At 56.4% G+C, this 230,686-nt stretch carries 197 protein-coding genes, 4 tRNA genes and 4 pseudogenes (2 of these 205 only partly in view); 111 read left to right on the top strand and 94 right to left on the bottom strand.

Annotated elements, in window-relative coordinates:
* Window positions 1-1,128 carry the 5' portion of a phosphoethanolamine transferase gene (locus C8D90_RS04550; protein WP_115457182.1) on the bottom strand. Its footprint begins 489 nt before the window's first position, so only the first 1,128 of its 1,617 coding nucleotides appear in the window; its start codon is at window positions 1,126-1,128; its stop codon lies beyond the left edge, outside the window.
* 253 nt (window positions 1,129-1,381) lie between these two features.
* Between C8D90_RS04550 and C8D90_RS22375 the strand changes: the two genes are divergently transcribed.
* The 5 genes from C8D90_RS22375 to C8D90_RS04530 all read left to right on the top strand — a co-directional run bounded on the left by C8D90_RS22375 (window position 1,382) and on the right by C8D90_RS04530 (window position 21,083).
* Entirely contained in the window at window positions 1,382-1,513 is a 132-nt protein-coding gene (locus C8D90_RS22375) for a hypothetical protein (protein ID WP_260503123.1), read from the top strand.
* A 367-nt stretch (window positions 1,514-1,880) separates the two neighbouring features.
* Window positions 1,881-16,217 (top strand): Ig-like domain-containing protein, encoded by a 14,337-nt coding sequence (locus C8D90_RS04545; protein ID WP_115457181.1) that lies wholly within the window; start codon window positions 1,881-1,883, stop codon window positions 16,215-16,217.
* A 225-nt stretch (window positions 16,218-16,442) separates the two neighbouring features.
* Window positions 16,443-17,747, top strand: coding sequence for a TolC family outer membrane protein (locus C8D90_RS04540; RefSeq protein ID WP_115457180.1), 1,305 nt, complete (start codon window positions 16,443-16,445; stop codon window positions 17,745-17,747).
* A gap of 18 nt (window positions 17,748-17,765) precedes the next feature.
* Window positions 17,766-19,904 carry a type I secretion system permease/ATPase gene (locus C8D90_RS04535; protein WP_115457179.1) on the top strand — a complete coding sequence of 713 codons (2,139 nt, stop codon included), beginning with the start codon at window positions 17,766-17,768 and terminating at the stop codon, window positions 19,902-19,904.
* A gap of 9 nt (window positions 19,905-19,913) precedes the next feature.
* Window positions 19,914-21,083 carry an HlyD family type I secretion periplasmic adaptor subunit gene (locus tag C8D90_RS04530; RefSeq protein ID WP_115457178.1) on the top strand — a complete coding sequence of 390 codons (1,170 nt, stop codon included), beginning with the start codon at window positions 19,914-19,916 and terminating at the stop codon, window positions 21,081-21,083.
* Here the strand turns inward: C8D90_RS04530 and C8D90_RS04525 are convergent.
* A complete protein-coding gene (locus C8D90_RS04525) occupies window positions 21,049-22,827 on the bottom strand; it encodes a penicillin-binding transpeptidase domain-containing protein (RefSeq protein WP_115457177.1) in 1,779 nt (592 codons plus the stop codon). The genes C8D90_RS04530 and C8D90_RS04525 overlap by 35 nt on opposite strands.
* Before the next feature lie 272 nt (window positions 22,828-23,099).
* Here C8D90_RS04525 and C8D90_RS04515 point away from each other — a divergent pair, with 272 nt between their 5' ends.
* Window positions 23,100-23,582, top strand: coding sequence for a DUF2501 domain-containing protein (locus C8D90_RS04515; RefSeq protein WP_115457175.1), 483 nt, complete (start codon window positions 23,100-23,102; stop codon window positions 23,580-23,582).
* Window positions 23,583-23,618: 36 nt separating this feature from the next.
* Here the strand turns inward: C8D90_RS04515 and C8D90_RS04510 are convergent, their stop codons facing one another.
* Both C8D90_RS04510 and C8D90_RS04505 read right to left on the bottom strand, forming a co-directional pair.
* Entirely contained in the window at window positions 23,619-24,533 is a 915-nt protein-coding gene (locus C8D90_RS04510; protein ID WP_115457174.1) for an alpha/beta hydrolase, read from the bottom strand.
* Window positions 24,534-24,737: 204 nt separating this feature from the next.
* The gene (locus C8D90_RS04505) at window positions 24,738-25,598 is read right to left on the bottom strand and encodes a pirin family protein (protein ID WP_115457173.1); all 861 of its coding nucleotides are present in this window, start codon (window positions 25,596-25,598) and stop codon (window positions 24,738-24,740) included.
* 478 nt (window positions 25,599-26,076) lie between these two features.
* On the opposite strand from C8D90_RS04505, the gene C8D90_RS04500 reads away from it, so the two are divergent.
* Window positions 26,077-27,168: a Wzz/FepE/Etk N-terminal domain-containing protein gene (locus tag C8D90_RS04500; protein ID WP_162844355.1), complete on the top strand. Its 1,092-nt coding sequence runs from the start codon at window positions 26,077-26,079 to the stop codon at window positions 27,166-27,168.
* 157 nt (window positions 27,169-27,325) lie between these two features.
* Here C8D90_RS04500 and uspC read toward each other — a convergent pair whose 3' ends face one another.
* The 3 genes from uspC to C8D90_RS04485 form a co-directional block, all read right to left on the bottom strand.
* Window positions 27,326-27,745 (bottom strand): universal stress protein UspC, encoded by a 420-nt coding sequence (uspC, locus tag C8D90_RS04495; RefSeq protein WP_115457171.1) that lies wholly within the window; start codon window positions 27,743-27,745, stop codon window positions 27,326-27,328.
* Window positions 27,746-28,041: 296 nt separating this feature from the next.
* Complete coding sequence (gene ydgT, locus C8D90_RS04490; RefSeq protein WP_115457170.1) at window positions 28,042-28,254, bottom strand: transcription modulator YdgT; 213 nt, start codon at window positions 28,252-28,254, stop codon at window positions 28,042-28,044.
* 333 nt (window positions 28,255-28,587) lie between these two features.
* Window positions 28,588-29,742 (bottom strand): iron-containing alcohol dehydrogenase, encoded by a 1,155-nt coding sequence (locus tag C8D90_RS04485; RefSeq protein WP_115457169.1) that lies wholly within the window; start codon window positions 29,740-29,742, stop codon window positions 28,588-28,590.
* Between the two features lie 869 nt (window positions 29,743-30,611).
* Between C8D90_RS04485 and flhD the strand changes: the two genes are divergently transcribed.
* From flhD to cheZ, 12 genes and pseudogenes are all read left to right on the top strand, one after another.
* Window positions 30,612-30,962 (top strand): flagellar transcriptional regulator FlhD, encoded by a 351-nt coding sequence (flhD, locus tag C8D90_RS04480; protein ID WP_115457168.1) that lies wholly within the window; start codon window positions 30,612-30,614, stop codon window positions 30,960-30,962.
* A complete protein-coding gene (gene flhC / locus C8D90_RS04475; RefSeq protein WP_376744981.1) occupies window positions 30,962-31,558 on the top strand; it encodes a flagellar transcriptional regulator FlhC in 597 nt (198 codons plus the stop codon). Before flhD ends, flhC begins: the two co-directional genes overlap by 1 nt.
* 106 nt (window positions 31,559-31,664) lie before the next feature.
* Window positions 31,665-32,564: a flagellar motor stator protein MotA gene (gene motA, locus C8D90_RS04470; RefSeq protein ID WP_115457167.1), complete on the top strand. Its 900-nt coding sequence runs from the start codon at window positions 31,665-31,667 to the stop codon at window positions 32,562-32,564.
* Window positions 32,561-33,475: pseudogene (gene motB / locus C8D90_RS04465) on the top strand (flagellar motor protein MotB); the annotation flags it as partial. The gene motA and the pseudogene motB, both read left to right, overlap by 4 nt.
* Window positions 33,476-33,506: 31 nt before the next feature.
* A complete protein-coding gene (cheA, locus tag C8D90_RS04460; RefSeq protein ID WP_115457165.1) occupies window positions 33,507-35,489 on the top strand; it encodes a chemotaxis protein CheA in 1,983 nt (660 codons plus the stop codon).
* A gap of 32 nt (window positions 35,490-35,521) precedes the next feature.
* On the top strand, window positions 35,522-36,016 hold the full coding sequence (cheW, locus tag C8D90_RS04455) for a chemotaxis protein CheW (protein ID WP_115457164.1): 495 nt from the start codon (window positions 35,522-35,524) through the stop codon (window positions 36,014-36,016).
* A gap of 209 nt (window positions 36,017-36,225) precedes the next feature.
* On the top strand, window positions 36,226-37,914 hold the full coding sequence (locus C8D90_RS04450; RefSeq protein ID WP_115457163.1) for a methyl-accepting chemotaxis protein: 1,689 nt from the start codon (window positions 36,226-36,228) through the stop codon (window positions 37,912-37,914).
* Between the two features lie 123 nt (window positions 37,915-38,037).
* Window positions 38,038-39,633 (top strand): methyl-accepting chemotaxis protein, encoded by a 1,596-nt coding sequence (locus C8D90_RS22370; RefSeq protein ID WP_115457282.1) that lies wholly within the window; start codon window positions 38,038-38,040, stop codon window positions 39,631-39,633.
* 41 nt (window positions 39,634-39,674) lie between these two features.
* Complete coding sequence (gene cheR, locus C8D90_RS04440; protein WP_115457281.1) at window positions 39,675-40,562, top strand: protein-glutamate O-methyltransferase CheR; 888 nt, start codon at window positions 39,675-39,677, stop codon at window positions 40,560-40,562.
* Window positions 40,559-41,614, top strand: coding sequence for a protein-glutamate methylesterase/protein-glutamine glutaminase (locus C8D90_RS04435; RefSeq protein ID WP_115457162.1), 1,056 nt, complete (start codon window positions 40,559-40,561; stop codon window positions 41,612-41,614). The genes cheR and C8D90_RS04435 overlap by 4 nt, the downstream gene beginning before the upstream one ends.
* Before the next feature lie 51 nt (window positions 41,615-41,665).
* Window positions 41,666-42,055, top strand: coding sequence for a chemotaxis response regulator CheY (gene cheY / locus C8D90_RS04430; protein ID WP_115457161.1), 390 nt, complete (start codon window positions 41,666-41,668; stop codon window positions 42,053-42,055).
* 9 nt (window positions 42,056-42,064) lie between these two features.
* Entirely contained in the window at window positions 42,065-42,709 is a 645-nt protein-coding gene (gene cheZ / locus C8D90_RS04425) for a protein phosphatase CheZ (protein WP_115457160.1), read from the top strand.
* Window positions 42,710-42,766: 57 nt separating this feature from the next.
* Here cheZ and C8D90_RS04420 read toward each other — a convergent pair whose 3' ends face one another.
* The 5 genes from C8D90_RS04420 to C8D90_RS04400 all read right to left on the bottom strand — a co-directional run bounded on the left by C8D90_RS04420 (window position 42,767) and on the right by C8D90_RS04400 (window position 48,625).
* Window positions 42,767-43,951 carry a M20 metallopeptidase family protein gene (locus C8D90_RS04420; protein WP_162844354.1) on the bottom strand — a complete coding sequence of 395 codons (1,185 nt, stop codon included), beginning with the start codon at window positions 43,949-43,951 and terminating at the stop codon, window positions 42,767-42,769.
* Window positions 43,952-44,123: 172 nt separating this feature from the next.
* Window positions 44,124-44,468, bottom strand: a complete 345-nt coding sequence (locus C8D90_RS04415; RefSeq protein ID WP_115457158.1) for a nitrous oxide-stimulated promoter family protein — start codon at window positions 44,466-44,468, stop codon at window positions 44,124-44,126.
* Window positions 44,469-44,607: 139 nt separating this feature from the next.
* A complete protein-coding gene (locus C8D90_RS04410) occupies window positions 44,608-46,002 on the bottom strand; it encodes a DUF6384 family protein (protein ID WP_115457157.1) in 1,395 nt (464 codons plus the stop codon).
* 39 nt (window positions 46,003-46,041) lie between these two features.
* Complete coding sequence (locus tag C8D90_RS04405) at window positions 46,042-47,415, bottom strand: coiled-coil domain-containing protein (RefSeq protein WP_115457156.1); 1,374 nt, start codon at window positions 47,413-47,415, stop codon at window positions 46,042-46,044.
* A gap of 52 nt (window positions 47,416-47,467) precedes the next feature.
* Window positions 47,468-48,625, bottom strand: coding sequence for a merozoite surface protein 3b (locus C8D90_RS04400; RefSeq protein ID WP_115457155.1), 1,158 nt, complete (start codon window positions 48,623-48,625; stop codon window positions 47,468-47,470).
* Window positions 48,626-48,870: 245 nt separating this feature from the next.
* On the opposite strand from C8D90_RS04400, the gene yedE reads away from it, so the two are divergent.
* Entirely contained in the window at window positions 48,871-49,953 is a 1,083-nt protein-coding gene (yedE, locus tag C8D90_RS04395) for a YedE family putative selenium transporter (protein ID WP_115457154.1), read from the top strand.
* Entirely contained in the window at window positions 49,950-50,201 is a 252-nt protein-coding gene (locus C8D90_RS04390) for a DUF3343 domain-containing protein (RefSeq protein ID WP_115457153.1), read from the top strand. Before yedE ends, C8D90_RS04390 begins: the two co-directional genes overlap by 4 nt.
* Window positions 50,202-50,296: 95 nt before the next feature.
* Here C8D90_RS04390 and C8D90_RS04385 read toward each other — a convergent pair whose 3' ends face one another.
* On the bottom strand, window positions 50,297-50,743 hold the full coding sequence (locus tag C8D90_RS04385; RefSeq protein ID WP_115457152.1) for a VOC family protein: 447 nt from the start codon (window positions 50,741-50,743) through the stop codon (window positions 50,297-50,299).
* 352 nt (window positions 50,744-51,095) lie between these two features.
* On the opposite strand from C8D90_RS04385, the gene C8D90_RS04380 reads away from it, so the two are divergent.
* Complete coding sequence (locus tag C8D90_RS04380) at window positions 51,096-52,139, top strand: GTP pyrophosphokinase (RefSeq protein ID WP_162844353.1); 1,044 nt, start codon at window positions 51,096-51,098, stop codon at window positions 52,137-52,139.
* Between the two features lie 141 nt (window positions 52,140-52,280).
* Here C8D90_RS04380 and C8D90_RS04375 read toward each other — a convergent pair whose 3' ends face one another.
* Window positions 52,281-53,312: a GlxA family transcriptional regulator gene (locus C8D90_RS04375; RefSeq protein ID WP_230472943.1), complete on the bottom strand. Its 1,032-nt coding sequence runs from the start codon at window positions 53,310-53,312 to the stop codon at window positions 52,281-52,283.
* Between the two features lie 479 nt (window positions 53,313-53,791).
* Here C8D90_RS04375 and C8D90_RS04370 point away from each other — a divergent pair, with 479 nt between their 5' ends.
* The 4 genes from C8D90_RS04370 to C8D90_RS04355 are packed head-to-tail and all read left to right on the top strand — an operon-like array spanning window position 53,792 to window position 63,916.
* Window positions 53,792-54,202, top strand: coding sequence for a hypothetical protein (locus C8D90_RS04370; RefSeq protein ID WP_115457149.1), 411 nt, complete (start codon window positions 53,792-53,794; stop codon window positions 54,200-54,202).
* A 48-nt stretch (window positions 54,203-54,250) separates the two neighbouring features.
* Window positions 54,251-55,078 (top strand): hypothetical protein, encoded by an 828-nt coding sequence (locus C8D90_RS04365; RefSeq protein WP_115457280.1) that lies wholly within the window; start codon window positions 54,251-54,253, stop codon window positions 55,076-55,078.
* A 52-nt stretch (window positions 55,079-55,130) separates the two neighbouring features.
* A complete protein-coding gene (locus C8D90_RS04360) occupies window positions 55,131-62,900 on the top strand; it encodes a type I polyketide synthase (RefSeq protein ID WP_115457279.1) in 7,770 nt (2,589 codons plus the stop codon).
* Window positions 62,897-63,916, top strand: coding sequence for an arylesterase (locus C8D90_RS04355; protein ID WP_230472942.1), 1,020 nt, complete (start codon window positions 62,897-62,899; stop codon window positions 63,914-63,916). Before C8D90_RS04360 ends, C8D90_RS04355 begins: the two co-directional genes overlap by 4 nt.
* Before the next feature lie 68 nt (window positions 63,917-63,984).
* Here the strand turns inward: C8D90_RS04355 and C8D90_RS04350 are convergent, their stop codons facing one another.
* The 4 genes from C8D90_RS04350 to C8D90_RS04335 form a co-directional block, all read right to left on the bottom strand.
* Entirely contained in the window at window positions 63,985-64,698 is a 714-nt protein-coding gene (locus C8D90_RS04350; protein WP_115457147.1) for a 4'-phosphopantetheinyl transferase family protein, read from the bottom strand.
* Window positions 64,699-64,838: 140 nt separating this feature from the next.
* Entirely contained in the window at window positions 64,839-65,816 is a 978-nt protein-coding gene (locus C8D90_RS04345) for an AraC family transcriptional regulator (RefSeq protein WP_115457146.1), read from the bottom strand.
* A 53-nt stretch (window positions 65,817-65,869) separates the two neighbouring features.
* Window positions 65,870-68,218 carry a beta-glucosidase family protein gene (locus C8D90_RS04340; protein ID WP_115457145.1) on the bottom strand — a complete coding sequence of 783 codons (2,349 nt, stop codon included), beginning with the start codon at window positions 68,216-68,218 and terminating at the stop codon, window positions 65,870-65,872.
* A gap of 1 nt (window position 68,219) precedes the next feature.
* A complete protein-coding gene (locus C8D90_RS04335; protein ID WP_115457144.1) occupies window positions 68,220-69,596 on the bottom strand; it encodes an MFS transporter in 1,377 nt (458 codons plus the stop codon).
* A 433-nt stretch (window positions 69,597-70,029) separates the two neighbouring features.
* Between C8D90_RS04335 and C8D90_RS04330 the strand changes: the two genes are divergently transcribed.
* Window positions 70,030-71,157, top strand: coding sequence for a tyrosine-protein phosphatase (locus tag C8D90_RS04330; RefSeq protein ID WP_115457143.1), 1,128 nt, complete (start codon window positions 70,030-70,032; stop codon window positions 71,155-71,157).
* A 412-nt stretch (window positions 71,158-71,569) separates the two neighbouring features.
* Here the strand turns inward: C8D90_RS04330 and C8D90_RS04325 are convergent, their stop codons facing one another.
* The gene (locus tag C8D90_RS04325) at window positions 71,570-72,109 is read right to left on the bottom strand and encodes a DUF2058 domain-containing protein (RefSeq protein WP_115457142.1); all 540 of its coding nucleotides are present in this window, start codon (window positions 72,107-72,109) and stop codon (window positions 71,570-71,572) included.
* A gap of 268 nt (window positions 72,110-72,377) precedes the next feature.
* On the opposite strand from C8D90_RS04325, the gene arsR reads away from it, so the two are divergent.
* The 6 genes and pseudogenes from arsR (at window position 72,378) to arsC (ending at window position 75,266) form a co-directional block, all read left to right on the top strand.
* Entirely contained in the window at window positions 72,378-72,728 is a 351-nt protein-coding gene (gene arsR / locus C8D90_RS04320) for an As(III)-sensing metalloregulatory transcriptional repressor ArsR (RefSeq protein ID WP_115457141.1), read from the top strand.
* A gap of 47 nt (window positions 72,729-72,775) precedes the next feature.
* Window positions 72,776-73,119, top strand: a pseudogene (gene arsD, locus C8D90_RS04315) (arsenite efflux transporter metallochaperone ArsD).
* Window positions 73,120-73,121: 2 nt separating this feature from the next.
* Window positions 73,122-73,337: an ArsA-related P-loop ATPase gene (locus tag C8D90_RS04310; protein WP_312026893.1), complete on the top strand. Its 216-nt coding sequence runs from the start codon at window positions 73,122-73,124 to the stop codon at window positions 73,335-73,337.
* Window positions 73,280-73,492: pseudogene (locus C8D90_RS04305) on the top strand (arsenical pump-driving ATPase); the annotation flags it as partial. The gene C8D90_RS04310 and the pseudogene C8D90_RS04305, both read left to right, overlap by 58 nt.
* Before the next feature lie 46 nt (window positions 73,493-73,538).
* A complete protein-coding gene (locus C8D90_RS04300; protein WP_115457140.1) occupies window positions 73,539-74,828 on the top strand; it encodes an arsenic transporter in 1,290 nt (429 codons plus the stop codon).
* 12 nt (window positions 74,829-74,840) lie between these two features.
* Complete coding sequence (gene arsC, locus C8D90_RS04295) at window positions 74,841-75,266, top strand: glutaredoxin-dependent arsenate reductase (protein ID WP_115457139.1); 426 nt, start codon at window positions 74,841-74,843, stop codon at window positions 75,264-75,266.
* A 399-nt stretch (window positions 75,267-75,665) separates the two neighbouring features.
* Here arsC and ychF read toward each other — a convergent pair whose 3' ends face one another.
* Window positions 75,666-76,757 carry a redox-regulated ATPase YchF gene (gene ychF / locus C8D90_RS04290; RefSeq protein ID WP_115457138.1) on the bottom strand — a complete coding sequence of 364 codons (1,092 nt, stop codon included), beginning with the start codon at window positions 76,755-76,757 and terminating at the stop codon, window positions 75,666-75,668.
* Between the two features lie 120 nt (window positions 76,758-76,877).
* The gene (gene pth / locus C8D90_RS04285; RefSeq protein WP_230472941.1) at window positions 76,878-77,465 is read right to left on the bottom strand and encodes an aminoacyl-tRNA hydrolase; all 588 of its coding nucleotides are present in this window, start codon (window positions 77,463-77,465) and stop codon (window positions 76,878-76,880) included.
* Between the two features lie 311 nt (window positions 77,466-77,776).
* On the opposite strand from pth, the gene ychH reads away from it, so the two are divergent.
* The gene (gene ychH / locus C8D90_RS04280) at window positions 77,777-78,055 is read left to right on the top strand and encodes a stress-induced protein YchH (RefSeq protein ID WP_115457136.1); all 279 of its coding nucleotides are present in this window, start codon (window positions 77,777-77,779) and stop codon (window positions 78,053-78,055) included.
* A 189-nt stretch (window positions 78,056-78,244) separates the two neighbouring features.
* On the opposite strand, the gene prs is transcribed toward ychH, so the two are convergent.
* The 3 genes from prs to lolB all read right to left on the bottom strand — a co-directional run bounded on the left by prs (window position 78,245) and on the right by lolB (window position 80,854).
* Entirely contained in the window at window positions 78,245-79,192 is a 948-nt protein-coding gene (gene prs / locus C8D90_RS04275; protein WP_115457135.1) for a ribose-phosphate diphosphokinase, read from the bottom strand.
* 160 nt (window positions 79,193-79,352) lie between these two features.
* The gene (gene ispE, locus C8D90_RS04270) at window positions 79,353-80,234 is read right to left on the bottom strand and encodes a 4-(cytidine 5'-diphospho)-2-C-methyl-D-erythritol kinase (protein WP_115457278.1); all 882 of its coding nucleotides are present in this window, start codon (window positions 80,232-80,234) and stop codon (window positions 79,353-79,355) included.
* Window positions 80,234-80,854 carry a lipoprotein insertase outer membrane protein LolB gene (gene lolB / locus C8D90_RS04265; protein WP_115457134.1) on the bottom strand — a complete coding sequence of 207 codons (621 nt, stop codon included), beginning with the start codon at window positions 80,852-80,854 and terminating at the stop codon, window positions 80,234-80,236. Before lolB ends, ispE begins: the two co-directional genes overlap by 1 nt.
* A 224-nt stretch (window positions 80,855-81,078) precedes the next feature.
* Between lolB and hemA the strand changes: the two genes are divergently transcribed.
* The 6 genes from hemA to kdsA are packed head-to-tail and all read left to right on the top strand — an operon-like array spanning window position 81,079 to window position 86,458.
* Window positions 81,079-82,341: a glutamyl-tRNA reductase gene (gene hemA, locus C8D90_RS04260; RefSeq protein WP_115457133.1), complete on the top strand. Its 1,263-nt coding sequence runs from the start codon at window positions 81,079-81,081 to the stop codon at window positions 82,339-82,341.
* A 40-nt stretch (window positions 82,342-82,381) separates the two neighbouring features.
* Window positions 82,382-83,464, top strand: a complete 1,083-nt coding sequence (prfA, locus tag C8D90_RS04255) for a peptide chain release factor 1 (RefSeq protein WP_115457132.1) — start codon at window positions 82,382-82,384, stop codon at window positions 83,462-83,464.
* Window positions 83,464-84,318 (top strand): peptide chain release factor N(5)-glutamine methyltransferase, encoded by an 855-nt coding sequence (gene prmC / locus C8D90_RS04250; protein ID WP_115457131.1) that lies wholly within the window; start codon window positions 83,464-83,466, stop codon window positions 84,316-84,318. The genes prfA and prmC overlap by 1 nt, the downstream gene beginning before the upstream one ends.
* 28 nt (window positions 84,319-84,346) lie before the next feature.
* Entirely contained in the window at window positions 84,347-84,745 is a 399-nt protein-coding gene (locus tag C8D90_RS04245; RefSeq protein ID WP_115457130.1) for a SirB2 family protein, read from the top strand.
* Window positions 84,742-85,551 (top strand): invasion regulator SirB1, encoded by an 810-nt coding sequence (gene sirB1 / locus C8D90_RS04240; protein WP_115457129.1) that lies wholly within the window; start codon window positions 84,742-84,744, stop codon window positions 85,549-85,551. Before C8D90_RS04245 ends, sirB1 begins: the two co-directional genes overlap by 4 nt.
* A 52-nt stretch (window positions 85,552-85,603) precedes the next feature.
* Window positions 85,604-86,458, top strand: a complete 855-nt coding sequence (gene kdsA / locus C8D90_RS04235; RefSeq protein ID WP_115457128.1) for a 3-deoxy-8-phosphooctulonate synthase — start codon at window positions 85,604-85,606, stop codon at window positions 86,456-86,458.
* A 52-nt stretch (window positions 86,459-86,510) separates the two neighbouring features.
* Here the strand turns inward: kdsA and dauA are convergent, their stop codons facing one another.
* The 6 genes from dauA to C8D90_RS04205 all read right to left on the bottom strand — a co-directional run bounded on the left by dauA (window position 86,511) and on the right by C8D90_RS04205 (window position 91,521).
* Entirely contained in the window at window positions 86,511-88,205 is a 1,695-nt protein-coding gene (gene dauA, locus C8D90_RS04230; RefSeq protein WP_115457127.1) for a C4-dicarboxylic acid transporter DauA, read from the bottom strand.
* 229 nt (window positions 88,206-88,434) lie between these two features.
* Window positions 88,435-88,920: a heme-degrading domain-containing protein gene (locus C8D90_RS04225; RefSeq protein ID WP_115457126.1), complete on the bottom strand. Its 486-nt coding sequence runs from the start codon at window positions 88,918-88,920 to the stop codon at window positions 88,435-88,437.
* A 155-nt stretch (window positions 88,921-89,075) separates the two neighbouring features.
* Window positions 89,076-89,165 (bottom strand) — tRNA-Ser (locus tag C8D90_RS04220).
* A gap of 168 nt (window positions 89,166-89,333) precedes the next feature.
* Window positions 89,334-89,723, bottom strand: a complete 390-nt coding sequence (locus C8D90_RS04215; RefSeq protein WP_115457125.1) for a YbhQ family protein — start codon at window positions 89,721-89,723, stop codon at window positions 89,334-89,336.
* Between the two features lie 381 nt (window positions 89,724-90,104).
* Window positions 90,105-90,194: transfer RNA gene (locus C8D90_RS04210), tRNA-Ser, on the bottom strand.
* Between the two features lie 136 nt (window positions 90,195-90,330).
* A complete protein-coding gene (locus C8D90_RS04205) occupies window positions 90,331-91,521 on the bottom strand; it encodes an ABC transporter substrate-binding protein (protein ID WP_115457124.1) in 1,191 nt (396 codons plus the stop codon).
* A gap of 155 nt (window positions 91,522-91,676) precedes the next feature.
* On the opposite strand from C8D90_RS04205, the gene C8D90_RS04200 reads away from it, so the two are divergent.
* Both C8D90_RS04200 and ghrA read left to right on the top strand, forming a co-directional pair.
* Window positions 91,677-92,471 (top strand): N-acetylmuramoyl-L-alanine amidase-like domain-containing protein, encoded by a 795-nt coding sequence (locus C8D90_RS04200; RefSeq protein WP_196238487.1) that lies wholly within the window; start codon window positions 91,677-91,679, stop codon window positions 92,469-92,471.
* 78 nt (window positions 92,472-92,549) lie between these two features.
* Window positions 92,550-93,491 (top strand): glyoxylate/hydroxypyruvate reductase GhrA, encoded by a 942-nt coding sequence (ghrA, locus tag C8D90_RS04195; RefSeq protein WP_115457123.1) that lies wholly within the window; start codon window positions 92,550-92,552, stop codon window positions 93,489-93,491.
* Between the two features lie 31 nt (window positions 93,492-93,522).
* Here the strand turns inward: ghrA and C8D90_RS04190 are convergent, their stop codons facing one another.
* Entirely contained in the window at window positions 93,523-94,323 is an 801-nt protein-coding gene (locus tag C8D90_RS04190) for an aminoglycoside adenylyltransferase family protein (RefSeq protein WP_115457276.1), read from the bottom strand.
* Window positions 94,324-94,613: 290 nt separating this feature from the next.
* On the opposite strand from C8D90_RS04190, the gene C8D90_RS04185 reads away from it, so the two are divergent.
* Window positions 94,614-95,351 carry a phosphatase gene (locus C8D90_RS04185; protein WP_115457122.1) on the top strand — a complete coding sequence of 246 codons (738 nt, stop codon included), beginning with the start codon at window positions 94,614-94,616 and terminating at the stop codon, window positions 95,349-95,351.
* A gap of 39 nt (window positions 95,352-95,390) precedes the next feature.
* The gene (locus C8D90_RS04180) at window positions 95,391-95,951 is read left to right on the top strand and encodes a TorD/DmsD family molecular chaperone (RefSeq protein WP_115457121.1); all 561 of its coding nucleotides are present in this window, start codon (window positions 95,391-95,393) and stop codon (window positions 95,949-95,951) included.
* A gap of 66 nt (window positions 95,952-96,017) precedes the next feature.
* On the opposite strand, the gene C8D90_RS04175 is transcribed toward C8D90_RS04180, so the two are convergent.
* Window positions 96,018-96,581, bottom strand: a complete 564-nt coding sequence (locus C8D90_RS04175; protein WP_115457120.1) for a lipoprotein — start codon at window positions 96,579-96,581, stop codon at window positions 96,018-96,020.
* A gap of 166 nt (window positions 96,582-96,747) precedes the next feature.
* On the bottom strand, window positions 96,748-97,953 hold the full coding sequence (mdtH, locus tag C8D90_RS04170; RefSeq protein ID WP_115457119.1) for a multidrug efflux MFS transporter MdtH: 1,206 nt from the start codon (window positions 97,951-97,953) through the stop codon (window positions 96,748-96,750).
* A 309-nt stretch (window positions 97,954-98,262) separates the two neighbouring features.
* Between mdtH and rimJ the strand changes: the two genes are divergently transcribed.
* From rimJ to murJ, 4 genes are all read left to right on the top strand, one after another.
* A complete protein-coding gene (gene rimJ, locus C8D90_RS04165) occupies window positions 98,263-98,847 on the top strand; it encodes a ribosomal protein S5-alanine N-acetyltransferase (protein ID WP_115457118.1) in 585 nt (194 codons plus the stop codon).
* A 23-nt stretch (window positions 98,848-98,870) separates the two neighbouring features.
* The gene (locus tag C8D90_RS04160; RefSeq protein WP_115457117.1) at window positions 98,871-99,521 is read left to right on the top strand and encodes a YceH family protein; all 651 of its coding nucleotides are present in this window, start codon (window positions 98,871-98,873) and stop codon (window positions 99,519-99,521) included.
* Between the two features lie 10 nt (window positions 99,522-99,531).
* Window positions 99,532-100,440: a Gfo/Idh/MocA family protein gene (locus C8D90_RS04155; protein WP_115457116.1), complete on the top strand. Its 909-nt coding sequence runs from the start codon at window positions 99,532-99,534 to the stop codon at window positions 100,438-100,440.
* Window positions 100,441-100,542: 102 nt separating this feature from the next.
* On the top strand, window positions 100,543-102,081 hold the full coding sequence (gene murJ / locus C8D90_RS04150; RefSeq protein WP_115457115.1) for a murein biosynthesis integral membrane protein MurJ: 1,539 nt from the start codon (window positions 100,543-100,545) through the stop codon (window positions 102,079-102,081).
* 42 nt (window positions 102,082-102,123) lie between these two features.
* Here murJ and C8D90_RS04145 read toward each other — a convergent pair whose 3' ends face one another.
* The 3 genes and pseudogenes from C8D90_RS04145 to argS all read right to left on the bottom strand — a co-directional run bounded on the left by C8D90_RS04145 (window position 102,124) and on the right by argS (window position 104,732).
* Window positions 102,124-102,498 carry a helix-turn-helix domain-containing protein gene (locus tag C8D90_RS04145; RefSeq protein ID WP_115457275.1) on the bottom strand — a complete coding sequence of 125 codons (375 nt, stop codon included), beginning with the start codon at window positions 102,496-102,498 and terminating at the stop codon, window positions 102,124-102,126.
* Between the two features lie 75 nt (window positions 102,499-102,573).
* Window positions 102,574-102,819, bottom strand: a pseudogene (locus tag C8D90_RS04140) (type II toxin-antitoxin system RelE family toxin); the annotation flags it as partial.
* A 182-nt stretch (window positions 102,820-103,001) separates the two neighbouring features.
* On the bottom strand, window positions 103,002-104,732 hold the full coding sequence (argS, locus tag C8D90_RS04135) for an arginine--tRNA ligase (RefSeq protein WP_115457114.1): 1,731 nt from the start codon (window positions 104,730-104,732) through the stop codon (window positions 103,002-103,004).
* Window positions 104,733-104,934: 202 nt separating this feature from the next.
* Here argS and C8D90_RS04130 point away from each other — a divergent pair, with 202 nt between their 5' ends.
* The gene (locus C8D90_RS04130) at window positions 104,935-105,498 is read left to right on the top strand and encodes a VOC family protein (protein ID WP_115457113.1); all 564 of its coding nucleotides are present in this window, start codon (window positions 104,935-104,937) and stop codon (window positions 105,496-105,498) included.
* Here the strand turns inward: C8D90_RS04130 and C8D90_RS04125 are convergent.
* From C8D90_RS04125 to C8D90_RS04115, 3 genes are all read right to left on the bottom strand, one after another.
* Window positions 105,495-105,920, bottom strand: a complete 426-nt coding sequence (locus tag C8D90_RS04125) for a hypothetical protein (protein ID WP_115457112.1) — start codon at window positions 105,918-105,920, stop codon at window positions 105,495-105,497. The genes C8D90_RS04130 and C8D90_RS04125 overlap by 4 nt on opposite strands.
* A gap of 24 nt (window positions 105,921-105,944) precedes the next feature.
* Entirely contained in the window at window positions 105,945-106,346 is a 402-nt protein-coding gene (locus C8D90_RS04120; protein WP_115457111.1) for a hypothetical protein, read from the bottom strand.
* Between the two features lie 124 nt (window positions 106,347-106,470).
* Window positions 106,471-107,613 (bottom strand): MalY/PatB family protein, encoded by a 1,143-nt coding sequence (locus C8D90_RS04115; RefSeq protein ID WP_115457110.1) that lies wholly within the window; start codon window positions 107,611-107,613, stop codon window positions 106,471-106,473.
* Between the two features lie 188 nt (window positions 107,614-107,801).
* Here C8D90_RS04115 and cutC point away from each other — a divergent pair, with 188 nt between their 5' ends.
* From cutC to C8D90_RS04090, 5 genes are all read left to right on the top strand, one after another.
* Entirely contained in the window at window positions 107,802-108,560 is a 759-nt protein-coding gene (cutC, locus tag C8D90_RS04110; protein ID WP_115457109.1) for a copper homeostasis protein CutC, read from the top strand.
* Window positions 108,561-108,666: 106 nt separating this feature from the next.
* On the top strand, window positions 108,667-110,574 hold the full coding sequence (locus tag C8D90_RS04105; protein ID WP_230472940.1) for an AAA family ATPase: 1,908 nt from the start codon (window positions 108,667-108,669) through the stop codon (window positions 110,572-110,574).
* Window positions 110,571-111,230, top strand: coding sequence for a 4Fe-4S single cluster domain-containing protein (locus C8D90_RS04100; protein ID WP_115457108.1), 660 nt, complete (start codon window positions 110,571-110,573; stop codon window positions 111,228-111,230). Before C8D90_RS04105 ends, C8D90_RS04100 begins: the two co-directional genes overlap by 4 nt.
* Window positions 111,227-117,490 (top strand): AAA domain-containing protein, encoded by a 6,264-nt coding sequence (locus C8D90_RS04095; RefSeq protein WP_115457107.1) that lies wholly within the window; start codon window positions 111,227-111,229, stop codon window positions 117,488-117,490. The genes C8D90_RS04100 and C8D90_RS04095 overlap by 4 nt, the downstream gene beginning before the upstream one ends.
* Window positions 117,487-118,839: a coiled-coil domain-containing protein gene (locus C8D90_RS04090; RefSeq protein ID WP_115457106.1), complete on the top strand. Its 1,353-nt coding sequence runs from the start codon at window positions 117,487-117,489 to the stop codon at window positions 118,837-118,839. The genes C8D90_RS04095 and C8D90_RS04090 overlap by 4 nt, the downstream gene beginning before the upstream one ends.
* Before the next feature lie 67 nt (window positions 118,840-118,906).
* Here C8D90_RS04090 and cmoB read toward each other — a convergent pair whose 3' ends face one another.
* From cmoB to C8D90_RS04070, 4 genes are all read right to left on the bottom strand, one after another.
* Entirely contained in the window at window positions 118,907-119,878 is a 972-nt protein-coding gene (gene cmoB, locus C8D90_RS04085; protein WP_115457105.1) for a tRNA 5-methoxyuridine(34)/uridine 5-oxyacetic acid(34) synthase CmoB, read from the bottom strand.
* Window positions 119,875-120,636: a carboxy-S-adenosyl-L-methionine synthase CmoA gene (cmoA, locus tag C8D90_RS04080; RefSeq protein ID WP_115457104.1), complete on the bottom strand. Its 762-nt coding sequence runs from the start codon at window positions 120,634-120,636 to the stop codon at window positions 119,875-119,877. Before cmoA ends, cmoB begins: the two co-directional genes overlap by 4 nt.
* Window positions 120,637-120,719: 83 nt before the next feature.
* Window positions 120,720-121,115: an MAPEG family protein gene (locus C8D90_RS04075; protein WP_115457103.1), complete on the bottom strand. Its 396-nt coding sequence runs from the start codon at window positions 121,113-121,115 to the stop codon at window positions 120,720-120,722.
* Between the two features lie 161 nt (window positions 121,116-121,276).
* Window positions 121,277-122,095, bottom strand: coding sequence for a DUF72 domain-containing protein (locus C8D90_RS04070; RefSeq protein ID WP_115457102.1), 819 nt, complete (start codon window positions 122,093-122,095; stop codon window positions 121,277-121,279).
* Between the two features lie 163 nt (window positions 122,096-122,258).
* On the opposite strand from C8D90_RS04070, the gene C8D90_RS04065 reads away from it, so the two are divergent.
* The 7 genes from C8D90_RS04065 (at window position 122,259) to ruvB (ending at window position 127,830) form a co-directional block, all read left to right on the top strand.
* Entirely contained in the window at window positions 122,259-122,537 is a 279-nt protein-coding gene (locus tag C8D90_RS04065; protein WP_115457101.1) for an FmdB family zinc ribbon protein, read from the top strand.
* Between the two features lie 12 nt (window positions 122,538-122,549).
* Window positions 122,550-124,325, top strand: coding sequence for an aspartate--tRNA ligase (gene aspS / locus C8D90_RS04060; protein WP_115457100.1), 1,776 nt, complete (start codon window positions 122,550-122,552; stop codon window positions 124,323-124,325).
* The gene (nudB, locus tag C8D90_RS04055; RefSeq protein ID WP_115457099.1) at window positions 124,325-124,759 is read left to right on the top strand and encodes a dihydroneopterin triphosphate diphosphatase; all 435 of its coding nucleotides are present in this window, start codon (window positions 124,325-124,327) and stop codon (window positions 124,757-124,759) included. The genes aspS and nudB overlap by 1 nt, the downstream gene beginning before the upstream one ends.
* 73 nt (window positions 124,760-124,832) lie before the next feature.
* Window positions 124,833-125,579 (top strand): YebC/PmpR family DNA-binding transcriptional regulator, encoded by a 747-nt coding sequence (locus C8D90_RS04050; protein WP_115457098.1) that lies wholly within the window; start codon window positions 124,833-124,835, stop codon window positions 125,577-125,579.
* A complete protein-coding gene (gene ruvC / locus C8D90_RS04045; protein ID WP_115457097.1) occupies window positions 125,576-126,097 on the top strand; it encodes a crossover junction endodeoxyribonuclease RuvC in 522 nt (173 codons plus the stop codon). Before C8D90_RS04050 ends, ruvC begins: the two co-directional genes overlap by 4 nt.
* A gap of 91 nt (window positions 126,098-126,188) precedes the next feature.
* Window positions 126,189-126,797 (top strand): Holliday junction branch migration protein RuvA, encoded by a 609-nt coding sequence (gene ruvA / locus C8D90_RS04040; protein WP_115457096.1) that lies wholly within the window; start codon window positions 126,189-126,191, stop codon window positions 126,795-126,797.
* A 22-nt stretch (window positions 126,798-126,819) separates the two neighbouring features.
* A complete protein-coding gene (gene ruvB, locus C8D90_RS04035) occupies window positions 126,820-127,830 on the top strand; it encodes a Holliday junction branch migration DNA helicase RuvB (protein WP_115457095.1) in 1,011 nt (336 codons plus the stop codon).
* Between the two features lie 33 nt (window positions 127,831-127,863).
* On the opposite strand, the gene C8D90_RS04030 is transcribed toward ruvB, so the two are convergent.
* Complete coding sequence (locus C8D90_RS04030) at window positions 127,864-128,796, bottom strand: LysR family transcriptional regulator (RefSeq protein WP_115457094.1); 933 nt, start codon at window positions 128,794-128,796, stop codon at window positions 127,864-127,866.
* Between the two features lie 229 nt (window positions 128,797-129,025).
* On the opposite strand from C8D90_RS04030, the gene C8D90_RS04025 reads away from it, so the two are divergent.
* Window positions 129,026-130,180: an L-talarate/galactarate dehydratase gene (locus C8D90_RS04025; RefSeq protein WP_115457093.1), complete on the top strand. Its 1,155-nt coding sequence runs from the start codon at window positions 129,026-129,028 to the stop codon at window positions 130,178-130,180.
* A 185-nt stretch (window positions 130,181-130,365) separates the two neighbouring features.
* Window positions 130,366-131,703: an MFS transporter gene (locus C8D90_RS04020; protein WP_115457092.1), complete on the top strand. Its 1,338-nt coding sequence runs from the start codon at window positions 130,366-130,368 to the stop codon at window positions 131,701-131,703.
* Between the two features lie 44 nt (window positions 131,704-131,747).
* Here C8D90_RS04020 and znuB read toward each other — a convergent pair whose 3' ends face one another.
* Window positions 131,748-132,533 (bottom strand): zinc ABC transporter permease subunit ZnuB, encoded by a 786-nt coding sequence (znuB, locus tag C8D90_RS04015; protein WP_115457091.1) that lies wholly within the window; start codon window positions 132,531-132,533, stop codon window positions 131,748-131,750.
* Window positions 132,526-133,287, bottom strand: coding sequence for a zinc ABC transporter ATP-binding protein ZnuC (gene znuC / locus C8D90_RS04010; protein WP_115457273.1), 762 nt, complete (start codon window positions 133,285-133,287; stop codon window positions 132,526-132,528). Before znuC ends, znuB begins: the two co-directional genes overlap by 8 nt.
* Window positions 133,288-133,366: 79 nt before the next feature.
* Between znuC and znuA the strand changes: the two genes are divergently transcribed.
* From znuA to lpxM, 3 genes are all read left to right on the top strand, one after another.
* Window positions 133,367-134,389 (top strand): zinc ABC transporter substrate-binding protein ZnuA, encoded by a 1,023-nt coding sequence (gene znuA, locus C8D90_RS04005; RefSeq protein ID WP_115457090.1) that lies wholly within the window; start codon window positions 133,367-133,369, stop codon window positions 134,387-134,389.
* 13 nt (window positions 134,390-134,402) lie between these two features.
* Complete coding sequence (mepM, locus tag C8D90_RS04000) at window positions 134,403-135,758, top strand: murein DD-endopeptidase MepM (RefSeq protein ID WP_115457089.1); 1,356 nt, start codon at window positions 134,403-134,405, stop codon at window positions 135,756-135,758.
* Window positions 135,759-135,889: 131 nt separating this feature from the next.
* Window positions 135,890-136,870 (top strand): lauroyl-Kdo(2)-lipid IV(A) myristoyltransferase, encoded by a 981-nt coding sequence (gene lpxM, locus C8D90_RS03995; protein ID WP_115457088.1) that lies wholly within the window; start codon window positions 135,890-135,892, stop codon window positions 136,868-136,870.
* A gap of 86 nt (window positions 136,871-136,956) precedes the next feature.
* Here the strand turns inward: lpxM and pyk are convergent, their stop codons facing one another.
* Window positions 136,957-138,399, bottom strand: a complete 1,443-nt coding sequence (pyk, locus tag C8D90_RS03990; RefSeq protein ID WP_115457087.1) for a pyruvate kinase — start codon at window positions 138,397-138,399, stop codon at window positions 136,957-136,959.
* A gap of 293 nt (window positions 138,400-138,692) precedes the next feature.
* Complete coding sequence (locus tag C8D90_RS03985; RefSeq protein ID WP_115457086.1) at window positions 138,693-139,562, bottom strand: MurR/RpiR family transcriptional regulator; 870 nt, start codon at window positions 139,560-139,562, stop codon at window positions 138,693-138,695.
* Window positions 139,563-139,963: 401 nt separating this feature from the next.
* On the opposite strand from C8D90_RS03985, the gene zwf reads away from it, so the two are divergent.
* From zwf to mdtI, 6 genes are all read left to right on the top strand, one after another.
* Window positions 139,964-141,439, top strand: coding sequence for a glucose-6-phosphate dehydrogenase (gene zwf, locus C8D90_RS03980; RefSeq protein ID WP_115457085.1), 1,476 nt, complete (start codon window positions 139,964-139,966; stop codon window positions 141,437-141,439).
* Window positions 141,440-141,494: 55 nt separating this feature from the next.
* Window positions 141,495-142,190 carry a 6-phosphogluconolactonase gene (gene pgl / locus C8D90_RS03975; RefSeq protein WP_115457084.1) on the top strand — a complete coding sequence of 232 codons (696 nt, stop codon included), beginning with the start codon at window positions 141,495-141,497 and terminating at the stop codon, window positions 142,188-142,190.
* A 9-nt stretch (window positions 142,191-142,199) separates the two neighbouring features.
* Window positions 142,200-144,017, top strand: a complete 1,818-nt coding sequence (edd, locus tag C8D90_RS03970; RefSeq protein WP_115457083.1) for a phosphogluconate dehydratase — start codon at window positions 142,200-142,202, stop codon at window positions 144,015-144,017.
* An 88-nt stretch (window positions 144,018-144,105) separates the two neighbouring features.
* Complete coding sequence (locus tag C8D90_RS03965) at window positions 144,106-144,747, top strand: bifunctional 4-hydroxy-2-oxoglutarate aldolase/2-dehydro-3-deoxy-phosphogluconate aldolase (protein WP_115457082.1); 642 nt, start codon at window positions 144,106-144,108, stop codon at window positions 144,745-144,747.
* 609 nt (window positions 144,748-145,356) lie between these two features.
* Window positions 145,357-145,716, top strand: a complete 360-nt coding sequence (mdtJ, locus tag C8D90_RS03960) for a multidrug/spermidine efflux SMR transporter subunit MdtJ (RefSeq protein WP_115457081.1) — start codon at window positions 145,357-145,359, stop codon at window positions 145,714-145,716.
* Between the two features lie 11 nt (window positions 145,717-145,727).
* Entirely contained in the window at window positions 145,728-146,057 is a 330-nt protein-coding gene (gene mdtI, locus C8D90_RS03955) for a multidrug/spermidine efflux SMR transporter subunit MdtI (RefSeq protein ID WP_115457080.1), read from the top strand.
* 48 nt (window positions 146,058-146,105) lie between these two features.
* Here the strand turns inward: mdtI and C8D90_RS03950 are convergent, their stop codons facing one another.
* The gene (locus C8D90_RS03950; RefSeq protein WP_115457079.1) at window positions 146,106-146,450 is read right to left on the bottom strand and encodes a RidA family protein; all 345 of its coding nucleotides are present in this window, start codon (window positions 146,448-146,450) and stop codon (window positions 146,106-146,108) included.
* Window positions 146,451-146,636: 186 nt separating this feature from the next.
* On the opposite strand from C8D90_RS03950, the gene C8D90_RS03945 reads away from it, so the two are divergent.
* From C8D90_RS03945 to rnd, 6 genes are all read left to right on the top strand, one after another.
* Window positions 146,637-146,954, top strand: a complete 318-nt coding sequence (locus tag C8D90_RS03945; RefSeq protein WP_115457078.1) for a monooxygenase — start codon at window positions 146,637-146,639, stop codon at window positions 146,952-146,954.
* 77 nt (window positions 146,955-147,031) lie between these two features.
* Window positions 147,032-148,936 (top strand): ATP-dependent DNA helicase, encoded by a 1,905-nt coding sequence (locus tag C8D90_RS03940; RefSeq protein WP_115457077.1) that lies wholly within the window; start codon window positions 147,032-147,034, stop codon window positions 148,934-148,936.
* A 60-nt stretch (window positions 148,937-148,996) separates the two neighbouring features.
* Window positions 148,997-149,698: a tRNA (adenosine(37)-N6)-threonylcarbamoyltransferase complex dimerization subunit type 1 TsaB gene (tsaB, locus tag C8D90_RS03935; protein WP_115457272.1), complete on the top strand. Its 702-nt coding sequence runs from the start codon at window positions 148,997-148,999 to the stop codon at window positions 149,696-149,698.
* A 57-nt stretch (window positions 149,699-149,755) separates the two neighbouring features.
* Window positions 149,756-150,361 (top strand): Slp family lipoprotein, encoded by a 606-nt coding sequence (locus tag C8D90_RS03930; protein WP_115457076.1) that lies wholly within the window; start codon window positions 149,756-149,758, stop codon window positions 150,359-150,361.
* A gap of 221 nt (window positions 150,362-150,582) precedes the next feature.
* Entirely contained in the window at window positions 150,583-152,268 is a 1,686-nt protein-coding gene (gene fadD / locus C8D90_RS03925) for a long-chain-fatty-acid--CoA ligase FadD (protein WP_115457075.1), read from the top strand.
* 133 nt (window positions 152,269-152,401) lie between these two features.
* The gene (gene rnd / locus C8D90_RS03920) at window positions 152,402-153,517 is read left to right on the top strand and encodes a ribonuclease D (protein WP_147291316.1); all 1,116 of its coding nucleotides are present in this window, start codon (window positions 152,402-152,404) and stop codon (window positions 153,515-153,517) included.
* 249 nt (window positions 153,518-153,766) lie between these two features.
* Here rnd and minE read toward each other — a convergent pair whose 3' ends face one another.
* Genes minE through minC form a run of 3 tightly spaced genes read right to left on the bottom strand, consistent with a single transcriptional unit; the run spans window position 153,767 to window position 155,553 of the window.
* Window positions 153,767-154,036: a cell division topological specificity factor MinE gene (gene minE, locus C8D90_RS03915; RefSeq protein WP_115457073.1), complete on the bottom strand. Its 270-nt coding sequence runs from the start codon at window positions 154,034-154,036 to the stop codon at window positions 153,767-153,769.
* Window positions 154,037-154,038: 2 nt separating this feature from the next.
* A complete protein-coding gene (gene minD, locus C8D90_RS03910; RefSeq protein ID WP_115457072.1) occupies window positions 154,039-154,851 on the bottom strand; it encodes a septum site-determining protein MinD in 813 nt (270 codons plus the stop codon).
* Window positions 154,852-154,875: 24 nt separating this feature from the next.
* A complete protein-coding gene (gene minC / locus C8D90_RS03905; RefSeq protein ID WP_115457271.1) occupies window positions 154,876-155,553 on the bottom strand; it encodes a septum site-determining protein MinC in 678 nt (225 codons plus the stop codon).
* A gap of 137 nt (window positions 155,554-155,690) precedes the next feature.
* Here minC and C8D90_RS03900 point away from each other — a divergent pair, with 137 nt between their 5' ends.
* The 4 genes from C8D90_RS03900 to C8D90_RS03885 all read left to right on the top strand — a co-directional run bounded on the left by C8D90_RS03900 (window position 155,691) and on the right by C8D90_RS03885 (window position 158,381).
* Window positions 155,691-155,969: a YcgL domain-containing protein gene (locus C8D90_RS03900; protein WP_115457270.1), complete on the top strand. Its 279-nt coding sequence runs from the start codon at window positions 155,691-155,693 to the stop codon at window positions 155,967-155,969.
* A 131-nt stretch (window positions 155,970-156,100) separates the two neighbouring features.
* Window positions 156,101-157,117: a lytic murein transglycosylase gene (locus C8D90_RS03895; RefSeq protein ID WP_115457071.1), complete on the top strand. Its 1,017-nt coding sequence runs from the start codon at window positions 156,101-156,103 to the stop codon at window positions 157,115-157,117.
* Window positions 157,118-157,167: 50 nt separating this feature from the next.
* Window positions 157,168-157,824, top strand: coding sequence for a fumarylacetoacetate hydrolase family protein (locus tag C8D90_RS03890; protein WP_115457070.1), 657 nt, complete (start codon window positions 157,168-157,170; stop codon window positions 157,822-157,824).
* Between the two features lie 116 nt (window positions 157,825-157,940).
* On the top strand, window positions 157,941-158,381 hold the full coding sequence (locus tag C8D90_RS03885; RefSeq protein WP_115457069.1) for a YcgN family cysteine cluster protein: 441 nt from the start codon (window positions 157,941-157,943) through the stop codon (window positions 158,379-158,381).
* Window positions 158,382-158,473: 92 nt separating this feature from the next.
* Here C8D90_RS03885 and C8D90_RS03880 read toward each other — a convergent pair whose 3' ends face one another.
* Window positions 158,474-159,559 carry a glycosyltransferase family 9 protein gene (locus tag C8D90_RS03880; protein ID WP_162844352.1) on the bottom strand — a complete coding sequence of 362 codons (1,086 nt, stop codon included), beginning with the start codon at window positions 159,557-159,559 and terminating at the stop codon, window positions 158,474-158,476.
* A gap of 621 nt (window positions 159,560-160,180) precedes the next feature.
* On the opposite strand from C8D90_RS03880, the gene C8D90_RS03875 reads away from it, so the two are divergent.
* Entirely contained in the window at window positions 160,181-160,402 is a 222-nt protein-coding gene (locus tag C8D90_RS03875) for a DNA polymerase III subunit theta (RefSeq protein WP_115457067.1), read from the top strand.
* A gap of 48 nt (window positions 160,403-160,450) precedes the next feature.
* Here C8D90_RS03875 and C8D90_RS03870 read toward each other — a convergent pair whose 3' ends face one another.
* The 12 genes from C8D90_RS03870 to nhaB form a co-directional block, all read right to left on the bottom strand.
* Window positions 160,451-161,170, bottom strand: a complete 720-nt coding sequence (locus C8D90_RS03870; protein WP_115457066.1) for an SDR family oxidoreductase — start codon at window positions 161,168-161,170, stop codon at window positions 160,451-160,453.
* Complete coding sequence (locus C8D90_RS03865) at window positions 161,167-161,421, bottom strand: phosphopantetheine-binding protein (RefSeq protein ID WP_115457065.1); 255 nt, start codon at window positions 161,419-161,421, stop codon at window positions 161,167-161,169. The genes C8D90_RS03870 and C8D90_RS03865 overlap by 4 nt, the downstream gene beginning before the upstream one ends.
* Window positions 161,422-161,440: 19 nt before the next feature.
* Window positions 161,441-162,238, bottom strand: a complete 798-nt coding sequence (locus C8D90_RS03860; RefSeq protein ID WP_115457064.1) for a MaoC/PaaZ C-terminal domain-containing protein — start codon at window positions 162,236-162,238, stop codon at window positions 161,441-161,443.
* Window positions 162,235-163,488: a beta-ketoacyl-[acyl-carrier-protein] synthase family protein gene (locus C8D90_RS03855; protein ID WP_115457063.1), complete on the bottom strand. Its 1,254-nt coding sequence runs from the start codon at window positions 163,486-163,488 to the stop codon at window positions 162,235-162,237. Before C8D90_RS03855 ends, C8D90_RS03860 begins: the two co-directional genes overlap by 4 nt.
* A 34-nt stretch (window positions 163,489-163,522) precedes the next feature.
* Complete coding sequence (locus C8D90_RS03850; protein WP_115457062.1) at window positions 163,523-164,887, bottom strand: efflux transporter outer membrane subunit; 1,365 nt, start codon at window positions 164,885-164,887, stop codon at window positions 163,523-163,525.
* Window positions 164,884-166,833, bottom strand: coding sequence for an ABC transporter permease (locus tag C8D90_RS03845; protein WP_115457061.1), 1,950 nt, complete (start codon window positions 166,831-166,833; stop codon window positions 164,884-164,886). Before C8D90_RS03845 ends, C8D90_RS03850 begins: the two co-directional genes overlap by 4 nt.
* Window positions 166,830-167,951: an efflux RND transporter periplasmic adaptor subunit gene (locus tag C8D90_RS03840; RefSeq protein WP_115457060.1), complete on the bottom strand. Its 1,122-nt coding sequence runs from the start codon at window positions 167,949-167,951 to the stop codon at window positions 166,830-166,832. The genes C8D90_RS03845 and C8D90_RS03840 overlap by 4 nt, the downstream gene beginning before the upstream one ends.
* Complete coding sequence (locus tag C8D90_RS03835; protein WP_115457059.1) at window positions 167,942-170,077, bottom strand: peptidase domain-containing ABC transporter; 2,136 nt, start codon at window positions 170,075-170,077, stop codon at window positions 167,942-167,944. The genes C8D90_RS03840 and C8D90_RS03835 overlap by 10 nt, the downstream gene beginning before the upstream one ends.
* A gap of 2 nt (window positions 170,078-170,079) precedes the next feature.
* A complete protein-coding gene (locus C8D90_RS03830) occupies window positions 170,080-171,018 on the bottom strand; it encodes a lysophospholipid acyltransferase family protein (protein ID WP_147291315.1) in 939 nt (312 codons plus the stop codon).
* Between the two features lie 11 nt (window positions 171,019-171,029).
* Complete coding sequence (locus C8D90_RS03825; protein ID WP_115457057.1) at window positions 171,030-171,695, bottom strand: DsbA family protein; 666 nt, start codon at window positions 171,693-171,695, stop codon at window positions 171,030-171,032.
* 653 nt (window positions 171,696-172,348) lie between these two features.
* Window positions 172,349-172,879 carry a disulfide bond formation protein DsbB gene (dsbB, locus tag C8D90_RS03820; protein ID WP_115457056.1) on the bottom strand — a complete coding sequence of 177 codons (531 nt, stop codon included), beginning with the start codon at window positions 172,877-172,879 and terminating at the stop codon, window positions 172,349-172,351.
* A 156-nt stretch (window positions 172,880-173,035) separates the two neighbouring features.
* Window positions 173,036-174,592 (bottom strand): sodium/proton antiporter NhaB, encoded by a 1,557-nt coding sequence (gene nhaB / locus C8D90_RS03815; RefSeq protein WP_115457055.1) that lies wholly within the window; start codon window positions 174,590-174,592, stop codon window positions 173,036-173,038.
* A 239-nt stretch (window positions 174,593-174,831) separates the two neighbouring features.
* Between nhaB and C8D90_RS22365 the strand changes: the two genes are divergently transcribed.
* The gene (locus tag C8D90_RS22365) at window positions 174,832-174,963 is read left to right on the top strand and encodes a hypothetical protein (protein ID WP_260503120.1); all 132 of its coding nucleotides are present in this window, start codon (window positions 174,832-174,834) and stop codon (window positions 174,961-174,963) included.
* Window positions 174,964-175,021: 58 nt separating this feature from the next.
* Here the strand turns inward: C8D90_RS22365 and C8D90_RS03810 are convergent, their stop codons facing one another.
* The gene (locus tag C8D90_RS03810) at window positions 175,022-175,306 is read right to left on the bottom strand and encodes an alpha trans-inducing factor protein (protein WP_115457054.1); all 285 of its coding nucleotides are present in this window, start codon (window positions 175,304-175,306) and stop codon (window positions 175,022-175,024) included.
* Between the two features lie 290 nt (window positions 175,307-175,596).
* Here C8D90_RS03810 and fadR point away from each other — a divergent pair, with 290 nt between their 5' ends.
* Complete coding sequence (fadR, locus tag C8D90_RS03805; protein WP_115457053.1) at window positions 175,597-176,316, top strand: fatty acid metabolism transcriptional regulator FadR; 720 nt, start codon at window positions 175,597-175,599, stop codon at window positions 176,314-176,316.
* Between the two features lie 49 nt (window positions 176,317-176,365).
* On the opposite strand, the gene C8D90_RS03800 is transcribed toward fadR, so the two are convergent.
* A complete protein-coding gene (locus tag C8D90_RS03800) occupies window positions 176,366-177,910 on the bottom strand; it encodes a SpoVR family protein (protein ID WP_115457052.1) in 1,545 nt (514 codons plus the stop codon).
* A 488-nt stretch (window positions 177,911-178,398) separates the two neighbouring features.
* Here C8D90_RS03800 and C8D90_RS03795 point away from each other — a divergent pair, with 488 nt between their 5' ends.
* Window positions 178,399-179,703 carry a D-amino acid dehydrogenase gene (locus C8D90_RS03795; RefSeq protein ID WP_115457051.1) on the top strand — a complete coding sequence of 435 codons (1,305 nt, stop codon included), beginning with the start codon at window positions 178,399-178,401 and terminating at the stop codon, window positions 179,701-179,703.
* 60 nt (window positions 179,704-179,763) lie between these two features.
* Window positions 179,764-180,834: an alanine racemase gene (alr, locus tag C8D90_RS03790; RefSeq protein ID WP_115457269.1), complete on the top strand. Its 1,071-nt coding sequence runs from the start codon at window positions 179,764-179,766 to the stop codon at window positions 180,832-180,834.
* Window positions 180,835-180,923: 89 nt separating this feature from the next.
* Here alr and C8D90_RS03785 read toward each other — a convergent pair whose 3' ends face one another.
* On the bottom strand, window positions 180,924-181,139 hold the full coding sequence (locus tag C8D90_RS03785) for a YccJ family protein (RefSeq protein WP_115457050.1): 216 nt from the start codon (window positions 181,137-181,139) through the stop codon (window positions 180,924-180,926).
* A gap of 157 nt (window positions 181,140-181,296) precedes the next feature.
* The gene (locus C8D90_RS03780; protein ID WP_115457049.1) at window positions 181,297-181,560 is read right to left on the bottom strand and encodes a hypothetical protein; all 264 of its coding nucleotides are present in this window, start codon (window positions 181,558-181,560) and stop codon (window positions 181,297-181,299) included.
* A gap of 423 nt (window positions 181,561-181,983) precedes the next feature.
* Between C8D90_RS03780 and C8D90_RS03775 the strand changes: the two genes are divergently transcribed.
* Complete coding sequence (locus C8D90_RS03775; RefSeq protein ID WP_230472953.1) at window positions 181,984-183,057, top strand: porin; 1,074 nt, start codon at window positions 181,984-181,986, stop codon at window positions 183,055-183,057.
* Window positions 183,058-183,124: 67 nt separating this feature from the next.
* On the opposite strand, the gene C8D90_RS03770 is transcribed toward C8D90_RS03775, so the two are convergent.
* The 3 genes from C8D90_RS03770 to yeaG all read right to left on the bottom strand — a co-directional run bounded on the left by C8D90_RS03770 (window position 183,125) and on the right by yeaG (window position 188,382).
* Window positions 183,125-184,897, bottom strand: a complete 1,773-nt coding sequence (locus tag C8D90_RS03770; RefSeq protein WP_115457048.1) for an ABC transporter ATP-binding protein/permease — start codon at window positions 184,895-184,897, stop codon at window positions 183,125-183,127.
* A gap of 182 nt (window positions 184,898-185,079) precedes the next feature.
* A complete protein-coding gene (locus C8D90_RS03765; protein ID WP_115457047.1) occupies window positions 185,080-186,357 on the bottom strand; it encodes a YeaH/YhbH family protein in 1,278 nt (425 codons plus the stop codon).
* 90 nt (window positions 186,358-186,447) lie between these two features.
* On the bottom strand, window positions 186,448-188,382 hold the full coding sequence (gene yeaG, locus C8D90_RS03760; protein WP_115457046.1) for a protein kinase YeaG: 1,935 nt from the start codon (window positions 188,380-188,382) through the stop codon (window positions 186,448-186,450).
* Window positions 188,383-188,872: 490 nt separating this feature from the next.
* On the opposite strand from yeaG, the gene C8D90_RS03755 reads away from it, so the two are divergent.
* The gene (locus C8D90_RS03755) at window positions 188,873-189,613 is read left to right on the top strand and encodes a MipA/OmpV family protein (RefSeq protein ID WP_115457267.1); all 741 of its coding nucleotides are present in this window, start codon (window positions 188,873-188,875) and stop codon (window positions 189,611-189,613) included.
* Between the two features lie 58 nt (window positions 189,614-189,671).
* Here C8D90_RS03755 and C8D90_RS03750 read toward each other — a convergent pair whose 3' ends face one another.
* Window positions 189,672-190,574, bottom strand: a complete 903-nt coding sequence (locus C8D90_RS03750; protein ID WP_115457266.1) for a D-hexose-6-phosphate mutarotase — start codon at window positions 190,572-190,574, stop codon at window positions 189,672-189,674.
* Window positions 190,575-190,658: 84 nt separating this feature from the next.
* Window positions 190,659-191,657, bottom strand: a complete 999-nt coding sequence (gapA, locus tag C8D90_RS03745) for a glyceraldehyde-3-phosphate dehydrogenase (RefSeq protein WP_115457045.1) — start codon at window positions 191,655-191,657, stop codon at window positions 190,659-190,661.
* Between the two features lie 345 nt (window positions 191,658-192,002).
* Between gapA and msrB the strand changes: the two genes are divergently transcribed.
* Window positions 192,003-192,416: a peptide-methionine (R)-S-oxide reductase MsrB gene (msrB, locus tag C8D90_RS03735; protein WP_115457043.1), complete on the top strand. Its 414-nt coding sequence runs from the start codon at window positions 192,003-192,005 to the stop codon at window positions 192,414-192,416.
* 109 nt (window positions 192,417-192,525) lie between these two features.
* Window positions 192,526-192,804, top strand: a complete 279-nt coding sequence (locus tag C8D90_RS03730; RefSeq protein ID WP_115457042.1) for a YeaC family protein — start codon at window positions 192,526-192,528, stop codon at window positions 192,802-192,804.
* Window positions 192,805-192,863: 59 nt separating this feature from the next.
* Here C8D90_RS03730 and pncA read toward each other — a convergent pair whose 3' ends face one another.
* From pncA to sppA, 3 genes are all read right to left on the bottom strand, one after another.
* On the bottom strand, window positions 192,864-193,505 hold the full coding sequence (gene pncA, locus C8D90_RS03725) for a bifunctional nicotinamidase/pyrazinamidase (RefSeq protein WP_115457041.1): 642 nt from the start codon (window positions 193,503-193,505) through the stop codon (window positions 192,864-192,866).
* Between the two features lie 27 nt (window positions 193,506-193,532).
* On the bottom strand, window positions 193,533-194,549 hold the full coding sequence (gene ansA, locus C8D90_RS03720; protein WP_115457040.1) for an asparaginase: 1,017 nt from the start codon (window positions 194,547-194,549) through the stop codon (window positions 193,533-193,535).
* Between the two features lie 139 nt (window positions 194,550-194,688).
* Window positions 194,689-196,539, bottom strand: a complete 1,851-nt coding sequence (sppA, locus tag C8D90_RS03715; protein WP_115457039.1) for a signal peptide peptidase SppA — start codon at window positions 196,537-196,539, stop codon at window positions 194,689-194,691.
* A 203-nt stretch (window positions 196,540-196,742) separates the two neighbouring features.
* Here sppA and C8D90_RS03710 point away from each other — a divergent pair, with 203 nt between their 5' ends.
* From C8D90_RS03710 to C8D90_RS03690, 5 genes are all read left to right on the top strand, one after another.
* A complete protein-coding gene (locus C8D90_RS03710) occupies window positions 196,743-197,291 on the top strand; it encodes an NAD(P)H nitroreductase (RefSeq protein WP_115457038.1) in 549 nt (182 codons plus the stop codon).
* Window positions 197,292-197,452: 161 nt separating this feature from the next.
* Window positions 197,453-198,496 (top strand): selenide, water dikinase SelD, encoded by a 1,044-nt coding sequence (gene selD / locus C8D90_RS03705; RefSeq protein WP_115457037.1) that lies wholly within the window; start codon window positions 197,453-197,455, stop codon window positions 198,494-198,496.
* A complete protein-coding gene (gene mnmH, locus C8D90_RS03700; RefSeq protein ID WP_115457036.1) occupies window positions 198,496-199,614 on the top strand; it encodes a tRNA 2-selenouridine(34) synthase MnmH in 1,119 nt (372 codons plus the stop codon). Before selD ends, mnmH begins: the two co-directional genes overlap by 1 nt.
* Complete coding sequence (locus C8D90_RS03695; RefSeq protein WP_115457035.1) at window positions 199,614-201,542, top strand: DNA topoisomerase III; 1,929 nt, start codon at window positions 199,614-199,616, stop codon at window positions 201,540-201,542. Before mnmH ends, C8D90_RS03695 begins: the two co-directional genes overlap by 1 nt.
* Window positions 201,539-201,832 (top strand): DUF1496 domain-containing protein, encoded by a 294-nt coding sequence (locus C8D90_RS03690; protein ID WP_115457034.1) that lies wholly within the window; start codon window positions 201,539-201,541, stop codon window positions 201,830-201,832. The genes C8D90_RS03695 and C8D90_RS03690 overlap by 4 nt, the downstream gene beginning before the upstream one ends.
* Before the next feature lie 2 nt (window positions 201,833-201,834).
* Here C8D90_RS03690 and C8D90_RS03685 read toward each other — a convergent pair whose 3' ends face one another.
* The 7 genes from C8D90_RS03685 to C8D90_RS03655 all read right to left on the bottom strand — a co-directional run bounded on the left by C8D90_RS03685 (window position 201,835) and on the right by C8D90_RS03655 (window position 205,587).
* Entirely contained in the window at window positions 201,835-202,251 is a 417-nt protein-coding gene (locus C8D90_RS03685) for a pyrimidine (deoxy)nucleoside triphosphate diphosphatase (RefSeq protein ID WP_115457033.1), read from the bottom strand.
* Window positions 202,248-203,057 carry an exodeoxyribonuclease III gene (gene xthA, locus C8D90_RS03680; RefSeq protein ID WP_115457032.1) on the bottom strand — a complete coding sequence of 270 codons (810 nt, stop codon included), beginning with the start codon at window positions 203,055-203,057 and terminating at the stop codon, window positions 202,248-202,250. Before xthA ends, C8D90_RS03685 begins: the two co-directional genes overlap by 4 nt.
* Before the next feature lie 99 nt (window positions 203,058-203,156).
* Window positions 203,157-203,732, bottom strand: a complete 576-nt coding sequence (locus C8D90_RS03675) for an LOG family protein (RefSeq protein WP_115457031.1) — start codon at window positions 203,730-203,732, stop codon at window positions 203,157-203,159.
* Window positions 203,733-203,839: 107 nt separating this feature from the next.
* Window positions 203,840-203,924 (bottom strand) — tRNA-Tyr (locus C8D90_RS03670).
* Window positions 203,925-203,970: 46 nt separating this feature from the next.
* A tRNA-Tyr gene (locus tag C8D90_RS03665) sits at window positions 203,971-204,055 on the bottom strand.
* Between the two features lie 176 nt (window positions 204,056-204,231).
* Entirely contained in the window at window positions 204,232-205,068 is an 837-nt protein-coding gene (purU, locus tag C8D90_RS03660) for a formyltetrahydrofolate deformylase (RefSeq protein WP_376744982.1), read from the bottom strand.
* A 42-nt stretch (window positions 205,069-205,110) separates the two neighbouring features.
* Window positions 205,111-205,587: a YchJ family protein gene (locus C8D90_RS03655; RefSeq protein WP_376744980.1), complete on the bottom strand. Its 477-nt coding sequence runs from the start codon at window positions 205,585-205,587 to the stop codon at window positions 205,111-205,113.
* A gap of 192 nt (window positions 205,588-205,779) precedes the next feature.
* On the opposite strand from C8D90_RS03655, the gene rssB reads away from it, so the two are divergent.
* The 3 genes from rssB (at window position 205,780) to C8D90_RS03640 (ending at window position 208,939) form a co-directional block, all read left to right on the top strand.
* Window positions 205,780-206,811 carry a two-component system response regulator RssB gene (gene rssB / locus C8D90_RS03650; protein WP_115457029.1) on the top strand — a complete coding sequence of 344 codons (1,032 nt, stop codon included), beginning with the start codon at window positions 205,780-205,782 and terminating at the stop codon, window positions 206,809-206,811.
* A 184-nt stretch (window positions 206,812-206,995) separates the two neighbouring features.
* On the top strand, window positions 206,996-207,904 hold the full coding sequence (galU, locus tag C8D90_RS03645; RefSeq protein ID WP_115457028.1) for a UTP--glucose-1-phosphate uridylyltransferase GalU: 909 nt from the start codon (window positions 206,996-206,998) through the stop codon (window positions 207,902-207,904).
* Window positions 207,905-207,934: 30 nt separating this feature from the next.
* The gene (locus C8D90_RS03640; protein WP_115457027.1) at window positions 207,935-208,939 is read left to right on the top strand and encodes an NAD-dependent epimerase; all 1,005 of its coding nucleotides are present in this window, start codon (window positions 207,935-207,937) and stop codon (window positions 208,937-208,939) included.
* 325 nt (window positions 208,940-209,264) lie between these two features.
* On the opposite strand, the gene hns is transcribed toward C8D90_RS03640, so the two are convergent.
* Window positions 209,265-209,672, bottom strand: coding sequence for a histone-like nucleoid-structuring protein H-NS (gene hns, locus C8D90_RS03635; protein WP_115457026.1), 408 nt, complete (start codon window positions 209,670-209,672; stop codon window positions 209,265-209,267).
* 654 nt (window positions 209,673-210,326) lie between these two features.
* Here hns and C8D90_RS03630 point away from each other — a divergent pair.
* The gene (locus tag C8D90_RS03630; protein WP_115457025.1) at window positions 210,327-210,902 is read left to right on the top strand and encodes a thymidine kinase; all 576 of its coding nucleotides are present in this window, start codon (window positions 210,327-210,329) and stop codon (window positions 210,900-210,902) included.
* A gap of 215 nt (window positions 210,903-211,117) precedes the next feature.
* Here C8D90_RS03630 and adhE read toward each other — a convergent pair whose 3' ends face one another.
* On the bottom strand, window positions 211,118-213,793 hold the full coding sequence (adhE, locus tag C8D90_RS03625; RefSeq protein ID WP_115457024.1) for a bifunctional acetaldehyde-CoA/alcohol dehydrogenase: 2,676 nt from the start codon (window positions 213,791-213,793) through the stop codon (window positions 211,118-211,120).
* 512 nt (window positions 213,794-214,305) lie between these two features.
* On the opposite strand from adhE, the gene C8D90_RS03620 reads away from it, so the two are divergent.
* From C8D90_RS03620 to oppF, 7 genes are all read left to right on the top strand, one after another.
* Window positions 214,306-214,950 carry a YchE family NAAT transporter gene (locus tag C8D90_RS03620; protein ID WP_115457023.1) on the top strand — a complete coding sequence of 215 codons (645 nt, stop codon included), beginning with the start codon at window positions 214,306-214,308 and terminating at the stop codon, window positions 214,948-214,950.
* A 489-nt stretch (window positions 214,951-215,439) separates the two neighbouring features.
* Window positions 215,440-217,074: an ABC transporter substrate-binding protein gene (locus C8D90_RS03615; RefSeq protein WP_115457022.1), complete on the top strand. Its 1,635-nt coding sequence runs from the start codon at window positions 215,440-215,442 to the stop codon at window positions 217,072-217,074.
* A gap of 106 nt (window positions 217,075-217,180) precedes the next feature.
* Window positions 217,181-218,803 carry an oligopeptide ABC transporter substrate-binding protein OppA gene (gene oppA, locus C8D90_RS03610; protein ID WP_115457264.1) on the top strand — a complete coding sequence of 541 codons (1,623 nt, stop codon included), beginning with the start codon at window positions 217,181-217,183 and terminating at the stop codon, window positions 218,801-218,803.
* A 77-nt stretch (window positions 218,804-218,880) separates the two neighbouring features.
* Window positions 218,881-219,801: an oligopeptide ABC transporter permease OppB gene (gene oppB / locus C8D90_RS03605; protein WP_115457021.1), complete on the top strand. Its 921-nt coding sequence runs from the start codon at window positions 218,881-218,883 to the stop codon at window positions 219,799-219,801.
* A 10-nt stretch (window positions 219,802-219,811) separates the two neighbouring features.
* Entirely contained in the window at window positions 219,812-220,720 is a 909-nt protein-coding gene (oppC, locus tag C8D90_RS03600) for an oligopeptide ABC transporter permease OppC (RefSeq protein WP_115457020.1), read from the top strand.
* 13 nt (window positions 220,721-220,733) lie between these two features.
* Window positions 220,734-221,726: an ABC transporter ATP-binding protein gene (gene oppD, locus C8D90_RS03595; protein WP_115457019.1), complete on the top strand. Its 993-nt coding sequence runs from the start codon at window positions 220,734-220,736 to the stop codon at window positions 221,724-221,726.
* Complete coding sequence (gene oppF, locus C8D90_RS03590; RefSeq protein ID WP_115457018.1) at window positions 221,723-222,727, top strand: murein tripeptide/oligopeptide ABC transporter ATP binding protein OppF; 1,005 nt, start codon at window positions 221,723-221,725, stop codon at window positions 222,725-222,727. The genes oppD and oppF overlap by 4 nt, the downstream gene beginning before the upstream one ends.
* 103 nt (window positions 222,728-222,830) lie before the next feature.
* Here the strand turns inward: oppF and C8D90_RS03585 are convergent, their stop codons facing one another.
* Entirely contained in the window at window positions 222,831-223,154 is a 324-nt protein-coding gene (locus tag C8D90_RS03585; RefSeq protein WP_115457017.1) for an HI1450 family dsDNA-mimic protein, read from the bottom strand.
* Between the two features lie 43 nt (window positions 223,155-223,197).
* Window positions 223,198-224,658, bottom strand: coding sequence for a cardiolipin synthase (gene cls / locus C8D90_RS03580; RefSeq protein ID WP_115457016.1), 1,461 nt, complete (start codon window positions 224,656-224,658; stop codon window positions 223,198-223,200).
* A gap of 200 nt (window positions 224,659-224,858) precedes the next feature.
* Here cls and C8D90_RS03575 point away from each other — a divergent pair, with 200 nt between their 5' ends.
* Complete coding sequence (locus C8D90_RS03575; protein ID WP_147291314.1) at window positions 224,859-225,035, top strand: YciY family protein; 177 nt, start codon at window positions 224,859-224,861, stop codon at window positions 225,033-225,035.
* Between the two features lie 43 nt (window positions 225,036-225,078).
* Here C8D90_RS03575 and C8D90_RS03570 read toward each other — a convergent pair whose 3' ends face one another.
* Complete coding sequence (locus tag C8D90_RS03570; RefSeq protein WP_115457014.1) at window positions 225,079-225,570, bottom strand: Dps family protein; 492 nt, start codon at window positions 225,568-225,570, stop codon at window positions 225,079-225,081.
* A gap of 187 nt (window positions 225,571-225,757) precedes the next feature.
* On the opposite strand from C8D90_RS03570, the gene C8D90_RS03565 reads away from it, so the two are divergent.
* Both C8D90_RS03565 and C8D90_RS03560 read left to right on the top strand, forming a co-directional pair.
* Window positions 225,758-226,060, top strand: a complete 303-nt coding sequence (locus C8D90_RS03565; protein ID WP_115457013.1) for a hypothetical protein — start codon at window positions 225,758-225,760, stop codon at window positions 226,058-226,060.
* 358 nt (window positions 226,061-226,418) lie between these two features.
* Window positions 226,419-226,631 (top strand): hypothetical protein, encoded by a 213-nt coding sequence (locus C8D90_RS03560; RefSeq protein ID WP_115457012.1) that lies wholly within the window; start codon window positions 226,419-226,421, stop codon window positions 226,629-226,631.
* 41 nt (window positions 226,632-226,672) lie between these two features.
* Here the strand turns inward: C8D90_RS03560 and C8D90_RS03555 are convergent, their stop codons facing one another.
* Window positions 226,673-226,969, bottom strand: a complete 297-nt coding sequence (locus C8D90_RS03555; protein ID WP_115457011.1) for a YciI family protein — start codon at window positions 226,967-226,969, stop codon at window positions 226,673-226,675.
* Between the two features lie 318 nt (window positions 226,970-227,287).
* On the opposite strand from C8D90_RS03555, the gene C8D90_RS03550 reads away from it, so the two are divergent.
* Window positions 227,288-228,043 (top strand): TonB family protein, encoded by a 756-nt coding sequence (locus tag C8D90_RS03550; protein WP_196238480.1) that lies wholly within the window; start codon window positions 227,288-227,290, stop codon window positions 228,041-228,043.
* 70 nt (window positions 228,044-228,113) lie between these two features.
* On the opposite strand, the gene C8D90_RS03545 is transcribed toward C8D90_RS03550, so the two are convergent.
* The 4 genes from C8D90_RS03545 to trpCF all read right to left on the bottom strand — a co-directional run.
* Window positions 228,114-228,428, bottom strand: a complete 315-nt coding sequence (locus C8D90_RS03545) for a BON domain-containing protein (RefSeq protein WP_115457009.1) — start codon at window positions 228,426-228,428, stop codon at window positions 228,114-228,116.
* A gap of 214 nt (window positions 228,429-228,642) precedes the next feature.
* Window positions 228,643-229,446 (bottom strand): tryptophan synthase subunit alpha, encoded by an 804-nt coding sequence (trpA, locus tag C8D90_RS03540; protein WP_115457008.1) that lies wholly within the window; start codon window positions 229,444-229,446, stop codon window positions 228,643-228,645.
* A complete protein-coding gene (gene trpB, locus C8D90_RS03535; protein WP_115457007.1) occupies window positions 229,446-230,636 on the bottom strand; it encodes a tryptophan synthase subunit beta in 1,191 nt (396 codons plus the stop codon). Before trpB ends, trpA begins: the two co-directional genes overlap by 1 nt.
* Window positions 230,637-230,663: 27 nt before the next feature.
* Window positions 230,664-230,686, bottom strand: the final stretch of a protein-coding gene (trpCF, locus tag C8D90_RS03530; RefSeq protein ID WP_115457006.1) for a bifunctional indole-3-glycerol-phosphate synthase TrpC/phosphoribosylanthranilate isomerase TrpF. 1,339 nt of this gene lie beyond the right edge of the window; 23 of the gene's 1,362 nt are visible here — the last part of the coding sequence; its start codon lies beyond the right edge, outside the window; the stop codon is at window positions 230,664-230,666.

The following is a 230,686-nucleotide window of genomic DNA, read 5'->3' as shown; positions in this document are numbered from 1 at the left end:
CGTACGGGCGCAGGCCTTGGGGTGCGAACCCATCAGGTGATAAACAATAAGCTTGGGCGCATGGGTTTCTTCATTGAGCGCATCGGGCGTGAACTTCAGTAAATCGCCATCTTGCGTGGCCTCATCGGCTTCAAAATCCCCGTTTTTCAGGAAGCGCACGTCATCGGCCCGCCGGGCGATGCTGGCGATGGCGGTGTCATAGCGGCCGAGCTGCCCCTGATTGGAAAACCAGTAAGTGCGGAAACCGGCCCGCTTCGCCAGGGTAATAATATTATTCTGGTATTGCGGCTGGGCGTCGTTGCCGACCAGGGTAAGCGTCAGCCCCAGGGATTTCTGCGTGGATGAGGCGGCGGACAGGTAATTCCGGAACAGGACGCCGTTAACGTGGCTGATGAACGGCGTGTTGTCCCACTGGCCGCCGAAAGCGCCCAGCGCATCGCGGCGCGCGCTTTCCCCGATAACCAGTACGTAGACCTGATGCTGCGGTTTTACCGCCGACACATGCCAGCTGTCCTGAAGATTCGCCAGCGCCTGCATACGCCTGAGCTCGGCATCCACATCGCTTTTGCCGTTGACGACATCCTTCACGAAACGCACCACCGGGTAATGGGTATCCAGCAGGCTGAAGTGACCGCCGGCGCGCAGGTTCTCCAGCGGCGCCAGCAAAAACAGGGCCGCCGCGACGAGCAATAATGCGGTGTGGCGGAAAGACCAGCGGGGAAAACGGCGTACCGGGCGGCGCAGGGCCAGCCAGCCGAGCGCCAGAATGCCCAGCGAAACCAGATAGTGCCAGAACGGAAATACCCGCAATATTTCTCCCGCCTCTTCCGGATTGGTGGAGTAAAGCGAAAGAATGGTATTGAAGTTTGGCGGCCCGTAAGCGCGCCCGAAAGGAAAATAGAACGCCGCCGTCAGGGTGCAGGCGATCAGAACGGCGGTCATTGCCCGGCGCGAGACGCCTTCCAGCAAGCATAAAAAGCAAAAGAAACCGATGGCATCCCATGGGCTGAAGTCGTAGCCGAGCGAAAAGTTAATCAATACAGAAAGCAGGAACAGTATTGCGCAATTCCGGCTCAGCAAATCCTGCGCATGAGAATATGAAACAGTCTGGCGTAACGTTAGGTTCATTTATTGTCGGGACGCAGTGTGGTTATTACCCGTGGCGGCATTGCAGGCCACGACCTTGCCGGAGGAACGGCAAATGCTTCGTTTTGAAAGCTTCGTTCTGAAGGTGTCGCGTTGGCTCCCGTCATACGAACCGCGCAAAGATATTCTCAGCTTACGCCGATAGCAATGGGATGACGGACCTATTTCTGTGATGTGCGGAACAAATTGAAAAATTTATGACGGAAAAATGACAGCGGAATACGGATGGCAATTCATGAATGATATTAAGGATATTCCTGACCCCGGTTACCTTGTTGAATCACCTTATCATTTCCCCGGAAATACCCTTGATGTGCGCGTTGTCCTGAAGGTTTTAACACTACAGCAGGCTGGGAAAGGGCGGTGATAACCACCACCGAAAACAGAATAGTATTATTAAGGTTATATATTTGATGTATTTAAAAAACACAATTTAATTACCATGCAATGAGAATGGTTATTTAATTATTTGTTTATATTGATAAAAAATATCCCCCGCAAAGATTTCTTATAACGTGTGATTGACCTGGTAAATTTTAATTTAAGAATTTTGATTAAATGTAAAAGGTTGTTTATACGTTTATACAGACAGGACAGAAGATTCCTCTTTTTCCTTCTTTTTTATTGTGGTTATTACGGAAATTAGACAGGCGGACCCGCTTTTATTTTTTAAAAGCGGCGCCTGGCGCAGCTTTTGTGCGCCTATTGATGATGACACAGCAAAGGGGTTAGCAATGGTACAGGAAAACAACGCTTCCGCAGCAGTGCGTATTGTCGCCCGGGACGGCGGTAAACAATTAGCAACTTACGGAGCAGGAAATAAAACGATTCTCCTGACGCAGCCCAGCGTGATCCATATTCAGGGCAGGCCGGATGCTGTCGCCAGCTATGAGCGCCAGGGTAACGATCTGATCGTCCATATGAAAGACGGCTCTACGGTTCGCTATGTGCACTTTTTCTCTCTGGCAGGATACAGCGAATCCAGCGAACTGGTGTTTGATGACGGGGCGACGCATCAGCATGCGGTTTTCCCGGCGGCGGTCGTGGCAACGTCAGGCGGGGCGGAGACGATTGTGCCCAGCTATGTGGCGGTGGCGGATGACGCTTTCGTCAGTAACGGCCTCTCCGGCGCAGCCATCGCCGGTATCGTCGGCGGCCTTCTGGTGGCGGGCGGCATTGCCATTGCGGCCGGAAGTTCGGGCGGCGGCGGACACGGCGGTGACGATAATAACGGTAATAACGGTAATAACAGCGGCGGTGGTAACAACGGAGGTAACAACAACGGCGGCAATAACGGCGGCAACAACGGCGGGGGTAATAACAACGGCAATAACGGTGGCGGCAATAACAATGGCGGCGGTAACGGTGAGGGCAATGTCAGGTCGATATCGATCGCGATAACGCCGTTGACGGGTGATAACAAGCTCAACGCGACGGAAGTCAGCCACAATCAAATCCTGAGCGGCGCAACGGTTGAGATCGCGGCCGGCAGCACGGTTACGGTTACGCTGAACGGTAAAACGTACGTCACGACAACCCAGGCGGACGGCACCTGGAGCATAACGCTGCCGGCGGCCGATTTGCAGCAGCTGGCTCAGGGCGACAACACCATTCACGCTTCGGTCAGCGCCGGCAACCAGACCGCGCAAAGGGACGTTACGGTAACGGTAAACACCGCGCTGGGTGAACTGAGCGTTGCGACGATCGGCGGCGACGGCATTCTGAACGCCGCAGAAGCGGTGGCGGGGACAGTTATCAGCGGGACGTCGCATCTGGTTACGTCCGGCAGCGTTATTACCGTCACCCTGAACGGCGTCAGCTACAACGGCGCGGTGGGGGCCGACGGCAGCTGGCAGGTGAATATCCCTGCCGCAGACCTGGCGGCGCTTCCGGCCGACGGGGCGTACACCGTTTCCGTCAGCGCGGTGGACAGCAACGGCAACGCGATCGCCGCGACCGGCGACGTGCAGCTCGCGACGCATCACCTGCCGCAGCCGACGCTGGATACGCCGTTCGGCGACGGTTATCTCAATCAGGCGGAAGCCGGGGTGGATCAGACGCTGAGCGGCAGCACCGGCATCAGCGGCGCCGGTCAGACCGTGGTGGTCAGCCTTGGCGGCGTAAATTACACCGGCACGGCAGACGCTTCGGGCCACTGGAGCGTAACGTTGCCGGCGGCGGCGCTGCAGGCGTTACCACAGGGGGCGCAGAACGTGGCTGTGACGGTGACCGACTTTGCCGGGAATACGTCAGTCATTACCGCCAGCGTTGACGTCGACACCCAGTCGCCGACGCTGAGCGTCAATCCGGTCGCGGACGACGGCGTGATCAACCTGGCGGAGGCGCTGGCCGCCATCGTCATCAGCGGCAGCGCATCGCCTTCAGAAGCCGGGCAAAGCGTGCAGATCACGCTGGGCGGGCAAAATTACAGCGGGCAGGTGCAGGCCGACGGCAGTTGGTCGGTCACGCTGCCTGCCGGCGCGTTGAACGGGCAGCCGGACGGCCTGCTGACGCTGACGGCGTCGCTGAGCGATACGGCCGGCAACGTGACCAGCGTCAGTCAGAGCATCACGCTGGCCGCGTCGCCGGCCAGTTTGCCGACGGTGCACATCACCGCGGTGGGCAACGACGACTACCTCAATGCGGCAGAAACACAGGAACCGCTGTCGGTCAGCGGCACTGCCGCCGGTATTACCGCCGGATTGACGGTCCACCTGACGCTCAACGGCAAAGGCTACGACGCCACGGTGAAACCGGACGGCACCTGGAGCCTCAGTATACCGGCGGCAGACCTGGTGTTGCTGGCGGACGGTGTGCAGACGCTGACCGCTGTGGTGACGGACGCCAACGGTAATGTCGGGCAGGACAGCCACGACATCACGGTGATCGCCTCCGCAGGCAATCTGCCGCAGATTACCGTCAGCACGGTCGCTGGCGACGATGTGATCAACGCACAGGAGGCCCAAAGCCCGGTCATTATCAGCGGCACCACCCAGCATGTGACGGCAGGGCAGACGATCACCGTCACCCTGGGCGGAGTCAGCTATCAGGCGCAGACCGACGCGGCTGGCAACTGGTCTGTGAGCGTACCGTCCTCCGCGCTGCAACAACTGCCGCAGGGGGCGCAGCAAATTACGGCGACGGTGACCGATGTGGCGGGCAATGCAGCCGAAACGACGCATCAGGTTTCAGTCGCGACCCAGCCGACGGCGACGATCATCATCGACCTGCCGGGCGGCGATGGTAACCTGAACCTTGGCGAGTCGCTGCTGGGGATAAGCCTGAGCGGCAGCACGACGAATGTCGTCGCAGGAAGCCTCGTGATGCTGACGTTAAACGGCCACAGCTATGTCAGCCTCGTCGATAACACCGGTCACTGGCGTGTACCCATTTCGCCGGCAGAATTAGCGATACTTGCTGATGGTGGTTATACGATCACCGCCAGCACGCTGGACAATTACGGCAATCAGTTAAACGCAACGGCGAATCTGCAGGTGGCAATTCACACCTTGCCGCAACCCACACTGAATATCCCTTTTGGCGACGGACTCCTGAACAACGCAGAAGCGGCGGTGGAGCAAACCCTGAGTGGCAATACCGGCATCATCAGCGGCGGCCAAAACGTACAGGTTAGCCTGAACGGCGTGATCTATACCGCGTCGGTAGATGCATCGGGGAACTGGAGCGTGACGCTGCCCGCTGCGGACTTGCAGTTACTGCCTCAGGGGCCGGTGTTCCTTGCGGTAACGGTGACCGATTTTGCCGGCAATCAGGCGCAATTGAACGCCAGCGTTGGCGTGGATACCGTCGCGCCGACGCTGGTTGTGAACCCGGTGGCGGGCGACAACGTAATCAATGTAGCGGAAAGTCTGGCCCCCATCGTGATCAGCGGCAGTGCGTCACCGTCGGATGCCGGCCAAACCGTCCAACTGACGCTGGGCGGGCTGAATTACAGTGCGCAGGTGCAGGCGGACGGCAGTTGGTCAGTCACGCTGCCCGCCGGTGTATTGAGCGGACAACCGGATGGCCCGCTCGTTCTGAGCGCATCGCTGAGTGACGCTGCCGGTAATACGAGCGGGCTGAACTTACCGCTGACGCTGGCGGCTTCACCGGCCAACCAACCGCAGATTGCCATTAGCGTGATAGCCGGCGACGATGTCATCAACTTCCAGGAAGCGCAGGCCACCATCGCCATCAGCGGAACCACCCAACACGTCGCGGTGGGCACTCTGGTGGTGTTAATGCTCAATGGGGTGGGCTATCAGGCGCAGACGGACGCAGCCGGTAACTGGTCGGTTGATGTCCCGTCATCCGTGCTGCAGGCGCTGTCACAGGGCAATTACAGCGTGACCGCAACGGTCAGCGATACGGCAGGCAACGTGGCCAGTGCTGCGCGCGACGTGCTGGTGGCCGCGCAACCTTCCACCATTACGCTGAATCCGCTGACCGGCGACAACCTGCTGGACAGCGCGGAAACGCAGGTAACGCAAATCCTGAGCGGAAGTACGGGCAACGTTGCCGCCGGCAGCCTGGTTACTGTGGCACTGAACGGTAAAAGCTATACCGGCATCGTTCTGGCTGACGGAAGTTGGAGCGTGCTCCTGCCGTCGGTTGATCTGCAACTGCTGCCGCAAGGCGTTAACAGCATCCAGGCTTCAGTCATCGTGAACGGCGCGACGGTGCAAAACAGTGAAAACCTGACGGTGAACACTCTGCAGGGCGCGCTGACGGTCGATCCGATTGCCGGTGACGGAATCCTGAACGCCGCAGAGGCGGCGGCGGGTATCTTTATCACGGGCCATGCGACTAATGCGGCTAATCATGGGATAGTGCTGACGCTCGATGGCCGAACTTATATCACCGGTATTAACAGCGACGGAAGCTGGATGATTATTATCCCGTCGTCCTTTTTGTACCAAATCCCTTCTGACGGCAGCTATCCCGTTACCGTTACCGCCGTAGATAATTTTGGCGTAACCCAGAGTGTTAACCTCAACCTTCAGGTTGCGTTCCATAACCTGCCGCAACCCACGCTGGACGTACCGTTCGGCGACGGTTATCTCAACATGGCAGAGGCGGGATTGCCTCAGACGCTGAGCGGCAGTACCGGCCTGAGCGGCGCCGGGCAGAGCGTGGTCGTGGTCCTGAACGGCGTGAGCTATACCGGCACGGTGGATGCATCGGGGCACTGGAGCGTAACGATTCCGCCGGCAGACCTGCAGCTTTTGCCTCAGGGCGGGGTATCCATTGCGGTGACGGCGACCGATTTTGCCGGCAACCAGGGGCAACTCGGGGTGACCGCCAATGTGGATACCATTGCACCAACGCTGACCATGAATCCGGTGGCGGGCGACGGGATTATCGATGCGGCGGAGAGCCAGGCGACCATTACCCTCAGCGGCACCGCCTCGCTGTCGGACGTTGGCCGGAGCGTGCAGATTACGCTGGGCGGGCTGAGTTATAACGCGTTAGTGCAGTCAGACGGCAGTTGGTCGGTTACGCTGCCTGCCGGTGCGCTGAACGGTCAGCCGGATGGCCTGCTGGCGCTGACGGCGTCGCTGAGCGATGCTTCCGGTAACTCGACATCGCTGAGTACGAGCGTCATTCTGGCCGCCTCGCCGGCCAGCCTGCCGACGGTGCATATCACCATGGTGGGTAATGACGACTACCTCAACGCGGCGGAAACACAGCTTCCGCTGCTGGTCAGCGGCACGGCCACCGGTATTACTGCCGGGCTGACGGTGCATCTGACGCTTAACGGTAAAGGCTACGATGCCACGGTTCAGCCGGGCGGCACCTGGAGCCTCAGCATACCCGCGGCGGATCTGGCGCTGCTGGCGGACGGCGTGCAGACACTGACCGCCGTGGTGACGGATGCCAACGGCAACCACGGTCAGGACAGCCACGACATCACGGTGATCGCCTCCGCGGGCAATCTGCCGCTCATTACCATCGGCACGGTAGCGGGCGACGACGTGATCAACGCGCAGGAAGCCCAGAACCCGGTGACCATCAGCGGCACCGCGCAGCATGTAACGGCAGGGCAGACGGTCACCGTCACCGTAGGCGGAACAAACTATCTGGCGCAGACGGATGCGGCCGGCAACTGGTCGGTGAGCGTACCGTCTTCCGCGCTGCAACAACTGCCGCAGGGGGCGCAGCAAATCACGGCGATGGTGACGGATGTGGCGGGCAACGCAGCGAATGCGTCACACACCGTACAGGTAGATACCCTTGCATCGCTGACGATTGTGCTGAATCCGCTGACTGGCGATAACCTGCTGACCGGCGCTGAAACTTTGCTCACGCAAACGCTCAGCGGAACGGTAGCCAATGCCGCGACCGGCAGCACGGTGACGGTGGAGCTGAATGGGAAAACCTACACCGCGCTCACCCGTTCGGACGGGAGCTGGGATGTCTCCCTGCCTGCTGCAGACCTGCAACTGCTGGCGCAGGGAAATTACGTAATTCAGGCCACGGTCAGTGCCGGCGGTCAAACGGCGCAGGCCAGTGAAACGGTCAACGTTGATTTGACCGTCGGGGGAATCTCTATCGCGGCAATCGCCGGCGATAATATTCTGAACGCAGCGGAACTGATCGCCGGCGTTAGCATCAGTGGCGTGACGACTAACGTTCTGGCAGGCCAGCCGGTGATTGTGACGTTAAACGGCAAATCCTATGTCACAGTCGTGAACGCAGATGGCAGTTGGAGCACTCCGGTTCCCGGTATCGACCTGGCGGCCATCGGGGCCGACGGCAACTACACGGTCCGGGCTACTACCGTGGACGCCGGTGGTAATGCGCTCACCGCCGACAGTCCGTTGCTGGTGATGGTCTATTCTATCCCGCAGCCGACGCTGAACACGCCGTTTGGCGATGGTTATCTCAACGTGGCGGAGGTCGCGGCAGGTCAGACATTAACCGGAACCACCGGTGTGACCGGCGGCGGTCAGAGCGTGGTGATCAGCATTGCCGGCATGAGCTACACCGGCGTGGTGGACGCCGCGGGTAACTGGAGCGTGACGTTGTCGCCTTCGGACCTGGCGTCATTGCCGCAGGGGCTGCAAAACATCAGCGTCACGGCGACGGACATCGCCGGCAACAGCGGCAGCGTAAACGTTAACACCGTCATTGATACATTCCCGCCAACGTTAACCGTAAATACGGTGGCTGGCGACGGCGTCATCAATGCGGCGGAGAGCCAGGCCGCCATCGTCATCAGCGGCAGCGCCTCCACGGCGGATGTCGGTCAAAACGTTCAGGTGACGCTGGGCGGACAAAACTACAGCGCACAGGTACAGGCGGACGGCAGTTGGTCGGTTACGCTTCCCGCAGGGGCTTTGAACGGTCAGCCGGACGGCCCGCTGGCGCTGACGGTCGCACTGACGGATATCGCCGGAAACACGACCTCGTTAAGTCCGACCGTAACCCTGTCCGCGTCGCAAGCCAGCCTGCCGACGGTGCATATCACCACGGTGGGTAATGACGACTACCTCAGCGCGGCGGAAACACAGCTTCCGCTGCTGGTCAGCGGCACGGCCACCGGCATTACTGCCGGGCTGACGGTGCATCTGACGCTTAACGGTAAAGGCTACGATGCCACGGTCCAGCCGGGCGGCACCTGGAGCCTCAGCATACCCGCGGCAGATCTGGCGCTGCTGGCGGACGGCGTGCAGACGCTGACCGCCGTGGTGACGGATGCCAACGGCAACCACGGTCAGGACAGCCACGACATCACGGTGATCGCCTCCGCAGGCAATCTGCCGCTCATTACCATCGGCACGGTAGCGGGCGACGACGTGATTAACGCGCAGGAAGCCCAGAACCCGCTGACCATCAGCGGCACCGCGCAGCATGTAACGGCAGGGCAGACGGTCACCGTCACCGTGGGCGGAACAAACTATCTGGCACAGACGGATGCGGCTGGCAACTGGTCGGTGAGCGTGTCGTCTTCCGCGCTGCAACAACTGCCGCAGGGGGCGCAGCAAATCACGGCGACGGTGACGGATGTGGCGGGTAACCAGGCCAATGCGACACATACTGTGCAGGTAGACACGCAGGCACCGTTGCTGAGTATCGATATCTTCCTGTCGGACGGCATACTGAACCATGCGGAAGCGCTGCTGGGGCAACTGCTCAGCGGCACCAGCGATCCGAACGCCAGCGTATCCGTTACGCTGAACGGCAAAACCACGGTCGTCAGCGCCGATGTGCTGGGACACTGGGAGCTGAACATCAGTGCGCCGGACCTGCTGGCACTGGCGGATGGCAACGCTACGCTGACGGCGTCGGTGAGTGATGCGGCTGGCAACACCACCACCGTTCCCCTGACCTTTACGGTGGCGACACATCTCCTGCCGCTGCTGACGATCGATGCGGTGAACGGGAGCGGCCTGGTCAACGCACTGCAGGCCGCTGCCGGGCTGACCCTGACCGGCAGCGCCGATAACCTGAGCGTCGGCACCACGGTCGTCGCTACGATAGAAGGTGTGCAATATCTCGGTACCGTGAACGCGCCGGGGCAGTGGAGCATTACCCTCGCGCCCGGCGTGCTCAACGTGCTGAACGATGGCCTGCACACTATCAGCGTCACGGCGCAGGACGCCTTCGGTAACGAGGGTACGGCGGTCGGATCGCTCACCGCCTACCTGCATAATCTGCCTTTGGCCCAACTGTTGCCGCCGTTATTTGGCGACAACCTGCTGAACCTGGTGGAAGCCACGGCGGGGCAGGTACTGACGGGCAACACCGGCGTTACCGGAGGCGGGCAAACGGTGTACCTGACGCTGGACGGCAGGCAGCAGATCGCCGGCGCGGTGGACGCCAACGGCAACTGGACGGTGCAGCTGACGCCCGGCCTGTTGCTGGCGCTGGCAGATCAGTCGCATACCCTGAGCCTGACCGTGGCGGATGCGGGCGGTAACGTCAGCACCAGCGCAGGACTGAACTTCGGCGCACTGACGCATGCCATTCCCGCCCCGACGCTGGACACGGCGTTCGGCGACAATATCCTCAATGCGGCGGAAGCGGCGCTGGGCGGCGTACTGAGCGGGTCAACCCACGTCAGCGGTGCCGGTCAGCATGTTCAGGTTTCGCTCAACGGCGTGCCTTATGACGCAATCGTCGATGCGGCGGGTAACTGGACTCTGGCGCTGTCGCCTCAGCAATTGCAGGGACTGCCCGACGGTACCTGGCCACTGACCGTCACGGCCAGCGACAGCGCGGGCAATAGCGGAAGCATCAGCACCAGCCTGACGGTACTGGTTCATAACCTGCCTCAGCCCACCATCAATCTGCCGTTCGGCGACGGTGTGCTGAACATTGCTGAAGCGACGAATATCGCCGGGCAAACCATCAGTGGCACGATCGGCCTGAACGGTCCGGCACAAAGCGTGACGATCAGCCTGGACGGCAACGATATCGGTATTCTGCCGGTGGTGTTGCCAACGGGCGAGTGGAGCGTGACGCTGCCCAACGCGCTGCTGGCGGCGCTGGCATCGGGTGAAAGCCACAGCATCACCGTGACCGTAACCGACAGCGCAGGCAACGTGGCCCAGCAACATCTGGACTTCGACGCCTACCTGACAGCGCCGCAACCGACCGTCATCAACCCGTTTGCCGATGGCTATCTCAGCCTGAGCGATGCGGGGCAGCCGATCGTCATCAGCGGCAATACCGGCGGCGCACAGTCGGTGACGCTGAACATCGGCGGTATCGCCTATCCGGTTACGGTGAACGGCGACGGCACCTGGAGCGCGACGCTGGGCGCCAATGCACTGCTGGTGCTGAGCGACGGCCCGAACGCGCTGGAGGTGACCGCCACGGACGCCGGCGGAAACAGCACGTCGCTCAGCGTTCCCTTCACCGCGATCCTGTCCGAGCCGCAGCCGACGCTGAATACGCCGTTTGGCGATGGCTATCTGAATGCCAGCGAAGCACTGGGTGCGCTGACGCTGAGTGGTAACGTGGGCGTGGGCGTAGATTCAGCGGCGGCAACGGTGGCCGTGACCATCGGCGGCGTGAGCTACGGCGCGGCCGTCAACCATGGCGACGGTACCTGGTCGCTGACGCTGCCGGCGGGGGTACTGCTGGGCGTAAACAGCGGGCAATACCCCATTGACGTCAGCGTAACGGACGCCGCGGGCAACAGCCACGATGTTTCCGGGACGGCGGTCTTCGCGCTGACGGCGCCGGATATCAGCGTGAATACGTTTGCCGGCGACAATACCCTTAACTATGCGGAAAGTCAGGTCGCGCAGGTTCTGAGCGGAACCACCAGCGCTGAAGCGGGGCAAACGGTCTCTATTCTGATCGGTTCCCAGTCGTTCAGCGCGCAGGTACAGGCCAACGGAAGCTGGAGTCTGACGCTGCAACCCGCGCAACTGGCGCTGTTGGGCAGCGGGACTATCGTGGCGACAGTGGACGATAAGGCCGGCAACACGGGCAGTTCGCTGCCGTTACCGCTGATTGTGGATCTGACGCCGCCGGTGCAATCGCTGACCATCGATCCCATCGGCGGCGACAATGCGCTTAACTTCGCCGAACTGAACGGCGTATCGCAGATCATAATCAGCGGGAAAACCATCGGCGTACCGGCAGGAATGCTGCTGTCCCTGACGATAGACGGCGTTTCGCTGGGTATTGCCAACGTAGACGCCAACGGAAACTGGAGTTCGGTCGTTTCCACCGCGCAGTTCGTGAACGGCGTTCATCAGATCACCGCCACAACGCTGGCGCCGGTCATCATAACCAGCGTATCCGTGGTGGTGAATACCCAGGCGCCGGCGCTGACGGTGGCGACGTTTGCCGGTGATGACATTCTGGGCATCAGTGAAGCGCAGGATGGCGAAGTGATTCGGGGAACGGCTTCGACGACGGTAGGTTCATTGGTCGGGCGCGATGTCACCATCGTGCTGAACAATAAAACCTATCTCGCCGAAATTCAGGCGGACGGCAGCTGGAGCGTGAACGTCTCCGCCGGCGATCTGCGTGCTTTGCCCGATGGCCAGCAGAATATCAGGGTCAGCGTGACGGACACGGTGGGCAACCAAACGCAGCTCGATCATTCGATCAGCGTTTACAACCAGGCGCCGTTGCTCAGTGTGGACGTGTTGGGCATCGGCAACGTACTGAACCTGGCGGAGTCGCTGCTCGGCTTTACGCTGACCGGCAAGGGCGATCCGGGCGATAACATCACCGTGAAACTGCTCGGTATTACACTGAATGCGGTGGTTGATCCGTCCGGCAACTGGCAGGCGGAGTTTACGCCGGGGCTGTTGCAGTCGCTGCCGGACGGCCCGCAGGTGATCAGCGTGGTTGCCGGCGATGCGGCGGGCAACACCACGGAGGTCAGCGTTGGCCTGAACGTGGCGCTGAACAACCTGCTGGGCGTGGGCGCTGGTCCGATCTTCGGCGATGGCATCCTCAACCTGGCGGAATCGCTGGTGACACAGGTACTGTCCGGCACCGCCACCGGGGAGTATGCCGGGGCGACGGTGTCGCTGACCATCGCCGGCCAGACCCTGACCGCGCCGGTGGGGGCCAACGGGCAGTGGAGCCTGGACCTGACGCCGGACCTGTGGTCCGGCCTGGTCGGCAATACGCTGGCGCTGGACCTGAGCATTACCGACGCCAACGGCAACGTCGCCCATCAGCTGGTTAACGCACAGCTGGCGCTGACCAACCTGCCGGTTATCAACTCGGTGGTGGTGTTCGGCGATAACTTCCTCAACCAACTGGAATCGACCGCCCAGCAGGTCATCAGCGGCGTTATCGGCAACGTGACGCCCGGCCTGCAGGTAACGGTCACGCTGGGTGGTCAGGACTATACCGTCGGCGTGCGACCGGACGGCAGTTGGGGGCTTCCCGTCCCTTCCGCCATTCTGGCCGGGCTGCAGGACGGCATCAGCCAGGTGCTGGTGAAGGTGGTGGACTTCGCGGGTAACGAAGTACAGCAGACGATCGATCTGGATGTCATCACCCATAACCTGCCCGCCATCAACCTGAACCCGTTGTTCGGCGACGGCGTGCTGAACCTGAGCGATCTGCTGGGTACCTTGTCCATCGGCGGCACCGCCACCGGGCTGGACGGTCGCACCCTGACGATCGACATCGCCGGAGCGCCGACCTTGACGGCGCAGGTAGCGGACGGCGGTGCCTGGAGCGTGGCGTTGACGCCGGATGTGATCCGCATTTTGCAGGGTATCGGCAGCGGCGACCTGACGGTGTCGGTTACTGCGACGGACGTGGCGGGCAACCCGGCCAGCGCCAGCACGGGGGTCACGCTGGATCTGGTCGCTCCGGTGCTGAGCGTGGACCCGCTGGGCATCGGCAACGTACTGAACCTGGCGGAGTCACTGCTCGGCTTTACCCTGACCGGTAAGGGCGACCCCGGCGATAACATCAGCGTGAAGCTGCTCGGCATTACGCTGAATGCGGTGGTTGACCCGTCCGGCAACTGGCAGACCGAGTTTACGCCGGGGCTGTTGCAGTCGCTGCCGGACGGCCCGCAGGTGATCAGCGTGGTTGCCGGCGATGCGGCGGGCAATACCACGGAAGTCAGCGTTGGCCTGAATGTGGCGCTGAACAACCTGCTGGGTGTAGGCGCAGGCCCGATCTTCGGCGATGGCATCCTGAACCTGGCGGAATCGCTGGTGACACAGGTGCTGTCCGGCACCGCCACCGGGGAATACGCCGGCGCCACGGTGTCGCTGACCATCGCCGGTCAGACTCTGACCGCGCCGGTGGGCGCCAACGGGCAGTGGAGCCTGAACCTGACGCCGGATCTGTGGTCCGGTCTGGTCGGTAATACGCTGGGGCTGGACCTGAGCATTACCGACGCCAACGGCAACGTCGCTCATCAGCTGGTTAACGCGCAGCTGGCGCTGACCAATCTGCCGGTTATCAACTCGGTGGTGGCGTTCGGCGACAACTTCCTCAACCAGGCGGAGTCGACCGCCCAGCAGGTCATCAGCGGCGTCGTCGGCAACGTGACCCCTGGCCTGCAGGTCACGGTAACGCTGGGCGGCACGGATTACACCGTCGGCGTGCAGCTGGACGGCAACTGGTCGCTTCCCGTGCCTTCCGCGGTTCTGCAAGGCTTGCAGGACGGCGTCAGCCAGGTGCTGGTGAAGGTGACGGATTTTGCCGGCAACACAGCACAGCAGTTGCTCAATCTGGACGTGATCACCCATAACCTGCCGGCCATTACGCTGAGCCCGCTGTTCGGCGACGGCGTACTGAACCTGAACGACCTGCTGGGCACGCTTTCCATCGGCGGCACCGCCACCGGGCTGGATGGGCGCACCCTGACGATCAGCATTGCCGGGGCGCCGACCTTAACGGCGCAGGTGGCAGACGGCGGCGCCTGGAGCGTGGCGCTGACACCGGCGGTTATCAGCGCTTTGCAGGGTATCGGCAGCGGCGACCTGACGGTCTCGGTCAACGCGACGGACGTGGCGGGCAACCCGGCCAGCGCCAGCGCGGGGGTCACGCTGGATCTGCTGTCACCGGTGTTGGGCGGCATCACCATTTTCAACAATGGGCTGCTGAACGCCGCTCAGGCGGACACCACCCAGCTCATCAGCGGAACGGTCAATAACGCGCCGGAAGGCACACAGGTTTCCGTCAAGCTGGGAAACAGCACCTTCGCCGGCGTGACGCTGGCGGACGGCAGCTTCAGTATCAGCGTTGATCCTCTTGCGCTGGCGCAACTGCCGGACGGCAATTTGACCGCGGCCATTACCCTGACGACGCCGGGTGGCAACGTCACCAGCGCGACCGCCGGCGTGACGGTAGGGCTGGAACTGCCGACGATCTCGCTGGCGCCGATCTTCGGCGGCGACGGGTATCTCAATATTGCCGAGGCGCTGGCCGGGCAGACGCTCAGCGGTACGTTGACCAGCGCCGTTGGTGCGACGGTTACCGTGACGCTGGGCGGCGCCAGCTATAACGCCACGGTAGGCAGCAACGGTACCTGGTCGCTGAAACTCGATGCCAGCGTGCTGAATGCGTTGCCGAGCAGCGGGTTGCAGGTTGGTGTGTCGATACGTGACGCGGTGGGCAACACCGCCGCTATCGGCACCAACGTTAACGTCAAACTGACCGCGCCGCTGCTGTCGCTGAACCCGCTGTCACTGGGGTTGGGCGATATTGCTGGCCTGGTGACGAACGGCCTGAAACTCAGCGGCAGTTCCCGCAACCTGGAACCCGGCGCAGTAGTGATGCTTTCCCTGTTAAACGGCGTGGCCGGCGCTCAGGCGGCGGTACAAAGCGACGGCAGCTGGAGTGCGTTGGTGTTCCTGAGCGCCAGCCAGTTGACGACGCTAATCACTTCGCCGCTGACGACGAAGCTGATTGAGCTGACGACGCACGATGCGGCGCAGAACGGCTTTGACGCCACCGTCGGTCTGGGCGGGCTGGCGCTGCCCAGCCTGGCTCAGGCGTCGCTGTTGTCACTGGAAATGCCAGCGGTGCATGACCCGGCAGACGCGGCGACAAGCGCGCAAAGCAGCCACGCTGCGCCTGTCGTAACGCAAAGCACGGCCGAAGAAACCACGACTGCGGCCAGCGCCGACACGACGCACGATGCCGTGCCTGCCGTGGCGGCCACGCTGGCCGATGGCACGGAAGTCCGGGGTGAAGCGGTCACGGGCGGCAGCGGCAACGATGTGATTCATCTCGAAACGCTGGGATTCACGCACATCGACGGCGGCAGCGGCATCGATACCCTGATCTTCGGCGGTAACGGGCTGCATCTGGATCTGACGGCGCTGAACGGTGCGGTAGAGCACATCAGCATCGTCGATCTCGGGTTGGGCGGCAGCAACAGCATCACGCTGGATCTCGGTAACGTGCTGGAGCTGGATGAGCAGCAGAATACGCCGCTGGTTATCCGGGGCGAAGGGCACGATGAGGTCAATCTGGCGCACGATCAGGGCGATGTCTGGGGCGTCAGCGGCCAGCGGGAAGTGAACGGCGTGGACTATGACGTCTACCACAACTCAGCGCAGGGCAACAGCACGCTGGGCGATATCCTGATTCAGCACGGTTTGCAGGTCAATCTGGTGTAGCGGCGGTAGTCCGGTGCGGCCTTTTAGCCGCACCGGTACACGGGCGGGAGTGCCCTTTTACATACGGCAGCGGGAAACGCGGTGGCGCGTTTCCCGTTAATACAACAGCCATCATCATACGTAAGGTGGGGCACATAAATGAAGCGCATGACGTCTCTATCCGGCACTGGCGGGGATAGCGTACGCGGCGCAGGGAGGCGGCCGCATTGGGGAGTTTGGGTTGGGATGGCATTACTGGCGGCGACGTCAGTGCCGGCGGCGGAAACGTCTCCGTGGCAGCAGGCGCCGGCCGAACAGGTCACGCAATCATTAAGTATTAAAGAGGCGATATTGCGCGCCTTCGGCCGCAATCCGCAAATTGCCCAGGCCGCGGCGCAGATTCGGGTCGGCGAAGCGAACCTGAAAGTGGCGCGCAGCGCCTGGTTTCCGCAGGTTTCCCTGAACGGCGGCGTAGGGCGCAATCACCGGACGGACTCCTCCGGTTCACTGAACAGCAACGGTTCCGCCGGGATGACGTTACAACAGCTCATTTATGACTTCGGCAAAACCCGCGGCAGCATTGATGAACAACACGATCTGTCGGCGGCTTACGCCTACCAGCTTTACAGCACGCTTAACACCGTGGCGCAGCAGACGCTGCAGGCTTATCTGCAGGTTAAACGCTATCAGACGCTGGAAGCGGCCGCGCAGAACAACCTGCAATCCCTGCAGCGGGTGCGCGACATGGCCCGGTTGCGCGCCGATGCCGGATTAAGCTCCCAGTCCGACGTTCTGCAGGCGGAATCCCGCATTGCAGGAATGAACGCCACCTATGAACAGTACCGGGCCCAGACGCGATCGGCGCAGGCGTCGCTGTCGGTACTGACCGGCGTGGCGGCGGATACGCTGCCTGACTTGCCGACCGACCTGCTGAACCAAAAAATCACCCTGACGGATCTGCCCTATCAGCAAAACAATGCGGTGCGCAGCGCGCAGGCCAAACGGCTGGCGGCGGAGCAGCGTATCGAACAGGCCAAAGCGCAGCGCTGGCCGACGCTTTCGGTTCAGGCCGGGCGCACCCGCTATATCAACGACAGCAGTTCTTACTGGGACGACGAGGTTCAGCTGGTGGTCAGCGCGCCGGTGTATCAGGGCGGCGCGTTGAATGCCAAGGTGGACGCCGCGATGGGGGATCGTGAGGCGGCGCTGGCCGAAGTGGAGGCCAGCAAGCTGGACGTCAACCAGAAAGCGAGCACGGCCTATGCGGATCTGGGCGGTGCGCAACTGCGGCAGCAGGCGGGCGAGGCGCAGCAGATCAGCGCCGGCCAGACGCGCAGCGTTTATCAGGATGAATACCGGCTGAACAAGCGCAGCCTGAACGACTTGCTCAGCGTGGAACAGGACGTGCTGCAGGCGGATGTGTCCGCCATCACGGCGCGCTATGACGCCTGGGACGCCGCCGTCCGTTATGCCGGCGCGGTGGATAATTTACTGGACATGCTGGGCATCGAACGCCGTAAGAACGGCGATGATGAGCTGCCCGCCCTATAACGCGCCGGAGAACACACAATGACCTATAAACCGGATACAGAGTGCTGGCTGACGGCAGTGGGCCGGGCGGCGGGCCGTTTCGGACTGCCGGTCGATTTGCCGGCGCTGCGTCAGCAGATGCGCTGGTATGAAAACCTGCCTTTGCTGCGCCGCCTGGAACGCATGAGCGGGCTGATGGGGATGCAGATGCGGATTCAGCCAGCGGCGAAAACGCGCTGGCGCAGTGAGATTTTCCCGGTCATCGCGCAGCTTCTCGACGGCTCGCCGATTGTGCTGGAATCGCTGGATGCGGACGAACAGGTTTGCTACTGGCTGGCCGACGGTGGCGATATGACGCGGGAAGAGGCGCTGCCGCAACTGCTGGCGCGCATCCAGCCTGACGTGGTGATGCTGGGGATCGCCGCGCGCGGTCGCGACAGCCGGATTGATGATTTTATCCGCCCTTATGAAACGCACTGGTTCTGGCATAACTTCCGCCACGCCGGGCGCAAGCTGACGGAAATTTCACTGGCGTCGGTGGTGGGCAACGTATTGGCGCTGGCCGGCATTTTGTTCTCCATGCAGGTTTACGATCGGGTTATCCCGGCGGAGTCTTACCCTACGCTGTGGGTACTGTTTGCCGGGGTGCTGACGGCGGCGGCGCTGGAGTTCGCCATCCGCCAGGCGCGCACCCATATCTCCGACCTGATGGGCAAGGTGGTGGATCTCAAGGTATCAGCCCTGTTTTTCGCCCGGGCGATGGCGATCAAAAACGATCACCGCCCCAAATCGACCGGCTCGTTTATGGCGCAGTTGCGCGAGATCGATCAGGTGCGCGAGCTGCTGACCTCCACCACGCTGAGCGCGGCGGCGGATATTCCCTTCGTGCTGCTGTTTCTGGTCATTATGGCGCTGGTCGGCGGCTGGCTGGTGCTGATCCCGCTGATCGCCATTCCGCTGATCGTGATCCCCGGCATCCTGATGCAGTGGCCGATGGCAAAGCTGGCGAAGGAGGGGATGCGTGAAAGCGCCATCCGTAACGCGGTGCTGGTGGAGTCTATCGAAGGGGTCGAGGATATCAAGGCGTTACAGGCGGAGCCTTATTTTCAGCGCCAGTGGGAGCACACGCATGCGGTCAGCGCGGCCATCGGCATGAAGCAGCGGCTGTGGGGCGCGCGCCTGACCGGCTGGGCCTCGACCGTGCAGCAGGTGACCTACGCCGGCATGCTGGTGTTCGGTTCTTATCTGGTGCTGGACGGCGCGATCACCACCGGGACGTTGGTGGCGTGCAGCCTGTTGTCGTCGCGCACCATCGCGCCCCTGATGCAGCTCACCATGGTGTTTTCCCGCTGGCAGCATGCCAAAAACGCCATGGAGGGGCTGAATGAGCTGCTGAAAAAGCCGCTGGATCGCGAAGCGGACGAACAGATGGCGCGCTGCCCGGTGCTGGCCGGGCACTTTCAGTTGCAGGACGTGCAATACAGCTACGATCCGGAGAAGGGCGCGCTGGCGTTGCAGATCGCGCGCCTTGAGATTCAGCCCGGCGAACGGGTGGCGATTTTGGGCAAGGTTGGTTCGGGAAAATCCACGCTGCTGAAGCTGCTTTCCGGCCAGGTGCAGGCCGGGAACGGAAAGGTGATTGTCGACGGCGTGGACATCACGCGCATTGACCCGTTGGATCTGCGGCGTCAGGTGGGGCTGCTTTCTCAGGACGCACGCCTGTTTTACGGCACGCTGCGCCAGAACCTGACGCTGGGGCATCCTCACGCCTCGGAGCAGGAGCTGTTGCAGGCGCTGCGCGTCAGCGGCGCCATCAGCCTGATTCAGCAGGATGCCGCCAGCCTCGATCGCCCTATCGGCGAAGGCGGACGCGGGATGTCCGGCGGCCAGCGGCAGATGGTGTTGCTGAGCCGCACCATTGTGCGTAACCCGCAGGTGCTGTTGCTGGACGAACCGACCGCGTCGATGGATGAACAACTGGAAAATCAGGTGATCCGTCAGTTGGGCAACTGGCTGACCGGCCGCACGCTGGTGCTGGTCACCCACCGCCCGGCGCTGCTGGCGCTGGTGGACCGCATCGTGGTGATGGACGGCGGGCGGATCGTGGCCGACGGGCCGCGCGACGAGATTCTGGCCGAAGCCCGCCGCAACAGTAACGTGACCGCCGTGGTGGCGTAAGGAGAAGGGATGAGCGAAGTAACGGTACAGGACGAGCTGGCGCGGCAGGGACGTTGGTACTCTTCGGTGGTCTGGCTGAGCCTGCTGGGTCTCATCCTGTTTTTCGTCTGGGCGGGTTTCGCCACGCTGGATGAGGTGACGGTGGGCAGCGGCAAGATCACGCCCTCGTCTCATTCGCAGCAGATTGAATCGCTGGACGGCGGCATCGTTTCCGCGCTGCTGGTACATGAGGGCGATATCGTTGAGAAGGGCGAAGTGCTGGCGCGGCTGGATACCAAGCGCTTCCGCTCCAACTATGGCGAGGCGGCGTCGCGCGTGCGCACGCTGCGGGCTTCCGCCGAGCGTTTACGCGCCGAGCTGAGCGGCGCGCCGCTGGTGTTCAGCGCCGACACCCTGAGCGAGCCGGCGCTGGCGACGCGCGAGCGTCAGTTGTATGAGTCCCGGCGCCGTAATCTGGAGGAGACGGTGGCGAACCTGCAACAGTCGTACCGGCTGGTGACGGCGGAGCTGAAAATGACCGAGCCGCTGGTCGCCAAAGGCGCGGCCAGCGAAGTGGAGGTGATCCGGCTGCGGCGTCAGGCGAGCGAGCTGAAAGGCAAAATCGACGATGCGCGCAACCAGTACGCGATGCGGGCGCGCGAAGAACAGGTGAAAAACAACGCCGATCTGGACGCGCAGCAAGAGGCGATGGCCGGTAAGGCGGACCAGCTGGAGCGTGCGACGTTGCTCTCGCCGGTGCGCGGCATCGTCAAGGATATTCAGGTGACGACGGTGGGCGGCGTGCTGGCGCCGGGCGGTAAGCTGATGGAGATCGTTCCACTGGAGGATCAACTGCTGGTGGATACGCGGGTGAATCCGCGCGATATCGCCTACATTCACGCCGGGCTGCCGGCTAAGGTGAAAATTACCGCCTATGATTCGTCGATTTACGGCGATCTCGACGGCACGGTGGAAGTGGTGTCGCCCGACACCCTGCAGGACGAAGTGCGGCGCGACCAATATTACTACCGGGTTTATGTGCGCACCCGTCAGGCGGAGTTGCACAACAAGGTGGGGAAACGCTTCCCCATTCTGCCCGGTATGGTCGCCAGCGTGGAGATCAAAACCGGGCAGAAAACGGTGCTGGATTATCTGCTCAAGCCGCTCAATAAGGTAAAGGAGGCGTTGCGCGAGCGTTGAGTTGAGAGAGGGCGCGGGGCGGCGTCCGCTCGTCCAGCGTGATCGTTTGCTGGTTGGTCAGGGCATCGGGGGCGATATTCAGATGGTGCAGCGCGGCCCCCATGATCTGACCGAAGACGGGCGCCGCCACAGAGCCGCCGAAGTGGTTGCCCGCGGTCGGGTGGTTGATCATGACCACCAGCACCACCTCCGGGTGGCTGGCCGGCGCCACGCCGGCGGTGTAGTTGACGTAGCCGCCGTCATATTTGCCGCTGTCGCCCATCTTCTCCGCCGTCCCGGTTTTTATCGCCAGCCGGTAGCCGGGCACGGCGGCCTTCACGCCGCTGCCGCCGGGCAGGGCGTCGCTTTCCATCATATGCACCACGGTGCGCACCGTGTTTTCATTCATGACCCGTTCGCCCATCACCGGCGGCGTGACCCGGGTGATCGACACCGGACGGAAAACCCCGAAAGAACCGATGGTGGCGTATTCCCGCGCCATTTGCAGCGGCGTTACGCGCAGGCCGTAGCCGAATGAGAACGTGGCGCGCTCAATGTCTGACCAGCGCTGGCGGTGCAGGGGGAAATAGCCGCTGCTTTCCCCGCCGATGCCCAGCCCGGTGGAAACGCCCAGCCCGAAGGCGTGGTACAGGTTAACCAATACGTTCGCCGGCATGGCGAGGGCGATATGGGAAACGCCGATGTCGCTCGACTTTTGCAGAATGCCGGTGATGGTCAGGCGGCTCCAGTGGCCGACATCGCGGATGAGATGGCCGTTGACCGGATAAGGGATCGTGTCGATGACGGAATCGGGGCGGATAAGATGACGCTCCAGCCCTGCCATGATCACCAGCGGCTTCACGGTTGAACCGGGTTCGAAGCTGTCGGAAATGGCGACGTTGCGCATGTTCTTTTGCGGCACCCCGGCATAGTTGTTGGGGTTGAAGGCCGGGTAGCTGGCCATGCCGAGGATTTCGCCGGTGTTGACGTTGAGCATCACGGCGGCGCCGGAGTCGGCCTTATTCAGCAGGACACCGTCGCGCAGGCGGCTGTAGAGCACGAACTGCAGGTAGCGATCGATGCTCAGGTTCAGCGTGGGCGCCTGCTGGGCGGGGTCGTCCTGCATCAGGTTAACGACGTTACCGTAGCCGTCCTTGCGGTAGACCCTCAGCCCCGGCTTGCCCTGCAAAAGTCCGTTAAAGCCTTTCTCAATGCCGTCCAGCCCCTGCTGATCCAGGCCGACGATGCCGATCAGGTCGGCGGCCGCTTCGCTCATCGGGTAGTAACGGCTGGCGTCGGGAACGGTGCTGATGCCGGCAAGATGCAGCTTATTGACGTATTCCGCGACGCCGGATTCCGCCTGACGCGCCAGATAGATGAAATGGCGCTGCGCGTTGGCGTCGATTTTCTGCCGTAATGCCTCCACGGGCAGCGACAGTGCGCCGGCCAGGTAATTCCACTGCGGGTTGCTGAGCGTGGCGTCCGTTTCCAGTATGTGGCGGGGATCGGCGATCACGTCGTTGGAGGCGACGCTGACCGCCAGCGGCTGGCCGTTGCGGTCGGCGATGGTGCCGCGCAGCGGGCGCGTGACCAGCGAGCGCAGAGAACGCTGATCGGCCTCTTTTTCCAGTTCGGGGTGACGCATCAGTTGCAGATAACCGACGCGCCCCAGCAGGATCAGTAAAAAACAAAATATCCCGCCATAAAGCAAAATGAAACGTCCCTGATAGTAAGTGTTTTCTGAAGAGGACTTCTTTTTGCGCATAAATTCGCCGTTAATCAAAGGGTAATTACGAACGATCGGATGGCGTCAACTATAAAGCAGCCGGACGCAAGAAACGTACGCAGGGAAACATTTGCTAGTGATTGGCTAACGACTGCAACGGATTACACATTTCTATACAAAATGGCGGCGGCAACGGCGACGATCTGTACGATTTTGGAGGGGAAGTCAGAAAAGGCCGAAGGTGAGGGAGTGAGCGGTGTCATATAATTATGGCAAATGATCGCTGTCGATCGTATCAGGAGCAAGTAAGAATGAAGTCTTTGATGAAACCGTTAATGGTCGCCTTATTGTTCGCAACGACGGGGGCGGGGGCCGCTCAGACAGATTTGCTGGGCGCGGTAAAAAGCCTGACCGGTACGCAGGGCGCGGAAACGGCGGCGGGAAGCGCTTCCGGGATGTCCGGCACGCTGAAAACGCTGTTGGGCAGCAATGCGTCGTCGTTGCAGTCATCCAGCATCACCAACGCGGGCGGCGTGTTGCAGTACTGCGTGAAAAATAACGTGCTGAGCGCCACGGACAGCAAGGTGTCGGCGATAAAAGACAAGCTGATGGGCAAGTTGGGCGATCAGACCGAAAGTAAACCCTATACCGATGGTCTGAACGGGATCCTCAATATGAAAGACGGCAAGCAGGTTGATTTGAACAATCTGGGTTCGGTCACGTCGTCCCTGAAGCAGAAGGCTACGACCAAAGTGTGTGATGTCGTGCTGAATCAGGCGAAGAACTTCCTGTAATGCACGGCGACCCGGTGCCCGCCTGCGGCGCCGGGATTACGTGTCGTTACCCATCACTTCGCGGCAGAAACGGCCGATTTCCTCAATTGCCTGACGTGACTCCTTCATTCCCGGCACCAGACACTGCCAGACATGCCACATTCCCCGCCACGGTGAAAACGTAACCTCAACGCCGGCGTTTCGCGCGTTGCGGGCGAAGTCATGCGCGTCATTATACAGAATCTCATCCTCCCCGACCTGAAGCAGCAACGGGGGCAGCCCGGCGGGATCGCCGAACAGCGGGGAGATTTCTTCATTGGTCAGCGGGTGATCCGCCGCGTACATCGCAACATATCCGCTGGCCAGCGGCAGCAGTTTGCAGAAGCAAGGGTCGCGCGCCAGGCGGGTGGTGACGCTTTCACCGGAGAGCGTAAGATCGGTCCACGGGCTCATCGCCACTACGGCGCCGGCCTGTGCGCCCGGACCTCGCCGTTTCAGGCGTAACGCCAGGGCTAACGCCATGCCGCCGCCGGCGGAGTCGCCCATCAGGATAATGCGTTGCGCGGGAAGGCGGTGCTCGGCGATCAGCCAGTCGAACGCCTGTTCTGCGTCGTCCAGACCGGCCGGGTAGGGGTGTTCCGGCGCCAGGCGGTAATTAATCAGCAATACCGGCATGCGGCAACTGCGGGCAATAAAGGAGGCCATGCTGCGGTGGCTGTCGCAGGAACCGATCAGGTAAACGCCGCCGTGCAGGTAAAGAATGGCGGCGTCTGAAATGGCGTTGGCCGGTTGCAGCCATTCCCCTCCGGTGCCTCCGGCATTAACGGGGCGGGAGGTCACCTCTTGCGCCAGCGGCAAGCGCGCGCCTAACGCGTTCAATTCCTGTCGCTCAGCATTAATATCGACGACTTTCTTCCGCGCAAAATAACGCTTGATGAAATAACGATAGAGATAACTTTTAAAACTGGGCATCGGCCGCTCCTTTCCATCATCTTCCGCTGATAATGGGCATAATATACTTATCGCTTATCTTTTGAAGATGATTATTCAGTGTGATCGGCGAACGGGGATTTATGCCGGTGGATAGGATGTTTAGCAAATAAGGTAAATCACGAGGTGTAACAATTGATAAGGGAGGATTATTTCGATTGAATAAATCCCCCCTTTTAGCGCCGATCAGATAAAACGGCCTGCGGTATAATCGTCGATAGCCTGACGAATTTCTTCCGCCGTATTCATCACGAACGGCCCGTACTGGACGACCGGTTCATGCAGCGGTTTCCCGGCCAACAGCATCGCCCGTCCGCCTTCAGGGCCGGCTTTCAGGGTGACGAAATCGCCGTCGCCGAGTACCGCGCTGCTGTCTGGCGGCAGAACCTGCCCGTTAACGCTGATCTCGCCTTCAAAGCCGTACAGCATGGCATTCAGGCCGTTGACGATGGGAAGGCGAACCTCCGAACCGGGTTCCGGCGCGATGTCGGCAATCAGCGGCTGGGTCTGCTTGGCCTGTACCGGGCTGCTGTAGGTTTCCCCGTCGATGGTCAGCGAACCGGCGATAAGCACGATACGCCCGCCGCCGGCCGGCCTGATAACGGGAAGCTGCGCCGCGCCGATATTTTGGTACGACGCCGGCTTCATTTTTTCTTCACGCGGTAAATTCAGCCAAATCTGAAAACCACGCATCTGGCCGTCGGTCTGCTGGGGCATTTCCGAGTGAATAACCCCCCGTCCCGCCGTCATCCATTGAATGCCGCCGGTTTTCAGATCGCCTTTATTCCCCAGATGATCCTGATGCAGCATATGCCCTTCCAGCATATAGGTGATGGTTTCAAAACCGCGGTGCGGATGGCTGGGAAATCCGGCGATATAATCGTCAGGATTGTCGCTGAAAAAGACGTCCATCATCAGGTACGGGTCAAGGCGGGAATCCGCCGACTGGCTTTGTCCCAGGGCGCGTTTCAGCTTCACGCCCGCGCCGTCCTGCGTGGCTATGGCCGGAATAATTCGGGTGATGGCGCGTTGTTTCAGATTGTGCATTGTATGTGCCTCCGTTGATGCCGGACCGACGCCGGTATAATAGGGTGCGGCGGCCTCGGACATGTCTATACCGTTAATCGTAAGGGATAGCGGCGCAGGAAGTTAGCGAATAAAGATGGTGGTAGCGTTCAAAATATTTGAACTGGCTCAAAGTAATGGTGTCGCCAATATGAAACAACCCAAAAAAAGTATTAGCTATATTACTATGAATGGCGCATTTTCTTATTCATGCGGTTTTTCTTTTTCTCAGTATGATCTGAATACCAATATTCTGGATTGTTAAAATGACAATTCTCTCCCAGTGCGTATAATGTCCGCGATTGTTACATTTGATATTGCGCCCTAACGTGTTCATGTATAAGGGCGGGTGATTTTTGACCAGTATAGAGGTTGTCTGCAACTGTGAGCACTTCTTCAGGCGATTCTGATCGCAGGGTGGAAGATGTCAGCCTTGGTATTGAAATTAATACGGAATTTTATGTCTCAGCAAAACAGAGTCAGGTTATTAAATGAAAATGATAAGCCGTCTACCATTCACAGCGATGAGATTGACCTTCTGGACCTTTTGTTTCAGCTCTGGAAGGGGAAGACGACCATCCTGATCTGCATCATCATCATGTTGGTTGCCGCCGTCGGTTATCTGGCGGTCGCGCAGGAGAAATGGACCTCCACCGCACTGATCCAGCGCCCCTGGGCCGGGCAACTGGCAAACTACGATGCGGCGATGAACGTATTGTATAAACTGTCGCCGCAGGACAATGTCAGCATGGACGAACAGCGTCGCCGGGTTTTCCGCGAGTTCGTCGTCGGCCTTTCCTCCACCGATCAGCAGACGGAATATCTGCTGGGTTCCGATTACTTCAAAAGTCAGTTGACCAAAAACGCCGAGCCGACAGAGACGGAGCGCGGAAAGATTCTGGATCATATGCTGAGCCAGTTCAGCATGGCGCCGGTCAGTAAGGATCAGCCTGATGTGATTCAGATAAGCTTTACCGCGGATAAGCCGGACAGCGCGCAGAAAATGCTGAACGGTTACATTCAGCAGGTGGCGAGCGCGACGGGGAGCGAACTGCATGATGACGTTCGCAGCCGTTTGGCGGTACAGCTGAGCGAGCTGGAGCATGTGCTGAAAACCCAGGAGCAGGTTGCCGAAGTGAAAAAGCAGGACCGCATCGCGGTGCTGAAGGAAGCGCTGAAGGTGGCCGAGGCGTCAAACGTTGAAGACGTGAAGGTCAGCCAGGCGGAAACGTTGTCTGACGATACGCTGTTTTTGCTGGGCGCGCCGGCGCTGCGGGCGATGATTGCCAATGAAAGCTCCCGCCCGCTCTCTTTCGATCAGGTTTACTACGACGCACAGCAATCTTACCTGATGGTAAAAGAGTTTAAGCTGCAGAAAGGGGAGTTCGGCGTTTTCAGTTACTTGCAGACGCCGGATTTACCGGTCACGAAGGACAGCCCGAAAAAAGCGCTGGTGCTGGTTTTGTCCGTGCTGATTGGCGGCGTGCTTGGGGCGGGCATCGTGCTGATGCGCAACATGATCAAAGGATACCGGAAGGCGAACGGGGTGTAACTGATACCGCGCTTGTACACTTTATTCAGGGGAGGCTTTTGCCTCCCTTTTTTATTGCATGGTTTTCACGGCGGCATCAATAACCGTGACGTCAATGCGGCGCAGCGAGGGGCAGTTACTGGGCCAGCGGTGTAACAGCGGTAGATGCTGTAGATAGCTACAACGGCACGATAAGCACGTCGGTACGTGTTTTATCGATCACCAGCGTCGCTGAATTCAGCATCCGCTTTAATAGTTTTTCGCCGTGGTTTCCGCAGATCACCAGATCGACCGGATTTTGCTGGCAGGCATAGACGATACAATCACCCAGCTCGCCGCTGCAAATCAGCGTTTTTTCGATGGGATAATCGACCTGATCGATGAGCTGCTGGAGAAAAAGTTCGGCTTCCTCGTGCAGCAGGCGCCGCAGATCGCCGAGCATCGGGCCTGCGAAGCTGGAGCAAAGGTCCGGCTCATTGCATAGCGTAATCAGTGAAATCGTGCCGGAATAGGGGCGGGCGATGGCGACGGCTTTTTCCAGCAGCCGTATGCTGTCGGGCGCCTGAGCTACGGCCACTAACACATTCCTGTAACTCATTGCTTGCCTCCATTCATCAGTTCATAGAGGCCGTTAGTTTTTAACGACTTGCTTATCGCCACCAGCGCGACTAACGGTTCATTTTTTACTAATAATCTTGCTAGCGATTCAACTAACGGCATTCTAACGACATAGTCACTACAGAGTATAGAATAAGCCGGCCACGAGATGTGGCGAAAATCACGTTCATTCCGAAACCGGCGTTGAATCGCTTTTTTTGCTTATAAACTACGTACAGGAATGCCAGAGATGTCTCATTCCGATAGCGTCAATTATTTATAGGTAAAATAAAAAAATTAGAAAACTTGCGCCCAAAGTGATTTAGGTATTTTGCCTAAGTCAAAGTATTTTCCGGCAACTAATTCCGCGCGGCGGTGGTCCGCAGCCCGATACATTTCAGACATTTCATTTGAGTTATCAATAGAATAATTCAACTTATCATAGAGTTTCTCTAAACTGTCTGAGTTAGAACATTTACGGAAAATCATCAGGTAATCAATCGCTTTCATTTACGTATGCCACAAAATCGGTGTAGGAAGAATATAAAGAATCAGCACGCAAGAATCGCGCTGATTCATCAACGGGAAACGGGTACTTCAGATTGTTTTATAACCAGATTACTAATAAAACCGGATTGCTGATATGGACAAATGATAATCTGTCCGTGAATAAGCGACAAGAGAAATAACCATGGTTTTCATCACATTTAATCCGCGCATGACGACATTTATCGCTGGTGTTCCCGCATCGGGGTTATTCTTTAACTGTATGCAATCGCCGGGGGAATGCGGCCGCATATAATTAAGCCGCGGGGCTTCGGCGTTCACCCCGCGGTAACCGCATTAATAGCTCATGCTGAGAATCCGCCGGGCGGCGGTTTTGTCGATGTCGCCGCGTTCGCCCAGCGGCAGCACGCCAAGGCGCTCCAGGTTATCCAGGACTTTATCAATAGCGTCTTCGGCGATGCCGTAAGCGCTGAGACGGGTCTTCAGCCCCATGTCTTCAAAAAAGTCGCGGGTTTTCCCGATGGCGGCTTGCGCCTTTTGTTCTTCGTTACCGTCGCGGATGCCCCAGACGCGTTCGGCAAACTGCGCCAGCTTGAGCTGCTTGTCGGCTTTTTGCACCTGCAATACTGAAGGAAGCAGCACCGCCAGCGTTTGGGCGTGGTCCAGGTTATAGAGCGCGGTAAGCTGGTGGCCGATGCGGTGCGTCGCCCAATCCTGTGGAACGCCGGCGCCGATCAGGCCGTTAAGCGCCAGCGTTGCGGCCCACATTACGCTGGCCCGCGCGTCGTAGTTTTCCGGCTCCGTGAGCGTGAGCGGACCTTCTTCCACCAGCGTCAGCAGCAGCCCCTCCGCGAAGCGGTCCTGAACTTTGCCATAAACGGGATAGGTCAAATATTGTTCTGTGACGTGAACAAACGCATCCACGACGCCGTTGGCAATCTGCCGCGGCGGAAGCGTGAAAGACTTGTGCGGGTCCAGTACGGCGAAGCGGGGGAACAGTGACGGGTGTTTGTAGCCTACTTTCGCCGCCCGCGCGGGGTTGCTGACGACAGCGGTGGCGTTCATCTCTGAGCCGGTGGCGGGCAGCGTCAGTACGCACCCGAGAGGAAGCACCCGTTCGGGCGATAATTTGTCCGTCCACATTTTCCAGGCATCACCGGAGTAGTGGGCGGCAGCGGCGATAAATTTCGTTCCGTCGATCACCGAACCTCCGCCCACCGCCAGCAGAAAATCCACCTGCTTTTCTTTTGCCAGCCGCGCCGCACCCAGCAGCGTATCAAGACGGGGATTCGCTTCGATACCGCCGAATTCCAGCACATCGCGCGGGGCGAGAGCCTTTTTCACCTCCTCCAGCGTTCCGTATTTTTTGGCGCTGCCGCCGCCGTAGGTGATCAACACGCGTGCATCTTCAGGGATGTGTTTGCCGACGTCGGCAATGCGTTCACCGCCGAAGAGGATGCGTGTCGGGTTGTAATAGTCAAAGTTGAACATAACGAAGCTCCTGCAGCTATCCGGATATCAGATAGAGTAGCGAATTTTGTTGTCATGGGGGTAATGACCGCCGGAAAAGGGCACGATTTATCTCTCCCTTTGCGTTGATATGGTTGAAATTTAGCTCAAAATATAAGCGATAATTAGCATTATTTAGTGAACTATTTCCAATGTGAAGTGGTAAATAAATATTTATAATTGATTCATCTTAGGCCTCTAACTTAGAGAATGTAAGCATGTCAAGCATTAATTAATAATGGATGAGACGTTTTTTCCATTGCCAGGGTGACATTGGTTAAATTTTGCCTTATTGCCATAGATAATTTTTTAATGATTTTTTATTTAACGTTTGTGCCGTTAAGGGAAATGAGAGGAAAGGGAACTTTAGTTTTGATATATGCAATCAAAAAAAACCGGATTTATATTTTGAAAGTTTGTGTAATAGCGGGATTTATTGCCATTTATAAATAAATAATTGCCATGGTAATAATACATTCCAATCTGTATGATTATTGAAAGAAGAAAAGAAAAAATAATTAACGAAGTGATTTAACTTAAAGACAGATAAGTTAAATTAATGTTTTTTCGGCGGTTGAATAGAAAGCAAATAGCTTGCAATTTTGTGATTTAGATCACATAATCCCCAATTCACGTACGCGATTAGATTGTGTAGGTGGTTGATTAAAGGGTATTGTTACACAATATTAGGAATTATCTCTATTGTTGAAGATGGCATGGAAGCATAAGGCGGAGAACCTCTGCCAGTCATATGTAGCATTATCAATGCTAAACGTTATATGTCCGACTCCATAGCAAGATAAAACGCCGCCAATATAAGCGGCGTTTACTAAGCTAATTAGGATGAAATAATGACGACCTCTGACACGCTTAAACACATATATGACATTAATTTGTCATATTTATTATTGGCACAGCGTTTAATTCATGAAGAAAAAGCTTCAGCAATGTTCCGGCTGGGTGTTGACGAAAAAGTAGCAACAATGATTGGGGAGCTTGCTTTGCCCCAAATGGTTAAACTGGCGGAGACAAACCAACTAGTATGTAATTTCCGGTTTACGGAATATCAAACGATTCAACTGCTAACGAAAGAATCCCGTGTTGATGATTTACAGCAGGTCCATACTGGAATTTTGTTAGCCAGCAAGTTGCTCAGGCAGCTCCCGCAATATAGCGAGAGCGGCGACAAAAAGAGGGGTTGATGATGTCAGAACGAAGCATCATCAGGGAAGCGCGGGATATTCAACTGGCCATGGAACTGATTTCTCTCGGGGCCAGGTTACAAATGCTGGAAAGTGAGACGCAGCTCAGCCGCGGGCGGTTAATCAAGCTCTACAAAGAGCTGCGCGGCAGCCCGCCGCCGAAAGGAATGCTGCCGTTTTCCACCGATTGGTTCATGACCTGGGAACAAAACGTCCACTCATCCATGTTTTACAACGCGTATGCATTCTTGCGGCAGGCAACCGATCTGCATGGCGTGGAGGCCGTGGTTTCCGCCTATAAACTTTATCTGGAACAGTGCCCCCAGGGAGAAAACGCCGAGCCGTTACTCTCGCTGACGCGGGCCTGGACCCTCATCCGCTTTATCGATAGCGGTATGCTGGAACCGGCGGTCTGCACCTGCTGCGAAGGCCTGTTCATTTCCTATGCCCATCAACCGGCACACAACTTCGTGTGCAGTTTATGTCAGCCCCCTTCGCGGGCGGTAAAAAGACGTAAACTTTCTGACAACCTTGCCGATATCTTTCCACACCTGCTGCAACGGGCAGGGGAAACACGTGGTGCGATATCGGGCTGAAAGCGACGCCCGGCTCGTCCGGGCGGCTGTTGTTAACGCGCATTTGCTATAACAACACCGATTCGCGGCACGTAGCCACTCATATGCTGATTATTGAGGAATTCACGTGCTGATTGTTTTGGGATATGCCGTGGTGTTGCTGAGCGTGTTCGGCGGTTACGCGATTGTCGGGGGGCAGCTGGGCGCCCTGTACCAGCCTGCGGAATTCCTGATTATCGGTGGCGCTGGCATCGGCGCGTTTATCGTCGGCAACAACGGTAAAGCGATCAAGGCCACGCTGAAGGTGTTACCGCGCCTGGCCAAAGGTTCCCGTTATACCAAAGCGTTATACATGGACGTGATGGGGCTGATGTATCAGCTTCTGGCTAAAGGCCGTCAGCAGGGCATGCTGGCGCTGGAGTTTGACATTGAAGATCCGGCCAACAGCCCGCTTTTCTCCGCTTATCCCCGCATTATGGCTGATAAGCATCTGGTGGAATTCACTACCGATTACATGCGGCTGATGATCAGCGGCAACATGAACGCGTTTGAAATCGAAGCGTTGATGGACGAAGAAATCGAAACGTTCGAGCAGGAAACGGAAGTGCCGGCCGCGGGGCTGGCTTCTGTGGGCGACTCGCTGCCGGCATTCGGCATCGTAGCCGCCGTAATGGGCGTGGTGCACGCGCTGGCATCGGCCGATCGTCCTGCTGCGGAACTGGGTGCTCTTATCGCGCATGCGATGGTCGGTACGTTTCTGGGGATCCTGCTGGCCTATGGCTTCATTATGCCGCTGGCCAGCCTGATGCGGCAGAAGAGCGCGGAGAGCGTCAAGATGATGCAGTGCATCAAGTCGACGCTGTTATCCAGCCTTAACGGCTATGCGCCGCAGATTGCGGTGGAGTTCGGTCGTAAAACCATTTATTCCACGGAACGCCCCTCTTTCATTGAGCTGGAGGAGTACGTTCGCATGGTGAAACGTCCGGTTGAACAGGAAACGCGCGAAGAAGCGGAAGAAGAAGCATGAAGTCAGGCAATCATCCGCTGGTCCTGATCAAAAAACGTCGCGGTGGGCACGGACACGGGCACCACGGCGGTTCCTGGAAAATCGCGTATGCCGACTTTATGACGGCAATGATGGCGTTTTTCCTGGTGATGTGGCTGCTGTCGATCTCCAGCCCGCAGGAACTGACGCAAATTGCCGAATATTTCCGTACGCCGCTGAGAACGGCGCTGACCGGCGGCGATCGCTCCGGCGCCAGCAGCAGCGTCATTCCCGGTGGTGGGGCGAACCCGATGGAAAGGCTGGGTGAAGTGGAAAAGTCAGTCATGTCCGAGAGGGCGCGCCTGGCGCGTGAGGATCGCGCCCGTCTGAAAAAACTGCGTGAAAACCTTGATCAGCTTATCGAACGCGACCCCCGTCTGAAGGCGTTGCGGCCGCATCTGCTGATCGAAATGACGCCGGAAGGGTTGCGCATTCAGATTATCGACAGCCAAAACCGGCCGATGTTTCAGAACGGCAGCGCCATCGTTGAGCCGTATATGCGCGACATCCTGCGCGCTATTGCGCCGATCCTCAACGATCTGCCGAATAAAATCAGCCTTTCCGGCCATACCGACGACTTACCGTACGCCAGCGGCGAGCGCGGTTACAGCAACTGGGAACTGTCCGCCGATCGGGCCAACTCATCGCGTCGTGAGCTGATCGCCGGTGGTCTGGCGGAGGGGAAGGTGCTGCGTGTGGTCGGTATGGCGGACACCATGAACCTGAAAACTCATGTAAGCGACGCTGCGGTAAACCGCCGCATCAGCCTGCTGGTGCTTAACCGTCAGACGCAAATCGATATAGAACGGGAAAATGCGGAAAGTCAGGCGCAGGACATTAACTCGCCGGAGGAATTGCCCGCCACGGTGACGCCACCGTCTCCCGCACCGGACGGGCCGACAGAACAATAAGCGAGGTGATTTTGTGACGATGGATATTAGTGCGTTTTATCAAACCTTTTTTGATGAAGCGGATGAGCTGCTGGCGGATATGGAGCAACACCTGCTGGCGCTCGACCCCATGCAGCCGGACAACGAACAACTGAACGCGATTTTTCGCGCCGCGCACTCCATTAAAGGCGGCGCGGCAACGTTCGGCTTTACGGTGTTGCAGGAAACCACCCATTTACTGGAAAACCTGCTCGACAGTGCGCGCCGCCATGAGCTGTGGCTCAGCACTGACATCATCAACCTGTTTCTGGAAGCCAAAGATATTATGCAGGATCAGCTCGACGCCTATAAATCGGCCGGGGAGCCGGATAACGCCAGCTTCGAATACATTTGCCAGGCGCTGAGGCAACTGGCGCTGGAGGCCAGCCAGGGGGAACAACCGGCAGCGCAGGAAACGCCTGCCGCGGCGGTTGCCGTGGCTGCGCCCGCGACGCCGGCGGGAGACGCCGTGCTTCACCTGACCATCAGCCGCCTGAAGACGGGGGAGGCTCCGCTGCTGCTGGAGGAACTGAAGCATCTGGGCAACGTCATCGCCTCCGGTTCGCCGCAGCCGGACAGCCTGGACGTAACCCTTCAGACCAGCGCCCCGCCGGACGACATCAAAGCGGTGCTCTGCTTCGTGATTGAGCCGGAGCAAATCGACATTACGGCATCCGCCGACGCCGTGCCGACGCCGCAGGCTGCGCCCTCCGCACCGCCTGCGCCTGTCGCTGCGCCGCCGGCGAAGGCGCCGGGGCACGAGCTTCATCAGCGGCCGGCGAAAAGCACGGAAAACAGCAGCATCCGCGTGGCGGTAGAGAAGGTGGAGCAACTGGTCAACCTGGTCGGCGAACTGGTCATCACGCAGTCGATGGTGGCGCAGCGCTCCGGTGAGCTGGACTCGGCCGAACACGGCGATTTGCTCAACAGCATCGGTCAGCTTGAGCGCAGTGCGCGCGATCTGCAGGAATCCATCATGTCCATCCGTATGATGCCGATGGAGTATGTGTTTAACCGCTTTCCGCGCCTGGTTCGCGACCTGGCGGGCAAACTGGATAAGCAGGTGGAGCTGGTGCTGGAAGGCAGCTCCACCGAACTGGATAAAAGCCTGATTGAACGCATCATCGACCCGCTGACGCACCTGGTGCGTAACAGCCTTGACCACGGCATTGAGTCGCCGCAGGTGCGGCGCGAGGCCGGGAAGGAGGAAACCGGGCGCCTGACGCTTTCCGCTGAACATCAGGGCGGCAATATTTATATCGACGTGCGGGACGACGGCGCCGGGCTGAACCGGGAAAAGATCCTCGCCAAGGCACGCTCGCAGGGGCTTAACGTCCATGAAGGCATGAGCGATGAAGAGATCAACATGCTCATCATGGCGCCGGGCTTTTCTACCGCCGAGCAGGTGACGGATGTGTCGGGCCGCGGCGTCGGTATGGACGTAGTGAAACGAAACATCCAGGAAATGGGCGGACATGTTGAAATCCGCTCCGCTGTTGGCAAGGGGACCTGCGTGCGCATCGCGCTGCCGCTGACGCTGGCGATCCTGGACGGCATGTCGGTGCGGGTGGGCGAAGACGTCTTCATTCTGCCGCTGAATGCGGTGATGGAGTCGCTGCAACCGCAGGCGGATGACCTGTACCTGCTGGCCGGCGACGAGCGGGTGCTGCAGGTGCGCGGGGAGTACCTGCCGCTGGTGGAACTTTACCGCGTGTTCGACGTGGCGGGCGCCAGAACGGACGCGACCGGCGGCATCGTGGTGATCGTGCAGAACGGCGGAAGACGTTACGCCCTGCTGGTTGATCAACTGATGGGGCAGCATCAGGTGGTCGTAAAAAATCTGGAAACGAATTACCGCAAGGTGCCGGGCATTTCAGCCGCCACGATCCTCGGCGATGGCAGTGTGGCGCTGATCGTCGATGTGGCGGCATTACCGGCGCTGTACCGCGACAAACATCCCGGCTGCGCGGCAGCCTGATAATTAACAAGTAAAGAGTGGGAGTGACAGCAATGACGGGGCTGACCAATATATCAAAAATGGCGGCGGAGACGGTGGGCCAGGAGTTTCTGGTTTTCACCCTGGGTGAGGAAGAGTATGGCATTGATATTCTCAAGGTGCAGGAGATCCGCGGTTACGACAAAGTGACGCGCATTGCCAATACCCCGGAGTTCATCAAAGGCGTCACCAACCTGCGCGGCGTAATCGTGCCGATCATTGACCTGCGGATAAAGTTCTCTCAGCAAAGCGTCACCTATGATGAGAATACCGTGGTTATCGTGCTGAATCTTCAGAGCCGGGTGGTAGGGATCGTGGTGGACGGCGTGTCGGACGTATTGTCCCTCAACGTTGATCAAATCCGTCCCGCGCCGGAGTTTACCGTAACGCTTTCCACCGAATATCTGACCGGCCTGGGTTCACTGGGTGAACGCATGCTGATTCTGGTGGATATCGAGAAGCTGCTCAGCAGCGAAGAGATGGCATTGGTTGACGCCATGGCAAGCTAAAAACGATGTCTCGCGGGCCATCAGGCCCGCGGTTTCCCGCCGCGGGAACGTGATGAAATCCATAACTTTTCGCATACCCCATTCGTAGCAGACAGCCCGCCTCTCTGTGCTAAGAAATTTCTTAACCCTGACTAAAGTTTCCCATATGAGTGCCGATACACATTACGGGCAAAGGCATTAATCAACGATCCTTGTGGAATAGAAAAACTATGTTAAAGCGCTTATATCGTATAAAAGTCACGACCAGCCTGATACTAGTACTGGGGCTGTTTGCGTTGATGCAGCTGGCTTCGGGCAGCATCTTCTTTAACGCACTGACTCATGACAAAGATAACCTTTCAGTTTTGCAGCAAATCCGGCAAAGACAGCAAACGTTAACCGACAGCTGGACTGCGCTGTTGCAAACCCGCAATACCCTGAACCGGGCGGGAATGCGTTACATGATGGATGCCAACAATATGGGCGCCGGCCCGACGGTGAAGGAGTTGCTGGAGCAGATCCGCTTCGCGATCAAAACCGCGGAAAGGCAGTGGGACAATTTTGAAAACGGGCCGGAGATCGATGGCTTTCCGATGAACGCCGATAGTGAACTGAGCCAACGGTATAAAGTCTTTCACGATGCCCTGGCGGAACTGATCGTTTTGATGGAGCAAGGTCAGATCCAACAGTTCTTCGAGCAGCCGACCCAGGATTTCCAGTCCGCGTTTGAAAAGGCGTTTATCGACTATCAGCGCCGGGTTGACGCGCGTTACGATCAAATCGTCGCCGAAAATGGCGATGCATACCGTTCTTCCCTGATCACGATGGGAGCCGGCGTGGCGGCGATCATTGTGATTCTGCTCGTCGTATGGGGCGGCATTCATAAGACGCTGATCCATCCGCTGCGTCGTATCAATTCTCACCTCAACGAAATCGCCAACGGCAACCTGACCCAGAAGCTCGCCGGTGAAGGCTCGAACGAAATGGGGCAACTGGCCGGCGCCGTGCAGCATATGCAGGCGGAGCTGGTACGTACCGTCGGCGACGTACGTAAAGGGGCCGACACCATCTATCAGAGCGTGGGAGAGATCTCCGCCGGAAACAATAACCTTTCTTCACGCACCGAAGAGCAGGCCGCCTCGCTGGAAGAAACCGCCGCCAGTATGGAGCAGTTGACCGCCACCGTGAAGCAGAACGCAGAAAACGCCCGCCAGGCCAGCCAACTGGCGCAAAACGCTTCCGAAACCGCGCAAAAAGGCGGCGATGTGGTGGCGAACGTGGTGAAAACAATGCATGACATCGCCGGCAGTTCGCAGAAGATCGCCGACATCACCAGCGTAATCGACGGCATCGCCTTCCAGACCAACATTCTTGCCCTGAACGCCGCGGTGGAAGCCGCCCGTGCCGGAGAGCAGGGGCGTGGTTTCGCCGTCGTGGCAGGCGAAGTGCGCAGCCTGGCCCAGCGCAGCGCGCAGGCGGCCAAAGAAATCAAAGGGTTGATTGAGGATTCCGTCAGCCGCGTGGATACGGGTTCCGCGCTGGTGGAAAGCGCCGGGAATACGATGAGCGACATCGTCAATGCCGTTACCCGCGTTACCGACATCATGGGTGAAATTGCGTCGGCGTCGGATGAACAGAGCCGGGGAATCGATCAGGTCGGCCAGGCCGTGGCGGAGATGGACCGTGTTACGCAGCAGAACGCCGCGCTGGTGGAAGAGTCCGCCGCTGCCGCTGTTTCTCTGGAGGAGCAGGCCAGTCACCTGATTAATTCCGTTTCTGTATTCCGGCTGGCGCAGGAAACGCCGTTAGCCATTGCCGACACGCGCAGCCAGGCGGCGAAAGCCCCGGCAGAAGCGCCTTCCGCCAGCCGCCGGAAGGTGGCGGCCGCAGAAGGCGCGGATAACTGGGAGACATTCTGATCAGCGTCATGCACAGCCTGCATCAGGCATAACCGGAGGAACCCGATGTTCGCCGCATGCGTTGCGGCGAACATTGCAAACCATGAAATCCGGGCGGGTGATAAGGAGATTAACGTGATTAACATGCTAAGCAAGATCCGCATTTCGATCAGCGTAACGTTGCTGCTGTTGCTGTATTGCGCTCTGCAGCTGCTTTCTACCGGCGGATCTTTTTTGACGCAGCAGTCGGACAAAGTGAGCGTCAACAATCTTGTCAATTATAACGCCCAGCGGGAATCGCTGAATCAGAGCTGGGCGTATTTGCTCATGATCCGTGACGGCATTAACCGTGCCGTCGCTCGTATAGCCATGAATGCCCCCGAAGAGCAGTTAAATAAAATTCTGGGGGAAGTTCGCGGCAATCTGGATAAGTCCGACCAGGCATTTGCCCGGTTTAGCGCCATTCCCCGCGTAAAGGATGAAGGGCGTAGACACACAGAAGAGACCAAAGTTGCCTACGCCAAACTCAGTCAGATGATGCACGACGCGATCCCCTATCTGCAACGGGGCGATCTGAATTGGCTGACCGGCGCGCCGGTACAGGTGTTGCAGGATGATTTTGGTAAGCAGGTTGATGAATACAATCAATATATCAACAAAACGCTGAATGACGTTTTGGGCGGCAGCCTGAAGCAATTTGAATTTCGCATGATTGTCATGGGCGCAACGCTGGTTGTTATCGTGCTGATCACCCTGATGGCGCTGTATTTGCTGCATCGTGCGGTGCTTAATCCGCTGGCGCGGCTCAACAAACATTTCGACAGTATCGCTCAGGGGGATTTGTCTGAACCCATCGATACCAGCGGAAGCAATGAGATCGGCCTGGTTTACCGCAACCTGCACACGATGCAGCAGGCGCTGGCGGCGACGGTCATGAACGTGCGTAAAGGCGCGGATTCCATTCACCAGCAGCTTCAGGTGATGGCGTCCGGCAATGACGATCTCTCTTCGCGCACCGAACAACAGGCGGCGTCGTTGCAGGAGACGTCTGCCAGCATGGAAGAACTGACCTCGACGGTCAAACAAAATGCCGACAACGCCCGTCAGGCTGCAGAGTTGGCGCATGATGCCGAAGTGGCGGCCAACGACGGCGGTGAAATCGTCAGTCATGTCGTGAGCACGATGCATGAGATCAGCAGCAGTTCGCAGAAGATCGGTGAGATAACCAATGTGATCGACGGCATTGCGTTTCAGACCAACATTCTGGCGCTGAACGCGGCGGTTGAAGCTGCGCGGGCGGGCGAACAGGGCCGGGGGTTCTCCGTGGTGGCCGGCGAGGTGCGCAGCCTGGCCCAGCGCAGCGCGCAGGCGGCCAAAGAAATTAAAGGGTTGATCGATGATTCGGTCAACAAGGTTAAACAGGGCGCCGAACTGGTTGAAAAGGCCGGCGGCGCGATGGACGGCATCGTTAACTCTGTGGGGCGGGTGAACAACATTATGACCGAGATCACCACGGCATCTGATGAACAAAGCCGGGGGATCGAGCAGGTTTCCCGCGCCGTAACACAGATGGATCAGGTCACCCAGCAAAACGCCGCGTTGGTTGGTGAAGCCGCCGCCGCCACGCTGACGCTGGAAGAGCAGGCCAATCTGCTTAACCAAACGGTAGCCGTATTCCGCCTGAGCCTGACTCAGGAGGAATATATTCCCATGTTGGAGGAGAAGGATATTGACGCGTGATAAATGAAGGCCCTGAACACAACTATAAGGAAAAGGGAAATATGAGAGCGCTATCGGTAGAACCTCGCCCTTCGCGTCGTCAGGGGAACGGAAATGCGCCGTCCCTGACGCAGCGCCTGGAGTTATCGGATGCGCATTTTCGCAGGCTCAGTCAGCTGATTTACCAGCGGGCCGGCATCGTGCTGGCCGACCATAAACGGGAAATGGTCTATAACCGGCTGGTGCGCCGCCTGCGGTTGCTGAATCTGCACGACTTCGGCGCTTATCTGGCATTGCTGGAAGATGATCCTGACAGTGACGAGTGGCAAACCTTTATCAACGCCATGACGACGAACATGACGTCGTTTTTCCGCGAGGCGCATCACTTTCCGGTATTGGCCGAGCATGCCCGCAACCGGCCGGGGGACTACAGCGTCTGGTGTACGGCGGCCTCTTCCGGGGAGGAGCCTTTTTCCATCGCCATGACGCTGGCGGATGCGCAGGGGTCGCGGCTGGTGAACACCCCGCAGGTATGGGCGAGCGATATCGACACGCAGGTGCTGGCTCAGGCGCGCAGCGGGATCTATCGCCTTGATGAGGTTAAGGCATTGAGGCCGGATCAGCTGCAACGCTTTTTTTATCGCGGCACCGGTCCGCAGCAGGGCATGGTGCGCGTCCGCCCGGAGCTGGCGCGGCGGGTGCATTTTCAGATGATTAACCTGTTGTCGCCGAGCTGGAACCTGCCGGGGCCGTTTGATGCAATTTTTTGCCGCAACATAATGATTTATTTTGATAAAACGACACAGGCCAAAATTCTTCACCGTTTCGTCCCCATGTTGAAGCCGGATGGATTGCTGTTTGCCGGGCACTCGGAAAACTTTAGTCAAATTAGTCGCGATTTCGTGTTGCTCGGGCAGACGGTCTATGGCCTGAGGAAGGGGAATCGATGAGTAAAATAAAAGTGCTTTGCGTTGACGACTCTGCGCTGATGCGTCAACTGATGACGGAAATCGTGAACAGTCATTCTGACATGGAGATGGTCGCCGTGGCGCCGGACCCGCTGGTGGCGCGGGATTTGATCAAGAAGTTCGAGCCGCAGGTGCTGACGCTGGATGTTGAGATGCCGCGTATGGACGGCCTGGATTTTCTCGAAAAACTGATGCGCCTGCGCCCGATGCCGGTGGTGATGGTGTCGTCCCTGACCGGGAACGGCTCGGAAATCACCCTGAAGGCGCTGGAGCTGGGCGCGGTGGATTTCGTCACCAAGCCGCAGTTGGGCATTCGCGAAGGCATGCTGGCCTACAGCGAGATCATCGCCGAGAAGATCCGCACCGCCGCGCGCGCGCGCCTGAACGCCAGTAAGGTTGCCAGCGCGCCCCCGGCGCCGCTGGCCCGGATGCCGCTGCTGGGCAGCGAAAAACTGCTGGCCATCGGCGCGTCCACGGGCGGCACGGAGGCGATACGCCACGTACTGCAACCGCTGCCGCTGGGATGCCCGGCGATCATGATTACGCAGCACATGCCGGCGGGCTTTACCCGTTCGTTCGCCGATCGGCTGAACAAGCTGTGCCAGATTGCGGTGAAAGAGGCGGAGGATGGCGAACGTATTCTGCCGGGGCATGCTTATGTGGCGCCCGGCGGCGAATGTCACATGGAGCTGGCGCGCAGCGGGGCGAACTATACGGTGCGCCTGTTGCACGGGGACCCGGTTAACCGCCACCGTCCGTCGGTGGATGTGCTGTTTCAGTCCGTAGCGCGCAATGCCGGGCGCAACGCGGTCGGGGTGATCCTGACCGGTATGGGCGGGGACGGCGCGAACGGGCTGCTGCAAATGCGTCAGGCCGGCGCCTACACGATGGCGCAGGACGAGGCGAGCTGCGTGGTGTTCGGCATGCCGCGTGAAGCCATCGCGCTGGGCGCGGTGGATGAGGTAGTGGGGCTACAGAATATCGGCCAGCGGATGCTGGCTCAGGTAAGCAAGGGACAGGCATTACGCATCTAGGCGGGTAACATCGCCGGATAACAGAACGTTGTTTGAGGAGTATGTCACATTATGGCGGATAAAAATCTGCGTTTCCTGGTGGTTGATGATTTTTCCACGATGCGGCGCATCGTGCGGAATTTATTGAAAGAGCTGGGGTTTAACAATGTCGAAGAGGCGGAAGACGGTGTGGATGCGTTGAATAAACTGCGCACCGGCCCGTTTGATTTCGTGGTATCGGACTGGAATATGCCCAATATGGACGGCCTGCAACTGTTGCAGACCATACGTGCCGACGGCGCGCTGAACGCGATGCCCGTACTGATGGTGACCGCCGAAGCCAAAAAGGAGAACATCATCGCTGCGGCGCAGGCCGGCGCCAGCGGTTACGTGGTTAAGCCGTTCACGGCGGCCACGCTGGAAGAGAAGTTGAGTAAGATTTTTGAAAAACACGGCATGTAAGGAGTCATGATGAACGAACATCCGATGCCCGTTGAAGACGCCGGCCATACCCAGGAAATTATCGCGCGGATTGGTCAACTGACCCGTATGCTGCGCGACAGCCTGCGGGAGCTGGGGCTGGATCAGGCGATAGCCCAGGCGGCGGAAGCGATTCCTGATGCCCGCGATCGTCTGGACTACGTGGTGCAAATGACGGCGCAGGCGGCCGAGCGGGCGCTGAACTGCGTGGAGGCCGCCCAGCCGCGTCAGACGCAGCTGGAGCAGGGGGCGGCCGGTTTGCGGCAGCGCTGGGATGAGTGGTTCGCCAATCCGATCGAGCTGAGTGACGCGCGTGAGCTGGTTAAAGACACCCGCAGTTATCTGGCCGAGGTGCCGGAGCACACCGCATTTACCCACAGCCAGTTGCTGGAAATCATGATGGCGCAGGATTTTCAGGATCTGACCGGGCAGGTCATCAAACGCATGATGGACGTCGTTCAGGAGATCGAACGGCAACTGCTGCTGGTGCTGCTGGAAAATATTCCGGAGCAGACCAAGCCGGTGGACAAAAATAAGGACAGCCTGCTCAACGGGCCGCAGTTGAATAAGCATAACGTTGGCGTGGTGGCGAACCAGGCCCAGGTGGACGATCTGCTCGACAGCCTGGGTTTTTAACCGCCTGCGGTAAGCGGGGCGCGCCTTCATTCCAGAGGGTGAAGACGCGCGCACCGTTTATTCCGCCTGATACTGGCGCAGAACCTGTTCAATGACCGCCAGATAATAGCGAACGCCCAGCGGCAGCGCCGACTCATCCGGGCAGAAGCGCACGTTATGCAGCGGCGCATTCTCCCCGCCTGCCGTGCCGGCCCCGAGCCAGGCGAAGCAGGAGGGCGCCACGCGCTGATACTCCGAAAAATCCTCGCCCACGCATTCCGGCCGCCCGGCCTCAATCACGTTTTCCTCCCCCAGCGCGTCGCGTGCGGCGCTCAGGGCGAGGCGGCTGAGGTCGGGATGATTATGTACCGCCCGGTAATCCCATGATGAGAACGTGACCTCCGCCTCACAGCGCAGGGCGGCGCAGACCTGGCTGCTGATGCGCGTAATGGCGGCGCGGATGTCATTCTGCACCCGATCTGAAAAATTACGTACCGTACCGCACAGTTCGGCGCTGTCCGGCAGGCGGGCGATGGTGCCGTCGCCGCAGATCAGGCTGCACAGCGAGATAATCGCCGTTTCTTCCGGATCGATTTCACGCGCGACGACGGTTTGCAATGCGCTGACCAGCGCGGCGGCGGCGACCAGTGGGTCGCGGCAGGTGTGCGGCATGGCGCTGTGGCCGCCCCTTCCCAGCACCCGGATGGTAAACGTATCGCGGTTGGCGGTGGCGACGCCCGGTTTTATCCGCAGTTTCCCGCCGGAAAGCAGCGGGTCGAGGTGAAGGGCGAAAAACAGCTGCGCATCGTTGAGCAGCCCGGAGTCGACCAACGCTTTGGCTCCGCCCGGCGGCATCTCTTCGCCAACCTGAAAAATAAAGATGAATGTTCCGCTGAGCCGGTCGCGCTGCGGATACAGCGCCGCGATCGCGCCCAGCAGCATGGCCGTATGGCAGTCGTGGCCACAGGCGTGCATGACGCCCGGCGTTTGCGAAGCAAAATCGCTGGCGACCTGCTCCTGCAACGGCAGGGCGTCGATGTCGGCGCGCAGGGCGATAACGGGGCCGGGATGCGGCGTTTTCAGCCGGGCGACAAGGCCGCCGCCCTTAACGTAATCGATGTGCAGTTCAGGAAACGCCGCCAGTTCAGTGCGCAGGTAGCGCAGGGTGTGATGCTCCTGATGGGAAAGCTCAGGATGGCGATGCAGATGACGCCGCCAGCGCAGGATGTTTTGCGTGAGCTGAGGCCAGTTTGGGTTCTCCACAATTGAATCTCCCGCTGAAATTTGCGTGGGGAGAGGGCTGCAAGATGCTTGCCAGCCGGGAGAAGGCGGTTTTCAGCGGACGTACGCGTTGCGGAATGATAACTTTCCCGCCGTAGCGCGAGAACGGGTGATAAAACGTATCAATATGAGAAAGCGCTGGAGGGAGAACGGCCTATTTCTTTTTCCGGTATTTCTCCGGGAGTTCCGGCACCGGCTTTTTATCATCCAGCAGGTGCAGGACAGTAAGCAGCGGATGCCGCCACAGCATGCGCGGACCGGCCCAGCGCATGACCTGCTTCATCTCTTCGCGTTTGGCGGACGGGTAGCAATGCACCGGGCACTGGCGGCAGGCCGGCTTTTCCGTACCGAAGACGCAGCGATCGAGGCGTTTTTCCGCAAAGGCGTACAGCGCGTCGTAGTGCCCGTCGTCCGGGTTGGCGTCCGGGCAACGGCGTTGATAGAGCGTCAGCATGTTCCTGATCGTCAGTTTTTCGCGTTGAATTCTTTTTTCAGACATCTTTTTTCAGACGCAGCGCCCGGCGGCATGGATATAACATATATCTATAGTACCTGTTTAGCCGTCGGGGTGCCATCGTTTGCTATGCGAAGCCTTTAGCAGCAGGCGCGGGTGTACGATCCCGATGATGTTGACCGGATTACCAGGTGGTAATCCGGCCTTCCATCACCGGGCGGACGTACTGAAAGCCGAGCTGGTTCGCCGGTTTTCTGCCCACGAGGCCGTTGTCGATGTGGCCGTCGTCCTGCTTATCGCGCTTGAGCTTTTCAAACTCGCTTTGGCTGATGCGGATGCCGAAGATGCGTACCTTTTTCAGTTCGCCGGTTTCGCTGTCCTTGATCGTCAACGGGAATGCGTTGCCCTGCGCGGTTAAGGCTTCAGCAATCAGATACCAGCTTCTGCCGCCGGAACTGTCATAGGTACGCTCAATGCCGGAGTTTTCACCTACCCGATCCACGACCGTCAGCGTCAGCGGGGTGACGATCAGCGTGTAGGTGTCGTCCAGCGCGCTCATAGCGCTGTTCCATGCCTGCTGCGTCAGGTCGGGAGACTGGGACAGGGCGCGGACGCCGTCGATCTGCGCGTTGACGCTGCTTCTGTCGGCGGCGGAGAGCGGGAGCGCCTCCAGCCTGGCGACGTGACGGTTCAGCGCCTGGATCATGCCGCTGCGGTTCTTTTCCCGCTCGAAAGCGTTGGCGGCTTTATCGACCTGGGCCTGCGCATTGTCGGCGCCCTGTGACAGCGCCTGCGCCGCGGCGGAAACCAGCGAGGCTAACTCAGGCGTACGGCGGACGTAAGCGTCATAGTCCGGGGCGCGGGCGACGGCGCTTAAGGCCCGGTCGGCCTTCACCAACGCCGGCAAGCGGTTGATCTGAACCAGAGCCTGCTCCAGGCGGGCATATTGCGCGTCGTTCAGGGCGGTTTCCGTATTGAGCCGCTGCGTGATCTGCGCGCTGCCGGCCGAAGCGGCCAGCGGTTCTGCCGTTTTGCGGTTGGCGTTGAACTCACTGAGCAGGCTTTCGGTTTGCGCAATGATGGCGGCGGCGGACTTCCCGGCGTAGGTCAGTGAGACGGCCTTCCATGACGGCAGTTTTTGCGCCAGTTGCTGTGCCTTTTCGTCCAGTTGGGCGCGCTGGCTCAGCGCGGCGGCAAAGTTTTGTTTCAGGCCATCAAGCGTGCTTCGCGCCGTGTAAAAGCGGTATCCGCCGATCAGCGCCGCGATCAGCACCAGAACGCCGATAACCGTAAGCCAGCGTCGGCTGGTCACGTACAGGTATGCGATCGTCCGCTGCCAGAGGGTGAGGCGGGGCGCTTTATAACGCAGGCGGTTGGTGAACCAGCTTTTCACGCCCTGTTCGATCAGGTCGTCGTTAATTTCAACGCCCGCGCTTTGATAATATTCGCGGATGCGCTGGGTGAGCTTGCTGCGCAGCTCAGGCAGGTTCAGGTGTTCTTCAACGGCGATTTGCTGGGCGTAAAGCGAATCAATGATCGCCATGGCGCCCAGTTGATCGCTCAGCTTAATTTCACTCATGCGGGCAGGCTCCGTCCCGTCGTTGGGTTAACGTAATCATCAAAAACGATCCGTGGTGCGAAAACCGCCGCCGCCGGACGACGAAGAGGTGTGAAACCCGCCGCCGCCCCCCGATGAACGGGGTGACGACGACCCGAAAATCGAGCCGGAAGACCCGCCGGTGCTGGGAAACGACAGCGATCCGCCGCCGCTGGGCCGCCGCCGGGCGATGGCGCTGAGCTGGCGCATAACGTCGTTCAGGGCGCTGTTGCCGCGCAAATAGCTGGTGAACAGTTTTTCCGGGCTGTTGAAGAAGCCCCAGTCGTACTCCAGTTGCGCGTCGTTGTAGCCGTTGCGGTGAAACGCCTGCACCAGTTGTTCCGCCCGTTCCGCCTGGGTGCGCACCGCGACGCAGCTCAGTTCCTGGGTGCGTATCTGCCCGTCGATGTCCTGCGCGTCGCGCTTGAGTTGTTGCACCGTGCCGAGCAGGCGATCGTCCTCCGGCGAGGCGGTTTTCCCCACCATCAGTTCGAGCCGGTCGTGCGGCATTTGCGCTATCTGCTGGGAAAGCTGCTGGGCGATGGCGTCGAACAGCGGTCCTGTGCCCTGCGCATACTGGGCCAGCCTGGTTTGCAGGTCCGCAATGTGGCGCATGCTGGCGCTGAGTTCCTCTTCGCTGCTTTTCTGGCGCTGATAATAGAGGGGAAGCTGAAGTTGTTCTTCAATTGCCGCCACCCGGCTCTGATGCTGCGCCGCACGTTCTTCCAGCGCAGCGCGTGCGGCGCTGAGACGGCGTTCGGAGGTAGAAAGCAGCGCGCCGAGCATCTGATAATTCGCCAGATTGTCGTTAAAGCGGATGGTGCGCGCCAGCCAGGCGTCGAGATTGCGGGCCACGGGCCAGGCGCGGTAATCCGGTTGGCCGAACTTTCTGCGCAGCAGGAACATGAACAGGCGGGCTGCGGCGTATTCACGCTGCTTTTCCTGAACCTCATTTTCCAGTTCGTGGTGGTCGTGGGCTAAGGTGTCGACGTCGCCCTGCAGCTGGTTCATCAGCAGGTATGCCTGATGGGCGTCCGGCGTTTCTTCCAGGCGCTTGTCCCGTTCGGCCAGTAATTGGTCAATCTGCTCCTGTACGCTCAGGCGCCGGGCCTGGCGTTCCTGAAGCGTGACTTCGCTGCGCGCGAGATCGTCGCGGGTAGACTGGATCTCCCGTTGCAGCTGATTCAGCAAGCCCTGAATATTTTGCAGTTCGCCGACGTCAGGAGACTCCTGCATCAGCAGGCGCGCCATTTGTTGGTAGGCTGCCCTGATTTGCTCCTGCATCATCATTTGCCGGCTGCGCATGTCGGCCAGCAGTCCTTCCGCATCCGAGCGGCTTTTGCGCGCGTCATTGGCAAATGCCTCCATGACGCTGGCAACCCGGTAGGCTCGCATCTTATTACTCCCTAATGGCCCCCGCCGGGAACGGCGGGGGCGGACTGAAAAATCAGCGGGTCATTTCCGCCTTGGTCACGACGGCGGCAAAGCGGCGTTTGCCGTCTTCGACGATGGCGGCCATTTCGTTGGCGTTATTCGTCGCTTCGGTGCGCAGTTCGTCGATCATGCGGTAGCTGGACTCCTGGAAGGTCACGATGGCGTTGACCAGGGAGCGTACGGAATCGGCTTTGATGGTGGAACCGTAACCTGCGCGCAGACCGGCCTCCAGCTGGGTGGTGCCGTGGGTGGCGATGGTGTTCAGGCCATCGTTGATGCCGGCTTTCATCGCTTCCAGGGTTTTGGTGCTTTCGTCCAGCCCCTGAAGCGAGGTCATTGAGGCGGAAAGGGCGGTGAAGACGATCTCGTTGGTGCTGAAGAAGGTCACGCTCTGGCGATAAACACGCTCTTTGACGGTGTTGGTCTGTTGCAGGCGGGCGAATACCGCTTCGGCGGAGTTGTAGGCGATAAGCAGGTTATCGGTCAGATCTTTCACGATCTGGTAGCGTTCGTCTTCCTGTTGCAGTGCGCGCAGGGCTTCGTCGCGCGCCAGCTCCAGGCGCGAACGCTCGGCGCCGTCGGCGTTTTCTGCGCCTTCCACGGCGGCTTGCGCGGCCTGCAGCGTGCTGCGGCGCGCTTCGACCTTCTCTTCGGCGATGTTCAGCAGGGACTGCGCGTCGACATGCGCTTCTTTCAGGCCGAAGCGGAAATCCTGATAAGCGTCGAGAATCGCTTTTTCGCGCGCGATCTGCTCGTTGGACGCTTTCGCCACCTCAAGGTAGGTTTCTTTGATTTTGTTGAAACGGTCGGGAATGGAGCCGCGGCGCAGCGTCATCCAACCGGATTTGATGCGTTCGATGAGATCCAGCTTACCGTCTTCCAGCCAGTCCACCATTTGGGTCGCGTCGGCGCGGATGGAGTCAAACGCCTTGACGATTTCACCCTGACGGTTGGCGACGTCCATATTGGCGATGTTATCGCGCACGACGGCGTTGAACGCGCTTTGCTGTTGCAGCGTGCGGCCGATGGCCGTGACGCGGTTGGCGTCGAGATCGGAAATCGCGTCCAGCAGGGTCAGGACGGGGGTATCCGGCTCAGGCTCACGTACAATCCCCAGTTTCTGCAGCTTCTGAATTGCCTTGGTGGTGTATGAGGCCAGGGTAGTGGTCATCTCGGGTTCCTTTTCGATGTCTGAGCAAAATTTGTAAACGGTATACCTTAACCGTTTCCGGGGGAAGAATCAGGGGAATAGGGCAAAAATTACGTACTTTAGGAACAGGAGTGCTTTGTGCTCAGGGAAATAAAACGATATTCGTCGTGCCCTTCATAGAATTGACGGAATACGCGCTATAGAATACCCGACACTTAATAGGTCTATTAGTAGGGATTTTATCCCGTTGAAAAGGAAAGTAAATCATGTCTAAAGCCTGGATCCTGGCTCTCTGTGGCGCCATTATCGGCGCAATTGCCCTGACGTTAGGTCTTGCCGGAAACCCGCCCAACATGGGGGTGTGCGTCGCCTGCTTTATTCGCGACAGCGCGGGAAGCCTGAACCTGCACAGTACGCCTACCGTACAATATTTCAGACCGGAAATTGTCGGCTTCGTCATCGGCGCTTTCGCCGCGGCGCTGCTGTTCCGGGAGTTTAAGGCGAAGGCCGGATCGGCGCCGTTGATCCGCTTTACGCTGGGCTTTTTTATGATGCTGGGATGCCTGGTTTTTCTGGGGTGCCCGCTGCGTATGGTATTACGCCTGGGCGCCGGGGATTTGAATGCGCTTATCGGGCTGGTGGGGCTGGTCGCCGGTATCGGCGTTGGCAGTTTATTCCTGAAAAAAGGATTCTCATTGCCGCGTAATTACCGGCAAAGCGCGTTTGAAGGCGCGCTTTTCCCGGCGATCTGCATCGTGCTGCTGGCGCTGTTTCTTTGGGACAGCGGGATCTTCCGCGCGAGTGAGAAAGGGCCGGGCGCCAGCCATGCGCCGGTGTGGATGTCGATCGTGGCCGGGCTGATTATCGGCGTTATCGTTCAGCGCACCCGTTTTTGCTTTATCGGCATGGCGAAAAACGTGTTCCTGTCGCGCAATTACAACATGGCGATTGGCGTGCTGGTATTAACGCTGCTGGTGGCCGCCGGGAATCTCTGTTTCGGTAAGTTCACTTTAGGGTTTGATAATCAGCCAATCGCCCATTCCGACGGCGTGTGGAATTTCCTGTCGATGGCGCTGGTCGGGCTGTGCGGCGTATTTATTACCGGTTGCCCGCTGCGTCAGTTGATCAGCGCCGGGCAGGGCAGTTCTGACGCCGCTATCAGCGTACTGGGCATGCTGGTTGGCGCGGCGGCGGCGCATAACTTCGCGTTGGCCTCCAGCCCTGCAGGCCCGACGGACGGCGGTAAGCTTTTCGTTATTCTCGGCATTGCGCTGTTGCTGGTGATTGGCGGCGTGTACACGGTGATGGCCCGCAAGGCGTTGGGCGCTGAGGATGCGGAGCAACAATGACGCCGGGTTATCTGTTCCTGTTTCATACCTCGCTTGGCGCGATCAAGCTAAAGAAAGCGCTGGCGGCGCGGGACGTGGCTTTCCGGGTTATTGATGCGCCGCGCAGGCTGACGGCGGAATGCGGTGTTGCGGTGGCATTTACCCTGGACGGCGATGAGGCGTTTCGTTCCTTCCTGAATCAGGACGTTTCGGCTGTTTATCGCGTGGACGATGGCGAACCGGCGTTGCTATGGCAGGATGAACGCTGAGCGGGAATAGTGAAGAGAAAACCGGCGACTATCGCCGGTTTTCTTTTTCATCAGCCGTGTTCTTTAACGGTCGCTTTCTTCAACTGTTGTTATTTTCAACGGTTGTTATCTTCAATAATCAGCATGTCATTGTCGTCGAACTTCCAGGATGCGCCATACGCCACTTCCCAGTAATAGCCGTCGGGATCCTGAAAATAACCGCTGTATCCGCCCCAGAAAACCTTTTGCGGCTGCTTGGCAATAATGCCGCCGTGACGTTTTACGGTTTCCATCAGCGCATCAACCTCTTCGGTCGATTTCATGTTGCAGGCAAGGGTAATGCCGCTAAAGCCTCCCGGCGACAACGGTGGCGGGTTATCGGCGTCGATGTCCCTGGCAAGGGCGTCGAGAGGGTATAGCTCCAGTTTGGAGCCCTGGTTATTGAAAAAGACGATGGGCGGAGCCTCGGCCTTTTCGAAGGTTTGAAAGCCGATGCTTTTATAGAAGGCCAGGGATTTTTGAATGTTCCTCACGCCGAGGCAAATTAAGTTGATTCTGTTCATGGTGAGGTGTTTCCTCGTTTGGGATGAGTAAGCTCGAGATGTTTAGGTTAAGTTTACTCGTTTAGGGGCGGTCAGAGGGAAGGTAATCGTGATTCTGGTCGTAATGTATTGATATATATGGGTAATAAGTGATGCGGCGTCTGTGGGCTTATCGCAGCTTTTTTGGATTGCATTCTATCCTTAATGAGAGATGAATTGCTATAGTGTCAGTCCATTTATGTGCGGGATTGATTGATATGAGGCATATTGCGCGGAATATATCGTCTGGCACATTGCGACAAGTTTTTACTAACGGCTTTTTCTATTCTACGCGCCATTATCAGCATTAACATAGGCAAGGATGATCAAAGTAATGGCGTCTTTAGATTTCCGCACTGAACGGCTCAATTTTATTAAGTTTTATGAAGGTAATATTCAGCATATCGAAAATGCAAAAAACACTTTTCTGTCAATAATATCGTCGATTCTGGCCGATGAGGGTTTTGAAGTTCACTCCATTGTCGGCAGGGTGAAGGATAAGAATGAGTGCCTCAAAAAGTTCGCGGCCAAATACCAAAAGGTATTGGAAGATGAACAAACGCCGTATGAAATCAGTAAGTACATTAATGATTTAATCGGGCTGCGCATCGTGATGCTGTATGAGTCTGATATTAATAAAGTCGGTGATATTTTACAGAAAGAGTTTACCCTCCTGGAGAAAACAGACAAGAGTAAACTGCTGGAAGAAGAAGACAATGTATTTGGCTATAAGGGGCTGCATCTTGACATGAAAATGGCCGAGCCGCGCGCATCGATGCGTGAATATCAGGCCTATGCGGACTTCCCCTTTGAAATACAGGTTCGTACGATTATTCAGGATGCCTGGAGCGTATTGGATCACAAAATCAAATATAAAAAAGCCATTCCTAAATATCTTGAACGCCGGATTAACTCGTTAGCTGCGTTGTTTGAAATTGCCGATCGTGAGTTTCTGGATATTCAGCTGTCGAGCAAGAATGAAGAAAACAATGCCAAGTCATCATTGAATACCCATGAGAATATAAACTCCTTTACATTTTATCGTCTGCTTGAAGAGACGTTGCCTGACTTGCCGATACCGGAGAATCGGTTAGGCGAGTATGTAGACTATATTTTGAGCTACGGCGACTTATCCTATGATGAGTTCAAAGAGTATATCGTTGAGAATATTGCATTGGTACAAGAGTTCTTCTCCGGTTTATGGGAAAGAATTGGCGAGAACTATGAAACGGATGCTTTTTTGTATATTCCTTATATTTTGTATCGTGCAGATCCGCATAAATATAAGGGGATACTGCCGGGGTTCAGTGAGAAAGGCTTTAATGACTGGTGCCTTAAGAGCGGGTATGACGTGCCCGGGAAGGCGGGTGCCGAATAAGGTATTCTGGCTGGCAAATGGTCTGGTGCAGTCATGCACCGTTAGGGGTGATCGCTCAGGCGATCACCTGATTCGATAGCTGAACGGCTATTACCGGGGATTAACGCTGAATTGCTATATTCCATCCTGTCTTGACTCTGATTACGCACAAAACAGTTTAGCCCGAACCGTTTTACGGTAATCCCCCGGCGATATCGTTGTTTTAAGCTTAAACTGACGATTGAAATGTGAAATATCCTGATAACCCGATAAGATGGCGATCTCCTGGATGCTCAGATTTGTCGTTTGCAGCATCGTGATGGCCGCTTCGACCCGGACGGTAAGCAAATATTGCAGGGGGGACATATCGGTCGCGTTTTTAAAGCGCCGGCTGAAGTTACGCAAACTCATGCCCGCCATGTCTGCTAATGCCTGCATTGATATATCCGCGGTGTAATTTTCTTTTATCCAGGTTTGGATCTGCACAATATCTTCATCCGGATGAGGCGTATTCTCTTCCTGGTAGCATTGGCGCTCAAAATGGCTGCGGATTTCATGGAAAAAGGTGCGCTGTGTGTGGGTGGCGACGCTTTTACCGTAAATGGTTTCAATAAAATGAATCGTCAGGTCAGAAAGCGCCTTAACGCTGGCGGCACAGAATATATTCTGTGACTGGGTAATAAAATATTTTGCCTGCAAATTAACGTCGGGATAGTCATGGGCAAATTGTTTGAAATAATGCCAGTGGGTTGTGGCAGGCTTGCCGTTGAGTAATCCGGCTTCGGCAAGAAAGCAGCATCCGGTGCCGACGGCGGCGATACGTGCTCCGCTGACGGCCTTTTCTGTCAGCCATTCCAGCAGGTCGTGATGTTTGCGGATCACCGCTCTCGGGTTGCGCCATAATGCCGGCAGGTAAATAACATCATAGTCGCTTTCTTCCTCTAACGTGGCGTCGGCGGTAATGCTAAAGCTGCTGTGAGTTGGGATCGGATTTTTATTGCATGCAATTGTTTTTACCGTGAGGATACTTTCGGGTCTGCATTGCCTGAAAGTGCATTTTTCAACGTTTCCGGTAGGCGTTCTTTGTTCCGCCAAATAGCTGCTGGCCGCCGCTTTCCACATTTCTATTGGTAAGCTAAGACCAGAACTCAGCATGCGTTCGCACAGTACAAACCCAATTTTTGTATTCATCATATTCCATTAAAATCCCTGATTTATTATTAGGTTAGATATAATCCGAAGTGCGCTGGCCAAAAAAGTCAGCATTTTGGCCGGATTTTCATATTAACAATTGTTATGAATTTGTAAACTATTCTGTATATATTTTGTAAAAATAGTGATGAGAGGGAAGATGCAGATTGCCTTTATCAACTCAAAAGGAGGAGGCGGCAACAATGCCCCCGGCGTGGTTCACTCGCCGTAACGGTTGCATAAGCGATACGGAGAACAGGCCGTTGCTGATTATCTGCGGTGTAACCATCCGGTGCGGCAACACATAAACGCTTACGTTACGGCGCCGGCGTGCTAAACATGATTTATCTTTTCGGGCAACAGGAAGTGAATGAGGATAACGATTTCACTCTGGCTTTAATAAAGAACGTTTTTCATACCAGGGTATTTATGTTTCGGTAAACATCTTATTTTTACATGGAGTTAATAATTGGGGAGGTAATGTGACTAATCTCGGTGAGGTGCTGATTACCTTTGGCTGGAGCGGCATCGTCGTAGGTATTCTGATGGGCGGACTCATGGGCATGTATGCATTTAAAGGCCCGTTTCGCGCGCCGAAAGGACATGAAAATTATACCGATCTGAACCGCAGGATGCTGAGGCTGGCGCATATTGCTTTTATTATGCTGCCTTTAATTTCAATGTTGTATGGCATGAGTATTAATGATCTTCAGGTGCCGTATATTTATAAATATTACGCGGCTATTTGTATGATGGTGTTGTCCGTTGGCATTCCGGTATTGTTGATTGCCTCCTGTTTTTATCTGCCGTTTAAGTATGCCCAGGTGATTCCGTTTAGTTGTGGAATGTTTGCATTAGTTGTTATGGCTGCAGGCAGGGTATCAGCCCTGTGACGATTACTTGTTGTCTTAACTTAACAAGAGAGGCTGATCATGGAAAATATGGAAAAATTACTGAGCGCCCGTCAGCTCGGCAGAGACGCTATTGTTGTGACTATCGGAAAGGAAAATTATCGGCGTAATTATCAGTTCGCCAAGAGGCTTATTGATCGCATTGAATCGCATCCGCTGATGAGCAATCCTATTCTTTCTAAAATGAACGGAGGGGAATTTGATGCTCATCAGATGAAAGTCTTTCATCTGGAGTTTTATCATGCATTCGCCCAGGTTTTTACCGATGCGGTGATTGAGGCATTACGTTCAACCACGCAACTGGAGAGGCGCCTGGGGGGGCGCGCGAAAATGGCCGCGCGTTTTCTGTTACAGCTCAACCTGCTTGATGAGCTGGGCTTTCAGCCGGGCACCGGCAGCGATGGCGGTTATAACGGCCAGCCGTCGTTGGCGCATTACGTGCAGTTCTTTAATACCATGGAACAACTGGGCATGAGCGAGCGCGAAGTTAAAGCCTGGCTGCCAATGTCCAGTTCGGTCGCCTGCCGCGCAACGTTTGAAAATACCTATGGCGATTATACGCAGTTGATCGGGCTGTTGGCCGTGGCGGAGACGGTATTCCATGACTTTGCGACGCCGTGGGCAAAAAGCGTGGGTGTGGCAACCGATATTGACGTAACGACCGGCTACCACAGCATTCATGTGGAAACGGATACCGGTGAATCTATTGAGGACGGGCACTCCGAAGATGCCTGGATTTTATTCTGCCAGGCAATCACCGAGGATCGTTATGACGAAATAACGCAACACGTGGATCTGTGGCTGAAGGTCTGGAATGATTTCTGTCACGATCTGCTGGCTGGCCGCGCCGGAAAATAATATCACGCTGTTTTAATTTTCTATGATTAAACTGAGAATGAGAGCCGATATTATGCCGTCTCATCAGTTAGTTAACCGGAAATATCATTCTTTCAACCAGCTATTGCCCGGGCTTGCGGTTCAGCATACTGACAAGACGGCATTTGAATTTATCCACAGCGCGAAAGAAATAAAGACACAGAGTTATCTGCAATTGCATCAGCGCGCAGCGGCGCTGGCCGTGGCGCTCAGGCAATATGGGCAGCGGGGCGACAGGGTTATTTTGCTTTACCCCGACGGCGAAGATTTTATCGGCGCCTTTTTCGGCTGCCTTTATGCCGGAAGGGTTGCCGTTCCGGTGCCGATGCCGGCAAAAGCGGCGGGAAATGCCTGGGAACGGTTTGTCGGGGTTTTGCGTAATGCGCAAACGGAATATATCGTGACGACCGGCAAAGGGGCGGAAACATTAAGCCAGCTCGCTTTCCCACTGCCTTTGCTTATTTTCACGTTTGATCAATTACGCGGAATTACGCTGCCCGCCGGCTATCGCATACATTATTCCGACGCCGGTTTTACGGGGGACTTTACGCCGGAAGCGGCAGCGGAAGACACGCTGGCCTTTTTGCAATACACCTCGGGTTCAACCGGCGAGCCGAAAGGCGTCATGGTGACTCATGGCAACTTGTGGGCCAATTCTCAGGCTATTTATCATTACTTCGGCCATCACCGCGAAAGCCGCGGCATGATCTGGCTGCCGCACTTCCATGATATGGGGCTTATCGGCGGACTGTTGCAACCGGTGTTCGGGGCGTTTCCCTGCCGGGTTATGTCTCCCATGATGTTGATGAAAAATCCGCTTAACTGGCTGAGGCAGGTTTCTGAATTCCGGGCGACGACGTCCGGCGGCCCTAATTTCGCCTATGACCTGTGTGTGCGCAAAATCAGTTGCCAGCAGGCCGGCGAGTTGGATCTCTCATGCTGGGACGTGGCGTTTTGCGGCGCGGAGCCGGTTCGCCCCGCCACGCTGCGCCGGTTCAGCGAACACTTCGCCCCTGCGGGGTTTCGTTCGCAGGCATTTTTGCCCTGCTACGGTATGGCGGAAACCACGCTGATTGCTACCGGAACGGGGAAAGGAAAGGGCATTACCGTCGCCGAAGGGACGGCGGTGGTGAGCTGCGGCCATGCGCTGCCGGGTACTGATGTCTGCATCGTGGATCCTGACACCCAGCGGCCGCTTTCCGGCGGGCAAACGGGGGAGATCTGGTTGCGCGGACCGGGCATTGCGGCCGGATATTGGAATAATGCAGAGGCGACGCAGGCTACGTTTCAGGCACGGCTGGCGGGAGATGAGCGGGGCTGGTTGCGCAGCGGCGACCTGGGTTTTCAGCAGGCGGACGCGTTGTACGTTACCGGGCGGATGAAAGAGGTGCTGATCGTCAATGGTCAGAATCATTATCCGACGGATATTGAAGAGACGATCCGCCAGGCCGATGCCGCGCTGGCGGAGGCGACGGTGTGTGTTTTTGCCTGCGGAATGGCGCACGCAGAACAACCGGTTGCTCTGCTGGAGTTGTCGGAACGTCATAAAAATAGCCCGGGGATGGATGCGCTGGCCGCGCGGATAATGGCCGCCGTGGCGGAGCGGCACGGTATTACGCTGGGCGATCTGTTGCTGGTCGCCCGCCGGGGCATTCCGCGCACCACCAGCGGTAAATTGCAGCGTACCCGCGCCAGGACGCTGTATCAGCAGGATCGGTTGGCCGCGCAGTGGCGCAGTCGGGCCGTTGTGCCCAAACCCGCCCCCATCTCCGGCGACATGCCGCAAAGCGTGCCGGCATTGGCGGCGCATATCGCGGCGATTATCGGTAAGGCCGTCAACATTACGATCAGCGAGCAGCAGTGGGACGAGGCGTTTACCGCGTTTGGCCTGAACTCGTTACAGGCTGTCGGCGTGATTGGCGAGCTGGAGCAACATCTGGAACGGGAACTGTCGCCTTCGCTGATCTACGATTATCCCACCATCAACGCACTGGCGGCGGCCCTGTTACAGACGGCGGTGCCCGTTACGCAACCTGTCGCAGTGGCGACTGATAACGCCATCGCCATTATTGGCATCGGGGTGGCGCTGCCGGGGTATAGCGGCGTTGAGGCGCTCTGGTCGCTTTTGCAGCAGGGGCAACGTACGACCGGCGATATTCCGCCGCAGCGCTGGCAGGATTCGGCGCTCAGCGGATTTAACCGCAAAGGCAGCTTCTTTGAGCGCGTCGGCGACTTTGACGCGGAGTATTTCGGCATTTCGCCGCGTGAGGCGGTGTATATCGATCCACAGCACCGGCTGTTGCTTGAGACGGTGCAGCAGGCGCTGACGGATGCCGGGCTTCAGGCGTCGGCCCTGCGCGGAAGCGATGCCGCCGTGTTTGTCGGCATCAGCTCCAGCGATTACAGCCTGGCCTGCAGCGACACCGTTTCCGCCTATAGCGGGCTGGGCAACGCGCACAGCATCGCCGCTAACCGGATCTCGTATCTTTACGATCTCAAAGGGCCGAGCATGGCGGTTGATACCGCCTGTTCATCTTCTCTGGTGGCGATTGACGGGGCGATGCAAAGCCTGCGCGCCGGGCGCTGCTCGCTGGCGATAGCCGGGGGCGTGAATCTGGCGCTGACGCCGCATTTGCAGAAAATCTTTACCGAGGCCCAGATGCTGGCCCCCGATGGCCGGTGCAAAACCTTTGACGCCCGCGCCGATGGCTATGTGCGCGGTGAAGGCTGCGGCATCGTGATTCTCAAGCCGCTGGCGCAGGCGTTGGCCGACGGCGATCGCGTCTACGCCACGCTGGTTGGCAGCGCGATTAATCAGGACGGGCGCAGCAACGGCATTACGGCGCCGAACGGGCTGTCTCAGCAGGCGGTGATCGGCCGGGCGATGGCTGAAGCGGGCGTCGGCAGCGACCAGATTGATTATGTCGAGGCGCACGGCACCGGTACGGCGCTGGGGGATTTGATTGAGTATCAGGCGCTGGAGGCCGTGTTTGCCGAAAGGCGTCAGCCGTCGCCGGTACAGGTGGGATCGATTAAAACCAATATCGGCCACCTTGAGGCGGCGGCTGGCGTGTTCGGCGTGGTGAAAACCGCCCTGATGCTCTACAACCGGCGGTTTGTTCCCCACCTGAATTATCAGCAAAAAAATCCGCACATTGCCTCCATCAGCCGCCGGGTCGCGGTGACGGGCGCACGGGGAAGCTCATGGACAGCGGCGCAGGCGCGTTATGCCGGCGTCAGCAGCTTTGGCTTTGGCGGCACCAATGGGCATGTGATTTTGCGTGATTGCCCGGCAGCGCAGACGGCGGCGGAACAAGCGCTGCCGCAGGCTTTGTTGCTGGTGAGTTCGCACGACGCATCGGCATTTACCGCACGGCGAAACGCGATTGCCGATGGCCTGTGCGCACTGAACGAGAGCGATGTGCCGGCCTGGTGCCGCCTGGTCAACACCCGCGCCGATCACTTGCGCTACCGCGGCGTGGCCTGTGGCGCTGACGCACAGCAACTGGCGCAGAGCCTGGTGAAGCTCACTCCGCTCAGGGCAGGAAAGCCGTTGCCCCAGGTTTGGCTGTTCCCCGGCCAGGGCACGCAGCAAACCGGCATGGGGGCGGCGCTGTATCAGGATTTGCCGCATTACCGGGCTTGTTTTGATCGGGTGGCGGCCCTCGTTCTGCAACGTTATCGCGTTGACATTACCCCTGTGCTGAACGCACAGAATGGCGACTGGCAACGCTGCGCCCGGACGTGTCAGCTGACGCTGTTTGCCAGCAGCTATGCCCTGGCGGAGAGCCTGATGGCGCTGGGCCTGCGCCCGGCGGCGGTCATCGGCCACAGCCTGGGGGAATATTGCGCCGCCGTCGTGGCCGGCCAGGTCACGCTGGATGACGGGCTGGCGATGGTACATCAGCGCGCTCTGTTGATGGACAACCTGCCGCAGCAGGGCGCAATGGCCGTGGTGTTCAGCGGCGGGGAGGCCACGCGCCGGGCGATCGCGCCCTGGAAGGGGGATATCGACATCGCCGCCTTTAATACGCCGGCGCTGACCACGATTACCGGCGGGGCGAACGCCGTTGAGGCGTGTTTGCAGGCCATCTCCGCGCAGGGTGGTCATGCGCGGCGGATCAACACAACCCACGCATTTCACTCCCGCCTGATGGACCCCATGTTGCCCGCCTATCGCGACTGGCTGGCGCAGAACGTCACGTTCAGCGATGGAACTCTGCCGTTTTACAGCAACCTCGACGGCATGTCGCGCCCGCGCACCGATGCAGACTACTGGAGCCGGCAAATCCGCCAGCCGGTGCGCTTCCTGCAGGGCATTCAGGCGCTGACCGGGAAAGATGATTACGCCTTTATCGACCTGAGCGCCGACAGTTCGCTGGGCAAGTTTGTCGCCTCGATCGCGCGCAGTCAGCAGGTACTGCCCGCATTTGATCACCGTCATGAGTATAAATCGCTGATTACGTTGCTGGGCACAGTGTGGCAGCAGGGGCAGGACGTTGACTGGCAAAAACTCTATCGCGCTGCGGGGCGTGGGGCTTTGACGCTGCCGGCGGTTCAGTTTTGCCGGAAAACTTACTGGTTGGCGCAAGAACCGCCAGCGCAGGCAACTTCGCTACGTGAGGACGCTATGTCAAATCAACAACGGTTACGCGCTGAAATCAAAGCGATCATTGCAGGTTATCTCAGCGCGGAGCCGGAAACATTAGATGACGGCCTGCCGTTTCTGGAAATGGGGGCGGATTCCCTGGTTTTGCTGGATGCGATCAATACCATCAAAGACCGTTATGGCGTCGCGATTCCGGTTCGCGCGTTGTTTGAAGAGTTAAACACGCTGGATGCGGTGATCGATTATGTGGCGACACAGGCGCAACCGGTGAGCGGCGACGCGTTCGCTGAGCCGGCGGAGCCGCAGGCCCGGCCCGCCGCGGTTCCGGTGTTTCCTCCGGTGGGCGAACTCACGACGGGGGACTTGCAGGCGTTGATGGCGCGGCAGCTCGACGTGATGTCGCAACAACTGCGCGTGCTGGGCGGTGCGGCAGAATTGCCGCCTGTCCCGGCATTGCCGGCCACCGGCGAAGCGGGGCAGGCGCCATTGCAAGAGGCAACGCGCCAGACGATACCCGCCGCCGCACCGGCAAAGGCCGGGGCGCATAACAGCTGGTTCAAAAAGGAGACGAAAAAAAGCACGTCAGGCGCGGAACGCGACAGGCATCTGGCGCAGCTAACCGATCACTTCGTGGCTAAAACCGGCGGCTCTAAACGCCTTACGCAGCAGTATCGCGCCGTTCTGGCGGATAACCGCGCTTCCGCCGGCTTCCGCTTGTCCACCAAAGAGATGCTTTACCCGCTGGTCGGCGAGCGTTCGCAGGGCGCTTATATCTGGGATACCGACGGCAACGAATACATTGATTTTACTATGGGCTTTGGCGCCAACCTGCTCGGCCATGGGCCGGAATGCGTGCAGCACGCGGTGGCGGAACAGCTGGCGAAAGGGATGCAGATCGGGCCGCAGAGCGCGCTGGCCGGTGAGGTGGCGGCGCTGATTGCGGAACTGACAGGCCAGCAGCGCGTGGCGTTTTGCAACTCAGGGTCTGAAGCGGTGATGAGCGCCGTGCGCCTGGCGCGCGCGGTGACCGGAAAAAACAAAGTTGCGCTGTTCAGCGGTTCCTACCACGGCGTTTTTGACGGCATTCTGGGGCGCCAGCAGGGCGGCGAAATGCCCGAACGTGCGACGCCGGTTGCGCCAGGCACGCCGCCGTCGCTGGTTGAAGATCTGCTGGTGCTGGATTATGGCAGCGAAGAGAGCCTGGCGCAGATAGCCCGCTATGCCGGCCAACTGGCGGCGGTGATCGTGGAGCCGGTGCAAAGCCGTTATCCGGATCATCAGCCGTGGGAGTACCTGCACGCGCTGCGTAAGCTGACGGCCGATAACGATATCGCGCTGATGTTTGATGAGGTGATCACCGGCTTTCGCCTGGCGGCCGGGGGCGCGCAGGCGTATTACGGCGTGAAGGCGGATATCGCCTCTTACGGCAAGATCGTCGGCGGCGGTATGCCGATTGGCGTGATTGCCGGCTCGGCGCGCTTTATGGACGGCATCGACGGCGGTTTCTGGCAATACGGCGATGATTCCTGGCCGCAGGCCGACCTGATTTTCTTTGCCGGCACGTTCTCCAAGCATCCGCTGACGATGGCGGCCAGCAAGGCGGTGCTTGAGTACATCAAGCGCCATCCTGCGCTGTATGACGATATCAACCAGAAAACCCATGACCTGGCGCAGAACCTCAACATCTGGTTTGCCGCCACCGGCACGCCGATAGAGATCGTCTTTGCCGGCAGCCTGTTCCGTTTTAAATACAGCGGCAACTACGACATTCTGTTCCACCATCTGTTGCTGCGCGGCATTTTTATCTGGGAAGGGCGCAACTGTTTCCTCTCCACGGCGCATACCGCACAGGATATTGAACGGCTGATCAGCGCGGTCAAAGAGAGCGTTAACGCCATGCGCGCCGACGGTTTTTTCGGCGGGGAGGGATTACGGATAAACACGCCGTCTCCCGCCGCCGATCGCCAGCAGCGCTTCATACGGCTGGCCGCCCAGGATGAGAGCGGACTGCGCGCGGGTAACATCGGCGGCGTTATCGAAACGCCGCGCAGGGTGGATGGCGCGCTGATGCGCCAGGCGTGGACGTTGTTGAGCGAACGCCATGAGTCTTTGCGTATGCGGTTCAATGATGCGGGGGAACTGTGGGTGTCGCCGGATGCGGCGGCGGTTGAACTGCCGGATGAACCGGGCGATCCGGCGGCCTGCCTGAGTGAGTTCGTCGCGCGGCCTTTTGCGCTGGCGGCAGCACCGCCGGCACGGTTGCTAATGTTTCGCGATGCGGAGACAACGACGCTGGCTATCACGGCCCATCACGCCGTGGCGGACGGCTGGTCGTTTATGGTGATGCTGCGCGAATTACTGCATCTCTATGACGCGTTGTCCGCAGGCCAGCGCCCGGAGCTGACGCCACCACCGAGCTATTTGCGCTTTATCCATGCGGAAAAGACGGCCAGTGACGCAGAGACGGCGCGACGGCTGGCTGCTTTCCCGCCCGGCCGGTTCGTTCCCGCCGACTTGCCGGTGGTGAAGCAAACGGCGCCGTATCAGGGGAAACGCCTGAAGCAAAGCCTGACCTGCGCGGATCTGCCGGGCCAGTTACGCAAGGTTTCCGCTGAGTTGCGGGCCACGCGCTTCGCTGTGCTGAACGCGCTGTTTATCCTGACGCTGGAACAGTTTACCGGCGGCACATTGTTACCCGTCGCCGTGCCGGACGCCGGGCGTGATTTTTCCGGCAGCGAAGGTCTGGTCGGCCAGTGCGTCAGCCTGATGCCGTTGTGCCTGGACAGCGCGGCCTGCGCCTCATTGCCGGAATTTGTGGCGGTGGTACATCAGGCCGTGCTGGTCGGACGCGACGAACCGGCGCTGCCGTCGCGCTGCTTTCATGGCGGGCAGGCGCCGCTTCCCTTGCTGGCGACCTTCAATATCGAGCCGTATGCGCCGCTGGCGGAAATGCGCCAGTGGCAGGCGAACCTGGCGCTGTTCCCCGCCAGCGCGGTTGAATTCCCGCTGATGGTAAACGTGCTGGAAATGCCTGACGGACTGTCTGTGGAACTGGATTATCAAGAACGCTATTTCACGCAGGAGAATGCGGAAGCGCTGCTGGAGCAATACCTGACGGCGATTTCACTGCTGGCTGAACGCGGCGTGCATGCCGCGGGCCAGCGCTTCTACTCACCGGCCGCCGTGGAAGCATGATGAAAACGCGCGTGGTTATTGCGTTGGTTGCCGTAGTGCTGGGGTTTGTGATTGATCTGCTGATTGATGCCGGCGTCTTTTATCAGGTCCGGGATATCAATGTGCGGCAATGCCGGAAAATACCCGGCGTGAGCGGCGCGGAGGATATTGCGCCACTGCGGGAAGGCGGCGCGCTGGTCAGCAGTATGGATCGTCACGCCGGTCCGCCGGGCGCGCTCTATTTCGTCCGGGAAGGGCAAGCTCCCCTGCGTTTGCCCGGCGACTATCCGGCGGATTTCTTTCCGCATGGCATCGACGTGTGGCAGCAGGGCGGCGAGACGTGGGTTTATGTGGTCAGCCACCGGGTACGGGGCGATCGCATTGATGTTTTCCGCTTTGAGCGTGCCGCGCTGCGGCTGGTTTATCAGCCGGGAATGTCGCGCCATGTGGGAAGGAACATCAATGATATCAGCGTGATTGACCGGTCGCGCTGGCTCATGACGCGCGATCACGCCGGGGCCGGTTTGGCCGGGCGTATCGAGGACTATCTGCGCCTGCCGTTTTCCGGTGTATTGCTGGTGGATGAAAACGGCGTACATCCCTTGCTGGACGGGCTGCATTTCGCCAATGGAATTTACTTTGACCGCCGGCTGGCGCGGTTTTATGTGGCGGAAACCACCCGCGGCGCGGTGAGTAGCTGGGCCTGGCGCCCCGGCGGCGGGAACCCCGTTATGCTCGGTCGTATCGACGGATTGCGCGGCGTGGACAATATCATGCCCGATGGCGGCAGGCTGCTGGTGGCTGCGCATCCGCAGCTGTTGAAGCTGGCCGGGTATGAAGAAGATGCGCGGGCGCGGGCGCCGTCGCTGGTCTGGCGGTTGGTTCCCGGCCCAAACGGGGAGATGGAACGGGCGCAGATGTTGTATCAGAGCCACGGTCAGGCTCTGGCGGCGATCAGCGTTGCGGCGCCGCTGGACGGGCAGGTGATGATGGGCAGCGTGTTTGATGACGGGCTGCTGACGTGCTGGGGGCTATGAAATGGTGTTCACTGCGAGGCCATTTTCATGGCTCGTCCGGCGGGCAGGCTGTCATCCTGGCCGCCGGCTCAGGCAATCAGGGTCATGATCCGGTTGTCGAATACCGCGTAGCAGGCAGGTATCCGGCTGCCTTTGGGGCGGTCTGGCGTGAGCGTTTGGGTCAGCTCCAGCGTTATCCGCGGCGGGAAGCGCGTTATCTTACACACCCTGGCCGCGTCAAAACCAAAGAAATGCCCGACCTCAGGGTAGAGCGCTTTGAATAGACTCTCCTTGGCCGAGAACGCGATTAAGAGCGCGGTTTCATAATCCATATCACTGGCGGCGAGCAGCGCCTGTTCGTCTGCGTGGGTGAATATGCCGGCTGTCTCCCGCATCGTTTCCGGGGCGAACATTTCAATATCAATGCCGGGCGTTAACCCGGACGCCAGCGGTGCGACCAGCGCGATGGCGCGCCCGTCTGTATGTGAAAGGCTGCCGCACCAACCGGACGGCCAGAGCGGGGAGCGATCCGGCGCGTGGCCCGGTGCGGTATGGCATCCGCCGGCGCGCAATAACGTTTGCGCCGCGTAACGCGCCGCGAGATATTCCGCGCGACGTTTAATCACAGCGGTGTGCAGCGTTGGCGGAAAAGGGATAGCAAAACGTTCAAATAAGGCGTCCTGATAATGACGGATATCGAACAGGACCTGGCAATAACGCAGGGAAGGTAACTGGGTAATAAAACCGGCTTCACTCTGCGGAATAAAGGGATAAGCGGAATCTGTGGCGGTTAAGGTCAACATATTGCGCAAGGCCGTGAAGAGTGAAAGAGAATAAGCGTTATAGCTGCGTTGCCGCAGAGAGAGAATGTAACGTATCACAGACAGCCGCGCTAATGAATCCAACAGGGCGGTAACCGGTGAAAAACGTTTCCGGCGCCGATTTATCCGACGCGCATTTTTACTGTTTGCCGTGCCAGAACGCGGATTTTGTCCAGTAATGCATTATTCAACGGTAAACAGCGGAAATCTTCGGCTACGTTTACCGTGGGGCTGATCAGATTAAGATTACTGATATAGCGTTTACGCAGTTCCGTTGGCGTCATACCGCAATATTTATTGAAGGCGAAGATAAGGTGTTTATGTTCCCTGAAGCCGCAGATGTGACTGATTTCGGTAATCGGGATCTGTGTATCCTTCAATAACTGCTTGGCTTTATTGGTTCTGACCAGGGTCAGATACTCTTTGAAATTATGGTTGCTGACTTTCTTGAAAAGGCGGGAAAAATGGTGATAACTGACGCCGGCCTGATCGGCAAGCTGGCTGAGGCAGAGATCCTCATCATAATGCAGGTTAATGTACTCAATGCTCTTTTTAATTAATGTGCTGTCATGGGCGCAAATTTGCCCGCGCGGTTCAGGGTCGCCCGCTTTTTCCAGCGCATCGAGCAGCAAATAAATGGCGGAAATGCGCCGGAAAGAAGTTTCTCCGTGCACCAGATATTCCATCAGATTTATCAGCGTTTGGAATACGGTGTCGTCCTGTGCGGATAGCGGCGTTTGGCGCGGGGTGCAGCAATAATTCAGATGGGGAGCCTGGTGGGTTTCGTCGAACAGGCCCGGTGAAAACTGAACGGTGAGCAGACTGCTGCCGGGCATTCTTGCTTCCAGATAGTGTATTTCCTCCGCATTGATATACAGAATGTCTCCCGCTTGCGGCGTATGGCAGCGCTGGCCCACGTTGACAGAAAATGACCCCGACAGCACGAGGATCAATTCGGGCGCCGGGTGCCAGTGGGGTTCACAGTAATGCACGTCTGCGGCGAAGACATTCAGTTTTTCTGCGTCGAAGGCAATCAACTCACAGCCGGGCTGTTCGCGAGCCTGGGCGCTGAGTTTTTTGGTGACCGAAAAGGGAAACATACGCTGTACTCCGCCGCGCGGACTATCTGCTGCCGGGATAGTCCGCGATTATATCATGAGTTATTCAGGGCCGCGGATAACTCCGCGCGATCGATATCCAGCGCCAGAAACTCTGTGAGCGCGATGAACAAACCACAGAATAAATCAGGGGCGATCGCGATCAGCTTTTCTTTGACCACCGCTTTCGGCTGACCGCTCTTACCGGCGATCAGCGCGACAACCCGGTCGAAGGCGGGCGGATTTTTGATCAGCAACTGAAGTGAGTTATCCAGGCTGATCGGCGGGTAGTGCGGTTCGCTCAGAACCTCGATTTCCGTTTGCAGAACGATATCGCGCGAGGATTTGCCGATTTTGATGCCGTATTGCCCGGCTTCGGTAACCCAGCAACCCAGCGCCGGATGATAGCAGGCCAGATCCTGGTAGCTGAGCGTCAACGCCAGGGTTTGGGTTTCTCCCGGTTGCAGGGCGACTTTGGCAAACGCCTTGAGCGCCTGAGTTTCCCGCAACAGTTCGCCTGACGGCGGAGCAAGGTAAAGCTGTACGATTTCCTTGCCCGCACGTGCTCCGGTATTGGTGACGTCCACCCTTACGGTCAGTGGTGTACCGGGCAGCCAGCGCGGGGTATCAATACGCAGGTTGGCATAGTCAAAGCGGGTATAGCTCAGACCAAAACCGAAGGGGAACAGCGGCGTCATTTTACGCTTGTCATAGTAGCGATAACCGACGAACAGACCTTCGCCGTAATGATGACGCAGGTTTTCGCCCGGATAATGCAGCCAGGCCGGTGTTTCTTCCAGCGTATTGGGCACGGTGACCGTCAGTTTGCCGCTTGGGTTGACGTGGCCGAACAGGATATCCGCCACCGCTCTCCCCATCCCCTGCCCGGCGAAGAAGGTTTCCAGCACCGATTTGCAGCAGGGCAGCCACGGCATGACCACCGCATCGCTGTTCGCCAACACCACGACGATATTGGGCTGAATCTGAGCCACGGCGCGGATTAGCGCCTCGTGTGACGGCAGGATATTCAGGTCCTGGCGATCGCCGTTTTCACCGTCTTCACCAATCGCCGTGCTGACAAAAATGACTGCGACGTCCGCTGCCCGTGCGACATCCACGGCTTCTGCCAGGGTTTGCGGCGTGGTGACGTTATCGTCAGGCGCGCCGACGGCATAAGTGATCCGGAAGTCTTCGCCGGCGACGTCGAAGATCTCGTCCAGCGGGCGGTCGAGCAGCCAGGGAACCGTCGTGGCGCAGCCTGAGCCCTGAATGACCGGCTCCTGGGCCGGTTTTCCCAATACGGCGATGTTGTGAATTTTCCCCGCCGTTAACGGCAGCAGATCATCCTCGTTTTTCAGCAACACAATCGATTCCGCCGCTAACTGCTGAGCCAGTTTATGATGGCCGTCGTAGTCTGCGCGGCTGCCCGGCCGGCGATGGCGCTGTACTTTGCCAATCAGGTTCAGCATGCGCAGGCAGGCGCGATCCAGCACGTCCGCGGGAACGCTTCCGTCGTTAACCGCCGCCAGCAGTTCCTGCCGGTCGCGCTGGGTTTCAGGCATGGCTAAGTCATTGCCCGCCAGCAGGGAGGCCGGGCGATCCTTAATGCCGTACCAGTCCGACATCACCAGGCCGTCGTAATGCCATTCCTCACGCAATACCTGAGTGAGCAGGAAAGGGTCCTGAGAGGTCTGTACGCCGTTCAGGCGATTGTAGGAGGACATGACCGTCCAGGGGTTGGATTTGTCGATGGTGCGTTTGAATCCGGCGAGATAGATCTCACGCAAAGCCCGCTCATCAACGATGGAATCCATCTCCGTGCGGCGGAATTCGGAGTTATTGCAGGCGAAGTGTTTCAGGCTGGCGCCGACGCCCTCATCCTGCAGGCCGTTTATCATGGCCGCGGCGATATCGCCGTTGACGACCGGATCTTCCGAATAGTATTCATAGCCGCGCCCGGCAAGCGGGGTGCGGCGGATGTTAATCCCCGGCCCCAGCAAGATCCCGACGCCCATCGCCTGACATTCCCGTCCCAGCGCCTGGCCCATCTGGTAAACCAGGTCAATATCCCAACTGCAGCCCAGCGTGGAGCCGTTGGGAAAACAGGTTGCCGGTTCCGAGCGGCTGAACAGCGCTTCGCTGCCGCCTTTTTCCGTCGTGCCGGTATCAGAGGCGTCGCCGGCGCTTTGCGTTATTACCGCGAGGAAATCGTTGATGCTCCAGTTTTCCCCCTGTTCGATCTGGGCGGTGCTGTAGCGAACGCCGTAGGTGCCGTCAGTCATGACGATGCTTTCAATACCGTGCCGGGGAAATGCCGCCGTGCGCCACAGCCCTTTACCCGTCAAAAGTGCGACTTTTTCTTCTGCCGTCATGGCGGCGATTATCGCCTGGTAGTCATTGCTCATCTTACTGCGCCTCGGTGTGATGGGGTGTACGTGCGGCTATCTTTTGCACGATGCTGCGGTAGGTTTTCTCGTCCAGCGTGTAGAAAATAATAAAAACAGCGCTCAATACGAACATTAAGCACGGAAACAGCGTCATCATGATGTTGATGCCTTCAAGGGCGTTGGTGCTGATGTTGTCGGAGCTGTAGTCGAAGTAATCGAGCATCAGACCGGCGCAGCCGCCGCCAATAGCCATCGCGATTTTGGTAATAAAGTTGAAGAATCCGTAGATAGCGCCTTCGGCGCGTACGCCGTGTTTCCATTCGGCATATTCAACCGTATCGGCAATCATCGACCACATGGTGACGAAGCCGATCCCTAACGTGATGCTGTACAGGCAAACGCCGGTCATAATGAGCCAGATATTATCGCCGGCAATAAAGTACTGGAATAACAGACCCAAAATGCCAATCGCGAGTGCCAGCAACGTGATAGTTTTTTTGCCCATCAGAACAATCAGCTTTTCGGAAACGATGGTTCCTGCAATATAAGCCGCCGACTGAATGGCGAAAAATTGTGCCGTGAAGTTTTCGTCTTTAATAATGTATTTGATGAAATAAATGGCGATGGCCATCCAGACCGTATAGGCGATATAGAAAAAGACGGTAAATATGGAAAGATTGATCAGCGGCGGATTGCTGATAACGGCATTCAGCATTTCTTTCAGCGTTGGCGGCGACTGTACGTTATCAACGGCAACGCGTTCTTTCGTCATGCCGAAACAGGCGAGGAACAAGAAGGTTGCCAGCAGGGCGAAACAGGAGACGACGAAAACGTAGCCCATGCGCTGGTCGGTAAAGCGTGAAATGAGGACGTCTGCGCAGGTTGAGACGATCAGATAACCGAGAATTGCGCAGGTGAAGCGATACACCGACAGCGAGGCGCGTGAGTCTTCATGCTGCGTCAGGCGGTTGGTCAGCGCGGAGTAGGGGGTATTGACGGTGGTATAGGCCAGGCAATAAAGCGTGTAGGATACCAGGGCATAGACGAACTTCAGTTCGTTATTCACGGTAATAAAGCATAGCACCGTGAGAATGCCCAACGGCACTGCGCCATACAATAACCAGGGCCGGGCTTTCCCATGGCGGCTGTGCGTTTTGTCCACGACGTAACCGATGAAGATATTGAATACGGCATCGATAATGCGCGCGATCACAAAGATCAGGCTCGCCTGTGCGGCGGATATGCCATAGATATTGGTGTAGAAATAGAGCAAAAAGAGAGAGACGAAGCCAAAGGAAAGGTTCGAGGATAAATCACCCAGACCGTAGCCTATCTTTTCCCTGATACCGATTTTTACATAGCTGCTGGAGAGCTTAGTCGCATCATGAGTTGTCATCGCTTGTGTCCTGCGTCATTATTGTTTTTAAAATATACCGCCAGTTAATTATCTCTTCTTGCCATAATTTGATTGGATAATTACTGTTTTTTGTTTTCATCTTATTGGTGGGTGAAATTGTGATCATGGCGACATTTTATCATTGGATATATCCGATTAATACGGAATGGCAAGTTCGCAGCGATGGTTTATTGTTTTCTGAGTCACAAATTTATAAGTAAATGCCCGAAAAACAAAATAACGGAATAAATCGCGCAAATTAAGGGAAGACAGCGCTGAGTAATTTGTTTTAGATAATGCATGAAACAATTATATCTGTCACAGGTTTTATAAATTAAATAATGGTGATTGACGGCCTATGCCTGAGATTCAGGTTGCTTAGTCTTTCGCCGTATTAACGGATATCTGTTGAAATGAACCCAAGGAACATTTTATGAATAAAAGCAGGTTGTCACTCATTTACTCAGCGTTTCTGTTTTCCTCCCTGGCGTTAACCGGTGTGCATGCTGCGCCGGCGGTTTCCGACATACCTGCCGTAAATCAACAAATGATTAATCCCCATGGCTTGATAACCCGTGACGGCGATCGTCTGACGCTGACCTGGCAGGGCATGCCGGAAGCCGGGAGTGTGACGATAAAATGGCAGGACCTGGAAACCGGCAACAGCAAGGCGCAGGACGTCAGCGTGCAAGACGGTAAAGTGACGATAGACGATCCTAACCCACAGCGCAGAACGTTATTTATGTTGCCGGCGGGGCAACAGACGGTGACGTTGGCGGAACGCAAGCTGCCGGTGAAAGGCATGGATAACCTGCGCGATATGGGCGGGCTGAAAACGGCGGATGGCCGCTATACCAAATGGGGATTGTTATATCGCGCCGATACGCCGCATAAGGCCAAGGCGGAGGGCTATGGCTATTTGCGCCACATGAATATGGGGTATGTGTTTGATTTGCGCCGCATAGAGGAAATTGCGAAGAAGCCGGACCCGGCAATAGACGGCGTGACGTATCATCATACGCAAATTCCGGATGAGCCGCCGGCATATGCTGACGTTTCCTGGGAAACAGACGACGCGATATTCCGGTTTGTGCGTACTCCGCGCGCCGAAAGTTTTTATGTCGATACCAATATTTTTATGGTTGATGCCGGGCAAAGCCAGCGTTCGATGAAACAAATTTTTGATACGGCGCTAAAAGGAGAGGGGAAAGCGATGCTCTGGCATTGTGCTGGTGGAAAAGACAGAACGGGGTATGTCTCAGCTATGTTCCTGGCCGCGCTGGGCGTGCCGCAGGAGACGATTGTTAACGAGTATCTGTTGACCAATGAATATCGTCAGGAGTTTGATCGTCAGGAACTAGCGGATATGAGTAAAGCGTTTAATAACGACGCGCAGGCAATTAAAGGGTTCAAAGCCATTCAGCAGTCACGACCGGAGTATATTCTGGCAGGACTTAAGCAGATTGAAAAAGAGTATGGCTCGGTGGAGAATTATCTGGAGAAGCAGATGGGCGTGACGGCGCAGCAGATTGCCAGATTGAAAATGCTGTATACGGAATGATTTGAACATTACTCAATCAAGGAAAAATCCGCGCGTTAGCGTGGATTTTTTTTGCGGGCAAAGCGAAGTTGTGTAGTGCTGGTATAATTCCCTCACCTGAAGGAAATCGCAACTACATTGAATAATGCTATGTTGTGGGGCAGCCCGGGTTGTTAAATCCGCAGAGAGTCAGATGCCGAAATGACTATGTGTATTCGGCCTCAAGTTTTTTTATTTTCGGCTAATATGCCTGGGGAGTGGATTAAAAAACGAGCCGGGGAATTCGCTACGTAGTTTTCTGCGTATACTCTGCGAACTACATGCCTATTTATCTGACTGAAACGGACAGAGATTCTTCCGTGAGCCGCTTAAAGATTGAGCATGAATGAAAAGCCCTGAGGGCTTCTCATTCACAATCATCTGCAAACATTCATTACCACATCAAATCATCAGGCACTTTAAAATCAGCATACGGATCTTCTTCATCCAGCTCTTCCTGGCTAAGCGCATTATTTATTACAATGCTGTTCGCATCGCGCTGTGCAATTTTATCGGCTACGCTCGCAGGGATAACCGCGTATACACACTCCCCGCTGTTATCAACAACCAGGCGGGCAATGGCGAGACGGCCGCTAATCAGCTGAGCCTGAGTCGTTTTATCCACTTCTATCTTTTTAATTACGTTATTGTCTGTGAAGTTGAAGCCAATATCGCCTTTTGAAATGTCGATTCGGTTCATTTCAATGAGCTGCTTTACCTGAGCTTTATACTCTTTAGACAATGCAGCCTGTTTTTGCTGTTCGCTCAGTTGCTTATCACGCTCAAGCTGTGCTTTTTTATTCTCTTCTACGGCCTCTCTTGCCTCACGCGCCTGAACCCGCGATTTTTTAGCCGTTCTCTGGATCTTGGCCATTTTTTTGCTGGTTACCAGTCCTGCTTTCAGCATCTGCTCTTGTAAGGTAAGTTTTGTCATCTTCGTTTCTGAACTTGTTGGAGAATGGGGGGATTATACCTGCAATTTTTGAGGTTGTGCCAGGTTGGGGGGTTGGCAGAATTATTTATCAATATGTTAAGTGATATGCATCCATGTGGGTCTAACCCTCTAGATTCACGTTGATGTTTGTCAACTTATCGAATGTTCATTCACATTAACAGTCAATATAATATATCTTTTTTTTCATATATGTTATTGCAAGCAGTCTTCTGAGGAGTAATATAGAACGGTAAATTATGGGGCGACTATGACTTTTACATCATTACAACTCTTCAAAGACCTCTCCGATGAAACCCGTCTGGGCATCGTGTTGCTGCTCAGAGAGATGGGAGAGCTGTGTGTCTGCGATCTCTGTACGGCGCTGGAACAGTCGCAACCCAAGATCTCACGTCACCTGGCAATGCTCCGGGAAAGCGGTCTATTGCTGGATCGCAAGCAGGGTAAGTGGGTTCACTACCGCTTATCCCCGCATATTCCTTCCTGGGCTGCCCAGGTGATTGAGCAAGCCTGGTTAAGCCAACTGGACGACGTACAGGCCATCGCCCGTAAGCTGGCATCGGCAAACTGCTCTGGTAGCGGTAAGGCTATTTGTCTCTGAAAAATTTGCCTGAACATATATGAATTTCCGAATGTGAGGTGTTCAGAATGAAAGCGTTAACGGTGTTTGACCCGGCGTATGTGGTTCAGATGTCGATCAAGTTTTGGTTGATTTCTTTGCTGATGTGCAGTGGCTGAAAGGACGTGGCGTACAGGTTGAACGTTACAACCTGGCGCAGCAGCCCATGAGCTTTGTTCAGAACGAGGAAGTAAAAACCTTCCTCGAAGTACCTGGGGCTGAGGAACTTCCGTTGCTGTTGCTGGAGGGTGAAACGGTGATGGCAGGGCGATACCCAAAACGCGCTGAGCTGGCTCGCTGGTTTGGTATTCCGCTGGAGAAGGTGGGGTTGGCTCCCATCAACTGCTGTGGTGGTAATACTTCCTGTTGCTGAGTATGTCAGGAGGACATATGAAATTCTTACAGAATATCCCGCCTTACCTGTTTTTCACCGGTAAGGGCGGTGTGGGGAAAACCTCCCTTTCCTGCGCGACGGCTATTCGCCTGGCAGAACAGGGTAAGCAGGTTTTGCTGGTAAGTACCGATCCGGCTTCCTCGAAAGAGCGGGGATTCACCCTTGGGGCTGGATTATCAATAACAGCCTTTCCATAGCTGATACTCACTCACCGCTGCTTTGCCAACGAGCGCGGCAGGAGTTACCTCTGATTGAGGCTGTAAAACACCCGCTTACCAGTCGCGTCGCACTTGTTCCGGTACTGGCGTCAGAGCCTGCCGGTATAGAAAAACTCAGAGAGCTGGTGAGTTAATTTTTTGTATACACAGGATGGCTGAGCCGCCCTGTCTGGAGGGTTTATGTTACTGGCAGGCGCTATTTTTGTCCTGACCATCGCCCTGGTTATCTGGCAGCCGAAGGGATTAGGGATAGGCTGGAGCGCGACGCTGGGCGCTGTGCTGGCTTTGATTTCGGGTGTTGTGTATTTAGGTGATATCCCGGTGGTGTGGAATATCGTCTGGAACGCGACGGCAACGTTCATTGCTGTGATTATCATCAGCCTGTTGCTCGATGAGTCCGGCTTTTTCGAATGGGCGGCGCTGCACGTTTCACGCTGGGGTAACGGTCGTGGCCGTTTGCTCTTTACATATATCGTTTTGTTAGGCGCCGCGGTAGCGGCACTGTTTGCCAACGATGGTGCGGCGTTAATTCTGACACCAATCGTCATTGCCATGCTGTTGGCATTAGGATTCAGTAAAGGCACTACACTGGCATTCGTCATGGCCGCCGGGTTCATTGCCGATACGGCCAGCTTGCCGCTTATCGTGTCGAACCTGGTTAACATTGTTTCTGCAGACTTCTTTAGATTAGGGTTCACTGAGTATGCGTCGGTAATGATGCCAGTCGATATTGCCGCTATTATTGCCACGCTGGTGATGCTGCATCTGTTCTTCCGCAAGGATATCCCGCCGACTTACGATCTGGCTCTCCTTAAGACACCGGCAAAAGCAATCAAGGATCCGGCTACGTTCCGCACCGGCTGGATAGTTTTAATTCTTCTGCTGGTTGGGTTCTTTGTCCTCGAGCCGCTTGGTATTCCCGTTAGCGCGATTGCGGCTGTTGGAGCTGTGATCCTGTTTGCAGTAGCTAAACGAGGCCACGCCATTAACACAGGTAAAGTGATGCATGGTGCGCCCTGGCAGATCGTCATCTTCTCACTGGGAATGTATCTGGTGGTCTATGGTCTGCGCAACGCCGGGCTAACCGAATATCTTTCAGATGTGATGAATATGCTGGCAGATAAAGGCCTTTGGGCCGCGACGTTTGGTACTGGCTTCCTGACGGCTTTCCTTTCTTCCGTCATGAACAATATGCCTACTGTGCTGGTTGGCGCTCTTTCTATCGATGGCAGCACCGCAACCGGCGTGATCAAAGAGGCGATGATCTATGCCAACGTGATTGGCTGCGATCTGGGCCCGAAAATCACACCGATTGGTAGCCTGGCAACACTGCTCTGGCTGCATGTACTTTCACAGAAGAATATGACGATCACCTGGGGCTATTATTTCCGCACCGGGATTATCATGACGCTGCCTGTGCTGTTTGTAACGCTGGCCGCGCTGGCGCTACGTCTCTCTTTCACTTTGTAATGAGATACTGAAATGAGCAACATCACCATTTATCACAACCCGGCCTGCGGTACGTCGCGTAATACGTTGGAGATGATCCGTAACAGCGGTACCGAGCCAACCGTTATTCATTACCTTGAGAATCCACCGTCACGCAATGAGCTGATCAAACTCATTGTGGATATGGGGATTACAGTACGGGCACTACTACGTAAAAATGTCGAGCCCTACGAAGAGCTGGGGCTGGCGGAAGATAAATTTACTGACGATCAGTTAATCGACTTTATGCTGCAGCATCCGATCCTGATTAACCGTCCGATTGTGGTGACGCCACTGGGAACCAAACTGTGCCGTCCTTCCGAAATTGTTCTGGGTATCCTCCCGGGTGCACAGAAAGGGGCTTTCGCTAAGGAAGATGGAGAGAAAGTCGTTGATGATGCAGGTAAAAGACTGACATGAACGTGAAGGGGGCAAATGCCCTCTTATTTTCTTACTTCGCCATCTTTGTCAACAGATTCTTCGCTTTGTAGTGCGGTCATGTAAGCCGACTCAATTTGTAGCCATTCTTTCGCGCCAGATAGAGGCCATCAAGCGTCATTGAGGCGATAAAGCTTTGCAGTACGACACTGGGTGTCTGTGAGCATAACGTGTCCCTGTATGGTTATTATGCTGTTGTTGTCCTCACCCTGAGAGAAGATAAAAGTATTTTATACTCACGCCTGTACACATTTTTGACTGCGCTGTAACGGGAAAACTTAAGGCGATATGAAAAGAAAAATCCATGCAATTGCATGGATTTTAAGTGTTTTTGTTTCATTCATGAGACATCGTGAGATGTCCTGAAACCGGTAAAACCAATCACACGTTGAACAAAAAGTTCATCACATCCCCATCCTTGACGATGTAATCCTTTCCTTCTGAACGCATTTTCCCGGCTTCTTTCGCCCCTTGCTCGCCCTTATAAGTAATAAAATCCTCATAAGCGATCGTCTGCGCGCGGATAAACCCTTTCTCGAAATCCGTATGGATTTTCCCGGCAGCCTGTGGCGCGGTAGCGCCTACGGGAATCGTCCAGGCGCGAACTTCTTTAACACCCGCGGTGAAGTAAGTCTGCAGGTTCAGCAGCTCATAGCCCGCGCGGATAACACGGTTCAGGCCCGGCTCTTCCAGCCCCAGCTCGGCCATGAACTCATCGCGCTCGTCGTCTTCCAGTTCGGCGATGTCAGATTCCACCGCGGCGCAGACCGGCACCACCACAGAGCCTTCGCGCTCAGCGATGGCGCGAACCTGATCCAGATACGGGTTGTTTTCGAAACCGTCTTCGTTGACGTTGGCGATGTACATCGTCGGCTTCAGCGTCAGGAAGCTCAGGTATTTGATTGCCGCTTTATCTTCCGCGCTCAGGTCCAGCGCGCGCAGCATACCGGCGTTCTCCAGCTGCGGCAGGCATTTTTCCAGCGCGGCCAGCTCGGCCTTGGCGTCTTTGTCGCCGCCTTTGGCTTTCTTCTGCACGCGGTGAATGGCGCGTTCGCAGGTGTCGAGGTCAGACAGCGCCAACTCGGTGTTGATGATATCGATATCTTCCGCCGGGTTGACCTTGCCGGAAACGTGAATGATGTTGTCGTTTTCGAAGCAGCGCACCACGTGGCCGATGGCTTCGGTTTCGCGGATGTTGGTCAGGAACTGGTTACCGAGGCCTTCACCCTTGGACGCGCCTTTTACCAGGCCGGCAATGTCGACGAATTCCATCGTGGTCGGCAGAATGCGCTGCGGCTTCACGATTTCCGCCAGTTTGTCCAGGCGGGGATCGGGCATAGGAACAACGCCGGTGTTCGGCTCAATGGTACAGAACGGGAAGTTCGCCGCTTCGATTCCCGCTTTGGTCAGCGCATTGAACAGCGTGGACTTGCCAACGTTCGGCAGTCCCACAATACCGCATTTGAAACCCATGTTTTTCACCTTAACTAATTGATTATCAGCGAGTAAATAAAATCTCGCCGGGATAATTGAAAAATATCGCGCAATTATACACGCAACGACGCGTTTTCTCGACTCATCATTGCCCCGCGCTCAGCGGGTAGACCTGAAGCCGTTCATCCGGTTCATCGCTTTATCCATGCCGTCGCTCATCAGAATTTCCGTGCAACGCAGCGCTTCGTCAATGGCGTCATCAATCAGCGGCGCTTCGCTGGCGAGCGGTTTGCCCAGCACGAAACCCACCACCTTGTTGCGATCGCCCGGATGGCCGATGCCAATGCGCAGGCGATAAAAGTTGGGGTTGTTGCCCAGCTTGTTCTGAATGTCCTTCAGGCCGTTATGGCCGCCGTTGCCGCCGCCCAGCTTCAGCTTTGCCACGCCGGGGGGCAGGTCGAGCTCATCATGTGCCACCAGGATTTCGTCCGGCGCGATGCGGTAGAACGTCGCCAGCGTGACAACTGCTTTACCGCTGAGGTTCATGAAGGTCGTCGGCACCAGCAGGCGCACGTCGTTGCCCGCAATGTTTACCCGCGCGGTGTAGCCGAAGAACTTGGGTTCCTCTTTCAGCGACTGGTTGAAACGTCCGGCCAGCGCATCCACGAACCACGCACCGGCATTATGGCGGGTCTGGGCATATTCGGCGCCGGGATTGGCCAAACCGACGATAAGTTTGATAGTCACGGTTACTTGTACCTTACAGGAAATTTTAGCCCGGCATTTTACCGCCGCCGGCCGCTGATTGCCAAAAAGCATTCGTTACCGGGCAGGAATGGACGAAATAGTCATTGCCAGGTCAATGATAAGCCTGCGGCACAGTTGGCTTTGTTAAGTAATTTGTCATCCAACGTAAAGAAATATAAGTAAAAAAGCACGATTTGTGATACGTAGCGCAATACCCGCTTATCTATTGGGGCTATACTTCAATCATCAAAGATAGAATCGCACATAGTGCAAAGACATCACTTTGGTATGAGTAGCTCAGGAGGTGGCATATGAAACGTAAAAGCGCATTGATGCTCGGTAACGTTCTCATGGGGCTCGGGCTTGTAACGATGATCGGCGGTGTTGGCTACTCTGTCCTGGCGCAGTTGCCGCAGCTCAATTTACCGCAATTCTTATCCCATGGCGCAATCATGAGTATCTTCGTTGGCGCTCTGTTGTGGCTGGTCGGTGCCCGTGTCGGCGGACGTGAACGTGTAGCGGATCGCTACTGGTGGGTACGTCACTACGACAAACGTTGCCGCCATAATCCGCGCGAACGTCACTCATAATATCCCGGCAGATCCGGCGTAATAAACCCGCGGCATCACAGTTGCGGGTTTTTGTTTGCCCACTTTCCGTCCCCGCCTTCAGGCACGCTTCAAACGATAGCGCAGAAAAGAAATACCGCAGATAAAGAAATACCACAGAAAGGAAAGAAGAGAGCACGACGGGAGAACCCCGCCGTGCGGCAGTGCTGATTAATGCTCGAACATTGCGGAGATGGATTCTTCGTTGCTGATGCGGCGGATGGCTTCAGCCAACATGCCGGACAGCGTCAGCGTACGTACTTTCTTCAGCGCCTTGATTTCCGGCGACAGCGGAATGGTGTCGCAAACGATGAATTCATCTATCACGGACGTTTTGATGTTCTCAATCGCGTTACCGGAGAAAATCGGGTGCGTGGCGTAAGCGAACACGCGCTTGGCGCCGCGCTCTTTCAGCGCTTCCGCCGCTTTGCACAGGGTGCCGCCGGTGTCGATCATGTCGTCAACCAGTACGCAGTCGCGGCCGGCAACGTCGCCGATGATGTGCATCACCTGAGAGACGTTGGCGCGCGGACGGCGCTTGTCGATGATCGCCATGTCAGTGTCGTTCAGCAGTTTGGCGATAGCACGGGCGCGTACTACGCCGCCGATGTCCGGAGAAACTACAATCGGGTTTTCCAGGTTCTGCTGCAACATATCTTCCAGCAGGATCGGACTGCCGAAGACATTATCAACCGGGACGTCAAAGAAGCCCTGAATCTGTTCAGCATGCAGATCTACCGTCAGCACGCGGTCCACGCCGACGCTGGAGAGAAAATCGGCTACGACTTTTGCCGTAATCGGCACACGTGCGGAACGCACGCGGCGGTCCTGACGGGCATAACCGAAGTAGGGGATAACCGCGGTAATACGTCCTGCGGAGGCGCGGCGCAGGGCGTCAACCATAACGACCAGTTCCATCAGGTTGTCGTTGGTGGGTGCGCAGGTGGACTGGATGATGAAAATATCGCCACCGCGTACATTTTCGTTGATTTGTACGCTCACTTCACCATCGCTAAAACGACCGACGGCGGCGTCGCCAAGACTGGTGTACAAACGGTTGGCAATACGTTGTGCTAGTTCCGGTGTGGCGTTACCAGCAAAAAGCTTCATATCAGGCACGAGAAAAACCTCAGGCTGCGTCCAGAGAAGTTAGGTGGGCATGGGCCGCGGCGAATAATGGGGGGAGGTCGATTATTCTGCGGTGAACATAACCCTTCGGGTATATATAAAATTTATCCGCAGCGGCGCGGATATCATACTGACCGGGCTACAGTAGCGCCTACTGTAAAGCCCCGGACAACGCCGAACGGGCAAGATGCAATGGCGACGTGTTAACGCCTCGCGCCACGAATCCCTGCACCCGCTCGGGGGCATTGCTAAGCACCTGCCGGGCGGCGGACTCCGTGTCGAATTCAGCAAACACACAGGCACCGGTTCCGGTCAGACGCGACGGCGCGTATTCTAGCAGCCACGAAAGCAGCTCTTCAACCTCACGAAAACGTTTTCTTGCCACAGGTTCGCAATCGTTCGCGAACGGAATACGCAACAATTCGCTCAAGGTCCTGACCGGAGAGTCTCTTTTCAGTGCAGGATCGCCGAAGATGTCCGGCGTTGCAATGCTGACGCCCGGATGTGCAACGAGGTACCATTTTTCTTCAGGATGTGCTGGATGTAACATTTCACCAACACCTTCGGCAAAGGCTGCGTAACCTTTTATAAACACCGGCACATCAGCGCCCAGCTTCAGCCCCAGTCCGGCCAGCGTTTCATCGCTGAGCCCGGCGCGCCACAGGGTATTGAGCGCCAGCATTACCGTGGCGGCATCGGACGAGCCGCCGCCCAGTCCGCCGCCCATCGGTAATATTTTATCGACGGCGATGTCGGCGCCGGCGCGGGCAAACTCCGCGGGCAGGGCGCCGCGCAGCAGGCGCGCGGCGCGCACCACCAGGTTGCTTTCGTCCGCTACGCCGGGCAGCGGCGTCAGCAGGCGGATTTGCCCATCGTCACGGGCGGTGATGGTTAACGTATCGCCGTAATCCAGAAATTGAAACAGCGTCTGCAGATTATGATAGCCGTCGGGGCGCCGCCCGGTAACGTACAGAAATAAATTCAGCTTGGCCGGTGCCGGCCAGCGGAGGGTGGCGCGCAGGATATCCGGCATCATGGTTGCAGCGTCCAGTTATCCATTTTGAGCTTGATGCGCTGTTCGCCCTGCGTCAGCTCCAATTGTGAAGGCAGCGCAGGCTGTACGTCAGTATTGTAGTTCAGGTATTCCACTTTCCAGGTGACGCCGCCGCGGGTGTAGTTCAGGCTTTTCAGGCGGTGCTGGGCGTCAAGGGTAATGTCGGTAGCGTCGCCGGGCAGTCCGAGGATCCACTGGCGCAGGCTGTCCAGCGGAATCGTCATGTCGGTCAGTTTTTGAATCATCGTCTCCGCGTTATCGCTGACGTAGCGCTTGCCGTTATTGTCCGTCAGTTGCACCACGCCGGGTTGGGCGTTCAGCTCCATAACGGTGCTGCCGAGCGGGTTGGTCAGCAGCAGGCGGTAACGTTCGGGGGTGGATTGCTGCCAAAAGAAACGCGCATAGACTTTTTGCCTATCAGAGATATAGGCGAAAGCGCCGCGGGTCTGATACTGCTCAATCTTTTTCACCTGCGCTTCGTGGGACTGCCACTGCGGAGAGGTGGCGCTGCCGGTGGAGGTACGCGGAGCGTTGGTCGTACATGCTGCCAGTAAAACACAGCTAAGCGGCAGTAATCTCAGAAAATTTACCTTGCGCATCAGAGAGTATGTTCCGTTTGTTGCAGTAAAGAATATTCAAAACGCTAACGGTCTTTGTTGATAGCGTCAATGTCAATAACCCGAAATAGCGAAGGGCACAGCCGCGGATTCGTGCGCAGGCGCACGCCCGGCGGCGCGGCGCCGCTTTTATTGATCCCGTTCATCAAGTAGAATGCCCTTAATAATAATCCATAACAATAAGCTGTATTATCCGACGAAATGTCATGAGTCTGCTTGCACTTGGAATCAATCACAAAACCGCACCGGTTGCGTTACGCGAACGTGTGACGTTTTCACCCGAAACGCTGAACCTGGCTATTGAGAGTTTACTCCAGCAGCCGCTGGTGCAGGCTGGCGTGGTTTTGTCGACCTGTAACCGAACCGAACTCTACCTCAGCGTGGAGCAGCGGGAGGATCTGCGTGAGCAACTGATTCACTGGTTATGCGATTATCATCAGCTTTCTGCCGAAGAGGTGCGCAAGAGCCTTTACTGGCACCAGGACAACGAAGCGGTCAGCCATCTGATGCGCGTCGCCAGCGGGCTGGACTCGCTGGTGCTGGGCGAGCCGCAGATTCTGGGGCAGGTTAAAAAGGCGTTTTCCGAATCCCAGCACGGGCAGTCGCTTTCCCCGGAGCTGGAGCGCCTGTTCCAAAAATCCTTCTCCGTCGCCAAGCGGGTGCGTACCGAAACCGACATCGGCGCCAGCGCCGTTTCCGTGGCGTTCGCCGCCTGTACGCTGGCGCGCCAGATTTTTGAATCGCTTTCTCAGGTCAACGTGCTGCTGGTGGGCGCCGGCGAAACCATCGAACTGGTGGCGCGCCATCTGCGCGAGCACCGGGTGCGTCATATGATGATTGCCAACCGTACCCGCGAGCGCGCCCAAACGCTGGCCGCGGAGGTCGGAGCGGAGGTGATCACCCTGCCGGAGATCGAAGAACGCCTGGCCGACGCGGATATCATCATCAGTTCCACCGCCAGCCCGCTGCCGATCATCGGCAAAGGCATGGTGGAGCGCGCGCTGAAGGCGCGCCGCAATCAGCCGATGTTGTTCGTCGACATTGCCGTACCGCGTGATATCGAGCCGGAAGTCGGCAAGCTTTCCAACGCCTACCTTTACAGCGTGGACGATTTGCACTCCATCATCCAGAGCAACCTGGCGCAGCGCCAGGCGGCGGCGGTGCAGGCGGAGCATATCGTGGAGCAGGAAAGCGCCAACTTTATGGCCTGGCTGCGCGCGCAGGGAGCGGTGGAAACCATCCGCGATTACCGCGCTCAGGCCGATCAGGTGCGCAGCGAGATGGAAGCCCGTGCGTTGGCGGCCATTAAGCAGGGTGCCGACGTCGAAAGCGTGATCCACGAACTGGCGCACCGTCTGACTAACCGGCTGATTCACGCGCCGACCAAATCCCTCCAGCAGGCCGCCAGCAGCGGCGACGCCGAACGGCTGCAATTGCTGCGCGACAGCCTGGGTCTGGACCATAATTAGTTACCCTTCTTTCATTTATTTGACAGGTATATAGCCACGAATGAAGCCTTCTATTGTTGCTAAACTGGAAGCCTTGCAAGAGCGTCACGAAGAATTGCAGGCGCTGCTGGGTGATGCGGGCGTGATCGCCGATCAGGACCGCTTTCGCGCATTGTCACGGGAGTATGCCCAGCTCACCGACGTGACCCGTTGTTTTCAGGACTGGCGACAGGTGCAGGAGGATCTGGAGACGGCCGAACAGCTGTTAAGCGATCCGGAAATGCGCGATATGGCGCAGGAAGAGATAAAGGACGCCAAGGCGCGGATCGACGATCTGGAGCAGCAGCTTCAGGTGTTGCTGCTGCCGAAAGATCCGGACGATGAGCGCAGCTGTTACCTGGAAGTGCGCGCGGGAACCGGCGGCGATGAGGCCGCGCTGTTCGCCGGCGATCTGTTTCGTATGTACAGCCGCTATGCGGAAGCCCGTCGCTGGCGGGTTGAGATCATGAGCGCCAATGACGGGGAACACGGCGGCTATAAAGAAGTCATCGCCCAGATTACCGGCGATGGCGCTTACGGGCGTCTGAAGTTTGAATCCGGCGGGCATCGCGTGCAGCGCGTACCGGAAACCGAATCCCAGGGGCGGATTCATACCTCGGCCTGTACCGTGGCGATCCTGCCGGTAGTGCCGGAAGCGGAACTGCCGGAGATCAACCCGGCCGATTTGCGTATTGATACGTTCCGTTCCTCCGGGGCGGGCGGTCAGCACGTTAACACCACCGACTCCGCCATTCGTATTACCCACCTGCCGACCGGCATCGTGGTGGAGTGCCAGGACGAACGCTCCCAGCACAAAAACAAAGCCAAGGCGCTGGCGGTGCTCGGCTCGCGTATTCGCGCGGCGGAGATGGCCAAACGTCAGCAGGAGGAGGCGTCAACCCGGCGCAACCTGCTGGGCAGCGGCGATCGTTCCGACCGCATCCGCACTTACAACTTCCCGCAGGGAAGGGTGACCGATCACCGCATCAACCTGACGCTGTACCGCCTCGACGAAGTGATGGAAGGCAAACTCGATGCGCTGATTGAGCCGATCGTGCAGGAATACCAGGCCGATCAGTTGGCCGCACTGTCCGAGCAGGATTAATGCGCTACGACCGGTGGTTGAGCGAAGCGGCGCAGCGATTGGCGCAGGGGGAAAGCCCGCGGCGCGATGCGGAGATCCTGTTGGGGTTCGTCACCGGGAAAGCCCGCACCTACCTGATCGCCTTTGGCGAAACAGCGCTGAACGCGCAGGAACTGGCGCAATTGGAGACGCTGCTGGCGCGGCGTGAACGCGGTGAACCGGTGGCGTACCTGATCGGCGAACGGGAATTTTGGTCGCTGCCGCTGGCGGTGTCTCCCGCCACGCTGATCCCCCGTCCGGACACCGAGTGTCTGGTAGAGAAAGCGCTGATGTTGCTGCCGGAGCACGGTGCCGACGTGTTGGATCTCGGCACCGGTACCGGCGCTATCGCGCTGGCGCTGGCGCACGAGCGCCCGGACTGCCGGGTGACCGGCGTGGACTTCTCGGCGCAGGCCGTCGCGTTGGCTCAGGGTAATGCCACGCGTCTGGGCATCGCCAACATCACCTTTATGCAAAGCGATTGGTTCAGTCAGTTGTCCGGACAGCGTTTTGCCCTGATCGCCAGCAATCCTCCTTACATTGACGCGGACGACCCGCATTTGTCGCAGGGCGACGTACGTTTCGAACCGGCCAGCGCGCTGGTGGCGGGGCAGCAGGGCATGGCGGACATCATACGCATCGTTGACGATGCGCCGGACTACCTGTTGCCCGGCGGCTGGCTGCTGCTGGAACACGGTTGGCAACAGGGTGAGGCCGTGCGGGCATGCCTGACGCAACGCGGTTTCAGCGCGGCGACGACGCTGCGGGATTACGGCGGCAACGAGCGCGTTTCATTCGCCTGTTGGGCGCCAGCAGGAAGCGGTTCACGGGCATGACGCCTTAAGGTTAATAACGGGAACATTCATGGCGGCATACATCTGGACCAAGCATTTACATCTGTTGACAGTAGCAATCAGCATCGCGCTGTTTGTGCTCCGTTTCTTCTGGAAATGGCGCAATTCGGCTATGATGGAGCGACGCTGGGTTAAGATTGCACCGCATCTGAACGATACGGTATTGTTTATCAGCGGAATTGTATTGATCTTCATCACCCGGTTTTATCCTTTTAGCCCGCAGGGAACCTGGCTGACGGAAAAACTGGTCGGCGTGGTGATGTACATTTTGTTCGGGTACGTTGCCCTGAGTCGCCGCCCGCGCGGCTGGAAGATCCGGAGCGTGGCATTTATCGCCGCGTTAGGCAGCCTGTACTTAATCATTAAACTGGCAATGACGAAAATGCCGTTGCTGATGGGATATGTATGAATAGCATCGCTGATTTTGAATTTGACCACTTTCCGCTCAGCGAAGGGGTTATCTTGATTTCACAGACTATTCGCCGTGATTTCGCCTCCGGGCCGGTGCGCCAGGGGTTACAGCAGTTAGTCACGCAGGCGAGGGAAAGCATAGATACTTCGTTGGATCACGATCAGCAACTGGAGCAACTGATTACGTTGTTTTTCACCCAGTGGGGATTCGGCGGCGCCAACGGCGTTTACCGCCTTTCCGACACCCTGTGGCTGGATAAAGTGCTCAATACCCGTCAGGGTACGCCGGTTTCTCTGGGGATCATTTTCCTGCATATTGCGCAGGCGCTGGATATTCCGCTTTATCCCGTCATTTTCCCGACCCAACTGATCATGCGCGCCGACTGGCTTGATGATGCGATGTGGCTCATCAATCCCCTGAACGGCGAAACGCTGAACGAACATATGCTGGACGTGTGGCTGAAGGGCAATCTGGGCCAGTCGATGATGCTGGAAGATAATGACTTCGAGGAAGCGGAAAACGTCGGCGTGGTGCGCAAAATGCTCAGCACGCTCAAGGCCGCGCTGATGGAGGAAAAGCAGATGGAGCTGGCGCTGCGCACCAGCGAGGTGCTGCTGGCTTTCGACCCCAGCGACCCCTACGAGATCCGCGATCGCGGGCTGATTTACGCCCATCTCGACTGCAACCACGTGGCATTATCGGATCTGAATTATTTTATCGAGCACTGCCCGGAAGACCCGGTTTCCGAAGTGATTAAGGTGCAGATTCATTCGATAGAGCAGAAACATGTGGTGTTGCATTGACGGCAGCACTGAAATTTACCTTATTTATAATCTGTACAACTGAGGCGCAAGCATGAAACAGAAAGTAGTCAGCATTGGTGACATTAAAGTTGCGAACGACCTGCCGTTCGTGCTGTTTGGCGGGATGAACGTGCTGGAATCACGCGATCTGGCAATGCGTACCTGCGAGCACTACGTCACGGTGACCCAAAAACTGGGTATTCCTTACGTATTCAAAGCCTCTTTTGATAAGGCCAACCGTTCTTCCATCCACTCTTACCGCGGGCCGGGCCTGGAAGAGGGCATGAAGATTTTTCAGGAGCTGAAGCAGACCTTCGGCGTGAAAATCATCACCGACGTGCACGAAGTGGCGCAGGCTCAGCCGGTTGCCGACGTGGTGGACGTGATTCAGTTACCGGCATTCCTGGCGCGTCAGACCGACCTGGTTGAAGCGATGGCTAAAACCGGCGCGGTAATTAACGTGAAGAAGCCGCAGTTCCTCAGCCCCGGCCAGATGGGCAACATCGTGGATAAGTTTGAAGAGGGCGGCAACGATAAGATCATCCTGTGCGACCGTGGTTCCTGCTTCGGCTACGATAACCTGGTTGTGGATATGCTGGGCTTCGGCGTGATGAAACAATCGTCCAAGGGCAGCCCGGTGATTTTCGACGTGACCCACTCCCTGCAATGCCGCGATCCGTTTGGCGCCGCATCCGGCGGACGCCGTGCGCAGGTAACGGAGCTGGCACGTTCCGGTATGGCCGTGGGCATCGCTGGTCTGTTTATCGAAGCGCATCCGGATCCGGCTCACGCGCGCTGCGATGGTCCTTCCGCGCTGCCGCTGGATAAGCTGGAGCCGTTCCTGGTACAGATGAAGGCGATTGACGATCTGGTGAAAAGTTTCCCGGAGCTGGATACGGCAAACTAAGCGCGATTCAGTCAGTAAAAAAGGCACGTCCGCAGGGATGTGCCTTTTTTCGTTATTCGTCCAGCAACTGCTGTGCATCCGGCAGCGTGGAGCAGAAGGTCAGCCGCCCCGGTTGCGGCGTGACGCGGGCGCGGGCCAGCGTTTTCAGCGGCTGGAAAGGAATGTCGGTGACGATAAGCTGCTTGCCTTCCGGCAGGTGTTCGACGAAGCGCAGGAACGCGTTCAGGCCGCCGGCATCCAGTACGGGCACGGCGTCCCATTGCAGAACGATGGTGCGGTAATCCTGGGCGTGCTCCAGCAGTTCGGTGAAGATGCGTTCGGCAGCGGCGAAAAACAGCGGGCCGTTCACCCGCAGCGCCAGCACGTCCGGCTGGGTAACGGCGCTGATTTCGCTCAGGCGCGTCATTCTGGCGATGCGGCGCATGAACAGCAGCGATGCCAGCACAATACCCACGGTAATCGCAATCACCATGTCGAACAGCACCGTCAGGCTCATACACAGCAGCAGAACGATGATGTCATCCTTCGGCGCCCGGCGCAGCAGATATACCACCTTATGGGCTTCGCTCATGTTCCAGGCGACCAGCAGCAGCAGGGCGGCCATCGCCGCCAGCGGCAGCCAGGAAAGCCACGGGGCCAGCACCAACAGCGCCAGCAGCACCAGCAGGGAGTGAATCACCGCGGAAACCGGCGAGGTCGCGCCGGCCCGCACGTTGGCGGCGGAGCGGGCGATGGCGGCGGTTGCGGTGATCCCGCCGAAGAACGGCGCGACGATGTTGCCCAGCCCCTGGCCGATCAGTTCTCCGTTGGAGTGATGTTTTTTCCCGGTCATGCCGTCCAGCACCACCGCGCACAGCAGCGACTCAATCGCGCCCAGCATCGCCATGGAGAAAGCCGCGGGCATCAGGGCAGTCAGCGTACCCCAGGTTAACGGCAGGGAGGCGGACTCCGCGCCGGGAACTTTCCAGGGCAGCATCAGCTGTGGCAGCACCGGGGGAATGCCCTGGCCCTGCGTGCCGTCGGCCAGCATATAGCTGAAGCGGGAGCCGATGGTGGCGACCTGAATGTCGAACAGGCCCAGCAACGCCATCACCGCGACGCCGGCCAGCAGCGCCGGCAGGTGGCCGGGAATGCGTAAACCCAGCCGGGGCCAGAAAACCAGCACGGCCAGCGTGACTGCGCCGATCAGGGTGTCCCCCCAACTGATAGAGGGCAACGCCTGCGCCAGCGCGGTGACTTTCATCAGGTAGCTTTCCGGCACGTGTTCCAGATGCAGGCCGAAAAAGTCCTTCACCTGCATGGTGGCGATGGTGATGGCGATACCGGAGGTAAAGCCGAGCGTAACGGAAAGCGGAATGTATTCGATCAGGCGGCCGAAACGCGCCACGCCCATCAGCAGCAAAAACACGCCGGACATCATCGTCGCCAGCAGCAGGCCGGACAAACCGAACTGCTGGGAGACGGGATACAGGATAACGACGAAGGCGGCCGTCGGCCCCGACACGCTGAAGCGTGAGCCGCCGGTCAGCGCAATGACGATCCCGGCGATGGCGGCGGTATACAGGCCGTACTGCGGAGGAACGCCGCTGCCGATGGCCAGCGCCATGGCGAGAGGGATAGCGATAATCCCCACGGTAATGCCGGAAATGGCATCACGAAGTAAACGGCTAAAGGAATAAGGCTCTTTCCAGCAAGCTTCAATCAACGCGCTGAACGGCAGAATGCCGCTAGTTTTATGCACTTTCATTATGCGAATAAACCAACCATTCAAAAAAACAAGAATAGGCGGGCCAGGGAGGGTCCGTCGCTTTAAACATAGCTACCATACGCCCTATGATGAGGAGAGATCCAGATATATATCAATAGCACGCCACCGGCGTGAAAAGTTTTTTTCCGGCGCCGGTGGGAGGAAGGTAAATCAGTAAACACGCCGCTTTCCCGTGAGTCGGGGAAAGCAAGATTATCAGTTTCCGGGCTTAGTGCAGCTCATTGCCGGAAAGACCGAGAAAGTCCGCAATTGTCCGGGTCACCAACTGGTGATCTTCCAACTGCGGCGCGCCGGAAACGGTAATGGTGCCTACACAGCCGGTATTGCGCAGAATCAGCGGGAAACAGCCGCCGTGCGCGGCGTAGTCCAACAGGCTCAGGCCGTAGCGTTCTTCCAGGGTGGACTGGCGCTGCTTCAGGCGTACGCCGATGGCGTAAGAGCTTTGGCGAAAACGTTCGACCACGTTGCGCTTGCGGCGGATCCATTCGGCGTTGTCGGGCGTGGTGCCGGGCATGGCGTAATAGAACAGCGTCTGCCCCGCCAGGCGGATTTCGATGCTGACGGAAACCCGGCGCGCTTCGGCGGCCAGCTTAAGGCGCTGACCCAGCTCCCAGGCGGTTTCCGCGTTAAAGAATTCGAATTGCAGCGTGCGTTCTTCCTGCGCCAGCTGTGTCAGTTCGTCGTCGGCGGTCATGTACGGCTCCTTCGGGGGAAAGGGATTGATCCGTATACCCTAGCAGGTGACGGGTAACAGGCGCCAGATGAGTTGGTTATAAGAAAGAGAAGAAATGAAATGCGGCGGTTGGATAGCAAAAAGCCCCGGATTAACCGGGGCTCTTTGTCAGAATATGGCGGTGAGGGAGGGATTCGAACCCTCGATACGTTTTCACGTATACACACTTTCCAGGCGTGCTCCTTCAGCCACTCGGACACCTCACCATATTGTGGTTGCCGCACTCAGTACCGCAACGGGACGCTACTATAGGGGGGCGACGGGGAACGGTCAAGAAGAATTTCTTTGAAGTGAATTAGGTGGTTATGCATTGAACGATGCGGGTGGATCCGGTGGTTTCGGGAGCGGGTGAACGCTCCCGGCAATGAGGAACGTTACTGCTGTTTAGAGGAAGCCGGTGTGCGGCGGCGTTCGCGGTTAAGCAGGGAAGTGATGGCCGGGCCGGCTAATACCACGACGGCGGTAACGGCAAGGATCAGGTTGTTTTCGATGATGCGCGACAGCAGATAAATGGCCGCCATCACCGCGCCGAAATAGTAAGTCGTGGTGGTGTCTTCGAAAAAGTCACTCAGCAGGCAGGACGTGTTGCAGGGGTTGCGCTGAAACCACAGCATTCCGGCGAAAGCCGCCATGTACAGCACCAGCAAAACGACGCATACGGGCGTCAGCGCCCGGTGCCACCAGGCAAAGGCAATCACGGCCACAATCAATAGATGCAGGGGGATATAGCCTGCGCGTTTCAGCGTTCGGGTGAATTTACCCATCTGTCGCTCCCTTGTTATCGCCGGTGATGAATCTCATGTACCGGTGTAATCAGCAAAAACGTCAACGCGTCAAGATTAACGCAATGTCGGCTCAACGTAGCAATTGACACCAAACTCAGTTGAATTTTTGTGATGCAGATTAGATTTTGTTCCGAAAAACAAAAAATTGTCATGACAACGCTCTGTTGCACCGGGGTGAACGAGCAGTGAAGAACCGACCGGCAACATGCTTCCCGCATCTTGCCGCGCCGGGGCGAATACCGTAACCGCCGCAGTCTGTGCTGCCGGTAGCGTGACGGTACAATCGCGGGACGTTTCGGTCGTTTGTCTCGCGCGATTTAAACAGAAAGCCCCGGTTAACCGGGGCTTTCTGTTTAAATATGGCGGTGAGGGAGGGATTCGAACCCTCGATACGCTTTCGCGTATACACACTTTCCAGGCGTGCTCCTTCAGCCACTCGGACACCTCACCAATGGCGCGTAATGTAGGGGAAAAAGGTAAATGACGTCAACCCATTTTGCGGGAAATTGGTCCGCTCAGCCAAACAAGCAGCAATTTGACGTTTTATAGTACGCAAATTGCCGCTTTTTTAGTCCCCCTCAGGGCTTCAGCGACCGTAACGCTTCTGCCATTCGGCTTCCAGCGCTTCCTGCCAGGAGGGATGCGGCTCCGCAAGTGCCGGGAACAGCGGCTGAATTTTGCTGAACAGGGCCTGTTGCCTGGCATTGAGCAGATGGGGGTCCAGAATCGTCGGGTCGCCCCAGATTTTGCCGCTGGCTTTGCGTGCCTGCGCTTCCGGCGACATCAGGAAGTTAATCACTACCATGGCGGCGGGTTTGGCTTTGGCGTTGAACGGAATCGCCAGGAAATGCACGTTGGTCAGCGCGCCCTGACGCAGGGCGTAAGTTTTGGCGTCGGGCGGCAGGGAGCCGGCGGCGATTGCGGCGGGGGCAACGCCCGGATTAAAGGTGATCGCCATATCCAGCACGTTATCGTTGAACAACTGCATCATCTGGGCGTCGCTGGTGGGGAAGATTTTCCCTTTGCGCCACAGATGGGGATGGAGGGTGTCCAGATAAGCCCACAGCGGCGCCGTATCACGCCTGAAGGTTTGCGGGTTTACCGGCTGATCCAGCGGCAGCCCTGAGGTCAGCGCCAGCAGCGCGCTCTTGAGGAACGAGGCGCCGTGGAACTGCGGCGGGCGCGGGTAGGCGATGCGCCCCGGATGCGTTTTGGCGTAGTTCAGCAGCGCCGCGAAATCGGCGGGCGGATGCGGCAGCGTTTTCGCATCGTAAATAAACACCAATTGCCCGACGCCCCAGGGCGCTTCGTAGCCTTCGGTCGGGACGGTGAAGTCCTGCGTCACCGGCAGTTTCTGATTCACCCAGCGCCAGGCCGGCAACGATTCGGTAAACGGTCCGTACAGCAGGCCGTCACGTTTCATGGCCTCGAAGTTTTCACCGTTGATCCAGACCAGGTCGGCGCTGCCGTTACGGGTATTTCCCGCCGCTTTCTCCGCCCGGATGCGGTTGACGGTTTCGGCGATGTCGTTCACTTTCACCTGTTTGAGCGTAATACCGTAGCGCTGTTTAACCTCGCGCGACGCCCACAACAGATAGTCATTAACCTGCAAGCTGCCGCCCCAGGCGTTGAAATAGACAGTTTGTCCACTGGCCTGTTGCTCGGTTTGTTTCCAGTCCGGTTGTACGGACGCGCTGTCAGGCTGCGCCTGGCAAAGTGATGTGCCGGCAAACAGGGCGAGGCCGCCAAACAGTAAGGGAAGGAAAAGTTTTTTCATGGGATAGGGATCCTTCTGATATTTGGCGTTAAAAGTACCACGGGAAAGACGGTTTCGCATTGTTTGGCTGGCGGGATAGTCATTCCGGGGCGGAAAGACCGGGCGGTTCATGGTAGGGTAAGCGCGTAGTGATTGACGCAGGAGTCCGGGCCGTGATGGCGGAAGTTAACTGGAAGACATTCATGCTGACAGCGCTGTTGTTGATTGGCGCGGGCAGCAAAGCGCACGCCGTATCCATGAATGAATACACGGCGGGCAAGGTACGCAGCATTATCGACAATGTGGTGATCCCTTACCGTGATGCTGACGAAGGCGAACGCATCGATCGGGTTTCCCGCGCCTTCCTCGGCACGCCTTACCATGAAAACACGCTGGTTGGCGGCATAAATCAGCCTGAGCAACTGGTTGCCGCGTTTAACGGCGTAGACTGCTTTACCCTGCTGGATTATGTGTATGCCCTGACGAAGTCCGACGCGCCGCAGGCGTTCCTGCCCCGCCTGACCGTCACGCGTTATGAAGGCGGACGGGTCGATTATCTGAACCGGCGGCATTTTTTCACCGATTGGTCGCAAAAATATCCCCGCAACGCCACGGACATCACCGCCAGTCTCGGCGCGCAGGCCGTCGTGGTGACGAAAAACCTCAACCTGAAGCGCGACGGCGGGGAATATGTGCCGGGACTGGGCGGCATCCACCGGCAGGTCAGCTATATTCCGGCGGCGAAGGTGACGCCGCGGGTGCTTGAAGAACTGAAAACCGGCGATTTCGTCGGCATCTATTCCCGCGCGGCGGGTCTTGACGTTTCTCACGTCGGCATCGTAATCAAAGCGCCCGACGGCGTTTACTTCCGCAATGCCTCGCCGCTGGCGAATAACCGCAGCGTGGTGGACGTTCCCCTGCGCAGTTACCTGAAAGATAAGCCGGGTATTGTGGTGTTACGGCCGCTTTAATCATCAGACAAATTTACCCCCGGCGTGACATCGGCTATCATACGCACGATAACCAACTAATAATAAAGGTTTTTAGCCATGAACATCATCTATTACCATCCGTTCTTCGACGCCCGTATCTGGCTGGAAGGCATGCGCAAGCGTCTGCCGCAGGCGCAGATCCGTGAATGGACGCCGGGCGATGACGGCCCGGCCGATTATGCGATGGTCTGGTTGCCGCCGTATGAAATGCTGGCGACCCGGCAGAACCTGCGCGGCGTGTTCGCGCTGGGCGCCGGGGTGGACGCGATCCTGGCGCAGGAGAAGGCTCACCCCGGTACGCTGCCCGCGGGCGTGCCGTTGGTGCGGCTGGAAGACACCGGTATGGCCCTGCAAATGGAAGAGTATGCGGCGGCGGCCGTAATGCGCTACTTCCGCCGCTTCGACGAGTATGAACAACAGCAACGGCAGGGGATCTGGCGCTATCTGCCGCCTCATGCGCGTGAGAATTTCGTCGTCGGCGTGGCGGGTGCCGGCGTGCTGGGCGGCAAAGTCGCGCAGCGTTTGGCGTCGTTCGGCCTGCGGGTGCGCTGCTGGAGCCGCAGTGAAAAACACTTCGACGGTGTGGAAAGCTTTCACGGCCAGGCGCAGTTCGCCGCTTTTCTGAAGGGAACGCAGGTTATCGTGAATCTGCTGCCCAATACGCCCGAAACCGCCGGTATTCTCAATAAGTCGGTTTTCGGCCAACTGAATCACGGCGCTTACATCATTAACCTGGCGCGTGGCGCGCATCTTCTGGAAGACGATTTGCTGGAGGCGCTGAATAGCGGTCAGGTGGCGGCGGCGATGCTGGACGTGTTCGCCAAAGAGCCGCTGGCGCAGGACCATCCGTTCTGGACGCACCCGCGCGTGACCGTGACACCGCATATCGCGGCCTTTACCCTGCCAGAGGAAGCGATGGACTATGTGGCTGAAAACATAAAGACGATTGAGGCAGGGAACATGCCCACCGGCATGGTGGATATCCGCCGCGGTTACTAAACACGGGATGCAGCAGGGGCGGGCGTAATGGTTAACATTCGTCCGCCTCGAGCCGTTCGTTGATACGTGTTTTGGCGTAATGCACGAAGCGCCCGACTGCAGGCATCGCGGCGGCCCAGTCTTCAGTGAGCAGACCCAGATACTCCGCGCGTGCGGTTCGCAGCGTCGCGGCGTGATCGTCAGGTAATTGCGGCAGCAGCCAGGCCGCGGCTTCATCTTTAGGCGCGATATGGCCGGTAACGCTGCTGTACCAGATCCGCGCCAGAGTCAGGATGATATTACGCTCATCGCCCCGCAAATCCTCCGTGTCCTGCCACAGGTTAAGGGTATGGCGAAAAGTTTGCAGCATGTCGTGATGCGGTACGGCGGTAAACATGGCGGCCGCATTCTCACCGGTTAACGGCACGCTGGCATTGCGGACTTTGGTCAGCAAAATGGCGATATCCCTGTCTGGCTGCGGCGGCTCATAAATTCCCTGGCGGATATCCTCGCGCAGCCATTCACCAAACTGCATTTCCCTCGACGGGGGGAATCGCCACGGCACCAGTTGAGAATACAGCACTACGGTTACTTCCAGCGCCCGGCAGGTTTCTGAGGTGCCGGGAGGCGCTGAAATGTTCAGCAACCCCCGCATCAGGGCTTCCCGCTGTGCGGCGCTCAGCGGTTCCCGAACCGTGACCAGCAAATCGATATCGCTGTAGGGCTTCAGGCCGCCCTCAACGGCTGAGCCGTATAAATGGATGGCGAGCAGATTCTGCTGGAGAAGGCGGGTAATGAGCGTTTGGGCAGCTTCTGTTTGCGGCCTGATCGCGTCAGGGATGTTATTTTTCATGGTATCCGTTATCTCCGCCAGGGCGCTGAAAGTCTGTTTCCCCGTTATTCTGCCATTTTTCAGCAATGGCGAAAAACCGGTAGTGCGCTGGTCAGGCGGAGGAAAACCCCCGTTAGCGCAGAGGGGACGAAAAATGTGCATGATTCAGAGAATGCGGTAAAATAGCCCTCCTGACACTCACAGGTAACGTCTTGATTTATATATTGTGCGCCGAGGCGCCGCGTCGCTTGTCTTTTATTCGTCCTGTGTTATAACAAACTGATTTAACAGTGAATGTAGTGGACATTATTATGTACCCCGTTGATTTACATATGCATACCGTGGCGAGCAGTCACGCATACAGCACCCTTCATGATTACATCGCCCAGGCCAGGAATGTGGGTATCAAACTGTTCGCTATCACCGATCACGGCCCGGATATGGAAGATGCGCCGCATTACTGGCATTTTATGAATATGCACGTTTGGCCGCGTCAGGTTGACGGCATCGGAATTTTGCGCGGCATTGAGGCGAATATCAAAAATACGCAGGGTGAGATCGACTGCACCGGGCGCATGCTAGATCAGATGGACCTGATTATCGCCGGGTTTCACGAACCGGTATTTCCGCCGGTGGATCGCGACACGCATACCGAAGCGCTGATCGCCACCCTCGCGGCGGGCGATGCGGACATTATCAGCCATCCCGGCAACCCGAAGTTCCCGATCGATATTCGCGCCGTGGCTGAGGCCGCCGCGAAATACCGCGTGGCGCTGGAGCTGAATAACTCATCCTTCACCCATTCACGCATCGGCAGCGAGGCGAACTGTACGGCCATCGCCGCCGCGGTGCGGGATGCCGGGGGTTACCTGTCGCTGGGGTCGGATTCGCATATTGCCTACACCCTGGGGCATTTTGACCGCTGCGTGCGTATTCTTAATGAAGTAAACTTTCCGCCGGAGCGGGTGTTGAACGTTACGCCGCGCCGCGTGCTGGACTTCCTGGAATCCCGCGGTAAGCGTGCGATCCCTGAACTGGCTCACCTCTGACCGCCCGACGGCGGTCTTTTTGCTTTTACGGATTATTGAATGAATGAGTTTTCGCTGATTTGCCGTCTGCTGGGTTCTCTGTTTTCCCGTCAGCCGCAGGACCCGGTATTAGACCCGGTGTTTACCATGATGGCGCAGAATAAGCTGCAACCGTTCTGGCCGCTGGAGCAGGATTCGCTGCTGACGCGCCTGCAACAGGCGAGCGGCGATCGTGCCGCGCTGGCTGCCGACTATACGGCGCTGTTTTCCGGCGCCGGCGCCGCGGTGCCTTCCTGCCGCAGCGAGTATGAAGAGGGCGCCACGGAACAGGAAGTGCGTGATTTCCTGACCCAGCGCGGTATGCCGCAGGGCGAAGGCGCTGCGGACAGCTTCGGGCGCCTGCTGTTGGCGGCGTCCTGGCTGGAGGATCAGGCGGCGGAAGATGAAACCGAAGCGCAGGTTACGCTGTTCGACGAATATCTGCTGCCGTGGTGCGGGCGTTTCCTGGGTAAGGTGGAAGCACATACCACCACCGCGTTTTACCGCACGCTGGCTGAGCTGACGCGCGAAGCGTTACAGGCGATGCGTGATGAATTGGACGAAGAAGACGCGCAATCTTAACCGCGCAGGTAAAAAATTCCCCCGGCAATGCGGGGGAATCGGGGCGGGATAAGGTCTGCTGGGGCTTTATTCCGCCAACGGAATCACCAGCTCGCCCGGTTTTACTTCCAGCCCTTTCGCCAGTTTTTTCGCCAGCGCTTCTTTCTCATTCTTGTTCGGATCCAGCGTATAGACCGGCTGCTGGTCAAAGAAGCTCTTCAGCGACTGATCCAGATACGGCGCAATCGCCTTCATGACGGTAGACATCTTCTCCGGTGTCACCTTGTAATCGATCAGCTCCATATCTTTCAGGTAAATAGCGCCTTCGTCACGGTTATACACCGGCTGGGCCTTCAGGGTCAGCGTCATGTCGCTGTTCTGCGGGCCGAGAATAGAAGAAATATTGACCTTGGCGTTACCCGTCAGGGTGACTTTATTTGGCTCGGCGCGGCCAATTTGGCTGCTGAGCTGACTGACGGTGATGTCCGCATCGACCAGGCCGGGAATGCCGATTTGCTTCTGAAAATTGTTGTGCTTTTGCAGGTACTGATTAACTTCCTGCTCGCTGACGCTGAACTGCGTTAGCTTGTTACAGGCGGAAAGCAGTAAACCTAACGCAATAACGCCCGCAATACGGAAACTCTTCTTCATTCAACCAACCTCTGAAATAACGCTGAAAACAGGCCGCCGACATCGGCGGCGTGCCAGATTGTGTCACAGAACACGGAAAGAAAAATAGCTTTATGTGTCAGCAGGGTAAGCGTTGCGCAGCGCCGGGAATATCAGAGCACGCTGAATCCGGCGCCACCGGGGGAAGTTAGCTGCCGCTGAGTACCACGGGCGTGTCGCGCCGGCGGCTGAATTGCCAGTGCAATAGCCCCAGCGTGATAAACCCCACTACGCCCAGCAACATCCAGGGCAGTTCCGGCATACCGAGCGCATGGCCGGTGTCGTACATCCAGCCGCCGCCGGTATAACCTACGGCGCCGCCCAGCGCCAGCCCCAGACGACTGAAGCCCATGTAGCTGCCGCGGGCGCGCGGATCGGCGAGGGAGGCGCTGAGGGTTTCGCGCGCGGGTTCGGCAATGATGGAGCCGAAATAGAAGCAGCAGATCAACGCGAACAGCGTGTGCAGGTTGCCGGCCAGCCCGATGGGAAACATGCTGAGCGTCATCAGCAGTAACCCGAACATGACCCGTTGCTCCAGGCGAAAACGTTTTTCACTCCAGCGGGCAATTGGGTAAAGCAGCGTGAGCGACAGCGCCGCCTCAATCGCATACATCCATTTTACCGCGCTCGGCGTGCCGGCCACTTCGTTGACCATAATCGGCAGCATCAGCATGACCTGCACGGAAAGCACGTAGTAACCGGTCAGCGTCAGCACATAAGTCAGGAAGCGTTTATCGCGCAGTACGCGCAGCATCCCTTCGCGCATCGGGGCGCGGATGGTGGAGATACGGTATGCGGGCAGCAGCCAGAAGTTACAGGCCGCGGCCAGCACGAATATCGCCGCGCCGGTCCAGCAGACGTAATGGAAGTCGTATTGCAGCAGCCAACTGCCGATCAGCGCGCCGACGACGGCGCCGGCGCTGTCCTGCATCATCAGCAGAGAGTAAAAGCGGCTGCGTTCGTGCGGGCGGGTCAGCTTAATTACCAGCGCGGTACGGGGCGGATCGAACAACGTGCCGCCCAACGCCGAAAGCGCGCAGGACACCCACAGGATCCACGGTTCGTTGGCCACGGCCATCGTGGCGAAGCCGGCCGCACGCAGCAGCATGCCGGTGACGATCAGCGGTTTAGCGCCGAAACGGTCGGCGATCGCGCCACCGAAAATGCCCAGCCCCTGCTGCAATAATTGACGCAGCCCGAGGGCGATACCAACGATAAGCGCCGCCCAACCCATTTGGTCGACGAAACGGATGGAAATAAGCGGGAAGACGACAAAAAAGCCTAAAACAACTAATAAGTTATCCAGCAATAAAAAATACTTACCCAGGCTCCGAGCCTGCGATACCAGCGACATTGTGCACCATCTGCAAAAGAAGAGAGGGGAGGGATAATGACCGTGTTTATTCTCTACCTATTTTCTGCCGCGGTACAGATGCCGGATTATTATATTTTCTACTCATACCCGGCCGGGATAAAACATAATTACAGGGAGCGCTTTGTTATTCCCTTTGCGTCAGCCGGACGTTAACCCGGTAGCAAAAGCAGGAAAAACAGCGTGCGAGCGGGTTTGATTGCGCATTATCTCGCCGTCTGACGTTTTACCTGATGTATTAACACCCGCTATAGTGTTGTTTTCCGTTACGCCGGATACAGGGAGGCGATCGTGTTCGGTTACCGTTCATCAGGTCCGAAAGTCCGTTTAGTTACCGACCGGCTGGTGGTTCGCCTGGTCAATGACCGCGATGCTTACCGCATGGCGGATTATTATTCCATAAACCGTGATTTCCTTAAGCCCTGGGAACCTCTGCGCGACGAAAGCCATTGTTATCCTTCGGGCTGGCAGGCCCGCCTCGGCATGATCAATGAGCTGCAAAAACAGGGCAGCGCCTACTATTTCATTCTGCTGGACCCGGATGAGAAAGAAGTGCGCGGTGTGGCGAACTTCAGCAACGTGCTGCGCGGTTCTTTTCACGCCTGTTATCTCGGCTATTCGCTGGGAGAACGCTGGCAGGGGCAGGGCATGATGTATGAGGCGCTGCAGGCGGCGATCCGCTACATGTTCCGGCATCAGCATATGCACCGCATCATGGCGAACTACATGCCGCACAACCAGCGCAGCGGCGATCTGCTGAAACGGCTTGGCTTCGAGCAGGAAGGCTACGCGAAACGCTATTTATTAATTAACGGAAAGTGGGAAGACCACGTGCTGACCGCGCTGGTTAACCAGGAATGGACGCCCGGCCGTTGATTTCGTTATAAGGAGTTATATTGATGAAACATATATTGTCCCCGCTGGAAGCCCGCGTAATCGGCTGTTTTCTTGAGAAACAGGTGACTACGCCCGACCAGTATCCGCTTTCGCTGAATAGCCTGACGACCGCCTGTAACCAAAAGACCAACCGCGAGCCGGTGATGGAGCTGAGCGAGTCGGAGGTGCAGTCAACGCTGGACCTGCTGGTGAAGAAACACCAGATTCGCACGCTGAGCGTGCCGGGTAACCGGGTGATGAAATATGAGCACCGTTTCTGCAACTCAGAGTTCGGCAACCTGAAGTTTTCGCCGGCGGAAGTCGCGGTGGTGTGCTGCCTGTTGTTGCGCGGCCCGCAAACGCCGGGCGAACTGCGTACCCGCACGGCGCGTATGTTTGAATTCGGTGATGTGGCGCAGACGGAGCAGGTGCTGCAAACGCTGGCAACCCGTGAGGACGGCCCTTTCGTGATCCGTCTGGCGCGGGAACCGGGCAAGCGTGAGAGCCGCTATGCGCATTTATTCAGCGGCGACGTTGACCCGGGCACCGAAAGCGACGCGTTTGTTCCTTCCGCCTCAGGCAGCGGGCTTGCTGCGCGCGTTGAACGCCTGGAAGGCGAAGTGGCGGAGCTGAAACAGCGTCTGGAAAGCTTGCTGGAAAAATTGGGCGATTGAGGAGATGTCCATGACGCAACCCCGTATCGGCATCGTCGGCCTCGGCAGTATTGCGCAAAAAGCGTATTTGCCGGTTTTAAGCCATGCAGGCCGCTGGCAACTGCGCGGCGCGTTCTCTCCCGGGCAGCAAAAAGCAGCGGCGGTTTGCGCGGCCTACCGCATCACGCCGTTTGCTTCGCTGATGGCGCTGGCCGATGAGTGTGACGCGCTGTTTGTGCACAGCAGCACCGCTTCGCATTTTGAGGTGGTCAGCGCGTTGCTGAGGGCGGGGAAACATGTCTACGTGGATAAGCCGCTGGCCGGGACGCTGGCGCAGGCGGAGCAGTTGGTCGAACTGGCTGCCCGCAGAGGGTTGCATCTGATGGTCGGTTTCAACCGTCGTTTCGCGCCGGTATACCAGCAAATCAAACAACAGATGAGCGGGCCGGCGTCGATCCGCATGGATAAGCACCGTTGCGACGGCATCGGCCCTCACGACGCCCGTTTTACCCTGCTGGACGATTACCTTCACGTAATTGACACCGCCCTGTGGATGAGCGGTGAAACGCTGGAGCTGCAAAGCGGCGGGCTGCGGGTAAATGATGCCGGCCAGCTGATTTATGCCGGGCACCAGTTCCGCGCCGGCGCGTGTCAGGTCGCGACCAGCATGCACCGGGCTGCGGGCAGCCAGCGGGAGACGTTACAGGTCGTGATGCAGGGGGCGATTTATGATGCCGCAGATCTGCGCCGCTTACAGGTTGAGCGCCAAGGCGTGTTGTCCGAGTCTCCGGCGCCGGGATGGCAAACCACGCTGGAGCAGCGGGGCTTCACCGGCGCCATCGGGCACTTCATTGACTGCCTGGAACAGAACCGCGCACCGCTGACCAGCGGCGACCAAGCATTGGCGGCACAGAGGCTGGTTGAGAGCCTGTTGCCGTAGTCTGTAACAACTCCCGCTGGATCTTCCCCGGCAGATAAGTAGACTGGAGCCTTCCTTTTCCCCTGATACGTCAGGGGATGTGTTTTTTATAAAAGCGGACAGATGAATCTACTCAAATCTCTGGCGGCGGTCAGTTCGATGACCATGTTTTCGCGCGTGCTGGGCTTTGCCCGCGACGCGATCGTGGCGCGTATTTTTGGCGCCGGCATGGCAACCGATGCCTTCTTCGTCGCCTTCAAGCTGCCGAACCTGCTGCGGCGAATTTTTGCCGAAGGGGCGTTTTCCCAGGCGTTCGTGCCGATTCTGGCGGAATACAAAAGTCAGCAGGGTGAAGAAGCGACCCGGACCTTTTTTGCCTATGTGTCGGGGCTGCTGACGCTGGTGCTGGCGGTCGTTACCTTACTGGGCATCGTGGCGGCGCCCTGGGTGATTTACGTCACCGCGCCCGGTTTTGCCGACACGCCGGAGAAATTCGCGCTGACGTCATCGCTGCTGCGCATTACCTTTCCCTATATCTTGCTGATTTCGCTGGCTTCGCTGGCGGGTGCGGTGCTCAACACCTGGAACCGTTTTTCGGTGCCGGCGTTTGCCCCGACGCTGCTTAACGTCAGTATGATCGGGTTTTCGCTGTTCGCTGCGCCGTATTTTAACCCGCCGGTGCTGGCGCTGGCCTGGGCGGTCGTGGTGGGCGGTGTGTTGCAGCTGTTTTATCAACTGCCGCACCTGAAGAAAATCGGCATGTTGGTGCTGCCGCGCGTTAACCTGCGCGACAGCGGGGTATGGCGCGTGATGCGTCAGATGGGGCCGGCGATCCTCGGGGTATCGGTCAGCCAGATCTCGCTGATTATCAACACCATTTTCGCGTCTTTTCTGGTTTCCGGCTCCGTCTCCTGGATGTACTACGCCGATCGCCTGATGGAGTTCCCCTCCGGCGTGCTGGGCGTGGCGCTGGGGACGATTTTACTGCCGTCGCTGGCGAAGAGTTTCGCCAGCGGCAAGCACGATGAGTACCGCCGCCTGATGGATTGGGGGCTGCGCCTTTGCTTTCTGCTGGCGCTGCCGAGTGCGGTGGCGTTGGGTATTCTGGCGAAGCCGCTGACGGTTTCCCTGTTCCAGTATGGGAAGTTCAGCGCCTTTGACGCGGCGATGACCCAGCGGGCGCTGGTGGCTTATTCAATCGGCCTGATGGGGCTGATTGTCGTGAAGGTGCTGGCTCCCGGGTTCTACTCGCGGCAGGACATCAAAACGCCGGTCAAAATCGCCATCGTGACGTTGATCATGACGCAACTGATGAACCTGGCGTTTATCGGCCCCCTGAAGCATGCCGGGCTGTCGTTGTCGATCGGTCTTGCCGCCTGCCTGAACGCCGGCCTGCTTTACTGGCAACTGCGCAAGCAGGATATCTTCCAGCCGCAGCCGGGCTGGCGTATTTTCCTGATTAAGCTGGTGGTGGCGGTGCTGGTGATGTCCGCAGTGCTGGTGGGAATGATGTGGATTATGCCGGCGTGGGATACGGGCAATATGGCGATGCGCCTGCTGCGTTTAAGCGCGGTGGTGATTGCCGGCGTAGTGGCGTATTTTGCTTCACTGGCGCTGATGGGCTTCCGGGTGAAGGATTTTACCCGCAGCGTGGCGGTATAAGGCCGGCATTGCGCCATCCCGGTAAAAGGGATGGCGCGGAGATTACAAAAGCATTTGGCTGGGGCGGCAGCCGTACAGTGCCGCCAGCTTTTCCCGGGTTTTTTTCTGCGGACGGGAATCGACCGCCTCCCATTGAGAAACCGCGGACTGCGTGGTTCCCAACTGTTCGGCCACGTCATACTGAGACATTCCGGAATAGATGCGCCAGGCAGCCAGCAGGCTGACGTCCTCGTCAATCATGATGTTAATCACGTCGCTGGGAATGGTTTCCTGATCGTCGTCGGAAGCGGTGTAGGGCACATCCTCCCAACTTTCGTCATGGTCGCCTTCCAGCAGCGTGTGGTAATCCTCAACGGGCAGCACCACGAACTGAGGCTTGCCATGTACGTCGGTAATATATTGAATTTTTTCAGACATAGTCCAATCTCGCGCTGTTACGGATACCGGTATCGGGTCAGGGGTGTAAATGCAGGAAGCGGGTTCTTCCATATAGTAAGTCTTTGACGTTCTGCGCTTAACGATCTCAATGCTACAGACCACGGGATCGTCGTCGTCCACGCGGAAAATAACCCGGTAATCACCCACCCTTATCCTGTATTGATCGTCCGTATACTGAAGCTTTTTGATATCAAGCGTGACGTCGGGGAACGTGCTGAGCGCGTTCACTTTTTTCTGAATCGCTTTCCGGTATCGCATATCAATGGACATCAACTGCTTCGCCGCTTTCTTTGTCCACATGATAACCGCAGCCATATACCCTCGCGTGTTGCAAACATATCGGTTGTTGAATTAATCAGATAATGAGCTTTGTTTTCTATAACGTCAAATTAAAATCTAATTATCTAATCTTTATATCTGGTGAGTGAATATAAAAAAGGGGAGCATTAAGCTCCCCTGATAAGATGCGTAGTGGTGGGTGATTACATGCGCGCTACGGTTTCAATTCCCAGCGTATCCAACCCGAGTTTCAGCGTTTTCGCCGTCAGCGCGGCCAGCTTCAGCCGGCTGTTGCGCTGGCCCTCGGTTTCCGCCGTCAGGATCGGGCAGGCCTCGTAGAAGCCGGAGAACAGGCCGGCAAGATCGTAGAGGTAAGCACACATCACGTGCGGGGTGCCTTCACGCGCCACGGTGGTGATCGTTTCTTCGAACTGCAACAAACGTGCAGCCAGCGCCAGCTCTTTCTCTTCCGTCAGCACGATGTCGCCGCTCAGGGCGTTTTCATCAATACCGGCACGCTTGAAGATGGAGGAGACACGGGTGTAGGCGTATTGCATATAAGGCGCGGTGTTGCCTTCAAACGCCAGCATGTTGTCCCAGTCGAAAACGTAATCGGTGGTACGGCTTTTCGACAGGTCAGCGTATTTCACCGAACCGATGGCGACGGCGTTGATCAGCGTTTCCAGCTCCGCGCCGCTGATATCCGGGTTTTTGCCGCGCACCAGTTGACCGGCGCGTTCAATCGCTTCGTCGAGCAGATCGGAAAGCTTGATGGTGCCGCCGGCGCGGGTTTTGAATGGTTTGCCGTCTTTGCCCAGCATCATGCCGAACATATGGTGTTCCAGGCTGACGGAGTCCGGCACGTAACCGGCCTTGCGCACGATGGTCCAGGCCTGCATCAGGTGTTGATGCTGACGGGAATCGATGTAATACAGCACGCGATCGGCGCCCAGCGTTTCGTAGCGGTATTTGGCGCAGGCGATGTCGGTAGTGGTGTAAAGGTAGCCGCCATCCTTCTTCTGGATGATGACGCCCATCGGTTCGCCTTCTTTGTTCTTGAACTCGTCGAGGTAGACCACCACGGCGCCTTCGTCTTCCGTCGCCAGCCCCTTGGCTTTCAGATCGGCGACGATGCCCGGCAGCATGCTGTTGTACAGGCTTTCACCCATGACGTCGTCTTTTGTCAGGGTGACGTTGAGACGATCATAAGTCTTCTGGTTTTGTGTCATGGTGATGTCGACCAGCTTGCGCCACATCTCACGGCAGTAGGGATCGCCGCCCTGCAGCTTCACGACATACCCACGTGCGCGCTCGGCGAAAACCGGGTCTTCGTCGTAGTTCTTTTTCGCTTCGCGGTAGAAGGCTTCCAGATCGGACAGATCCATATCCGCCGCATTTTCGTTCTGCACTTTTTCCAGATAGGCGATCAACATGCCGAACTGGGTGCCCCAGTCGCCGACATGGTTGGCGCGAATCACGTTGTGGCCGAGAAATTCCAGGGTGCGCACGGCGGCGTCGCCAATAATGGTCGAGCGGATATGGCCGATGTGCATCTCTTTGGCGACGTTCGGGGCAGAGTAGTCAACCACGATCGTCTGCGGCCTCACCGGCGCGACGCCCAGACGCGCGTCCTGCAACGCGCTTTCCAGATTCGCGGCCAGCCATTGCGGCGCCAGGAAGATATTGATGAAGCCCGGACCGGCGATCTCCACCTTGCTGGCAATGCCTTCCAGATCCAACGCGGCAACCACTTTCTCGGCCAGTTGGCGTGGCGGCAGGCCAAGCTTTTTGGCGGCGCCCATTACACCGTTGGCCTGATAGTCGCCGAATTGCGCCTTGGCGGACTGGCGGACGAGGGCTTCGCTATCGGCGGGGGCGCCTGCGGCGACCAGCGCCTGGGTGACTTTATCTGAAAGTAATGCCTGAATATTCACCGGGTTACCTTAATATTGTGCAGTATGGCGGGCCGTAAGCGGCACGCATCGCTCTTTAGGAAAAATAAATGCGCGGGGGCGCAAAACAGCCGGTAATTATATGCGAATTCAACGGCGACGTCAGCAGGCGTTCTCATCCGGTTGGAGGTGAAGCGCGGAGCGTGTAAAGTAAGCGCCGGACTTATCCCGGAGAATGGTAGACATGACTTTTCTGGCTTCAATTGAATCCCTGAGCGAACTGGATGCGGATTTAGCGCGTTTCACCGGTTTGCTTGAGGCGCTGGCGCAAAAACTCGGCCTGGATCTCAGCCAGTTCCGGGCCGACCACATTTCCTTGCGTTGCCACCAAAACGCCACGGCCGATCGCTGGCGTCACGGGCTGATGCAGTGCGGCGATCTGTTGTCTGAAAACAACATTAACGGCCGCCCGATTTGTCTGTTCACCCTGCGTCAGCCGCTGACGGTGGGAAGCTGGCAGATCGACTGCGTCGAACTGCCTTACCCCGGCGAGAAACGCTACCCTCACGAAGGTTGGGAACATGTGGAACTGGTGATTGACGGCGATCCGCAAACGTTGCATCCGCGCGCGCTGGCGTTGCTGCCGGACGCCGCATTGCTGACGCCGGGCATTAAGCTGAAGTTCAGCGCGCCGCAGGGGGAAGGTGAACGGCTGCCGAATCCGACGCTGGCGGTCAGCGACGGTCAGGTCACGATTAAGTTTCACCCTTATGATATCCGCGACGTCGTCGCCAGCGAGCGCGGCTAAGCGGCCCCGTTTGCCTTTCTCATCCGTTGTCCGTTTTTGGCGGACATCGGCCAGTACAGCAGCAGGGTGACGATAGCGCCGAACAGGCCGACCAACGGGGCATTCAGCCCGATGTCATCCAGCCCCGATACCCTGAACGCAATGAAACCGGCCGCGTTGGACAGCGCGGCGCCGATCACAGCCAGCACGGCGATTTTTCCCCGGTTCTCCGGCAGCCATTTAGCGGCGATGCCGGTCAGCAGCGCAGGAATAAAACCAACGATATACACCAGCGGTAACCCGATCAGCACGACCAGTGGCAGGGCGGAAAAGTCATCCTTGATGGACAGCAGCACGACGGGCACCGCAAAAAGCAGGGCGATAAGCGGCCCCAATATGGCGAAATACAGGGCGCTGAAAATGTAAGAGGTGGTATTTTTCATATCCGTAATCCGGTGTCGTGTCAGTTAAAGGTTCAGGGCAGGCAGTTTGTTGACCAGCCAATAGGCGCTGAACGCGGTGATAAAGCCGATGATGGCACAGGCGGCCAGCGTGCCGGGCAACGGGTTGCGGGTCAGATCGGTCGCCAACAGGAGCGCCAGAATGGTCAGAACGAATATCAGCGCGCCCAGCGCGGCGACCAGCAACGATTTTCCACGTCGTTCAGGCAGCCTGCCGGAAAGCATGCCGGTCAGAAACGCCGGGGCGGCGCCCAGCAGGTAGGCGATCGGCAGGGCGGTCAGGTAAATCGCCGGCGCCTGTGCGGGCGTGCGGAACATCACCAGCGCCAGCAGCAAACCGAGGCCGATGGCCGGGCCGAGCAAACAGAAGTAACAGGCCTGATCGAGGGAGGAGAGTCTGGATTTCATGATTCAATCTTCCGTGTTGTATCGATGGCGACACGTTACGGAGGCTGTGTGAAATTCCGGTGAAGCGGGCGTGAAGGGCGGGGAAAAAGCCGGGCGAACGTGCGTTCGCCCGGAGAGAGCAGGCTCAGAGCGCTTTGACGGCGGCCTCCATGCGATCCAGCGCTTTATCGAGCAGCGCGCGGGTACAGCCGAAATTCAGCCGCACGAAACGCGGGTTGCCGAAGTCGCTGCCCGGCGAAAGGCCGACGCCTGCCTGTTCAAAGAAGGCGTGCGGATTGTCAACCGGCAACTGACTGGCGTCGATCCAGGCCAGGTATGTCGCTGCCATCGGCGTCATGGAAAGTCCCGGCATGGTGTTGATGCGCTCAAATACCCGGTCGCGGTTGGCGCGCAGGTAGTCGAGCTGATCGCGCAGCCAGGCTTCGCCGTCACGGTAAGCGGCGGTCGCCGCCACGTAGGCCAGAATATCTACGCCGGGAACGATGCCGGCGCGCGTCTGAATGAAACGCCCGCGCAGTTCCGCGTTCGGGATGATGGCGATGGAAGCGCCGAGGCCGGCGATGTTGAAGGTTTTCGACGGCGCCATCAGGGTGATGCTGCGCTGTTGCGCATCTTCACTCAGCGAAGCGATGGGAACATGGCGTACGCCCGGCTCCAGCAGCAGATCGCAGTGAATTTCATCGGAACAGATATAGAGATTATGGCGGCGGGCGAACTCCAGCTGGGCTTCCAGCTCTTCGCGGGTATAAACGGTGCCGCCGGGGTTGTGCGGGTTGCACAGCATCAGCAGCTTCGCGCTGCCGTCCATACGTGGCTCAATGGCGTCAAGATCCATCACCCAGCGTTGGTTTTTCAATACCATGGGGGCGCTAATCTGTTTGCGACCGGCAAAGTTGGAAGAGCGGACGAACGGCGGATAAATCGGATGCGGCGCGAGGGTTTTTTCGCCGTCAGCGGTTAATGCGCGTACGGAAAGGTTCAGCCCGCATACCAGTCCGGGCAAAAAGACCAGCCATTCCGGCTGAATTTCCCACTGATACAGCTCTCGCATCCGGCGCACGAAAATGTCGGTCAGCTCCGGTGAAGGATAACCATAACCGAACACGCCTTCGGCGATACGTTGTTGTAATGCCTCTATGACGGCGGGTGGAGAGCGAAAGTCAGTATCTGCGACCCAGAGCGGAATAATGTCTTTTCCGGCATATTTATGCCACTTATCGCTATCGCTGTGACTTCTGTCTACCCATTCGTCAAAATTGAATGCCATAGTAATGTATCCTTATATAGGCCTGAAACCGCTCTCAACATGATTTTATGCTGTATAGCGCCGTCTCTCTTGTCGGTGTCGTTTTTCAGCCTACGCGAGAAAGATCCCATTTCTCAAGTTTCATCTGCCGTTTTGAAAAGTTTTCACGTTGTTCTATTTGGTTCGTTGATTTTGCAGGAGGAATATTGATGACGAAATTGGAGATATGCTGCTACGGAGCGGAGTGTGCCGTGGTGGCGGAACAGGCGGGGGCGGACAGAATCGAGCTGTGCGCCAGCCAGCAGGAGGGCGGGCTGACCCCGAGTTATGGCACGCTGGTGCTGGTACGGGAGCGGGTGAAAATTCCGGTACACCCGATTGTCCGGCCGCGCGGCGGCGACTTTTGTTATAGCGACGCCGAGTTTGAGGTAATCAAAAAAGACATGGCGATGATTCGCGACCTGGGCTTCCCCGGCGCGGTGGTCGGCTTTCTGGACGCCGAAGGGCACATCGACCTGCCGCGGATGCGTGAACTGATGCGCGAAGCCGGGAATATGGCGATTACCTTTCACCGCGCGTTCGACATGTGCGTCAGTCCGGTGGTGGCGCTGAATCAGCTGACCGACCTGGGCGTGGCGCGCATTCTGACCTCGGGCCAGCAGCAGAGCGCGGAAGCGGGCCTGCCGTTGCTGAAAGAGCTGCTGCACGCCAGTACAGGGCCGGTCATCATGCCCGGCGCAGGCGTACGGCTGACCAACCTGCATAAGTTTCAGGAAGCGGGATTCGCCGAACTGCACAGTTCGGCCGGACGCCAGGTGCCGTCGGCAATGCGTTACCGTAAGGCGGGCGTGACCATGTGTTCCGACAGCGAATTCGATGAGTTTTCCCACTACTGCGTGGACGGTGAACTGGTCGAAGCAATGAAAACGGCGCTGAGCCTGGGAGAAGGCCAGCTTCGTTCAGTCTGACGAAAATAACCGCGGAAAACGTGATGACCCCGGCGATGTTGCTGCCGGGGTTTTTTAGCGTCATCCTGCGGATAAAGGAGAAAAAACGCATTTATCCGCGGTGAAATTGATTACAATCATTGCTATTGAACGCCGTGCCGCCGGCGAAGTCACGAAAGGAATCATGATGTCACAGACGCCCTCTTACCAGCCGCCGCGCTGGGTCCGCGATTTACTGCGTTTCTTACCGCTGAAAAGCCAGTTCGTTCTCTCCGGCAACGTCCGTGATTTACAGGCGAGTGAAATCGCGCCGGGCGCGGTAACGACGCTGCCTTTCCAGCAGGCGCTGCATAACGCGCTGCGCGAAGCGGGCTATCAGCACGTGGTGGCGTTCAACCCGCTGCACGGTTTCACGCCCGTGAACTTTCCCGGCGAAGATCCCGCCGCGACGCAAAAAACGCTGACGCAGCTTGGCCTGAACGTGGTTGATGGCCGGGCGAACGGGGGAATCGATCTGCTCAACGCCACGCTGGAGCGCCTGATTGAACTGCCCGGCGAACCGGTTGCGCTGATCGTGGACTTCGCCTCCTGCCTGATTAACCACAACGACAACCTGACGCCGGCGGAACACAGCCTGTTTACCCGGGCGCTGGTGCTTTCTCATCAGGCGCGCGCGCGTCCGGCCGGAGAACAACGGCGGGCGTTCTTCAACACCGTGCTGTGGGTGGTGGAAAAAGAGGGCGATTTGCCCGACTGGTTTTTGATCAACAACCCGCGAATCCGCCATATTCCGGTCGCCAGACCGGATCGCATCGCCCGCCGCGCGCTGGCGCCGGCGTTGCTGCGTTCCCTGGCGGGCGGGGAAAGCGATGAGGCGACGCAACAGAAATCCCTCCAGGCGTTTGTGGATGAAACCGAAGGCTTGCTGCTGATCGACATGAACGCGATCGCCCAGCTGGCGCGCATTGAAGGCGTGGCGCAGGATCGCGTCAGCGATGCGGTACGGCGTTATAAGGTCGGGATTACCGAAGATCCCTGGCTAAAGATTGAAAAGGACAAAATCCGCAACGCGGACGGCCTGATCCGTAAACGGGTCAAAGGGCAGACGCACGCCGTTACGCATATGCTGGACATCATCAAGCGGGCAGTGACCGGCGTGGGCCGTCAGGGCGGGCGGCCGCGCGGAGTGGTATTTCTCGCCGGGCCGACCGGGGTTGGGAAAACCGAGCTGGCGAAAACCGTCACGCAACTGTTGTTCGGCGATGAAAGCGCTTATATCCGCTTTGATATGTCGGAATTCAGCGCCGAACATGCCGATCAACGCCTGATTGGGGCGCCGCCGGGGTACGTTGGTTACAACGTGGGTGGCGAACTGACTAACGCTATCCGCGAAAAGCCGTTCAGCGTGGTGTTGTTTGATGAAATTGAGAAGGCGCACCCGCGCCTGATGGATAAATTTCTGCAAATCATTGATGACGGCGTGCTGACGTCCGGGCGCGGCGACCGGGTTTATTTCTCCGAAGCGCTGATTATCTTCACCTCCAATCTGGGGATCTATCGCCTCGACGCCAACGGCGAGCGGGTGGCGAACGTGCGTCCGGATGAGCCGTATGAAACCGTACAGCGTAACGTAAGAGCGGAGATTGAACGTCATTTTAAGCTGGTGCTGAACCGCCCCGAATTGCTGAACCGTATCGGTGAAAACATCATCGTGTTTGACTTTATCCGCCCCGACGTCGCCGACCAGATCTTTACGCAAATGGTGGGCAATACGCTGGAAGGGCTGAAAGCGCAAGAGATGACGGTTACGCTGAGCGACGCGGCGATGGCGTCGCTGCGTGAACTGTGCCTGGCGGATTTGTCGAACGGCGGGCGCGGCATCCGTAACCAACTCGAAGTCCATCTGGTTAACCCGCTGGCGCGCGCGTTGTTTGACGCCGACGCCCGGCCGGGCGAAGGCTATGAGGTTAATGGCGTATTGACCGGCGAGACGACGCAGTTGCTGTTGACCCGGCAGGCGGAAGCGGCGCAATGACGGCGATTGCGCTGTCGCGCCTGCACTTTCCGGTTACGACGCTGGGGCCGGGCAGGCGCATCGGTATCTGGACACAGGGCTGTTCGTTACGCTGCCCTGGCTGCCTGTCGCCGGAAACCTGGCGTTTCCGCCGCGAAAAAACACCCGTCGCTGATGTGATAGCACACCTGCGCCCCTGGCTGGCGCAGGCGGACGGCATTACCGTTTCCGGCGGTGAACCCTTCGATCAGCCACAGGCGCTGGCGGCGCTGCTGACGGCCATACGCGCCGAATTTCACGGTGATATCCTGGTGTTCAGCGGCTATCCATTCCCCGTCCTGAACGATGAACTTGCGCGCATGACGGGGCTGATTGACGCCCTGATGTCGGAGCCGTTCGAGCAGGATGCGCCGCAAACGCTCAGGCTGCGCGGCAGCGATAATCAGCGGCTTCATCTCTTAACACCGTTGGGTGAGACGTGTTTCGCCCGCTATAACGCGCCGCTGCCGGCGGACGAAAAGGTGTTGGACCTGGCGATTGACGATGCGGGCGTAGTGAGCCTGATCGGCATTCCGCGCCGTGATGACATGCAGCGGCTCAATGAATTTTTGACGGACCGGGGCCATTCCTTTACTCCGGTACTGCGCGATAACAAGGATCGGAATCGTTCGCTATGATGCGTTTTTGCCCTAACTGCCACACGGAACGTGCGCTGACGGAAATCTTCTGCGAAGGGCGTGTTGACGATCGTCCGTGCGGCTGGGATCTCTCCGCCGAACCTATCCATGCGAAGGGATGGCGTCCTGAAGCGGTGGTCGCCGCCAGCGACGTCGCGCCGCCGGAAAGCGCGGCGGGCACGGCGCGGCTGTGCCGCAACGGTCACCCGCTGGACGACGATGACCTGATGTGCCTGGTGTGCGGCGCCGACGCACCCGCTGAAGTTCCAGTGCCGGAAGCGGGCGGCGATGAGGTGACCGCCATTGACGGCTGGCAACTCCTGCGGCGCATCAACCGCGATGACAGCGTGCGCGAGCGCTACCTGGCGCAGCATCAGGAAGACGGCCGTCAGGCCGTGCTGACGCTGTATGCCTGCGGCGCGGAGCCCGACCCGGCGATTTATGACGTAGTGCGGCGTCTGCCGCGCGAACATGTGCCGGAAATTATCGCCACCGGGCGCTGGAACGAGCGCGCCTGGCAGGTGGCGGAAGCGCTGACCGGCGGTTCGCTGGAGGCGTTTGTCGCCGGCGGCGATTACTGGCATGAGGATGAAATTCCGCACGTGGTGCGTGAGCTGGGCAGCGCGTTGTTCAGCTTCGCCGAACACGGACTGCGCCACCGCGATCTGCGGCCCGGCAACCTGTTGATCCGCACCCGCCACCCGCTGGATATCGTCATTATTGAATTTGGTTCCGCCTGCCTTTCTGAGTTCGATCTCGACATCGTCGCGCCGCTGGGCATCAGCCGTTACAGCGCGCCGGAAACCCTGGCCGGCGGTGTGGCCGCCGCGTCGGACTGGTGGAACCTGGGCATTATTCTGCTGGAGCAACTGACCCACGGCGCCTGTTTCGACGACGTTCACCCTCATGCTTTCCTGATTCAGGTGCTGGCGAACGGCGTGACTCTCCCGGACAATCTCGACCCGCGTTTGCGGCTGCTGCTGCGTGGCTTACTCACCCGCGACCGTCACCGCCGCTGGCAGTGGCCTGAGGTTGAAGCCTGGCTGGAAGGGCGTCCCGTCGCGGTTGCTGATGAAATGGGCGCCGTTGCCGGGAGCGGGGCGGAGATTACGCTTGGCGGGAGCATCTATCGCCAGCCAGCCGCTTTTGCCCTGGCCGCCGCCACGCAACAACACTGGCAGGAAGCCCAAACGTTGCTGTTGCGCGGCGAGATAACAACCTGGGCGCAGACGTGCGGCGTTGAGGATACGGTCATCGCGATGCTTCGGCAGGTGAGCGGACTGACGGAGACCGATGACGACTTCCGCCTGATGCTGGCGCTCAAACAGCTTAATCCGAACATGCCGCTGATCCTGCGCGGCGAAATCGTCACACCCGCCTGGCTGCTGGAACACCCGCAGGAGGGCTATGCGCTGCTGACCGGGCCGCTGCCGGAAATGCTCGGCCAGGGCGAGCCGGGGCACTGGCTCACGCAGTTGAACGCCCGCCAGGCACGGGTGCGCGAACGTGGCACTACGCTGGGCATAGCGTTTGACGAAGAGACGCTGCGCATTCATCTTTTGGCAACCTCGCGTGTACGGCTGGCGGCGCTGTGGGAAGAACAGCGCCGCCTGTTTCCGGATACCCGTCATCCCGGACTGAAAACGCTGATCGACCGGCGCAACCTCAGCGAGGACGATTTGATCGTTCTGCTTAGCGCAGGGGCTGAGCAATATGTTTCCGCGGAAAGCCTGCTGACGCAGGCCCAGACGCTGGCGGCGCGCTGCGGCGTGCTGGCGTTTGAGCGCGAAGCGGCGCGGGAATGGTTGCAGGCACCGCGCCAGACGCTGTATCAGCAACTGGCGGATCGCATCAACGGCTTTAACCGCAGCGATATTCCCGACGTTGACGCCTGGGCCGGGCATTTTCTGCTGACCCGTCGCCTGCCGCTGGAGCAGGTGCTGGTGATGCTGGCGGTTCCGGCGGAGCAGTGGCTGGCGCCGGAGCGCCGGCGCTATGTCAGTCAGGTGCTCAGCTTCTTTACCCGTAAGATCACCGCCTCATCAATGCGTGGTTCGCTGGTGCGGATGCGTATCACGCCCCATGCCGCGCGGGTGGATTTGTGCGAACTGGGCGGTGGGGGCAAAAGTGCGGCGGCGCTGTTGAATCATCTGCTGGCACGCGGCAAAACGGCGGTGTCCGTCGATGGCGAAGCGCTGTTGGCGAATGAATCGGCCAACGGCAGGCTGCGTACGCTGTGCGCCCAGACCCTGCTTTACCAACGTGATACCGGCATCGACGGGCGTTACCTCGGCTTCCCCTTTCTGCTGCTGCATAACCAGCCCAGGCAGATGAAGCCGCGTATTGCGCCGTTGCTGCTGTGGCCGGTCAGCATCAATATGGAGGCGGGTATCCGCGATGTAGCCAGCCTGCGTTTTGACCATGAGCGGGGCGTGGTGCGGCTGAACCCGGCGCTGGAAAACTTTGTCGGCATTCCGGCGGTCAAAGCCTGGCAGAGCGCGCTGGATGAGCTGCTCGGTCAGTCCTCGCTGACTGCGGAAGAGGTGATGGAAAGCCTTTCGGCGCTGCTCCCCGCCCGCGAAAAACAGCTGGTCCGCCTGACGCAAACCGATGAAGAAATCGAAGAAAACAGTGCACAGTTGGTGTGCAGCGCCGTGTTGTTTCATGCCTCGTTTATCGGTCAGGCCATCAGTGAAGATTTGCGGCAACTGAGTGCGCTCTCACCCGGCGGAACCGCGCTGGAAACAGCGCTGGGGCTGGGTTCGCCTCAGGAAACGCCGCCCCGGCCCGCCGCCGCGCACGAGTGCTATTTCGCCGTAACCAGCGATCCCTCGCAGGAAGCGGCGATACTGGCGGCGCGTAATGCGCCCGGATTGTTGATTGAGGGGCCGCCCGGCACCGGGAAGAGCCAGACCATCGTTAACATGGTGGCGGATGCTATCGGCCGGCGCAGCAGCCTGCTGGTGATCTGCCAGAAACCGGCGGCGCTGGAGGTGGTGTTTAAGCGCATCGTCGCCTGCGGACTGGGGGATCGGGTCGTGATGGTGAAAGACGTGCTGCGTGAGCGCGACGCCATTATCCGCAACGTGCGTACCCAGCTGGAGGGGCTGTACCGGCCTGCGGAAACGGCGGTGAATCCCTGGGTCACTTCCCGCCGGGACACCGCCGAAGAGCTGGAGCAGACCGGCAAGGTGCTGGATGAATACTATCAGGCCTTATACCGGACGGACGCGAACACCGGCATCAGCTACCGCGCTTTGCTGGGCGAGTTAATGGTGTTGGAGTCCGACCCGCGCCGCCTGGATGTACCGGCGTTGCGGTCGCTATTGCAGCCGTGCGCTCTGGAACAGGTAGAGACGATTAAACGGGCGATAGGGCCGTGGATTCCCCTGTGGCTGAACGCGGAATATGAACAAAGCCCGTTGGCGCAGCTGACGCCTTTTCCGGGAGAACCGGTGGTGCTCGATGATTTTCGCCACCGTTTTATTGCCCTGCGTGAACGGGAACGCATCAGGGACGAGACGCTGGCCGGCCCTTATCAGGCCATTGACATCAGCGCGGCGGATTGCTCCGGCCACCAACATACCCTTGAACGTTACCCGGCGTTGTTCGGCGAACTGACGGATGCGGAGTGGGAGAACCTTTCCCGCTGGCTGCCGCTGTTCTTTTCTTATCATGGCAGCCTGGTGCAGGGCGGACAGATTCTGCAACAACTGGATCAACTGGCGGGGCGCTTGCAGGAGATTGACGGCGCTGGCGCCGATCCACTGTTGTTCCTCGGACTGGCCGCCTGCGACGGCGGGCTGCTGCCGCGCCTGATTACCGCCACGGAAGATGCGCTGCGCCGTTCGTTCTGGCGTTATCTGAATCCTTTTTATTACGTGCGTCGCGGCAAGCTGAACGCTTTTTTACAGCAGCAGGGCTTACAGGAGACGCCGGATTTACTGGCGCGCCTGGGGGGCTCGGCCCGGCTGGAACTGCAGTGGCGTTTGGTCAGAACGGAGCTTTCCCGCCTGCATCAGCACCTGGGATTGCCGCCGGCCGGCTTGCTGGATGCGCTGGCATTAGGCGCGCTGCTGACGGAAACCCGCCGTAATCTGCGGCGAACCGCGCAGTTATTTGAACCGCTGACGCAGTCGCCGGACTGCGCCGGGTGGGTAAGCGCCATCGTTGAACGGCAGCGGGACGGTTTCGAGCGCCATACGGATGAGCTGAAGGCGGCTATCCGGCGCTGTCAGGCGCGTTCCGCCAGCCTTGACGCGCTGGCGAAGCTGCGCGGCTGGCTGGAGGCGTCTGTGCATGAGCGCTTCACTCAGGCGATCACGACCAACCGGCGGCTTACGCAAGACATCAATGCCCTCGAAGGCGCACTGCCTGCGCTGGCGTCATACCAGCAGTTCCGTCCGCTGGCGGCTCAGTTGGATGAGAGCAGTCTCGCCGTGCTGAAATACCTGCGCGAACAGGAAAGTGCGTTGAAGGCGTTTCCGGTGGCGGAGCAGACGGAAGTGGTGTCCCGTACGTTGGATCGGGAAGTACGCCTGAGCTGGAAACAGCAAATGGAGAGGCAAACGCCGTTGTTACTGCTGGATGCGGAAAGGCGCGAGGAGCAGGTCGCCCGGCTGGACGGCGCCGACCGCCGGATGCGGGAGTGGAACAAGCTGGCGCTGACCACCGATCTCGATCGTGAGCGTATCAGCCCGCTGCGGGCGTGGGAGGAGATTACCCGCCTGCGCGGCAAACGGGCGCGCCGCCTGCGTGAGTTTATTGAGGAAGGTGAAGCGCTTGGGCTGATGCATTTACGGCCGGTGTGGCTGATGACGCCGGACGTTGCCAGCCAGGTCTTGCCGCTCAAGGCGGGGCTGTTCGACGCGGTGATTTATGATGAAGCCTCCCAGATGCCGGTGGAATTTGCGTTGCCGACGCTGTTCCGCAGCCGGCGCATGGTGGTCAGCGGCGACGAAAAACAGATGCCGCCTTCCGCGTTTTTCTCCGGGCGCTTCAGTGCGGATGACGAGGACGAGGAAGAAACGGACGCCGAAGAAGGGCAACAGGATGAAGCGGCGGAGCGCTGGGATTATCGCCGGATCAGCGACTGCCCCGATCTGCTTCACCTGGCGCGGACCGTGTTACCGGTGCAAACGCTTGAAATCCACTACCGTTCGGCTTACCGCGAATTGATCGAATTCTCCAATCATGCATTTTATGAGAACCGGCTGAATATTCCGGTGCAGCACTCCGAGAAGGTGATCGGCAAGCTCAGGCCGGTTTCGCTGATTGAGGTTAACGGCCGGTATCAAAATCAAACCAACCTGCGGGAAGCCTTTAAGGTGGTGAAACTGCTGGCGGCCATCTGGAAATTGCCATATGACCAGCGGCCTTCCGTCGGCGTGGTGACGTTTAACCAGAAGCAGGCGCAGCTCATCGAGCGCAAAATCGAGGCCCGCGCCGAGCGGGACAGCGTGTTTCGTCAGGCGTATTGGGAAGAACAAAAGCGCAGCGAGGACGATGAAGATATGTCCTTCTTCGTGAAAAATGTGGAAAACGTGCAGGGAGATGAGCGTGACGTGATCATCTTCTCCACCACCTTCGGGCGCAATAAACAAGGCACGTTCCGGCGCAACTTCGGCGTGCTGGGGCAGTCGGGGGGCGAGCGGCGGCTGAACGTGGCCGTGACCCGCGCCCGCCGGCAGGTGCACATCGTTTCTTCCATGCCGGTTCAGGAAATTTCGGATCTGCTGAGCACCCGGCGTAAGCCGGATATTCCGCGTGATTATTTGCAGGGATACCTGGAGTACGCCCGTCATCTGTCACAGCAGGCGTATCCGCGTTCGCGCGAACTGCTGGGCCGCATGATGCGCAGCGAAAACGTCGCCACAGGAGCAACACAGGGGGAAGACGGCTTCGTGCGCGAAGTGAAGGCGTTTATCCGCGAACTGGGCTGGCAACCGGCGGATTCCCGGCGTGAGGGGGCATTTTATTATGATTGCCTGCTTGAAGATCCGCACAGCGGCGAATACCTGATCGGCATTGAGTGCGATGTGCCGCATCACCCGCTGCTGGCGCAGGCCCGTGCGCGCGAACTGTGGCGCCCGGCGCTGCTGAAGCGGGTGGCGCCGTACCGTCACCGGGTGTCGGTGCAGGGGTGGTACAACGATGGCGAACGTGAGCGCATCAGGTTGCGTCAGGCGATTGAGCAGGCGATGAAAACAAGGGCTGAAGTCCATCCGCCGGCCTATGAAAACAGCGAGGAAAATCAATGAGCGCATCCGTACATACCATTCGCGCCCGTCAGGAAGACATTGCCGATTTCAGGCGCTCAATGGCCTGCCTGAAACAGCTGATGCAGCAGTGGGAAGCGCTGAATCAGCAAAACACGCAGGCTGATGCAGAGAAAGCGGCAAAAATTCGCCGGCGTTATCAGGAGATGGTGGCGTTCGGACGTAACCTCTACCCCCATAGCGCGGCGAATTTTGCCGCCATGACGGATCAAGTGCCGGGGATGATTGAATTTATCCGGGAAGACATGCGTCAGACGCAGGAAATGATGATCGACGCCGAGGCCGGGGCGCTGATGCAGCAACGCCGGGGGCGGGAGAATGCGGCGGTGTTGCTGGCGGAGTTGCAGCGGCGGATGCCTGAGCACACGGAGCTGATTCAGCGCCTGAGCGCGCTGGCGCAAGGGGAAAATGGGGATACGCAGGTGCTGAACCAGGCGCTGCGTTTACTTCAGCCGCAGGGGGATATTCTCACGGAGCGCCAGCGTGCGCTGGCCGAAAGCCTGAAACCGCAGGCGTATCAGGCGGAAACCTGGCAAGCGCAGGACGCTGCGCAGGCTGATGCGCGCCTGCGCCGTATTGAACGCCATATCGCCGAACTGGTGATTCTGGACCCGGAACGGGATATCCGCGATATCCGCCGTCGTTCTGCCGAGCTGAGCCAACTGGCGCAGGATCATCGCTGGGATACGTTAAGCGATTCGCTGATTCTGGAACTGGCGCAGGCGACGCGGGAAGCCCGCGCGCGGGTGGACGGCAGGCAGGAACTCGGCGTGTTGATCGCCGGACTGGAAAGCTTTGACGCTGATGAACTGGCGCCGCTGATTGAAACGCTGCAACAAGCGTTGCAGGCACGCGACCCAGGCACGCTGGCGGGGGCCATCGCCAGGGCAAACGAGGCGACACAGAAGCAGCAGGCGAAAATCGCCGCGCTGGCGCGCCGGGAGGCCGTGCTGGAAGGGCTGGCTAAGCTGGGCTACGAGGTGCGTGAGGAGATGGCCGGCGTCTGGCTGAAGGAAGGGCGGGTAGTGATCGGCAAACCTGCGACGCCGGGATATGGGCTGGAGCTGGGCGGCGGTGCGGAAAGCCCGCGCTTTCAGGCCCGGACGGTAGCTTTTTCCGCCGAACGCGATACCCGGCGGGATGAGGATATCGACGCGTTATGGTGCGGTGAGCATCAGCAGCTTCAGGCGCTTCTCGCCGAATCCGGCAATGATCTGAGCATCGATCGTGCATTGCCGCCCGGCGGCGCGGCGCTCAGGGTGGTGGAAAAAGCGGGAGAGCAGGCGATACAGCGCCAGGCGGCGGTGCGCCGGGAACGGGAGTTTAAGTAACTGAATTAACTGACTGAAACCCGCCGGATTCAGGCGGTTGTGAATCCGGCGGGTTTCAGCGTAAAGACTAGGGCTTTCTTGCGATTAGGACCGCCCGGATCGGCGCCGGGTAGCCTTCCCGCGTTTTGCTCTGATCTTTCGGATCAAGAAACTCCGCCAGCGATTCACTCGTCATCCAGTCCGTCCGGCGTTGCTCCTCCAGCGTGGTGGGGCACTCATCGGCGATCCTGACGTCACAAAACCCGCATTTCTCCAGCCATTTCACCAGGGCCTTGGCGGACGGGATGAAGTAAACGTTGCGCATCTGCGCGTACCGATCTCCCGGCACCAGCACCTGATGCTCGTCACCGCTGACCACCAGCGTTTCCAGCACCAGCTCGCCGCCGTTAACCAACTGATTCTTTAACTGGAACAAGTGATCCAGCGGCGAGCGCCGGTGATACAGCACGCCCATAGAGAATACGGTGTCGAACGCGGCAAGTTCCGGCAACTGCTCGATGCCCAGCGGCAGCAGATGCGCGCGCTGGTCGTTGCCCAGCAGCTTACGCACCGCTTCGAACTGGCACAGAAACAGCTGCATCGGGTCAATGCCGACGGCGAAATGTGCGCCGGCGCCAATCATCCGCCACAGGTGGTAGCCGCTGCCGCAGCCGACGTCGAGCACCGTCCGTCCTTCCAGCGAGGAAATGTGCGGCAGAACCCGCTCCCATTTCCAGTCGGAGCGCCATTCGGTATTGATGTGAATGCCGTAGAGATCGAACGGCCCTTTACGCCAGGGCATCAGGACGCGCAGCATGGTTTCGATGCCGGTTTTTTGCCCTTCGCCCAGCGGGCTTTCCGCTTCGGCAGTGACGCTGCGCAGCAGGTCGAGGCGGTAAGGCGTCATTTCCGGCAGGCGATCGACGGCGTTGAACCAGTCTTTGAATTTACCGTGCAGGGACTCTTTCTGCCAGGCGGCAAGCTGAGCGGGCAATACTTCCAGCCAGTGGCTGAGCGGCCCGTCGGCGATGTGGCGGTAAAAGTTGCCGAATCCGATCATGCTTCTCCTCCGGCCTTCAGCGCCAGCAGGGAGCCAAAGTTGAAGCACTGGAACCACACGCCCGTGTGTTCAAACCCGGCCTGCAGCAGGCGCGCCTGGTGGGTTTCCACAGAGTCGGTCAGCATCACGTTTTCCAGCATGCTGCGCTTCTGGCTGATTTCCAGCTCGCTGTAGCCGTTGGCGCGCTTAAAGTCGTGATGCATATCAAACAACAATTCGCCGATGGCGGCATCGGCAAAGCTCAGCTTTTCCGACAGCACCAGCGCGCCGCCGGGCAGCAGGCCCTGATAGATTTTGTCGAGCAGCACCTGGCGCTTTTCCGGCGGCAGGAATTGCAGCGTGAAGTTGAGCACCACCAATGACGCATTTTCGATAGTGATGTCCTGAATGTCGGCTTCGATGACCTCCACCGGCGTATCGGCACGGAAGGCATCGATATGGCGGCGGCAGCGCTCGACCATCGGCGCCGAGTTGTCTACCGCGATAATCCGGCAGCCCGGCGCCTGAATGTTGCGCCGGATCGACAGCGTTGCAGCGCCGAGCGAGCAGCCCAGATCGTAAACCCGGCTGTCGGGGCGGACGAAACGGCCGGCCAGCATGCCAATCATGGAAATGATGTTGGAATAACCGGGAACCGAACGTTGGATCATATCGGGGAAGACTTCGGCGACGCGTTCGTCGAAGGTCCAGTCGCCCAGTTTGGCGATGGGGGCGGAAAACAGTAAGTCGCGTGCGTGGGCGTTATCGTGGTCTGACATAGCGGCTGAGTGGAGTTGATAACCAAAAGGGGACGCAGTTTAGCAGAATTGGCATCCTGCGGCTATGCGTCCGCTGCGCTTGCTCAGTCGAGGGCCAGGAGCTGGTCCCAGGGAAGGTAGTAAAGATTGGCCAGCACCATCAGTACCAGGGAAATATAGGTGGCGCTCATACCGGAGCGGCGCCAGCTGATTTCCCGGTGATGCAGACCGTAGTAATGCATCAGACGACCCGCCAGCAGCAGGAGACCGCAGACGTGGATCATCCACACCTTCGCGCCGTTCATCTCCATGATCACCAACAGGATGGCCGCAATGGGAATGTACTCCACGGCGTTGCCGTGAACGCGGATCGCAGTCTGCAACTCATAGAAGCCGCCGTCGCCATAGGAAACACGGTATTGCACACGCAGCTTAACAACGTTTAATGACAGCTTGATCAATAACAGTGCGCCGAGCACGACATAAAGCGCGCTTACCATTTTTAGCTCCATTGCTAACTATCAATAACCGGCACGCAGATAATAACCTGCTGTTTTCAGGATGTCGCGTGAAAAATTTTGTTGAAAGGGTTCAGAAATATCTAATTGTTTTGTGTGGGATATTTCTATATTTCCACGTTTTTTAGTGAGTAAGGATGCGCTTAAAAGAGTGTGTTTTGCTGCGGCCAATCCGGCGGCGGCAGCGGAAGCGTGGCGACGCGGGCCAGCAATTGCCACAACGCCCGAGCCTGTTGCGGGGAATCGGCATTGTCGGGCGTATGAATAAAAAGGAACGGATCGCTGTGTTCGTTCCACTGTGCGATTTTTTCTGCCCAGGGTTCGAACCATTTTTGGTTTTCCGCCAGATCGTCGCCGCCGATAAAACGGATAAGCGGACGCTGCGCCGTCAGCAGCACGTGCAGCGGAACCCTGGGTTTCTTTTGCTGGGCGTCGCGCACGGCGGCGGTATGCGGCCGGGCGTGGTGCACCGGCCGGCTGTCGAGGATAACCCGGTTCACGCCGCGCTGATACAGCCCGCGGTTCAGCGCCCGCTCTTCCTCGCCCTTGGCAAAAAATTGGGGATGGCGCACTTCCACGCCGTAGGTGAACGCGCCGGGCAGCGTATCGAGAAAATGCCACAGCGCGGGCAGGTCGCGCGGCGCAAAGGCGGCGGGCAGTTGCAGCCACAGTTCGCCGATGCGCGCCTCCAGCGGGCGCAGGCAGGTGAAGAATTCATTCAGCGCCTCGTCGCAACCGTGCAACGCATTTTGGTGACTGATCACCGAAGGAAATTTGAAGCAAAAACGGAAGTCATCGTGGGTCATGTCGCGCCAGCGATGGACGATTTCCGTGCGCGGCAGGGCGTAAAAGGTGGTATTGCCCTCCACGCAGTTGAAATAACGGCTGTAGTCGGACAGGTCGTTCAGGCCGAGCTTACTCCATGCATTGTGCGACCATTGCGGCAGGCCGAGATAGATCATATGCCGTACTCCATGAAATGAGGTCGGAATATAACATAAAAACAACATTGCCGGGCGCGTTCTTGCATGCAAAGTGCGAGCGCGCACTTATCGCAGCGGCGAAATTCCTTTATAATGACCGCCTTTTGCACCCCATTCATGAGCACTGTCGATTTAAACTACCATGCCGATTTATGAATATGCTTGTAGCGCCTGCAATCATCAGTTAGAAAAATTGCAGAAAATGTCTGATGCGCCCCTGGTCGATTGCCCCGCCTGCGGAAACCCCGCACTGCAAAAGAAGATCTCTGCCGCCGGATTTCAGCTCAAGGGAACCGGTTGGTATGCGACGGATTTCAAACCGGGTGCAGCCAAAACAGACAACAGAAAGAATTCTTCAGAAAACAGCTGCCAGAACGGCGCCTGCCCGGCTCGTTGCCAGGGTGAGTCCGCGGCGGAGTAAAAGGATATCGTTATGCGTACAGAGTATTGCGGACAACTGAATCTGTCCCATGTTGGCCAGGACGTAACGCTGTGCGGTTGGGTTCAGCGCCGCCGCGACCTGGGAGGGTTGATCTTCATCGACCTGCGTGACCGTGAAGGTATCGTGCAGGTCTTTTTCGATCCCGATCATCAGGAAGCGTTCCAGCAGGCATCGGAGCTGCGTAACGAATACTGCGTGCAAATCACCGGTACCGTACGCGCCCGTCCGGATAATCAGAAAAACAAAGACATGGCGACCGGCGACGTGGAGGTCTTCGGCCAGCGCGTGACCATCATCAACCGTTCGGACGTGCTGCCGCTCGACTTCAACCAGCAGAACAGCGAAGAGCTGCGCCTGAAATACCGCTATCTGGATCTGCGCCGCCCTGAAATGGCGCAGCGTCTGAAAACCCGCGCCAAAATTACCGCGTTCGTACGTCGTTTTATGGACAGCCACGGTTTCCTCGACATCGAAACCCCGATGCTGACCAAAGCGACGCCGGAAGGCGCGCGCGACTATCTGGTGCCGAGCCGCGTACATAAAGGCAAATTCTACGCGCTGCCGCAGTCGCCGCAGCTGTTTAAGCAGTTGCTGATGATGTCCGGCTTCGATCGCTACTACCAAATCGTTAAGTGCTTCCGCGACGAAGACCTGCGTGCCGACCGCCAGCCTGAATTCACCCAGATCGACGTGGAAACCTCCTTCATGACCGCTGAGCAGGTGCGTGAAGTGATGGAAAAACTGGCGAGCGAGCTGTGGAAAGAAATCAAAGGCGTCGACCTCGGCGCTTTCCCGGTGATGACGTTTGCCGAAGCCATGCGTCGTTTCGGTTCCGACAAGCCGGATCTGCGTAACCCGCTGGAACTGGTTGACGTTGCCGACCTGGTGAAAGACGTAGAGTTCAAGGTCTTCTCCGGCCCGGCCAACGATCCGAAAGGGCGCGTGATTGCGCTGAAGGTGCCGGGCGGCGCGCAACTGACGCGTAAGATCATCGATGAGTACGGTCAGTTCGTGGGTATCTATGGTGCGAAAGGGCTGGCCTGGCTGAAGGTGAACGATCGTGCCGCCGGTCTGGAAGGGGTGCAAAGCCCGATCGCCAAATTCCTGAGCGCAAACGTACTGGAAGCGATTCTGGAACGCACCGGCGCGCAAAATGACGACATCCTGTTCTTCGGCGCGGACAGCTATAAAGTGGCGACCGACGCGATGGGCGCGCTGCGCCTGAAGGTAGGGCGCGATCTGAAACTGACCGACGAGACGCGCTGGGCGCCGCTGTGGGTCATCGATTTCCCGATGTTCGAAGAAGACGGCGAAGGCGGCCTGGCGGCCATGCACCATCCGTTCACCGCGCCGCGCGACATCACCCCGGCTGAGCTGAAAGCCCATCCGGTCGGCGCTATCGCCAACGCCTATGACATGGTCATGAACGGCTATGAAGTGGGCGGCGGTTCGGTGCGTATCCATAATGGTGAAATGCAGCAGACCGTGTTCGGCATTCTGGGTATCAATGAACAGGAACAGCGCGAGAAATTCGGCTTCCTGCTGGACGCGCTGAAATACGGCACGCCGCCGCACGCCGGCCTGGCCTTCGGCCTGGATCGCCTGGTGATGCTGCTGACCGGCACGGACAACATCCGTGACGTGATCGCGTTCCCGAAAACCACCGCGGCGGCTTGCCCGCTGACGGATGCGCCGAGCTATGCCAACCCGGCCGCGTTGCAGGAGCTGGCGATTGCCGTTACTGCGAAGAAAGGTGACGAGCAGTAATGGCGTATAAGCGTCCGGAGTCGGTTCTGGTGGTGATTTATGCCCGCCAGAGCGGAAGGGTGCTGATGTTACAGCGGCGCGACGATCCTGAATTCTGGCAGTCGGTAACCGGCAGCCTGGAAGACGGGGAGTCTGCTCCGCATGCCGCGCAGCGTGAGGTAAAGGAAGAAGTGGGCATCGATATTGAGGGTGAAAATCTGTCGTTGCTTGACTGTCAGCGCTGCGTGGAGTTTGAGCTGTTTGCGCATTTGCGTCATCGTTATGCACCCGGCGTGACGCGTAACCTGGAACACTGGTTCTGCCTGGCCCTGCCGGCTGAGCGGGATATTCCGGTTACCGAACACCTGGCTTACCGCTGGCTGGAGGCTGGGCAAGCGGCCCTGCTGACCAAGTCGTGGAGTAACCGGCAGGCGATTGAAGAGCTCGTTCATTAAGCGGCGGCATGCTTGCCGTCGCCCGCATTTTGTAATTGATTAAAGCCTCGCGGCTTTTTACCGGAGATTTTTTATGGCAGGTCATAGTAAATGGGCCAATACCAAACACCGCAAAGCGGCGCAGGACGCCAAACGCGGGAAAATTTTCACTAAGATTATCCGCGAACTGGTTACCGCGGCCCGCCTGGGCGGCGGCGATCCGGGTTCTAACCCGCGCTTGCGCGCCGCTGTCGATAAAGCGCTGTCCAACAACATGACCCGCGATACGCTGAACCGCGCTATCGCACGCGGCGTGGGCGGCGATGAAGACACCAACATGGAAACCATCATTTATGAAGGTTATGGTCCGGGCGGCACCGCCGTGATGGTGGAGTGCCTGAGCGATAACCGTAACCGTACGGTTTCCGAAGTGCGTCATGCCTTCACCAAATGCGGCGGAAACCTGGGGACCGATGGTTCCGTGGCTTATCTGTTCACCAAAAAAGGCGTGATTTCTTATGCGCCGGGCCTGGATGAAGACACGGTGATGGACGCGGCGCTGGAAGCCGGCGCGGACGACGTGGTCAGCTATGACGACGGCGCGATTGACGTGTTCACGCCGTGGGAATCTTTCGGCGCGGTGAAGGATGCGCTGGATGCGGCCGGCCTGGTGGCAGAGTCTGCCGAAGTGTCGATGATTCCCTCCACCAACGCGGAGATGGACGCAGAAACGGCACCGAAGCTGCTGCGTTTGATCGACATGCTGGAAGACTGCGATGACGTTCAGGAGGTTTACCACAACGGTGAGATCTCCGATGAGGTTGCGGCTACCCTGGAATGAGCATCGTCCTCGGGATTGACCCCGGCTCGCGGATCACCGGTTATGGCGTGATCCGCCAGCAGGGACGAAAGCTCGAGTATCTCGGCAGCGGCTGCATCCGCACCGCCGTCGATGATATGCCGACCCGGCTTAAGCTGGTGTACGCCGGGGTGAGCGAAATCATCACCCAGTTCAAACCGGATTTTTTCGCCATTGAGCAGGTCTTTATGGCCAAGAACGCCGATTCCGCCCTGAAGCTCGGGCAGGCGCGCGGCGCGGCGATTGTCGCGGCGGTAAACCAGGACTTGCCCGTGTTTGAATATGCCGCGCGTCAGGTCAAACAGACGGTGGCAGGAATCGGGTCGGCGGAGAAATCGCAGGTGCAGCACATGGTGCGTACGTTGCTGAAACTGCCCGCCAACCCGCAGGCGGATGCGGCGGATGCGCTCGCCGTCGCAATTACGCATTGCCACGTCAGCCAGAATGCGGTGCGGGTCAGCCCGGCGAGGTTAAACCTTGCGCGCGGGCGTTTACGCTGAGCCGCTGTCAGGTTGTCGTCAGGCTGGATATTCATCCAGCCTTTTTTATGGTATAAGCTTCACAGCGAAATAAACAAAAGAGGGTTCGTGCGTGATAGGTCGCCTCAGAGGAATTATCCTCGAAAAACAGCCGCCGGAAGTGCTGCTGGAAGCTAACGGCGTAGGTTATGAAGTGCAAATGCCGATGACCTGCTTTTATGAGCTGCCCGATCAGGGCAAAGAAGCCGTTATTTTCACCCATTTTGTCGTGCGTGAAGATGCACAGTTGCTGTACGGCTTTAATAATAAGCAGGAGCGGGCGCTGTTTCGTGAGCTGATCAAGGTGAACGGCGTCGGGCCGAAGCTGGCGCTGGCGATCTTATCAGGCATGTCGGCGCAACAGTTTGTAACGGCGGTAGAGAAGCAGGAAATTGCCACGCTGGTGAAACTGCCGGGCGTTGGTAAGAAAACCGCCGAGCGGCTGGTGGTGGAGATGAAGGACCGTTTCCGCGGCCTGAGCGGCGACCTGTTTAACACGGTCAGCGACCTGCCGCGGCCGGTTGCCAGCAACACGGTGCAGGATGCCGAGGCAGAGGCCGTTGCGGCACTGATCTCGCTGGGGTATAAACCTCAGGAAGCGAGCCGTATGATCAGTAAAATTGCCAAACCGGGCAGCGACAGCGAGACGCTGATTCGCGATGCGCTGCGGGCTGCCATGTGATTTTCCGTGAGGTAATAACAGGATGATTGAAGCCGACCGTCTGATTTCCGCCGAGAATTACGGCACTGAGGAAGAGGTGTTTGACCGCGCGATCCGCCCGAAAAGCCTGGCGGAGTATGTCGGTCAGCCGCAGGTGCGCGAGCAGATGGAGATTTTCATCAAAGCGGCGCGCTTGCGCGGCGATGCGCTGGATCATCTGTTGATTTTCGGCCCGCCGGGGCTGGGGAAAACCACGCTGGCTAACATTGTTGCCAATGAAATGGGCGTGAACCTGCGCACAACTTCCGGCCCGGTGCTGGAGAAGGCGGGCGATCTGGCGGCGATGCTGACCAATCTCGAACCGCACGACGTGTTGTTTATTGATGAAATTCACCGGCTTTCCCCGGTGGTGGAAGAGATTCTTTATCCGGCGATGGAAGATTATCAGCTGGATATCATGATCGGCGAGGGGCCGGCAGCGCGTTCGATTAAAATCGATTTGCCGCCGTTCACCCTGGTAGGCGCAACCACCCGTGCCGGCTCGCTGACTTCGCCGCTGCGCGACCGCTTTGGTATCGTACAGCGCCTTGAGTTTTATAACGTGCCGGACCTGCAGCATATCGTCGGGCGCAGCGCCCAGTGTCTCGGCTTGTCCCTGACCGAAGACGGCGCGCTGGAAATCGCCCGTCGTTCGCGCGGTACGCCGCGTATTTCTAACCGGTTATTACGCCGGGTGCGTGACTATGCGGAAGTGAAGGCGGACGGGAACATTGATGCGCATGTGGCGACGCTGGCGCTTGATATGCTGGATGTGGATGCCGAAGGATTCGATTACATGGACCGCAAGCTGCTGCTGGCGGTGATCGATAAATTCATGGGAGGGCCGGTGGGGCTGGATAACCTGGCGGCGGCCATCGGCGAAGAGCGCGAAACGATTGAGGACGTGCTGGAGCCATACCTGATTCAACAGGGCTTTATCCAGCGTACCCCGCGCGGTCGCATTGCCACTAATCATGCGTACCGCCATTTCGGGCTGACGAAAGAAGAGTTCTGATCCCGGAAAAAAGCAAGCAGGCCTGCCGCTGACTCAGCGCGCAGGCGCTTCATTTTCTTCCCTGTTCTGATTCGCGTTTTTAACCGCCTCTCTGATGTGCTTCAGCACCGTCTCAAATGCCGTATTGTCATTATCCCGGCGATAAATCAAATATAACGAACTGCGGATGTCCGCCGGTAGCGTTACCCGCCGGAATACCACGTTTCTGAAATGGATGCCGGCTGCGCTTTCAGGCACCAGCGCCAGCCCGAGTCCGGCGTTAACCAGGGAGAGAATGGTCAGCGTAGAACCAATGTACTGAACATAGCGCGGGCGTACCTCCAGCGAGCGGAACATTCCGGTAAGGGTTTCATAAAACGGCTGCCAGGCGGAAAACGCATACATGATGAAAGGCTGATTTTCCAGCGCCTGCGGGCTGAGCTTGCCGGCTTTCTGCGCCAGGGGATGCTGTGCCGGCAGCGCCAGCGTGAAGGTTTCCTGTAGCAGCGTCTCACAGTTGCAGTCCGGATGAATGAAGGGTTCGCGGACAATGGCGAGATCCGTCTGGTGCAGACGCAGCGCTTCCAGCTGTTTGGCTGTATTCATCTCTTTGAGCGTGATGTTGATGTCTGGGCAGAGATGGCTGCATTGGGCGATCGCGCTGGGCAGGAAATCGTAGGTCGCCGTGGAAACGAAGCTGACGGTGACATTCCCCATCGCGCCCATGACCACCCGTTGCACGTTCAGCATGGCGGAATGCGCTTTCTCCAGCAAGCTCTGGGCTTCGGCGTAAAAAAGGCGGCCGGCGGCGGTGAGTTTGACCGTACGTGTAGAGCGCTCAAACAGCCGTACGCCGAGCTGATGCTCAAGAAGCTGAATATGACGGCTTAATGGCGGCTGGGTCATATTCAGCTGCCGGGCAGCGGCGGAGAAATTCAATTCGGTCGCAACGCTGACAAAACACTGTATTTGCTTCAGGTCCAGCATTCATACTCCTTTTATATTAATTCATTCTGGATTTAGATTGGACAGCATAATTATTAATGTACAAGATGTGAGCACTCATGACTTGGAGTTATTTCAAATGTTGGATGTCTGACTGATTTTATTCGTCAAACGTTAATAATGCTCATGCTTAATAGCCGGGCAGATAATAACAATGAAATGACTTATTTAGTTGAAGTAAAAATCTTATTACTTAATTGGGGACTGATCCATGACTGTACCTGGCAGTAATTCATCCATTGATCCTATTCGTTCAATAAGGCTTTATTCTATTATTGTTCCTCTGAATAATTCGGTCAGCGACGCCAAAGTTCTTACCGGCCGTCAGCAGGCTTTAAAAGAGGTCTCATTGCTGGTCGCGGAAATAGAAACGGAATCGGGACTGGAGGGATTGGGATTTACTTATACGTTGCGCACAGGCGGGCCGGCGCAATTTGCGCACGCCAAAGAGATTGCGCCGTTATTGATTGGCGAAGATCCCAATGATATCCAGCGGTTGTGGAACAAGCTCTCCTGGGCGGGCGCGTCTATCGGGCGTTATGGCCTGGCAGCGCAAACCATCGCGGCCTTCGACAGCGCACTGTGGGACATGAAGGCCAAACGCGCCGGCGTTTCACTGGCCAAGCTGCTGGGCGCCTATCGCAATGAGGTGCGCTGCTATAACACCTCGGGGGGATACCTGCAGGCGTCGGTGGATGAGATTCTGGATAAATCGACGACTTCGCTTGCGCGGGGAATCGGCGGCATCAAAATCAAGGTGGGGCATCCGGATCGGCGGCTGGATCTGCGGCGCGTGGAGGCCATCCGCAAAGGGCTGGGTAACAATGTGCCGTTGATGGTCGACGTTAACCAGCAATGGGACAGAACCACGGCGTTACGGATGGGACGGGCGCTGGAACAATATAACCTGCAGTGGATTGAAGAACCGCTCGATGCCTATGACATTGAAGGGCATACCGCGCTTGCCGCCGCGCTGGACACGCCGATCGGCACCGGAGAAATGCTGACCAGCGCGAATGAGGTGCTTGCCTATATGCAACAGGGGTCCATTGATCTGATCATGCACGATGCCCCGCGCGTCGGCGGGATCACGCCGTTTTTAAAAGCCATGCAGGTGGCGGAACAACGCGGAATGATGATGGCGCCGCATTTTGTGATGGAAATCCATATTCATCTGGCCGCCGCCTATGCCCATGAAACCTGGGTCGAACATTTTGAATGGCTTGAGCCGGTATTTAACGAGCGTCTGGAAATTCGTGAAGGGAAAATGATTGTCCCCTCGCGTCCGGGGTTAGGGCTGACGCTGCATGAACAGGTGAAAAACTGGACGGTTGCATCGCATGAATTAAATAGAATGAAAATATAAATTATTACCTCAGTCACGGGAGAATTTATTTCTCCCGTGAATTTAGATACACGTTTACTGACTCATCATTTCGGACGGAAATAAATATCGTCGCCGGAACAGCAAGCACATGCTTTTAAACCTCTGCGGAAACGTAGCCGCCGGAATAATCATAAAAGGCAACCTTAACTAAGGAGTGGCTAATAATGAGCCTGTCTTCTGTACCAGAAAAAAGTAATAGTCACGTTCGTTACGTGATCCTCGTTATTGTGTTTTTGATCACCAGCGTGAATTATGCCGACAGGGCCACGCTTTCTATTGCAGGGAGTGCGGTTTCGCGTGAGCTGGGGTTGGATGCCGGTGATATGGGGATTATTTTCTCCGCTTTCGGCTGGGCATACCTCATCATGCAAATACCGGGCGGATGGTTGCTGGATCGCTACGGTTCTAAGACCGTGTATACCTACAGCCTGTTTTTCTGGTCGCTGTTTACTTTTTTACAGGGATTTGTCGGCTTTATTCCGCTGGCTTATGTTGCCGGCTCGCTTTTTATACTGCGTTTTATGCTTGGCTTTTCTGAAGCGCCTTCCTTTCCGGCCAATGCGCGCATTGTCGCGGCCTGGTTTCCTACCCGGGAGCGGGCAACCGCGTCGTCATGTTTTAATGCCGGTCAATATTTCGCGCTGGCGCTCTTTTCGCCTCTGCTGGGGTGGCTGACCTATGCCTGGGGCTGGGAACACGTTTTTACCGTGATGGGCGTTATTGGTTTTATCCTGACCTGGATTTGGGTGAAATTCGTACACAATCCGACCGGCCACCCCGGTATTTCCCGCCGTGAGCTGGAGTACATCAGGCAGGGCGGCGCCATGATCGATATGGACCACAGCAGTAAAAAACAGACCAAAAAAACAGTTCCGGCGGGGAAATACGTGCGTCAGATCCTGGGCAGCCGCATGCTGGTGGGGATATTTCTCGGGCAATATTTCATTAATACCATTACCTGGTTTTTCCTCACCTGGTTTCCGATCTATCTGGTGCAGGAACGGGGGATGTCGATACTGAAAGTCGGGTTTATCGCCTCCGTGCCGGCGATATTCGGTTTTATCGGCGGGATACTCGGCGGCGTGACGTCAGACTGGCTGCTGAAGCGCGGCCTGAGCCTGACGGCGGCGCGGAAGACGCCCATTGTGATTGGGATGCTGCTGGCGATGAGCATCATTATGTGTAATTACACGCAAAGCGAGGTGCTGATCGTAACGTTTATGGCGCTCTCGTTTTTCGGTAAAGGCTTTGGCGCACTGGGCTGGCCAATTATCGCGGACACCGCGCCGAAGGAAGCGACCGGCCTGTGCGGAGGCATTTTTAATGCTTTCGGCAATATCGCGTCTATCGTAACGCCGCTGGTGATCGGCTATCTGGTGAAAGAGCTGCATTCATTTAATGGTGCGTTGATTTTCGTTGGTATTTCGGCGCTGGCGGCGATGCTGTGCTACCTGTTGGTGGTCGGGGAGATTAAACGAATGGAATTTAAGGACGTTGCGTAACAGGAAGGAAAGCCGGGCGCAGCAACAGCACGCCCGGCCGGGGATCAAACAGTCTGTTTCTTCAGCAGGCTGAGCAGGAACATCACGGCGGCGCACAGCACCACCGACGGCCCGGCCGGCGTGTCGTAAAAGGCAGAGAAGGTCAGCCCGCCGGTGACGGCCAGGATACCTGTAATTACCGCGATGCCCGCCATCTGTTCCGGGGTACGCGCAAAGCGCCGGGCAGCGGCGGCCGGGATAATCAGCAATGAGGTGATGATCAGCGCGCCGACGAACTTCATCGACAGGCCGATGGTCAGCGCGGTAATCAGCATCAGCAGCATCTTCATCCGGTCCAGGCTGATGTTGTCCACATACGCCAGTTCCGGGCTGATAGTGACTGAAAGTAGCTCACGCCACCGCCACCACAGCAGGCCCAGCACCACGACCACGCCGGTGGAAATCATGACGAGATCGCTATAGGTGACCGACAGCAGGTCGCCAAACAGGTAAGCCATGAGGTCCACCCGTACGTTCGACATCAACGCCACCACGACCAGCCCGAGCGACAGCGCGCTGTGCGCCATAATGCCCAGCAGGGTATCGATGCCCAGCAACGGGCGGCGCTCCAGCCAGACCAGCCCCATCGCCAGCAGCAGGGTGATGGCGATCACCGCATAGAATGGATTAACGTTCAGCAGCAGGCCGAATGCCACGCCGAGCAGGGAGGCATGGGCCAGGGTATCGCCGAAGTAAGACATACGGCGCCAGACGACGAAGGAGCCAAGCGGGCCGGCCGCCAGCGACAATAACACCCCGGCAAGCCAGCCGGGCAGCAGCAATTCAATCACGGCCGCGGCCTCCGTTCGGATTCATGATGACCTTACCCTGTAAATCGTGGCGGTGATTATGGTGATGACGGTAAATCGCCAGCTGTTCCGCTCCGCGATTACCAAACATAGCGATAAACTCAGGATGGGTGGAAACCACTTCAGGCGCGCCTGAGCAGCAGATATGGCGATTGAGGCAAAGCACTTCGTCGGTTTTTGCCATGACCAAATGCAGGTCGTGGGAAACCATCAGTACGGCGCAGTTTAGTTCCTTGCGCAGTTGGTCGATCAGGTCATACAGCGCCAACTGACCGTTGACGTCCACACCCGCGGTTGGCTCATCCAGCACCAGCAAATCCGGTTTATTGAGCAGGGCGCGGGCCAGCAGGACGCGCTGGTTTTCGCCGCCGGAGAGCTTCTGCATCGGCTGTTCCAGCAGGTGACCGGCGTTAACCCTGTTCAGGGCGGGCAGGATATCCACTTTTTTTACCCCCGGACGCAGGCGCATAAAGCGCTGTACGGTGAGCGGCAGCGTTGCGTCGAGATGCAGTTTCTGCGGTACATAGCCGATGGTAATGCCCGGTTGTACGACCCGTGAGCCTTCGTCCGGCTTCACCAGCCCCAGCACCACGCGCACCAGCGTAGACTTACCGGCGCCGTTCGGCCCGAGCAGGGTCAGGATTTTTCCCGGGTAAAGATTAAGGGTGATATCAGACAATACCTTGCGGTTGCCGAAGCTGACGGCAACCTGCTTAAGGGTGACGAGTGATTGCAAAACCTTCATGTTTTTCATATTGCAGAATGAGAGAAATGTTATAATATAACGCTCCCGTTAATTTTTCTATAATTTCGTTATGAAAATAATTTCTGACTTCCGCAAATATCGCTGGCTGAAACGTTCTCTTCTCGCAACGGCCCTGTTCAGCGCCGGCATCGCGACCGCGCAGGCGGCGGTGCTGACCTCCGTACGCCCTCTGGGCTTCATTGCCGCCGCGATTGCCGACGGCATAACCGAGACCGAGATTTTGCTGCCTGACGGCGCTTCTCCGCATGATTATGCACTTAAGCCTTCCGACATCCGCCGTATCCGCGATGCGGACCTGGTGGTCTGGGTAGGCCCGGAAATGGAGGCCTTCTTAAGTAAAACGACTGAAGCGCTGCCAAAAGACAAAAACCTGATGCTGACCGGCTTGCCCGCCGTGCAGAGCCTGCTGATCGCCGATGAGGATGATCATGACCACGGCAATATTCATCCGGAGGGTGATGAACACTCAGCGGATTCCTATAAATCTGAGAAAATGCACGGCGAACTTGCGCAAAATGCTGATGATCAGCACAATCACGACCATCATCACGGCCAGTATAATTTGCATGTTTGGCTTTCTCCCGCTATTGCGAAACAGGCAGCGATTGCGATTCACGACAAGTTATTGCAACAAAGCCCACAAAATAGAGAGAAACTTAATGTCAACCTGCGTAAATTCGAGGAACAATTAGAGCAGACGCAAAAAAAAGTTGGTATGATGCTGCAGCCTGTTCACGGCAAAGGGTATTTTGTTTTCCATGATGCTTATGCTTATTTCGAAAACACCTTCGGCCTGACCCCACTCGGTCATTTTACGGTCAACCCTGAAATCCAGCCCGGTGCACAGCGATTACATCAAATTCGAACACAGTTGGTTGAGCAAAAGGCGGTTTGTGTCTTTGCTGAGCCACAATTCAGGCCAGCAGTCATTAATGCGGTTGCGCAAGGGACAAATGTCCGGCAGGGAACCCTTGATCCCCTGGGAAGCGGAATCGCGCTGGATAAAGACAGTTATACGGCGTTTTTAACCCGTTTGTCTGAACAGTACCTTAGCTGCCTGAAAGGAGATTAAAGAGGAATAACGAGTGCCGCAGATTGCCCGATCTATTGCTCAGGCGTACAGCAACCTTCCCAGGCCCCACCGGGTTTTGTTGGGATCACTAAGCGTAATTACACTGGCCGTCTCCGTATGGCGGCCTTTTATCTACCAACCCGAATCTTTTGATAACGACGCCGATAATTACATTGCGCCGGGTATTATTGCAAAAGCCATCCAGCTGGAGAGCAGCCAACTGCGCGCACTGACGCCAGAAGCCAGCGAGCCGCTTGACCAACCCTTACCAGACGACAAAATTCCGCAGGACGAACTGGACGACGACGATAAAACGGGCGCCGACGTTGGCGTGCGCGAATACGTGGTGTCGACCGGCGATACGCTGAGCAGCATTTTGACCCAGTACGGCATCGATATGTCTGACGTATCGCTGCTGGCGAACAAGAACCGTGACCTGCGTAATCTGAAGGTCGGGCAAACGCTTTCCTGGGAATTGAACGAAGAGGGCGAACTTCAGAGTTTGTCGTGGGAAGTTTCCCGTCGTGAAACCCGCACCTATAAGCTGGTCAACGGTAACTTTAAAGAGAGCGTGGAGATCCAGCAGGGCGTGTGGCATAACAAGCTGCTGGCGGGCAAGATGAACGGAACCTTTGTCAACAGCGCGATGGCTGCCGGGTTGAGCCGCTCTGAAGTGAACGCGGTGATTAAGTCCATGCAGTGGCAGATGGACTTCCGTAAGCTGAAGAAAGGCGATCAGTTTGCGGTGCTGATGTCGCGTGAAACGCTGGCCGGCAAGCGTGAGCAGAGCCAGTTGATTGGCGTGCGCGTGCGCAGCAGCGGTAAAGATTATTATGCGATCCGCGCCGACGACGGCAAATATTATGACCGTCAGGGCAGCGGACTGGAGAAAGGCTTTATGCGTTTCCCCACGCTGAAACAGTTCCGTATCTCTTCGAACTTCAACCCGCGCCGTCTTAACCCGGTAACCGGACGCATTGCGCCGCACAGAGGCGTGGACTTCTCCATGCCGGTCGGCACGCCGGTATTGTCGGTGGGGGACGGTGAGGTCGTGATTTCTAAACGCAGCGGCGCAGCGGGCAACTACGTGGTTATCCGCCATGGCCGTCAGTACACCACTCACTATATGCACCTGAAGAAGCTGCTGGTGACGCCGGGTCAGAAAGTGAAGCGCGGTGATCGTATCGCTCTGTCCGGTAACACCGGGCGCTCAACCGGTCCGCACCTCCACTATGAGCTGTGGGTCAACAATCAGGCGGTGAACCCCCTGACGGCCAAACTGCCGCGTTCCGGCGGGTTGGCGGGGCAAGATCGTACTGAATATCTGGCTCAGGTTAAGCAGGTCGTTCCGCAGTTGCAGTTCAATTAAGCAACAGCATCAAGAAAAAACAGCCGGTGACGCCGGCTGTTTTGTTTTTTTCCGTTGAATCCGCGTAGAATTATCCGTTTTTCCTATTATTAGAACAAACGCCACCGGGCGTAGTCAGAAGAGTCTTTTGCATGGCACAAGCAGAAAAGCGTACACAGGTTGAGTTCCTCCCGAAATTCGAGAAAAGTTTTTTTCTACCCCGCTACTGGGGAACTTGGCTCGGCGTGGGGGGGATGGCATTAATGGCGTACCTGCCCGGGCGCGTACGCGATCCTATTTTGGCAGGCGCCGGTTATCTGGCCGGTAAGCTGGCCGGCGGCGCCCGTCGCCGGGCGCGCATCAATTTATTGTATTGCATGCCTGACGTGCCGGAAGCGGAGCGCGAGCGCATCATCGACCGGATGTTTGAAACCGCCGGACAGTCAATGCTGATGATGGCCGAACTGTCGTTGCGGGATCCGAAACGGGTATGGAAACGCACCCGCTGGCACGGTATGGAACATATCGACGCGTTGCGCAGCAGCGGGGAGAACGCCATTTTTCTGGTGCCGCACGGATGGGCGGTGGACATTCCCGCGATGTTACTGTCATCGCAGGGGCAGCCGATGGCCGCGATGGTTCATAACCAGCGCAATAAACTTGTCGACTGGCTGTGGAACTCGGCCCGCCGGCGTTTCGGCGGGCGTATACATGCGCGTAATGACGGTATTAAGCCTTTTATTTCCTCAGTGCGTCAGGGATTCTGGGGGTATTATCTGCCCGATCAGGATCATGGCGCCGAGCATAGCGAATTCGTCGATTTCTTTGCTACATATAAAGCAACGTTGCCGGCGATTGGCCGGCTGATGAAAGTGTGCCGGGCGCGCATTATCCCGCTGTTTCCGGTTTATGACGGCAAAACCAGCATGCTGGATATCTACATCCGGCCTCCGATGGATGATATCGCCGGTGCGGACGATCACACCATCGCGCGCCGCATGAATGAAGAGGTCGAGCAACTGGTGGGGCCACATCCCGAGCAGTACACCTGGATCCTGAAGCTGCTTAAAACGCGTAAGGACGGGGAGATTGAGCCGTATAAGCGTGACGATCTCTGGCGCAAGAAAAAATAACGCGCCAAGATTTGCGATGTAAAGAATGTGATAAAAAACGAAGGGGGCCATAAGGCCCCCTGATTATTTGCGTAACGCGGTGGTCATTATTCCACTCGCAGCACGCGGATGGTATTGGTGCTGCCGATGGTGCCCATCACGTCGCCCTGGGTGACGATAACCAGATCGCCGGAAACCAGGAAGCCTTTGTCGCGCAGCAGGTTCGCCGCGTCCTGAGCGGCGGCGACGCCGTCGTTGCCGCTGTCAAAGTAGACCGGCGTGACGCCGCGATAAAGCGCGGTCAGATTCAGCGTGTGCTCATGATGCGACATGGCGAAAATGGGCAGGCCGGAGCTGATGCGTGACATCATCAGCGCGGTACGTCCGGATTCGGTCATGGCGATAATTGCCGTTACGCCCTTCTGGTGGTTAGCGGCATACATCGCGGACATGGCAATGCCTTCCTCAATGTTGTCGAACTGCACGTCAAGGCGGTGCTTCGAAACATTGATGCTCGGGATTTTCTCTGCGCCGAGGCAGACGCGCGCCATTGCAGCGACGGTTTCTGCCGGGTACTGACCTGCGGCGGTTTCCGCCGACAGCATCACGGCGTCGGTGCCGTCCAGTACGGCGTTGGCGACGTCCATCACTTCCGCGCGCGTCGGCATCGGGTTAGTGATCATCGACTCCATCATCTGCGTCGCGGTGATTACCGCGCGGTTCAGCTTACGGGCGCGGCGGATCAATTTTTTCTGGATGCCGACCAGTTCAGGATCGCCGATTTCTACGCCCAGGTCGCCACGGGCGACCATGACGACGTCGGCAGCCATGATGATGTCATCCATCGCTTCATCGCTGCATACCGTCTCAGCGCGCTCAACTTTGGCGACGATTTTGGCATTACAGCCGGCGTCGCGGGCCAAACGGCGTGCATAGTGGAGGTCTTCGCCGGTACGCGGGAAGGAGACCGCGAGAAAATCCACGTCAATCTTGGCCGCGGTGAGGATGTCGGCTTTGTCTTTTTCGGTCAGGGCTTCTGCGGAAAGACCACCGCCCAGCTTGTTAATGCCTTTGTTGTTGGAGAGCGGGCCGCCGATGGTCACCTCGGTGAACACTTTGGCGCCCTGAACTTCCAGCACTTTCAACTGTACGCGCCCGTCGTCAAGCAGCAGGATGTCGCCGGGGACGACATCGGAGGGCAGGCCTTTGTAGTCGATGCCGACTTTTTCTTTATCGCCTTCGCCTTTGGACAGGCCGGCATCGAGCAGGAATTTGTCCCCGATATTGAGGAATACTTTGCCTTCTTTGAAGGTGGAAACACGAATTTTAGGACCCTGCAGGTCGCCCAGTATGGCGACGTGTCGTCCGAGTTTTGCAGCAATCTCACGCACCTTGTTGGCGCGAAGCTGGTGATCTTCCGCTGTGCCGTGAGAAAAGTTGAGACGAACCACGTTGGCGCCGGCGGAAATAATCTTTTCCAGATTATTGTCGCGATCGGTGGCCGGCCCGAGGGTGGTTACGATTTTGGTTCTTCTGAGCCGTCTGGACATGCATAACTCCGTTGACTTGTGAAGCATTGGTGTTGCCAACTCAATGGGCAATCTGACGCAGAGATGTGCATCTCTGCTCGATTCCCGCGTGAAACCGTGCGGTACTCCCACCGCCCGGATGTTTGCCGCCGGTTCCGCTCCCGGTCTGTGGTGCTTCCGGGAATGATGTCGCGGTATTCCGGCTGGCGATACTGTGCGCCGTGCTATCCCGTAAACAGGAATGATACCGCACGTCGGGGCGCAATGATTGATCAAGAACTGTGTTCTTGATCACGCTATGCTGAGAGCATGCCTTAATCAAAGAGGTGCGGCAATGTGAGGTCCTTATCAAAGCGCGATTCTTTCAACGCTTCCTTGACTCGCTTCAAGTTATCTCTGAATTTTGCCCCTCGACGCAGGGTAAAGCCAGTCGCCAATGCATCAATCAGAGTTAACTGGGCGATACGCGACACCATCGGCATATAGACATCAGTATCTTCCGGCACGTCGAGTATCAGGGGGAGGGTCGCCTCCATTGCCAGCGGCGTGTCACGCGACGTAATGGCGATCACCGTGGCGTCGTTTTCCCGCGCCAGGTGCGCCATCTCGACCAGGCTTTTGGTGCGGCCGGTATGAGAGATCAGTACCACGACATCGCCGTCATTGGAGTTCATGCAACTCATGCGCTGCATCACGATATCGTCAAAGTACACCACGGGGATATTGAAGCGGAAAAACTTGTTCATCGCGTCGTGGGCGACGGCGGCCGATGCGCCAAGGCCGAAGAAGGAGATTTTCTTGGCCTGGGTCAGCAAATCAACGGCGCGGTTGACCGCCACCATATCAAGGCTGTTTTTGGCAACCTCAAGGCTCGCCATGGCGGACTCGAAAATTTTGCTGGTATAGGCGTCAACGCTGTCGGTTTCTTCCACGTTGCGGTTGACATAAGGCGTGCCATTGGCAAGGCTCTGTGCCAGATGTAGTTTAAAATCAGGAAAGCCTTTGGTTTCCAGCCGGCGGCAAAAGCGGTTAACGGTCGGTTCGCTGACGTCGGCCATCTTTGCCAGCGTAGCGATGCTGGAGTGAATGGCGGTTTGGGGAGAAGCCAGGATGACTTCGGCGACTTTGCGCTCAGATTTGCTTAATTGATCCAGGCTGGCCTGAATCTTTTCCAGCGTATTCATATAACGGGGTCACCTGTGAATATTAGGTCCGCTGCATCCTGTGACGATGACAAGCCGGGATCCATCGGACGAATCGATTTCAGTTAAAGGAGAAATCAATGAGGATTTGATGAAAATATACTACGAGCCGGTAACGCTTGGCAGAGAACAAGCGGCAACCTGCGGCTTTTTTTGTCAGTTTATGACCTGTGTCTAACTTTCAGCATGGTAATATTTATTCATTTATGACATAAAATTACATGTCGGGAGCTTTGGTTATGATACTCGTGGTAAAATTAAGAACAATTTGCATCTGATTGGTACAAATTTTCGACGAAAAAAGCAGGTTTACTGGTTGTGATCAAACAGTGTACATTCATTGTGTAATAAAATTACAAACATCCTGCAACGAGGAGATGAACATGGCGGTTACGTCAACAGCTCAGGCCTGTGACCTGGTGATTTTCGGCGCGAAGGGGGATTTAGCCCGCCGGAAACTGCTGCCTTCCCTGTACCAACTGGAGAAAGCCGGGCATATCCATCCGGATACACGCATTATCGGCGTCGGCCGTGCCGACTGGGATAAGGCGGCGTATACCAAGGTCGTCAAAGAGGCGCTGGATACGTTCATGAAAGAGAAGGTGGATGACGCGTTATGGGAAACGCTCAGCGCCCGCCTGGAATTCTGTAACCTCGACGTCAACGATACCGCGCATTTTAAAAATCTGGCTAAGCTGCTGGATCAAAAAAATCGCGTTACCATCAACTATTTCGCCATGCCGCCCAGCACGTTCGGCGCCATCTGTGAAGGACTGGGTGCTGCCGGGCTGAACAAAGAGCCCAGCCGTATTGTGATGGAAAAACCGCTGGGCACCGATTTAGCCTCATCTCAGGTCATCAACAATCAGGTCGCCAAGTTCTTCGACGAATCCCAGGTGTACCGCATCGACCACTATCTGGGCAAAGAAACCGTACTTAACCTGCTGGCGCTGCGCTTCGCCAACTCGCTGTTCTCCAATAACTGGGACAACAGCATGATCGACCACGTGCAGATCACCGTGGCCGAAGAAGTGGGCATCGAAGGGCGCTGGGGTTATTTTGATCAGGCCGGCCAGATGCGCGACATGATTCAGAACCACCTGTTGCAAATCCTGACGATGATCGCCATGTCGCCGCCGGCGGATTTAACCACCGACCGTATCCGTGACGAAAAAGTGAAGGTGCTGCGTTCGCTGCGCCGCATCGATCAGAGCAACGTGCGTGAAACCACGGTGCGCGGGCAGTACACCTCCGGCTTCGTTCAGGGCAAAAAAGTCCCCGGCTATCTGGAAGAAGAGGGCGCGAATAAGAGCAGCCACACCGAAACGTTTGTCGCTATCCGCGTGGACATCGACAACTGGCGCTGGGCCGGCGTGCCGTTCTACCTGCGCACCGGTAAACGCCTGCCGACCAAATGTTCCGAAGTGGTTATCTACTTCAAAAACCCGCCGCTGAACCTGTTCCGCGACTCCTATACCCATCTGCCGCAAAACAAGCTGACCATCCGCCTGCAGCCGGATGAAGGGGTCAGGGTTGATATTCTGAACAAGGTGCCGGGGCTGGAGCACAAGCATCGTCTGCAAACCACCAAGCTGGACCTGAGCTTCTCCGACACCTTCCACCAGGAGCACCTGGCCGATGCCTATGAGCGTCTGCTGCTGGAGACCATGCGTGGGATCCAGGCGCTGTTCGTGCGCCGTGACGAAGTGGAAGAGGCCTGGAAGTGGGTGGACTCTATCATGGACGCCTGGACTAACGACAATGAGCCGCCGAAGCCGTATCAGGCAGGCACCTGGGGGCCGGTTGCCTCTGTGGCGATGATTACCCGCGACGGGCGCTCCTGGAACGAGTTCGAATAAACGCAGGGGGATGAGGCCCGGCGCCTCATCCCCGCACCGGTTTGAAGGAAGCGACATGACGAAATTTACTGAATTTTCCGGCGCTGCCGCACTGAATGCGCAGTTCGCCGATGAAATCGCCCGGACCCTGAAGCAGGGTATCGGGGCCCGCGGTTACGCCAGCCTGGTGGTTTCAGGCGGCCGTACGCCGCTGGGATTGTTTGAGGCGTTAACGCAGCAAACAATCCCGTGGAACAACGTCACCATTACCCTTGCCGATGAACGCTGGGTCGGCCCTGAAGATGACGCCAGCAACGAAAAGCTGGTGCGCGAACATCTGCTGAAAGGGCACGCGGCGCAGGCGAACTTTATCGGCCTGAAGAATGATAAGGCCACGCCGTTTGACGGCGCGGCAGAAACGGAGCGCGCGCTGCAGGCCATTGCGCGGCCGTTTGACGTGGTCATTCTCGGCATGGGCGACGACGGACACACCGCTTCACTTTTCCCCGGAGCAGAGAACCTGTATCCGGCCCTGGCGATGGACTCCGGCCGCGTCTGCATGGGAATGACCCCGCTGACCGCGCCGCTCGATCGCATCACCCTGACACTTCCGGCCCTGTTGAACAGTCGCCATATCTACCTGCATCTGACGGGTAGCGGCAAGCGCGAGGTTTATGAACGCGCCATGCAGGGGCAGGACGTGAATGAGATGCCGGTCCGGAGCGTGCTGCATCAGGCACAGGTTCCGGTCGACGTCTACTGGACGGCATAGAGGCAGCAAATGAACCCAACAGTATCCCGAGTTACGCAACGCATTATTGAGCGCTCCCGCGACAGCCGTGCCGCCTATCTGGCGAAAATCGAGCATGCGCGCAGCAAGAAGGTGCACCGTTCCCAGCTTTCCTGCGGCAACCTGGCCCACGGCTTCGCCGCCTGCGGTCAGGACGATAAGGCCTCGCTGAAAAGTATGCTGAAAAGCAATATCGGTATCGTGACGTCTTACAACGATATGCTTTCGGCGCACCAGCCTTATGAGACGTACCCGCAGCAAATCAAGGACGCGCTGCATGCCGTCGGCGCGGTCGGCCAGGTTGCCGCCGGCGTTCCCGCCATGTGCGACGGGGTAACTCAGGGGCAGGACGGCATGGAACTTTCACTGATGAGCCGTGAAGTGATCGCCATGTCGGCCGCTGTTGGGTTGTCACACAACATGTTCGACGGCGCCCTGTATCTGGGCGTCTGCGACAAAATTGTCCCCGGTCTGTTTATGGCGGCAATGTCTTTCGGCCATTTGCCGACGCTGTTCGTACCGGCAGGGCCGATGCCCAGCGGTTTGCCGAACAAAGAAAAAGTGCGCGTGCGCCAGCTGTATGCGGAAGGAAAAGTAGGGCGTGATGCCCTGCTGGAGGCGGAAGCCGCGTCCTATCATACCGCCGGCACCTGCACCTTCTACGGCACGGCCAACTCCAACCAGATGGTGGTGGAGGTGATGGGTCTGCATCTGCCCGGTTCCTCTTTCGTGCAGCCGGAATCGCCGCTGCGTGCAGCGCTGACCGATGCGGCAGCGCGTCAGGTTACGCGTATGACGGAAAGCAGCGGCAACTATCTGCCGGTCGGACGCATGGTAGATGAAAAAGTGGTGGTGAACGGCATCGTGGCCCTGTTGGCGACCGGTGGTTCTACCAACCACACCATGCATCTGGTGGCGATGGCGCGCGCGGCAGGCATCAATGTTAACTGGGATGACTTCTCCGAGCTTTCCAGCGTGGTGCCGTTGCTGTGCCGTATTTATCCCAACGGCCCGGCGGATATTAACCACTTCCAGGCTGCCGGCGGGGTGGCGCTGCTGGTGCGCGAACTGCTGAAAGGCGGATTGCTGCATGAAGACGTAGACACCGTGGCGGGTCACGGCCTGCAACGCTACACCCAGGAGCCGTTCCTCGAGAATGGCGAGCTGGTTTACCGCGAAGGGCCGCAAACGTCGTTCGACGACAAGGTTATCGCTTCTGTTGACGCGCCGTTCGAAACGCACGGCGGCACGAAGGTGCTCTCCGGCAATCTGGGCCGGGCTGTGATGAAAACCTCGGCGGTGCCGCAGGATTATCAGATTGTTGAAGCGCCTGCGGTGGTATTCCACAGTCAGCACGACGTGGTGCCCGCGTTCGAAGCCGGCAAGCTGGACAAAGACTGCATCGTGGTGGTGCGCTATCAGGGGCCGCGCGCTATCGGCATGCCGGAACTGCATAAGCTGATGCCGCCGCTGGGCGTACTGATGGATCGCGGCTTCAAGGTTGCGCTGGTGACGGACGGGCGTTTGTCCGGCGCCTCGGGCAAAGTGCCCTCCGCCATTCACGTCACGCCGGAAGCCTACTCCGGCGGGCTGCTGGCGAAGGTGCGCGATGGCGACATGATTCGCGTCAACGGCGTTACCGGCGAGCTGACGCTGCTGGTGGACGAGGCTGAGCTGGCGCAGCGTGACATTGTTCATCCCGATTTGTCCGCCCTGCATGACGGTTCCGGTCGTGAGTTGTTTGGCGCACTGCGTGAACAGCTCTCCGGCGCCGAAGAAGGGGCCAGCTGCATCCGTTTCTATTCGTAACCGACAGGGGGAAAGCGCTGATGTCGCCGCGCTTTCCCCGACCTGATACTAACCCTGCCTGAACAGGCATCGCGGAGACAACAAGCAAATGAAAAATTGGAAAGTCAGTGCAGAATCCATTCTGACCGCCGGCCCGGTCGTTCCGGTTATCGTGATCAACAAACTGGAACATGCGGTTCCGCTGGCGAAAGCGCTGGTTGCCGGCGGCGTGCGCGTGCTGGAAGTGACGCTGCGTACGCCGTGCGCGCTGGACGCTATCCGTAAAATCGCGCAGGAAGTGCCGGATGCGATTATCGGCGCGGGTACGGTGACCAATGCCGCCCAGTTAGCGGAAGTCACGGCCGCCGGCGCGCAGTTCGCCATCAGCCCCGGCCTGACCGCCGATCTGCTGAAAGCCGCCACTGCCGGTACTATTCCGCTGATCCCGGGCATCAGCACCGTTTCCGAGCTGATGCTGGGAATGGACTACGGCCTGAAAGAGTTCAAATTTTTCCCGGCGGAAGCCAACGGCGGCGTGAAGGCGTTGCAGGCGATTGCCGGTCCGTTCTCGCAGATCCGTTTCTGCCCGACCGGCGGCATCAGCCCGAAAAACTATCGTGACTACCTGGCGCTGAAGAGCGTGCTGTGTATCGGCGGTTCCTGGTTGGTTCCGGCGGATGCGCTGGAAAGCGGCGACTACGCGCGGATTACCGAGCTGGCGCGTGAAGCGGTTGCCGGCGCGCAGAACTAATTTTTTTTCGCGCTATTTTAATGCGTTGAAAATGCGTTAGTTATGCAAACGGGTTATGGCAGGACATTGCTAACCCGTTGAAGCGACAAAAAATATTAGCCACCCGTTGCGGTGGCTTTTTTGTTTTATCCAGCTAACTTGCTTATATATAGTGATTTTTTATTGAAAACTTCAAATAAAGCGGTTTGCTTAATAAAATGGGCTGTGATACAACTTATCACAGAAATTAACGCTAAATGAGGACACTGAACAAACCGTACGGAAAATGTGAGTACGGGGGGAAGATGTGAATATTATGAAAACAACAAATCTGATGAAGATTAAAACCTCTGCATTTCTGTTATACGTCTCCACTTCACTTTCCAGTGAGCAACACTGGTCCGGCGAGCTTTAGCCCCACTCTCCTTACTTGTTTCCGCTCAGCGGGAAAGCGCCCTGTTACCGGTTTTTTTCCTGACTGAACGTTTATTACAACCCGTTTGATTTGCTTCGTCCGGAAGGGGATTTTTGTTTTCCGTCACCAGACGGCTGCCTTTTTGCATGCCTCCAGAATGAAAAAATGATGGAAACGACGGGTTAAGCAACAAATTAAGCTGTATGGAGAGAAAAATGATTTATTGGATCTTTTTGGCCTGTGCGATCGCGGCGGAGATTATTGGCACCCTGTCGATGAAGTGGGCCAGCCTCAGCGGCGGCATGAGCGGCAATATCGTGATGCTGGCGATGATTACCCTGTCGTATATTCTGCTGTCTTTCGCCGTGAAGCGCGTGGCGCTGGGCGTCGCGTATGCGCTGTGGGAAGGCATCGGCATTCTGTTCATTACGTTGTTCAGCGTGATGTGGTTCGGCGAAAGCATGTCGCCGATGAAGTTGTTGGGTCTGGCGACGCTGGTCGCAGGTATCGCCCTGGTGAAGTCCGGTACGGTCAAGACGCGAGCGTCCGGCAAACAGAAGCTGGCGACGGCTTAACGGGGTGATGTATGCAACAGTTGGAATGGTTCCACATCGCCTGGCTGATGCTGGCCGTGGTGCTGGAAATTATTGCGAATATCTTCCTGAAAATGTCGGATGGTTTCCGTCGCGTGTGGCTGGGGCTGTTGTCCCTGGCGGCAGTGCTGGCCGCGTTCAGCGCGCTGGCACAGGCGGTGAAGGGCATTGAGCTGTCCGTGGCGTATGCTCTGTGGGGCGGATTCGGTATTGCCGCGACCGTAGCCGCAGGCTGGATCCTGTTCGGTCAGCGTCTGAACTACAAAGGTTGGGCCGGCCTTATTCTGCTGCTGCTGGGAATGGTCATGATTAAGCTGGCATAACGGCGCCAGCGCAGGCCGCGGATGTAAACCACCATCCGCGGCCTGGGATCAGCGTGCGGCAATAATCTTGATTTCTACCTTATAACGCGGGTTCATCAACGCCGCCTGCACCGTGCAGCGCACCGGCGCTTTCCCTTCCGGCACCCAGGCATCCCATGCTGCATTCATGGCGGCGAAATCGGCTTTATCCGCCAGGAAAATGGTGGCGTCGAGTATCCGCGTTTTATTACTGCCCAGGCGGGCGAGAATCATGTCGACGGCGGCCAGGGCGTTAGCCGTTTGCGCCGTGGCGTCGGCGTCCAGATTGTCGGGGACGCTGGTATAATAGATGGTGTCATTAAATACGGTGGCATCGGACCAGCGGGCTTCAGGGTCGATACGTTCAATGGACATAAGTCACTCCTTAGGTTGGTTCCGTAACCCGAACTTTCGAATCCCGGAAAAAATAATGTGGTAATATTCACGAGTTTTATCACATACGTGTTCTGACGGCATTATATCTGATTATTATTCCGTAGAATTAAGTATGGCGGGATTATGGACCCATTATGACAATAAAGACGATAGAAGGAGCTGAAAATGACCGTATTACTGCAAATCGATTTTAAAATGCCGGCGGAGATGCTGGGCGAAAACCTGTCGCAGATGGCCGTTCCTCTGGCGCAAAGCATCACTGAAGAAGAGGGGTTTATTTCCAAAATCTGGACTGAAAATGAGCAGGCCGGAGAGGCCGGCGGCATCTATCTTTTCGCCGACAAAGCCAGCGCGGAACGTTATGCCACTATGCACAGCAAGCGCGTGGCGGAGATGGGCGCTCAGGACATCCGCTGCAAACTGTTCGACATCAACCTGCCGCTGACCACGATTACCCGTGGCAATCTGAATCCTGCCGGATAACGCATTATCAGAAATACAGTGACCCTCTCCGGGGGGATTGGCATAATCAGCGCTTCCACGCAGGTATGAGAGGTTGTGTGACTGACGATTTTGCCCCCGAAGGCCCCCTGGCGAAGGCCATTCCCGGTTTTAAGCCACGTGCCGCGCAGCAGGAGATGGCGCAGGCCGTTTCCCGCGCTATCCGTCGCAAAGAAGAACTGGTGGTAGAAGCCGGAACCGGTACGGGGAAAACCTATGCCTATCTGGTGCCGGCGTTGCGCGCCGGCACCAAAGTAATCATTTCAACCGGCTCCAAAGCGCTGCAGGATCAGCTCTATTCCCGCGATCTTCCGACCGTCACGACGGCCATTGCCTACAGCGGCAAGGTAGCCATCCTGAAGGGGCGCTCTAACTATCTCTGCCTGGAACGTCTGGAGCAGCAGAGCATGACGGGCGGCGAGTTGGCCGGTCAGATGCTGACGGAGATGGTCAGCCTGCACGGCTGGTCGCATCAGACCCTCGACGGCGATATCAGCAATTGCAGCGAAGTGCCGGAAGACAGCATGGTCTGGCCGCTGGTGACCAGTACCAACGACAACTGCCTGGGCAGCGACTGCCCGCAATACAAAGACTGCTTCGTGGTGAAAGCCCGTCGCCGGGCGATGGATGCTGATTTGGTGGTGGTTAACCATCATCTTTTTCTGGCCGATCTGGTGGTGAAGGAAACGGGCTTCGGCGAGCTGATCCCGGATGCGCAGGTGATGATTTTCGACGAAGCCCATCAATTGCCGGACATCGCCAGCCAATATTTTGGTCAGCAGCTTTCCAGCCGCCAACTGATGGATCTGGCGAAAGACATCACCATTGCTTACCGCACCGAAGTCCGTGATATGGCGCAGTTGCAGAAAAGCGCAGATCGCCTGAGCCAGAGCGCGCAGGATTTCCGCCTGGCGCTGGGCGACCCCGGCTTTCGCGGAAACCTGCGGGACGTGCTGGAGCAACAGCCGGTACAGCGTGCCCTGGTGCTGCTCGATGACGCGCTTGAGCTGTGCTATGACGTGATAAAGATGTCGCTGGGACGTTCAGCGTTGCTTGATGCCGCATTTGAACGCGCCACGCTTTACCGCAACCGCCTGAAGCGACTGCGCGATGTGTCGGTGCCGGGCTACAGCTATTGGTATGAGTGCAGCGCGCGCCATTTCGTTCTGGCGCTGACGCCGTTAACGGTGGCGGACAAGTTTCTTGAGGTGATGAAAGAGAAACCCGGCGCCTGGATTTTTACGTCGGCGACGCTGGCGGTGAACGACGACGTCAGCCACTTTACTTCCCGCCTTGGGCTGGACGAAGCCAAGAGCCTGCTGCTGCCCAGTCCGTTCGACTTCCAGCATCAGGCGTTGCTGTGTGTGCCGCGTTATCTGCCGTCCCCCAATCAGCCCGGCGGCGCGCGCCAACTGGCGCGTATGCTCAGACCGGTGATTGAAGCCAACCGGGGGCGCTGCTTTTTCCTGTGTACTTCCCACGCCATGATGCGGGAGCTGGCGGAAGAGTTTCGCGCCACCATGACGCTGCCGGTGCTGGTTCAGGGCGAAACCAGCAAAAGCCGGCTGCTGGCGGAGTTCATCGCCGCCGGCGATGCTTTGCTGGTGGCGACGGGCAGTTTCTGGGAAGGCGTGGACGTACGGGGCGATGCGCTTTCCTGCGTCATTATCGACAAATTACCCTTTACTGCGCCGGACGATCCGCTACTGAAGGCGCGGATTGACGACTGCCGCCTGCGCGGCGGCGATCCGTTCAACGACGTGCAGCTCCCTGAGGCGGTAATCACCCTGAAGCAGGGCGTAGGGCGCCTGATTCGTGATACGTCGGATCGCGGCGTGGTGATCATCTGCGACAACCGTCTGGTCATGCGCCCGTACGGCGGCGTGTTCCTCAACAGCCTGCCGCCCGCGCCGCGTACCCGTGATTTACAGCAGGCCATCCGCTTTCTGAAACAGGCTCCCTGAACCGGCGGCCTGTGGTATGATCCGCGCCGTTTATTTTTTATGGTTTCGCCCGAGGTGAATATGTCCACGCGAATCTTAGCGCTTGATACGGCAACGGAAGCCTGTTCCGTTGCTATCTGGAATGAGGGTGAAATTCACTCGTTATTTGAAATTTGCCCGCGCGAACATACCCAACGCATTTTGCCGATGGTGCAACAGGTGCTGGCGGAGTGCGGGCTGACGCTGAATCAACTGGATGCGCTGGCGTTTGGCCGCGGCCCCGGCAGCTTTACCGGCGTTCGTATTGGCATCGGCATTGCCCAGGGGCTGGCGTTGGGGGCGGATTTGCCGATGGTCGGCGTTTCTACCCTGATGACCATGGCGCAGGGCGCTTACCGCGTTTCCGGCGCCCGGCGGGTGCTGGCCGCTATCGACGCCCGTATGGGCGAAGTGTACTGGGGCGAGTTTCAGCACGACGGTGACGGTGTGTGGTCCGGGGCGGAATCTGAAAAAGTAACGGCGCCGCAGCAGGCCGCCGTTATTGCGCAGGCAGACGGCGGAGCCTGGACTAAAGTGGGTACGGGGTGGGAAACCTATCCGGAGATGTTGGCGGAGACGGGGATCATCCTGACCGATGGCCGGATAAGCTTGCCGGATGCGCAGGACATGCTGCCGCTGGCGCTGCATCAGTGGCGGCAACACGGCGGTGTGCCCGTTGAGGAAGCCCAACCGGTTTACCTGCGTAACGAGGTTGCCTGGAAAAAATTACCCGGTCGCGAATAACTTCTGCCAAAATATGTGGTCAAACAAAAAGATAAGCCACTCATTGTGAGGTTTACCATGGCACTGTTTACCCGGATTCGCAGCGTGTTTGTCATGATTGCGTTAAGTGGCCCGTTACTGCTGACGGGGTGTGTTTCCGTTCCGGACTCCATCAAAGGCGCATCGCAAAATATCGAGCAGAATTTTGCGCGGGTGCATGCGTCGCCACAAAGCTTTGTCGGCTGGGAGGCCCGTTTCGGCGGCACGGTGGTAAACGTCGTCAATCAGAAGGAGGGCACGATGCTGGAGATTGCAGTGTCGCCTCTGGATGAAGGCGCCAGACCGATCCTCGGCAGTTCCTCGGAAGGACGCCTGATAGCCAAAACGCCGTTGTTCCTTGACCCGGTTGATTTCAAAAACCGTCTGGTAACGGTGGTGGGGAAAATCACCGGCAGCGTTGACGGCAAGATCGGCCAAACGCCGTATACCTACGTCACGCTGGACATCAGCGGTTATCAGCGTTGGCGCCTGGCCCAGCAGGTGGTTTTACCGCCGCAGCCCGGCCCGTGGGGCTACGGACCGGGGCCGGGATGGCACGGGCAAGGCTGGGGGCCATACTGGGGGCCCGGCTGGGGCTGGTATAACCCTGGCCCGGCACAGATTCATACTTACGTAACGCAATAATAAAAATTCGTTGTTATAAGGCGGCGTGCGCGTCGCCTTATTTTTTTGCGTCGGGAGCGGCGCTTTTTTAGTGACGCGCATCGCAACCTGAACATTGTTTGTTGGCAAACTGGTACGCTGAGTTAAAATTTTGTTAACTGAAAGTGTTTTATCACGACATTTATTAACAGCGCTACGGTTCAGGCATGTCGCATGCCGGCGATAATCAAAGGAGATAGACCTTGGAAAAGGTTTGGCTGAAACGATATCCCTCCAATGTTCCGGCAGAAATCGATCCGGATCAGTATTCTTCTCTGGTTGAGATGTTTGAGCAATCCGTCATGCGTTTTGCCGATCAACCCGCCTTCATCAACATGGGGCAGGTGATGACGTACCGCAAGCTGGAAGAACGCAGCCGGGCGTTTGCGGCGTACCTGCAAAATGAGCTGGGCCTGAGAAAAGGGGATCGCGTGGCCCTGATGATGCCGAATCTGTTGCAATACCCCATTGCGCTGTTCGGCATTCTGCGCGCCGGCATGGTCGTTGTGAACGTCAATCCGCTCTACACCCCGCGTGAGCTGGAGCACCAGTTGAACGACAGCGGTGCTGCCGCTATCGTGATTGTCTCTAACTTCGCCCATACGCTGGAAAAAGTGGTGTATCACACCCGGGTTAAGCACGTTATTCTGACCCGGATGGGCGATCAGCTGGCGCCGGTCAAGGCAACGCTGGTCAACTTCGTCGTCAAATACATCAAGCGGCTGGTGCCGAAATATAACCTGCCGGACGCGATTTCATTTCGCGCCGCGTTGCAGCGCGGCCGCCGTTTACAGTATGTCAAGCCTGAGATCAGCAATCACGATCTGGCTTTCCTGCAATATACCGGGGGAACCACCGGCGTCGCCAAGGGCGCGATGCTGACGCACCGCAATATGCAGGCTAACCTGGTACAGGCCAAGGCGGCATACGGCTCGCTGCTTCAGGTGGGCCATGAGCTGGTGGTAACGGCGCTGCCGCTGTATCACATCTTTGCCCTGACGGTGAACTGCCTGCTGTTTATTGAACTCGGCGGAAGCAGCCTGCTGATTACCAACCCCCGCGATATTCCCGGCATGGTGAAAGAGCTGGCGCGCTACCCGTTTACCGCGCTGACCGGGGTGAATACCCTGTTTAACGCGCTGCTGAACAACGAAGACTTCCGCGAGCTGGACTTCTCTTCACTGCGCCTTTCCGTTGGCGGCGGCATGTCGGTACAACGTTCCGTGGCTGAGAAGTGGGAATCATTGACCGGTAAACACCTGCTGGAAGGGTACGGGCTGACGGAGTGTTCGCCGCTGGTGTCCGGTAACCCTTACGACCTCAAACACTACAGCGGCAGCATCGGGCTGCCGGTTCCTTCTACGGATATCCGCATGGTGGACGATGACGGCAATGACGTGCCGCATGGCGAAGCGGGGGAACTGTGGGTCAGGGGGCCGCAGGTGATGCTGGGATATTGGCAGCGCCCGGAAGCGACGGATGATATTTTGCACGATGGTTGGCTGGCGACAGGTGACGTTGTCACAATGGACGACGAAGGTTTCCTGCGCATCGTGGATCGTAAAAAAGACATGATTCTGGTGTCTGGGTTCAACGTCTACCCCAATGAGATTGAAGAAGTCGTTTCCATGAATGACAAAGTGCTGGAGTGTGCGGCGATTGGCGTGCCCAGCGAAGCGTCGGGGGAAATGGTGAAAATTTGCGTGGTGAAGAAAGATCCGTCACTGACGCGCGAAGAGCTGCTGGCGCATTGCCGTCTGCATCTCACCGGCTATAAGGTGCCGAAAAAGATAGAGTTTTACGATGAGTTGCCCAAGTCGAACGTCGGCAAGATTTTGCGGCGTAAATTGCGGGAGGAACAACAGGTATCGCAGGATAATGCAGCATAAGGTGCTGTTTTTTAGCTGTGCTTAACGTTTAACGCCGGTTTACACCGGCGTTTTTGTTTATACTGTGACAAATCCATAACGAAACAAGCTGTTCCGCGCGATGGCGCGCGTAATACTCAATGAGAACGCTATTTTGAATTATCAATTAATTACCACCAACGATGAACTGAAAGAAGTCTGCGAGCGCGCCTGTCACTATGACCGGGTAGCGCTGGATACCGAATTCGTCCGCACCCGTACCTACTACCCCCAGTTGGGCCTGATTCAGCTGTATGACGGTGAGTCCCTGGCGCTGATTGACCCGCTGGGCATCACCGACTGGCAACCCTTCACGCATCTGCTCAAAGCGCCGAACGTGCTCAAATTACTGCACGCCGGCAGCGAAGATCTGGAGGTTTTCCTGCACGATTTTCAGATGTTGCCGGAGCCGATGATTGATACGCAGGTGCTGGCTGCGTTTACCGGGCGTCCGCTGTCTACCGGCTTTGCTGCGCTGGTGCAGGACTATCTGGGCGTTGCGCTGGACAAGAGTGAGTCCCGCACCGATTGGCTGGCCCGGCCACTGACGGAAAGGCAATGCGTATACGCCGCGGCGGATGTGTTCTACTTGCTGCCGTTGGCGCAGCAGCTCATTGAGCAGGTGAGCGAAGCCGGCTGGATGGCGGCTGCGGAAGATGAGTGCCGGATGATTTGCCGCCGCCGTCGTGAAGTCTTGCAGCCGGAGGAGGCGTATAAAGATTTCAGCAACGTTTGGCAACTGCGTACCCGTCAGTTAGCGTGCCTGAAGGCGCTGGCGGCCTGGCGCTTAACGCAGGCGCGTGAGCGGGATATGGCGGTGAATTTCGTCGTGCGTGAAGAAAATCTGTGGCAGGTAGCACGCTATATGCCGACCTCGCTGGGAGAGCTGGACAAGTTGGGTATCAGCGGGCAGGAGATCCGCTATCACGGCAAAACGCTGGTCGCCCTGGCTAATGCCGCGCGCGAGTTGCCTGAGTCTGAGTGGCCGGAAGCGGAAGAACGGCTTATCGATCACCCCAAATACAAACGGGCGTTTAAAGAGCTGAAAGCTGAAGTGCAAAATGCCGCGCAGCGCAGCGGATTATCCGCCGAACTGATCGCGTCACGGCGGCAAATTAATCAGGTATTGAGTTGGTTCTGGCTGGGTAAAAATGAGCAGCCTGAACTGCTGCAAGGATGGCGTGAAACATTATTAGGCGACGCGCTGCGTGCCACGCTGGATAAATTATAATCTTACCGTTGCGGTATTTTTCGATACCGCACGCTTGGTTTATTCCCTCAGGCAGGAATGAATGCCGATATTATTTTATATAATGCCCGGCGATTAATCTTAAAATCACCCTGAGAAATATACAGCACTATTTATCATGACTCGATAAATGTGTGGGAAATTAAAAAACCGGCAAGAGGTTACTGTGAATATATCCAGTTTCCCCCTATAAGAATAGGGGGATGAACGGTATATTGCAGTGGTGCGGAATCATTTCGGGGCTTCTTCAGATTCCGGTAGCGTGACGTTAAGTTCCAGAACGGAGATATCATCTCCTTTTTGTTCCAACTGCACGGTTACCATTTCCGGATCAATCTGAATGTATTTACAGATGACGTCCAAAATATCGCGCTTTAACTGCGGTAAATAATGCGGCTCAGTGTCGCTGCGGCGTCGCTCCGCGACGATGATTTGCAGCCGTTCCTTGGCTATGTTGGCTGTCGTTTTTTTGCGCGACAGGAAAAAATCAAGTAATGCCATGGTTATCCCCCGAACAGGCGTTTCAGGAAGCCTTTCTTCTCTTCTTCAACAAAACGGAACGGACGCTCTTCACCCAACAGACGATCGACGGTGTCCTGATAAGCCTGTCCTGCGTCTGATTCTTTATCCAGTATAACCGGTTCCCCCTGGTTGGAGGCCCGCAGCACGGACTGGCTTTCCGGGATCACGCCCAGAAGGGGAATGCGCAGAATTTCCAGTACATCTTCCATGCTGAGCATGTCGCCGCGGCTGACGCGGCCCGGGTTGTAACGGGTCAGCAGCAGGTGTTCCTTAATCGGCTCCTGGCCTTGCTCGGCGCGGCGTGATTTGGACGACAGGATACCGAGAATGCGGTCAGAGTCACGTACCGACGACACTTCAGGGTTGGTGGTGATGATGGCCTCATCGGCGAAATAGAGCGCCATCAGGGCGCCGGTTTCAATGCCGGCCGGCGAGTCGCAGATGACGAAATCGAATTGCATCGTCGCCAGATCGTCCAGCACTTTGGCTACGCCTTCATGCGTCAGCGCATCTTTGTCGCGGGTCTGCGAGGCGGGCAGAATGTACAGGTTTTCCGTCCGTTTATCCTTGATTAGCGCCTGGTTCAGCGTGGCATCGCCCTGAATGACGTTGACGAAATCGTAAACCACCCGACGTTCACATCCCATGATGAGATCAAGGTTACGCAGACCGATGTCAAAGTCGATGACGACGGTCTTTTTACCTTTCTGGGCTAATCCGGTAGCAATGGCCGCGCTTGACGTAGTTTTGCCAACGCCCCCTTTACCTGATGTAACAACAATAATGCGTGCCATGAAATGGATTCCTTGTCGAAGGGCCTAGTATAAAGATTGAATGGTTAAGGCATTGTCGCGCAGGCTGAGCCTGGCGGGGTGCCCGAAAAAATTCTCAGGGATCTGGTCGCTCAGCCAGTATTGGCCGGCAATGGAGACCAGCTCCGCACCCAGGCTGGTGCAAAAAATCTGGCTGCCCGTATCGCCGCCTGCGCCGGCCAGCGCGCGCCCGCGCATGGTGCCGTAAATATGGATGTTGCCGTCAGCAATCAACTCGGCGCCCGCGCTCACGCTGCTGGTGACGATCAGATCGCAGTCGCGGGCATAAATTTGCTGCCCGGAGCGAACCGGCGTACCGATGATGCGGGTTTTAGGCGGCGGCGCGGGTTGCGGCGGCGGCGGGGTTCGCTTCGCGCCTTTCCCCTCGTTGAGCAGCGGCAGTCCGGCACGAACGACGTCGCGCTTCTGGGTTTCATCGCTGCAACCGCTGACTCCGATAACATGCAGCCCGGCGTCGGTGATCGCCTGCTGCAACTGATGCCACTCAGCCTCGGCAGAGAGGCCTGACACGTTAACGACGACAGGGGCGTTTTTCAGAAAAGCCGGAGCCTGCTCCACTTTTTCTATCAGCGCCTGTCGTATGACCTCGGGTTGTGAATTATGCAAATGAACAACCGAAAGGGTAAAACTGCTGCCTTTTAGCTCAATTGGCGATTGTGACATCTGTCCTGACTCGGTTTCAGCAACTTTTAAATCCCCGGAATATCCTTCAGCGGTCGATATTCCGATGTACATTAAGCATGTTATAGTCCCCTTTATATCTAGGCAAGTCGATGCCGGAATTAATTAGAGTGGAAAAAATGCTTTGTGTGATCTATAGAAGCCCCAAACGTGACCAAACCTATCTTTATGTCGAAAAGAAGGATGACTTTTCCCGGGTGCCGGAGGAATTACTGAAAAGCTTCGGCAAACCTCAGTTGGCAATGATTTTGTCGCTGGACGGGAAAAAGAAACTGGCTTCGGCGGATATTGAAAAAGTAAAAAACGCAATTAACGAGCAGGGTTATTATTTGCAGTTACCCCCGCCGCCGGAAGACTTGTTAAAGATGCATATCGGGCAAACGAAGTCTTCTCTCTGATACGTGGCAAATTGTGATATTTGTCACGCATTTGCAATGAATGTATCAGCAATATGCATCGAGACATGGAAGATGGTACGGTTCGTCGCGCTGCGGCGGATTGAAAACAATGGATTTTGGGGAATTGCAGGATGAAACGCACATATGCCGCCATGGTGGTGGCCGGGTGCCTGTGGGCCGTGGTATTGCCCGCTGTTGCCGCCGGGCCTCAGGAGAAGGTTGCCGCGGCGGAGCAAGGCGATCCCGCGCTGTTTACCGCTTACGTTGAGCGGCTGAAACAGCAGGCGCTGGCGCAGGGCATCAGCCAGCGTACCGTGGACATCGCTTTTGCCGACGTTCATTTCGTCGGACGGGTGGTGAGCCAGGATAAAAACCAACCGGAAAAGAAGCTGACGCTGGACGACTATCTGACCCGGGTGCTGAGTGCGAAGAAGCTGGAACGGGGCAGAGTCTTGTTAGAGCAGCACCGGGCGAAGCTGAACGCCCTCAGTATGAAGTATGGCGTACCGCCGCAGTATATCGTTACGCTGTGGGGGCTGGAGAGCTATTACGGCCGGATGCCGGGGAAGGAAGACGTTATTTCCGCGCTGGCGACGCTGGCGTTTGAAGGCCGCCGCGAGGCGTTCTTCACCGGGCAGCTTATGGCTGCGCTGAAAATTCTGCAGGACGGGCACATCGGGCGCGAGCAGATGAAAGGCTCGTGGGCCGGTGCGATGGGGCAGAATCAGTTCATGCCGGCCTCATTCCTCAAATATGGCGCGGACGGCGACGAAGACGGGCGGATCGACATCTGGAATAATGTTAACGACGTTTTCGCTTCCACGGCAAACTACCTTGCTTCAGAAGGCTGGCGCAACGGTGAGCGCTGGGGGCAGGAGGTTCGTCTGCCGGCGGGGTTCGATGAACGGCTGGCCGGTTTGCGCGACGATCAGAGCGCGGATGCGGAAACATGGCTGCGACGCGGCGTGACGTTGGCTGACGCGCAGGCCGTACCACCCGGACAGGCGCGGGCGTGGATCATTTTGCCGGACGACGCGCAGGGGCGGGCGTTTATGGTATACGATAACTTCAGGGTGCTGATGCACTGGAACCGCTCATATTATTTCGCCATCAGTGTTGGCATGATGGCTGACGGGCTTGCCCGCTGAATTTAATGAACAGAGCCGCCGTTGTTCGGGCGGACGGAAGGAGACATCATATGTATCAACATCGTGACTGGCAGGGCACTTTACTTGAACTTCCTGTCAGTAAAGTCGTTTGCGTCGGCAGCAACTACAGCGAGCACATTCGTGAAATGGGCGGAAGCCAGGCACCGGAACCCGTATTGTTCATCAAGCCGGAAACCGCGCTTTGCGATCTCCGTCAGCCTGTCGCCATTCCGAAAGGGCTGGGGTCGGTGCATCACGAGGTTGAGTTAGCCGTGTTGATCGGCACGCCGCTGAAGCAGGCCAGCGAAGATCGCGTGGCGCGCGCCATTGCCGGGTTTGGCGTCGCTCTGGATCTGACGCTGCGTGACATCCAGGGCGCCTGCAAAAAGGCGGGGCAGCCGTGGGAAAAAGCGAAAGCGTTTGACGGTTCCTGTCCGATTTCCGGCTTTATTCCGGAAGCCGAATTTGGCGATGCGCAGAATGCGGACATCAGCCTGAGCGTCAATGGCGAACTGCGCCAGCAGGGCAACACCCGCGACATGATTACCCAGATCGTACCGTTGATCAGCTACATGAGCCGTTTCTTTACCCTGCGTGCCGGCGACATCATTCTGACCGGAACGCCGCAGGGCGTTGGTCCGCTGGTTTCCGGCGATATGCTGACCGTTTCCGTTAATGCCAACGCGCTTTCCACCCGCGTTATCTGACGCAGGATGTGTTTGTCCTTACTGCGGCGATGGCGCCCGGTAAGGACAGAAACTTGCATCCTGCCGCCAAAACGTCTATATAGTCAGGCCCGCCCACCGGCTTTAGGTAACCTCTGATGAATACGACACCTTTCTGGCAGCAGAAAACCCTGGATGAAATGAGCGATCAGGAATGGGAGTCGTTATGCGACGGATGCGGCCAGTGCTGCCTGCATAAGCTGATGGATGCAGAGACGGACGAAATCTACTTCACCAACGTGGCCTGCAACCAGCTGAACATCAAAACCTGCGACTGCCGTAACTACGAGCGGCGCTTCGACTATGAACCGGACTGCATCAAACTCACCCGTGAAAACATGACCACCTTCGAGTGGCTGCCGCAGACCTGCGCTTATCGGTTGATCCTGGAAGGGAAGCCGCTGGCAGAATGGCATCCGCTGGTTAGCGGGTCTAAATCCAAAATGCATGCTCAGCGTATTTCCGTGCGTTTTATGGCGGTGCGTGAAAGTGAGGTGATGGATTGGGAAGACCATATTTTGAATAAGCCGCAGTGGTAACTCAGCCCGGAGCAATATTTCTTGCACCTTAACGGATATGCATATGTATAAGTTGTGATGTGCGCACACGGCACATCACAATTATTCTTATCTTATTCCATAGCGGCAAGACGGGTGGTCACGGAACTCACGATCTCTTCTGTATTGATGTCCCGGACGAGATAGCTTTCGGAAATTATTTTGGTTGCATCAGCATAGTTTGGCCCGAAAACGATATTAATCGTAAAATCGTCCCACATCTCCATGTTATACAGGGTGACAGACGGCTTATTTAAGGCGTTACCAACATGGACAAAGGCGGTATCCACGGAGAGCAATAAGTCACATGCCTTAATGACTGCGCAAGCATCAAAGAACGTCATTTCCGGCAGTTTGACCACTTTGCTGTTTTCGACGTTGATCTCACGCAGTTGTTCTGCGCTGCCCATGAGGATTACTGAGGTGCCTGCCTCAGCGAGTTTCTGTGCAATTTCTGTCGCCATTCCGGCCGACAGGCTGCGGTTGAAATTTGAAGCAAACGGAGAGAAGCAGATTTTCTTTCCTTTTACGTGCTGCAGAAAATTCAGAGCAGCGTCATCATTGCTGCCTGACAGGGGAAGCGTGTAGTTTATTGATTCTTTAGGACTTCCTAAAAAATCAAACAGTGCATTAGCCCTGTCAGTTAAATGTGTATCAAGCTTTTTATAATCAATAGTGTGTGAAAAACATCCTCTGCTGATGCCGTTGCCATTAAATGCAACGGAATATTCAGGCATGAGCGCATACAGTGTTCTAATTCTCTGCGGGGTTCTCAGATCATCGCCATACATGTCTATCGCCAGGTCGATTCTCTCTGCCGTTATTTGTTTTATCGTTTTCCTGCTTATGTCATCCGAGTATGTAACAACACCAGAAACGTAGGGGGATTTTGCATAAAAAAAGGCCGTCCTTTCTGAACATACAATAAACACCTTTTTCCCTAACGTGCTAAAGTATTTGTACAGCCCGGAAAAAATGATGCCATCGCCAATTCCTTTTGTCGGCATGATTATCGCGATTGTGCTTATATCCCGCAGAGCGGGTTTGGATGCCATCAGTTTCTTAACGGAAAGGAGCAGGATCTTATGTCTGAGGTCATTACCATGCTGTTTGATAAAATCGTTCAGTACAGTTAATTTCTTAAAAAATTTCTTAGCCACAAAAGTCATTTCACGCTGATACCGTTGGTGTTTGTGCTGTCAGTTTAGCATAGGGCATATTTCTTTGCTTTTTATGTTCTTTAGATAGTATTTCATACATGAAAAGGGAGTAACAAATTACTATTCTGTGCTTCAGCGTTTTGGCAAGAGTGAGTATGGCGTTTAAGCAGGATACATCGTCGATATTTTATTCAATAGGCGCATAGTCAGAATGCTTAATACTATTCATATATAGGTATAGGGCGGCCAGATAGCCAAATGATGAGGGAGGAATACAGTTTGCTGGCTTACACTGCCAGCGATGCGATGAAATATGGCCTTCCTCAGTGAGCGAAGTCACAGGCCAATCCTGTTTCTGTTCTCTCTGTGTGTTAGCTAATATTGTTTAACAATTACAATGAATTATATGCATTACAAGGCTAACTATTCTCTGTGTAATTATTTAATATACGCCAGCATTCATTCTGGCTTTTAGTTTCTTCCCAAAAAGAGGGGGAAGAAGCATTCTTTGTTCCCTCTCACGAATCTTAAGCATTCTCTGAAAAATAGCACACATGACCCATTGATAATTTATGACATCCGTTATTCTCAGATAGCAATAATTTGCAGCAAGGAGGGAAAATGGTTGATTATGAACAATTAATTCTCCAATACAGTGAGGATCACGTTGATCTGGCCGCATCCACCGTTGCCTACGTGGAGGTGCTTAAGAAAGAGATCGATGTGGAAGTCATTACGAATAAGATTCCACCTCAGTACCGCCCGTACTTTCTGGAGCGATTAACGCATTATCGTGATATTTATCGTCCCCGGGCTGAGGCCGCCGCTACACCGGCGCAATGAGAATTGGCCACAGGGCGCAGCATCCGAATGCCCTGTGGCGATGTGATATCAGGCCGTCATTCCGCCATCAATAATAATCGACTGTGCGGTAATATAACGTGCCGGCTCACTGAGAAGGAATGCAGCAGTCTGTGCGACTTCCTGTGCCGTACCAAAACGGCGCAGCGGAATGCTTTTACGCAGAGCTTCTTTACGGGGGCCGGGCAGGGCCGCTGTCATATCCGTTTCGATAAAACCAGGCAGCAGGCAATTAACGGTAATGCCGAACCGGCCTAATTCCAGGGCCAGGGAATGCCCCATGCCGATCAGTGCCGCCTTACTGGCCGCGTAGGCCGACTGCCCCGGATTTCCTTTTATACCGCTGACCGAAGACATTAATAGCAGCGCTCCTTCTCCCTGTAGCATCATTGCCGGCAGCAATATCCGGTTCCAGTAAAGCACGGTATTCAGGTTGCTATCCATTACCTGCTGCCAGCTGTCGCTTGACTGATGAATATGCAGGCTGTCGCGGCAAATGCCGGAATTATGCACGATAGCGTAAGGCGAGCCGTGTTCCCGCAAAAGCTGTTCTGCCGTTGCCACAACCTGTTGCTCACTCCTGCCATCACATTGAATGCTTTTGATCCAGTCCGTACCGGTGAATTGAGTTTCCTCCTGCCCGTTATTCAGCCAGGTGAATACGATGTCATATTGCCGGGACAGGCAACGGACAAGCTCTGCGCCGATCCCCCGGCTACCGCCGGTGACGAGGACCCATTTCCTGCTCATTTTCCCTGTTTACCTTCTAATAACTGCTGGCAAAGTTCGCGAGCGGTAATCATTGGATTATTAATAAAGATGTCTGCGCTCAGTTCGAACTGATAATCGCGCTTAATTACGATCATCAGTTCAACGTAATCAATACTGTCCAACTGGTAATTAACCAAAGGCGCGTCCGGATTAAACGTCTCGGGGTCAAGATCTTTGGCGTCACAGATCAGCGTGGTCAAGTTGTTCAACAGCGTATTTATATCGTTCATGGTTCAGTCCTTCGTCGTTTTATAGCAGCGGCCAGGTTTTCAGCGTGATCAGCACCGTGATGTGTTCCCGGTGCGACAAGCTGCCCTGAGCGCCCATTCTGAAAATAAATCCCTCGTTCCGGTTTCCCATCAGAATGGTGGGAATGACGTGCCAGCGCAGCGGCATGGCTCCGGCGGATTGAGGGGACAACAGCGTTGATGAAAAATAAACATCGTGGTGCGTCTGCACCATGGGGAGTACCGGGAAGACTTCCGCCAGGCAGCGGGCGCCAAGGTCCGGAAGTACGTCGTTTACCACCTGCATGGTTTGCGGCGCTTCAAGGATGCAGCAAAAGAGCGATGCGTCTGGCAGCAACCAACCGGCGAGCTTTTCGGATGAATCAGCCGTGGCGTCATTGAATGCCGCTTCCCGAGCGCCAGGATCGAATGTCTGCTCAGGTGACGAGATGGCGTAATGCGGGAGCGGCGCGGGCCTGAGCGTGGCTTCTATGCTGTTTACCGTGCTTTCTGCGTCCCGGATGACTGACCGTATGCGTTGCGGCTGCCGGTTGTCGCTCGTCAAATGATAATCATGGCTTTCGTAGAGTGGTGCTTTCAGCCGTGCCGAAAAGTGCAGCGACGGCGCGTTTTCTTCCGTGTGCTGAAGATACGTTTTGCTGATGTGCTGCTTAAGGTCCAGCATGGCGCGCATGCCGTGTACGGCACGCGACGGCAGGCCGATGTGATGTGCGGCGGCGAGATCAAAATGAATCGGGTTGAAGTCGCCGGAAAAGGTTGCCCACCGCTGCGCGTCTTGCGGGCCGTAGCGCACTATCATGCCGCCCCCCGTGAAATAATCAGCGCGGCGTTGGCTCCGCCAAACCCGAAGCTGACGTTCAGCGTGTGCGAGATTTTTCCTTGGCGATGGCCTTCGGCGATATAGTCCAGATCGCACTGCGGGTCCGCATGCTTAAGATGCGCCGTGGCGGGCATAATCTGATGTTCCAGCGCTTTCAGGCAAATGATGGTTTCAAAGCTGCCGGCGGCGGCGATCAGATGCCCGGACCAGGACTTCGTGCTGGAGACCGGGATCGTATACGCTGTGTCGCCGAGCGCCATTTTCAGCGCCTCGGTTTCATTCAGATCGTTGAGCGGCGTTGAGGTGCCGTGCGCGTTAATGTAGTCCAATTGCTCAGCATGCAAGTTTGCCTGCGCGAGCGCCTGTCGTATGGTTTCTACCCGGGCGATTTTATCGGCGGCGGGCGCGGTAAAGTCGCTGGCGTCGGAATAGTTGCCGTAACCCGTTATCTCGCCGAGTATGACGGCGCCGCGCGCAAGGGCCGATTCCCGCTCCTCAAGGCATAAAACTGCCGCCCCCTCCGAGAGAACGAATCCGTTACGATCGAGGCTGAACGGGCAGCAGGCGCGCGTTACGTCATGCTGTTCCTGTGTCAGCGCGCGCAGGACGTCAATATTCCAGACTGAATTATCGCGCAGCAGCGATTCAGCGCCGCCGGCCAACATCATGGCGGCCCGGCCGCTGCGAATAATTTCACAGGCGTCGCCGATGGCAATGCTGCCCGTTGCGCAGGCGGCGATTGGGGTGTTCTGATAGCCCCGCAGCCCCCAGAATTGGCTGCATGCCGCGGTCGCGACGTTATGCATGGAGAGAAAACAGCCGAAAGGCGACCCCATCTGCTTTTCGCGGTAGAGGTCGTAGCTGTCGATGGCCTCATCCAATCCTCCCCAACCGGTGCCGATAATGGCGCCGCAGGTCAGTGGATCATAATATTCGCCGATGGTGTGTTGACCGAATGCCATATCAATGGCTTCTTTAGCGCTTGCGAGCGCGAAAGCGGCGAACCGGGGCAAACGGCGGCGGATGGCTGCGGGTAAAAATCTGACGTTTGCAGGCGTGTCGATCAGGCCATAAATGCCGGAGACGATCCCTGCCTGTGTTTTATCAACCGGCCGGTAACCGACGCGGTTATCCATAATGGCTTCCCAGCTGGCTTGCGCACCGTGGCCCAGCGGCGTTACCGCGCCGTAGCCGGTGACGACGACTCTGCGGTTTCGTGTATTTCCCATCGTTATTCCTCTTTTCCCTGATTGTCCGGACGCGTCAGGTATTTCCGTAACCCATTGCCAGGCACAGCGTGAGCGTGGCATTCAGGTACTGATAACCTGCTTGCGTAAGATTGATTTCGTTGTTGAATTCTTGCGCCATGGCGTTCAGCAGATAGGTTAGCGATTGTTCTCCTGCCTGGTATTTGCTGCGGGCGATAGCGCTGCGCCGGGTATCGATCGACTGGTTACGTTGTAACGTCTGATACTGTTTCCACAGCGATTCACGTTCGACGTTGGCGTCGGCGACTTCAGAAAGCGCGCTATTCACGCTGCTGCGGAAGGTGATCGCAGCCTGCTGAACGTCAAGCGCTGAGCGCCCGACGGTGGCCTGTACCGTATTCCATTGCAAAAAAGGCAGCCCTAATTGCGTGCCCAACGTGCGTGACGGCGCGGAAAACCATTGGCTGAAAACGGATGCGCCGGTATCCAGCACGGCCTGAAGCGAAAGCGTAGGGTAGAAGTTCAGGCGCGCAACGTCGGACCCGGCAAGCGCAGCGCGCAGCCGCCATTCCGCCGCCTGAACGTCGGGCCGCCGGGCAATAATGGCCAGAGGTTGGGACAGCGAAATTGTTAACGGTGAAACTTCTTTTGTCGTCGTGCTTTCGGGGACTGCGGTCCCGGCCGGGAGGTCGAGTAAAATAGCCAGCGCGTGGCGCGCTTTTTCCCGTTCCGTTTGCAGCGACGCCAACTGAAGACGCTGATTGACGATGGTTTGTTCAGCCTGCAAAACGTCTTCCTGGCCGACTTTACCCGCCTGATATTGCGACCCGGTAAGCTTCAGCACCTGTTCATTAAGGCGCTGAATCTCCTGCAACTGTCGTATTTTTTGGTTGTATTGCGCCAGGCGCCAGTGTAGCCCGGCAACGGAGCCGATCAGTAATCGCGCCGTGTTTTGTAAATCCTGCGCCGTGGCATTTGCCGACCACTGGGCCTGGCTGCGCGTGCTGGCGAGCTTACCCCACAAATCAAGCTCATAGCTGAGAGAAAGCGATGCGCTATAGCGTTCACTGGACGGGTCGCCGGTTTTGAGGCTTTTAGCATTTGAGGCGCTGCCGCTGGCGGAAACATCGGGCGTCAGCGTACCGTTGCTGAGCTTAACATCCAGCAGGGCTTGCTTAAGGCGCATCCCGGCCAGGATAAGATCGTTATTGCTGATCAACGCCCGCTCAATATTTGACGACAGCATCGGGTCATTAAACTGCCGCCACCATTGCCCTGAGTCGCGCAGGTAGGCGGTTCCGCTGGTGTGTTGCTGCCATGCGGGAGGATACGAAAGCACCGGGCGCTGATATTCGCTTAACGTCAGGGAGGAGCATCCGTTTAATAGCACGGCAAAACCGGGGAGTAATAAACGTTTCATTCTTTTGCCAACGCCTCAACCGGATTGAGGGCCGCTGCGCGCCGGGCGGGAAAGAAGCCGAATAGCAGTCCGATAAGTATGGAAAACAGGCAGGCCAGGATGATCGGCTGCCAGCTCATGATCATGCGTAGCTCAGGATTAATTTCCGGAACAATCAAACACCCCGCGACCGCGATCAAAACGCCGAGCGTACCGCCCAGCAGGCAAATCACCATGGCTTCGATGATGAACTGCAGCATGATGTCGGCGGGGCGCGCACCCACGGAGAGGCGAATCCCGATCTCATAAACGCGCTCGGTTACGGAAACCAGCATAATGTTCATTACGCCGATCCCGCCGACGAGAAGCGAAATGGCGGCAATGGAAGTGATCAGCAGATTGAGCGAGCGGGAGGTATTGTCCACCGCCTGAATAAATTCAATGTTGGAGCGGGTATAGATATCGCTCACGCCGCGTACGCTGGCAAAAAGTCGCTCAATGCGTTGCTGTATGTCAGACACGTGATAGCCGCTGGTGACGCGTACGCTGAAGTTATCGAATGCCTGTTTACCGCCCAGCCGGATTTTTAACGTGGTCCACGGTATCCAGGATTCATTTTGATTGTCGGAATAGCCGATTCCCGGCATCGTTGCTACGCCGATGACGCGAAAAGGAACGATGCCGAGATAGATGACCTCGCCGATGGGATTCACGGAGGAGGGGAACAGGGCATCCCGTAGCGCGCTGTTGATGACGATAACTGCGTCATTCCTGCTGCGTTCCTCCGGCGTAAACCCTCTGCCGGCCAGGAACGTGGCGCCGCTGACGGCAAATTTGTTCTCCCCGACGCCGTTGACGGTAAGCGATGCGATTTTGCCGGCATAGTTCACCATGGCGAACGTGCTTAACTGCGGAGAAACGGCCGCGACTTCGGGCAGGCGGGTAAGCATCATCATCTCCTCTTCGGTCAGCGGCCGGGCTTCGTACTTTTTGATTGAGCCCTGCTGGGAACCGGGATAGATGTCGATAGCCTGCGTGCCGAACCGGCTCATTTCATCAAGGACGGTTTGCCTTGCGCCTTCGCCGACGGCAACGGAAATAATGACGGCGCTGATGCCGATAATAATTCCCAGCATTGAGAGCAGGGCGCGGCCCGGATGCCCGCATAGCGCGCGCCAGGCGATAAGCAGGGCGGAACGCAGGCGCTGCATAAAGGTGGCGACGGCATGTTCATTAATGTGCGGAATTTCAATATGCGTTACCGCTGCACGGGAGGCGGACGGCGCGTCGCTGACGATTGCCCCTTCGCTGATTTCAATGATGCGTTCCGTTTGCCGGGCGACATTGCGGTCATGAGTGACGATAACCACCGTCCGCCCGGCCTGATGCAGCGCCTTAAGCTCCGCCATCAGTTGTTCGCCGCTCGCTTTATCCAGTGCGCCGGTCGGTTCGTCGGCGAGAATGATGTCGGCGCCGTTCATTAATGCCCGTGCGACGCTGACGCGCTGCTGCTGGCCGCCCGATAACGTGCTGGGGCGGTGATGTTTGCGCTCCGCCAGCCCCAGACGCGCCAGCAGCAATTGTGCCCGTTCACGCCGGGCTTTTTCGGGCCAGCACTGATATTGCGCGGGAACCAGAACGTTTTCTTCCGCGCTCATGAAGGGAATGAGATGGTAGCGCTGAAAAATAAAGCCAATGCGCTGGCTGCGAATCAGCGCCCGTTTTTCCTGATCGGCGTTATGCAGCGGTTCTCCGTGAATATACACTTCGCCCCGGCTTGCACCGTCAAGACAGCCGATGATATTCATCAGCGTGGACTTACCTGACCCGGATGCGCCCATGATGGCAACCATTTCACCGCGCCGGATCTGCAAATCAATTCGCGTTAAAGCCTGCAGCAGAGTATCGCCGGAGAGAAAATCCCGGCCGACGTCTTTCAGGCAGATGGCGTAGTCGGAAGGCGTCATGATGTTTTTCCTGCTAACGGCGCCAACAGGATTTTTTCACCCTTGCGCAGGCCGGACGTCACTTCAATAAACTGGTGATCGCGAATACCGGTGGTAATCGTTTTTTCTGTGGTGCTGTTACCATGAACAACCCGTACCCGATAACGCGCTTCTCCGGTTTTTTCACCGAGCGCTTCCAGAGGGATGCGCAGTACGCCTTTTGCCTGCGCGTTGAGAATGAAGACGCGTACGGTCATCGAGGTTTTGAGGCGGTGCCCGGGGTTATTCAGCGTAAAGTTACCGTTGTAGTAGACGGCCTGGCCGTCGCCGTCGGCGGTATTGCTGGTATTGGGATCTTTCAGTACGCTGTCGGGCGCCGACTGTATGGTGCTCAATACGCCGTTGTAGCGCGTGCCCGGTTCGGCCTGAACGAAACACCAGAGTTTTTGACCGGGGGAGACATTAAGAATGTCCGCTTCGGAAATGCGGGTTTGAACGTCCATGACGTCCATATTGCCCAGCACGAGAATGGTCGGCGCGGATTGTGAAGAGACGATGGTTTGCCCCTCCTGTGCCACAATGCCTAAAACTTCGCCGCTGATCGGCGCTTCTATACGGGTATAGCCAAGATTGGTTCTGGCGGTTTCGACCTGGACTTGCGACTGAACGACCTGGGCTTCGTTGACCTTGACCTGTTCCAGTTGCGAATAGTAATTCGCCTCCGCTTCTTCCAGCGCAGCTTGCACGCCCGAACCGTCATGGGCTAATTTTCGCTCGCGATCCAGGGCTTTCTTGTAGCGTTTTAACGTTACCTCGGAGGCGGACTTCTGCGCCCGGGCGCTGTTAAGCATGGCTTCGGCGTTCATCAGCTCGTTTTGCTGCAGCTTGGGGTCGATTTCCGCCAGCAACTGGCCGGCTTTAACCTGATCGCCCTGTTTCACGTACAGCTTTTGGATCTGTCCGTTAACCTGTGCGCCGACGTGTACTAACGCCGACGGTTTCAGAACGCCCGTTGTCGCAACAACCTGTTCGATATCTCCACGGGTGACTTCCGTGATGTCAGAGGGCGCGGCGCAGAGCGCGCCCGGCAGAATACCCGGAACGATCAGCAGAAAGATAAAACGACGGATTAAAGACATTGCGCCTCCTGCTCTGAAGCCGGGGAAGCGGGAGGATTCAGGAGCTTTCCTTCTGACATTTCGTAAACGCGGTCAAAAAGGGGTTGCAGCTCGACGCTGTGCGTAACGACGATCAGCGTTTTTTGCTGTTCGCGGCATAGTTCGATGATGTTCGTCATCACCCGGAGCGCGGTGTCCTGGTCGAGGTTCGCCGTAGGTTCATCAAGAATAAGGATCTGCCGCTGCGAATAGAGCGCGCGGGCAAGGAGCAGACGCTGGCGCTGACCGAGCGACAGGCCGGCGTGGCTTTCCCGTATCAGCGCATTCAGCCCGCCGGGAAGCGCTGCGATCGCCGGTTGCAGATCAACTGCTTCAATCAGGCGTTGTACCAGGGCTTCCTGCGCCGGGGAAACCGCGGAAAAAAGCGTGATGTTTTCCCTGACCGAGCCGTTAAACAGGATGTCATCCTGATTTTGTAAAAAGCTCAGCGCGGATAATGCCTCATCCTGATAAGAAACGGCGTCAACGGTGATATGGCCCTGCGTGGCCGGCAACAGCCCCGTCATGATTTTCAGCAGGGTACTTTTGCCGCATCCGGACTGCCCGACGATTGCGATTGCGCTGCGCTTCGCAACGGTGAGTGAGAAATCGGAAAAGAGGCTCTTTTCGCGGTCATAAGCGAATTCAATATTATGGAGCGACAGCTCGTGCTCAAACTGTTTCACCGCAACAGGGGCGGAAGAGGCGGCGTTTTGGGGCTGCGTGGGAAATATATCCCGTGCGCGGGCGTCGATGATGCTGATCTTGTTTTTTTCTAATATGGCGAAAAAGATGCTGGTGACATTGCTGTAAAAGATTTGCTTGATGAAGCCGTAGGCAAAGAAAGCGCCCAGCGTCATGCCGCCATTTTTTAACTGCGGAAGCGCAATCATCATGAACAGGATCATTTCCAGGCTATTGACTAACTGGTAAATGTTGTTCTTTATCGTTTCGTAGATATTTCTGCGCTGAAGCGTATTAAACAGCCTTGATGAGAAACGGGAGAAGGCCAGCTGGCGATCGGTGACCAGCCCTGCGGCTTTGATGGTCGAAAAGCCCTGGATGGTTTCCATGATATGATCATTTTGCTCAGCGCCTTGCTGCTCAATCAACTGGGTGTAAAAACGATCCCGGTACATTGCCCATATGCTGATGATGCCCATCAGCGTGACGCCGGCGAAGGACACCAGCGCCAGCGAGAAGTTGATATAGCTCATCACCAGAAAAGCAATGACGACAATCAGCCAGTCGATACGCAGCACGTTGTCCAGATCTATCTTTTTTCCGTTGGCATTTTGCCAGGATAAAAAGCGGGTATAAATGTCACCCGGCGCGCGTTTTTCAAAATAGGTGAGCGAATTATTGAGCAAGCTGGAAAACCCGGATGCGCTTTTCACCAGAATAAAGCGTCGGATAAATCCCTCGCTCAGGAACTTCACCCACAGGCCCAGTAGTGAAGAGAGAATAAAGACGGAAATATAAAGCAGATAAGGAAACTCGATGGCGCCGGCGGATGAGTAGACGTCATTAATTGCGGAGGACACCATAATCGGCATGATAAAAAGCGTTAATGAGATCGCGAAAGCGATCAGCATCAGCCTGTAAATGCCTTTAATTGCGGCAGTGTCGCGCAGGCTGAGAAAAGACAGCCGTTTCTGCCGCTGTTCCCGCTTGGCGGCTTTTATTTTTTGCTGGTCTGGTTGGTAGTCAGCCGGCAGGATAACGGCATAGCCGCTGATCTGCTCTTTTAAGGCTGCCGCGGGTATAAGCTGTTGACCGATTGCCGGGTTCATAACGCAAATATTCTCCCCCCGCCGCCAGGCGAGTAGAACAAAATGTCCTGCGCCATAATGGAGAATTGCGGGTAAGGGGAGTTCCCGCAGCTCATTAAATTCAAAGATAACCGGACACACGGGTAATGACAGCTCGTGAAGCACTTCGCAAACCTGTTTCATCGTCATGCCGTGTGATGAGGCAGGGTATTTTTCGCGTAATTCATCCAGCGTTATCTGAATACCCTGACTTTCGGCAAACATAGCGATGCAGGCAAGGCCGCATTCGTTCGCTTCATTTTGTATAACTACGGTAGGGATAATATTAAATTCCATTTTTAGTCATTGTAAAAATATAAAGAGTGCATATGCCAAAGAAGCCAGTCCTGAGGGAAACGACGGATAGAGGTTTCGATGTTTTCTGGCAGCCTGTCTGCAAGTTGATCTGCATGAATCACACGATCGATATGTATTTTTATCCCGCGATCATAGTAAAGGGTGTAGCACAGCGTATTTGCGGACAATAACCTGGCGATGCGGGTAATTCCGCTGTGTATTACCGCCGGCCTGCCAAACATTCGGCATGGCGCAGTTTCCATTTTTCCTGAGGAGGTCTGCGCCGTGTATTCCGGCGTCATATCGGGAAAGATCAGAAAGTGGCGATTCCCTGAGATCGCATCCATACAATCGGTAATGAGACGTGAAGCCCGGTTTTCTTTTGCATCATGAATAGAACAGTACGTAATATTCGTTATTCCGCCCAATTCACGATCTTTCCGCTGGTACTCATCTGCGTTTGAAGAAACGATCACTGAGACGGGAAGCTGGGTTGCCCTGGCGCCGATGATGACGGCCAGAATGTCTGATACCGAATGCATCGGGGCGAGTATTACCGGTTTTTTTTTCAGTTCTTCAGCCTGTATAAACGCGCGCAGCGTGGCGGCGCAGGCTTCGATCTCTCTCATCAGCGCGGTATTCTGGCCGCGCGTTGCCGCCATCTCGATGATCATGCGGCGCTGGGCAACCCAGGTGTAATCGAACCGGGGATCAGGCCCAAGCAGGCAGCGGTAATTTTCTTCTGCTACCCGTGAACGATAACGCTGATTTTTATCCGTCATGCGCAGATAGCGTGCTAAATGCGCCATGACGAATAACCGGCGGTAGGAGCAATAGTGAAGAATTGCATAGCCGGAACGGAGGGCGGCGCGGTGTAAGCGCCAGCGCAGAAGCCTGACTTTTCGTATCAAATCCGCCCAAAAGAAAAACAGCACTATCATTAACCGGCGCATTAGTTGCTCTTACCGGCGTTTGATTCGGATAAGGTAACCAGCTTTTTCCCGAAGGCCGGGAATTCGTCATCCTGGAAGGCGACCCAGCGTTTGTTGACGATAAAAGCGGGCGTTCCGGAAACTTTATAGTAGCGGGTGACGGATTGCAGGTAGTCCATCAACTGCTTGACCTGTTCTGACTTTTCGGTATTTCTGAAAGCGGTAACGTCAATATTGTTTTCACGCAGCCATTGATCAAATTGTTCGGCGTTGGTGATATCGGCCTTTTTGTTGATGACGAGATCATAAAGTTTGCTGCGGTAGTTATCTTCTATGCCCATTACGCGCAGCGTGGCGTAGATTTTAGCGGTGGCGGAGAGCCAGCCGTTGTTGCCGTCATTAATATGGAGCCGGGTAATTTTTTGTCCGGCGGGTAACGTCTTTTCCAGTGCATCGACGTTGGCTTCATTTTTTTCACAGAAATGACAGCCGTAAGAGAAAACTTCCACGATAGGCGTGGATTCTTTTAACGGTGATGACTGGGGGGCGTTAGCGCCATAATCAATTAACATCTCCTGGTCATTGCTGTTCAGGACGAAATACTCAATCCATTTAGTGGTACATACCGCTGAAATAGCGATAATTGCGACCGTATAGGCAAACAGCCAAAAATACTTTTTTTTCATTTATTCTTTCCGCAAATTAATAAAGCGGCGCCAACTGTTGGCGCCGAAGGGTATTCTTGTAATAAAACAAGTGTGTAGCGCCACTATCTATTAACGGGGAGCTGTTAACAAGGAACTATTAATGGAAAGTTAGCTGCAACGGTTGTTTGCTACGGTGCTTACTGATAAAGAGGTTATTTTCCCGTGTTTATCTACACATTTGGACGTTCTTTCACAGGTTGTCGTCCAGCCGCGCTTCGGGTCAGTATAACGGTAAAACCAATCGTAACTTACTGAACATGTATCGCCTTTGCCGCCATTGATATTATTTACGTCATTCATAGGAATGAATTTCATTACAAACTCCTTTTATATATTAAAATGGGGAATTAATGATTCTATTTTCGAATAGCCTGTCAGGTTTATTCTACGTTGCTAAAATTAGCATAGGGAAAATAGAAATAAAAATGAATAAATAGGATAAAGACTATTAGTGGTATTGCTTATATGAATATCATTGGCAGCGGCTATTAGGCGCGTTGACGTGATATATATCGTGCGGAAAATACAATTGATTAAATGAATTCGATAAGAATTAATATTGGGGTCAATTAAAAAATTAACCCCGCATTATTGAAATAATTGCGGGGTCAGGTTTTAAGAAATAAATAAAATTAACGGCCAAATAAATCGCGGCGCTTGGGCTTCACAAACTGGCTGATGGTGACTAACAGGCCTACTGCCAAGTAAGCGGCAAAGATCCCGATTAACCATTGCGGCATCGCCAGGGTCAGAAACTCCCATTGACGCTCGGAGCAGTCGCCGGAAGCGACGAAAAGCGCCGGCGCCCATTTGTCCAGCGGCAGCCAGGAGGGGAAGTTGACGAAGAAATCGCAGGTATTAAACGGGGAAGGGTGAAGCTGAATCATGGTATGCCGCCATGCCAGCATCAGCCCTTCGTAAGCGCTGTAAAGCCAGATAGCGATGGCGACAAAGCGCAGCGGCGTTTTAGGGGCGATAGCGCCGACGATAGCGGCGCCCAGTACGCCGAACAGGGCGCAGCGCTCATAAATACACATGACACAGGGCTGAAGTAGCATGACATGCTGAAAATAGAGCGCAATCAGCTCCAGAATAAGCGCCGTAAAGGCCATTAAAATCCAGGCCCCTCGGCCTTTCGAGCAACGATTCAAATATTGCAGCATGACAGAGTTCTTCCGTGTTTTTAGCATAGATGTGCGCAGTGTAAACCAATTCTGCCCCCCTGCCAGCCTGCTACGCGCTTTTTTTCGTGAAAATACGCGTGTTCCGGGATAAAAAACGGAATCTAAACATATTGCTAACAGGGGCGCTGAAACCCGTCAACCGACGGGGGCAGACAGCCAGTTCCATTGATAGAACAGATCGGTAACGGGATGCAACAGAAACTCCACGCATAAAAGGCCCGTCAGCGTCAGTACGATGGTATAGGGCAGCGCCATCCATACCATGCGCCCGTATGACAGCCGGATCAGCGGCGCCAGCGCGGAGGTCAGCAGGAACAGAAACGCAGCCTGGCCGTTAGGTGTCGCCACGGAAGGCAGGTTAGTGCCGGTATTGATGGCGACAGCCAGCATTTCATACTGCTGCAGTGAGACGATGCCAGCCTCCATGGCTGATTTAGCCTCGTGAATATAGACGGTGCCGACGAAAACATTATCTGAGATGGCGGATAACAATCCGTTGAATAAGTAGAATAACGTCAGTTGGTTATCCGGCGACGCCTGCAGTACGAAGCGAATAATAGGACTGAAGAGCTGCTGGTCGATGATGACGGCAACCACGGAGAAAAATACGGTCAGCAAGGCGGTAAAGGGCAGTGACTCCTGGAATGCTTTACCAATCGCGTGTTCATCGGTGACGCCGCAGAATGAGGTGGTCAGAATGATGACGCTCAGGCCAATCAAACCCACTTCGGCAAGGTGGAACGCCAGCGCGACGATAAGCCAGATACCGACCGCGGCCTGTACGATCAGGCGTATGCGTTCCTGGCGGGTGCGCTGGGCGGTTTCCTTACGGTCGTAGTCGCGCAGAACCTGGCGAACACGCTTGGGCAGGCGTGTGCCGTAGCCGAAGACATGGAAGCGTTCTACCAGATAACAGGTCATCACGCCGCAGATGAATACCGGTAAGGTAATGGGCGCCATACGGATTAAAAACTCACCGAAGTTCCAGCCTGCGTTTTTGGCAATGATCAGGTTTTGCGGCTCACCCACCATGGTCATGACGCCGCCCAGCGCGGTACCAACGCCGGCGTGCATCATCAGGCTGCGCAGGAAGGCGCGGAATTGCTCAAGAATAGCGCGACGGCCCACGTTACGCAGTTGGCTGTCGTCTGACAGATTGGTGTCGCCTTCCATAACGCCGGAGGCGACACGGTGATAAATACCGTAGAAGCCAATGGCGACGCTGATAACCACGGCAATGACCGTCAGGGCGTCCAGAAACGCGGAAAGAAACGCAGAGGCAATGCAGAATGCCAGCGAAAGCGCCGTTTTGGAGCGAATGTTGAGCAGCAGCTTAGTAAAGACGAACAGTAATAACTGTTTCATGAAATAGATGCCGGCAACCATGAAAATCAGCAGCAGTAACACCTCTAAATTCGCTGCGATCTCATGGGAAACCTGTTCCGGCGTCGTCATGCCGATCAGCACGGCCTCCAGCGCCAGCAATCCGCCGGGCAGCAAAGGGTAGCACTTCAGCGCCATTGAAAGGGTAAAGATAAATTCAATGACCAGCAGCCAACCGGCGACGAAAGGGCTGACGAACAGGAATACCAACGGGTTAATCAACAGAAAGACTAAAATTGCAACTTTGTACCACTCGGGCGCGTTGCCGAGAAAATTACGGGAAAATGCCCTGGAAAATGTGTTGTCCATAATACCTTCATTATCGCGGACAGAAACTGACGCCATCCAGCTTGTTAAATAATCGAGTCAAAACCTGAATATACACGTTTTTAGCGGTGCGCCCAAAAAAATTGGACTGATTAATCATGAAATTATAGAAATACTTTATACTGCGGGCATGTATTATTAGAGGACGATATTGGTAGGAAATGGTCAAAACATTCTGTTTCCCGTTATACTTACCGGCTGAAATGGTCAGGAGAGTATGTATGAGCGACGATATTTTTGATTTTGACATTGACGCCGAGCTGGAGCAGGCGGAGAAACGCGCGCAGCAGAAAGCGCAGGATGTGCCGGAAGAAATGCAGGATGAAAGCGACTGCGAAGGCTGTAAAATCTGATTGCCGCGCAAACAAAAAATCCGCCTCAATCGGCGGATTTTTTTCGTCTGACGAACGGTTACTCTTTTTCTTTGATGGTGCCCAATACCGTACGCATGGCGGGCAGAGGGATGTTCAAATCACCCACGGCGCTCATGGCCGGCAGAGGAACATTAAGATCGCCGAACGCAGGTTGGCGCGCATCGTCAGCGACCGACAGGTCAGTAAATGCGTCATTGTACTCAGGCTCCGACTTGGGCGGGGCTTTACGGAATAAACGCGGCATGCCGCCGTAAACCGTGACGACCAGAGCGCTGGTCATAATAACGCCGGACGTGGCGATCAAGACACCTGCAAGATCCATACTTCCCTCTGAGTCAGATTGATAACGAGATTGATTCTAACTCCGCTTAGCACTGCGAATCCAGTACTTATTGAGGTTAATTCTCATTCAAGCCAGTTGCGCGGAGTTGCATAATGGATAAAAATGCAGCTGGACGGCATAATTACCTGAGAAAATAGGGGGATTAGACGCCGCAGTTTTTTGTCGGTTTACCCACAGTTTCCGGTTTTTAGCTATATCCGGTTTTTGCGATCTGGTATGATGAGATCACAGTTTTTGCTAATTGAAGTCGCTACGGAACGTCAACAACTATGGTTATTAAGGCGCAGAGTCCTGCTGGGTTTGCGGAAGAGTACATCATTGAAAGTATTTGGAATAACCGTTTTCCGCCGGGTTCTATTCTCCCCGCAGAGCGCGAGCTTTCAGAGCTGATTGGCGTGACCAGAACCACGTTGCGTGAGGTGTTACAACGCCTGGCGCGTGATGGTTGGCTGACCATTCAGCACGGTAAACCGACCAAGGTGAATAATTTCTGGGAAACGTCGGGGTTGAATATATTGGAAACGCTGGCACGCCTTGACCACGACAGCGTTCCTCAGTTGATTGATAATTTGCTGTCGGTACGCACCAATATCGCTTCCATTTTTATCCGCGCCGCCGTGCGCCAGCATCCTGAAAAAGCACAGGAAGTTCTGGCCAGCGCCAAGGGAGTCAACGACCAGGCGGAGGCATTTACCGAACTGGATTACAGCATTTTTCGCGGGCTGGCGTTCGTGTCCGGGAATCCGATTTACGGCCTGATCTTCAATGGCCTGAAAGGGCTGTACACCCGCGTGGGGCGCTATTATTTCTCTAATCCTGAGGCCCGTCGTCTGGCGCTGAGTTTTTATGACAAACTCAGCCAGCTGTGCCGTGACAAGAATCATGAGAAAGTGATGGATTACGTTCGCTCTTACGGTAAAGAGAGCGGGGCGATTTGGAGCAGCATGCAGAATGCGATTCCCAGCGATCTGGCCGATGGCCGTCGTTAAGAGAACGGCATAATGAAATAAAGAGGGCGCCTTAAGGCGCCCTCTTTATTTACCGGTTTTCAGATTGTCCGCTTCTGGGCGGGCAACGTTCCAGCAGCTCAATGCTGCCGTCCTCATTCACCTGTTCCATATAGACATCAAAACCCCACAGGCGGTGCAGATGCTTCATGACTTCCCGCCGGCTTTTATCCAGCGGGGCGCGGTTATGCGGAATATAACGCAACGTCAGGGAACGGTCGCCGCGCAGGGCTACGTTCCATACCTGGATATTGGGCTCATGATTGCTCAAATTGTATTGAGCGGAAAGCTGTTCGCGGATCCTCTGGTAGCCTTCATCATTATGAATGGCGTCGATCTCCAGGTAGTTATTGTGATCGTCGTCTAATACGGTGAACAGACGGAAATCACGCATCAGCTTGGGCGACAGGAACTGGCTGATGAAACTCTCATCCTTAAAGTCGCGCATGGCGAAGTGCAACGTATCCAGCCAGTCTTTACCGGCGATATCCGGAAACCAGCGGCGATCCTCTTCGGTTGGCGACTGGCAGATGCGGCGGATATCCTGAAACATGGCGAACCCCAGGGCATAGGGGTTGATGCCGTTGTAATAGGGGCTGTTGTACGGCGGCTGGTAAACGACGTTGGTGTGGCTGTGGAGAAATTCCAGCATAAAGCGGTCGCTGACTTTTTTCTCATCGTATAAGTGGTTGAGAATGGTGTAGTGCCAGAATGTCGCCCAGCCTTCGTTCATTACCTGCGTTTGCTTTTGCGGGTAAAAATATTGGCTGATTTTACGCACGATGCGCACGATCTCACGTTGCCAGGACTCCAGCAGCGGCGCATTTTTCTCGAGGAAGTAGAGAATGTTTTCCTGCGGCTCACTGGGGAAACGACGCTCTGTTTCCGCCTGTTCTTCGCGTTCACGCCGTGGCAGGGTACGCCACAGATCGTTGACCTGGCTTTGCAGATACTCCTCGCGCGCTTTCTGGCGTGCGCGTTCCTCTTCCAGCGAAATTTTCTGCGGCCGTTTGTAGCGGTCCACGCCATAGTTCATCAGGGCATGGCAGGAGTCCAGCAGCTTCTCCACCTCTTCAACGCCGTAGCGCTCTTCGCACTCGCTGATGTAGTGACGGGCGAACAGCAGATAATCGACGATTGAGCTGGCGTCGGTCCAACTGCGGAACAGATAATTGTTTTTGAAGAAGGAGTTGTGGCCGTAGCAGGCGTGCGCCATCACCAGCGCCTGCATGGTAATGGTGTTTTCCTCCATCAGATAGGCGATGCAGGGATTGGAGTTAATGACGATCTCATACGCCAGCCCTTGCTGGCCCTGCTTATAGAGCTGCTCTGTTTCAATGAACTTCCTGCCGAAGGACCAGTGCGTGTAGTTGATCGGCATACCGATGCTGGAGTAGGCATCCATCATCTGTTCGGCGGTAATGATCTCAATTTGATGGGGGTAGGTATCCAGGCGGTAGTATTTCGCTACCCGATCAATGTGATCCAGATACTCCTGCAGCAGCGGGAAGGTCCAATCCGGTCCATCACTCAGCACAGTACCGTGCCGGGTATTTTCTTGTGTTGAAGTCACCATCAGCGCACCCTCATTCTTTTTATGAGCCCGTCAATTCGCAAGGCCCTGTTACAAGCGTAGCCCAGCCGGAGAAAAAGTGAGAGCTTCCTGTCACGCTTCAGTGACTTAAGCCCTTATTTACCGGCACAGCGGGCGAAAGGGCGGCGGCGAAAAATCAACGGATTTCAGGGGTAAAAATCGCACGCTAATTTTGTATATATGTTAATTTTTGGTGAAATGGAATGGTGGCGAAGTAGCAGACTGAAACATTATTCTGTTAACAAATAAATTACAAAACTTCCTAAAACCCCGGATTCTGCAAGTCAGAACGAAGTGACATATCATAAGCAAAAGGCATCTGTTTTCAGCAGGTGATTGGCGCTGAAAATGATGATTTATTCCTGTATTCATTCATTTTGTGACATAAATCGCTGAAAGCAGTGCCGTGGTGACCGGAGGCAGTCGCGATATATCGTACATGCTCATCATGGCCGTTGGAGGGGGAAACGATGCGGGTTCTCATATTAGGAAGTGGTGTGGTGGGCGTCGCCAGCGCCTGGTATTTAGCCAGAGCGGGCCATGAGGTTGTGGTGCTGGATCGCGAGGAAGGGCCGGCGCTTGAAACCAGCGCAGCCAATGCGGGGCAGATTTCGCCGGGGTATGCGGCGCCCTGGGCGGCGCCGGGCGTGCCGCTGAAAGCGATTAAATGGATGTTCCAGCGCCATGCGCCGCTGGCGATTCGTCTGGACGGTACGGGATTCCAACTGCGCTGGATGTGGCAGATGCTGCGCAACTGCGATACATCGCACTACATGCTGAATAAAAGCCGGATGGTACGTTTATCTGAATACAGCCGCGACTGCCTGAAAGCGCTGCGTGCGGAAACCGGCATCAGCTACGAAGGGCGTCAGAAGGGAACGCTGCAACTGTTTCGTACTGCGCAACAGTATGAAAACGCCAGCCGCGATATCGCCGTTTTGCAGGATGCCGGCGTGCCTTACCGTTTGCTGGAGGCGGATCAACTGGCCACGGCGGAGCCAGCGCTGGCGCACGTGAAAGATAAGCTGACCGGCGGCCTGCAATTACCGAATGATGAAACCGGCGATTGCCAGTTGTTCACCCAGCGTCTGATGGCGATGGCTCAGCAGGAAGGTGTCACGTTCCGCTACGGGGTGTCAGTCGATCGCCTGCTGCGCACGGGCAGCGAGATCAGCGGCGTGCAGTGCGGGACGGAAATCCTCACCGCCGATGCTTACGTGGTGGCGCTTGGGTCATACTCTACCGCGCTGTTGCAGGATACGGTGGCGATACCGGTTTATCCGCTTAAGGGGTATTCGCTGACTATCCCGATCACCAATCCCGACGGCGCGCCCGTTTCCACCGTACTGGATGAAACCTACAAAATTGCCATTACCCGTTTCGATCAGCGTATCCGCGTCGGGGGAATGGCGGAAATCGTCGGTTTTGACACGCGCCTGCTGGAGGCCCGGCGGCGTACGCTGGAAATGGTGGTTCGCGATCTCTATCCTCTCGGCGGCGATCCGTCGCAGGCCGTATTCTGGACCGGATTGCGCCCGATGACGCCGGACGGTACGCCGGTGGTGGGTAAAACGCCGATTAAAAACCTGTACCTCAATACCGGTCACGGTACGCTGGGCTGGACGATGGCCTGCGGCTCCGGGCAATTGCTGGCCGATATCATCTCCGGCATTACGCCGGCGATTCCTGCGGATGATCTCTCTGTCTTCCGCTATGATCGCCGCTTTCACGCAGGCTCCCGCACCAAAATGAGCGGAATGCATACTGCTCACTAACCCGATTGTGCTCCCCGGCGTTTTGGCATTCTCCGGGGAGCCATTTTGCTGGAGAACGCCATGCCCCGTCCGGTTCGTGCAACCCTTGATTTGGCCGCGCTGCGGCATAACCTGAGCCGCGTTCGCCAATATGCGCCTCACAGCGGCGTTTGGGCGGTCGTGAAAGCCAATGCCTACGGCCATGGGCTACGGCATGTATGGCATGCGCTGAGCGGCTGTGACGGCTTCGCCCTGATTGAGCCGGAAGCAGCGGTGTTATTGCGGGAAGAAGGGTGGACCGGCCCCGTGTTGTTGCTGGAAGGATTTTTTGATGGCGCCGATCTGGCGTTGATCGACCGTTACCGGCTGACGACGACGGTTCACAGTGAATATCAGTTATCGATGCTGGAACAGGCGACGCCGGACCAGCCGATAAACGTTTACCTCAAGATTAACAGCGGAATGAACCGGCTGGGTTTTCCGCCGCACCATGCCGACCCGGTTTACCGCCGGTTGCGCGACATGCCGGCGGTGGGTGAGATTACGCTGATGACTCATTTTGCCAACGCGGATAATCCGCACGGCATTGATGCGCAGTTCCAGGTTTTCCGCCAGGCGACCGCCGATATTCCGGGGCCGCGTTCGCTGGCGAATTCCGCGGCCACGCTGTGGCATCCGCAAAGTCACTTTCAATGGGTACGGCCCGGGATCATTCTTTACGGCGCGTCGCCGAGCGGCAGAGCAGCCGATATCGCGACGACCGGCCTGCAACCGGTGATGTCGCTGACCAGTGAAATTATCGCCGTGCAGGAGATGCGGCCCGGCGACGCCATTGGCTACGGGAGCCGTTACCGGGCGGAACGTCCGCTCAGGGTGGGGATTGTTGCCTGCGGCTACGGTGACGGTTATCCGCGCCATGCGCCGAGCGGTACGCCGGTATGGGTGGCCGGGGAGCGAACGGGGCTGCTGGGGGCCGTTTCCATGGACATGCTGGCGATTGACCTGACGGCGTTGCCCGGCGCGGATATCGGTACTCCCGTTGAGCTATGGGGGAAACATCTGCCGGTTGATGAGGTAGCGCAGGCGGCGGGTACGCTGGGGTATGAACTGCTGTGCGCACTGGCGCCGAGGGTGGCGGTGGAAACTGTATAAATCGGGCGGACGAAACGACCCGCGCAGGCCGTTTTGCCCGCCCGCGCGGGTGATATCAGTCAGATATTGATCGATCAGGCATCGAACGATCAAACATTGGCGCGGAAGATGGTTTCATCACCCCAGTAGAGTTCATCGGCATCCGTTTGGGCGAACGCCAGCGGTAGCACTTCATCGTTCCCTTCATCCCAGATCTTCTGAGCAAGAACTTCATCGTTTTTAGCCAGCTCAAAAATTGCCCGTGCAATTTCAATAGACGTTTCGCGTAAACGCGCCCATTCTGCGATGTGGTGTGGATCGGACATGATAATCTCCTTAGGAATAGCTATCTGATTAAGACAGGATTTAATTATGAACCTATTTCGCGGTAGTGGGAAAATCCTGACTTTCAATCGCCTAAAATATGCACGCCGGAGCGAAGCGGCGCAGCGCGCCGCATTTCGTAACCGGGAGGGTAAACGTTTATTGGTAGCCTACGGGCGTTTTGAGTGTGTCCTGGGGCTGAAGGGTGCGATCGTCCAACAGTGAGTCAATAGCCGTTAAAAGAATATCTTTACGTATTCTGTCTGTCTCGCCGTTCGCCGCTCTGGCCAGCGATCCGATCAACTGGCCGAAAACAATATCGCCTTCCCGGCCCACGATATCTCTGACCGCTTCTCCGATCGCCTGTGAGACTTCAATGTCAAAAGACGCTGATGCTGCCTTATGGATGAATGGATTATTCATGTCAGGTACCTTGCATTCGCGATGGTGGAATGCTTCCGTTTTTGAGCAGGGCTCTCCGTAATGAGATAGCCAGACAAAATCAGAAGTCACTATCAGTATAACCCCATAATTTACATGTCATCAAAATAACTGATACAGAATATTAACTAAAGTGGGTTTTTATAATTAACTTAATAATTAGTGCGCATTTTACTAAGAAGTTACTGATTTTTTTATGTCAAACAAATTGACTGAGATGTATACACATAATTTATGAGTGGTTATTGTGTGAGGAATGCGCGAACTCACCTGTGCGGCCTGATTGTAATAAAAACATCACGTTCATCCGGTAAAAAGTCTGCGAGCACCGAATTCAGGTGCGACAAAAACATTAAATATTCAGGCACAGTGGATGAGATGATGAAAAAGAAGACGCAGCTAACAATGACTTTGGCGCTGATGGCAATGGCTCCCGTACTGCAGGCAGCAGAGGTTTATAACAAAGACGGCAACAAGCTGGATTTTTACGGCCGGGTAAAAGCGGAGCATTATCTCTCCGACAACCAGGCCGTTGACGGCGATCAGTCTTACGTGCGTTTTGGCTTCAAGGGAATTACCCAGATTAACGATCTGCTGCAGGGGTACGGGCAGTGGGAATATCAAATTGCGGCAAACCATGCGGAAAGCGAGGGGACGACCGGCACCAAAACCCGCCTGGGCTTTGCCGGTTTGCGCTTCGATAAGTTTGGCTCCTTCGACTATGGCCGTAACTACGGCATCCTGTATGACGTGGAAGCCTGGACCGATATGATCCCGGAATTCGGCGCCGACAGCTATACCCGCGCCGACAGCTTTATGACCGGGCGTACTACCGGCGTGGCGACGTACCGTAACCGCGACTTCTTCGGCCTGGTCGATGGCCTGAACATCGGCCTGCAATATCAGGGAAAGAATGAAGGCGACCGTGATTACAGTAAGCAAAACGGTGACGGCTTCGGGATGTCGGCCAACTACAATATCGGCGCCGGTTTCAGCGTTGGCGCGGCGTATGCCGCCTCCGACCGTACCGCGATGCAACAGTCGCTGGCTTATGGCCGCGGTGATAAGGCAGAAGCCTGGACCACTGGCCTGAAATATGATGACAACAACGTTTACCTGGCCGCCATGTATGCGGAAACCCGCAATATGACCCCGATCTCCGGCAAAGCGTCGATTAACGGCGTGAGCACCAGCGTGAAAGGCATGGCGAATAAAACGCAGAATATTGAAGTGGTTGCACAATATCAGTTTGACTTCGGTTTGCGCCCGTCATTGGGTTATATCCAGTCAAAAGGCAAGGATATTGAAGGCGTGGGCGATGCCGATCTGGTGAAATATTTCGACGTAGCCGCAACCTATTATTTCAACAAGAATATGTCGGTATTTGCCGAATATAAGATCAACCAGCTGGACGATGACAATAAACTGAATCTGAACAGCGATGACGTTGTTGCTCTTGGTCTGGTTTATCAATTCTGATATTCGCAATACTGCGTAAATAAAAGCCCGGAAATTTTCCGGGCTTTGCCATTTTTAACGCAGGGACTCAGGCAGAAAGTTGGCTGACCTGAATCGACGAGGGAGACAGCCGGATATCGCCATCGTCGCCGGGCGCCGCCGGACGGATGAATTGCCAGCGCAGGGTATGGAACGACGCCACGCTGCTGCGGTGTGCGACGCTTATCAGCGTAACGTTTGGCAAACGCGCATTTAAAAGTTGGTACACGTGCTGTTCGGTTTCTTCGTCCAACGCGCTGGTGGCTTCGTCCAGATAAAGAATGTCCGGGCGGATAATCAGCGCGCGGGCAAAGGCCAGCCTTTGCTGTTCGCCGGGAGAAAGCGTACCGCCCCAGTTTGCGCGCAGGTCCAGCTTGTCGCGCAGATATCCCAGACGGCAGGCGTGCAGGACGTCACGCAGCGTTTCATCCCCGAACTGCGCCGCATCGCGCGGATAACACAGCGCGGCACGCAGTGTGTCGACGGGCAGGTAGCTTCTTTGCGGTAAAAACAGCGTTTGACGCTCATCGGGCGGCAGGCCGATTTCGCCCTGACCATACGGCCAGACGCCGGCGATGGCGCGCAGCAGGGTCGATTTGCCGCATCCGGACGGGCCGGCGATCAAGATTTTGTCGCCGCGCCGCGCCCGCAGGTTGGCATGGCTGAACAGGGGCCACCCGTCGTGCAGCGAGAGAGAAAGATCGCGCAGCACCAGCGCGTCATCCGGGTCGTTCAGCGGCGTCCGGCGGATTGTTACCGGCTGCTGTTCGATCAGCTCAACGGCGGCGTTGAAGCCGGCCAAACGGTTGACGCAGGCTTTCCAGGACGCCAGATCGGTAAAAGCGCCGATGAACCAGGAAAGCGCTCCCTGTACCTGACCAAAGGCGGAAGCAACCTGCATCAACGTTCCCAGTTGAATCGCATTGGCGAAATAGCGCGGTGCAGCGACCAGAATCGGAAAAATAATCGCGAACTGATCGTAGAACGTGGATGCCACGTTCAGGCGCCGCGTCAGGCGCATGATATCCCACCAGTTGGCGCGAATGTTTTCAAACTGATGATTCAGCTGGTTCTTTTCCTGGGATTCGCCATGATAAAGCGCGATGGCATCGGCGTTGCTGCGTACCCGGATCAGACCGAAACGAAAGTTAGCCTCGAAGCGTTCCTGATCGAAACTCAGCCCGACCAGCGGGCGGCCAATCCACCAAATGATCAGCGATCCCAAACCGGCGTAGAGCAGGGCGAACCACACCATATAGCCGGGTATCGTCAGCGTATGCTGGTGAATCATCAGCGTCAGCGGGCCGCTGACCGACCACAGAATGGCGATGAAAGAACCGAGCGTCACCAGGCTGGACAGCAGCCCCAGCGTCAGGGACAGCGTGCCGTTAGTCAGGGCGCTCAGGTCTTGTGCGATACGCTGATCGGGGTTGTCGATGGTCTGCTGCATTTCCGTGTGATAGTAAGACTGGTGGGCCAGCCACTTGTCCATATATTGCCGGGTCATCCAGCGGCGCCATAACATTTGCAGGCCCTGCGTCAGGTAAACGCGGTAAATGGCGATCACGATGAAGAAAAAGGCCAGATAGCTGAAGCGGATTAACTGGGTTTTAAAGACAGCATAATGATGATTTTGCAGGGCATCATAAAAGACCCGGTTCCATTCGTTAATCAGAACGTTGATGTATACACCGCCGAGCGTCAGCACGATGATTGCGATCAAATGCGACCAGGCGCTGACTTTTTCTTCTGAAATCCAATAGGGTTTAATGAGCCGCCATATTTCCGCCCAATGCGCGGCTTTACCGGTGATAGACTGCATCTGCGCTTTTGCCTGTACGATAGGTTGAAGATAAAAAACTGAGCTAACTTGCTGATACCGCTGACAGAAACATCAGACTCGTCGCATGAGGCAGGGTTCCTTGAGAAGATGTAAGGGAGCGTGTCCGGCGTAATACTTTGAAGGAGGGTAACCGCCGGAATAACCGGCGGTTACGGGTGGCTTCAGTTCTTGTTAACCTGGGAATGAAACAGTTCGCGGAAAACCGGATAAATATCGTCCGGCTCACGGATGTGCTGCATGGCGAAGTTATCAAAGCGTTGCTTCAGGCCTTCATATTCACGCCATAACGTCTGATGAGCACGACGGGTAATTTCGATGTAGCTGTAGTACCTGACCTGCGGCAACAGCTTATTCGCCAGCAGTTCGTAACACAGCGGCGAGTCGTCGGCCCAGTTGTCGCCGTCGGAAGCCTGGGCGGCATAGATATTCCACTGAGCGGCGTCGTAACGCTCGCGCACGATCTCATCCATCAGCTTGAGCGCGCTGGAAACGATGGTGCCGCCGGTTTCCTGAGAATAGAAGAACTCCTGCTCATCGACCTCTTTAGCCTGGGTATGGTGACGGATATACACCACATCGACGTTTTTATAGGTTCTGCTCAGGAACAAATAGAGCAAAATATAGAAACGTTTGGCCATATCTTTGGTGGCCTGATCCATGGAGCCGGAAACATCCATCAGGCAGAACATCACCGCCTGGCTGGAGGGTTCCGGACGCCGTTCGTAGTTTTTATAACGCAGATCGAAGGTATCGATAAACGGCACCCGCTCAATACGCTGGCGCAGTTCGGCTATCTCCTTGCGCAGCCGCTCTTCCTCCAGCAGGAGCGCCGGCTCGCTGTTTTGCAGCGCTTCCAGTTCGTCCTCCAGCGCATGCAACTCGCGCCGTTTTGCCGCGGTCATCGCGGTGCGGCGGGCGAGGGAGTTTTGCAGCGAACGTACCACGCTGATATTGGCAGGCACCCCGTTGGCGGTGAAACCGGCCCGGTGCGTTTTGTACTCCGTTAACTGCCGGTACTGGTTTTTCTTCAGATTCGGCAGTTCCAGATCTTCAAACAGCAGATCGAGGTATTCATCACGCGAAATCTGAAAGACGAATTCGTCCTGACCTTCGCCCTGGTTGCTGGCGTCGCCCTGACCGCTGCCTCCTCCGCCACCGCCGCCCTGCGGACGTTCGATGCGGTCATTTTGCACGAAGTGATCGTTGCCGGGATGAACACGGTGACGCAGGCCACCGCGTCCCTGATGGAACATCGGCTCATTAATGTCTTCGTTGGGAATCGATACGGATTCACCGCTTTCTACGTCTGTCACTGAGCGCTTGTTGATGGCGTCAGCGATGGACTGCTTTATCTGCGACTTGTAGCGGCGTAAAAAGCGCTGGCGGTTCACCATGCTCTTGTTTTTGCCGTTCAGGCGCCGATCTATAAAATAGGCCATAACACCCCCCGCTAGCATGCCAACCGGAACGGTTCCCGATCCGCTCCACAGGCCGGTTCCGCACGCGAAACCGGCCTTATTGCGCGTTTTTTATGACGATTTTCTGACCCGCAGATACCATTCGCACAGCAGGCGTACCTGTTTGCGGGTATAGCCTTTTTCCATCATGCGATCGACAAAGTCGTCGTGTTTTTTCTGCTCATCGGTTGAGGTTTTGGCGTTGAACGAGATCACCGGCAGTAGCTCTTCGGTGTTGGAGAACATTTTCTTCTCGATGACCGTGCGCAGCTTCTCATAACTGGTCCAGTTCGGATTGTGGCCGTTATGACTGGCGCGGGCGCGCAGCACGAAGTTGACGATTTCGTTACGGAAATCTTTCGGGTTGCTGATCCCGGCCGGTTTTTCGATTTTCTCCAGTTCCGCATTCAGGGATTCGCGGTCAAACAGCTGACCGGTTTCCGGATCACGGTACTCCTGATCCTGGATCCAGAAATCGGCGTAGGTCACGTAACGATCGAAGATGTTCTGACCGTACTCTGAGTAGGACTCGAGGTAAGCGGTCTGGATCTCCTTGCCGATGAACTCGACGTATTTCGGGATCAGATAGCCTTTCAGGTGCTCCAGGTATTTTTCCGCTATGTCCTGCGGGAACTGCTCGCGCTCGATTTGCTGCTCCAGTACGTAGAACAGGTGTACCGGGTTGGCCGCCACTTCGGCGTGATCGAAGTTGAACACCCGCGACAGGATTTTGAACGCGAAACGGGTGGATAGTCCGCTCATGCCTTCGTCGACGCCGGCGTAGTCACGGTATTCCTGGTAAGATTTGGCTTTCGGATCGGTGTCTTTCAGACTTTCGCCGTCATAGACCCGCATCTTGGAATTGATGCTGGAGTTTTCCGGCTCTTTCAGGCGCGACAGAATGGTAAAGCGCGACAGCGTTTCCAGCGTACCGGGCGCGCAGGGCGCGTGCGCCAGTTCACTGTTGCGCAGCAGTTTGTCGTAAATCTTGATCTCTTCCGATACCCGCAGGCAGTAAGGCACCTTGACGATATAGACACGGTCAAGAAACGCTTCGTTGTTCTTGTTGTTCCGGAACTGTACCCATTCGGATTCGTTGGAGTGTGCCAGAATAATGCCGTTGAACGGCAGGGCGGAGATCCCCTCGGTGCCGTTGTAGTTGCCTTCCTGGGTTGCGGTCAGCAGAGGATGCAGCACCTTGATCGGCGCCTTGAACATCTCCACAAACTCCATAATCCCCTGGTTGGCGCGGCACAGCGCGCCGGAATAGCCGTAGGCGTCCGGATCGTTCTGGGCATGGTTTTCCAGCTTGCGGATATCTACTTTCCCCACCAGGGCGGAGATATCCTGGTTATTCTCATCACCGGGTTCGGTTTTGGCGATGGCGATCTGTTCGAGGATGGACGGCCAGACTTTCACCACCTTGAATTTGGTGATGTCGCCGCCGAACTCGTGCAGGCGTTTCGCCGCCCACGGCGACATGATGGTGCCGAGGTAGCGGGGCGGAACGTTGTATTCCTTGTTCAGGATATTGGCGTCTTCCTGCGGATTGAACAGGCACAGCGGATGATCGTTGACCGGGCTGCGTTCGCCGTTGGCGCTCAGGACATAAATAGGAACGCGCTGCATCAGCGACTTCAGGCGCTCGGCCAGCGAGGATTTACCACCGCCCACCGGGCCGAGCAGGTACAGGATCTGTTTTTTCTCTTCCAGGCCCTGCGCGGCATGTTTCAGGTACGCCACAATCTGTTCTATGGCCTCTTCCATGCCGTAGAACTCTTCAAAAGCGGGATAACGGGCAATGACCCTGTTTGAGAACAACCGTGATAGGCGTGGCTCTAACGCGGTGTCGACCATGACAGGTTCGCCGATGGCCATGAGCAAACGTTCAGCGGCATTTGCGTAGGCACTGCGGTCCTGACGGCAGATAGAAAGGAAGTCCTGCAGGGAGAATTCTTCATCCTTGGCAGCTTCATAACGCTGGCGGTAGTGGTCAAATATGTTCATAGCGATGCCCGTCCTTCGTGATTAGCACAGGTTAAGGAGATGCGTCTGGCGGAGCGCGGACGCTCTGCGTTTGGTGTAATTCGCATCCCGAAAGAGGGCCTCTAACCGGTTACAGCAACGTATGTGCCAACATTTCAGCCAACAAGCGTCGTCATTAAATGGTCGCTACAACATGCCGGTTAAAAACCCCTTTCTGGATCAAGCTTAGTTTGCATCCGTAGAAATTTCCTGCCGTCATAAGGTGTTTTTTATAAAGTATTTCAATCACTCGCTTCGCTATAGCTCAGACATCACAAAATCTTCATCCGGCTGACAATGGAGCGTAATGCGTCACTGGCACTATTTTTCGTCATTTTATTTGGCATTTGGGTAAATCTGTCTGAATTGATGCCAAGCTTTTGTAAAAAGCGGGTACAAGAAAACGTTATGTTTTACAATCCTCGTCCATGTTAAGCAAATGACTACAGGAACGGTAATGTCAGTGAAAAAAATGAAATTAAGCGTGGTGGGATTGCTGATGGGCGGCATGCTGGCAGCCGGCGGCGCTCAGGCCGGGACATGGTCTTTAGGCGCTTCTGCGCTGGTGGGTACGAATATGTACCGTGGCTATGACACCAAGGTTTACCCGGTTCCGGTGATTGATTATGAAGGCGACTCTTTCTATTTCCATACCCTGAATGTGGGATATTATCTGTGGAAAGACGCACACAATAAACTCAGCATTGATGCGTTTTATTCCCCGTTTGAGTTTAAGCCCGGCGACAGCGACGACTGGCGCATGAAGCAGTTGGATAAGCGCCGCGGAACGCTGATGGCAGGCTTCAGCTACAGCCACATGCAGGACTGGGGGACATTGCGCGCCTCTTTTGCTGGTGACGTGCTGGACAACAGCGATGGCATGATCGGCGATCTCTCCTACCTGTATCCGTTTGATTTCGGCAACTGGTCATTCAAGCCCGGCGTGGGCGTAACCTGGAGCAGCGATAACCAGAACGACTACTATTACGGCGTTTCCGGGCATGAGTCCGCACGCAGTACATTAGACCGCTATTCGCCGGGCGACAGCTGGAGCCCGTACCTGGAGCTGTCGGCCAGCTATGAAATTACGAAACAGTGGAATGCGTTCGTGATGGGGCGCTATATCCGTCTGGCGAGTGAAATCAAAGACAGCCCGATGGTTGATAAATCCTATACCGGCGTCTTCTGGACGGGCGTAACGTATACGTTCTGATCCGGCGGAAAGATGAAAAAAGGGGCACTGCGCCCCTTTTTTTACGCCGACAGCCGGCTTATCCGTTCAGTTTACGGGTGCGCAGCGTGAAGGAAAGGCGGGCGGGGCTGCCCTGAGCGGCGTCGAGAGGCTGGCTGACGCGCCCCGTTTCCACGCACACCATGGTTTTATACCCGTCATCCGGGATGTCGGCCATGCTGATGGACAGCTCCGTCCACGGGTTCCAGGCGATAACGTCGGTGTTGTTATGGTGGTGTACTTCAATGGTGCGGCCCAGCGCCGGATCGGTAATGACGCTGAACGGCTCGGGTGCGGTGAAGATACGGTCGGTACGTTCGCTGAACGTCAGGTTTCCCTGCTGTGTGGCGGTGACGCCGTCCCGGACTTTATCTATATAGGCTGCGCCGAGGCCGCTGACGCTAACGGCGCTGATGTCCCCGATTTCAAAGTAAGTGTGCAGGGCGCTGGTGAAGCTGTATTCGCCGTGCGCTTCCAGCTCCAGTTCACAGGTCACGCCCAGCTTAAAGCGTGCGATCAGGCTGAAGTCATGCGGCCAGTATTTTTTCGACTGTTCACTCTGGCTCAGGGTAAACGTCAGGATCACGCCGTTGTCATCTTCAGCGTGCGCCGTCAGTTCCCAGGGCAGGTTACGGGCAAAGCCGTGCGAAGGCTGCCCGGCCGGGCCGAACCAGGGCCAGCAGATGGGTACGCCGCCGCGGATAGCGACGCCGGTTTTAAACGGGGTGTTACCGCTGAGCCACAGCACCGGTTTTTCGCCGGAGGGTTGCCACGCCAGAAGATGCGCGCCCTGAAGGGTAATCGCGGCGCGTACTTTCGGGTGATTAACCACAATGGTGGGCAGTTCGTCCAACTGACGCTGGCTGATATACGGGGTAATTTGCCGGGAGACGGGAAGAGAGAAGATTTTTTCCGTGGTCTGCGCGGTGCTTTGTTGTGTCATGTTAGTGCCTTTATGCAGGAATACGGGGCAATAAAAAGGGCGGCATAATTTGCCGCCCTTCATTATTTACTCATTCGCACGAAATTAGTGCTTAGAGATGTAACCGATCAGGTCCAGAACTTTGTTGGAGTAGCCGGTTTCGTTGTCGTACCAGGAAACAACTTTCACGAAGTTGTCGTTCAGGGAGATGCCTGCTTTCGCGTCGAATACGGAAGTGCAAACTTCGCCGTTGAAGTCGGTAGAAACTACGTCGTCTTCGGTGTAACCCAGGATGCCTTTCAGCTCGCCTTCAGCAGCGGCTTTCATTGCAGCACAGATTTCTTTGTAAGAAGCCGGTTTGGCCAGACGTGCAGTCAGGTCAACAACAGACACGTTCGGGGTCGGAACGCGGAAAGACATACCGGTCAGTTTACCGTTCAGTTCCGGGATAACTTTACCTACAGCTTTAGCAGCGCCGGTAGAGGACGGAATGATGTTCTGGGACGCGCCGCGGCCGCCGCGCCAGTCTTTGTGAGACGGGCCGTCAACGGTTTTCTGGGTAGCGGTGGTGGCGTGAACGGTGGTCATCAGGCCTTCAACGATACCGAACTTGTCGTTCAGAACTTTAGCCAGCGGAGCCAGGCAGTTGGTGGTGCAGGATGCGTTGGAAACGATATCCTGGCCAGCATAGGTCTTCTCGTTAACGCCCATAACGAACATCGGGGTGTCGTCTTTGGACGGACCGGTCAGAACAACCTTCTTGGCGCCTGCCTGGATGTGTTTACGCGCGGTTTCGTCGGTCAGGAAGATACCGGTGGCTTCAGCTACAACGTCAACGCCGACTTCGTTCCACTTCAGGTTAGCCGGATCTTTCTCTGCGGTAACACGGATTTTTTTGCCGTTGACGATCAGTTGGCCGTCCTTAACTTCAACGGTGCCATTGAAACGACCGTGCGTTGAGTCGTACTTCAGCATGTATGCCATGTAATCGGCATCCAGCAGATCGTTGATGGCAACGATTTCGATGTCAGAACGCTCTTGAGCGGCACGGAAAACAATGCGGCCGATGCGGCCAAAACCGTTGATACCTACTTTGATAGTCATATATTCCACCAGCTATTGGTTAGTGAATAAAAGGTCGGTTGTAAAATTACAAAAACCTTATAAAGCGTCAAGCGGAATCGTGTCAATTGTTGCCGTACATCAAAGCACTACGGCACAAATAAACGGCAACACGCTTCCCCAAAACACATGTTCTCGATTATACATGGGGGCGGCATCCGGCGTCTCAAGCCTTCACCATGTAACACTGTGACTTAAGTCACAAAAAAGAGGCGCCTCTCAAGGGCTTCAACCAGTTTAGGTCAAAAGAAACTGTCTCGGTGTTAATTGTTTGTTATAATTTGACAACTGAACGTTGTTTACCAAAACGCCCCGAGACATCTATTCATGGCCCAAAACCCCGCTTCACCGGAAAAGCTGCAAAATCTGACTGAAATGCAGCGTTATGTCACACAGCAACGCGGTACGGAACCTCCCTTCAGCGGCAAGTTGTTGCACAATAAGCAGCAGGGGATTTATCACTGCCTGTGCTGCAACGCACCGCTGTTTTACTCCGACAGCAAATACGATTCCGGCTGCGGCTGGCCCAGCTTTTATCAGCCGGTCAGCGACGATGCGATTCGCTATCTAGATGATAACTCACATAATATGCACAGGGTTGAAATTCGCTGCGCAAATTGTGACGCGCATCTGGGACACGTATTTCCTGATGGTCCTCAGCCTACCGGAGAGCGCTATTGCGTTAACTCCGCCTCGCTGAGTTTTACCGATGCCGGCAACGGCGAGGAAACACGGGGATGATGCGCCGATCATCTTTTTTCGCCTTGAGTATACCGCAATGGAATCGATTCAGCTAGTCACAGAAAATGCTGTTTCTGCATCCGTAACAAGAGAATGAAGAGAGATAAAGATGGAACTGGATGAACTGATCGACGGCATGACGCCGGAAGTTTATCAACGGCTGGTTACCGCCGTGGAACTGGGCAAGTGGCCGGATGGCGTCAGCCTGACGCCGGAGCAAAAAGAGAACAGCCTGCAAGCCGTGATGCTGTACCAGGCGCGCCATAATACCGACGCGCAGCATATGAGCATTAATACGCAGGGCGAAATGGTGATAAAGAGCAAGCGGGAGCTAAAGCAGGATTTCGGTATTGAGCCGGAGCCGATTGCCCGCCTGAAGCCGGAATAAGTCTTTTCTGAAAAGCGCAAACGGGCCGTGCAGCAATAACGTCCCGCTTGCGCGTACACTCAAAAGTTCAACAGGAAAGAGGGCGTACCGGGCGGCGAGACTTTCGCGCCCTGGGCCGCCATTTGCGCCAGCGCGTCGGTGCTGTCCTGCGGCTGGAGGTTTACGCCACGGCAACCCGCTTCAATAACTTCCACCTGATACCCCAACTGCAGCGCATCAAGCACGGAATATTTCACGCAGTAATCCGTTGCCAACCCCATAATCACCAGATGAGTTATTCCCTGCTGCTGTAACCAGCCGTGCAGCGCGGTCGAGGTGCGGCGGCCATTGTCGAAAAAAGCGCTGTAGCTGTCGATGCCGGGGTCCGTGCCCTTGTAGACGATGTTATCGAACTGACGGGCATCAAGCGCGGGGTGAAAATCCGCGCCGTGCGTGTTCTGAACGCAATGAACTGGCCACCAGACCTGGGTAAGGCCATTTAACTCACCCAATTCGCCGGCATTTCCGCCTGAGTTTGCGGCAAAACTGCCGTGGTCGGCGGGGTGCCAGTCCTGAGTCGCGACGATCGGCCAGCCCGCTGCTTTTGCGCCGGTGATAGCCTGATTCGCGACCGGAATCACCTGATCGCCTTCATTTACGGCCAATGCGCCGCCGGGACAAAAATCATTTTGCAGATCAATTAACAGCAGTGCTCCACGCATCCAGGTCGCTCCTTGTGTCGTTCTCGCTTAATCGTTCTCGCTTAATTCTCCGCGCAGGGCCTGTTGCATCAGGGTGCGGATGGTTTCTGCGCCAAGTTCCAAGCTTAACAGATAGTGCAATTTTGTCAGCGCGGCTTCAACCGTCATATCAAAACCACTGATCACGCCGGCGTGCGCCAGTGCGTTGCCGGTCGCGTAGCCTTCCATATTGACCCGCCCGGAAAAGCACTGGGTCAGATTTACCACTACGATGCCGCGTTCGCGGGCCTGGCGCAGCTCGGCAAGCAGGTCGGGGTTCTGTGGGGCGTTGCCGACGCCATAGGAGCGCAGCACCAGCGCTTTAACCGGCTGACGCAGAAAATTTCGCACCACTTCGGCGGAAATGCCCGGATAAATGGTCACAACGCCGATGGGTTGCGGCGTGATTTGATGAACGCGCAGCGGCTGATCATTCAACGGCGAGAACAACGGGGCGACGCGGCGAATATGAATGCCGGCCTCAAGGAGAACCGGGTAGTTGGGGGAGGCGAAGGCGTCAAAGCCGTCGGCGTGGGCTTTGGTGGTGCGGTTGCCGCGAAACAGTTTGTTGTTGAAAAACAACGAGACTTCATTGATTGGGTAATTGGCCGCCAGGTAAAGCGCGTTCAGCAGGTTGGTCTGGCCGTCTGAGCGCAGTTCCGCCAGGGGAATTTGTGACCCTGTCACAATTACCGGCTTGGAGAGATTCTCCAGCATAAAGGAAAGCGCCGACGCGGTGAAGGCCATGGTGTCCGTGCCATGCAGGATGACGAAACCGTCATACTCATCATAATTCTGACGTATATCATCGGCGATATGCTGCCAGTCTTCCGGCGTGGTGTCGGAAGAGTCAATCAGCGGCTGATATTCGTGAATCGTAAAGTCGGGCATTTCCGGGCGGTGAAACTCCGGCATCAGGGCAAGCTGGCGTTGCAGGTGGCCGGAAACCGGGATGTATCCGTGAGCGGAACGCTGCATGCCGATAGTACCGCCGGTATAAGCGACGTAGATGGATTTCTTTTGCATGGGTGGCATTTTCATTGGTAAGAGGAAGGCGCCATGGCGCAACATGGGGGAATTATAGGCCTGATACCGAAGAAAAAAAGCCCGCACAGGCGATAAACCAGAATATTGGTCTTTACCTGCGCGGGCGGGTGACGCCGGATCAGTTAACGCTGCATTCCAGACAGAGCACGTAGCGTCCGTTGGGATCGTTCAGGGTCGCCATCCAGTCGGTTTTTCCTTTCAGATGCGCGGCCATGTCCAGCAGCGGCTGCGGCAGGACGGCCTGAGCCGCGGCCGGGAACAGTGCCTGTGCCGACGCGGTAAGCTGGGCCAGCAGCATGTCGCTGAAACCGGGCTGCTCAACGTACCAGTTCAGCGTGTGTGTTTTCAGGTTCGCCAGTTCGGCGGCTTTTTTGACGGCGTCGTCAAAGTCGCCCAACTGATCGACCAGGCCGTTGGTTTTGGCGTCGTTGCCGAGCCAGACGCGACCCTGGGCGATTTGATTAATGGCTTCCGGCGTTTGATTACGGGCCTTGCTGACCAGTCCGACAAACGTTCTGTAGCCGCTTTCAATATTCATCTGCATCAACTGAGCGAACTCAGCCGGCAGCGATTTGGTTACGGCCAGGTCGGCCAGCGACGAGGTTGAAACGCCGTCGGTGTGTATGCCGATGCTGTCGAGGCTGTTCTCATAGGTATTGATGACGCCGAAGATGCCGATGGAGCCCGTCAGGGTACTGGGGCTGGCGATAATGGAGTTCGCCGGGGTGGAGATCCAGTAACCGCCGGAAGCCGCCAGTCCGCCCATGGAAACCACGACAGGTTTACCGGCGGCGCGTGCGGCGGCCAGCTCAGAGCGAATGACCTCGGACGCGGTGACGCTGCCGCCGGGGCTGTTGACGCGCATGATGATGGCTTTGACTTTGGGGTCGAGGCGCGCCTGGCGAATCTGTGCCGCAGTGGTGTCGCCGCCGACGTTGCCCGGCGTTGCTTCACCGTCCATGATAGCGCCGCTGGCAAAAATAACGGCAATCTGATTGTCGCCGCCGCTGTCAGGCGTGGGCGTGTTGTAGTCATACATGCTGACGTAATTGAAGTCCTGGTTCTGCTTGTCCCAGCCGAAAATCGTGGACATTTGCTTGCTGACTTCCGAACGTGACGCCAGCTTATCGACCAGCTTGTTTTGCAGCGCATAACGCGCCATATCGCCGTCGGTGGCCTGCAACCCCTTAATGATGCCCGCCGCGCCGGGGAACAGTTGTTCCGGCGTTAATTGGCGGTTGCCCGCGACGGTAGTCAGGTAGTTGCTCCACATGCCGTTCAGCCAGCGGCTGTCGGCTTCGCGCGCCGCCTGTGACATATTGTCGCGCATCATTGGTTCAACGGCGGACTTATACGTTCCGACGCGGAAGATATTGGTGGTGACCTTCAGCTTGTCCAACAGGCTCTTATAGTAGAGGTTGTTGGTGGACAGGCCATGTAAATCCACGTTGCCTTGTGGGGAAAGGTAAATCTGATTGGCAAAGCTGGCCAGGTAATACTGCGACTGGCTGTAGCTGTCGCCGGTGGCGTAGATTTTTTTACCGCTGTCACGGAATTCGCGCAATGCCTTGCCGATGTATTGCAGCGACGGCTGATCCGACCCGGCGAAATCGTTCAGGGCCAGCACCATGCCGGTAATGTTGGGATCTTTTTGCGCCTGACGGATGGTTTCAACCACGTCAAACAGCGAGTTTTCCTGCAAACGGTTACTGCTGGTGCCCAGCAACTGGCGTCCGAGCTGGCCGAAACGGTTGCTGATGGACGGGTTATCTACCACAACCCCCGTCAGGTTAAGCATCAGGGCGCCTTTGGCCGGCTCGGCGGGTTTACTCTGCACCTGCAGGTAGATGCCCACGCCGGCTAAAATCAACACAAGTAAAAAAAGGTTAAGAATCAGTTCGCGGATGAAATTGAGCAGACGCCAACTCCAGCGGAACACGCCCGATATGCCTCGCCATAAAAAGCGCATACGATCTCCATATAATTCGTGGTTATGCCGCTATGGTATCGGCCCTTATGATAAAAGTCAGTGCCTATAATACGGCGACATCGCATTATTATCGGCGTAAACCGTTGTGGCCTTTAACCTCTCGCTGCAAACCGGGCCACAATACTGTAACAAATCATAAAATAATGGTATTGTTGAGAAAAATTATCAACTGGAGAAACGCTATGAATGCGCTGGAATTATTGTTGCAACGCCGCTCCGCCTCCCGGCTGAGTGAACCGGCGCCGGCCGGCGAAGCCCTGGAGAATATTTTTCAGGCCGGGTTGCGCGCGCCGGATCACGGCGCGTTACAGCCCTGGCGCTTCGTCACTATTCAGGGAGAAGGACGGGAGCGTTTTGCGCAACTGCTGTACGGCATTGCCCTGGAAGAACAGTTTGATGAAAAAGGGCAGGAAAAGGCCCGTAAAGGTCCTCTGCGGGCACCGCTAATCATCACGGTTATCGCGCACTGCAATACGGAAAGCAAAGTGCCTCACTGGGAGCAGGTCGTTTCTGCCGGCTGTGCGGTAATGGCGATGCAGATGGCGGCGCAGGCGCAGGGCTTCAACGGCATCTGGCGCAGCGGCGTCTGGACATCCCACCCCAAAGTGCGGGCGGCTTTCGGCTGCCGCGAGCAGGATGAAATTGTCGGTTTCCTGTATTTGGGAACGCCGGAACTGAAAGCAGCGAAGGTCGCACCGCTCGACAGCGCTAAATTTATCAGCGCATTCTGATAGTTGCGCGGGCAGATGCTGCCCGCGCGGCCCTTGCCCCTGTTTTTTTCTGCCCATTTCATGCGCAGCTTTTCGCGATATTCATTCTCTTCACTTATCAAGCCGCGCCGGTGGCGTTAACATAGCGGGTTAATGCATTCTTTTTACGTAAGGAGCCGGTCATGACAGCGCCAGCCATTCGTTTAACCCAATACAGTCACGGAGCCGGTTGCGGCTGCAAAATTTCTCCGAAGGTACTGGAGACCATCCTGCACAGCGAGCAGGCGAAGCTGGCCGATCCCCGGCTGCTGGTGGGGAATGAAACGCGGGATGATGCGGCGGTTTACGATATCGGCAACGGGATCGGGATTATCAGCACCACCGACTTCTTTATGCCTATCGTGGACGACCCGTTTGACTTCGGACGTATCGCGGCGACGAATGCGATCAGCGATATTTATGCCATGGGCGGAAAACCGATTATGGCGATCGCGATTCTTGGTTGGCCGGTAGATAAACTGTCGCCGGAGATCGCGCAGCGCGTTATCGAGGGCGGGCGCCATGTATGCCATGAAGCAGGCATCTCGCTGGCGGGCGGCCACTCCATTGATGCGCCGGAGCCGATTTTCGGCCTGGCGGTGACGGGAATGGTCAGCACTGACCTGGTGAAAAAGAACAGCGCCGCGCGTGCCGGCAGCAAACTGTACCTGACGAAGCCGCTGGGTATCGGCGTGCTGACTACCGCAGAGAAAAAGAGCCTGTTGCGCCCTGAGCATCAGGGGCTGGCAACGCAAACCATGTGCCGGTTGAATAAACCTGGCGCAGACTTCGCCAGCGTTGAAGCCGTGACGGCGATGACCGACGTGACCGGTTTCGGTTTGCTGGGGCATCTGAGCGAAATTTGTCAGGGCTCCGGATTACAGGCCACGGTATGGTTCGATCGCGTACCGAAACTGCCGGCGGTGGAGGAGTACATTCAGGAAGGGTGCGTGCCGGGCGGCACCGGCCGTAACTTCGACAGCTACGGGCACCTGGTTGGCCCGATGAGCGACCTGCAACGGCAGCTTTTGTGCGATCCCCAGACGTCGGGCGGCCTGCTGCTGGCGGTGATGCCGGACGGAGAAGATGAGGTGATGGCGATTGCTGCCCGCCACGGGCTGACGCTGAGCGCAGTGGGTGAGCTTTATGCGCCGGAGTCTGGCCGGGCGCTTATTGAGGTCTTGTAATGGCAGCGGGCAGCGTCCGTGCGGACAGCGCGGATTATAAGTATATATTGAGCAACGACGTGCCGTTGATTGACGTTCGCGCCCCGGTAGAGTTCGCGCAGGGCGCATTTCCCTGCGCGGTAAACCTGCCGTTGATGACGGACAGCGAGCGCGAGGCCGTGGGGATTTGCTATAAGCAACACGGTCAGGAGGCTGCCGTTCAGTTGGGGCACACGCTGGTCGCCGGCGAGGAGCGTGAAGCGCGCACCGCCGCCTGGCTGGCGTACTGTCGTCAACATCCTGATGGCTATTTGTGCTGTTTTCGCGGCGGATTGCGCTCTCATCTGGTTCAGCAATGGCTGCATGACGCCGGGGTAGACTACCCGCTGATTGAAGGCGGCTTCAAAGCGTTGCGCCAGTACGTGCTGACGGCGACGGAGGAGATGGCGGCGTATCCTATTATGCTGATTGGCGGAAACACCGGCTGTGGAAAAACCCGGCTGGTGCGGGATCTCACCGCGGCATTGGATCTCGAAGGGGTAGCCCGGCACCGCGGCTCCTCTTTTGGCCGGACGCTGGTGCAGCAAAGCAGCCAGATCGATTTTGAAAACCGTCTGGCGATCGCCATGCTGAAAAAGCAGGCGCAGGGTATCCGGCATTGGTTCCTGGAGGATGAAGGGCGGATTATCGGTTCCAACCATCTTCCCCTGCCGTTGTACAACCATATGCAACTGGCGCCGGTCGCGGTGATTGAGATGCCGTTTGATGAACGCCTGCATTCCCTGCACGAAGAGTATATCGACCTGATGCATGCGGAATATGTGCGGGTTTACGGCCCGGATGAGGGCTGGGAACGCTACGGCGAATACCTGCGGCACGGCATGCATGCCATCCGGCGCCGGCTTGGGCTTGAACGTTACGCGCAGTTGAACGGAAGCCTGGAGGAAGCGCTGATACTGCAGCGGGAAACCGGTGACAGCCGCAGGCATACCGATTGGCTGGTGCCGCTGCTGCGTGAATATTACGACCCAATGTACACCTATCAACTGGGGCTGAAAAAGGAACGTATTGTTTTCCGCGGCAGCTATGAAGAAGTGAAATCCTACCTGATGACAACCAGCCAGACTTACGGTGATTAATGCGTCTGTTTATAGCGGAAAAACCCAGCCTGGCGCGCGCCATTGCGGACGTGTTGCCCAAACCTCACCGTAAGGGCGACGGATTTATCGCCTGCGGTGAAAATGATGCCGTGACCTGGTGCATCGGCCACCTGCTGGAGCAGGCGGAGCCGGATGCCTATGACGCCCGCTACGCCCGTTGGTCGCTGGCGGATCTCCCCATCGTGCCGGAAAAGTGGCAACTGCGGCCGAAAGCCTCCGTCAGTAAACAGCTGAACGTGATTAAGCGCCTGCTCGGCGAAGCGCATGAAGTGGTGCATGCCGGCGACCCGGATCGCGAAGGGCAATTACTGGTCGATGAAGTGCTGGATTTTCTTGCGTTGCCGGCAGAGAAGCGCCAGCAGGTGAAGCGTTGCCTGATCAACGACCTGAACCCGCAGGCGGTGGAGCGGGCGGTGTCGCGCCTGCGCGAAAACCGTGAGTTTATTCCCCTGTGCGTTTCCGCTTTAGCCAGAGCGCGGGCCGACTGGCTCTACGGCATCAATATGACCCGCGCCTATACGCTGCTGGGGCGCAACGCCGGCTACAACGGCGTGCTGTCGGTCGGCCGGGTACAAACGCCGGTGTTGGGGCTGGTGGTACGGCGGGATGAGGAAATTGAAAACTTTGTCCCCAAAGATTTCTTCGAGGTGAAAGCGCATATCGTTACGCCGGCGGAGGAACGCTTTGTGGCGCTGTGGCAACCCAGCGAATCCTGCGAACCGTATCAGGACGAAGAAGGGCGCTTATTACACCGTCCGCTGGCGGAGCACGTGGTAACCCGCATTACCGGTCAACCGGCGCTGGTTACGGGCTACAACGACAAGCGAGAATCTGAGGCGGCGCCGCTGCCGTTTTCGCTTTCCGCCCTGCAAATCGAGGCCGCCAAGCGTTTTAACCTGAGCGCCCAGCAGGTGCTGGACATCTGCCAGCGACTTTACGAAACCCACAAGCTGATAACCTATCCGCGTTCCGACTGCCGTTATTTGCCGGAGGAACACTTTGCCGGCCGCCATTCGGTAATGAATGCCATCAGCAGCCACGTTGCGGAGCTGCGTGATATTCCGGTGGTGGATACCGAACGGCGCAACCGTTGCTGGGATGATAAAAAAGTGGATGCCCACCACGCGATCATTCCCACCGCCCGCTCGGGCGGCGTAAACCTCAGTGATGACGAGCAGAAGGTGTATACGCTGGTGGCGCGTCAGTATCTGATGCAATTTTGCCCGGACGCCATGTACCGCAAGTGCGTGATCGATCTCGACATCGCCGGTGGTAAGTTTATCGCCAAGGCGCGTTTTCTGGCCGAAGCCGGCTGGCGCACGCTGCTGGGGGCGAAAGAACGCGACGAAGAAAACGAAGGCACGCCGTTGCCGGTGGTGGCGAAAGGCGATGAGCTGTTATGTGAACGCGGGGAAGTGGTGGAGCGACAAACGCAGCCGCCGCGTCCGTTTACCGACGCTACGCTGCTTTCGGCGATGACCGGCATCGCGCGTTTTGTTCAGGACAAAGAGCTAAAGAAAATCCTGCGTGCGACCGATGGTTTAGGTACGGAGGCGACACGTGCGGGGATTATCGAACTGCTGTTCCGGCGCACTTTCCTTTATAAGAAAGGGCGCTATATCCACGCCAGCGAAGCCGGCAGGGCGCTGATTCACTGCCTGCCGGATCTTGCCGCGCATCCTGACATGACGGCGCACTGGGAATCGACGCTGACGCAAATCAGCGAGAAGTCCTGCCGTTATCAAGACTTTATGGAGCCGCTGGTCGCTACGCTGTATCAGTTGATCGATCAGGCCAGGCAGAACCGAAATCCTCAGGCTTTCCGCGGATTGCCGCCGGCAAAAGAGAAAGGCGCCGGTGCCGCCAGGCCAGCGGCCAGGAAGAGGAAGAAGGAAACGAAGGCATGATAACGCTGAAACAGATCCTTCCGGGGATAATGTGTTTGTGGATGGCACTTCCCGCTGCGGCGAATCGCGGCGGTATTGATGTGGTTGTTCCCGTGTCGCCCGGCCTGACCACGGGAACGGGAAACGCGGCGCCTTCCGTACCGCCGTGTTCACGTTGCTGTGTTTATCAGAATCAGTACTACTCTGAAGGCGCGGTGGTGAATGCGGAGGGGGTAGTTTTGCAGTGCCGGCAAAATGAAAACGTGACCGGCACGAATAATCTGCGTTGGGAAATCCTCAAAAACCGCTGAGCTTATTCCGGCGCTGCGAGCAGCGCGAGATAAGCGTCCAGCAGCGGCACGTCGGCGGGGGCCAGCGCGTACTCCGCCGCGTGTTGCGGCGTTACCCAATGCAGGGCCGCATGTTCCTGGGGCACCGGTTCTCCGTCGATGACCTGTACCCGCCAGGCATGCAGGTGAATTTCACGCTGGTGCAAATGAATCCGGCTGCTGGCGACATAGTCCGCCACACGGCAGTCGATCGCCAGCTCTTCCTGCAATTCACGATACAGCGCATCAGGCTGGGATTCTCCCGGCTCAACCTTCCCGCCGGGAAACTCCCACAGCCCGGCCTGATCCTGCCCGGCGCCGCGTTGGGCCAGCAAAATTTTCCCGCCGCGCTCAATGATGGCGGCGACAACGTCCAGGCGTTTTACCGCGGAAAGGCTCACGGTTGGCTGAACTCGACCCAGATCGGCGCGTGATCGGAGGGTTTCTCCATGCCGCGGATCTCGTAATCAATTCCGGTGGAAATGCAGCGTTCGGCCAAAGGACGGCTGGCCAGCAGTAAATCAATGCGCAGGCCGCGGTTGTCATCAAAGCCGCGTGAGCGGTAGTCAAACCACGAGAACTGATCGTTACGGTCCGGATTCGCCTGACGATAGGTGTCTACCAGGCCCCAGTCCAGCAGGCGCGCCATCCACTCCCGCTCTTCCGGCAGGAAGGAGCATTTGCCGGTGCGCAGCCAACGCTTACGGTTTTCTTCGCCGATGCCGATGTCTTCGTCCGCCGGGCTGATGTTCATATCGCCCATAATCAATACCGGCGAGTCAGGGGAGAGATGGCCTTCCAGATACGTTTGCAGATCCTGGTAAAAGCGGGTTTTCGCCGGGAATTTGATCGGATGGTCGCGGCTTTCGCCCTGCGGGAAGTAGCCGTTAATCACCGTCAGCGTGCCCTGAGGCGTGGCGAAATCCGCCATGATGATGCGTCGCTGGGCATCTTCCTCATCGGTTGGGAAACCTTTGCGCACCGCCAGCGGCTCGTCTTTGGTCAGCAACGCGACGCCGTAATGGCTTTTCTGCCCGTGATAAAACAGGTGATAGCCCAGCGGCGCCAGCTCTTCCAGCGGAAATGCGTCGTCATGAACCTTGATTTCCTGTAAACCGATCACGTCAGGCTGATGCTTGTCGATGATGGCGGCCAGTTGATGGGGGCGGGCGCGCAACCCGTTAATGTTGAAAGAGACAAACTTCATAAGTGCAGGCCATGTTCCGTTAAGAGAGAGTTAATGACTTATTGGAACACAGCCTAGCAGAATCCATGCGACGGCGTAACCGTAACGGGCATGGAATGATTATTCTTTCGCCCAGCGATCCAGATTATGGGGGCGGTAGGTGTCGAAATGCGCCAGCAGAGCTTCAGGATCCTGCAGTGTAACGAGGGTATCGACGTACACCTGACGCACAAAGCCCTGCTCTGCGCTGAAACGCAAAAAATCGACCAGTTTTTGGTAATAGTTGTCGACATCCAGCAGAGCGATGGGTTTATTGTGATAGCCGATCTGGCTCCATGTCCACATTTCAAACAGCTCTTCGAGCGTACCGATCCCGCCGGGAAGCGCGATAAATCCGTCTGAAAGTTCGGCCATGCGGGCTTTGCGTACGTGCATGTCCGGTACGACTTCCAGTTCGCTCAGGCCATAATGTGCGGTTTCTGCTTCGACCAGGCGTTGCGGAATAACGCCGCAGACTTCGCCACCGGCTTCCAGCGCCGCGTTGGCGAGAATGCCCATCAGCCCTTTACTGCCGCCGCCGTAAACCAGTCGCCGTCCCTGTTTCGCCAGCGTATGGCCCAGCAAACGGGCAGCCTCGGCGTAAGCCGGTGAGTTTCCTACGCTTGCGCCGCAAAATACACAGATGTTTTTACGCATTACATTTCCTTAACAACTTTTTCAGGCAAGGAAAGTGGTATAGCGGATCAGGCGGCCAAGTTCAAGACGTTGATGACAAACAGGTTAAATCTGGAGGGGAAGAAAAATGGTGGTGGGAGAAGGATTCGAACCTTCGAAGTCTGAGACGGCAGATTTACAGTCTGCTCCCTTTGGCCGCTCGGGAACCCCACCACTGGGGTATTGCTTATGATTTTTCTAACCTGAGGCAGGTTAGAAATGGTGGTGGGAGAAGGATTCGAACCTTCGAAGTCTGAGACGGCAGATTTACAGTCTGCTCCCTTTGGCCGCTCGGGAATCCCACCACGGGGTGCCACCATGTTTCACGGAAGCGGGGCGCATAATATCAAATAGCGCCGCGCTGTAAAGCGTTTGACCGCAAAAAACATTTTGTTTGATGTTTTTTTACGCGTGCTGATGCACGCGTAAGCAATTGGCGAAAAACATATTCTTGTTTTTTTTCGCCAACTGCCGATTTGCGTTAAAAAATAACCGTACGGTTGCCATAAACGAAAACGCGCTGCGCCAGCACCCGGTACAGTGCGCGGCTGAGCACGTTTTTTTCCACATCGCGACCGGCGCGCATCATCTCTTCCGCGGTGTAGGAGTGATCCACATGGATGACGTCCTGCATGATGATCGGCCCTTCGTCGAGATTGTCGTTAACGAAATGCGCGGTGGCGCCGATAATCTTCACGCCGCGCTCGTAGGCCTGGTGATAAGGACGGGCGCCGATAAACGCAGGCAAAAAGGAGTGGTGAATATTAATGATTTGATTCGGGTAATGCTGGACGAATTCCGGCGTCAGGACGCGCATATATTTCGCCAGCACAACGTAGTCCGGCGCATATTTATCGATAGCCGCCATCATGGCCTGATCGTGCTCGGGGCGGCTGAGATTTTCATGGCTGATCAGAACGAACGGCAGTTCAAAACGTTCAACCAAGTTACGCAACGTCTCGTGGTTGCCGATGACGGCGGCGATCTCCATATCCAATCCGCCGAAAGCGCTCTTCATCAGCAGATCGCCCAGGCAGTGCGCTTCCTTGGTGACCAGGATCACGACCCGCTGACGACCAGCGCTGTTGAGTTCCCGTTCAGAGCCGGGCGGGAGCGCGCCGTCCAGATCGGCGAGCAGGGTTTCGTCATTGAAAATGCCTTCCAGCTCGGTACGCATGAAGAAGCGCCCGGTACGGTGATCGACGAACTCATTGTTTTGAATGATATTAAGCTGATGCTTATAACAAATGTTGGTGATCTTGGCGATCAGCCCCTTGGCATCAGGACAAATGGTACGCAGAACTTTGCGCTGTTGCATCGCGTGTGGCATGTGTTGTGTTCCTGTCTGGATGTATGGGCATCACTGCCCGCAGCATTTTTTATATTTTTTACCGGAGCCGCAGGGGCAGGGATCGTTCCGGCCAACCTGAGGGCGACTTCCGTCAACATAATACCAACGTTCTTCGAGACGAAGAAAGCGTGAGCGTTCATGCAGCGCTGCGTCTTTTCCGCTGCTATGGTAGCGGGCCATAAATTCAACGTAGCCTTCATCCGCATTTTTACCCGGATGTGTTGAGACAATGCTGAGTCCGCGCCACTCGGTATCCGCAAAGCTGGCGATGATGGAATCGCGTTGGGCTTCCATCTGGCAGTCGGGGTGCCAGCTGGCGATCAGGTAATCAGCGTTATGCGTAACGAAAGCAGTATAGCGGGAGCGCATCAGCTGTTCGGGCGTTTGCGCCGCACGTTGGCCCTGAATTACGGGCTGACAGCATTCAGTATAAGCTTTCCCGCTCTGACAAGGGCAGAGCGTGGGAGCGGGAGATGGGGACAGCACAAAGCCTCCAGTAACCAATAAACAAGTGAGCTATGTTAACGAATCTGCGAGCTATCGGCTATTTCATCAGGCCAGTGACATGACAACGGGACTTAAGGCGCAAAATCGTGCGTTCTAACCGGCAAAACTCAGCACAAGATGGCATTTTGAACCAGAATAACAGAGGGTCACAATTTCCTGAGGAGTTATCTAATGGCGCAGCCGTTAGCCGGTAAGCGAATTCTTATTGTCGAAGATGACGCGGTTTTTCGCTCAGTGCTGGCGGGTTTCCTGAAGGCTCAGGAAGCAGAGGTTTGTGAGGCGGAAAACGGCGTCGAGGCATTGGCGATGCAATCGGAACAGGTTCCGGACGCGATTTTGTGCGACCTGTTCATGCCTGAAATGGGCGGCATTGAATTTATCCGGCGTTTGCGGGAGAGCGCCCGGCAAACGCCGGTTATCGTGATTTCCGCGACCGAAAGGATGGCGGACGTGGCCAGCGTGCTGCGTTTCGGGGTTCAGGATGTGCTGCTGAAACCCATCAAAGATCTTAACCAACTGCGGGATGCCCTGTTGGCCTGCTTTTATCCCGATATGTTCACATCACCGGCGCTGGCCGGCGAAGCGCTGAGCCATGACTGGGAAGCGCTGAGCCGCGACCCCGATTATGCGGCGCAACTGCTGAAACAATTGCAGCCTCCGGTTCAGCAACATATTGCCGGGTGCAAGATCAACTATCGTCAGCTTACATCGCACGAACATCCCGGGTTAGTGCTTGATATTGCCGGGTTGTCCGAAAATGATCTGGCCTTTTATTGCCTGGACGTGACGCGGGCCGGTGATGACGGCGTTCTGGCGGCGTTGATGATCCGGACATTATTTAACGGTCTGTTGCGGGAACAGCTTGCCCACCATGAAAATCGCTTGCCGCAGATGTCGGTGTTACTCAAACAGGTAAACCAAATGCTCAGGCAGGCCGGGCTTCAGGGCCAGTTTCCCTTGCTGGCTGGTTACTATCACGCCGGTTTGGGCAACCTGATCCTGGTTTCCGCGGGGCTGCATGCCAAAGTCGGCGCCGGTGACAGCCTGGTGCAACTTAACAGCGGCGTACCGCTGGGCACGATGGGGTCGATACATATTAACCAGGTCAGCCAGCACTGTACTAAATGGCAGTGTCAAATATGGGGCGCCGGGGGGCATTTACACCTCATGCTAACTAATCAGAATAATCGAACTTATGAATAAGGGTAATTACCTTTAATTTATAGATGCTGAGGTTATATTAGCGTCCATTGTGCGTAATATATTCAGTCAGGCTCGATGGCAGAATGATTCCCATGCACTCAAATGGCGAACTGGTATACTCGCCGCATAACATTATTTCCTGTCTCGGCGCAAATTTCGCGCCGAAAAATCTCAGAGAGGTTGTATGTCAACGTCAGTACGTAAGGTCAAGAAGGCGGTGATCCCGGTAGCGGGATTGGGAACCCGCATGCTACCCGCGACGAAAGCTATTCCTAAAGAAATGTTGCCTTTGGTCGATAAGCCGCTGATTCAATATGTTGTCAACGAATGCATCGCGGCAGGCATAAATGAAATTATTCTGGTCACGCACTCTTCTAAAAACTCGATTGAGAACCACTTCGACACCAGTTTTGAACTGGAAGCCATGCTGGAAAAACGCGTTAAGCGTCAGTTGCTGGCGGAAGTGCAATCTATTTGTCCGAAACATGTGACTATCATGCAGGTTCGTCAGGGGTTGGCCAAAGGGCTGGGACATGCGATTTTGTGCGCGCATCCCCTGGTGGGAGACGAGCCGTTTGCCGTCGTGTTGCCGGACGTCATTCTGGACGAATACAGCGCTGACCTCAGCAAAGATAACCTCAGCGAAATGCTGAGCCGTTACCATGAAACCGGAAACAGCCAGATTATGGTTGAGCCGGTGCCGATGGAAGAGGTATCCAGCTACGGTGTGGTGGACTGCAGCGGCGTTGAACTGAAGCCGGGTGAGAGTGGGGCCATGAAAGCCGTGGTGGAAAAGCCGCCGCGTGATAAAGCGCCGTCTAACCTTTCCATCGTTGGCCGCTATGTTCTGTCGCCGGAAATCTGGCCGCTGCTGTCCAAAACCCCGCCGGGTGCCGGTGAGGAAATTCAGCTGACGGACGCCATTGCGATGCTGATGAAGAAAGAGACCGTTGAAGCCTATCACCTGCGCGGCATCAGCCATGACTGTGGCAATAAGCTGGGGTATATGGAAGCATTCGTTGAATATGGTTTGCGTCATCCTACTTTAGGTAAAGACTTTGCAGCGTGGCTGAAACAGCTGCCTTTGAAATAATCGTTTTCTGCCGGCAATTACGGGGACTTTATGAATATCTTAGTGACGGGAGCGGCAGGTTTTATCGGATACCATGTCTGCGAGCGCCTTTTGGCGCAGGGGCACCAGGTAACTGGTATTGATAATTTGAATGACTATTACGATGTCAGCCTTAAACAGGCCCGGTTAGACAGATTATTGGCCCGCCCTGATTTTCATTTTTTGAAACTGGATATTGCCGATAGTGCGGGAATGAAGGCGCTCTTCGCCGACGGGCATTTTCATCGGGTGATTCACCTGGCCGCACAGGCCGGCGTGCGTTATTCGCTGGAAAATCCGATGGTGTATGGTGAGGCGAATCTGATTGGCTTCCTGAATGTATTGGAAGGATGCCGTCACCACCGGATTGAACATCTGGTATATGCCTCATCCAGCTCGGTTTATGGTTTGAACCGGAAAATGCCGTTTTCTACGGAGGATTCCGTCGATCATCCGATCTCATTATATGCTGCGACAAAAAAAGCCAATGAGCTGATGGCGCACAGCTATTCTCACTTATATGGTTTGCCGACCACGGGGCTGCGTTTCTTTACCGTTTATGGTCCCTGGGGGCGTCCTGATATGGCGTTGTTTAAATTTACGCGTGCAATGTTGGCAGGAGAGTCGATTGACGTTTATAACCGGGGCGAGATGCGGCGAGATTTTACTTATATAGATGATATTGCTGAAGCCGTTACCCGTATTAGCGACGTTATTCCGCAGCCGGTTCCGGGATGGACGGTAGAACAGGGGGATCCTGCCAGCAGTTCTGCGCCCTACTGTGTTTATAATATAGGCAACAGCAGCCCTACGCCGCTGATGGATTATATTCAGGCTCTGGAGTTGGCGCTGGGTATTAAAGCTGATAAAAATCTGCTGCCGATGCAGGCGGGGGATGTTCTGGATACAAGTGCCGATACGTCAGCGCTGTATCAGGCTATCGGATTTAAACCGCACACGGAAGTAAAAGAAGGCGTACGCCGCTTTGTTGAGTGGTACAAGTCGTTCTACCACTGAAGGGGGAGCGCGTGAGGAAAAAGGCGCCTTAGGGCGCTTTTTTTATGACTAAAGGATAGCTCTTTTGGTGAAAATTACTGAGCACAGGCAATAGTTGCCATTGTTAATCACGACCAATCCAATTAATAAAAAATTATTTTCCAAGTGAATCTTATCGTAAGGGGAGTGTAAGGAAAGGGAATGTGTTCGATATAGGGTAGAAAAAGGTTAGGCCTATACCCATTGAAATTTTGTACCTACTGATTAACATTGCTTGATTATTGTAAAAAAAAATAGCTTCCATTAGGAAGCTATTTTACAAAAATATAGAATGTGTAATTAGAAATTACAGCAAGAAATCGTCCAGAGATTTCCCTTCTTCTTCAATGGCGTTTTTGATCACAGCCGGGGTACGGCCCTGACCGGTCCAGGTCTTGGTTTCGCCATTTTCGTCAACGTACTGGTATTTAGCCGGGCGTGCAGCACGCTTTGCTTTACCACCGGATTTGCCGGCAGCAATGCTCTGCAGCAGCTCATTCGGATCAATACCGTCAGCAATCAGCATTTCACGATATTGTTGCAGTTTACGGGTACGTTCTTCAATTTCAGCCTGTGCCTGGCTATCTTCTTCACGACGCTCTTTAACAACAACTTCTAATTTTTCCAGCATCTCTTCCAGAGTTTCTAAAGTACATTCTCTTGCCTGGGCACGAAGAGTACGGATGTTGTTCAGGATTTTTAATGCTTCGCTCATTGTCCTAGTCTCAAATTTATATTGGTGGGGGGCTTTTCAATAATAATAGAGCGACAGTTTATTTAACGCAATAGCGAATTTTGTAAGAACCAAGAAATATTTTGCCAATATATGCATAGATCTCATTCTTTCGCTCTCGTGAAAGGAATATAGACAAGTTGGCGGGGGAGTTCAATACCTCATAATGACGGAGGGAAAAGTGAAGGCCATTTTAGGATAATCCCTTTTGTGTATCGCTTTATCTGTTAAGCGCCGGGTGAGTAAATTGTTGATGATTAAATCATCAGCGCCATGCTTTCTTGTTGATTCGTGGCTTTATTTATCGAAGGGCATGAATGGATACGGAGGAATGTATAAACAAACCTATCCTGACAGGTCCATAAATTGTCCTCGTGTAAAGAAGGGTAATTCACAGGGGGCGTGAGCGGCGCCGCGATTAGGATTATGCCCGGAAAGTCCGGGAATACTACTGGCATTTCGTCTAATAGCGCATTGTTTTTAAAAGTGGGTGAGAATGCAAATTTGAGAAATACCTCAAGATTTTAATGTAAGACATTGGATGCGGAAACTGCGCGGCATGGCGGGCATTCTGGCCCGAGTATGGTAATATACGGAAAGTTTTACAGACACCCCGCCGTTTGGAGTATCGGAGCAATGGCTCAGCTTTATTTTTATTACTCTGCGATGAACGCAGGAAAATCCACAGCATTATTACAATCCTCATACAACTACCAGGAGCGGGGAATGAGAACGTTAGCGTTCACCGCTGAAATAGATGACCGGTTCGGCAGCGGCAGGATCAGTTCCCGTATCGGCCTCAGCGCGTCGGCATTGCTCTATAATGTTAACAGCCGATTGTATGACGTAATCGCAGAAGAACACGAGAAACAGGCTGTTCATTGCGTGTTAGTCGATGAATGCCAGTTTCTTACCCGGGAGCAGGTGAGTGAATTATCCGACATTGTCGATACGCTCGACATTCCCGTGTTGTGTTATGGCCTGAGAACGGATTTTCGCGGCGAGTTGTTCAGCGGCAGCCATTATTTACTGGCCTGGGCAGATAAGCTGGTGGAGTTAAAAACGATCTGCCATTGCGGCCGCAAAGCCAATATGGTGCTGCGGTTGGATGAGAATGGCAATGCGTTGAAAGACGGCGCGCAGGTGGTGATAGGCGGCGATGATCGTTATGTATCGGTATGCCGTCGCCATTATAAAGAAGCGCTCGCCTGAAGGGCGCAGGGGCGTTTAGCGGGGAGCTCCGGGCCTTGTTCCCCGTCAGGGCGTTAACGCGTCCTACTGGGCCTTACAGGCGCTGATACCGGATATCGGCTTCCCGCCGGCTGTGTCTTGATTTGCCGTAAATGCAAATAAATAAGACGCGTCATCCGGATTAATAAAATAAAAAACCCGCCGTTCGGCGGGTTTTTACATTTATACCAATAAGATTACTTCTTGGCTTTCTTTTCCGCTTTCGGTGCGGCAGCGGCTTTTACCGGTACAGCGGCAGCTTCGCCTTCGCTGAAGGCGCGGCCGTAGTAGGTGTCCAGCAGCAGTTGTTTCAGCTCGGAGATCAGCGGATAGCGCGGGTTAGCGCCGGTGCACTGATCGTCAAAAGCGTCTTCGGACAGCTTGTCGACTTTCGCCAGGAAGTCAGCTTCCTGTACGCCGGCTTCACGGATAGACGTCGGGATGCCCAGTTCTGCTTTGATCGACTCCAGCCATGCCAGCAGTTTTTCGATCTTCTGCGCGGTACGGTCGCCAGGGGCGCTCAGACCCAGGTGATCGGCGATTTCGGCATAACGACGGCGTGCCTGCGGACGGTCGTACTGGCTGAATGCGGTCTGCTTGGTCGGGTTATCGTTCGCGTTATAGCGGATAACGTTGGAAATCAGCAGGGCGTTAGCCAGGCCGTGCGGAAGGTGGAACTCTGAACCCAGTTTGTGCGCCATGGAGTGACACACGCCCAGGAAGGCGTTGGCAAACGCGATACCGGCGATGGTGGCGGCGTTATGCACACGCTCGCGGGCTACCGGGTTTTTCGCGCCTTCGGCATAGCTCTGCGGCAGGAACTCTTTCAGCAGTTTCAGCGCCTGCAGGGCCTGACCGTCGGAGTATTCGTTAGCCAGCACGGAAACATAGGCTTCCAGGGCATGGGTCACGGCATCCAGACCACCGAACGCACACAGCGATTTCGGCATGTTCATCACCAGGTTGGCGTCAACGATAGCCATATCCGGCGTCAGGGCATAGTCAGCCAGCGGGTATTTCTGCCCGGTAGCGTCGTCGGTAACCACGGCGAACGGCGTAACTTCAGAACCGGTACCGGACGTGGTGGTGATGGCGATCATCTTCGCTTTCACGCCCATTTTCGGGAACTTGTAAATACGCTTACGGATGTCCATAAAGCGCAGGGCCAGTTCTTCGAAGTGGGTTTCCGGGTGTTCGTACATGACCCACATGATCTTGGCGGCATCCATCGGAGAACCACCACCCAGCGCGATGATCACATCCGGCTTAAAGGAGTGCATCTGCTCGGCGCCTTTACGTACGATGCTCAGCGTCGGATCGGCTTCAACTTCGAAGAAGACTTCGGTTTCAATGCCGTGGGACTTCAGTACGTTGGTTACCTGGTCGGCATAACCGTTGTTGAACAGGAAACGGTCGGTCACGATGAAGGCGCGCTTGGCACCGTCGGTAGCCACTTCTTCCAGCGCGATCGGCAGGCTGCCGCGGCGGAAGTAAATAGATTTCGGAAGTTTGTGCCACAACATGTTTTCTGCTCGCTTCGCTACGGTCTTCTTGTTGATCAGATGTTTCGGGCCCACGTTTTCAGAGATGGAGTTACCACCCCAGGAACCACAACCCAGCGTCAGGGAAGGAGCAAGTTTAAAGTTGTACAGGTCGCCGATGCCGCCCTGAGAAGCCGGGGTGTTGATCAGAATACGCGCGGTCTTCATCTTGTCGCCGAAGTAGTTAACACGCTCAGTCTGGTTGTCCTGATCGGTGTACAGGCAGGAGGTGTGACCGATACCGCCCATGGCGACCAATTTCTCGGCTTTGTCCACGGCGTCTTCGAAATCTTTGGCGCGGTACATCGCCAGGGTCGGGGACAGTTTTTCGTGGGCAAACGGCTCAGACTCGTCAACGAGTTTCACTTCGCCGATCAGAATCTTAGTATTAGCAGGAACGGTCAGGCCCGCCATTTCGGCAATTTTGGTGGCCGGCTGGCCAACGATGGCTGCGTTCAGCGCGCCATTTTTCAGGATGATATCCTGAACGGCTTTCAGTTCTTTGCCCTGCAACAGATAGCCGCCGTGGGTAGCGAAACGCTCGCGTACCGCGTTGTAGACGGAGTCAACAACGATAACGGACTGCTCGGAAGCACAGATTACGCCGTTGTCGAAGGTTTTTGACATCAGGATTGATGCCACGGCGCGCTTGATATCCGCGCTGTCATCGATGACGACCGGCGTGTTGCCTGCGCCTACGCCGATGGCCGGTTTACCGGAGCTGTAAGCCGCTTTAACCATGCCCGGACCACCCGTAGCCAGGATCAGGTTAAGATCCGGATGGTGCATCAGGTGATTAGACAGCTCAACGGACGGCTCGTCGATCCAACCGATAATGTCTTTCGGCGCACCGGCTGCAATAGCCGCCTGCAGTACGATGTCAGCCGCTTTGTTCGTGGCTTTCTTGGCACGCGGGTGCGGGGAGAAGATAATGCCGTTACGGGTTTTCAGGCTGATTAACGCTTTGAAGATTGCCGTAGAGGTCGGGTTGGTGGTCGGCACGATGCCGCAGATAAGGCCGGTAGGTTCGGCGATGGTGATGGTGCCGAAGGTATCGTCTTCGGACAGGATGCCGCAGGTTTTTTCGTCTTTATAAGCGTTATAGATATATTCGGAAGCGAAGTGGTTTTTGATCACTTTGTCTTCGACGATACCCATACCAGATTCTTCAACGGCCATTTTCGCCAGCGGAATGCGGGCGTCAGCGGCGGCCAGAGCGGCGGCGCGGAAGATCTTATCGACTTGTTCCTGAGTGTAATTGGCAAACTCACGCTGGGCTTTCTTAACACGCGCTACTAACGCATCGAGTTCAGCGACATTGGTTACAGCCATAATGCTCTCCTGATAATGTTAAACTTTTTTAGTAAATAAGCCGCACGAGCAACAATTATAGACAGAGTAAATGACTTCATTGTTTGCATTGAGCGCAATGGAAACGCGCCTGGCCGCTGATTAGCTAAAACAGCTTATGAAAAGTTAAGTTACTGTTAATAAAAACACCGTTGTCTGTTATGAAAAACAACGGCTTGATGATGATAACAGCCTTTTCTCACGTGATGGAGCTTACCTATTCCTGGGTAGTTGTTTTGTGATATGTGTCACAAAAAATGCAAGCTGACTCCTTTCAGCATGCCTGTTTTGAGAAATATTCTCATTTTTAACCAAACTTTAGGAATATTGCATCGCATTATTCATTAATTCAACATATTGGTAACATAAGAGAATGATTTTATCGAGATAACTCTCGACAGTAAGAAATACCTGCGCCGGACGTAGATCGGCTGCTTTAATTCCATTACATTAGCGCGATTGGCAACAAGTGCCTTTTTGTTGTGGAGCGGAGTGTGACCCAGTCGTTATTGGATTTTTCAGGGTTTATTAAGTTTTTCGTCGGGTTATTCGCGCTGGTAAACCCGGTGGGGATATTGCCGGTTTTTATCAGCATGACCAGCTACCAGGCCGCGGCGGGCAGGAATAAAGTCAACCTGACCGCGAACGTGTCCGTGGCGGTTATTTTGCTGACGTCTCTGTTTTTAGGCGATTCCATCCTGATGTTTTTCGGCATCTCTATCGACTCCTTCCGCATTGCCGGCGGTATTCTGGTTGTTACGATTGCGATGTCGATGATCAGCGGTAAGCTGGGGGAAGATAAGCAGAACAAACAGGAGAAGTCGGAAACCGCTATTCGCGAAAATGTGGGCGTAGTTCCGCTGGCATTGCCGCTGATGGCCGGGCCGGGCGCCATCAGTTCAACCATCGTCTGGAGCTCACGCTATCACACCTGGATGGACATGCTGGGCTTCTCACTGGCAATCGCACTGTTTGCCTTCTGCTGCTGGCTGTTATTCCGTGCGGCCCCGTTGCTGGTTCGCCTGCTGGGCCAAACCGGCATCAACGTGATTACCCGTATCATGGGTCTGTTGCTGATGGCGCTGGGAATCGAATTTATCGTTACCGGTGTAAAAGCGATTTTCCCCGGTCTGCTCTGATTTAAAAGAAGATACGCAACAGATACGCCGTCGCCTTTGGGCGGCGGCGTTTTTTGTGCTGCGGAAAAACCTCCGGGTGTTACGATTATTACATGGATAGTATGACCCTCCTTTTCTGGTTGTAACTAATGGCTAAATGATAAGCGATAGACTTTTATTCCAAATAATAGGAATAAAAACAGAGAATAATATTGCTTTCGCCATAAAGCCCGCCTGATTACCTTCACCGATGATGAGTTACACTCTATTTTATTTCTTATCATGAACTTACCGTTGATTTTTATTGCCTGTACGTGCAGTCTGTCAAAGGATAAAAAATCAATACAGAGAAATGCTTAACATTTCTATAAAAATAATTGGCGGTAAAATTAACCTTCTGTTAGCTTTCCGGCTATATGAATTGCCGGCGCTGCGCGATCCGGCCTGTATGACGTACTGTTGTTGTGCGTCCCCAGAACAGAATGTGTTTTTGAGGCAAGGAGAAAGCATATGCATCGGCCTGTGGCAATGAAGGTCAGTTCCGTGCTTACCGCCATCTTGATGACCACCGCGCTTCCGTTTGCCCATGCGGCAGATGTTCCGGCCGGGGTTAAGCTGGCTGCGCAACAGACGCTGGTAATTAATAACGGCAGTGAAGTGGCATCCCTTGATCCGCAAAAAGTGGAAGGCGTTCCGGAAAGCAACGTTATTCTCAATCTGCTGGAAGGGCTGGTGGATACCGACAGTGCGGGCAACATCCGCCCCGCGGTCGCCGGAAGCTGGGAAGACCAGGGCGCAAAGGTCTGGACGTTTCACCTGCGTGACGGCCTGCGCTGGAGCAACGGCGATCCGCTGACTGCGCATGACTTTGTTTACAGTTGGCGGCGCCTGGCCGATCCTGCGACGGCGTCTCCCTACGCCAGTTACCTGCAATATGCCTACGTGGCGAATGCGGAAGATATCATCAAAGGCAAGCTGGCGCCGGACACGTTAGGCGTAAAAGCGCTGGATGATAAAACGCTGCAGGTGACGTTGTCACAACCCGTTCCTTACTTTATCTCCATGTTGTGGCATACGTCCTTAAAGCCGGTCAACCAACGGGTAGTGGAGCAATTCGGCGATAAGTGGACGCAGCCGCAGCATTTCGTCGGCAACGGGCCGTACCGCCTGAAGCAATGGGTGGTGAATGAGCGCCTGGTGCTGGAGCGTAATCCCGACTATTGGGACAACGCGCACACGGTGATTAATCAGGTGACTTTCCTCTCTATCGCTTCTGAAGTTGCGGATGTTAACCGCTACCGCAGCGGTGAAATCGATATTACCAACAGTGCGATTGCGCCGGATCAATTCCGCAAAATTCAAAAAGAGATGCCCGATCATCTCAAAATCAGCCCTTATTTATGCACCTTCTATTACGAAATTAATAATCATAAACCGCCGTTTGATGATTTCAGGGTGCGTGCGGCGCTGAAAATGACGCTGGAACGCGACATTATCGCCGGGAAAATCATGGGCCAGGGGCAAATTCCCGCCTACGGATTTACGCCGCCTTATACCCACGGGGCTGGTTTTACCGAGCCGGCCTGGGCGAACCTGACGCAGGAAATACGCAATCAGCAGGCAAAGGCGTTGCTTGCCGAAGCCGGATTTGATGAGCAAAAACCGCTGGCGTTCACCTTACTTTACAATACGTCGGATCAAAATAAACGTCAGGCTATTGCTGCGGCATCAATGTGGCAGAAGAATCTGGGTGTTAAGGTTACATTGCAGAATCAGGAATGGAAGACATCGCTGCAAAGTCGCCATCAGGGGCAATATGACGTAGCGCGCGCCACATGGTGCGGGGATTATAATGAACCGTCGGCCTTTTTAAATATGATGCTGTCGGACAGCAGCAGTAATACCGCCTTTTATCACAGCAAAACTTTCGATGATCTGTTAGCGAAAGCCTTACAGGCGCCGAATGAAGATGAAAGGGCGAAATTATACCAGCAAGCAGAGCAGCAGCTTGATGCGGATTCGGCCATCGTTCCGGTCTATTACCGTGTCAGTGTTCGCCTGGTGCGTCCCGATATCGGGGGATTCAGCGGTAAAGATCCGCAGGATCTTATGGTAGTTAAGGACTATTACAGGGTAATTCGCTGATTTCTTAAGAAGCTCCGCGCTTCTGAATTTTTCCGCCCGGTGCGGAAAGTTCTCTGAGGGTTGGCATGCCCGGATGGGTATTATTAAAGAGGGGAGTGAATATAAGATGAGTAAGCAGATTAAAAAAAGTCTACTGGCAATTGCTGTAATGAGCGCCGTCGGCGTGGCACAGGCAGCGGTCGTGCCCGCTGGTGTTCAACTGGCGGATAAACAGGAAGTTGTGAGAAACAACGGTTCTGAAGTCCAGTCCCTGGACCCGCATAAAATCGAAGGCGTACCGGAAAATAACGTCACCAACGATTTGATTGAAGGGCTGACGCAGCATGACCTGAACGGGAAGACGATCCCTGCCGCTGCGGAAAGCTGGGAAAATAAAGATTTTAAAGTCTGGACATTCCATATCCGCAAAAATGCCAAATGGTCCAACGGTCAGCCGGTCACCGCAGAAGATTTCGTTTATGCCTGGCAGCGCATTGCCGATCCGAAAACCGCATCCCCTTATTCCAGCTACCTGCAATACGCGCATGTTGAAAATATTGATGACGTTATCGCCGGGAAAAAAGACAAATCCACGCTGGGCGTAAAAGCGCTGGATGATAAAACGTTCCAGGTCACGCTTTCTGAGCCGGTGCCTTATCTGGTGGAAATGACGGGCCACTACGCCATGAAGCCGGTAAATAAAGAAGCGGTGGAAAAATATGGCGAAAAATGGACCCTGCCGCAGAACTACGTCAGCAATGGCGCATATAAACTGAAAGACTGGGTGGTTAACGAGCGTATCGTTCTTGAGCGCAACCCGGAATACTGGGACAACGACAAAACGGTCATTAATAAAGTCACGTTCCTGCCTATCGCTTCCGAAGTTACCGACGTCAACCGTTACCGCTCAGGTGAAATCGACGTTACCTACAACAACATGCCGATCGAGCTATTCCAAAAACTGAAAAAAGAGATCCCGGCGGAAGTTCATGTTGACCCCTATCTGTGTACTTATTACTACGAAATCAACAACCAGAAGCCGCCGTTTAACGACGTTCGCGTACGTGAAGCGCTGAAGCTGGGCCTGGATCGCGACATTATCGTCAATAAAGTGAAAAACCAGGGCGACCTGCCGGCTTACAGCTTTACCCCGCCGTATACCGACGGCATGAAACTAGCTGAGCCGGAATGGTTTGGCTGGACGCAGGAAAAACGTAACGAAGAAGCGAAAAAGCTGCTGGCCGAAGCCGGCTATACCGCGGAAAAACCGCTGACCTTCAAGCTGCTGTATAACACGTCCGATCTGCACAAGAAGCTGGCGATTGCGGCTTCCTCGATCTGGAAAAAGAACCTGGGCGTCAACGTTCAGCTGGAAAACCAGGAATGGAAAACCTTCCTCGACAGCCGTCACCAGGGGAATTATGACGTTGCCCGCGCAGCCTGGTGCGCCGACTACAACGAACCCAGCTCGTTCCTCAACATGCTGTTATCCGACAGCAGCAACAACACCGTCCACTACAAGAGCGCCGCTTTCGACAAGCTGATGGCCGATGCGCTGAAAGCGCCGAGCAAAGATGCGCGCGGCGATGCTTATCAGGAAGCTGAGAAGCAGTTGGATAAAGACTCTGCCGTTGCCCCCGTCTATTACTACGTAAACGCCCGTCTGGTGAAACCTTACGTCGGGGGTTATACCGGTAAAGATCCGCTGGACTACATGTACAGCAAAAACCTGTACATCATAAAACACTGATGCTGTAGCGGCGGCCGCATAAGCGGCCGCTATTCAGAAATATAATCAGCCGGCGGGCTGAGAGGCAGGGCTAGGGCATGCTTAAATTTATTTTTCGGCGCTTACTGGAAGCGATACCGACACTATTTATCCTGATAACCATTTCTTTTTTCATGATGCGTCTGGCTCCGGGCAGTCCGTTCACGGGTGAACGTACGCTGCCGCCGGAAGTGCTGGCGAACATTGAAGCGAAATACCATCTCAACGATCCGATCTGGAAGCAGTATTTCAACTACTTAGGCCAACTGGCACACGGCGACTTCGGGCCATCATTTAAATACAAAGATTATTCGGTCAACGATCTGGTCAGCGCCTCGTTTCCGGTTTCCGCCAAACTGGGCTTCGCCGCTTTTGCATTAGCGGTGGTGCTGGGCGTTAGCGCCGGCGTTATCGCCGCGCTTAATCAAAATACCAAATGGGATTATACGGTGATGGGGCTGGCGATGACGGGGGTGGTTATCCCGAGCTTCGTTGTGGCGCCATTGTTGGTGCTGATCTTCGCCATCACGCTGAAATGGCTGCCGGGCGGCGGCTGGAACGGCGGGGCGCTTAAATTTATGATTCTGCCGATGGTGGCGTTGTCGCTGGCTTATATCGCCAGTATTTCGCGTATTACGCGTGGCTCGATGATTGAAGTGCTGCACTCGAACTTTATTCGTACCGCCCGCGCCAAAGGGCTGCCGCTGCGCCGGATTATTTTCAGGCATGCGCTCAAACCTGCGTTGCTGCCGGTGCTTTCCTATATGGGACCGGCGTTTGTCGGCATTATTACCGGTTCCATGGTGATTGAAACGATCTACGGGTTGCCGGGTATCGGCCAACTGTTCGTCAACGGCGCACTGAACCGTGATTACTCACTGGTGCTGAGCCTGACGATCCTGGTCGGGGCGTTAACCATTGTATTCAACGCGGTCGTCGATGTGCTGTATGCCGTCATCGATCCCAAGATTCGTTATTAAGGGGCCGCTGATGCTACTCAATAAAAAGAACGGTGAAGCGCTGGAGAATTTCAGCGAACAACTGGAAATTGAAGGACGCAGCCTGTGGCAGGATGCGCGCCGGCGTTTTATGCATAACCGCGCGGCGTTGGTCAGCCTGGCGATTCTGTTTTTTATTGCGCTGTTTGTGATTTTTGCGCCGATGCTGTCGCCGTTTGCCTATGACGACACGGACTGGGGCATGATGTCCGCCGCGCCGGAGACGGAAACAGGCCACTATTTCGGCACCGACTCCTCCGGACGCGACCTGCTGGTGCGCGTCGCCATTGGCGGGCGGATCTCGCTGATGGTCGGTATCGCCGCCGCGCTGGTAGCGGTGGTGGTCGGTACGCTGTACGGTTCTGCGGCTGGCTACCTGGGCGGTAAAGTTGACTCGGTAATGATGCGCCTGCTGGAAATTCTTAACTCCTTCCCGTTTATGTTCTTCGTGATCCTGCTGGTTACCTTCTTCGGGCAGAATATTTTGCTGATCTTTGTCGCTATCGGCATGGTGTCGTGGCTGGATATGGCGCGTATCGTGCGCGGCCAGACCCTGAGTCTGAAGCGTAAGGAGTTTATCGAAGCGGCGCTGGTGTGCGGCGTTTCGACCCGCAAGATCGTCACACGCCATATCGTGCCCAACGTACTGGGCGTCGTGGTCGTCTATGCCTCGCTGCTGGTGCCGAGCATGATCCTGTTCGAATCCTTCCTCAGCTTCCTCGGGTTGGGTACGCAGGAGCCGCTGAGCAGCTGGGGCGCGTTGCTGAATGACGGCGCGAACTCGATGGAAGTTTCGCCCTGGCTGCTGCTGTTTCCTGCCGTATTCCTGGTGGTAACGCTGTTCTGTTTCAACTTTATCGGCGATGGCCTGCGTGATGCCCTCGACCCGAAAGATCGTTAAGGAGCCGTACGCTATGACAACGGAAAAACAGGGTACGGACCAGCAATTGCTGACGGTTAATGATTTGCGCGTCACGTTCTCCACGCCGGACGGCGACGTCACCGCGGTGAACGATCTTAACTTTTCCCTGAACGCGGGAGAAACGCTGGGCATCGTCGGTGAATCCGGCTCCGGAAAATCCCAGACGGCGTTTGCGCTGATGGGGTTGCTGGCCAGCAATGGCCGCATCGGCGGTTCGGCGATGTTTAACGGGCGCGAAATCCTGAACCTGCCGGAAGCCCAGTTAAACAAGCTGCGGGCGGAAGAGATCGCCATGATCTTTCAGGACCCGATGACATCGCTGAACCCCTATATGCGCGTGGGCGAACAGCTGATGGAGGTGCTCATTCAGCATAAGCGCATGAATAAAGCCGAGGCGTTTGAAGAATCGGTGCGCATGCTGGATGCGGTAAAAATGCCGGAGGCGCGCAAGAGAATGCGCATGTATCCGCACGAATTTTCCGGCGGGATGCGTCAGCGCGTGATGATCGCCATGGCGCTGCTGTGTCGTCCGAAACTGCTGATTGCGGATGAGCCGACGACGGCGCTGGACGTGACGGTGCAGGCGCAGATCATGACGTTGCTCAACGAGCTGAAAAGCGAGTTCAACACGGCCATCATTATGATTACCCATGACCTGGGCGTCGTGGCCGGGATCTGCGATCGTGTGCTGGTGATGTATGCCGGTCGGACCATGGAATACGGCACCGCGCGCGACGTGTTTTACCACCCCAGCCACCCGTACTCCATCGGCCTGCTCAGCGCGGTGCCGCGACTGGACGGCGAGGATGAATCCCTGATTACCATCCCCGGCAACCCGCCGAACCTGCTGCGCCTGCCGAAGGGGTGTCCGTTTCAGCCCCGTTGCCCTTACGCACAGGAGCGTTGTGCATCAATGCCGCCGCTGGCGCCTTTTGGCGAAGGACGCTTGCGCGCATGTTTCCGGGCCGTGGAGGAATTGGTATGAGCGCGGTGAGCGAAGAGAAAAAAGTCCTGCTCGAAGTGGCCGATCTGAAAGTGCACTTCGAGATTAAAGATGAGAAAGAGTGGTTTTGGCGTCCGGCTAAAACCCTGAAGGCCGTTGACGGCGTTACCCTGCGCTTGTTTGAAGGTGAAACGCTGGGCGTAGTGGGGGAATCCGGCTGTGGTAAATCCACCTTTGCCAGAGCGATTATCGGGCTGGTGAAGGCAACGTCCGGCCGGGTAGCCTGGCTGGGTAACGATCTGCTGGGGATGAATGAGAAGCAGTGGCACGCGGTACGCAACGATATTCAGATGATTTTCCAGGACCCGCTGGCATCGCTGAACCCGCGCATGAACATCGGTGAAATCATCGCAGAACCGCTGAAAACCTATTATCCCAAAATGCCGCGCCAGGAAGTGAAAGACCGGGTAAAAGCGATGATGATGAAGGTCGGGCTGCTGCCTAACCTGATTAACCGTTATCCTCATGAGTTTTCCGGCGGCCAGTGCCAGCGTATCGGCATCGCCCGTGCGCTGATCCTTGAGCCTAAGCTGGTAATCTGCGATGAGCCGGTTTCTGCGCTCGACGTGTCGATTCAGGCGCAGGTGGTTAACCTGCTCCAGCAGCTACAGCGCGAAATGGGATTGTCGCTGATTTTTATCGCGCACGATCTGGCGGTGGTCAAACACATCTCCGACCGTGTACTGGTGATGTACCTGGGTCATGCCGTGGAGCTGGGCACCTATAGCGAGGTGTACCACAATCCGCAGCATCCTTATACCAAAGCGCTGATGTCTGCTGTGCCGATCCCCGATCCGGATAAAGAGAAGAACAAAACCATCCAACTGCTGGAGGGGGATTTACCGTCGCCGATAAACCCGCCGTCGGGCTGCGTATTTCGTACCCGCTGCCCGATCGCCGGGCCAGAGTGCGCCAAAACCCGTCCGTTGCTGGAAGGAAGCTTTAAACACGCGGTTTCCTGCCTGAAGGTCGATCCGCTGTAATTCTGGGTCAGAAAGAAACAAGCCCCGGACGCCATACTGGCGTCCGGGGCTTTTTACTGGTGGGAATCGTTAAAAGAGAAGGGCGGAAATCGCGGCCTTCAGATCATTCTTTCCACAAAATATGGCACTGCTTGTGATCTTTCTCGCGGCAGATCAGCACCCGGGCGAAAATATCGGTAATATCATCCGACTCGCCGTCGGTCAGACCGATAACCACTTCAGCATAAAAATCAGGATTCAGATCGAAATCGACGTGCTCTTCCCAATCTTCTGCGGGATCGAATAATTCCGCGGCGCCGCGTTCTTCAAACTGAAGGTTGAACAGAATGGTATCAGCAGGATCCAGGTTGTCGGCCGCCAGCTCTAAAAATATGTCGTACGCCTGTTCCAGCGTTTCGTCTTCGGTGAGGCGGTTATTTAAATCCATAACTTATATCCTGATGCAATGAAATAAAGGCAATGGCATGCTTTTACAGTAACGGGCTGAAAAAGTAAAACAGACGCTCAACGATTCGCTGCCAAAGCGGGCGTTGAAGCCATTTTTCTTGATCCAACAGGGTAGAACGGGCGATGTAGTCATCCTGCACGCAGGCCAGATCGGTCCCGAATCCGTCGTCGTCGATCACCAATGTGATCTCGAAATTGAGCCACAGGCTGCGCATATCCAGATTAACGGTGCCGACCAGGCTGAGCTGGCCGTCAACCAGTACGCTCTTGGTATGCAGCAGGCCGCCTTCGAACTGATAAACTTTCACGCCTGCTTCCAGCAATTCGGCGAAGAAGGAACGACTGGCCCAGCCGACCATCATCGAGTCGTTTTTCATCGGTACGATGATGGAGACGTCCACGCCGCGCAGTGCGGCGGTGCAAATCGCATGCAGCAGGTCATCGCTGGGCACGAAGTAAGGCGTGGTCATCACCAGTTGGTGACGGGCAGCATAGATCGCGGTCAGCAGCGCCTGGTGGATCATCTCCTCAGGGAAACCGGGGCCAGAGGCAATAACCTGAATAATATGGCCTGACTCCTGCTCGAAGGGCAGCACGCTGCACTCCGGCGCCGGCGGCAGAATACGCTTGCCGGTTTCGATCTCCCAGTCGCAGGAGTAAATAACGCCCATCGTCGTGGCGACCGGCCCTTCCATGCGCGCCATAACGTCAATCCATTGGCCCACGCCAGCGTTCTGCTTGAAGAAGCGCGGGTCAACCATGTTCATACTGCCGGTATAGGCGATAAAGTTATCGATCAGCACAACCTTACGGTGCTGGCGCAGATCCATGCGGCGCAGGAAAACACGGAACAGGTTGACCTTCAGCGCCTCCACGACTTCCACGCCGGCGTTGCGCATCATCGCCGGGTAGGGGCTGCGGAAAAAGGCCAGGCTGCCGGCAGAATCCAGCATCAGGCGGCAGTGAACGCCGCGCCGCGCCGCGGCCATCAGCGATTCCGCCACCTGGTCGGCCAGGCCGCCGGGCTGCCAGATATAGAACACCATCTCGACGTTATTGCGTGCCAGTTCAATGTCACGAATCATCGCCTTCATGGTGTCTTCAGTGGTGGTCAGCAGTTGGATCTGATTTCCCTTCACCCCGGCGATCCCCTGGCGGCGTTCACACAGCTGGAACAGCGGCGCGGCCACTTCGCTGGTGGTGTCGGCGAAAATGTGGTCACAGCCTTTCAGGTCGGCCAGCCAGCGCGCCGTTGAGGGCCACATCGCCTTGGCCCGTTCCGCCCGGCGTTTGCCCAGATGCAGCTCGCCGAAGGAAAGGTAAGCGATGATCCCCACCAGGGGCAGGATATAAATGATCAACAGCCAGGCCATGGCGGAGGGCACGGCGCGGCGTTTCATCAGGATGCGCAGGGTCACGCTGGCGATCAGTAACCAGTAACCGAAAATAACCAGCCAACTGAGCACGGTATAGAACGTCGTCATAAATGCGAAAATTCCTGTTCGCAGAACTGTCTCTGAGTGAGTTTACGCACAGAATTAGCAAAGGTGAAACCTTATTGATACGGAAAAGTAAATTTTATCAGCATGATGGCGGGCGCAAGCGCGGTTTCAGACGCAGAGAACGCTGCAACTCGTTTGGCAAAGGGTATATAATGCCGCCGCACTCCCGGAGGTAAGTCATTATGCGCCGTAGCAGAAATGAAGTAGGACGCTGGAGGATGTTGCGTCAGGTACACCGCCGCCGTATCAGCTGGCTGGAAGGCCAGTCCCGGCGGAATCGCCATATCTATTGTATTCGTCGGTTACACAAAGCGCAGCATCATCGCTCTTTGCTGTATTCCGTTGCATACAAATGGTGAAAAAACCCGCTCTGCGCTGATGCGGGAGCGGGCCAATGCATAATTACTTGCCCAGGTAAGCGTTGAGCATCCACACCTGTTTTTCCTGCTCTTTGATGTAATCGCTCATCAGAGAAGCTGTCCCTTCGTCGCCCGCTTCGCCGGCCAACTCCAGAATTTTACGTTGCTGCACCAGCAGGGTGGCGTAACCGGCCAGCAGGCCCGTCAGCGTGCTTTTGGCATCGGTGGCGTTGACGTGCTCTTTGATATCGGCCTCTTTCAGGTAGGCGCTAAAGGCATGGGTAGGCTGTGAACCCAGCGTCAGAACGCGTTCCGCCAGTTCATCAACCTTGGTCAGAAGATCGTTATACGTTTCTTCGAATTTGACGTGCAACTCAAAAAACTGCGGGCCGGTGATATTCCAGTGGTAGCCGCGGACGTTCATGTACAGAACCTGATAGTTAGCCAGAAGCGCGTTCAGGGCCTCCGCCAGCTTGGCGGACTGTTTACTGTCCAGGCCAATCTGGGTTTTTGCGGCTTTCTTCGCAGTTGCCATAATCTCATCTCCATACTATTCAGTTAATAACGGTTAGCAAAGTACCATAGGGTATCCGGCGGATAGGAGACGCACGTCACTATTGCCGGAAAAGATCGCCGGCGGCAGCGGGGAACGCACGGAATTCCCATCATCCCGGTGGTCTTTATTGATATTATTAGCAAAAATAAACAGGTGCGAGTTAATTATGAACGCTGTTGTGAGTCGGGCGGTAAGCGTGCTTCCGCTGATTATGCTGCTGGCTGGCTGCGCGCCGAAAGCGCCGGGCGGGTTTAGCCGTGTGGAAGTGGATGCGGAGTCAGCCTCCGTGCAATACCGTTATGACATTAAGACCGTTGAGCGGGCAGCGATGGATGCGGATGCACTGCTGTATTGCCAGGGGAAAGGCTACGATCGGGCCGATCCGCTTCCCGCCACGAAAGGCGCGATCTCCGGGACGGAGAAGCAGTGGTATAAATGTGAGTGGGGGGCTGCAACGCAGGCCCGGTAAGGGATAAGAGGATACTTAATTTCTTTCGGATTATTAGATTAAGCCCCGTAATCGCATATCTTATAAGCATTAATAATCATACGGTTGCGGTATCCAAGTATTCGGGGTAGACTGCGCAGCATCACGAAACGTGACAGAAAAGCGCATTTGGCACCATTGAAAAGAAGTCTCCATGTAGCCCCGCTAAGTGCGCTTCTCTGACACGTTTTTTGTCATGACCAGATATGGGTCTGATACAGAATAAGCCTGCCTGCGCAGGCTTTTTTTCGCCTTGATTTTGCTGGGCATTTTTCTCTCCGGCTGATAATGTGAATTCCGGATGTTTATCGTTCTGAATGAGCGCAGAGGGGGAAACACAATGCTACTGGATGATTATTACAGCAAACCTTCGGTGAAAGAGCGCCGCCGGCTTGCCGCAGTACAGGCTGCGTTGGAAATTGCGCGTGCTTCGGTATCGGCGACAACGGAAACCGACTCCGCAGAAAAAACCGCTAACGATCTGCGTCAGGTGGCGGAAACGATCGGCATTCTGGCGGATGCGATCCAGGCCGCGCTGGAAAAAACGGAATAGCTTTTGAGTGCCGGGGAAGGTGGTTTCCCCGGCATTTGCGATTAAAAAACCTGCTTGTACGGCATGACCGCGACGTCGCCGTAAACCCCGGCCGCAACGTATGGATCTTCTCCGGCCCAGCGTTGGGCCTGCTCCAGCGATTCAAACTCCGCAATCACCACAGAGCCGGTAAAGCCCGCTTCACCGGGGTCGTTGCTGTCTACGGCCGGCAGCGGCCCGGCGGTCAGCAAACGGCCCGCATCACGAAGCTGTTGCAGGCGGGCGAGATGCGCCGGACGCGCAGCCAGGCGGCTTTGCAATGTGCCGGGCAGGTCCTGCGCATAAATGACATAAAGCATGATTTCTTTCCTTATTATTGAACACCGTTTCCATTAAGGTATCTGCCAATGTCCTGCAGCGTCAATAAAGTAACGTTAATAAAATTAGGCTGTTATCAGAGCGTAAAATTACCCGCGCATTGTTGCTTTAATCAGCGGCTGATACCGCAGGGAGGCGCAACGGGTGCTTTTCAAGTTGCACATGATTGCTATTTGCATTTAAACTTGCGCCATCATTTTTAGCTCACTCAACATACGCCAAACTCGGTTGCTGATACTTTGTCACTGAAAAATTCATCTCTGCATAAATTCTTTCTGAACCGACGCTTGTCGTGGCCGATGACGTTATCTATCGGACTGCACTCGACGCTGGTCGCCGGGCTATTGTATGCATCGATGCGGGAAGTCGGTATCATGCCCGTCGTGGAGCCGGACCCGATCAACGTTGTCATGGTCAATCCGGCAATGTTTGCTTCGCCGCAGGCTGAAGCGCCGGCACAACCGGAAGCGCAGCCCGCGCCACCGCCCCCTCCGCCGCCGAAAGAAGAGCCAAAGCCCGAACCCAAGCCTGAGCCGAAACCCGAGCCAAAGCCGCAACCTAAGCCGAAGCCCGAGCCGGTGAAAAAAGAGGTTGTGAAGCCGAAGCCTGAGCCGAAACCCAAGCCGAAACCGGAACGGGTGCGTCAGGAACCGCCGCGTGAGCTCACACCGGAGAAAACGCAGCCGGATTCGCGCAGCCTGAACAGCACGACCACCACCGCTACGCCGCTTAGCCAGACCCGGAGCACGACGTCTACAACGTCGCCGGTGAGAAGCGCGGGTTCGCAGCGGCCGCAGGTGCTCAGGCAGGGTAAGCCGGGCTATCCGCCGCGGGCGTTCGCCCTGAAGCAGGAAGGGAAGGTTCGCGTAAGGTTTGATATCGACAGCGATGGCCGGGTAGACAACATTGAGATTATCTCCGCCGAGCCGCGTAACCTGTTTGAACGCGAAGTGCGCCAGGCGATGCGCCGCTGGCGATATCAAACAGGGAAACCGGTTAAGGGAATGACGATGAACTTTGAGTTTAAACTCACCGGTATCAGCACCAGCGAATAGATGAAATAAAAAGAAAACCCCACCCGCAGTTTGCGCCGCCGGTGGGGTTTTTTATTGCCGTCAGGTGTGATTACTTAATCCGCATATCGTTTTCTACCGCACGTACGCCGGCAACACCTTTGGTGATTTGCACCGCACGGTTGGCGTCAGACTGAGAGGAAACAAAACCGCTCAACTGAACGCGCCCTTTAAAGGTCTCTACGCTGATTTCGGTCGATTTCAGGTTTTTCTCCGCCAGCAGGGCGCTTTTCACTTTGGTGGTGACAACGGTATCGTCAATATAGCCGCCAGTACCTTCCTGCGTTTTCGTTGGAGCACAGCCGGATAATGCCAGCGCGACCACGGCGGCGGAACAGAATGCGCAGATTGCTTTAAACCATTTCATCTTATTTTTCTCTCCTTAATCGTTTGGTCGGAAACCGATAAAACCCAAACGTTGTGTATGATAATACCCGTTTAACGTCATGCCTGAATAAAGCAATAATCCGATATTAATATAATTCATTTTTTAAAGAGTGCGATATGGGTCGGAGCATAAAAAAATCCCCGCATATGATAAACATAGTGCGGGGATGCGGATGGCGGTGCGAGCCGGATGATTAGCGGGTGGCGTCCTTCATCGCCTTCACGAATTCAGCGAGTTTTGTCAGCATAACCTGCGGCTGCTGATGGTTCTGCTCGATGATTTTTACGATGGCGGAGCCGGAAATCGTACCGGCCGCGCCGGCGGCCAGCGCTTCTTTCACCTGAGCTGGTTCGGAAATCCCGAAGCCTTGCAGCGGGGGCGCAGCCTGATACTCTTTCAGCTTACTGACCAAATGATTCAGCGGCAGCTGCGCGCGGTTTTCCGTGCCGGTTACCCCGGCGCGCGACAGCAGGTAAGTATAGCCCTGACCATGCTGCGCCAGGTCGCGCAGCAGTGCATCGTCCGCGTTGGGCGGGCAGATGAAGATCGGTGCAATGCCGTGGCGCTGGGCGGCCTGGCGGAACGGCGCAGACTCTTCCAGCGGCACGTCGGCAACCAGTACGGAATCCACGCCGACGTCGGCGCAGCGTTGGTAGAAGTTGTCTATGCCGTTATGGAAAACCAGGTTAGCGTACATCAACAGGCCGATCGGAATCTGCGGGTGTTTGGCGCGGATCGCCGCCAGTATTTCGAAGCACTGTCCCGGATTCACCCCGGCGGCAAAGGCGCGCAGCGTGGCGTTCTGGATCGTCGGACCGTCGGCCAGCGGGTCGGAGAACGGAATCCCCAGCTCCAGGGCATCGGCGCCGGCGGCGATCAGGGTTTCGATTATTTCCAGCGACAGCGCCGGATTCGGATCGCCCAGGGTGACGAAAGGAACAAATGCGCCTTCCTTCTTGTCGCGCAGTTGATCAAAAAGTTGCTGATAACGTTCCATCACATTTCTCCCCGAGCCTTCAGAATGTCGTGAACGGTGAAGATGTCTTTATCACCGCGGCCTGACAAGTTAACCACCAGAATCTGTTCTTTATCCGGTTCCTGTTGAATCATTTTCAGCGCATGCGCCAGCGCGTGGGAGGATTCCAGCGCTGGAATGATCCCTTCTTTGTGTGACAGCGTCTTGAAGGCCTCAAGCGCCTCGTCGTCGGTGATCGACACGTAGTCTGCCCGGCCGATGCTGTTCAGATAAGCGTGCTGCGGCCCGACAGAAGGGAAGTCCAGCCCGGCGGAGACAGAGTATGACTCTTCGATCTGGCCGTCGGCAGTTTGCATCATCGGCGATTTCATACCGAAATAGATACCGACTTCGCCGTGTTTGAGCGGGGCGCCGTGCTGGCCGGTTTCAATACCCAGGCCGGCGGGTTCAATGCCGATCAGCTTCACCGACGGTTCGTCGATAAAATCGGCGAACATTCCGATGGAGTTGGAGCCGCCGCCGACGCATGCCAGCACGGCATCCGGCAGGCGGCCTTCAAATTCCAGCACCTGTTTTTTGGTTTCCTCGCCGATCATCCGCTGGAACTCGCGCACGATCGTGGGGAAAGGGTGCGGGCCGGCGGCGGTGCCGAGCAGGTAGTGCGCCCGCTCGTAACTGCCGGACCAGTCGCGCAGCGCTTCGTTACAGGCATCTTTCAGGGTGGCGGAACCGCTGTGCACCGGGATAACCTCGGCGCCCATCAGGCGCATGCGGAACACATTGGGTGACTGACGTTCAACGTCTTTGGCGCCCATATAAACGCGGCATTTCAGTCCCAGCATGGCGCAGGCCAGGGCGGTTGCCACGCCATGCTGACCGGCGCCGGTTTCGGCGATGATTTCCGTTTTCCCCATGCGCAGGGCAAGCAGCGCCTGGCCCAGCACCTGGTTGGTTTTATGCGCGCCGCCGTGCAGCAGATCTTCACGCTTCAGGTAAAGTTTGGTTTTGGTGCCGGCGGTCAGGTTACGGCACAGGGTCAATGCAGTCGGGCGTCCGGCATAGTTTTTCAGCAGGCCGGTGAACTGAGCCTGAAACTCCGGATCGCGCTGTGCGGCAACGAAGGCCTCTTCCAGCTGGCGCAGGGCCGGCATCAGAATCTGGGGGACGTACATCCCGCCAAATTCGCCGAAATAGGGATTAAGTAGAGTCATAGCATTACGTCCTGTCATTATCTGAAATTAGTATGCGCGCAGCGTCTTGA

This window comes from Enterobacillus tribolii (assembly GCF_003363015.1).
Classification (GTDB): Bacteria; Pseudomonadota; Gammaproteobacteria; order Enterobacterales; family Enterobacteriaceae; genus Enterobacillus; species Enterobacillus tribolii.
This window is presented reverse-complemented; position numbering and strand designations above follow the sequence as displayed.

Coding starts and splice junctions, on each gene's coding strand:
- C8D90_RS22370 (WP_115457282.1), top strand. CDS start 38,038: ATGCTAAGCAAGATCCGCATTTCGATCAGCGTAACGTTGCTGCTGTTG.
- C8D90_RS03860 (WP_115457064.1), bottom strand. CDS start 162,238: ATGATAGTGCGCTACGGCCCGCAAGACGCGCAGCGGTGGGCAACCTTT.
- trpB (WP_115457007.1), bottom strand. CDS start 230,636: ATGACTCTACTTAATCCCTATTTCGGCGAATTTGGCGGGATGTACGTC.
- C8D90_RS03810 (WP_115457054.1), bottom strand. CDS start 175,306: ATGGATCTTGCAGGTGTCTTGATCGCCACGTCCGGCGTTATTATGACC.
- C8D90_RS04020 (WP_115457092.1), top strand. CDS start 130,366: ATGAGCCTGTCTTCTGTACCAGAAAAAAGTAATAGTCACGTTCGTTAC.
- C8D90_RS04380 (WP_162844353.1), top strand. CDS start 51,096: ATGGCGTCTTTAGATTTCCGCACTGAACGGCTCAATTTTATTAAGTTT.
- C8D90_RS04505 (WP_115457173.1), bottom strand. CDS start 25,598: ATGCACAATCTGAAACAACGCGCCATCACCCGAATTATTCCGGCCATA.
- mdtI (WP_115457080.1), top strand. CDS start 145,728: ATGCAACAGTTGGAATGGTTCCACATCGCCTGGCTGATGCTGGCCGTG.
- yeaG (WP_115457046.1), bottom strand. CDS start 188,382: ATGAACATATTTGACCACTACCGCCAGCGTTATGAAGCTGCCAAGGAT.
- C8D90_RS04515 (WP_115457175.1), top strand. CDS start 23,100: ATGAAGTCTTTGATGAAACCGTTAATGGTCGCCTTATTGTTCGCAACG.
- C8D90_RS03890 (WP_115457070.1), top strand. CDS start 157,168: ATGTATCAACATCGTGACTGGCAGGGCACTTTACTTGAACTTCCTGTC.
- mdtJ (WP_115457081.1), top strand. CDS start 145,357: ATGATTTATTGGATCTTTTTGGCCTGTGCGATCGCGGCGGAGATTATT.
- oppA (WP_115457264.1), top strand. CDS start 217,181: ATGAGTAAGCAGATTAAAAAAAGTCTACTGGCAATTGCTGTAATGAGC.
- C8D90_RS03885 (WP_115457069.1), top strand. CDS start 157,941: ATGAATACGACACCTTTCTGGCAGCAGAAAACCCTGGATGAAATGAGC.
- C8D90_RS04115 (WP_115457110.1), bottom strand. CDS start 107,613: ATGGCATTCAATTTTGACGAATGGGTAGACAGAAGTCACAGCGATAGC.
- C8D90_RS04125 (WP_115457112.1), bottom strand. CDS start 105,920: ATGAAAAATACCACCTCTTACATTTTCAGCGCCCTGTATTTCGCCATA.
- C8D90_RS03800 (WP_115457052.1), bottom strand. CDS start 177,910: ATGGTGACTTCAACACAAGAAAATACCCGGCACGGTACTGTGCTGAGT.
- C8D90_RS03575 (WP_147291314.1), top strand. CDS start 224,859: ATGCGCCGTAGCAGAAATGAAGTAGGACGCTGGAGGATGTTGCGTCAG.
- cheR (WP_115457281.1), top strand. CDS start 39,675: ATGAGAGCGCTATCGGTAGAACCTCGCCCTTCGCGTCGTCAGGGGAAC.
- mnmH (WP_115457036.1), top strand. CDS start 198,496: ATGGCAGCGGGCAGCGTCCGTGCGGACAGCGCGGATTATAAGTATATA.
- cheY (WP_115457161.1), top strand. CDS start 41,666: ATGGCGGATAAAAATCTGCGTTTCCTGGTGGTTGATGATTTTTCCACG.
- ispE (WP_115457278.1), bottom strand. CDS start 80,234: ATGCCGGATATCCTGCGCGCCACCCTCCGCTGGCCGGCACCGGCCAAG.
- cutC (WP_115457109.1), top strand. CDS start 107,802: ATGACGAAATTGGAGATATGCTGCTACGGAGCGGAGTGTGCCGTGGTG.
- oppD (WP_115457019.1), top strand. CDS start 220,734: ATGACAACGGAAAAACAGGGTACGGACCAGCAATTGCTGACGGTTAAT.
- C8D90_RS04175 (WP_115457120.1), bottom strand. CDS start 96,581: ATGAAGAAGAGTTTCCGTATTGCGGGCGTTATTGCGTTAGGTTTACTG.
- C8D90_RS04405 (WP_115457156.1), bottom strand. CDS start 47,415: ATGCGAGCCTACCGGGTTGCCAGCGTCATGGAGGCATTTGCCAATGAC.
- C8D90_RS03945 (WP_115457078.1), top strand. CDS start 146,637: ATGACCGTATTACTGCAAATCGATTTTAAAATGCCGGCGGAGATGCTG.
- C8D90_RS04350 (WP_115457147.1), bottom strand. CDS start 64,698: ATGTTGACCTTAACCGCCACAGATTCCGCTTATCCCTTTATTCCGCAG.
- sirB1 (WP_115457129.1), top strand. CDS start 84,742: ATGAATAGCATCGCTGATTTTGAATTTGACCACTTTCCGCTCAGCGAA.
- C8D90_RS03675 (WP_115457031.1), bottom strand. CDS start 203,732: ATGCGTAAAAACATCTGTGTATTTTGCGGCGCAAGCGTAGGAAACTCA.
- C8D90_RS03835 (WP_115457059.1), bottom strand. CDS start 170,077: ATGGAATTTAATATTATCCCTACCGTAGTTATACAAAATGAAGCGAAC.
- prmC (WP_115457131.1), top strand. CDS start 83,464: ATGCGCTACGACCGGTGGTTGAGCGAAGCGGCGCAGCGATTGGCGCAG.
- minE (WP_115457073.1), bottom strand. CDS start 154,036: ATGGCATTACTTGATTTTTTCCTGTCGCGCAAAAAAACGACAGCCAAC.
- C8D90_RS04180 (WP_115457121.1), top strand. CDS start 95,391: ATGAATGAGTTTTCGCTGATTTGCCGTCTGCTGGGTTCTCTGTTTTCC.
- C8D90_RS04025 (WP_115457093.1), top strand. CDS start 129,026: ATGACTGTACCTGGCAGTAATTCATCCATTGATCCTATTCGTTCAATA.
- C8D90_RS03555 (WP_115457011.1), bottom strand. CDS start 226,969: ATGCTTTATGTCATTTATGCGCAGGACCTGCCCGGCACATTGCAAAGC.
- pgl (WP_115457084.1), top strand. CDS start 141,495: ATGACGAAATTTACTGAATTTTCCGGCGCTGCCGCACTGAATGCGCAG.
- C8D90_RS04075 (WP_115457103.1), bottom strand. CDS start 121,115: ATGGTAAGCGCGCTTTATGTCGTGCTCGGCGCACTGTTATTGATCAAG.
- C8D90_RS04225 (WP_115457126.1), bottom strand. CDS start 88,920: ATGACCGCCGACGACGAACTGACACAGCTGGCGCAGGAAGAACGCACG.
- C8D90_RS04390 (WP_115457153.1), top strand. CDS start 49,950: ATGACGCCGGGTTATCTGTTCCTGTTTCATACCTCGCTTGGCGCGATC.
- C8D90_RS03630 (WP_115457025.1), top strand. CDS start 210,327: ATGGCTCAGCTTTATTTTTATTACTCTGCGATGAACGCAGGAAAATCC.
- oppC (WP_115457020.1), top strand. CDS start 219,812: ATGCTACTCAATAAAAAGAACGGTGAAGCGCTGGAGAATTTCAGCGAA.
- C8D90_RS03640 (WP_115457027.1), top strand. CDS start 207,935: ATGAATATCTTAGTGACGGGAGCGGCAGGTTTTATCGGATACCATGTC.
- C8D90_RS04385 (WP_115457152.1), bottom strand. CDS start 50,743: ATGAACAGAATCAACTTAATTTGCCTCGGCGTGAGGAACATTCAAAAA.
- cmoB (WP_115457105.1), bottom strand. CDS start 119,878: ATGATCGGATTCGGCAACTTTTACCGCCACATCGCCGACGGGCCGCTC.
- aspS (WP_115457100.1), top strand. CDS start 122,550: ATGCGTACAGAGTATTGCGGACAACTGAATCTGTCCCATGTTGGCCAG.
- C8D90_RS03845 (WP_115457061.1), bottom strand. CDS start 166,833: ATGACGCCTTCCGACTACGCCATCTGCCTGAAAGACGTCGGCCGGGAT.
- uspC (WP_115457171.1), bottom strand. CDS start 27,745: ATGAGTTACAGGAATGTGTTAGTGGCCGTAGCTCAGGCGCCCGACAGC.
- C8D90_RS04545 (WP_115457181.1), top strand. CDS start 1,881: ATGGTACAGGAAAACAACGCTTCCGCAGCAGTGCGTATTGTCGCCCGG.
- prfA (WP_115457132.1), top strand. CDS start 82,382: ATGAAGCCTTCTATTGTTGCTAAACTGGAAGCCTTGCAAGAGCGTCAC.
- oppF (WP_115457018.1), top strand. CDS start 221,723: ATGAGCGCGGTGAGCGAAGAGAAAAAAGTCCTGCTCGAAGTGGCCGAT.
- zwf (WP_115457085.1), top strand. CDS start 139,964: ATGGCGGTTACGTCAACAGCTCAGGCCTGTGACCTGGTGATTTTCGGC.
- C8D90_RS03840 (WP_115457060.1), bottom strand. CDS start 167,951: ATGTCTTTAATCCGTCGTTTTATCTTTCTGCTGATCGTTCCGGGTATT.
- ruvC (WP_115457097.1), top strand. CDS start 125,576: ATGAGCATCGTCCTCGGGATTGACCCCGGCTCGCGGATCACCGGTTAT.
- C8D90_RS03795 (WP_115457051.1), top strand. CDS start 178,399: ATGCGGGTTCTCATATTAGGAAGTGGTGTGGTGGGCGTCGCCAGCGCC.
- C8D90_RS04200 (WP_196238487.1), top strand. CDS start 91,677: ATGGCGGAAGTTAACTGGAAGACATTCATGCTGACAGCGCTGTTGTTG.
- cls (WP_115457016.1), bottom strand. CDS start 224,658: ATGACGACGTTCTATACCGTGCTCAGTTGGCTGGTTATTTTCGGTTAC.
- C8D90_RS03950 (WP_115457079.1), bottom strand. CDS start 146,450: ATGTCCATTGAACGTATCGACCCTGAAGCCCGCTGGTCCGATGCCACC.
- C8D90_RS04365 (WP_115457280.1), top strand. CDS start 54,251: ATGGAAAAATTACTGAGCGCCCGTCAGCTCGGCAGAGACGCTATTGTT.
- C8D90_RS03985 (WP_115457086.1), bottom strand. CDS start 139,562: ATGAATACGCTGGAAAAGATTCAGGCCAGCCTGGATCAATTAAGCAAA.
- C8D90_RS04190 (WP_115457276.1), bottom strand. CDS start 94,323: ATGAAAAATAACATCCCTGACGCGATCAGGCCGCAAACAGAAGCTGCC.
- C8D90_RS03585 (WP_115457017.1), bottom strand. CDS start 223,154: ATGGATTTAAATAACCGCCTCACCGAAGACGAAACGCTGGAACAGGCG.
- C8D90_RS03875 (WP_115457067.1), top strand. CDS start 160,181: ATGGTTGATTATGAACAATTAATTCTCCAATACAGTGAGGATCACGTT.
- C8D90_RS03560 (WP_115457012.1), top strand. CDS start 226,419: ATGCTACTGGATGATTATTACAGCAAACCTTCGGTGAAAGAGCGCCGC.
- trpA (WP_115457008.1), bottom strand. CDS start 229,446: ATGGAACGTTATCAGCAACTTTTTGATCAACTGCGCGACAAGAAGGAA.
- ydgT (WP_115457170.1), bottom strand. CDS start 28,254: ATGAAAGCGATTGATTACCTGATGATTTTCCGTAAATGTTCTAACTCA.
- C8D90_RS03770 (WP_115457048.1), bottom strand. CDS start 184,897: ATGCAGTCTATCACCGGTAAAGCCGCGCATTGGGCGGAAATATGGCGG.
- C8D90_RS04245 (WP_115457130.1), top strand. CDS start 84,347: ATGGCGGCATACATCTGGACCAAGCATTTACATCTGTTGACAGTAGCA.
- murJ (WP_115457115.1), top strand. CDS start 100,543: ATGAATCTACTCAAATCTCTGGCGGCGGTCAGTTCGATGACCATGTTT.
- C8D90_RS04410 (WP_115457157.1), bottom strand. CDS start 46,002: ATGAGTGAAATTAAGCTGAGCGATCAACTGGGCGCCATGGCGATCATT.
- C8D90_RS04310 (WP_312026893.1), top strand. CDS start 73,122: ATGTCAGGAGGACATATGAAATTCTTACAGAATATCCCGCCTTACCTG.
- rssB (WP_115457029.1), top strand. CDS start 205,780: ATGGCGCAGCCGTTAGCCGGTAAGCGAATTCTTATTGTCGAAGATGAC.
- arsC (WP_115457139.1), top strand. CDS start 74,841: ATGAGCAACATCACCATTTATCACAACCCGGCCTGCGGTACGTCGCGT.
- minC (WP_115457271.1), bottom strand. CDS start 155,553: ATGTCACAATCGCCAATTGAGCTAAAAGGCAGCAGTTTTACCCTTTCG.
- C8D90_RS03710 (WP_115457038.1), top strand. CDS start 196,743: ATGAATGCGCTGGAATTATTGTTGCAACGCCGCTCCGCCTCCCGGCTG.
- hns (WP_115457026.1), bottom strand. CDS start 209,672: ATGAGCGAAGCATTAAAAATCCTGAACAACATCCGTACTCTTCGTGCC.
- C8D90_RS04120 (WP_115457111.1), bottom strand. CDS start 106,346: ATGAAATCCAGACTCTCCTCCCTCGATCAGGCCTGTTACTTCTGTTTG.
- cheZ (WP_115457160.1), top strand. CDS start 42,065: ATGAACGAACATCCGATGCCCGTTGAAGACGCCGGCCATACCCAGGAA.
- dauA (WP_115457127.1), bottom strand. CDS start 88,205: ATGAAAGTGCATAAAACTAGCGGCATTCTGCCGTTCAGCGCGTTGATT.
- ghrA (WP_115457123.1), top strand. CDS start 92,550: ATGAACATCATCTATTACCATCCGTTCTTCGACGCCCGTATCTGGCTG.
- C8D90_RS04450 (WP_115457163.1), top strand. CDS start 36,226: ATGTTAAAGCGCTTATATCGTATAAAAGTCACGACCAGCCTGATACTA.
- gapA (WP_115457045.1), bottom strand. CDS start 191,657: ATGACTATCAAAGTAGGTATCAACGGTTTTGGCCGCATCGGCCGCATT.
- mdtH (WP_115457119.1), bottom strand. CDS start 97,953: ATGTCGCTGGTATCGCAGGCTCGGAGCCTGGGTAAGTATTTTTTATTG.
- C8D90_RS04215 (WP_115457125.1), bottom strand. CDS start 89,723: ATGGGTAAATTCACCCGAACGCTGAAACGCGCAGGCTATATCCCCCTG.
- C8D90_RS04130 (WP_115457113.1), top strand. CDS start 104,935: ATGACTTTTCTGGCTTCAATTGAATCCCTGAGCGAACTGGATGCGGAT.
- C8D90_RS04485 (WP_115457169.1), bottom strand. CDS start 29,742: ATGTTCAACTTTGACTATTACAACCCGACACGCATCCTCTTCGGCGGT.
- C8D90_RS03690 (WP_115457034.1), top strand. CDS start 201,539: ATGATAACGCTGAAACAGATCCTTCCGGGGATAATGTGTTTGTGGATG.
- fadR (WP_115457053.1), top strand. CDS start 175,597: ATGGTTATTAAGGCGCAGAGTCCTGCTGGGTTTGCGGAAGAGTACATC.
- C8D90_RS04435 (WP_115457162.1), top strand. CDS start 40,559: ATGAGTAAAATAAAAGTGCTTTGCGTTGACGACTCTGCGCTGATGCGT.
- C8D90_RS04100 (WP_115457108.1), top strand. CDS start 110,571: ATGACGGCGATTGCGCTGTCGCGCCTGCACTTTCCGGTTACGACGCTG.
- C8D90_RS04205 (WP_115457124.1), bottom strand. CDS start 91,521: ATGAAAAAACTTTTCCTTCCCTTACTGTTTGGCGGCCTCGCCCTGTTT.
- dsbB (WP_115457056.1), bottom strand. CDS start 172,879: ATGCTGCAATATTTGAATCGTTGCTCGAAAGGCCGAGGGGCCTGGATT.
- minD (WP_115457072.1), bottom strand. CDS start 154,851: ATGGCACGCATTATTGTTGTTACATCAGGTAAAGGGGGCGTTGGCAAA.
- C8D90_RS04300 (WP_115457140.1), top strand. CDS start 73,539: ATGTTACTGGCAGGCGCTATTTTTGTCCTGACCATCGCCCTGGTTATC.
- cmoA (WP_115457104.1), bottom strand. CDS start 120,636: ATGTCAGACCACGATAACGCCCACGCACGCGACTTACTGTTTTCCGCC.
- C8D90_RS04030 (WP_115457094.1), bottom strand. CDS start 128,796: ATGCTGGACCTGAAGCAAATACAGTGTTTTGTCAGCGTTGCGACCGAA.
- C8D90_RS04065 (WP_115457101.1), top strand. CDS start 122,259: ATGCCGATTTATGAATATGCTTGTAGCGCCTGCAATCATCAGTTAGAA.
- C8D90_RS03895 (WP_115457071.1), top strand. CDS start 156,101: ATGAAACGCACATATGCCGCCATGGTGGTGGCCGGGTGCCTGTGGGCC.
- C8D90_RS03750 (WP_115457266.1), bottom strand. CDS start 190,574: ATGACACAACAAAGCACCGCGCAGACCACGGAAAAAATCTTCTCTCTT.
- galU (WP_115457028.1), top strand. CDS start 206,996: ATGTCAACGTCAGTACGTAAGGTCAAGAAGGCGGTGATCCCGGTAGCG.
- lpxM (WP_115457088.1), top strand. CDS start 135,890: ATGGCACAAGCAGAAAAGCGTACACAGGTTGAGTTCCTCCCGAAATTC.
- C8D90_RS04330 (WP_115457143.1), top strand. CDS start 70,030: ATGAATAAAAGCAGGTTGTCACTCATTTACTCAGCGTTTCTGTTTTCC.
- C8D90_RS04525 (WP_115457177.1), bottom strand. CDS start 22,827: ATGCGCAAAAAGAAGTCCTCTTCAGAAAACACTTACTATCAGGGACGT.
- C8D90_RS04050 (WP_115457098.1), top strand. CDS start 124,833: ATGGCAGGTCATAGTAAATGGGCCAATACCAAACACCGCAAAGCGGCG.
- C8D90_RS04155 (WP_115457116.1), top strand. CDS start 99,532: ATGACGCAACCCCGTATCGGCATCGTCGGCCTCGGCAGTATTGCGCAA.
- cheW (WP_115457164.1), top strand. CDS start 35,522: ATGACGGGGCTGACCAATATATCAAAAATGGCGGCGGAGACGGTGGGC.
- C8D90_RS03785 (WP_115457050.1), bottom strand. CDS start 181,139: ATGTCCGATCCACACCACATCGCAGAATGGGCGCGTTTACGCGAAACG.
- C8D90_RS04400 (WP_115457155.1), bottom strand. CDS start 48,625: ATGACCACTACCCTGGCCTCATACACCACCAAGGCAATTCAGAAGCTG.
- C8D90_RS03730 (WP_115457042.1), top strand. CDS start 192,526: ATGGAACTGGATGAACTGATCGACGGCATGACGCCGGAAGTTTATCAA.
- hemA (WP_115457133.1), top strand. CDS start 81,079: ATGAGTCTGCTTGCACTTGGAATCAATCACAAAACCGCACCGGTTGCG.
- C8D90_RS03775 (WP_230472953.1), top strand. CDS start 181,984: ATGACTTTGGCGCTGATGGCAATGGCTCCCGTACTGCAGGCAGCAGAG.
- nudB (WP_115457099.1), top strand. CDS start 124,325: ATGGCGTATAAGCGTCCGGAGTCGGTTCTGGTGGTGATTTATGCCCGC.
- C8D90_RS03695 (WP_115457035.1), top strand. CDS start 199,614: ATGCGTCTGTTTATAGCGGAAAAACCCAGCCTGGCGCGCGCCATTGCG.
- C8D90_RS04345 (WP_115457146.1), bottom strand. CDS start 65,816: ATGTTTCCCTTTTCGGTCACCAAAAAACTCAGCGCCCAGGCTCGCGAA.
- pyk (WP_115457087.1), bottom strand. CDS start 138,399: ATGTCCAGACGGCTCAGAAGAACCAAAATCGTAACCACCCTCGGGCCG.
- C8D90_RS04540 (WP_115457180.1), top strand. CDS start 16,443: ATGGCATTACTGGCGGCGACGTCAGTGCCGGCGGCGGAAACGTCTCCG.
- C8D90_RS03930 (WP_115457076.1), top strand. CDS start 149,756: ATGGCACTGTTTACCCGGATTCGCAGCGTGTTTGTCATGATTGCGTTA.
- C8D90_RS03830 (WP_147291315.1), bottom strand. CDS start 171,018: ATGATAGTGCTGTTTTTCTTTTGGGCGGATTTGATACGAAAAGTCAGG.
- nhaB (WP_115457055.1), bottom strand. CDS start 174,592: ATGGACAACACATTTTCCAGGGCATTTTCCCGTAATTTTCTCGGCAAC.
- C8D90_RS03545 (WP_115457009.1), bottom strand. CDS start 228,428: ATGAAATGGTTTAAAGCAATCTGCGCATTCTGTTCCGCCGCCGTGGTC.
- C8D90_RS04535 (WP_115457179.1), top strand. CDS start 17,766: ATGACCTATAAACCGGATACAGAGTGCTGGCTGACGGCAGTGGGCCGG.
- tsaB (WP_115457272.1), top strand. CDS start 148,997: ATGTCCACGCGAATCTTAGCGCTTGATACGGCAACGGAAGCCTGTTCC.
- C8D90_RS03615 (WP_115457022.1), top strand. CDS start 215,440: ATGCATCGGCCTGTGGCAATGAAGGTCAGTTCCGTGCTTACCGCCATC.
- C8D90_RS03570 (WP_115457014.1), bottom strand. CDS start 225,570: ATGGCAACTGCGAAGAAAGCCGCAAAAACCCAGATTGGCCTGGACAGT.
- selD (WP_115457037.1), top strand. CDS start 197,453: ATGACAGCGCCAGCCATTCGTTTAACCCAATACAGTCACGGAGCCGGT.
- C8D90_RS03550 (WP_196238480.1), top strand. CDS start 227,288: ATGACGTTATCTATCGGACTGCACTCGACGCTGGTCGCCGGGCTATTG.
- C8D90_RS03870 (WP_115457066.1), bottom strand. CDS start 161,170: ATGAGCAGGAAATGGGTCCTCGTCACCGGCGGTAGCCGGGGGATCGGC.
- adhE (WP_115457024.1), bottom strand. CDS start 213,793: ATGGCTGTAACCAATGTCGCTGAACTCGATGCGTTAGTAGCGCGTGTT.
- C8D90_RS04335 (WP_115457144.1), bottom strand. CDS start 69,596: ATGACAACTCATGATGCGACTAAGCTCTCCAGCAGCTATGTAAAAATC.
- C8D90_RS03850 (WP_115457062.1), bottom strand. CDS start 164,887: ATGAAACGTTTATTACTCCCCGGTTTTGCCGTGCTATTAAACGGATGC.
- ansA (WP_115457040.1), bottom strand. CDS start 194,549: ATGCAAAAGAAATCCATCTACGTCGCTTATACCGGCGGTACTATCGGC.
- ruvB (WP_115457095.1), top strand. CDS start 126,820: ATGATTGAAGCCGACCGTCTGATTTCCGCCGAGAATTACGGCACTGAG.
- purU (WP_376744982.1), bottom strand. CDS start 205,068: ATGCAACAGCGCAAAGTTCTGCGTACCATTTGTCCTGATGCCAAGGGG.
- lolB (WP_115457134.1), bottom strand. CDS start 80,854: ATGCGCAAGGTAAATTTTCTGAGATTACTGCCGCTTAGCTGTGTTTTA.
- sppA (WP_115457039.1), bottom strand. CDS start 196,539: ATGCGCTTTTTATGGCGAGGCATATCGGGCGTGTTCCGCTGGAGTTGG.
- C8D90_RS04340 (WP_115457145.1), bottom strand. CDS start 68,218: ATGAGCAATGACTACCAGGCGATAATCGCCGCCATGACGGCAGAAGAA.
- C8D90_RS04145 (WP_115457275.1), bottom strand. CDS start 102,498: ATGTCTGAAAAAATTCAATATATTACCGACGTACATGGCAAGCCTCAG.
- xthA (WP_115457032.1), bottom strand. CDS start 203,057: ATGAAGTTTGTCTCTTTCAACATTAACGGGTTGCGCGCCCGCCCCCAT.
- C8D90_RS03865 (WP_115457065.1), bottom strand. CDS start 161,421: ATGAACGATATAAATACGCTGTTGAACAACTTGACCACGCTGATCTGT.
- C8D90_RS03780 (WP_115457049.1), bottom strand. CDS start 181,560: ATGAATAATCCATTCATCCATAAGGCAGCATCAGCGTCTTTTGACATT.
- C8D90_RS03565 (WP_115457013.1), top strand. CDS start 225,758: ATGAACGCTGTTGTGAGTCGGGCGGTAAGCGTGCTTCCGCTGATTATG.
- znuA (WP_115457090.1), top strand. CDS start 133,367: ATGAAAATAATTTCTGACTTCCGCAAATATCGCTGGCTGAAACGTTCT.
- alr (WP_115457269.1), top strand. CDS start 179,764: ATGCCCCGTCCGGTTCGTGCAACCCTTGATTTGGCCGCGCTGCGGCAT.
- kdsA (WP_115457128.1), top strand. CDS start 85,604: ATGAAACAGAAAGTAGTCAGCATTGGTGACATTAAAGTTGCGAACGAC.
- C8D90_RS04415 (WP_115457158.1), bottom strand. CDS start 44,468: ATGTCTGAAAAAAGAATTCAACGCGAAAAACTGACGATCAGGAACATG.
- flhC (WP_376744981.1), top strand. CDS start 30,962: ATGATGTCAGAACGAAGCATCATCAGGGAAGCGCGGGATATTCAACTG.
- edd (WP_115457083.1), top strand. CDS start 142,200: ATGAACCCAACAGTATCCCGAGTTACGCAACGCATTATTGAGCGCTCC.
- msrB (WP_115457043.1), top strand. CDS start 192,003: ATGGCCCAAAACCCCGCTTCACCGGAAAAGCTGCAAAATCTGACTGAA.
- oppB (WP_115457021.1), top strand. CDS start 218,881: ATGCTTAAATTTATTTTTCGGCGCTTACTGGAAGCGATACCGACACTA.
- C8D90_RS04355 (WP_230472942.1), top strand. CDS start 62,897: ATGATGAAAACGCGCGTGGTTATTGCGTTGGTTGCCGTAGTGCTGGGG.
- ychH (WP_115457136.1), top strand. CDS start 77,777: ATGAAACGTAAAAGCGCATTGATGCTCGGTAACGTTCTCATGGGGCTC.
- C8D90_RS04530 (WP_115457178.1), top strand. CDS start 19,914: ATGAGCGAAGTAACGGTACAGGACGAGCTGGCGCGGCAGGGACGTTGG.
- C8D90_RS22375 (WP_260503123.1), top strand. CDS start 1,382: ATGAATGATATTAAGGATATTCCTGACCCCGGTTACCTTGTTGAATCA.
- C8D90_RS04070 (WP_115457102.1), bottom strand. CDS start 122,095: ATGATCTATCTCGGCCTGCCGCAATGGTCGCACAATGCATGGAGTAAG.
- ychF (WP_115457138.1), bottom strand. CDS start 76,757: ATGGGTTTCAAATGCGGTATTGTGGGACTGCCGAACGTTGGCAAGTCC.
- arsR (WP_115457141.1), top strand. CDS start 72,378: ATGACTTTTACATCATTACAACTCTTCAAAGACCTCTCCGATGAAACC.
- C8D90_RS03765 (WP_115457047.1), bottom strand. CDS start 186,357: ATGGCCTATTTTATAGATCGGCGCCTGAACGGCAAAAACAAGAGCATG.
- C8D90_RS04360 (WP_115457279.1), top strand. CDS start 55,131: ATGCCGTCTCATCAGTTAGTTAACCGGAAATATCATTCTTTCAACCAG.
- C8D90_RS04325 (WP_115457142.1), bottom strand. CDS start 72,109: ATGACAAAACTTACCTTACAAGAGCAGATGCTGAAAGCAGGACTGGTA.
- C8D90_RS22365 (WP_260503120.1), top strand. CDS start 174,832: ATGAGCGACGATATTTTTGATTTTGACATTGACGCCGAGCTGGAGCAG.
- C8D90_RS04160 (WP_115457117.1), top strand. CDS start 98,871: ATGAAACATATATTGTCCCCGCTGGAAGCCCGCGTAATCGGCTGTTTT.
- C8D90_RS04185 (WP_115457122.1), top strand. CDS start 94,614: ATGTACCCCGTTGATTTACATATGCATACCGTGGCGAGCAGTCACGCA.
- C8D90_RS03825 (WP_115457057.1), bottom strand. CDS start 171,695: ATGAAAAAAAAGTATTTTTGGCTGTTTGCCTATACGGTCGCAATTATC.
- C8D90_RS03855 (WP_115457063.1), bottom strand. CDS start 163,488: ATGGGAAATACACGAAACCGCAGAGTCGTCGTCACCGGCTACGGCGCG.
- C8D90_RS04510 (WP_115457174.1), bottom strand. CDS start 24,533: ATGCCCAGTTTTAAAAGTTATCTCTATCGTTATTTCATCAAGCGTTAT.
- C8D90_RS03900 (WP_115457270.1), top strand. CDS start 155,691: ATGCTTTGTGTGATCTATAGAAGCCCCAAACGTGACCAAACCTATCTT.
- yedE (WP_115457154.1), top strand. CDS start 48,871: ATGTCTAAAGCCTGGATCCTGGCTCTCTGTGGCGCCATTATCGGCGCA.
- C8D90_RS03965 (WP_115457082.1), top strand. CDS start 144,106: ATGAAAAATTGGAAAGTCAGTGCAGAATCCATTCTGACCGCCGGCCCG.
- pncA (WP_115457041.1), bottom strand. CDS start 193,505: ATGCGTGGAGCACTGCTGTTAATTGATCTGCAAAATGATTTTTGTCCC.
- flhD (WP_115457168.1), top strand. CDS start 30,612: ATGACGACCTCTGACACGCTTAAACACATATATGACATTAATTTGTCA.
- C8D90_RS04375 (WP_230472943.1), bottom strand. CDS start 53,312: ATGATGAATACAAAAATTGGGTTTGTACTGTGCGAACGCATGCTGAGT.
- C8D90_RS04090 (WP_115457106.1), top strand. CDS start 117,487: ATGAGCGCATCCGTACATACCATTCGCGCCCGTCAGGAAGACATTGCC.
- C8D90_RS03755 (WP_115457267.1), top strand. CDS start 188,873: ATGAAATTAAGCGTGGTGGGATTGCTGATGGGCGGCATGCTGGCAGCC.
- C8D90_RS04500 (WP_162844355.1), top strand. CDS start 26,077: ATGTCTCAGCAAAACAGAGTCAGGTTATTAAATGAAAATGATAAGCCG.
- C8D90_RS04095 (WP_115457107.1), top strand. CDS start 111,227: ATGATGCGTTTTTGCCCTAACTGCCACACGGAACGTGCGCTGACGGAA.